Raw genomic sequence first — 230,686 nt, forward strand, 5'->3', positions numbered from 1 at the left:
AGTTAAGATAGCTGAAAATGGGCGTCCATATCATGTTATAAGAGATGAGGTAAAAGAGAAAGTTAAAAATTTGAGATTTAACTCCTGGAAAGATGTTTTTAACACTGAATTTGTAGACAATGGCTGGGCAAGAATTATATATTACGATAATATACCTGTTGGATACCTTCTTATCGAATGGAATGATGAAACGAATAATTATGTAGTGAATGATGGAGTGTTTGGTAATGATTCGCTGGGCAGGGCAGTAAATAATTTGGAAAAATATCTGGCACAGCAGGGCATTGAGAGTGATGTAAAAATTGTCAATATTGAAGAGATGAATTTGTACGCTGTATCAGGTGATGGAAATTGGTGGTGTGCCGGTGTAAAAGGTTACGAAAATTATATATGGGATTTTGGTATAATAAAAGATACATTGAATAAAAAACCAGCTCAAATTTTAAACGCGATAGAAGAAAGAAGTAGATTGATTAGAGAAGCACCTGAAAAGATGATGATTGGAGGAGGGGAAGACCCTTCAAACACATTATACTTTGCTGCTGCCAGAAGAGAAAGAGCGCAGAATACTATGATTGCAATATTTTTACTTCTGCTAACCGCTATTATTGTCATATGCTCAAAGTGGAAATTTTCCTATAAATATTTGTTTGGAAGACATCCCGGGAATAACAGAATATGAAATTATATTTGGAGTACGGCCAAAAACTCAGAGGAGGAGACTTATCAAGAATTTTGTGTATCCAATTCATAGCGTAAATTGAAAAGTTGTAAGATTTCGTAAGTATGGTGTTTAATAAGAGGTGCCCCATTTTTCCATTTACCTCGCTTAAAGTTCTCTCTTTGAAAGCAAATTTTTCAAGAATTTCTGTTGATTAAAAATATCCGCCCAATTTTATTCTTTTTTTTAATTATGCTATTTATGCCATCAAACTGCACAAGTAGCGTAAATATGCTTTCTAATTTCCTCAGGATATTTTATATGAGCAAAGTAATATTCAGCTTTATCTAAAAGTCCTTTTAAAAAGCGAGGATATTTTAGGTGTGTATTCATTGCAAAGTTGGTTAAAAGCAGAAACAGCTTTATCAATATCAGAAGAAGATAATCTTATTTTTTCTAATTCTTTATTGAATTTTGAGCTATCTTCTTTTGTCATATGTTGTTTTACGTTACGTTGTAGGTGGACAAAAGCAAATTCAAGGTCGGTATAAGGATAAGCGATTTTAACTGCATCTATGATACCAGGGAAGTCATCGCTTACAATTATTAAAACTTTTTTTAGTCCCCTTGAGATTAAATCTTCGAAAACTTTCATTCCTGTCAGCTTTGTTTTCTTTGCCAAAGAAGGTGTAAATCCCAAAGATATCTTTTTTACCTTCTAAATCGATGAAAAGAAACAACATAGGAGGTAGCCTGTTTAACTTTTAAGCTCACCCTGATTTCACAATGGTAGCCATCAATTGAAAAAAGCAAATGCATTTTCAGGTAGTTCTCTTTGTTTGAAAAGCTGAAGCTTACTTTTAAGGTCATTTTTAATTTTAATTATTTCCTCTTTTGAGTAAGGTAAGTTAAGACTTTTAAGGGGTTGAATTAGCAAACTTTCAGAGAAAGCCTATTTACAACCAAAGACAAAAGTAGATTGGTGTAAGATAAATCAACCCTCTTATATGGCTCAGGCAAGACAGATGGACGAAAATTACTGGTTCTTGTTCGTGGTACTGAGAGTTCGAGGTTACCTACTGGGGTTGAAAGCATGCGATCATAAAAGCCGCTAATTTTTATCATTCTGGTTTTTATCAAGGTAGATTTTTCGTTCTGATAACCAAATAGCAGTTTAACAAATGTTCTAAAAGCTTTTTAAGAGCTGGGCAATTAGGGTCATCTTGAGAGCAATACGTATTTAATACTTGCTTGGGTTGCCATGTTTTTAGCTGTTTCAAAAATGATATCTTTTTCCATTGTAATCGACCCCCTTTAATTTTTATTATACAGTAGACACAATTTTATTTTAACTCCCTTTGTTTTTTGGCATTTTTGTTAGAAAAGACATTGGAATTTAAATTAAGGGAAAAGGGAAAAGATATGAGTAGTGAGAAAATAAAGGAAGCAATAAATTCGATGAATTTTATGCAAATAGATGTAGAAGGGAAGAAGATTTTACTGAAGGCGAAGATAGAGCAAGAAGCGAAGGAAATATTGCAGGTTATGAAGATAGATATGCCAAAGAATTTGATGATGATAGAGGAAGCAATAGAAAAATATGGGGTAAAGAAATAGTGTAGTGACAAATTTCCCACTCTTTTATTTCCAATTCCAGTACTCTCAAGCTTTTTAAATTTCCAACTGACAAAGTCAAGAAGTATATGCTTGCTGAGTCTGGGTTTAAGTTCAAACAGATGGAATGGGATGAAATGTTCAAAAGTATTGATGATTACTTATTATTTCTGACACAGAAAAGGAGTGATTGAAACAGCGCTCCTTCTTTTTGTTGTAAGTTGTACCAGTATATAATGTTAGAAAAATTGCACTGGAAAATGTATACCCTTCGGTGGTAGATACATGAGAATTCCGAAAAATATTAATGGCGGAGAGAGAGGGATTTGAACCCTCGGTACCCCTTTTGGGGGTACACACGATTTCCAGTCGTGCGCCTTCGACCACTCGGCCATCTCTCCGCCTCTATTATTTTCACTCTATTAATTATAAACCAAACTTTAAGTTTTGGCAATGGTAATCGCCAGATTGCACTTGCCCTGTTTCAACAAATCTCTTTGGTGAGAATTAATAAGAAAAATAATCAAAATTGCGGATATAACATTGCATTTGCTGATATTTTCAAAGAAATTTCCCAAATCGCCTTCTTGACATATTTTAAAAAACAATCTATAATATTGACCCCCTCTATTTACAAAAAAAAAGAATAGTGATATAATAAATAATGTTTTAAAATGTAGTAAAATGGTGAAAAATAGCAATGTAGCTTCAAAATTTAATAATTTTTAAGAGGGGCAGTGATGTTAAGGTGGTCGATAGGGTGCACCTTCAGCAAATCAAAAAGGACATTGAAGCCCTCAAAGGCGAAAAAGTTCTTGTCCGTGCTAACAAAGGACGCAAAAAGATGATTGAAGTAGAAGGTATTTTAGAAAACACCTATTCAAACATATTTGTGGTCAGGTTTCCTGTTGACAGAGAATGCAAACAATTCAGGTGTGTGACCTATACTTACTCAGATCTTATAACTAATACAGTTGAAATAATACTTTGTAAAACAAACACAAAGGTAAATATTATGTAAAAACAGGTTTTTATCAAAGTTGCACAGAAAGATCTCATTCTTTGTAAGATGAAGATAAAATCAATTTTCCCTGTACGTTTTAATTATAACCAAAAAAACTGATTTGTCAACTGCTGAAATTAGAGTCTATTCTTATGCTGTGAGAATAGGCTCTTTTTTATTTTTATATTTTATATAAAAGGCTGCCTCAAAAAAGTGCTTTATATTTACCTTTCTGAGGCAGCTTCTTTTTTTGCTTTAAGACTTTACAGGGGATTTTTGGAGTATGAGATCTATACATCTGTTTACATCACCTGCACCGATTGTTGCGATAATATCTCCTTTCTGGGCTATTTCTAAAACAAACTCGGCTATCTTTTCAAACTGGCTTATATACTCACATTCAACCCCTGCTTCTTTCAATTTTTCATATAGATCTTTTGAGCAAATACCGTATACATTCTTTTCCCTTGCGGCATATACATCTGTTACAATAACCCTGTCAGCCATTGCCAGGCTATTAACAAATTCTGGCAAAAGACTTTTAAGTCTGCTGAAGGTATGCGGCTGGAATATTACAATAACCTGTCCTTCTGTTAATTTTTTCAGAGTGCTGATTGTTGCCTGAATCTCTGTCGGGTGATGTGCATAGTCATCGTAAAGAAGAATACCATCAAGGTTACCCATTTTCTCAAGTCTTCGTGATGCACCACAGAATTCAGAGATAGCTTCTTTTATGATTTCTGGATCAATCCCTAAAAGATAACAAACTGCAAAAGCAGCAAGGCTATTGTAAACATTGTGAAAACCTGGAATGTTAAGTTTAATATGTGAAAGTATTTTTGAATCCGCAGAGAGAATGTCAAATTCATAGTAGCCATTGCAGGAAGTTATATTGTCAGCCCAGAAATCTGTGGCTGTTTTGGTGGAAAAGTATATCACTTTTTGATTTAAATCTTTCAGGCTCAAAACTACATTATCATCGTCAAGATTTGCAACCACAAAACCATCTGGTGGAATTTTTTCTGCAAACCTCCTGAATGACTCTATGATTGAGTTGACATCTTTAAAATAGTCCAGATGGTCGTTGTCGATATTTAAAATTACGCCGATGGTTGGATTGAACATTAAAAAGCTGTCGACATATTCGCATGCCTCAGCAACCATATACTGGTTTGAACCAATACAGAAGTTTCCGCCAAGCTGCTTCACAAATGCTCCAACCAGGATTGTGGGGTTTAAAAGCGCTTTTTTAAGGATGTATCCTATCATTGATGTGGTTGTAGTTTTTCCATGTGTGCCGGCAACTGCAATGACGTTTTTATAATCTTTCATAAGCATTCCCAGAAACTCGGCTCTTTCATAAACTTTAAGCCCCATGCGCCTTGCTTTTACAAGTTCTGGATTGTCTTTTGCCACAGCCGCTGTATATATTACTGTTTCATCACCCTGTATGTGATTTTCATCATGACCTATATGAACATTAATACCATTTTCTCTCAACATCCTTGTGGTTTTGCTCTCTTGCATATCAGAACCTTCGACAATATGCCCCTGATTTTTAAGAATGAGCGCTATTGCACTCATAGATATTCCACCAATGCCGATCAAAAAGAACTTATCCATTCTTCGAAACTTACCTCCAAAAACAAAGATTTTACTGTCTTGAAATTCCCCTGCTATTTTATATTATACTTCTTTTTTGTTGCAATTGTTAAAATATTTTTAAATTTTCGAACGTTCGTATGATTTTTCTTTATATCATTCGATAATTATGATATAATTATTTTCAACATTTGGGCTTTTAATAGTGGAGGGGTGCAATTTACTATGGAAAAAGCGGGGAAAGCCGAAAGGCTTGTATATATTACAAATATATTAACACAAAATCCAATGAAAGTTTTTAGCTTGAGCTTTTTTTGTGAAAAGCTGAATTGTGCAAAATCAACTTTAAGTGAGGATATTGATCTTATTTCAAAGGTGTTTACTACAGCCGGTCAGGGCAGGCTTGAGACTATAAGCGGTGCTGCGGGCGGCGTTTATTACATTCCAGTCATGAAAAAAGAGGATGAAATAGAATTTTTACATTTTTTAAAAAATGAGCTTCAAAACCCCGAGAGGATTGTATCCGGCGGTTTTGTTTATATCAATGACATTGTATTTTCTCCTGAGATAATAAAAAAAGCAGCCAGGATTTTTTTGAGGCTTTTTTTAGAAAAGGAAATAGACTATATTGCAACTGTTGAAGCAAAAGGAATTGCCCTTGCGTCCTATGTTGCACAGTATTTCAATAAGCCTCTGGTTGTTGCACGAAGCGGAAGCAAATTCACAGAAGGCTCCACAGTAAATATTTCTTACATCTCCGGGACAACCGGCAAGATTGAAACAATGACAATGGCTAAAAAGGCTATAAAAAGGGGTTCAAAGGTTTTGTTTATAGATGATTTTATGCGCGGTGGAGGGACTGTCCGTGGTATGAAGGACCTGCTCGGTGAGTTTGACTCTTCACTTGTGGGAGTAGGTGTTTTGATTGCAACAAAGGATAAAAAGGGCATTGATATAGACTACAAAAGTCTTTTGATTCTGGAAAAGCTTGATGCGGAAAATAGGGAAATAGAGTTTTCTATAAATATGGATGCGATTTTATAAAGTTTATATAAAATGCAACAAATTTGAAGAAAAATTTGTCTAAAATATTAAAGGGAAAGATTGAGAAGTGTAGAATTATATTAAGTAAATACAGAAAAATTTAACATGGAGGATGGACTTTATGCAGGTGACAGATGTAAGGATTAGAAAGATTACCAATGAGGGGAGAATGAAGGCGATTGTATCTGTGACATTTGATAATTGTTTTGTTGTGCATGACATTAAGGTTATTGAAGGGCAAAATGGGTTGTTTATTGCAATGCCAAGCAGAAAAACACCTGAGGGAGAATTTAAAGACATTGCGCACCCAATTAATCAGGAAACACGTGATATGGTACAAAAGGCGGTAATCGAAAAATATGAAGCTGTGATTTCAGCTGGAGAATAGATTATCATAAGGTGAATGGAAAGAAAAAGAAAAGGTTTCTACCCGTTTTTGATAAGCATAAATGAAAGGTAGAAACCTTTTTTATTTTACATAGGAAGTGTGATTATATTAATGCCTGGCACAAGATTTGTTATTATCCTTTTTTTCTGCCCGTTTTGAGGGAGGATAAAAGTAAAACCTCTTATGTCAAAAGTGTTTTTGTTATCAACAAGTAATGTTGATTTATCAATTGGAGAAATTATGACATTTTTGAGGGCAAGCTCATAGTCAATAAATTGCTTTACAGTTGGCACCCACAGAAGTTTTTTGGAAGAAAAATAAGCAACAAGCCTCAAACTATAGTCAAATTGAGGAGAAATATATACATTTTTATTTTTTGTTATAAAGAACTTATTTTTTTGCATGGGATGAGCAAAGTAGTCATGGATAATACAAACCCCGTTTTCATAAACAAATTTTTCAAGCTCGGACTTTGTCAGCATTGTAAGTAAATTTCTATATCTGACAGAATTCCACTGGTACAGAGAATCCCCTTCTCCGAAGTTGTAGTTTTTGAAAAAGATTTGAGGATGTTTGTTTGTCTGGCTGGGCTCAAGCATGTTAAGATGGCTGAGTTTCATATCAAGGTATGACCAGCAGTATTTATAGCCGTGCTTTAAAAACAGGTCGAATGTGTAATTTTTACTTGTCTTAATAGCACCTTCACTTTTCAAATCTCCACAGCGGGTGCCATCCGAAATGCTGTGGTCTATCCAGTCATCAAGTTTCAAATATGATGTAGCCTCAAGGGCTTTTTGAATAAGCTCGGGTGTGTTTTCTTTTGCAACAGGTGATGCAGTGTGCAGGACAACTTCCATTCCTTTTTTAGCAATAGATTCTATTAAACTTTTGTATTCAGGGTTGTCAAAGCCAGGTATTCCTTTTGTGGATTTGTAAAAAAATCCCCATGTTACTGGAATATTGTACCCAGCAAATCCTTTTTTCATGTATGAACTGTCTTTTGTATCTGTTGTTCCAAACATAACCGCTTTTATAATGGAAATCATATTTGAATCAGAATGATTTGAGAACACCAAAATACCTTTTCTGCCATCGGGTGCGCGTGACTTTATAGCATAAACAAAGTCGGATGGAAAGATAGAGTAAGCAAAGGACTTTTCAAAGCCTTTTCTAAAAAGCTGTGTTGTTGTCCATATATGTTCTTTATTTTTTCCAATGAGGAAATATTTGATATCTTCAGAATTTGAAAAAAACAGGTATACATCTGCTTTGTTTTTGAGATTGTATGTTTCGATAGAATCATAATTGCTGGCATAGCCAATTGAACAGCTTTCAAGTTTGAGATAAAAATCGGAAAGAGAATCTGTTACATATACAGGGTTTGTAAATTTAGAAAGTGAATAATCACGTTTTAAGATAAAAAGTGGCTTTGATTCAAACACAACCAGCGAATATTCCTTGAAAACCTGGTGGTCTATTTTTGCCTTTAAGGTCTCCTCAATATTTATAACATCCTCTGAAGAGGATAAGAATATTTTCCTGGTCACCTTTTGATAGTCATTTTCAAACTCCTGCTCTATCAGGTTGTTGTACTTTTCAACACGCCTGAGCAGGAATGTATACCTTGATGGTTTGATAAAACTTGCCCTGAAGTTTCTGAACTGTGCAGTTTGAATGCCGGTGTCGGTCTGTGAAATTTCGAAAGTTATATATTTTGCATCAACTGGCAAAGAAAAGGATGTCTTAAATGTTCCCCAGCCGGGCGAAAGCTTTATTTTTTCTGCCAGAGATAGTACTTTTGCTTTGCTTTGATTTAAAATTGATATTTCAAGATTGATATTTTCTTCTTTGCGATTTGAAGTTTTATAGTCCACTTTATAATCAAACTGCAAAGTGGCAGATTGATATTCGTCTTTTAAAGAAATATATGGTGAGGTAATTTTATAAAACACATTGATGGTATGAAAGTCAAGCTTTAAAATCCTGTTTTTTCCCTCTGTCAGGAACATAATATCAGAAGGTTCGCTTTTTTCAAACCTCCACGGTATGGTTTGATTTTCTATAAAGGGTATATCTTTCGTAAAACTTTCTTCTTTTTTAGGTGTGGAGGTATCAAAAAACTCCGGGGGTAGAATCCTGGCAACAAGCTGATTTCCTCTTGATATTTCAACTTCATTTCCTCTTGCTTCAATTTTGAAATGTGTCTTTTCAAGCTGTGTTTGCATACCTGCTGAGTATGCTGGCTTTGAAAAAAGTGCTGCCGCAATTACAACAAGCAAAAATTTTGCAAGCTTTCTCATCTTTTCTGAAGGTAGCTCCTTTCTTTTTTACGAAGTAGTTTCTGGATTATTATATGTGATATGTTGACAAAATTCAATTAAAAATCTTATTTGTTTTGTTTAATCAATTTGAGAATGTCAGATACAAACACAAATTTTATATTTTCACTTTGAGCATCTTTCAATGCTTCTTTAAACGCCTCAATGGTTGTAAGTCCACCTTCCTGACCCAAATGTCCTATTCCCACTGCAAAGCCTTTTTTCTTTGCAAGGTTGAAAAGAAGTTTAAAGCAGCAGTTTTTGGACCTCTTCTTCATCCATTCCTGCATCTTCAAATATTAAAGCTACATAGGCGGGGGTGAGGATGAGGTTTCAATTGTTTGTGGTTTTGGATTGTAGAATATATAAACAAGAGCAAGAACAATAAGACAGAATACAGCAAGCAAAGGGGAAAAAAGCTGGCTCAGCTTTGCTTTTTTGATAACAATAAGAATATGTCTTTTTATTTTCATGATTTTTCAAAAGATGTTGATCTTCTGATAATAAATTATTCATTTGAACACATTAATATACCGGAGCATTTTATTTTAAATTTTCAAAGAACTCTTCGAACTGCCGGGTTGATTCAATGGAATAATTTTTGTTGTATCTCACTTTGTTGTATTCCATAACCAGCTTTTCAATGATACTGCCGTTTGCAAATTCACCTTTTTTGATTATCATGCACATTTCAGAAGGAGTGAGTGTTGGTTTTAAGTTGTAGTTTTTCCTGAAATAGAAGTACTCCATTGCAACTTTAAAAATCATTCTTAGGCGCAGATTCAGATCAGGGATGTTTCTTATGTTTATCTTTCCAATTTTTTTCTTTTGCAGCCTGGTTTTTGGCGTGCGTTTTGCAAATATAAAGGTTTTGACATCGGTGTAATTTTGACCTCTTTCTACCATTTTGATGTTTGAAGTGGCTTTTCCCAGAAGAATAAGAAGATTTCTTATAAAATCACCGATTATATTTTTCAAAAGTCCGAGTGCTTTGTAAATCAAAAATCCAAGAATTCCAATTGTCAGAAGATGCCCGATTATGTCAAGTATTTGAGAAAGCAAGCTCTTTTTTGTACTCTTCATATTCCTGAGAAATTCAGAAAGACCATCCGCCGCATTTGATTCGGGCTTGGTTGGGGCAAGCAGTAGACTCAAAAATTCTATTATCTTCTTTATTATCGCAAAGATAAATCTTATTATCCTGAGAATGAAATCAACAATATATGGAGTGATTCCTTTGAACCTGAAAAGTAGAAGCAAAATTACAATAAACCCTATGCTCAAGAACATGTTTATAAAACTTATGCTTGTTGAAATGCTATTTGTCCTTCTGTATTTGCGGCTCAGTATATTTTCTAAATTTACCCTGTTAGAGAGATACACGCTTGTTATGAGAAAAATTATTGAATAGGTAGTGTATTGTTTTATAATATTATCTGGGACATTCATAAATTTTGAGAGTGCTCCAACAATTATGATTGTCCAGAGACCTGCTAAAATTGCTCCAAAGGAGATGCTGACTTCTTCCTTTTCGTAAATCAGATATGAGTGAATGTAAAGCCCCATGCAGAATATTTGACCTATGAGCATTTCAAAAATACCATAGGGTTTTAGCACAATCAAAGCATAGCCCTGGGGAATTATTATTATAAAGAGGATATTTAAAGCTTTCTCCCAGAGTCCTGTACTTCTTTTTTTGATAAGGTATGGAATTAACAAAAATAGAATGTTCATTACCAGGAATGATATAAATATATCAGATGGTATTCTGACCATAACAAGTGAAGAAAACATCATAAAAACCGGGAAAATAAGGCTTGTTATAGCAAAAAGATAGATATATTTTGTTATAAACTGGTTTGCATTTTCCAATTCAGTTCACTCCATATTTTTTACTGCTATAAATAATAGTATCACTAAAGACAGACCGAATAAACATGTTTTTTGACCTGCCCTCTGACAAAAAAATTCGAAAAAATTTGTTAAAAATTGATAAAGAAAAAGGGTGAAAAGTTGATGTATATATATAATGTAATGAGGAAACTGATAGATTATGTGAGTGCTATGGAAGACATTCCCATAGCAGCCGCGGTAATCAAAGATGGTGAGATAGTTAGTATACAAAAAAATGACAGTAAAAATGCCATATTCCATGCAGAGCTTCTTGCAATACTTGATGCCACATCCAAGCTTTCCACAAAGGACTTGAGAGGTTGCGAGATGGTTGTGACAAAAGAGCCCTGTCCAATGTGCATGGGTGCGATAGTTCTGAGCAAGATTAGCAGGCTTTATTTTGGAGCAAGGGACTTTAAGATGGGTGCTGCTGAGTCCTGCTTTAATCTTTCACATAATCCAAATCTGAATCATAAAGTGGAAGTAATAGGAGGAATATGTGAAGATGAGTGCAAAAGCCTTCTGAAAAGCTTTTTTGAAAAAAGAAGAGAGAAGGAGTAAGTTTCGATAGTGAAATGTGTGAAATTTTAGAGTTTTAAGGGTATATATTTAGTAGAAGAGATTTTCAGAGGATTGTACAAAGGTTTTTAAAAGGTGTGCAAAAGCAAATTGAAAGTTTGTTAGTGAAAAGCAGGAGCACATATTATCAAGAAAAAGAAAGGTTGCGAGGCAGAAATGGAGAATAAGTTCTTACAGCTTGTATTTTCTAGTGATCTTCAACTTATTAAAACAATTGAAAAGGAGATTCTTTCATTTTTGATAGCAGAGGCAGACTTGACTTCGGATGAGCTTCTGGAATTTAAACTTATTATAAACGAGCTTTTGATAAATGCTGTTGTCCATGGCAACAGGGAAGATAGGTCAAAAAGTGTGAGAGTAAAGGTAGGAATTGTTGACAAAAAGCTCAGTTACATTGTTGTTGAGGATGAAGGAGAAGGATTTAATTTAGAAAATATATTCAGAGAATATACACCTTATGTGGAAGACAATAGGGTGGAAAATTTGTATGAATTTGGACGCGGGCTGATGATTGTCTCCTCTCTCTGTGAAAGGGTAAAACAAAATCAGAAGGGCAATAAAATTGTTGCTTTGAGGAAGTTGAAAAAAGAGCATGTTATATGTGAAAATGCAAAATAAAAAAGTAATTGAGAAAAGATTGTTGGGGGACCGGGTTAAACAGGTCCCCTGTTTATTTGAAAATTTTTAAAGGAAGTTATGAAGAATTTTGTGTATTTATTTTGAATTTGATATTGCAATTCCTCAAAAAATTGAGTAGAATAATAGTAAGTTGACACACGAATCCACATAAAAGAATAGGTGATGAAAGATATGCTCTCTGCAACAAGAAGGCAGAAAATAAAAGAAATCTTGATGGAAAAAAAGAGTGTAACTGTCACAGAACTGTGTAATATATTCAACGTATCAGACGAGACTATTCGACGTGATCTTAAAAAGCTTGAACAGGAAGGGATAATCGAGAAGAATTACGGGGGAGCAATTCTAAAAGAAGGATTTGCAGTTGTTCCACCTATTTCTCAGAGGGCAAGAGAGTTTATACAGGAGAAAGAAAAGATAGCAAAAGAAGCGATAAAGAGAATTAAAGAAGGTATGATAATAATCTTAGACACGGGTACAACTACCCAGCAAATAGCAAGAAATTTAAAAACAGCTCAAAATATAACTGTAATTACCAATGGCGTGAACATTATCAATGAACTTGTATCAAACAGCAATATTAATCTTTTCCTGGTTGGCGGCAAAGTTAAAAATTCTAATTTTTCAACAGTTGGGCCGGAGGCGCAAAAGAGTTTTATGCAATTCAGTGCTGATATAGCATTCATTGGGACAAGTGGAATTTCGCTCGAAAAAGGGCTTACTACCTCTGACATATTTGAAGCAGAGGTTAAAAGAGCAATGATTGAAAGCAGTAAAGAGGTAGTAGTTGTTGCAGACAGCAGTAAGTTTTTAAAAAATGCCATGGTCTCGTTCTGCAGTTTGAACAGGGTTACAGAGATTATAACCTCGGGCGTGATTGACAGTGAACTTGCTGAAAAGTTTAGACAAAAAGGTGTGAAACTTACTATTGTATAAACATTTGAGTTTTTCTGAAAGGAGTAAAACAAATTCCATGGATAAAATTCTCACAATTGATATTGGGACAACAGCGTGCAAGGTGATAGTTTTTGATTTGCAGGGTAATATTTTAGCAAAGTCAAACAGAGAATATCCCACGTACACGCCACAGATTGAATGGGCTGAACAGGTGTGGAATGACTTGTGGGGCGAGTGCGTTGCTGATACAGAGTTGTGGACACAGCCAGAAAAATTTCGTATCGCCTGGGTTATGTGGAAGGGAAGGATAAATTTACAAAAGGAGAGGAGTAGAAAATGGAGAAAGAGCAAGTTTTGCAAAGGATTCACGAGAACGGGCTTGTTGTTGTAGTAAGAGCAGAGTCAAAGGACAAAGCACTCAGAATCACAGAGGCGTGTATAAAGGGTGGTGCTTCTGCAATTGAGATAACATTTACTGTTCCGGATGCAGACAGCATTATAAAAACCCTTACCTCAACCTATAGCGAGGATGAAATACTCATCGGTGCAGGGACAGTTCTGGATGCTGAGACAGCAAGGATTGCAATACTTGCCGGTGCCAAGTTTGTTGTGAGTCCCTATCTGAATGCAGATATGGTGAAACTTTGCAACAGATACAGAATAGCATCCATGCCCGGGGCTATGACCATTAAAGAGGTGGTTGAAGCATTGGAGTGCGGAGCAGACGTGGTGAAGATTTTCCCCGGTGAGCTTTTTGGACCCAAAATAATAAAGGCATACAGAGGACCAATACCGCAGGCAAGACTTATGCCAACCGGTGGAGTTGACCTTGATAATGTTGAGGAATGGATTAAAGCAGGGGCTTTTGCAGTTGGTGTTGGTGGAAATATAACAAAGTATGCGGCAAACGACCAGTACGATAAAGTACAGGAAGTTTGCAAACAGTTTGTTGAGAAAATAAACAGGGCAAAGGGGAAGGTATAGGATATGTTTGATGTGGTGGCATTTGGCGAGATAATGTTGAGACTATCTCCACCCGGGTATCAGCGAATTGTCCAGGCATCATCTTTTGATATAAATTTTGGCGGTGCTGAAGCAAATGTGGTTGTTGCCCTCTCCGGGTTGGGTGCAAAAACAGCATATGTTACTCTGCTTCCCCCAAATTCACTTGGCGACGCCACTGTGAATTATCTGAGGAAATTTGGTGTTGACACAGGTGCTATTGTGAGAAAGGGTAAAAGGCTCGGGATATACTTTCTTGAAAAAGGAGTTGGGCAAAGACCATCTTCTGTTGTATATGACAGGGCAGGTTCTGCAATAAATGAAGTTCAGACAGGGGATATAGATTGGGAGAGGATTTTATCCGGTACCAGGATATTCTTCTCAACAGGTATTACAGCGGCACTGTCTGGAAATGTCCTAAATGAGCTAAAGATTGCTTTCAAGCTCGCAAAACAAATGGGTGTGAAGGTTGCATTTGACATAAACTTCCGTTCAAAGCTTTGGAGCTATGACAAGGCGCATGAGGTAATCTCGCAGCTTATGCCATATGTTGATATATTGATTACAAATGAAGAGCATGTGAGAAGAGTGCTGAAGATTGAAGTTGAGCAAGAGTACTTTGAAGGGATTGACCTGAAAGAAGAAGGGCAAAAACTGTTGTTCAAAAGGTTAGAAGATGCATTCCCCGATTTGAAAAGGATAGTTCTGGCAGCAAGAAGGAGTATATCCTCTTCTAAAAACATATTCTTTGCTTATACAAAAGACACAGGTGGCAACATAGTCTTTTCTTCAAAGCGTGAGATAGAGATTATTGACAGGGTAGGAGGAGGAGATGCTTTCACTGCAGGTGTGCTTTATGGAATTCTGAATGACTTTTCTGAAAAGGAAATGCTTGAGCTATCAACGTACATGTGTGCATTGAAGCATACCATTGAAGGTGATGCTGCCTTTGTCACACTTGAAGAGGTAAAACAGGCGCTGTTGCAGGATGGACACGGCTTGATGAAAAGATAGAATTCTTTATTTTCAGGCTGTTTAAGATTCCAATTGATAAATGAAGAAAAACAGGGAGCTGCCGATCATCATTTTCGACAGCTCCCATTTTTTTTAAGACTGTTAATCTTCCGGTGGTTTGTACTTACCTGCAACAAGGTCTTCCAGATCTTTTAATACCTTTTGAACCTGTTCTTTTGCAATTACAAAATCAGACTTTCCATTTCGAACAACCATGTAAAAATCGTCGTTGTATGGTATATATTCCACTGTGTCAACTTTTTTATTGACAAGGTAGAACTTCATTGTGACTTCGGGTGTGCCTGCGGGGTTTTTGTCGTTTTCACCGTCAATTAGAAGACCAATGATTTCCTGATAGAATTTTTTGAAAGTATCTTCATCAATCTTCCTGCCATCCGCTTTAAAATTGTACTGGTATTCGTCGGATTCTTGTTCACTTGTGGCTTTTTTAATAAGCTTTTTGTCAAGTATAAGTGTGTGCTTCTTTTCTTTTGTAAATATATCAATCTTGTCAACATAATCGATATTTACTATATAGGCAAACTTTTCGATAAGATCAAAAGGCTTTACAGTATTCATGAAATCTATCTTGTAAGTTGACATTGTAAATACAACCTTTGAGTCAGCCATTTTACAGTAAACAGTTGAGTCATCTGCATTGTTGCCAACAAAAAGATGCAGAGTATTTTTATTGTCCTTTACAACAAGCTCTATTCTTGGCGACTGCAGTCCGTACTTGGGATTGTAAACATCATCCCCAACTATATCTTCAGGACTGAAATTTGGAACATTTTCAATGAACTCTGAAAACTTGTCACTTGCAACCCCAACCGGCTGGCTGTATGGTTGAACCAGAGTCAACAGCCTCACATAATACTTTGATTCATTGTCTTTTGAATTTGTCTCATCAACCTTTTTGATTTCAATTGTTGGCTGACCTTTCCTCACAAGCTTTACATACATAATATTTTGAGTGTCAATCTCGGGGATCTTAACGCTCAAAAGCTTCTGAGGTTTTATTGTAAAGTTTTCTGCATGATTTACCCACACAACATAAACCTTGGGATCACCTTTTTTCATCAGGTAATAAGCAGAGGATACTGGGGTTTCTGCCCCAAGATAGAATGTAACCTTTTTGCCGTCGCTGAGTGTTGCCTCCACAATGGATTTCGGGTTGTCAAGACCATATTTTTTGAGGTCTTTTGGGTTGCTATCAGCAATCTTTTCAGCTGACATCTGGGCACACGAAAATGCAATGTCATCAATTTTATCCTGGTCAAAATAAAGAGGGTTGTTTATTCCATTTACAATCCACTTGTCTTTGATCTTTTCAAGTACAAGGTGGATGCCATCGTGCTTAATATCTATCTTTGTAATCTTATTTCTATCAAAATTTGTTATGGTGACAGAGGCTGAAGAGGACTTTTTTTCTTCAGCCTCCTGTTTTTTCTTGTTCACATAGCTTACATAAAAGTATGCGCCAATTACAATAGCCAGAATCAAAAGTGCTGACACAATTGAAAAAAGTCTGTTTTTCTTTTTTCTCATAGATGTCTCCTCCTCAGCCATACAGTTAAGCCCAGTACCAGAATAACAATCGGTATTCCGACCACGGTTATTGCTGCCCAGACCATAGCCTGTGTTGCACTAATGTTGAGTCTGAAGGTTGTAAGATCCTTTGGTTGAATTTGCAGGGTATCTTTTTTATCCTGTAACCAGTTGAGAGCATTTACTACAAAGTTCAAATTCCCCGGAACATTTTTTGAAAATTGACTGTTCAGGAAAATGGCACTACCAACTATCACAATCTTTGCATCTCTTGGTCTGAGCTTGGCATTGAGTGCATCTGCCTTGTCAGTAATTGCAACAGCCAAAGTAAATGGGCCACTTTCATCGCCTTTTTCTTTAGAAAGCGAGGTTGAGTTTAAGTCCTTTCTGAGCCACGAATTTGATGTTGTTGTAAGAAGTTTTTCGATTGTGATTGTTCTTTTTTTAAACTTTGTCTCAACAATTGGCTGTGCACTTGGTATGAGCATGTACATGTTGTTGAGATCAATTGGGTTTACAATGTCGTGTGGTTCAAGTTTTGGCAGTATCCATACAGGGCTTCCTGCATTGTAGTTGTTATCTCCTTCCATGACAATTCCATGTTCGAGTCTAACACCTAAGCTCTCAAACAGGCTGTTGAAGTTTTTAAGCTCTTCTTTGAGTAAGTCCATCAAAAACATTGCACGCCCGCCACTGTTTATATAGTCTTTTAATTTTTTAAGCTCAATGTCCGAGATGTCCGTCTTTGGAGAGATTACTATCACAGCTGTTGCATCCTGAGGTACACTCTTTTCAGTAAGAAGATTCAAATCTCTTATCTCATAGTTTGCAGCCTCAATCTCGCTTGAGATACCAAGCCCGACAAGCGTGTCCTCTCCGTGCCCCTTTAGCTGGTACAGAACAGGGCTTTTGTCAGATGTAACATACAAAATTGCAGGTGTCAGTTTTTGCTCTATTGTAAGTCCGGTTACATTTGATTGACCCGTCTGCTCATTGTATGAATAGTCAACCATGTCATATCTGTTTATTACTCTAAACTTGTTACCACTTTCAACAATGAGCGAACCTTCGTCAATCCCTGTACCGCTTGTGTCATACTTTTTAACAAACCCTGGATTTTTATATGGGTCTATGTATTTGATTTTCACATGTGAGGATTTTTCAGCATATTTTTGAATGAATTCAGAAATTACAGGGTTTTCATTGCCAGTCGGGAAAAGGGCGTAGATTGTCACATCCTTTTTCAGATTTTTCAAAAGGTCAACTGTTGGTTTTGAGAGTGAGTAGAGTCTATTGTGTGTAAGGTCAAGCTTTGCTGGAATTTGACCGACAAGCAGGTTTAGAACTATTAAAATAGCCACCACAGAAGCAGTGAGCATAGCGGCGTATCCGCCATACTTAAACTTTCTTGTCTTAAATGAGCTTTTAATACTCTTTAAATCAAACTTCACCATTTCTTCCCCCTTTTTTAGCTCCATCTTCTTTTCTCAAGTACTCTTATTGTGAGGAATATAAACACAAATATAAAAGACAGATAGTAAACTATGGATGATAAATCCAGAAGACCGTTTGTAAATTTCTGGTATCTACTTAAAAGTGAAAACCATTTGAAAAATCTGACTATAGCGTTGTCGTAGAAATCTGGTTTTAAAATGTACACAGCAATAAATGCTCCTGCTCCTATCACTGCTGAGAATACGCTAATGATTATATTTCTTATGGTAAGGTAAATCCAAGCACTAACAAGTCCAACAAGAATAAGAACAAATACAAATCCTGCAACTCTATCTGTTGGAAGAGCACTTTCCAGCCAGTCTATAACCCATGTCAGAAGCAGGGCAGAAAATGTCACAACAGCTGCAATGAACTGATTGTCTGTCAGTGATGATATAAAAAGACCTATCGAGATAAATGAACAACCCAGCAGGAAAAATCCTATATATGCACCGAGGGTTTCTGCCACGGGAATATCACCGTAAAAAGAAAGTATTACAGGGTACAGTATGGTAACAGCAATGGTGATGACAAAAACACCAACAGCAGCCAAATACTTGCCAAGCACAATCTCGGTAAGTTTCAGTGGTGATGTTAAAAGGAGCTGGTCTGTCTTTGTTCTTGCCTCTTCGCTCAAAAGTCTCATTGTAAGCACTGGTACAACAACCAGAAATATAAATGTTATATTGCCAAGCACTGATGTATAGTTCGGGCTTGCCGGAAAAAGGTTTGACACAGCAAAGAAGAATCCTGAAATCAAAAGGAAAAATCCCATGAAAATATATCCTGTTGGTGTTGAAAAGTATATCTTTAATTCTTTTTTCAAGACTGCACTCATACAGCTTCAGCCTCCTTTTCTTCGGTTGTGAGCTGCAGGAATATCTCCTCAAGTGTGAGGTCCACTGCTCTCATCATCAAAATAGGAAGTTTTGCCTCACTCAGCGCATAGAATATATCTGCTCTTATATCCATGTCGTTTTCTGACTCCACAATAACCTCAACAGTATTTGGTTCTTTTGGTCCGATGAACTCTACATATTTTACGCCCGGCACCTTTTCAAGTATCCCATAAACTTTTTGCCTTTGCCCGAGAATTCTTAGCTGAACTTTGCTTCCGTGAACAAGTCTTTTGGACAAATTTTCTGGAGTGTCGCTTGCAACTATCCTTCCCTTGTTGATTATCAGAACTCTTTCGCAAACAGCACTTACCTCTGGCAGAATATGTGAACTCAGGATTATTGTATGTTCACTGCGAAGGTTTTTGATAACTGTCCTTATTTCAATTATCTGTTTCGGGTCAAGACCAATTGTCGGCTCATCCAGAATCAAAACAGGTGGGTTTCCAATCAAAGCCTGGGCAAGTCCAACTCTCTGCTTATAACCTTTGGAAAGATTTTTTATAAGCCTGTTTCTCACATGGGCAATGCCAACCATTTCCATTATCCTGTCCATGCTTCTTTTCTTCTCTTTTCTGTCCACCTTTTTGATATCGCTCACAAAATCAAGGTATTCCTGAACAGTCATATCAAGATAAAGCGGGGGATTTTCTGGCAGATACCCAATTCTTCTTTTAACTTCTTCGGGCTCTTCTAAGATGTCAAATCCATCAACATAGGCTGTTCCTTCTGTGGGTGATAAATAACCGGTTATGATGTTCATTGTGGTGGATTTCCCGGCACCGTTTGGTCCCAGAAAACCAACTATTTCCCCCTTTTGTACTTCAAATGAGATGTCGTGAATTGCATAGTGCTGTCCATATTTTTTTGTTAAGTGTTCAACCTTTATCAAAAAATATCCCTCCTCAGATTGACAAGTATATGAGTGTACAGTTTTAATTATAGTATAAACTATAACATAATGTGTGAACAATTTGTTAAGTCATTTTTTACTTGTATTTTTTTGTTTAAAAAAGCTCTCTGCAAATCCCAGAGAGCCTTTTTTGCTCTAAAGCTTCTTATGTACTTTTAAATTTTTGCACCTTTTAAAAATGCAATGTCCTGCATGTTTTTACCGCATACAGATTCAATTACTGTCAGATCCTTTTCAAGCTTTGCTATTTTTTGAGTATTCTCTTCGGCTTGTTTAAATAAAGCATCATGGTCTTTGCTGTTGTTTGCAATTACAGAGTTAAGTAAACCCTCCATCCTTGCAAGCTGATGGGTAAAATTATCATGTTCAGCTTTGTTTACCTGTGAAAGATGCTCTAATGCTTTTAGGATTTGGGTATTTTCTGAAACTTGAAGCTCTAACCTCTCAACCCTCTTTTCGAGACTATCAACTCTCTTTTCAAGTCTGTCAATCTTTTGGTCTACCGTTTCAACCTTTTTTAAGATAAGCTCTAAGATTTCTCTATCACTCATCTTTATCTCCTCACAAAAGTTAAAATACAACTCTTAGCTATAATTATAACTTACCTGATTGAAAAAATCTATTTACAAAAAATTAAAGAAAAACATACCCCAGGAAAATCAAGTATAAAACTCCGCCAAACAAAAGTGCAACCGGGTTTACAGATTTTTTGATTTTAACCCATAAAAGGTTCAAAAGAGCAGATACAAATGCCAGGATAGCAGAAACCATTGTTATACCTTTTAAATCCCAGGGTGTAAATATTATTCCAAAGACAACCGGGACAGATGACTGAAATACCATTGCACCCGTGATATTTCCAAGCGCAAGTGTGTCTTTTTTCTTTCCTATCCATATAACAGAATTTAGCTTCTCAGGAAGTTCTGTTGCAATAGGTGTTATGATAATTGAAAGTATCAGTGCAGGAACACCAATAATAGTTGCTACTTTCTGGACATAGTCGACAAACAGGTGGGCACCATAAATTATTAGAAGCAGTGAAAGAAGAAGCTGAGCCAGTATCCAGAAAAGATTATTAGGAAGTTTTAAGAACTTTGCAAAATAAAGCTCTTCTAATTCTTCTCCTTCGGTCTCTTCACTTTCGTCTGCAAGAGTCTTTTTGACATATATTATATAGGCTACAAACAAAATGATTGCTATTATTACTCTTATAGCCCTGTGATTGTGTATAAAAGTTGTCAAAACGGCAATACCATAGACAATGAGAAAATAGGTAAGGTCGCGTTCAAATACGCTCAGGTCGACGTTCATCTTCAAAGTTCTTTTCTTCAAAAGAGTATAGATTATTGTGGCAAGTCCGGTTATGAAAAATGCCAGTGTTCCGAGCATAAAAGGGGCACCGGCAATTGCACCAATGCCAACCTGATGAGAACTTTCCCCTCTGGCAAAAAGGATTGCAATGATGGGTATTATTGTTTCAGGCAAAGCAGTTCCAACAGCTGCCAGGATACTTCCCACCGCACCTTGACCCAAGTTCATTCTTTTGCCAAACCATTCAACTGCATTGGTAAAGAAAGTGCAACCAAAAAGTATTATAAATAAAGAAAAAATTAGCTTTATTACATATGTTACTGCCACCTTGGTCATCCCTTTCTGTATGTTGTTGCTTCAAGTCAATACTTTAATAAGAATACTACTTTGACACAAAAAGTGTCAAGTGAAGGCAAATTCTTAATCTTATCAAAAATTTATTCCCTATGAAAATGGCGTGTAAAGTATTTTACTACTTCCACAATAGGAATTATAGAAAGTGACGCTAAAATTATGATTGTCCACTGCTCAAAATTTAAAGATGTCAGCTTGAATAACTCTCTAAGCGGTGGAACTATTAGCACTACAACCTGAAGCAAGAACGAAGCTATAAAAGCAAGGTTTAGGTATATGTTAGAAAACACTCCCATTTTAAATAGCGAGTTGATGTTTGAACGCACATTGTATGCATGAGTTAGCTGTATAAGGCTCAATACCATGAAAGTCATAGTGATGGCAGTTTTGTGGTCATATAACTTGTTTCCAATAAAGAAGACAAATAATGTTATAAAACCTTTTAAAAAGCCCTGATACAGGATTGAAAAGCCAAGGCCACCAGCAAATATATTTTCTGAAGTTTTCTTTGGTTTTCTCTTCATTACGTCACTTTCTGCTTTTTCCATGCCAAGTGCCAAAGCTGGGAAAGTGTCAGTCACAAGGTTTACCCAGAGAATGTGAATTGGATACAATACTACCCAGTTTAAAAGTGTTGCAAAGAACAGTGTTGCAACTTCTCCGATATTTGATGAAAGCAAAAATTGAATGGTTTTTCGTATATTGTCATAAATCTTTCTTCCTTCTTCAACAGCAGCAACAATTGTTGCAAAGTTATCATCTGCTAAGATAACATCAGATACATTCTTTGTTACATCTGTTCCTGTTATTCCCATGCCAATTCCAATATCAGCTGCCTTCAGGGCAGGTGCATCGTTTACTCCATCACCTGTCATAGCAACTATTTTACCATGACTTTTCCATGCCTTAACAATTCTTAATTTGTGCTCTGGAGACACTCTTGCGTAAACTTTTACCTCTTTTACTTTTTCCTTTAGTTGCTGGTCATCTAATTTTTCAATTTCACTGCCTGTCAAAACCTGTGAAAGTTCTTCTTTGCTTGTATCAATTATCTTTAATTCTTTTGCAATTGCTACAGCTGTGTCTTTATGGTCTCCTGTTATCATCACAGGTGTGATACCTGCCTGGTAACATACCTCAACTGCATTGTAGGCTTCTGGGCGTGGTGGGTCTATCATTCCAACAAGTCCTATGAAGATGAGATTGTCTTCAATAGCGTTTTTGTCCTCTAACTCATTTTTATTGATTTCTTTATATGCAAAAGCTAAAACTCTAAGTGCATTGGAGGACATTTCTTTGTTTGACTGCAAGATTTTGTTGTGCATATTTTCGTCAAGAGGTAGTATTTCATCATTTACCATTATGAATTTACATTTATTGATTATTACATCCACAGCTCCCTTGGAAAGCACAAAAAGTCTTTCGTCATTTCTTATCTCATGCACAGTTGTCATCATTTTCCTGACAGAATCAAAAGGTATTTCATAAACTCGCTTTAGCAATTTCTCAATTGCATTTTTGTTAAAGCCTTTTTCAAAAGCAAATTTTACCAGAGCAATTTCAGTAGGGTCGCCAATAAAGTGAGGATGTTTATTAATCAAATCCATTTTCACATCGTTACAAAGTGTCATTATGTGAAGTAAAGTCTTTGTTGTATTATCTTCATGTTCAAAGTTCTCAACCAGATTATTATTGCAATAAATTTTTACAACATTCATCTTATTTTGAGTTAATGTCCCGGTTTTGTCAGAACAGATAACTTCTACCCTTCCTAAGGTTTCAATTGAAGATAATCTTCTTATGATAGCATTTCGTTTTGCCATTTTTTGAACGCCAATTGCAAGGACAATTGTCACAACAGCAGGAAGTCCTTCAGGAATTGCAGCAACAGCTAAAGACACAGCTGTTAAAAACATTTCAAACGTTTCTCTACCATAAAGAAGTCCGGTTACAAAAACAATAAAGGCAATTGCCAGTATTCCAAATGTGAGATATTTTCCAATTTCTTCTAACTTTTCATGCAAAGGAGTTTTGGTATCAATTGTGGACTGGATATTTACAAAGTTTGCAATTTTGCCTATCTCTGTTCTCATTCCTGTTGCAACAACCACACCTTTTCCTCGACCATACGTTACAGTTGTTCCCATGAAAGCCATATTAGTCCTTTCTGCAAGAGGAGTTGACTCATCAAGAACACTATTTGCCTCTTTTTCAACAGGGACAGATTCGCCAGTTAAAGCTGACTCATCAACCTTGAGATTTGTGCTTTCAATAAGTCTTAAATCTGCAGGGACGATATCCCCCGCTTCAATCTCAATTATATCTCCAACTACTATTTCGTCAGTTCTGATTTGCATCAAATGTCCGTCTCTGTAGACTTTTGCATATGGCATATTAAGTTTTTTGAGCGCATCTATTGCTTTTTCAGCTTTCAGCTCTTGCGCGACTCCAAAGACTGCGTTGATGAGTAAAACTGCTACAATGATTACAGCGTCTGCCGCCTCGCCAAGAAGGATTGATATAATTGCAGCAGCAATGAGTACAAATACCATCACGTTTTTGAACTGTTCCAAGAAAAGAAGAAATATTGACTTCTTTTTTCCTTCTTCGATTACATTCTTTCCATACACTTTAAGCCTTTGTTCAGCTTCTTCAGTAGAAAGCCCATTTAAATTGGTTTTAAGATTTTCCAAAATTGTTTCTGTATTCTTTGAGTGAAAATTAAAAATGTTTTGGTTCAAGTTTGAATTCCCCCTCCTCGTGAGTATTTTATTGGAGTCTTTAGTTTTTAGAAGCTCCCCATCAGAAACTATTTTGGTTTTAAAAATATCTTTTTAGAAGACAAATAAAAAAGACTTTTAACATGTGATGTAAATTATCACATGTTAAAAGTCTCGCACACCCTTTTTTTGGGCCCCTATCCCCAGAAAAAGACCTTTATGAAAGTCTTTCCCGAGATTGTTGAGGACAGGGCTTTATGGTGCTACTCCCTTTTAACATAAAGGAAATAGCAATATTTAGTTTCACATTGTATTCTACCCCATGAGAATAAAATTTTCAAGCCATAGTTTCAGAATTTTAGAAAAAAGCTTATTTAATGCAGTTTGCCGTAAATGAGCTAAAAGCAGTTTTGCGTCAGGTTCAACTCTTAGTGCCAGTTGACGGACTGTAAGTGAGGAGATTTACAGGTGCTGCTTTTTCACAGTTCATACTGATGTCCTTTTCGCTTTTTGCCCATAAGAGGACTTTCCAGCCAGAACATTGTTGTGTCTTCTAAAGCCTCCACAATTTCATGAAAGTCGCCCATCTTTGTCCAGAGCATGTCACCTTTTTCGAGTATGTATTCCCTGTCTTCTGAAATTACTTTCAATTTTCCTTCAAGCACAAAGTAGTACTCATCGCAGTCGTGTGTATGTCTCTCTACAATGTTTTTCTGTCCTTTTTTATAATAAGCAATTCCCCACGAGGAAAATCCCGGGTCACCAAACAATGATGGCTGACTGCTCATATTTCGCTTTGGCATTTTCTCACCCCAAAAAATTCATTTTTACTCTCTGATGTGTTATATTAAATTCCAACCGGTAATCATTGCAATAAGTAAACATTCTAAAAATCCTTCGCTTAAAATTTCCACATATAAAATTTTACAAAGTCTGCATCTGATTTGCAAGTTTTTTATTTTCAACTTGCAAAAAGTGAAAAAATTATCTCAAATTATTATTGAAGATTTTAAAAATTGCTGCTATAATTAAACTTAACCCTATTGTATACATGTATTAATATTGTTTTTTGCATGCAAGAATTTAACAGAATTTTGTAAAAACTATGATACAGATAAAAATTACAATTAATATACAGGAGGTATAAAAATTGCTAAGAGAAGGGCAAGTCAGGATTCCGTCGGGTTGTGCTATATCCGGGTTTATTAACAAAAAAGGTGTGAGGATTTCGGGCACAGATATCATAAATTCCATTGCCATTATGAAAGAAAGAGGTAATGGGCTTGGCGGTGGGTTTGCAGCATATGGAATCTATCCTGACAGAAAAGACTGGTACGCTTTTCACCTGTTCTTTGATGACATAAAGGCAAAAGAGGATACAGAGCATTTTCTGAACCAGAACTTTGAGGTTTTGGAAGGTGAAGTGATTCCAACAAGAAAGGTTTCAAGCATTCAAAACGCTCCGATTGTGTGGCGATACTTTGTAAAGCCTCTTGAGAAAAGGTTGAGAGATACCGAAAAGACAGAAGAGGACTTTGTTGTTGACAGTGTCATGTTCATAAACAGTCAAATTGAGGGTGCATATGTATTTTCAAGCGGCAAGAACATGGGAGCATTCAAAGGGGTTGGATATCCTGAAGATATAGGAGAGTTTTTCAGGATTGATGAATACAAGGCATATATCTGGACAGCACATTCAAGATTTCCAACAAACACACCTGGCTGGTGGGGCGGTGCACACCCGTTTACACTGCTTGACTGGTCAATTGTCCACAACGGTGAGATTTCATCATATGGGACAAATTATAGATACTTAGAGATGTTTGGATACAGATGCACACTCAGAACAGACACAGAGGTCATGGCGTACCTTTTTGACCTGCTTTTAAGAAAGCACAAACTTCCTGTGGAGATTGCAGCAAAAGCACTGGCAGCACCGTTCTGGAGTGTGATAGACAGGCAAAGCGAAGAGGAAAGAGAAAAACTGAGAGCAATTAGAGCTGTGTATCAATCATGTCTTGTAAACGGACCATTCTCTATCATTTTGGGATTTTCAAATGGAATATTGGCATTGAATGATAGGATAAAACTAAGACCACTTGTTGCAGCACAAAAAGGCGACTTTGTTTATGTTGCGTCAGAAGAGTCGGCTATCAGGGAGATTTGCAAAGACCTTGATAGGGTCTGGATGCCAAAGGGTGGCGAAGCTGTTTATGTTACTCTTGACGAAGGGGTGATAGTATGATTTCGCTGTATGAAAACGAGTTTGAGGTTGTAAGGGATGAGCTAAAGTGCATTCGTTGTAAAGTGTGTGTAAGACAGTGCGCAAACGAAGTTCACGAATATGATGAAGAGGAAGACAGGGTTGTTGCAGATTCTTCAAAGTGTGTTGCATGCCACAGATGTGTTGTTATGTGCCCGACAAAAGCTCTTACAATCAAAAAGACAGAAAATGCATTCAAAGAGAATGCTAACTGGACACCTTCATATATAAATGAGATATACAAACAGGCAGAGACAGGTGGAATACTTTTGACCGGTATGGGCAATGACAAGCCAATACCAATTTACTGGGATAGGCTCCTGATAAACGCATCCCAGGTTACAAATCCATCAATTGACCCGCTGAGAGAACCTATGGAGCTCAAAACCTTCATTGGTAGAAAGCCTGATAAACTTGAGTTCGATGAAAACGGCAACCTTAAAACAAAGCTTCCACCACAGCTTGAATTGGAAGTACCTATTATGTTTTCTGCGATGTCATTTGGTTCAATATCGCTCAATGCGTGCGAGTCTCTGGCAGCGGCAGCGGTTGATGTGGGAACATACTGGAATACAGGTGAAGGTGGACTTCATCAAAAGCTTTACAAATACAAAGAAAGAGCAATAGTTCAGTGCGCATCGGGAAGATTTGGTGTTGATGTTGATTATCTGAACGCAGGTGCAGCAATTGAGATAAAGATAGGTCAGGGTGCAAAGCCGGGAATTGGCGGACACCTTCCCGGTGAGAAGGTTGGTGAAGAGGTATCAAGAACGAGAATGATTCCAGTTGGCTCTGACGCAATCTCACCGGCACCGCACCATGATATTTATTCAATTGAAGACTTAAGACAGCTTATCTTCGCACTGAAAGAAGCCACAAACTACACAAAACCGGTTGGTGTCAAGATTGCAGCTGTGCACAACGTTGCAGCCATTGCATCTGGGATTGCAAGGGCAGGGGCTGACTTTATCACAATAGACGGTGTAAGGGGCGGAACAGGAGCAGCACCACTTAGAATAAGAGACAATGTTGGTATACCCATTGAGCTGGCACTGGCAGCGGTTGACTCAAGACTTCGAGAAGAAGGGATCAGAAATCAGGTTTCAATAATTGTTGCAGGTTCAATCAGAAACAGCGCGGATGTTGTAAAGGCTATTGCACTTGGTGCTGATGCAGTTTATATTGGAACAGCAGCGCTGATTTCCTTAGGGTGCCATGTTTGCCAGAAGTGCCACACCGGAAAGTGCAACTGGGGTATTGCAACACAGGACCCTGTTCTGGTAAAAAGGCTAAATCCAGAAATTGGGGCTAAAAGAGCTGCAAATCTGCTCCGTGCATGGTCACATGAGATAAAAGAGATGCTGGGATTGATGGGAATAAATGCTCTGGAGAGCTTGAGAGGAAATAGACTTATGCTTCGAGCAGTTGGGCTTACAGAAAAAGAGATGGAGATTCTTGGTGTAAAGCATGCAGGAGAGGGGGTCTAAAAAGGTGGCAAAGAAGATATTTCCAAAAGAAGAGGTGTGTGTGGGCTGCCATTTGTGCGAGGTCTACTGTGTGTATGCCCATTCTAAATACAAAAAGCCAACTGTGAAGGCCCATGAGCTTGTAAAACTTTACAACAAGTACAAAGATTCAAAACCAACTCCAAGGATTTTGGTTGAAGAAAAAAGTGGTGAGTGGACAACATTTGCACTGCAATGCAGACATTGCGACGATGCCCCCTGTACAAAAGCTTGTATCACAGGTGCTATGAAAAAGCTTGAAGACGGAAGAGTCATCTGCGATGAGGAAAAGTGTGTCGGGTGCTGGTCATGTATAATGGCATGTCCGCACGGGGCAGTAAGGCGTGGGGAGAACAAAAAAGCAGCATCTAAATGTGATTTGTGCTTAGAACTTGGGGAGCCTGCGTGCGTCAAGAACTGCCCGAACGAGGCACTTGTAATCAAAGAGGTGTGAAAAAGGGGGAAATGAAGCAAGATGAGATATGTTATAATAGGAAACTCTGTTGCGGCCTGTGGCTGTATTGAGGCGATAAGAAAAGTAGATCTCCAAAACCCTATTGTTGTAATCTCAGATGAAAAGTACAGGGTGTATTCAAGACCGCTTATTTCATACTATCTTGGTGGAAAAGTTGACGAGAACAAGATGTATATAAGGGATGAGGATTATTACGAAAAGAACAAGGTAGAAGCAATCCTTGGCAAAAGAGCTGTCTCAGTTGACTTCAAAAACAAAGAGGTTGTGCTTGATGATGGAAGTAAAGTAAAATACGATAAGCTCCTTATTGCAACAGGTGGGAAGCCTTTCGTGCCACCTACAAAAGGATTTGAACTAAAAAATGTCTTTACATTTATCAAGTTTGACGATGTAAAGGCCATAGATGTGGCTATCAAGAATGGTGCAAAAAAGGCAACAGTTATTGGTGCGGGACTTTCTGGTCTTAAAGCAGCAGAGGCGCTTATCAAAAGGGGCTTAGAGGTTACAGTTGTTGAGCTTGCAAACAGGATTTTGGGCTCTATCTTGGATTTAGAGGCATCAAAGATAGTTCAGGATGAACTGGAAAAACACGGGATTGTTTTTAAGCTTGAAACATCTGTTGATGAGATAATTGGGGATGGCAAGGTTGAAAAAGTAAAGCTGAAAAATGGTGAGGTTTTAGATACCGACATAGTTGTGTTTGCCATAGGTGTTGTTCCAAACATTGACTTTTTGAAAGGGACAGAGCTCAAAATCAACCGTGGAATTGTTGTAGATGATCATATGAGGACAAACATTGAAGATGTATATGCAGCAGGTGACTGCGCAGAGGGGTATGACTGCGTCTATCAGCAGCAAAGAGTAATTCCTATTTGGCCAAATGCGTACAATCAGGGCGAGACTGCAGGTTATAATATGGCAGGAGTTGAAAAGACATTTGACAGAGGCTTTCCAATGAACTCTATAGGATTTTTTGATGTGCATATGATAACAGCAGGAATTGTTATGCCAAACTCAGATGATATAGAGGTTCTTGTAAAGCATGATAAGGAAAAAAATAGCTATAGAAAGATTTACATCAAAAACGGTAGTGTTTTAGGATTTATGTTTATAAACTCAATTGACAGAGCTGGTATGATAACAAACATGATAAAAGAAGATTTGAATGTAGAAAGCATAAAGCACAGACTCCTTGACGATGACTTTGGATACTTAGATTTGCCAAAAGAGCTGAGGCAAGAAAAGATTTTAGGGGGTGCAAAAGCTTAAAATGGCAGATAAGCAAAAGCTTACTATAGATGCGAAGGGAGTACACTACAAAGAACTAAATGAGATGATTGAAAATGCCCTAAATGAGGGGTATAAAGAGATAGATTTGATAAACGTAAACGGGCAGCGCTATATAGGTGATGGGTTGACTTTCCCAGACAGAAAACTTAACATCTATGGCACCCCTGGCAATGATATGGCTGCATTCATGAACGGGCTTACAATAGAGGTTTTTGCAAACGGTCAAGATGGTATTGGAAATACCATGAACGCAGGCAAAATCATAGTCCATGGCTCAGCAGGGGATATTATAGGCTATGGTATGCGCGGTGGCGAGATTTTTATAAAAGGGGATGTTGGCTACAGGGTTGGTATTCATATGAAAGAATACCAAGATAAGATTCCTGTATTAGTTGTTGGTGGTAAGGCAGGAGATTTCTTAGGGGAGTACATGGCAGGAGGAAGAATTATTGTACTTGGTCTTACTTTAAAGGAAGATGAGGAGATAACAGGGCTTTATTGTGGAACTGGTATGCACGGTGGAATTATGTATTTAAGAGGTCAACTTCAACCATATCAGCTGGGAAAAGAAGTGAAAATAGTTGATATGGAAGAAGAGGATTATAAGTTTATAGACAAATACGTAACAGAGTTTGTAAAATACTTTGGCTACAGCAAAGAGTTTATAATGTCAAAGCCGTTTTATAAGCTAATTCCATACAACAAGCGTCCTTACGGCAAGTTGTATGCTTATTAATAAAAAAATTTTTTAGGTGGCCAGTGGTAATTTTGTTTTTGCCATTGGCCGATTTATATTATTTTTCTCAAAATAGGGGGTTTTGCTTTTGGATATTGAAAAGATTTTATTTGAAATGATAAAATACTTTAAAGCGGACGTGCGAAGAATAAACCATGCAATAAAGGTATTATCATTTGCAAGGCTGATTGGCAAAATGGAAGGGTTAGATGAAAGTAAGCAGCAGATTTTAGAAATAGCAGCTGTGTTGCATGACATTGGCATAAAGGTTTGTGAACAGAAATATGGTTCTACTGCTGGGCATTTTCAAGAAATAGAAGGTCCAGAGGTTGCAAAAGGTATTTTAGATGGCTTTGATATAGACCAAAAGACATTAGAAAGGGTTCTTTTTTTAATTGGAAATCATCATTCATACCACAAGATAGATGACATAGACTTTCAGATTTTGATTGAGGCTGATTTTATTGTAAATATCTACGAAGATGGGATATCAAAAGATGCTATAAAGGTAATCAAGGAAAAATACTTTAAGACAAAAACAGGCACAGCGCTTCTTGAAACTATGTTTGAGGTGTAAGGAAAAGCCTTAAAGTAGTAAGTTTGGTAGCACGGTCAACAGCTAAAAAAGTGCGTGTTGGCCTTTTTCCCATTTGCTAAGAGGGTATGTGGTTTGACAAAATAAACTAAAAAGGAACCCCATACCTAATTTAAGTCAAGAATTTTTTTGGAAAATTTTTAAAGACAAAGCATGGTAATTTTAAAAACACCAATTTTATTATTTTTCACTTTTCTTATTGAGATATTTTTGATAGAATCAGATAGACGTGGGCTTAATAAGATCATTTCCAATCCAATTTTAGAGAAGTAGTGGAAGGGGATTTTGTGGTAATGCCCTGCTGAATTGTATTACAACTACAAGGGCTGCTGCAAAATCCTTTTTAACTTTTTCAAGCATATCAACAGCTTTTTTAAATCTAAAAAACTTTGATATTTAATTTGCACTCGAGCAATTATCTGTCAATAAGATGAGATGATAACCGTTTCGCTGAAGTTTTTAGCAATGGCAAAACCTGCGATAGGTCTTTCGGTCATTTGTGTTATGCCATTCTTCTTAGGTTGCTAAATTACCATTTTACAATTAGATTTAGTTAGAAGTACTCCATTCTATCCAGAGGTAAGCAAATAACCTTACTCAAAAATAGCCAATGATATAACGAAGTTGGTTCTTTATACAAGCCATTGACACAAAATTCTTTAGAGCGTAAAATATATAGCATGCAAAATATTCTTATACGAAATATTTTAAAACTAAATGTTGAAAGAGGCGCGAAGATGGATGATATAAGCAAAGGGCTTAAGATAATTGAGCTTGTAAAGGAAATAATGAAGATAACAAAGAAAATAGCGAGGCACCAGTTTGACCAATTTGACATCACAGCACCTCAGGGGATGCTGTTGGGGCAGCTGATTCGCCATGGAAAGATGAAGGTGAGCGATTTGAGCAGAAAACTGGGGCTATCGAACAGCACTGTCTCAGGAATAATTGACAGGCTTGAAAAGCAGGGGATGGTTCAGAGAATAAGGAGTCAAGAAGACAGAAGAGTTGTGTATGTTGATGTCACACCAAAGTTCAAAGATGCTTTTGAGAAAAATTTTAAGGATATGGAGAAGAGGTTTGAAGAAATACTCAACAGGGCAGACGAAAAAGAGATAGATACAATATTAAATGGCCTTGAAACCTTAAAAAAGGTTTTAGATAGGTATGTGCACAAATAAACTTTGTTTACAGCAGCTATTTTAGCTAAAAATCCAAAAACTAAACAAAGAAGGTGAGCTATCTTGACAAAACTGGCAAAGTACTTAAAACCGTATGTCTTCCTGCTCTTTATGGCCATCTTTTTTGTAATTGTTCAGGCAATGAGTGATTTGTCCTTGCCAGACTATATGTCAGATATTGTCAACAAAGGTATCCAGCAAGGTGGTATAGTAAATGCAGTACCTGAAGCTATAAGAAAGACGCAGATGGATAAACTTTTGCTCTTTGTGTCAGATAAAGACAAGGAAAGAATTTTGAATGATTACAAACTAATTGATAGATCAAGTAGTGAGTATGAAAAGTATTTGAAGAAATACCCAATTTTATCCAAAGAAGCTGTATATGTATTGAAAAAAGTTGACAAAAAAGAAATAGATAAGCTAAATATACCCATGGCAAAAGCACTTTTGGCAGTGGCAGGGATTGAAAAGGCAAAAGCAAATGCAAAAAATGGCGTAATTGAATTTAATGGCAAACAAATACCAGCAAACATAGACATTTTCATGCTTTTGAGCCAGCTTCCAAATGATCAGCTTCTTAAAATCAGAGAAGAGTTAAACAAAAAGTTTTCCTCTTTAGGCGATAACATGGTGGTGCAGGCAGCAGCTGCTGTGATTAAAGATGAGTATAAAAAGATTGGAATTGACACAGGAGCTCTTCAGACAAGATATATACTACGCGTAGGGCTTTTGATGCTTCTGATTACTCTTTTGAGTGCGTTTTCTACTGTGATGGTTGCATTTTTTGGCTCAAAGGTTGCAGCTGGTGTTGCAAGAGACTTAAGGAAAGACCTTTTTACAAAAGTAGAGAGCTTTTCAATTGCTGAATTTGACAAGTTTTCAACAGCTTCTTTGATAACAAGAACAACAAACGACATTGCTCAGATACAGATGCTTCTTGTAATTATGATAAGATTGGTATTTTATGCGCCTGTGATGGGGGTTGGAGGAGTATTTAGAGCACTTAGCAAGAGCCATTCGATGTCGTGGATTATAGCTTTGGCAGTTATAATTCTTTTAGGGCTTATAGCTGTGCTTTACAAAGTTGCAATGCCAAAGTTTTTGCTTATGCAAAAGTTGATTGACAGGCTAAATTTGGTTGCTCGCGAGAACTTATCTGGCATTATGGTGGTCAGAGCTTTTAATAGCGAAAAGTTTGAAGAGGAGAGATTTGACAGGGCAAATCAGGACCTTACCAAAGTAGGCCTTTTCGTAAATAGAAGCATGGCAGTTATGTTCCCTACTATGATGCTTGTTTTGAACGGAGTTACTCTTTTGATTGTATGGGTAGGGGCTCACCAGATTCAAAACTCAAGTATGCAAGTTGGAGACATGCTTGCGTTCATGCAGTACGCTATACAGATTATATTTGCTTTTTTGATGCTATCTGCCCTGTTTATTATGATACCAAGAGCTTCTGTATCTGTACAGCGTATTGCTGAGGTGCTATCAACAGAGCCTTCTGTAAAAGACCCTGAAAATCCGAAAAGCTTTGATGAAAGCAAAAAAGGCATGATTGAGTTTAGAAATGTTTCTTTCAAATATCCCGGTGCAGAGGAGTATGTTTTAAAGAACATTAGCTTTACAATTTTACCCGGCCAAACAGTTGGTATCATTGGAAGAACGGGCTCAGGAAAAAGTACACTTGTAAATTTAATTTTGAGATTTTATGATGCAACAGAAGGTCAGGTCTTAGTTGATGGAGTAGATGTAAGAGAAGTTAGGCAAGAAGACTTGAGAAAGAGAATAGGATATGTTCCGCAAAAGAGCTGGCTTTTTAGTGGAACTATAAAATCTAATCTCAAATACGGCAGGGATGACGCAACAGACCAAGAGATTGTAGAGGCAGCAGAGATTGCACAGGCGCTTGAGTTTATCAATGAAAAGCCCAACAAGTTTGATACTGAAATTGCTCAAGGTGGGACAAATGTCTCAGGTGGACAGAAACAAAGACTTTCTATTGCAAGAGCTCTTGTTAAAAAACCTGAGATTTACATCTTTGATGAGAGCTTTTCAGCCCTTGACTTTAGAACAGAACTTGCTTTGAGAAGAAAACTCAGAGAAAAGCTAAAAGACAGTACAGTTATTATGGTTTCGCAAAGGGTTGCAACAATGATGTATGCTGACCAGATAATAGTGTTAGATGATGGTGAGCTTGTTGGCATAGGAAAGCACGAAGAACTTTTAAAAACTTGTCCAACTTACAGAGAAATAGCACTATCACAGCTGCCAGAGGAGGAATTGTTAGCATGAGTGGAGGCAGAGAAACACAACAAAGAAGTGTGCATGGGATAAGACCTCGAAGGGGTATGGGCCATGGACCGCGTGGTTTTGTCCCCGGTGAGAAAGCAAAAGATTTTAAGGGGACTATGAAAAAACTTATAAGGTATTTGTCTACCTATAAGATTTCTCTCATAACTGTGCTGGTTTTGGCAATTTTGAGTACCTCATTTTCGATTGCAGGACCCAAGATTTTGTCAAAGGCAATTACAAAGATCTTTGAAGGTATAATGAACAGAATAACCGGGCAGGGCAGCGGCATAGATTTTGAATATATTGGAAAGATTTTAATTATCCTACTTGTACTGTACGGGCTCAGCAGCATTTTTGGGTATTTACAAGGATGGATAATGTCTGGTGTGTCGATGAAAATCACATATAGATTTAGAAAAGAAATTTCAGAGAAGATAAATAGACTCCCTTTGAAGTATTTCGAAAGCACCAACCAAGGCGAGATTTTATCGAGGATTACAAATGACGTTGATACAATTACACAAACACTTAATCAGAGCATGACACAGATAATTACCTCTGTGACAATGGTCCTTGGTGTGCTTGTGATGATGATCAGTATTAACTGGCTAATGACCTTGGTTGCACTTTTGATCATACCTGCATCTTCAATTATCATTGCCTTTATTATCAAATACTCTCAGAAATATTTTAGACAGCAGCAAGATTATTTAGGACATTTAAATGGGCATATAGAGGAAATGTATGGTGGGCATCATATTGTCAAGGCGTTTAATGGCGAGAAAAAGAGTATTGAAAAGTTTGATAGCCTTAACAATACATTGTACAATGCTGCTTGGAAGTCGCAGTTTTTGACAGGTGTAATGATGCCGCTTATGAACGTCATAGGCAATTTAGGATATGTAGTGGTAACCATTTTGGGCAGCTGGCTTGTTATAAAAAATGCAATTGAGATTGGAGATATTCAGGCATTTATACAGTACATCAGGTCATTTACACAGCCGATTGCCCAGATTGCAAATATCTCAAACATTTTGCAGCAGACTGCTGCGTGTGCTGAGAGAGTGTTTGAGTTTTTAGAAGAAGAGGAAGAAGTGCCAGATACGCCAAAACAGATTGATCTTGAGGATATAAAAGGTGAAATTGAGTTTAGGAACGTCAGGTTTGGCTACAGACCAGACAAGATTGTTATAAACAATTTCTCTGCAAAGATAAAAGCAGGGCAAAAGGTGGCAATTGTTGGACCAACTGGTGCTGGCAAGACTACCATTGTAAAGCTTCTTATGCGGTTTTACGATGTAAATGATGGTGCAATTTTGATTGACGGACATGATATAAGAGAATTTTCGCGAAAAGACCTGCGATCTTTATTTGGTATGGTTTTGCAAGACACATGGCTTTACAATGGAACTATTAAAGAGAATATAAAATACGGAAAGCCAGATAGCACAGACGAAGAAGTGATAAGAGCAGCAAAGCTTGCCCACATTGACCACTTTATAAGGACACTCCCACAAGGGTACGACACAGTGTTAAATGAGGAGACTACGAATATATCTCAAGGTCAAAAACAGCTTTTGACAATTGCACGTGCTATCTTGAAAAATCCAAAAATTCTTATACTTGACGAAGCAACAAGCTCTGTTGACACACTCACAGAAATCCAGATACAAAAGGCCATGGACAATTTAATGAAAGGAAGAACATCCTTTATAATAGCGCACAGGCTCTCTACAATAAGAGATGCTGATTTGATACTTGTCATGGACCATGGCGACATAGTAGAACAAGGTACACACCAGGAGCTTCTCAAAAAAGGCGGATTTTACGCAAAACTTTACTATAGCCAATTTGAAAAAGAAGAGATGGCAAGTTAACAAACAAAAGATGCCTAAACAAAAGTCCTGGGGGCAGATCCCAGGACTTTTTTCTTGATTAGACACTTTTTGCCTTCAACTATTTAGAGCTTTTTTGTATAAATTTGGTGTAACTCCAAATTTGTTTTTAAATTCTTTAATAAAATGAGAAATATTTTCATATCCTATGTCATAACATACATCGGTAACATTTTCAAATTTCAATAACTCTTTTGCTTTATTAAGTTTTAAATCTTTGATGTATTCTTTTGGAGACTTCCCTGTGAACTTTTTAAAATACCTGGTAAATTCATATTCTTTCATATTAAATTCTTTTGCAATATCTGAGATCTTTAATCTGCGCAAATAATTGTTATTTATATAATCCAAGATATGATATATTTCTGAATTTTTATCGTTTATTATCTTCTCAGCACCTCTGTATTTGAAGATATCATATACAAACTCTTGAGTATATAAATCAAGGAGAAACTCTCTGTTGACCTTTCTGCTGAAGAATGTATCAACAATCTTTTTGTATGTCTGTGTCAAATCTGGGCTATACTTCCCTACAAAAAATATGTTATTGACATTGCCAAGTTCATAAGGTTCAAACTCTATTTTTAGCTTGCTCAAAACGTGGTTTATTAAATAGCTGTCTATTTCTATAACCAATGCTTTAGTTTTTTCTTCAATTTCTAATTTAACTCTTGAATAAGGCGGCAATATTACAAAACTGTTACTATCATACTTGAATTTTTCAGACTCATTTATTTCCACATATTTATCTCCTTGTAGAATACTGCAAAATCTCAGATAGTTTTTTGATGAATAACTTGCTCTTATATAATTATCGAAATCATAGTAAAATACTCTAACATGTTCTGACTCCAAAACAGATGTTGGTGTTAAGTCACTTACCATCTCTGTACCCCCGGCAAAAATGAAATATTATTTGCAAAAAAGAATTAGAAGAAGAGAAAAAGTGCATGTTAAAATTATAACAACATTTGCAGCAGATGTGGAGGGGTAAATGTGAAAACATATAGATTTTACATGCCACCTATTAGCTTGATGGGAAGAGGATGTTTGAAAGATGTTGGGCAAGAAATCAAAGCTTTAGGTTATAAAAAAGCACTGATTGTAACAGATAAAGCATTAGTGAAAATTGGTTTGGTTAAAAAAGTTACTGATATGTTAGATGAAGCAAATATAAATTATGTAATATTTGATGAAACAAAACCCAATCCAACAGTAAAGAATGTTGAAGATGGTTTGAAAATGTTAAAAGATAATAATTGCGACTTTTTAATATCAATTGGAGGCGGTTCACCACATGATTGTGCCAAAGGTATAGGACTTGTTGCAACTAACGGAGGTTCAATAAAGGACTATGAAGGGGTAAACAAATCACAAAAACCGATGCTTCCTCTTGTTGCTATCAATACAACTGCAGGAACAGGCAGTGAAGTGACAAGGTTTGCAATTATCACTGATGAGGATAGACATGTAAAGATGGCAATAGTTGACTGGCATGTGACACCGCTAATTGCTGTAAATGACCCAGAGCTTATGATTGAAATGCCAAAGTCGCTGACTGCTGCAACTGGAATGGATGCGTTAACGCATGCAATCGAAGCGTATCTATCCACAGATGCAACACCGGTTACAGATGCTTCAGCCTTGATGGCAATTGAATTGATTTTCAAATATCTGAAGAAAGCTGTTGAAAATGGCAATGATATTGAAGCAAGCGAAAAAATGCCTATGCTGAGTATTTGGCAGGAGTTGCATTTAACAATGCGGGTTTGGGCTATGTTCATGCAATGGCACATCAATTAGGAGGATTTTATGATTTGCCACATGGAGTGTGCAATGCAGTATTATTACCACATGTTTTGGCATACAACTTAAAGGTAGTTCCACATAGATTTATTGACATTGCAAAAGCAATGGGGATTGATGTGCAAGGAGCTTCGGCTGAGAAAGCCGGTGAAATGGTAATTGAGAGCATTAAGGCTTTGTCAAAAGAAATAGGTATACCGTCAGGTTTGAAGGAATTGGGTGTAAAAGATGAAGATATAAGGATTTTAGCTGAAAATGCTTTAAAAGATGCTTGTGGTTTGACAAATCCAAGGCAAGCTACTGTAGAAGAGATAATGGAAATTTATAAATCGGCATTTTAAAAAATTTTACCAAAACTAAGAGGCTCTCTCAAAATAGTAATTTTCAATGGCCAAAATCAAGCATTTGATAGTATTAAATGGCAATATTAAGCTATGCAGTAAAAAACAAGAGGGTTGGCTGACAATTTTGCCCCAACCCTCTATTATTATCTTCGCTAACCTTTCTATGTTATAGGCAATACAAACCAAACTCTACTTTAGCTTCACACCCTTCAAGCCACTGAGCAGGAAACTCCTAAATCCCTTATTATTCTTTATTATCCCAAATACTGTCTCAACTTCTATCTTCCTTCTGCTGTAAATCTCTTTGCCCACTTCGCTCAAAAGTCTTTCTCTTACTTCATTCTTTAACTTCTCCAATCTTGGCCTTATCCTAAATCTCTTCTTCCATCTCTTGCCTCTGTAACATTTATCTCTGTACTCACATCCATTGCATATATCCTCACATTGATATATCTTCTCCCAACTTACAAATCCCCTCTCATTTACATCTACCCTCGGATATAAGTATTTTACCTTCTTACCAGCAGGACAAATATATGCATCTTCAGAGGCAATATACTCCCAATTCCTGCTATTGAACTTGTCCTTCTTAAATTTCCTTGGCTGCTCTAAGTTAAATGTGTTATACTTAAATAGAACTATTGATGCCACGTTTTTTCAAATGAAGGTAGTTTCAATCAAGCCCATAGCCACTGTCTGCTACAATGTTCTTTGGCTTGTGAGCTGTTATCTTTTCCACAAGCTCAAGATGTTCTTTTAAACACATGTAGCCGTGGGGCTTTGGTGGATGCTAAAACCTATGACAAATCGGTTCTGTGTGCCGATTTGTACATTATACCCGGCTTTTAATTCCCGTTTTTCATACGGTCATCCTTCAGCCTCATAAACGTGGCATCATTGTCTGTTTTAGAAAAACTGTTCCTGCCATTTAAAATTGCCTCATTAATTTTCATACTTTTTGAGCCTGAAAACACAATCATTTTTCAATACCTTTACCAGCTTCTTTACTCTTTTTTCTTTTCTCTTGCTTTTAAACTCAGCCTACTCAAGTTTTTGGTTTATTTGCTCAATCTTTTCTTCTAACTGCTTGCTATCATAGTAAATTTCTAACTTTACACCCAAATCTCTCAATGCTTTGTCTTCCTTTTCATTTATTTTTTCAATCTCTTCAATTATGTTTTTCACTTTCTCTCTTAACTTCTTTTCGAAAGTTCTTGTACTTTTAGCCCAAACAAATGAATACTTGTTTGCATTAGCTTCAGGTTTTGTCCTATCAAGATAGTAATAATCGAAGTTTACATACCCTAACTGTACAAGAAGTTTAACCACCTGAGCAAAAATATTTTCAATTGTCTCTCCTAAAATTTCTTTTTTAAATCTGTTGATAGTTCTAAAATCAGGGACTTGATACTTTGAGAGCCACATAAAAGTAATATTTTCTTGTAAAGCCTGAGCTATTTTTCTTGATGAATAAATACCTTGTATGTAAAGCGTATATTAAAACTTTTAATAACATTAGTGGATGGTAACTACTTGTACCACCGCCTTTGTACCTTTCTATTATGGTGGATATATCTATGATTTTATCAATTACTCTGACCAGATGATTTTGAGGTATAAAAGCTTCTGGGTCGATAGGCGTCAAATTATGGGCTGTAATTTTTGAAGACAACTTTATCATGTTTACGAGCCAAGGGTTATCACCTCACATTATTATTTATGGTATATTACATCATAAATATATCGTATTGTAAAAATATCAAAATTAAAAGGAGCTGCCCAATTATCATTTTGGACAGCCCCTTATTTTTTTTAACTCTGGTTCATATAAAGTTAAGTTTGGACTTAAATCCTACGATAGTAGCAACTTTGTCTTATTCTAAACTCAAGAAAATCAAAGCAATTTTAAGCTATTTTAAGAAAAACGTAATTTTAGCTCAAAAATTGGCGAAATATCGTCTAAAAAAAGGAAAAAACGTGATTGACAGTGTGAAAAAGTATAAGATAAAATTTGCATAAAAATTCCAAGAAGAAGTTTACAGAAAATATAGTTTGCGCATAAGACACACTAAATAAGATAATAAAGAAACGATCACACTAAAAAATCAAGTGGGATGAAGAAATGAGAAGTAGATACTATTGTGTAAAGCAGCATGATATAACGGACTGTGCGGCAGCAAGTCTTGCGACAATTTGTTTGCAATATGGGAAAGAGGTATCAATAGCCAAAATAAGGGAAATAGCAGGGACAGACAGGTTTGGGACAACGGCATATGGAGTTGTAAAGGCGGCAAAGGAGCTTGGATTTGAAGCAAAAGCAGTTCGGGCAGAAACTAAAGAAGCAATATTTGAGAAAATACCACTTCAGTGCATAGCGCATGTGCTGGTAGATGGTAAGTTGTTTCATTATGTTGTAATACATGAAATTGGTAAAGAAAAGATAGTGATAGCAGACCCGGCGAAAGGGATTGTGAAGTTAAAGCCTGAGGAGTTTTTTGAGATATGGACAGGCATTTTGATACTTCTTGTACCAAATGAGAGGTTCAAGAAAGGAAAACAAGAAGGAGTTTTGAAAAAGTTTTTTAAGCTATTAAGTCCGCAGAAGGGCTTGATATTGAATATTTTTGCAGTATCTATTGTATATACCTTACTTGGGATAGGGGCAGCGTTTTATTACAAGTTTTTGATGGATGATGTAATACCAAATCTGTTGAAGAATACTCTTCATGTTATAGCAGCAGGTGCAATACTGATTACGATATTTAAGGTGATATTAGGAGCATTCAGGGTAAGGCTTTTGATACATTTGAGCCAAAGATTGGATATTAGATTAATGCTGGGGTATTATGAACATGTAATTAAGCTTCTGATGAGTTTTTTTGGTAGCAGAAAGATAGGAGAGATAATTTCGAGGTTTATGGATGCGTCAAAGATAAGGGATGCGGTATCAGGTGCAACGCTAACACTTATGATAGACAGCGCAATGGCGGTGGCAGGCGCAACTGTTTTGTATTTGCAAAATTCCACGCTGTTTTTCATAGCCTTTGTAATGGTTTTGTTATATGCAGCAGTAGTGCTTGGATTTAACAGGGCATTGAGGGAAGCGAACAGGCAGGAGATGGAAGACAATGCAATTTTGACGTCATATTTGGTAGAGTCACTGAATGGGATAGAGGTAGTAAAGGCATTTAATATAGAAGAGGATGTGAATTTTAAGACAGAGAGCAAGTTTGTAAAGCTTTTAAAGGATGTTTTCAAGGTAGCGAACCTAAACAATTTGCAAAGTAATATAAGCAGTGGAATAGCAGCGGTAGGTGTTATGGTAATACTGTGGGCAGGAGCACACAAAGTAATAAATGGGCAGATGAGCATAGGAGAGTTATTTACATTCAATGCACTGCTTGCATACTTTGTAGACCCGATAAAGAACTTGATAGGATTGCAGCCAATGCTGCAGACGGCGATAGTTGCAGCCGAAAGGCTTAGTGGAGACTTGTCAAGAATTTTGTGTTTCCAATTTATAACGCAAGTAGTAAAGTTGGGTTATATTATTGATGCATTTTTTAATAGTGGGAACTCCATTTTTCCATTTTGTGCATTGTAAGTTCTCTCGCTGCAAGTAAATATTAATTTCTAAGACTTCAACAGACTGAAAGTATCCACCTGAATTTTCTTCTAGCCTTCTCAATCATGCTGTTTACACATAAAGCGGCGTTTGTGGTAAGAATATGCTTCCTTAATTCTTCAGGGTATTTCATATGGGCAAGATAAAACTCTGCTTTTTCTGATATTGCAGCAATAAAATCGAGGATATTTTGAAAGATACTCGTTGCAAAGTTCTTTAAATTTAAATACTTATCAATCGAAATCAGAAGTTTAGAATTTTGATTTTGTCTAAACTCTTATTAAAAGTTGGAGCGTCTTCTTTTGTCATATGTTTTCTGATATTACGTTGTAGGTGGACAAAAGCAAACTTAAGATCAGCAAGAGGGTAAGCAAGTTTGACAGCATCTATAATACCAGGGAAGTCATCACTTATGACAATTAGAATCTCTTTTAGTCCTATTGTAATTAAGTCGTCAAATACTTTCATCCAATCAGCCTTGTTTTCTTTGCCGAAGAAAGAACAGAATACCAAAGATATTTTTTTACTTTTCTTGAGTCAATACCGAGGACAACATAACAAGTAACATATTTGCCCTTAGAATTATCCTTAACTTCACTTCTGAATAACCGTCGATGATTAAGAACAAAAGCACATGTAGAGAATTTTCTTTGTTTAAATAATTGAAGTTCATTTTTAAGGTCTTCTTTAATTTTTAGGATTTCGTTTTTGTAATCAAGAAGATTTAAATTTTTCAAAGTTTGAACAAGAGAATACTCAAGAGTACCCGTTGACGTACTCATGACATAAGAAGGTAAGTAGATGAACTATCAACTCTTTTGTAGCGGTCAGGGAGGATAGAAGGGCAAAAATTCAAAAGTAACGTGTGCGAGGGACAGAAATTTCAAGACTGCCTACAGGTGTTGCAAGTTTTACTTCAATAAAAACCATTGCCTTTGTCATTGTCATTTTTAGCAAGGGCTACTTATTTTTCGATAACAAAAGGCAATCGAGCAGGTTTTACTTTTAGCTGTTTTAAAGCTGGGCGGTTAGGCTCGTCGCAAGAAACAATACATATTTAATACTTGTTCTACAGCTATATTTTTAGCAGTTTCGTAAATTTCGTTTTTATTCATTTTCATGCCCCCTTGTATAATTATTTTCGTAAGACACATCAAAAAAATTCTAATAAAATAACAACCAAAGTTTCGGTTAACATAAGATTTTGAGTCTCATCCTTAAAATAACATCTCAAATACTACCTCTTTGAGAGGAAAGCAGCGCAAAGTCTCTTCCTGCTGCTTGTGGCTTCTAATCTTTAGCCACTTTAACGCTGGCCTCTTGCCAGCCATTCTAACTTTGATATAATTCTTTCTATCTGGGCATGGAATTTACCTGTACGCGCCCCCTGGGAACGGAACTTCTTTCCGTATACCCGTGAAAAAGATTATTATTCCATTCCAGGTAAGTCTAAACTATTTGGCTGGTTGAGGCCAGCTTAGATCCTAATCAAAGCTGGTTCCTCGCATCACGTGCAAGGTTGTATACTTACCTTTGCTCGGAATGGAAAACTCATGCCCTAATTCAATTTCAAAATCACTTGCAGGGAGGTTTAATTGCTATGAATCTAAAACCTATTGCCGGGATTGATGTAGCCAAGTATTTCAGCGAAATGGTGATTATATCTCCTACAAATGAAATAATTGCCCGCTTGACTATCCGTCACAATAATCCCTCTGATTTTGATAGGGCTATTGAAATCCTTAAAAAAGTTGAAGAGGATTTCGCAGCACGCCCTATCATCGTCATGGAAGCCACAGGGCATTACCACAAAATCCTCTCCCGCTTCTTTACTTCTAATGGCTGGGATGTTTCAATTATCAATCCCATCCAATCTAATTCTATCAAAAATGCGGGAGTTAGAAAAGTAAAAAATGATAAAACCGATGCCCTGTGGATTGCATTAACTTTTAGACTTACTGACTCTACTGTAGTACAACCTTCATCTGAAATCCTCGACTGCTTGAAAAACCTATGCCGCCAGTATTACAACCTCAGTGATGAACTAACCTCTTACAAATACAGACTTACTTCTGTCGTCGATCAAATTATGCTCAATTTCAAAGAGGTCTTCCCTGACATTTGTTCTAAAACATCCTTGGCTATACTTGAAAACTACCCAACTCCAACCGATATCTTAGGCGCTGACAGCGAAAAACTTATTTCCATCATTCAGCTAACCTCTAAAAAAAGCTATCAATGGGCCAAAGAAAAATATGAATTACTTGTCGCAAAAGCTAAACAGTTTCAACCTTTTTCTATATCAGACTTAGCAACTGTTACTATGCTTAAAGTCTATATTAACATGGTCCTGAATTTACAGCAGAATATCGACAAAATTTTTGAAGCCATAAATCAACTTGTTCAGCAATCTTCGCAATCTCAGCCTTCACTCATGGAAAATATTAACCTCCTTCAATCTATCCCCGGCATAGGTTTTCTATCCGCTGCAACTATCCTTGCTGAAATAGGTGATTTCGAAAAATTTTCAAAACCCAACAAGCTTGTTGCTTTCTTTGGTGTAGATCCTTCCGTAAATCAATCGGGGCAATTTGTTGGCACAAAAAATAAAATGTCTAAACGTGGTTCTAAAATCTTGCGAAGAATCTTATTTACAATTGCTCTTGCCAATATCAGAACAAAAAGAAATTCTAAACCTTGTAATCCTGTATTATTCGAATACTATCAGAAAAAGTGCCAACAAAAGCCCAAAAAAGTTGCATTAGGTGCTGTTATGAGAAAAATTATTTGTATTATCTTTGCTGTTATGCGCGATAAAAAACCTTTTGAACTTAGAACTCCAGAAGAACATATTCAAAAATACTTTAATAAAACTGCAGTTTGTAGTGCATAAACAATTGTTCTGTTTACGAAACATTAGTTAACAATAACACTACTCAGCCTCCATATGTTATGTCAACTTCTAATGGATGGCTTACCTTTTTGCGCCCTCTTTAAAGAATCTTATACCATAAAATGGTGTCAAAATTTTTTAAAAAAACTCTTGACTTTAATTAGCTGGTCTTTGATGATTGTTTCAATACTAATTATACAGTGGGCACAATTTTATTTTAACCCCCTCAAGAGAAGTAGGAAATTAATTCTTAAAAGATATAAGAAGCTTAAGCCTGAGCAGAGAGAAGAATTAGAAGTAATGTTTTTATATGCACCGGAATTAAGGATAGCTCACAGATTGAAGGAAGAATTTAACGAAGTATTAGGAAGTAAGACATGTGATGAAGTAAAGGAGAAGCTCAAGAAATGGATAGAGATAGTAGAGGCAAGTAATTTAGAAGAATTCCAAAGATGTGTACAGGTATTTAGAAATTGGTTTTCAGAAATAGTGGAATCATTTGATGTGCCGTATACAAATAGTTTGACAGAAGGATTTAACAACAAGATAAAGGTGTTAAAGAGGAAGGCATATGGATTTAGGAATTTTGAAAGGTTTAGGAAGAGGATACTGTATTGTTGTACAGACTAAGAATATGGTAGAGGTAAATATTTAAAAGTTTCCATTTTTAATAAGCGATAGAAGTTGTTGATGAGTTTTTACAATCAAATAGTTATAATTGTTATTGATGTAATTAAATGCATGCTTAATTAAACTGAAAGGTGAGCATTCAGAACACCCACCCCAACTCTTGACAAAGGGCCTAAATTTTAGAAATTATGGTATTAACTGTTTTAGTTTTTGTCGAAATTTATTTATGATTCAAATCATTAAAATTAGCTTTCATAACTAATTTTGATATAGCTTAATAAACTAATTCTCTGAAAACTGAGCTTAAATACTTAGATATTATTATACAATGCTTTAAACAAATAGCTCTAAAATGTTCCATAAATAACAATAAAATACATATGATTCTAATCTTAAAAATATATAACAGTTAATAGTAACAAGTGTTGAACTCAAAAATATAAGCGGTAAATGAACTGCGTCTAATAATAAAGATTTAAAAAAAATGTGGCCTGGACTGAACCCTTTTATTTCAAAAACATCGGAGGTGATAAATGAATGAATAGTAAAATTTTTATTAATCCTATACCTATTACCATGGATGAGGTCTACAATGCTTCTTTATCACATTTGGAAATGGAGTCACCGTCTCATGTGGGTGGAGGAATAATTGCAATAGCAATTGTTGCATGCGGTGGTAAATTGGGTTCGGCCACAATAGTTACTGCAGGTACTACTATAGTAACAGTTGCTGCCTAATTATATTGTAATCTTTATTGAAATCTTTTTACTCTATGTATTTATTTTTATAATTTAGGTTTTATGAAGGTTCAGTCCAGGTCTGAATTTAAAGAAGTGAGGGGAGAAACTATGAGTAAAGAACAAATCATAAAATATAAATATGCCGAAGAGAAAAAAATAATACCACTTCCAAACGACGATATTATTATTTTAGATGTTTCATCGCCCAACTGGTTAAAAACATCAATTACAGGAAAATATTTATTAGAAGAAATGAAAGAACCTAAAACAATAGATGAATTAACTGCTAAAATATCTCAGGTTTACGGCTTACCAATAGACGTAGTTAAGCCTATTATTCGTGAGACTGTAGAAAAATTTTATGAAACAGGTGTTGTTATAAGGATAGATAAAGACAACAAATTTACTTCGAGGGAAAAGCAGAAAATTGAATCATTAGGACTACAACAAATATGGATTAATGTAACATATGCCTGTAATTTAAATTGTTCTCATTGTTTTGCACGTATGAAAGGAGATACAGGCTTTATACCTGCTAATGATTTAATTCGTATATTTAAAGAAGCTCAAAGCTTGGGAGTTCAGGAGATAGTGATATCTGGGGGCGAACCAACACTCCATCCTGAATTAGAAAATATATTAAGAGAAGCAAGAAAAATAGGTGATTGGAAGATTAAGTTGATAACTAATGGATACTTATCTGGTAATCCTGAAAATGAAAGAAAAATAAAATCTCTTTGTAACTACGTTGATGATATCCAGGTTTCTTTTGATGGGATAAAACCTGAAACTCATGATGCTATTAGAGGGAAAGGTTCTTTTGAAAAAGCGTATCGATTTATGTTTTTATTGTCAGAAGTTGAAAGCATTAAAACAGGTATTTCATTTACGCCATTACCAAAAAATATAAATGAGATTCCAAAATTATTTAATTTTGCAATTCAAGTTAAAGCAACTTATATACACTTAAATCGGCCTAAGTATCCCCTTAATACTTTGGCTTTTCCGTCATTAGACTTATTCATGTCACAACAATTTGCTGAAGAAGCTTTTACTGCTTATGATAAACTTGTACAAGAATTCTATAAATCCTTCGAGGATATGAGAAATCTTAATGTTAGACTTCCAATTATCGATACAAGTTTTGATCCAGCTTCTGAATTACTAAGCCCACTTAAAAAAGAAAGGTGTAGTGCTGGTATATTGACAATTGCAATTGATCCAAAGGGAGATGTATTTCCTTGTGCTGCCTTAATGAGAAGAGAAATGTTATATTTTGGCAATGTTTTTGAGGAAGGACTTGAAAAGATTTATAAAAGAGGACGCGATAAAATGATAGAGTTATTTTCAGTTGAAAAAAATGATAAATGCAAAGAATGTTTGTTTCGATATTTCTGTGGTGGTGGATGTAGAGCAACTGCCAAGGATTTGAAGGAATGTGATTATTTATGTGATATATTCCAAAAGCGCTTTATAGATTTTTGGAAAAGGATTTCTCTGCCTGTAATAAGAACTTATGCAAATAAGATTTACGAAACAAGAGAAGGAGGTATAAAAAGATTGACATGTTAGAAAAAAGACAATTAATTATGCAAAATATTACAACAGAACAACCGCTGAACGGCTGTATTAGAATAGTTAACAGTGAATATGAAATTTATCTTGGTACTCTCCAGGGATTGATTTGGAGAAAAATAAGTGAAAATGGACAATTGACAATAGGAGAACTTTATCAACTATTAATTTCAGAAAACATTAATATCAGCTATGATGAATTAGTAGAAGTAGTATCTGTGTTTTTGCGTTATGGTTTGGTTGTAATACGAGATGAATTATGGTAATATGGGGGGAAGAATAATGACGCGGTCACATGTTATATTAATTCAAGCCTGCAAATTCTCATTAATTACTGAAAAGTACAAAGAAAGGTATCCTTATCCACCTTTTGGATTGATTTGCCTTGCTAATATATTGAAGATGAATGGATATGATGTAACTATTATAGACTTATACTTAGAGCCACTAAGCAAAAGAGAATTTGTTAAAAAACTTACACAAAGTAAAAGACCATTATTAATCGGTATATCAAGCTATACTGATTCTATTCTAGATGCTTATAAAATAGCTGAAACTGCCAAAGAAATTTATTATGATGTTCCAATAATTATGGGCGGTCCCCATGTTAGTTTTATGTTTGAAGAAGTTATGAAAGATTGCTATGCTGTAGACTTTTGTTGCTTAGGAGAAGGTGAACCTGTTTTAGTTGAATTATTAGAGTATCTACAGTATGGAGTTCCAAATTTAAAAGATATATATGGACTTGTGTACCGTAACAGTTTAGGACAATGTATTGCTAATCCTAAAAGAGGCTTTATAGATTCTCTTGATATTATGCCTTTTCCATGGTTTTCTGAAAAGGTCCAATCTATAATTAGAGAAGGAGAAGGTTTTGTTTTTGTATCCAGCCGAGGGTGTCCTGGAGAATGTATTTTTTGTGCTTCGAGAGCTCTATCGGGTCCAAAATATCGCTGCCACTCAGCTGAGTGGTTAGCAAGTCTTATCTATTACTATTACAAACTTTTATCCTTTAAAATGTTTGGACCTTTAGATGATACTTTTACAGCTAATCGAATAAGGTTGAAAAAGTTTTTAAGTTATTTAAAAATTTTAGAAATTAACATTCCTTGGTCGTGTAAGAGTAGAGTTGATGTTATTGATGGAGAATTGGTGGAGATATTGTATAAATCAAAATGCATATCTGTTCATATTGGTGTAGAAAGTGGCGATGATGAAGTTCTTAAATCTATTGAAAAAAGGATAACTGTAGAAAAAGTATTAAAAGCAATTACACTATTAGCTTCAAAAGGTATTCGTGCAGAATGTTCTTTTATTATTGGTCATCCAAGTGATACATTAGAATCTATTGAAAGAACCCTTATTTTAGCTGACAAATTTAGATAAATGTGGTGTAGCAATATCTGTGATGGGAATTTGCACTCCTTTTCCTGGTACGAAAATATGGAATAGACTTAAACTGTATGAACTACAATATGGATTGAAAATTCATACATATAATTGGCGTTTATATGATTTAGGAACGCCTATCTTCAGTACTAATAATTTTACATTAGATGATTTAAGGAGGGCATTTTTTTATTTTAACTATTTAAGAAAAACAGGACAAATATTACCATTGTTGACTAAGTACAATCATAGTAACTACATTAAAATGATTGATGATTATTTAAGTATAATCCATAAAATTAGAAGTACAAATGAAGATGAGGTGAATCAGAAAAATGATGTATGAGTTTCTTGTTGGCTTTCGTGTTGTTTTAAGATGTCAAAACAATTTAACATTTGCAGGTATATTAAAAGATATTATTGTAAAGGACGATAAAAAATATGTTTGGATAGTAACCGATGAGATATCACAATTTGGGATTCTTTGCCCTGTAGACTTTATTTATGAAATGATAAAAGTACCTATTTAAATCTTTTTAAAGGAGAAAAGGAAAACATGATAGAATATTTATATTATGTGATTATTATATTATCTCTATGGGCTGTATTACCCCTATTGTTTATGTTGTTGATTTCTATGTTAGCATATTTTTTCAAGAAAAATGATTTTATAATTAGACGTATTATGAAAATTGGATTAGGTCTTGGAAAGGAAAATGATGATGGAATCCAGATGCAAGTGAAGCATTTTGATTGTGGAAAGGCAGTTTTAAGCCAGATTTTAATGGATTTTGAGCTTTTTCATGCTGATTTATCATTGCCAGAACCTAGTTCAATGAAAGATATTGTTGAAGTTGCCTCAAAGCATGGTTGCTTAGCTTACGGTTATAGTGAAGCAACACTCACGCTAATTGAAGAGAGTATTAAAAGGAATGGCAAAGTTATGACACTTTTAAAAATTTATTATCCATTTGAGGGGTGGTGGGTAAAACCTACCAAATTAATGTTAAAAGTGCTATGTGGGAAAGAAGATTTGTATCATTGGGTTATGATAGAGAAAATACACGAGAAATATATTTACATTATTGATCCTTATTTCGGTAAAATAAAATTGTCAAGATATTCTTTTGAAGATTGTTGGACAAAAAAAGTTATTTTTATTTATAATCCACTTACTCGTAGCAAAACTATTGCAAAAAGAGGGGAGGATAACATATGTATCCCATAGAAACTATAGAGCTTACAAAGATTTATCGCAAAACTTCTCAAGGGATTGAAGGAATAGAAAAGATAAGTCTTAAGCTTTCAGAGGGACAGATACTGTCGTTGTTAGGACCTAATGGTGCAGGAAAAACTACTTTCATTAAAATAATTACTTCACAAATATTACCTGACAGTGGTGAAGTATTTATTTATGGAAATCCACTTTGCAAAATAATTAAAGAATCTCAAATTTTAATTCGACAACAAATTGGATATTTGCCAGAAACGCCGTTTTTCTACGCCAAATTAACAGGTTGGGAATTTGCAAGATTTATGGAGAGTATATATAATTGTCCTTTAGAAGAAGGTGGTAGTTTAAGTTTTCATAGTATCGCAGACGCTTTTAATTTGACTTCTCACTTAAATAAATTAATAGCTTCTTATTCGCAAGGCATGTTACGTAAACTTGTTCTTTGTTTTGCAATAACTTTTGGCAAAAAAATTATTATTCTTGATGAACCTTCAAACGGTTTAGATCCTGATAGTTATTTGACATTAAAAGATATCTTGCGCGAATGTAGAGCTCAGAAAAGAGCTATTTTGCTTTCTACACATCATTTATCTTTAGCCCAAGAGATTGCAGATGAAATTGCAATATTTCATCAGGGGCATATAAAATGTAAAGTAAAAAACGATGGTTCAGTAGAAGTATTATACAAAAAAATAATTCACGAGGTGAAAAATATAGAATGAAGCTATATAAAGCTTTTTTTTCTTCTGCTTTTATACGCGCTGTTCGAACAATAGGTATACCATTAAATTGTGAGTGTTCTAAAAAAAGAATCTTACTGAGTATTTTTACTTTGGCTTTAGGGATACTATTTTTTATTTTGAGTTTACATTACGTGCCAGAGTCTTTTAAAATTTATCTTCCTTCTTTATTGATTGAAAAGTGGCTTGCTATTGTAATTTTTACTATTGGAGTTGGTAACTTAATTGGTCTTTTAAAATTTGAGTATGGAGAACGAGAAGAAATCATGTTTATGCTATCGTTACCTATATCACGTCAGTTCATTGTTAATTGGAAAATAACAACTCAGATACTAGAATTTTGTATAATTATGCTAATACTGCTGTTATTTGTTGTTCCATGGGGCAGTGAGGCTATAAAGTGGGAAATTTTTTGTGTCCAATGGTTTGTTCTTTTTCTTCTTACGATAGCTAGTCTAATGTGGGGCATGGTAGTTTCTGCATTAATAGCTAAAAAAATAACCAATGAACTATTGCGAAAAGTAGTAACTTATGGATTAGTGTTATTTTTCTTTGTGATGTCGATAATAGCAGTTTTACACATTGATACAAGTTTTATTTTTAAGCTATACAATAATGCGTGGTATTGGATAGCAACTACTAATCTTCTATTAGTGTTGGTAGCATTATCGATAAAGGCGACATGTACTTACTTTTCTGCATTTTTTGAAATTTTAAATATTTCTAATAGTCGCACAGAAACTAGAAATTATGGTAAAAATAAATGGGGCAGTTTTATGACTGCAACAGCTAAAAAGGATTGTCTTTACTACTTAAGAGAAATAGATCAATTAATTCAAATGTTAATTATATTTGTTATTATAATAATTTCATTATCGAAATTCTCTTGGTTTGAAAAATATAGCATTTTGCTTATATTGTTGTGTCTTCCATACAGTTTTTCCGGGATAATTACATTACATTTGATTGGCAGAGATGGGGTAGCTTTAAACTTAATTAAGATGCTGAGAGGTACATTAAAAAATTATTATTTAATGCGAACTGTACTGTCTTATATTTTCGTCTTAATACCGACGTTGATATCCTATATTTTTCTATCAATTCTTTTCTATAAAGAAGGATTTTATATCCAAAATATATTGTTGATATTATTATTTAGTTTTATTTTTGTTATGTTAGCAATGGGTATCTCAGTTCTATTTCTACAAAAGAAAAATGGAAATATATACCTTCAAAAAAGAGGTGTTTCTGTGTTAGGGGAAATTTTTTATTGGGTTGTAGGAATTGTTTTGCCTATAGCATTAACTCGATGGGCAAACAATGGATATAAGATAAGTAATGTTCCATTGGGGTTTATTGTGATAGCAATAGTTACCATAGTTACAATAATTAGTATTTTTATAGTTGGTTATCTCTACATTGATAAGGTAAATGATTAATTGTAGGACAACTCGCTGTAATTTTATATGAGCGTTCTTGCAATGAACGAAAATAATTGAAAATGAAGTGTAATTCAGATTTGCATGAAGGAGATACCTCCTGATAAAATTCAGAATGTAAGTTGGACAACTTATGACAAAATACAACAAAGGAGGTACCCTCGTCATTGTGATTCTTAGCAAGGTAGTTTGACCTTTTCAATAACGCATAGCAACTGAGCACGGTTTTCTAAAAGTTGTTTCAAAACTAATTAGGATGAGTTAAAGACCAACAGGATGAAGTGAACAGAAAGCTGAAGTGATGGTAAGGCTATTGAGCTTGAAATATAACGGTGTAAATTTGAAATTTGAAAGAAGCATATAAAAAAATTTGTAGCAATGGAAGGAAATAATATAAAATATTGGACGAAATTGTAAAAAAACGTAAAGATGATAAAAAAGCAAATTAAGGAAACATGGGATAATGTACCAATTTTAGCAAGAGGAAAAGTTAATTTGACGTTTGGAATACTAAAAGGTTTAAGCATTGGGAGATTTCTTAAATGCAGTCTTATTTTTGTAAAAAATTTCTCTACAAACACTTGACACTATCAAAAAGCTCCCTCCTCTTGGTAGAAGAGAAAAAATGATGTAGAATATAAGGTTGAAAAAACTAAAAAAGAAAAGGAAAAACAAACCAAAGGAGGGAGCAAAATGACTAAAAATATTGTATCAAAAATAGAAGAACTTTTAAAGACTTTTGAGGACGGATTAGAGAAGATAGTGCGAAGGGAGAAAGATTTAACAGAATATTCAATTGAGCTCAAGAAGCAATTGGACCAGATAGGTAAGGAGATGATAGAGGAGGCATGTAAATTTATAGAGGAATCAGCAAAAGAAAACGAAGAGAGGAAGAAGAGGTATGAGGTTGTAAGGAAAGACAAGAGAAGTTTAAAGACAATATTTGGGGATATTGAATATGAGAGGACGTATTATAAGGAGAGACTTGTCAAGAATTTTGTGTTTCCATTTCATAGCGTATATTGTAGAGCTGTAATATATTGTAACTACATTTTTTAAGAATAGGTACTCCGTTTTTCCACTTGCCCCGACGCAAGTTTTCTCTTTGTAAATATATGTTTATCTCTAAAACTTCTACAGATTGAAAATAACCACCGGAGTTTATTCTTATCTTTTCAATCATACTGTTTACGCTTTCTACAGCATTAGTAGTATAAATGTACTTTCTTAAATCTTCAGGATACCTCATATGTGCAAGATAGAACTCTGCTTTTTCGCAAATACCTTTTATGAATCGAGGATATTTTGAGGAGTATTGCTCACAAAGAAGTTTGAACTTTGAAATAGCTTCGTCAAAATCAGCAGAGGAAGTTCTTAGTTTATCAAGCTCTTTGTTGAAAACGGAAGCATCATCTTTTGCCATATGTTTTCTGACATTGCGTTGAAGGTGAACAAAACATAGTTGATGGTCGGCAAGGGGATAAGCGAGTCTAACAGCATCGATAATGCCTGGAAAATCATCGCTTACAACTATTAAGACTTTTTTAAGACCTCTTGTAATTAAGTCGTCAAAGACTCTCATCCAATCGGCTTTGTTTTCTTTGCCGAAGAAAGTGTAGATACCGAAGATATCTTTTTTGCCTTCTAAATCAATGCCAAGCACGACATAGCAAGTAGCTTGTTTAACTTTTGAGTTATCTTTAATTTCGCAATGGTAACCGTCAATGATAAGAGCAAAAGCACTTTCAGGAAGTTCTCTTTGTTTGAAAAGTTGAAGCTCGTTTTTAAGATCGTTTTTGATTTTTTCGATTTCGTCTTCAGAATAAGGCAGATTCATGCTTTTAAGAGTTTGGACAAGAGAACTTTCTGAGTAACCATTGGCGACTAAAGACATGAGCAGGTCAGTGTATGAGCTGTCAACCCTTTTGTAGCGGTCAGGGAGAATGGAAGGTCGAAAGTTACCAGAGCGTGTGCGAGGAACAGAAATTTCAAGGCTGCCAACAGGTGTTGCAAGTTTTCTGCCGTAAAAACCATTGCCTTTATCGTTTTCGTTTTTAGCAAGGTAAACAGTTCTTTCTGATAACATAAAGCAATCGAGCAAGTTTTCCAAAAGCTGTTTTAAAGCTGGGCGAGTAGGATCATCTTTGGAGCAATACATATTTAATACTTGCTCGATAGCCATATTTTTAGCGGTTTCAAAAATTTCATTTTTCTCCATAATCGTGAGCCCCCCTTTGGTGATTATTTCAACACTAATTATACAGTGGACACAATTTTATTTTAACTCCCAGAGCAACCAAAAGAGAGTTAGAGACAGCTCACTGGTTTACAATTGCTTCTGCCATTGATATGGACTACAGAAAGCTTTTGATTGCACTTTTAGACCAAGGCACAGAGCTATTCTCTTCAATCTTTATAAAGAACCTCAAAGCTGGGAATAACAGAGAAGCTTCTCAGTGTTTAAGAACTCTTATCTTGCTTGAGTACTTAAAAGAGTGTATACACAATGAAGGTATTGAGAATCTGGTAGAGCTCAGATATCCACCATTGGAGGAAGAACTCAAGTTTTGGCAGGACAAAGGATTCACAATTCCAAAGGACATATTTCTAAAATCTAAGTCAGAAAGCGAGGCGGTTTATCAATGATAACAATTGAGAAAACTCAAACAAATGATGTATTTGAAAAAGTCTTTTCACAGCTAACAGTTGACCTTGTAAGCTATAGGTCTAATGAAATTTTAAAAGACCAAGAGTATTTGAAGACAACAGGACAAATTGATATCCTTGAGGCAAAGCTCAAAGAACTGATGAGTGATGAAGCAAAGAAAATTTATGAAGAGATTGAAGAGCTCCAGAGCTATTTATGTGCCATCTATGAACTTCACGGTTATAAGCAAGGGCTCAAAGATGGTGCAAAGCTGACAGTAAAGCTTTTGGCAGAATGAAACAGCAGATTCATGAGCCGATAGGTTTTCAGCCTGTCGGCTCTAAGGTATAAAATTTAGCCGTGTTAAGGAGGATTAAAGGCAATGAAAGTTAATCCTGTTTTGTACCTTAAAGCTGCCAAGAGATTGAGCTCAAACTTTGTGCGTGGCAATCAATTAGGCTTAATACCTGAAGAAGAAATTAAAGAAATCTCACCAAAGATTGCATATTATCTTTTGAAGTATGTAATTACTAAACCAGAACCTGAGTTTATAACAAAAGGAGAGGTTAACGCTGAACTTTCGCTCCATTGGACTATACTACAATTCTTTTCTCAGATGACACCAGGGCAGTTTATGAATATTTTCCCTATCAAGAAATTTTACAAAGGTCACAAATATGGCATTAAAGACTACTACACAACAAAAGCAATGCTCAGCAAAGTTGATATGAACAGTCCTATTGGTGACAAGGTTATTGATTTTTTATGGGATTATGTCAACGACGACATAGAAGAATTTCTTGTAAGATACATGGTCACAATCAGCAATTTAAGAAGATTTGAAGGCAAACCAACTATTGCCGAGGAGATAGCAAAAGAGCTTGGAGTTAAAACTTATAGGTTATATCAAGACAGCCAAGGCAAAAAGTTTTTATTTGACGAACAAACAGGTAAAACAATAAGAGTAAGGGAAAGGCCAAAACATTTGAAAATTATCAAAGGCAGACGGTATGGGGATGTTTAAAATTTTGCTCAAGTTTAACAGACCGTGCGGGCCAGCTTTGCGCATGCAAACTTCCCTTTATTTCGCAAAAGGGGTATCCTTATTTGGGGATACCTTTTTTGTTGCAAACACATAGCAAGACTATGACAAAATTCGACATAAAAGCTTTGCAGATGGTATAATCATTGTAGGAACATAAGTTTGAGGTGATTTCAAAATGCCATACTATGACTGGGAAAGTTTAAAACGTGAGTTTATGCTTGGGGAGTTTAAGACTCTCAAAGAGTTTGCAGAAGCCAAAAATATAAGCTATGGATTTTTGAGAAACAGAGCAAAAGGTTGGACTCAGGAGAAAAGACAACTTAGCAAAACCAAGAATCAGCTTGTGGTTGAAAAAACTCTACAAAAGCAAATAGAAAAAGCAAGCGACTACAATACTTTGCACGTTAAGTTTTGGGACAGACTTCTTGATTTGGTGTGGCAGGCTTTGCATGATGAGAAAACCATCAAAACCAAGGATGGCAAAATAAACATTTATGCACTTGAAAAACTGGCTTTGGTGGTTGAGAGGGTGCAGAAAGGACAGAGGCTTGCTCTTGGACTTGATGATAAAAAGGACACTGGCAACGAGGAACTACTCCAGAGGATGAGAGAGATTGTTCAAGCAATTAATGAGGTAAATGACGTTACTGTTTTGAACTAAGCTGCAAAGGAGTGATTACAACAAATGCAGCAAACAGCTTTACCGCAGCTTACAGAATCCCAGAGACAGCTTCTAATTGTCGACAACTTAAAGCTTGTGTATCATGTTGCAAATAAATTTATGCCATGTCCAAAAGGCTATTACTATGAAGTGGAGGACCTTGTCAGTGAAGGCTATATTGGTCTTGTTGTTGCAGCAAAGAACTATGACCCTACCAAAGGCAGTTTTTCTACTTATGCTTGTAAGGTGATTGAGAGCAAGATAAAAAGAAGCTTGCCAAAATACAAGTTATCTTGTGCCATCTCTTTGGACAGTCCAGTATCAAAAGAACCAGAAGAAGATACATCTACAGTTGCAGATACAATATCAGATGGTTATTCAGTTGAAAAAGAAGTAATTAGAAAAGACACTATTGATAAACTGCAAAGGTATTTTGATACCTTGACTGATGAGGAAAAAGAGAGGGTTTTATATTACATCTCCACAGGAAAGAATCCACCTGCAAGTGATAAGGTGTTCAAAAAAGCAAGAAGAAAGATAATAGCCAAGATGAGACAAGAACAGTTTGAGGCAGACCTTGACGACTTGACAGTGTTTATATCCTGCCCAGCTGTGCACATAGCAAGTGGTAGTAATTTTGGCTATTCACCAGTTGAGGCAACTGTTATTGATAGAGAGGAGAAAAGAAAACAGCTTGAGGTTTTGTCTACAATACCACAGCTCAGCAAGCTTAGGGTTTTAAAACAACAAGGTGAACAGGACAGAATCAAACTTCTTGCTGCCAAGTGGGAAGTAGAAGAGTTTATTGAACGCAACTGGGATAATCTCACAGTCTATAATGTAAGACTTCTTAAAGATTACTTTGTATTTTGTCTTTCACATCTTTCGATGGTACAAAAGTATGGCAGCAAGTACAGAGAACAATTAAAAAGAGTGGTCAAAAAGTTAGCTTTGTAAAAATTTTTCTTGCGAAAAAAGCGAAAAAAGTCTTGAGAATAGGAATATCAAGGTTTTTAGTATACCTACTTTTTTCGCAGCTATTGCGAAAAAAGTCCAGAAAAAACCTAAAAACCTTGTGGCGACTGAATTACAACCTTGCGAAAAAAGTGCGAAAAAAGTCCATATACCCTATAGGGGGTATATAAGCTTCTGTATATCCCCCCACCTTGACAAGTAGGCAAGCCATCTTGAGACCGGCGGGCCCAGCTTCAAAAACCTGCACTCCACACGCACACGAGGGGGGTTAAACAAAAAGGGCTAAAAACAAACAAAGTTTTGTATTTTGGCTTAAAAAGTCTAAAATAATTTTAAAATTGCTTAAAAACAAATAAATCAGCAAATGCAAAATGGCTAAAATATTTAAATATGATAAGCAAAAACTTTTGTAAGATTACAAAAGGAAATGTCCCATTTTGACACATTTTAACCACCCTCTAAAGACCAGCAAAGCGTTGTAAACTCTAACGTGGAAGGTATTTAGGACTTTAAGAGTGTGACATTTGGTGAGGTGTACCCTATTTTGTGGTGCCTTGCAAGGGTGCAGCAAATTACTGCATCACAAACATTGACTGCATTTCCATTTTTACCGTGGCTTATAAGCCATATCTGAGTGGCAGGTCGTACTTTTATCCCTCACGTCTCTTTTGCGTGTTGTAGAAGCTTTTAAAATGCTTTGAGAAGGTTGTCAAACGTGTCAAATGCAAAGTTTAGCGTGACAGGTTGACAAATTAACAGAGCTGATTTTGACCGCAGCGGTTAAAGTGTAACAAGCTTAACAACCAGCAAGAAAAGATTAACAGGTTAACAGTTTTAAATTGTCAAGAAGTGTCAAATTATTTTGTAAACGCTGTCTTGTGTTAAGAAATGTCAAACTAAGCTACAGCTTTGACCTCTCTTTAAAGCTTATCAACCTTGGCACATCTCAAAATGGCAGTTATTCAAGTTTAACAGCCGATGAAATTCGTTGTCTGTTTTCTGCCAAGCAGACGAAATTTGTATATTTGGACATGCTAACAAATGCTAACCTTTGGAGAACACTCTACAAAAGGTATTCTAACTTTGAACATCATAAATACAGGGCGAACTATTCGGAGATTTCGGAGTCCCTAAAAAAAGAACAACATAACAAATTGCAGTTTTTGCAGACCATTAAATGGTGACTTCCTAACTTGGAAAGCCACTTTAAAAGGGTAGGGTATTATAAATCTCTGCAGTTTTTCAGTCAGGACCAGCGCGCTGGGCTTTGCATATGCAACCGCAAGTTTTCAATGTTTTTTGGAGCTTGTCTGTTCTTTGCAGGCTTGAGTTTGAACTCCAGAATCTTGAGAAAAAGCTACTTAGTAAAACTTAAGGTTTGTTAAGGTTTTGAATTTGATAAAACTTGAGAAAGCTTGAGGTTCACAAATTATTGGTCAAGATTTTACTACAGCTACACTACAGCTACCGGAATAAAAAAATGTATTTTTTATTGAGCTGGAATAAATTTTCAAAGTCTTGTAATTAAGACGTATCAAGTTGTTTGAGATTTGTTAAAGTTTGTAAAATGATATCTCCTCAATCTTCTAATCCGTAGGTCAGGGGTTCGAATCCTCTTGGGCGCGCCATTTGTTTTTGAGAGTTTTGATGGTTGGAATAGTATTATAAACATTTTATTTGATGATTATCTTTCAGCTATCTAAGAGACTGCAAAAATTTAGGGTAACTGCTCTGCTATCGTAGGTGCAGTTACCCTTTATATTTTGTTTGCTAAAATACGTGATTTAATTTACAGCATTATAATAAACTTAAACGAAAATGAAATATTTATACCTCTTTAGTTGTGGCAGCCCATGTTTTTTTCATAGCTCATACTGATGGCCTTTTCGCTTTTTGCCCATAAGAGGACCTTCCAGCCAGAACATTGTTGTGTCTTCTAAAGCCTCCACAATTTCATGAAAGTCGCCCATCTTTGTCCAGAGCATGTCACCTTTTTCGAGTATGTATTCCCTGTCTTCTGAAATTACTTTCAATTTTCCTTCAAGCACAAAGTAGTACTCATCGCAGTCGTGTGTGTGTGTCTTTCTACAATGTTCTTCTGTCCTTTTTTATAACAGGCCATTCCCCACGAGGAAAATCCCGGGTCACCAAACAATGATGGCTGACTGCTCATATTTCGCTTTGGCATTTTCTCACCCCAAAAAATTCATTTTTACTCTCTGATGTGTTATATTAAATTCCAACCGGTAATCATTGCAATAAGTAAACATTCTAAAAATCCTTCGCTTAAAATTTCCACATATAAAATTTTACAAAGTCTGCATCTGATTTGCAAGTTTTTTATTTTCAACTTGCAAAAAGTGAAAAAATTATCTCAAATTATTATTGAAGATTTTAAAAATTGCTGCTATAATTAAACTTAACCCTATTGTATACATGTATTAATATTGTTTTTTGCATGCAAGAATTTAACAGAATTTTGTAAAAACTATGATACAGATAAAAATTACAATTAATATACAGGAGGTATAAAAATTGCTAAGAGAAGGGCAAGTCAGGATTCCGTCGGGTTGTGCTATATCCGGGTTTATTAACAAAAAAGGTGTGAGGATTTCGGGCACAGATATCATAAATTCCATTGCCATTATGAAAGAAAGAGGTAATGGGCTTGGCGGTGGGTTTGCAGCATATGGAATCTATCCTGACAGAAAAGACTGGTACGCTTTTCACCTGTTCTTTGATGACATAAAGGCAAAAGAGGATACAGAGCATTTTCTGAACCAGAACTTTGAGGTTTTGGAAGGTGAAGTGATTCCAACAAGAAAGGTTTCAAGCATTCAAAACGCTCCGATTGTGTGGCGATACTTTGTAAAGCCTCTTGAGAAAAGGTTGAGAGATACCGAAAAGACAGAAGAGGACTTTGTTGTTGACAGTGTCATGTTCATAAACAGTCAAATTGAGGGTGCATATGTATTTTCAAGCGGCAAGAACATGGGAGCATTCAAAGGGGTTGGATATCCTGAAGATATAGGAGAGTTTTTCAGGATTGATGAATACAAGGCATATATCTGGACAGCACATTCAAGATTTCCAACAAACACACCTGGCTGGTGGGGCGGTGCACACCCGTTTACACTGCTTGACTGGTCAATTGTCCACAACGGTGAGATTTCATCATATGGGACAAATTATAGATACTTAGAGATGTTTGGATACAGATGCACACTCAGAACAGACACAGAGGTCATGGCATACCTTTTTGATCTGCTTTTAAGAAAGCACAAACTTCCTGTTGAGATTGCAGCAAAAGCACTGGCAGCACCGTTCTGGAGTGTGATAGACAGGCAAAGCGAAGAGGAAAGAGAAAAACTGAGAGCAATTAGAGCTGTGTATCAATCATGCCTTGTAAACGGTCCATTTTCTATCATTTTGGGATTTTCAAATGGAATATTGGCATTGAATGATAGGATAAAGCTAAGACCACTTGTTGCAGCACAAAAAGGCGACTTTGTTTATGTTGCATCAGAGGAGTCGGCTATCAGGGAGATTTGCAAAGACCTTGATAGGGTCTGGATGCCCAAGGGTGGCGAAGCTGTTTATGTTACTCTTGATGAAGGGGTGATAGTATGATTTCGCTATATGAAAACGAATTTGAGGTCGTAAGGGACGAGCTAAAGTGTATTCGCTGTAAAGTATGTGTGAGACAGTGCGCAAACGAAGTTCATGAATATGATGAAGAGGAAGACAGGGTTGTTGCAGATTCTTCAAAGTGTGTTGCATGCCACAGATGTGTTGTTATGTGCCCGACAAAAGCACTTACAATCAAAAAGACAGAAAATGCATTCAAGGAGAATGCTAACTGGACAGCAGCTTATATAAATGAAATCTACAAACAGGCAGAGACAGGTGGAATACTTTTGACCGGTATGGGCAATGACAAGCCAATACCAATTTACTGGGATAGGCTCCTGATAAACGCATCCCAGGTTACAAATCCATCAATTGACCCGCTGAGAGAGCCAATGGAGCTCAAAACCTTTATTGGTAGAAAGCCTGATAAGCTTGAGTTCGATGAAAACGGCAACCTTAAAACAAAGCTTCCACCACAGCTTGAATTAGAGGTACCTATTATGTTTTCTGCGATGTCATTTGGTTCAATATCGCTCAATGCTTGCGAGTCTTTGGCAGCGGCAGCAGTTGAGGTAGGGACATACTGGAATACAGGTGAAGGTGGACTTCATCAAAAGCTTTACAAATACAAAGAAAGAGCAATAGTTCAGTGCGCATCGGGAAGATTTGGTGTTGATGTTGACTATCTGAACGCAGGTGCAGCAATTGAGATAAAGATAGGTCAGGGTGCAAAGCCGGGAATTGGCGGGCACCTTCCTGGTGAGAAGGTTGGTGAAGAGGTATCAAGAACGAGAATGATTCCAGTTGGCTCTGACGCAATCTCACCGGCACCGCACCATGATATTTATTCAATTGAAGACTTAAGACAGCTCATTTTTGCTCTAAAAGAGGCGACAAACTACACAAAACCGGTTGGTGTCAAGATTGCAGCTGTGCACAACGTTGCAGCCATTGCATCTGGGATTGCAAGAGCAGGGGCTGACTTTATCACAATAGACGGTGTAAGGGGCGGAACAGGAGCAGCACCGCTTAGAATAAGAGACAATGTTGGTATACCTATTGAGCTGGCACTGGCAGCGGTTGACTCAAGACTTCGAGAAGAAGGGATCAGGAATCAGGTTTCAATAATTGTTGCAGGTTCAATCAGAAACAGCGCGGATGTTGTAAAGGCTATTGCACTTGGTGCCGATGCAGTCTATATTGGAACAGCAGCGCTGATTTCCTTAGGGTGCCATGTTTGCCAGAAGTGCCACACCGGAAAGTGCAACTGGGGTATTGCAACACAGGACCCTGTTCTGGTAAAAAGGCTAAATCCAGAAATTGGGGCTAAAAGAGCTGCAAACCTGCTCCGTGCATGGTCACATGAGATAAAAGAGATGCTGGGATTGATGGGAATAAATGCTCTGGAGAGCTTGAGAGGAAATAGACTTATGCTTCGAGCAGTTGGGCTTACAGAAAAAGAGATGGAGATTCTTGGTGTAAAGCATGCAGGAGAGACAAACGGTAAAATGTCAAGAGGGTTTTTAAGAAAAATTTTTTAGATTATTAGGCGAAAAAAGGCAATAAAATACCTGGCCGCACAGCATGGTAAAATTTAACTGGCAGCTTGTTCAGAGAAAATTATTAAACTAAAAATTTGAGATTAACTAAGTATTGTAAACATCACCTCTTTCTTGATATATTTGACCTTTGCTGAGCATTGCAAAGATCAGAGGAATTAAGCGTCTTGCGGTGAGGACGAGGGCACGTTTATGCTGGTGTTTGGTAACCTCTGAGAACTTCTTGTTGTAGAAAGCTTTGTAGCGTACTGTGTGCACCCTTACACAGTTAGCAGCTTCAACAAGATAGTATCTCAGGTATTGGTTACCACACTTAGCTAATGAGACATCTTGGGCATTGAAATTGCCTGACTGATATTGAGTCCAAACCAGGCCAGAGTATTTAGCTAAAGCAGCTTCATTTTTGAAGCGCTTGATATCACCGATTTCAGCGATGATGCCGGCTGCGAGAACGTCACCTATGCCAGGAACGGTTGTTAATGTTTGAGAGAAAGCTTTAAGAAGTTTTGAGATTTCTTTGTCAAGTTTTTTGAGTTGTTCTTGCATAAATCTAATGTTTTCAAGTGTCATAGACAAAGCTAAATCATTTGCCTCAGCCAACAGAGGATGTAATCTAAAGGAGCGATTAGCAGCAGTTTTAAGTATTTCAGCAATTTTATTAACATCTGAGAGTCTATTGTTGCCGTTATCGGATACGAATTTAATTAAGTCTTCTAAAGGCATAGAAGCGATATCATCAGGTGTAAAGTTTTCGATGATAGCGCAAGATGCCTTACCGAAGATATCTGAAAATGGGCACTCTTGAGAATAAGTAGAGAATTTAAGGTATATGAGATTGAGAGCTCTGTTTTTTTCGCGAGTTAGATTATGAACAAGGTGGTAGCGCATTCTGGTAAGGCGTTGCAGTGCAGCAAATTTAAAATCTGGCAAAGGTGTTGGATTTAGTTTACTGAACCTGACACATTCAGCAATAACGATAGCGTCAATATTATCTGTCTTAGGCAAGAAAGTGTAGATTTTTTTAAATCCTTTGACGATGCTTGGGTTAAGTACGTAGAAGGTTGGTTTGTAAGGTAGTAGTTCAGAAGAAGAAGCAAGATGAAGGTGAAGATGCCATGTGTAATGTGAAGTTGCTTCCATGCCAAACTTAATACAGGATAGATTATACTGGCTGAGACAATCAATAACTCTTTTGATTAATTCGTTAGCGCCTTCTTGATTGTTAGGCAAGGAAAAAGGTTTTTTAATCAAGTGATTACCGGCATCATCGATGAAGAAGATAGAATTTGACTGACTACTGATATCAATGCCCACGATTAATGTATTAGGCAATTTAAAAGCCTCCTTTCTAAAGTGTGGTGTTAGGAAAAGAGTTAAGCCCTTTATCCCTGGGGATTACATGTAATGCAGCCTCGCCGATATTAGAGCTACGGAGCAGTTTACAGGGTGCACACATCTGATATGCTCAAATCAGATGTGGTAAACTGACCATGCACAGCAAACGAGTAAACATTACTCATGTAATCCTTTGGGGTTCAGTCTCTCACAAGCTGTGGCGTGCAGTTATCAAAGCACGTCCAGCAGGGGGTGACAAAAAATATCCAACAAACTAAAATCAGGCTTAACTTTTTTCTGATTTTAGTTTACCAAAGATAAAGGGCAAATTTAAGCTGTAGCAGTCAATTTTAATATTCAATTTTTAAGAAGTGAGTGTTTTAAGAATGGGAATTTATTTTAATGAATTTCCAGTAATCAATTGGTACTAATAATTTAATGTACCAATTGAGATATGAATTTTTTATTGATTTGATAATCATATTATACGAGGGGGTTTAAAGAGGTGGCAAAGAAGATATTCCCGAAAGAAGAGGTATGTGTGGGCTGCCATTTATGTGAGGTTTACTGCGTTTATGCCCACTCAAAGTACAAAAAACCAACAGCCAAAGCGCATGAGCTTGTAAAACTTTATAACAAACACAAGGATACAAAACCAACTCCGAGGATTTTGGTTGAAGAAAAGAGTGGAGAGTGGACCACGTTTGCACTGCAGTGCAGACATTGCGACGATGCCCCCTGTACAAAAGCTTGTATCACAGGTGCTATGAAAAAGCTTGAAGATGGAAGAGTCATCTGCGATGAAGAAAAGTGCGTGGGGTGCTGGTCATGTATAATGGCATGTCCGCACGGGGCAGTAAGGCGCGGGGAGAACAAAAAGGCTGCATCCAAGTGTGATTTGTGCTTAGAGCTTGGAGAGCCTGCATGTGTCAAAAACTGCCCGAACGATGCGCTTGTAATCAAAGAGGTGTAAAAAAAGGGGGAAATGGGACAGGATGAGATACGTTATAATAGGAAATTCTGTTGCAGCCTGTGGCTGTATTGAGGCAATAAGAAAGGTTGATACTCAAAATCCGATTGTTGTGATTTCGGATGAGAGGTACAGGGTATATTCAAGACCGCTCATTTCGTATTATCTTGCTGGAAAAGTTGATGAAAGCAAGATGTATATAAGAGATGAGGATTATTATGAAAAGCACAAGGTAGAAACACTGCTTGGCAAAAGAGCAATCTCGGTGGACTTTAAGAATAAAGAAGTTATACTTGATGATGAAAGCAAGATAAAGTACGACAGGCTCCTTATCGCAACAGGTGGAAAGCCTTTTGTGCCGCCGACAAAAGGGTTTGAACTCAAAAATGTGTTCACGTTTATAAAGTTTGACGATGTCAAAGCTATTGATGAGGCAATAAAAGGTGGAGCAAAAAAGGCTGTGGTCATTGGTGCAGGTCTTTCGGGACTCAAGGCAGCAGAAGCACTTGTCAAAAGGGGTTTAGAGGTTACTGTTGTTGAACTTGCCAACAGGATTTTGGGCTCTATCCTGGATTTGGAAGCATCGAAGATAGTTCAGGCAGAGCTTGAAAAGCATGGAATTGTTTTTAAGCTTGAGACATCTGTTGATGAGATAATGGGTGCTGACAGGGTGGAAAGGGTAAGGCTAAAAAACGGTGAGGTTCTGGATAGTGACATTGTTGTGTTTGCCATAGGTGTTGTACCAAACATAGACTTTTTGAAAGGGACAGAGCTTAAAATCAACCGTGGAATTGTGGTGGATGATCATATGAGGACAAATATCGAGGATGTGTATGCAGCAGGTGACTGCGCAGAAGGGTATGACTTTGTGTTTGAGCAGCAAAGGGTAATTCCTATCTGGTCAAATGCGTACAATCAGGGCGAGACAGCAGGCTATAACATGGCAGGGGTTGAAAAGACCTTTGACAGAGGCTTTCCAATGAATTCTATAGGGTTTTTTGATGTGCACATGATAACAGCAGGAATTGTCATGCCAAACTCGGATGATATAGAGGTTCTTGTAAAGCATGATAGGGAGAAGAATGCTTATAGAAAGATTTATATCAAAAACGGTCGTGTTTTGGGATTTATGTTTATAAACTCAATTGACAGAGCAGGCATGATAACAAACATGATAAAAGAAGGTTTGAATGTTGAAAGTATAAAGCACAGACTGCTTGACGAAGACTTTGGATATCTGGACCTGCCAAAAGAACTCAGACAGGAGAAGATTTCAGGGGGTGCAAAAGCTTAAAATGGGAGCAAAACAAAAGCTTACAATAGATGCAAAAGGCATACATTACAAAGAGCTAAATGAGATGATTGAAAATGCGCTGAATGAGGGGTATAAAGAGATTGATTTGATAAATGTAAACGGTCAGCGCTATATAGGTGATGGGCTGACATTCCCGGATAGAAAACTCAATATCTATGGCACCCCGGGCAATGATATGGCAGCTTTTATGAACGGGCTTACAATAGAGGTTTTTGCCAATGGTCAGGACGGTATAGGAAATACAATGAATGCAGGGAAAATCATAGTCCACGGCTCGGCGGGTGACATTCTGGGCTATGGTATGCGCGGTGGCGAGATATTTATCAAAGGCGATGTTGGCTACAGAGTGGGCATTCACATGAAGGAGTATATGGATAAAATACCTGTGCTTGTTGTTGGTGGCAAGGCAGGCGACTTTTTGGGTGAGTATATGGCGGGTGGAAGAATTATTGTTCTTGGGCTGACCTTGAAAGAGGATGAGGAGATAACAGGGCTTTACTGTGGCACCGGCATGCACGGTGGAATTATGTATTTGAGAGGAAAGCTCGAGACATATCAGCTTGGGAAAGAGGTTAAGATAGTTGATATGGAAGAGGAGGATTACAAGTTTATTGACAGATATGTAACAGAATTTGTTAAATACTTTGGTTACAGCAAAGAGTTTATAATGTCAAAGCCGTTTTACAAGCTAATTCCGTACAACAAACGCCCCTATGGAAAACTTTATGCTTATTAATTTAAAGGGATTGGAAAGTGGTCAGTGGTAAAGTCTACCATTGACCGCTTTATATTATTTTTTTCAAAAAGAGGGGGGTTTTGCTTCTGGATATTGAAAGGGTTTTGTTTGAAATGATAAAATACTTTAAAACAGATTTTTGATAGCAGTTTGGCAGCATGGTCAACAGCAAAAGTGCGTGTTGACCCTGAAAAAAATAAAATAATGTAGTATGGTAGGAGGGAAGTAGATATGGACTTTTTACTGAGTATTTTGCCAATTTTACTTGTCCTTGTGCTTCTTGTCTTTATGAAAAAGACTGCAGACTTTGCAGGGCTTGTTGGATGGCTTGCAACTGCCATCATTGCAATCTTTTATTTTCACACCTCATTTGATGTTGTTTTAAAATCTTCCATTATGGAATTTCTGGCAGCACTTCCTGTGTCTCTGGTTGTTGTCACTTCAATTTTGCAGCTAAATGTCATGGAATCTGCCGGTGCTATGAAAAGAATTATTGTGTTTATAAAAGGGCTTGCTAAGGATGACAGGGTATTTCAGGCGCTTATTTTAAACGTCGGTTTTGGGACATTTCTGGCAGCAACCGGTGCAATACCAGTGACAGTGCTTCCACCCATTTTGATTGGGCTCGGGTATTCGACGTTTGCTGCAATTGCCCTGTCTGCAGTCGGATTTGATGCGCTCTGTACATATGCGCTGCTTGGCACACCGCTTGTTGTGTTTTCTCAAATTGCAAATGTTGATTTGATAACAGCGGCAAGGTATTTTCTGCCATTTGTTGGAGTGGTGTCATTTACAATCTCGCTTGCAATGCTTTTTATAATCGGCAATAGCAGGTTTGTCAAAAGAGGTTTTATCCCTGCTATAATAGTGGGTCTGACATCGTATGCAGCTGCAGAGCTTGCAATTCTGGTAAAAGCACCGGTTATAACAGGTATTTTTGCAGGGATTTTGATAATGGTTGTGATGATGCTGGTTTTAAAACTTATGGGCAAAAAGGTGTATGACTCAAGTCATTTTACAGATGAAGACAGACAGATTGAAAAGTCAATGGGTATTTTAAAGGCTGTATCCCCCTGGATTTTGCTGGTTTTGTTTATCCTTGTGACAAATTTAATAACTCCAATCAGAGAATTTCTTTACACCGGGTTTTCAATGCCGGTTGAAGTGATGAAAGGTCCTAAGATAAAACCAATTTTCACAAGGGTTTTGTGGCAGTCATACACATGGATTTTGATTTCAACAATAATTTCTATGTTCATATTTAAGATGGATAAAAAGGCACTTAAAAATGCCTGGGACAAGACAAAATCAAGAATACCAAAAACTTTCTGGTCATCGACAGTGTTTTTCTTAATGGCATATGTGATGATGTACTCTGGATATCAAAAAACAGCAGCCGGCTATGATCTTTTGAACAGGGCGCACAACATAGTATATGTCCTGGCAGAGTACTCAGCAAAAGGATTTAAAGGTGCATATGCCTTCATAGCTCCTTACCTTGGCATTCTGGGTGGATTTATAACCGGGACAGAAACCTCAACAGTTGCGATGTTTGCAAAGTATACAATTGAGACATCAAAACTTCTGGGGCTTTCACCACTTTTGATGGTGGCAGCTGTTGCATTTGGTGGCGGGCTTGCCTCCGGGATCTCACCGTCAAAGCTTCAGAATGCTGCAGCTGCAATTGATGCGATTGGTGAAGAGTCAAAGGTGCTGAGAACAACCCTTGTAATTTCACTCATAATGGCATTTATCGCAGGGATTATAAGCTTTTTGCTCAGAGGCTATGTAATCTGAAAAGTTAATTTAAGCATTTGAAGGAGGCTTATCCTCATGGATGTAGCCTCTTTTTTTATGTTTTTTTGACAAATTTCATATGACAAATGTCACTGCACAAAGGATTCTTTTGGATTTATAATACACTTAAAAAGTTTGAATGTTGAGGAGTAGATAAAATGGATGTGGTAAAAGTAGAAAACTTGGTAAAAAGATATAAAGACACACTGGCACTTGACAACCTGAGTCTTACTGTTAAAGAGGGAGAGATTTTTGGCATTCTGGGTCCAAACGGTGCAGGCAAAACCACGCTTATAAACTGTATCTTAGGACTTTTGCCATATGACAGCGGCAAAATAACCATATTTGACCGCGCAATGGATATAAACCGGGCAAACCTTAAAAGCCAGATAGGGCTTGTTCCTCAGGACATTGCACTTTATTCAAATTTGACTGTCCAGGAGAATCTAACATTTTTTGGTTCACTTTATAATCTAAAAGGCAATATTTTAAAAGAGAGGATTGACTGGGCGCTTGAATTTGTAATGCTCTCTGACATGAGAAATGTCAGGGTAAAAAATCTGTCCGGCGGTATGAAAAGAAGGCTCAATATAGCCTGCTCTATTTTGCACAAACCCAGACTTCTCATAATGGATGAGCCAACAGTCGGAATTGATGCGAACTCAAGAAGGCTTATTCTTGACTCGGTAAAAAAATTGAACAAAGAAGGAACAACAATTATATATACATCACATTATATAGAGGAAGTAGAGGAAATATGCAGCTTTATTTCTATTATCAACAGAGGAAGGGTTTTAGTGAGTGGCACAAAGGAAAAATTGCAGGATATGGTTTCAGAGGATAATCTAATTGTAATAAAGGTGGAAGAGCTTTTCTGGAATGTGGTGGATAAACTCAAAAGCATAAGAGGGGTTAAAGAGGTTTTGACAAAGGACAGGCAGATAACTATTACAGCAGGCAAAAGAGAAGCAGACATAAAAGATATAGTAAATGCAGTTTCAGAAGGTTCCAGAATCATTTCAATGGAGTTTAAAAAGCCCACGCTTGAAATGGTGTATTTAACAATTGTTGGAAATAATATTAAGGAAGAGGGAGATGAAAAGTAGAAATGAATGTTTTTATAAAATCAATTTGGATTGGTATACTGGAAAATATCAGAGACCGCAAGACAACAGTACTTTTGTTTATATTTCCGCTTTTAATTATACTTATCCTTGGAAATGCGCTGTCAGGCTTTTTTGAAAAACATGATATAGAAAAGACAAAGATCATTTACCAGAAGCCTGATTTTAAGGTTTATAAATCAGCCGAAGTTGTGAGCTGGTTTGAAAAATTTCTTCAATCAGAAAATTTTAGAAGATATTTTGATGTTGAATTTACAGGCTCGGATGGTGAAACAAAAAGGCTATTTCAAAATAAAAGCATTTGTGCATATATTCAGATAGTCAAAAGTGCTTCTTCTGAGGATGAAATCCTGTTCAAAGTAACCACAAAAGAATGGTCACCCGGGGTTTCTCTTCTAAATTCAATGTTGCAAACATTTATTGACCATTCAAAGCTATATTTTGTAACACCATCAGGAGAAGCTGCACATCTTCAGCCTCAGAAAATTTCAGGATTGCCATTTGAAGTGGAAGCAATTGCTTTGAATAAAGGACAGTATCCCCGCGCAATTGACTACTATGCAATAACCATGCTTGTGATGATTGTAATATATTCAATTTTTTCGGCTGTGTTTGTTATTGAATCTGACAGCAGCCAGAAGACATCTGTAAGACTTATGATAAGTCCTGCAAATTTGAATGCTGTATTTTTGGGAAGGGCAACAGGAGGTTTTATTTTTGTATATTTGCAAAGTTTCCTGATTGTGCTTTTTTCCAGAATCTTTTTCAATGTAAACTGGGGCAGCAATTTGCCACTTGTGCTTTTAATAATCTTTTTATACCAGGTGCTAATTTACACAGCGGGTATCCTGCTGAGAAGCCTTGTTAAGAGGATGGAGATTATAAACGCTCTTGTTTACACATTTGCAACAGCCACAACATTTGTTATTGGTGGGTATGTTAGGTTTTTCACAGACTCAGAGTGGCTGATGAAGCTAAGATCTGTTTTCCCAAACTATATTGCCCAGACTCTTCTTTTCACAGCAGTGTATGATAAAGCAAATACAGTGTATATAAAATACGGGCTTGTTTGGCTATCTGCTGCCGAAGTTTTTCTTTTGCTTGCGTGTATAGTAATTATAGGGAGGAGAAAAAGATGGCTATTTTGAAACTGAATCTGAAAAGGCTTTTGAAAGATCCTGTAAATCTTTTCTTTGTTATTTTAATTCCGGTTTTTACGCTGATTGCAATAAGCTTTTTTTCAATTGGTCAGCAGCAAAAGCTTCAAATTGGCATTGTCATGGAAGAGAATGATTTAGTGGCGGATTTAATTAAGAAGGATCTTTCAAAGTTCAGTAACGTAACAAAGATTGACAGCAGGAAAATCAGATATGAACTTATTTTCAACAGCCTTGACTGTGTGGTTGAAATGCCCAAAAATTTAACAGAAAGTATATATAAAGGCAAAAAGTTTACCCTTAGAATACATTCATTTTCCAAAACAGGATATTACATTCAGATTAAAAATAGAATAGAGACTGCCCTTTCTATTTACTGGCAGCTTGCAAGAGATTCTAAATCAAAAGAGGAGTTTTTAAACAAAGTAAAAAAGTTTTCGAATGTTGGCATAGATTTGAGCATCAATAGTTCAGAAGAAAATGGTATAAAAAATAAAATAGGGTTTATACTTGGCTTTTTTGTGCTTTCACTTCTGTCTATCTGCTTAAACTCAACAGCTGTAATATTGAAAGACAAAGAAGAGGGGGCACTTGTCAGGATATTTACTTCCACTGTAAAACCAAAAAGTTATGTGGTGCAGGTAATTGTTGCAGTTGTCCTGGTTGCTCTTTTCCAGGTAGGGTTGTATTTTGGTATAGCAAAAATGGTATTCAAAAAGGACATTGTGATAAATTTAAAAGACTTTGCCATTGTCGTTTCTGGATGTGTTTTGCTTTTTGTCAGTCTCTCTATGGGGATTATAACCTTTATAAAAGACAAAAGACAGCTTTCGGTTTTGATGCCGGTTGTGGTGACAGTTCTGCCCATGCTGGGTGGATGTTACTGGCCGCTTGATATTATGCCCGCCTTTATGCAAAAGATTTCTCTGCTTGTCCCCACAACATATGTTATGAATGTGTTAAAAGAGATTTTAGTATCAGGAAAAGGGATTTTGGATATAAAACTTGACTTGATAATTATAGCTTTGTTCTCGTCCATTTTTATTTTGAGCAGTATTAAAGGATTTTCAAAAAATGTTCTTGGAAGAATGTAAAATTGGTGTAAAATAGAAGTTGTAAAAAGTCTTTTGAGGATAAATAAGATATGTGGACAAGAATGGCTGCTTTTTTATGGGTTTTGTCAGAGATTTATAAAAAAAATTCAGGTAAACAATTTATTTTATTCTTTTTGACATTTGTTGCACTTGAACTTTTAAAGGATATTTTAAAGAGTCAAAAAAATGCAAAAATTCTTATAATATCTTTTCAGACTTTGCTGCTATTTATTGCTATTAATAAAGTTTCTCCACTTTTTTACCCTTTTTTATCTTTATGTGCAATGGAGCTTCTTATTACCCTTAACATAGCTTATTTTGTTCTTTTTGCTCTGCTCTGTTTTCTTTTTATTCCAGGGGAATATTGTATTGATTTTGCTGTATTTACATTTTTGATTGGAGTTTCTTTTCTATTTGAAGTTAACTTTGCCGAAAAAAGCAGAATGGCAAATATTCAGATCGATACAGAAAGAAGACTTCGGTATCAATTGGAAGAGGTAAAACAAAGGCTTGTCAGTTCTCAAAAGGAAGTTGAAAGGCTGTCTGTTTTAAAAGAAAGAGAGAGAATAGCAAGAGACCTTCATGACAGTCTTGGGCATACTTTATCTGCACTGAATATTCAGCTAAATGCACTTTATAAAATGGTTGAAAAGAGCAGGGATATAAATTTCACAAAGGATGAGCTTTTAAAGAAAATAGATGGGCTTTGCAGAAAGCTTTGTTTTGCAATTGAACTTGTGCGAAAAACTGTGTATGAGTTAAAGCCGGAAAGTAATCTTTTGCTTGATGAAATAGAGAAAACAATATCTTCTTTTGAGTTTTGCAGGGTTGTTTATAATATAAATAAGAAAACTTCAAACATTCCTTCCTATTACTTAGAGAACTTTCTTGCAATTGTAAAGGAAGCACTGACAAATATATGTCGACATTCTGATGCGACAGAAGTTGTAATTAATTTGGATTTGACAGAAAGGTATGCAAGGCTTTATATCAAAGACAATGGCACAAAAAAGGGAGATATAAAAGAAGGAATGGGGCTTTTTTCTATGAGGGCAAGAGCTCTTCAGATGGGTGGGACCATTAATATAGACAGCAGCGATGGTTTTATGATAGTGGTGTTTGTGCCTTTTGCAGCAAAATCAGAACTTTTGGGGAAGTGAAAAGATGACAAAGGTCTTGATTGTGGATGACGATGTTTTGATTTTGGATGGGCTAAAAGTTATTCTGGAGCTTGAGGGGTTTGAAGTTGTGGGGCTTGCCAGAAACGCAAAAGAGGCATATGAGATGTGCCAGAGCCATAAGCCCGATGTTGTTTTGATGGATATAAGAATGCCGGTTGAAGATGGTATAAGCGGCACAAAGAACATAAAAGCAGACTTTCCTGAAACAAAGGTGATAATTCTCACAACATTTAAGGATGATGAATTTATAAAAGGGGCTATTTCGTATGGAGCTGATGGATATATATTGAAAAGCTCCTCTGCAGATCACCTTGTTGAGTCAATCAGAGCGGTTTTGCAGGACAAGTTTGTGCTTGACAGAGAGATTGCAAGTGCCCTGCCACGCTTTTTAAACCAGGATGAGAGTAAAACCTGTCTGGAGAAATTTGATTTAACAGAGAGGGAAAAAGAGATTATAAAGCTTGTTGCAGAGGGATTTTCAAACAGGGATATAGCAAAAGCCCTCTTTTTGACAGAGGGCACGGTTAGAAATTACATATCGATTTTGCTTGAAAAATTGAACCTGGAGAACAGAACCCAGCTTGCGGTGTTTTATTACAAATCCAAAATTTTTGAATAAAACAAAAATCCAAAGAAGTCTTAAGCCTTTGAGTTTAAAAAACTAATTTGTCTGTTTTTCGGCTGTATTTTCTCTTAACCTTTTCATTTCTTCTTTTGCTTTGTTAGCCTCTTTGCGGATGTATTCAATAAATTCCTCTCTGGTCATATCTTTTGTTTCTTCATATATCTTTTCTCTAATCTTATGCAACTCCTTCATAGCACTTGTTTCTTTCATTATTTATCACTCTCCTTCTAATATCATATTCGGTGATACTAACTGAATTTCTTTATACCCTAAATTTTCACTTTATACTAATCCAAAAACAAAACCATTTATAAGCATAACCAGCTGAATATAGTGTCAAAATTTTTGGTTGAATAAAAGAATTGAAATTGATATAATTAACTTAAAATAGTTTAAAAAAGTAACAAGTAAATATGGTTAAATTATTTTTAGCCCAACTTGAAACCGATTTCTAAACTGGTTTCAAAAGATGTTTCATTTTTTCTACCCCCGGCACAAAAAATAATATTACAGCCTGTAATTTTGGAGGTGTTTTTAGGTGTCTATTGAAAAAAGGGTAAACAAGCTTCTCCAGAAGATGACTGTTGAGGAAAAAGTTTATCAGCTTACAAGCGTTCTTATCAAAGATGTTCTGGAAGACAACAGATTTTCGCCGGAGAAAGCAAAACAAACAATCCCTCATGGAATTGGGCAGATAACACGTGTTGCAGGTGCGAGCAATTTTGCGCCTGAGGATGCTGCAAAAACAGCAAATGAAATCCAGAAATTCTTGATTGAAAACACACGCCTTGGAATTCCAGCAATGATTCATGAAGAGTCATGTTCAGGTTTTATGGCGAAAGGTGCAACTGTTTTTCCGCAGAGTATTGGTGTTGCCTGCACATTTGACAATGAAATTGTTGAGGAGCTTGCAAAGGTAATAAGAACACAGATGAAGGCAACAGGTAGCCATCAGGCTCTGGCACCATTGATTGATGTTGCAAGAGATGCACGCTGGGGAAGGGTTGAGGAGACATTTGGTGAAGACCCGTACCTTGTTGCCAATATGGCAGTTTGCTATGTAAGAGGAATTCAGGGCGATGACATCAAAGATGGAATAATCGCAACAGGTAAGCACTTTGTTGGGTATGCCATGTCAGAGGGGGGCATGAACTGGGCACCTGTGCACATACCCGAAAGAGAACTGAGAGAGGTATACCTTTATCCATTTGAGGTTGCTGTGAAGGTTGCTGGCTTGAAATCCATCATGCCGGCTTATCATGAAATTGATGGAATACCCTGCCACGCAAACAGAAAACTTCTTACCGACATTGCGAGGAACGAATGGGGCTTTGATGGAATTTTTGTTTCTGACTACAGCGGTGTGAAAAATCTTTTGGACTACCACAGGTCCGTAAAGACTTATGAAGAAGCGGCTGCACTTTCGCTCTGGGCAGGGCTTGACATTGAACTTCCAAGGATAGAATGCTTTACAGAGGAGTTTATCAAAGCTTTAAAAGAAGGCAGGTTTGACATGGCGCTGGTTGATGCAGCGGTTAAAAGAGTACTGGAGATGAAGTTCAGACTTGGACTTTTCGACAATCCATATATCAAAACAGAAGGTATTGTTGAGCTTTTTGACAACAAGCAGCAAAGAGAGCTTGCAAGAAAGGTTGCACAGGAGTCAATTGTGCTTCTGAAGAATGACAATATACTTCCGCTTTCGAAAAACCTCAGGAAGGTTGCAGTAATAGGACCAAATGCTAACTCGGTGAGAAATCTTCTGGGTGACTATTCATATCCGGCACATATTTCAACCACAGAGATGTTCTTTATGAAAGATGAAGTGGACTTAGGCGATGAAGATGAGTTTGTAAAGAAGGTTATAAATATCAAATCGGTCTTTGAGGCTGTGAAAGAAAAGGTATCCAATTTGACCGAAGTTGTGTATGCAAAAGGTTGTGACGTAAATTCAACTGACAGGTCGGGATTTGATGAGGCTAAAAAAGCAGCCAAAGGCGCAGATGTTGTGATTGTTGTTGTCGGTGACAAAGCAGGACTCAGGCTTGACTGCACATCCGGTGAGTCAAGGGATAGAGCGTCTTTAAGACTTCCGGGTGTTCAGGAGGATTTAGTAAAAGAGATTGTCAGTGTGAATCCGAACACAGTGGTTGTTCTGGTAAATGGAAGACCTGTTGCACTTGATTGGATTTTGGAGAATGTAAAAGCTGTTGTTGAGGCATGGTTCCCGGGCGAAGAAGGGGCAGAGGCTATATGCGATGTCCTGTTTGGGGATTACAATCCGGGTGGCAAACTTGCAATTTCCTTCCCGCGTGATGTTGGTCAGGTTCCTGTTTACTATGGGCACAAACCATCCGGCGGCAAATCATGCTGGCACGGGGATTATGTTGAGATGTCTTCAAAACCGCTTTTACCGTTTGGCTTTGGTCTTTCATACACAACCTTTGAGTACAGGAATCTCTCAATTGAAAAAGAAAAGATTGGTATGGATGAGAGCATAAAAGTATCTGTCGAAATTGAGAACACAGGAAAATATGAAGGAGATGAGATTGTACAACTTTATACAAGAAAAGAGGAATATCTTGTTACAAGACCTGTTAAAGAGCTGAAAGGTTATAAAAGAGTTCATCTAAAACCGGGTGAGAAGAAAAAGGTTGTATTTGAACTCCATCCTGACCTGTTTGCCTTTTATGACTATGATATGAACAGGGTTGTAACACCGGGTATTGTTGAGGTTATGATAGGTGCATCCTCCGAAGATATTAAATTTACAGGTTCTTTTGAAATAACAGGTAGCAGGAAGGATGCAACAAAGATCAAGCACTACTTCAGCAGGGTGCTTTGCGAGTAGATTTTCGGGCAATCAGCAATTACAAAGGGGCTTTATGCCTTAAAATTTCAGGTATAAAGCCCCTTTTTCTTGTTTTGTTCAATAAAAAGAATGCTGATCTTCTGTAACATTTCAAAGTTCCTTTTAATTTCACAAAGATTTTTGAAAATGAGATAGAAATATATAAATCAACTACCATTTTATCAAAAACATAGCAAGAAGATTCCATCTTCTAAAAGATGGAGATGAATTGCTGATAAAATATGATATAATATTCACAAGGTGATGTTAAATGTACAAGACACAAAAAAATCATATAAGATGTGATAAGAAAACATACAAGCTTTTGCGAAAGCTCTGTCACTTTTCTAAAAACCTGTACAACTATGCTCTGTATCACGTAAGACAGCACTATTTTCAAACCCATGAACATCTGCGATATGAAAATGTATATCACATTGTAAAAGACAACGAAAACTACAGACTTTTGCCCTCACAGGTTGCCCAGCAGACTCTTATTTCGGTGGATGAATCTTTTAAATCTTTTTTGAGCTTGTTGAAAGCCAAAAAGGAAGGAAAGATAAAAGAGAAAGTTTTAATGCCAAAGTATCTGCCCAAGGATGGGATGTACCAGATAGTTTTTCCAAAAGACCAGTTCAAGATAGAAGATAAGAAAGTGAGACTGAGTCTTGGCAGAAACTTTTCAAAGGAGTTTGGAATAAGATACTTATATTTTGATTTGCCAAAAAACATTGCAGGAAAAAAGATTAAGGAAGTCAGGATAATACCAAGATACCATGGGAAGTGGTTTGAGATTGAGTATGTGTATGAGGAAAAGGAGCAGGATTATGACCTTGACAAAAACAGGTATTTGGCAATAGACCTGGGGTTAAACAACTTTGCAGCGCTTACGGATACCATTGGGACTGCCTTTTTGATAGAGGGCAGGTTTTTAAAATCAGTCAACCGATGGTATAACAAGGAAAAAGCAAGACTGCAAAGTGTATACTCCAAACAGGGAATCAAATATGGTTCAAAACTTGCTCAAATTTCTCTTAAAAGACAGCATATAGTTGAGAACTTTTTAAATCAGGCTGTAAACGTTGTAGTTAAGCACTGTCTGGAAAATAAAATAGGAATAGTTGTTGTGGGTAATATGAAAGAGATAAAGAAGGAGATAGATCTGGGGAAGGTGAACAATCAGAACTTTGTTGGGATACCGTACAAGAAGTTTAAGAGAAAATTAGAAGCAAAGTGCAGGTTATATGGGATAGAGTATGTGGAGGTAGAGGAAAGCTACACATCACAGCGGTGCAGCAGATGTGGGGTGGTTGACAAGAGTAACAGAAAGCACAGGGGCTTGTATGTGTGCAAGAAATGTGGGAATGTATTGAATGCGGATATAAATGGGGCGATAAACATACTTTTAAAGGTAGCTGGTGAGTCTGCGATAAAGCAGATAATCAGTAGTGGGTGTGTAAACCATCCTGTGAGAATAAGGGTAGCATAAAAAGCTGCCAAACTTCTCACAAAAGCCTTCACCTCTTCAGGTGGATGGTAGTTCACTGTTGAAAGGAGAGTTATTTATGGAAAAAATACTTGTAAACTTAAATACACTTCCTTTTTTTATGGCAATGTCAAAAAAGCTTTCCATTTCAAAATCAAACCTTTTGAAGTTGATTGCCGCTTTCTGTATGCTAATTGACCACATTGGTTATTTGTATTTTCCCAATATTATCCTTTTCAGAATAATCGGGCGCATAGCATTTCCCATATTTGCATATCAGGTGGCAGCCGGATTTAAATTTACATCAAATAAAGTTAAGTATCTGCAAAGACTTTTTATCTTTGCGCTCATCTCACAGCTGCCTTTTTCTCTTATGACACAGGATTTTGTAGAGCTAAATGTAATTGCCACATTTTTCTTTGCCGCACTGAGCCTGTTTTTTATCCAAAAAAGATGGTATATCCTAACCATTATACCGATTGCAATTTCGTATTTTGTTCCAATGGACTATGGAATTTACGGTGTTCTGACCGTTTTGTGTTTTTACCTGTTTTTTGACATTTCCATTTTGCAGCTGCTGTTGTTTTGCATCCTCACATGGTTTGAGGTGCATATGATTGGTTGGTCTGTTCAGTTCTATTCAATATTATCGGTGGTTTTAATAATTGTAATCAGAATGCTGCCAGCAGATTTCAACCTGAAACTTAACAAGTACTTTTTCTACTGGTTCTATCCTGTTCATATGCTGATTCTTGTTTTGATAGGGAAGATATTTTAAAATGTTTTTCAAAGATTTGTAATTTTGAATGTTGACAAAATGTGATAAGATTTTAAGTGGGGATAAATTATTAAATTCAAGGAGAACAGAGGCTGTTATGAATATTGAAGAGGTTAAAAAAACTATAGTAGAATTTCTGAATGAAAAGATCTCTCCATGGCTTGTTATTCTATTTGGTTCTATAATCAAGGAGAATTTTAGACCAGATAGTGATATTGACATTGCATATTTTTCTGACATTGATATTGATAATTACGAAAGATTTTTAATAGCCCAGGAGCTTGCAAATATCTTAAACAGGGATGTTGATCTGATTGATTTGAAAAAAGCATCTGCTGTTTTTAAGACACAGATCATTTCAACAGGTGAGGTTATTTTCTGTTCGGATGAAACCAGGAAAATGTACTTTTTTATGAGAACATACAAAGAATACGCACTTTTGAATGAGGAAAGAGAGGTTGTATTAAAAAGCCTTTTTGAAGGGAGCAATAATTCATATGATAGATGATGTGATAATAAACAAGATACAAATTATTGAAAGGTGTCTCAAAAGAATTAATGATGTGTATGAAAATAATCCTGAAAATTTGCTTGATTTTACAAAGCAAGATTCTATTGTGCTCAACATCCAGAGAGCTTGTGAGGCTACAATAGACATTGCAATGCATATTTGTGCGAAATTCAAACTGGGTGTTCCACAGAATAGCCGTGAAGCATTTGAGTTTTTAATAAAAAATAGTATCATAGATGAAAAGTTAGGAAGTAGAATGAAAGCAATGGTGGGGTTTAGAAATATTATTGTTCATGACTATCAATCAATAGATCTGAGGATATTGCAAAGTATTATTGAAAAAAACCTGACTGATTTTTTGAAGTTCAAAGATGCAGTTTTAAATTTTATAAAAAGATTATGATAAAAAGGGGCTGAAAATTCAAAAAGATGCTAAACATAAAAGGAAAACTCTTTTTGGCACCGATGGCCGGGTTTACATACAAGACATTTAGAAGTCTTTGTAGCAGATTTGGTGCAGATGTTACCATAACAGAGATGGTGAGCGCAAAGGCAATCACCATGGGAAGCCAGAAAACAAAAGATCTTATTTCATTTTCTGATGATGAAAAGATAAAAGGTGTTCAAATTTTTGGAAGCGACCCGAGCACAATGGCTGAGGCAGTGAAGATCATTCAGGATGAGTTTGAATATGACTTTATTGACATAAACATGGGCTGCCCTGTTCCCAAGGTTGTAAAAAGCGGAGAGGGAAGCGCACTTATGAAAAATCCTTCTCTGGCAGCAAAGATAGTACAGGAGGTTGCAAAGGTTAGCAGAAAGCCTGTTTCTGTAAAGATTCGAAAAGGATTTGATGAAGGAGATGCAAATGCACCCGAGTTTGCATATATAATGCAGGAAAGCGGGGCAAGCTTTGTTACAGTTCATGGCAGAACGCGTTCTCAGATGTATTCAGGGAAGGCTGACTGGGAAATAATAGGAAAGGTAAAAGAAAGGCTCAGGATTCCTGTTGTAGCAAATGGCGATATAGTAGATTTTGAGTCGGCAAAAAGGGCATATGAAATGACAGGAGCTGATGGTATCATGATAGGAAGAGCAGCTCTTGGCAACCCCTGGGTGTTTCTTCAGATAAAAGAAGGGTTTGAAAATGGGCAGATTACAACAATGGTATTACCACACCAGAAAATCAAAGTTGCAATTGAATTTTTTAAAGATCTTTGTGCTGAAAAAGGTGAAAAGATGGCGGTGCTTGAAGCAAGAAAGCATCTTGGTTTTTTTGTAAAAGGGATTGAGAATGCAGCAAAAATAAGGGATAGAATTAACAGAATCAGCAGGGCAGAGGATTTGATTGGTTATCTTGAAAATCTCAGCATTGAGCTTGAGCAAAAGGCAAAGATGCTCGATAACAATATTGAAGCAGAAATTTTTTAAAAATCTTTTTAACTGACAAAAATAAGAGGGTGGCTGACTTGAAAAAGGTGAAAATAGCTTTTTTGATAGCCCTGGTATGTATTTTGAATATCTTAACGCCCGCAAAAGTGAAGGCTTATGCAGAATATACAGCAAATTCTGATTATAACAGGATGCTCAAAAACACCGCTTGTGTTGAGCTTCCTCAAAATCCTGTTTCCAAAAAGTCGCTTTTGTTTCTGTCTGCACTTGGATTTTTTAGTTCGACAAATAAAGCGGTCATTAAACCTTCAGATATTCTCACAAAAGAAGAGGCGCTTTCTATAATCTTAAACTCTGCAGGCAGGCAGCAGGATGCTTTTGTGAGAGCAGAAAAGCTGGAGCAGAAAAGACCATCCGGGTCAAAGCTTGTAAAGCCATACAATTACCTTTATCTGGGCTACATACAGCTTGCATATGACCTGAAAATAATCTCTAAAAAAGAGTATCAGGACGCAATGGCACAGGTTCAGCCGGGCTTTAAAGAACACCAGAAAATGACAGAAGACCTTATTAAAAAGAACAATGAAATTGTTTCAAAAGCTGTTTATGAAGGAAGACCATATTCATATGATGACCTTGTGTTTGTAAGGTCGGCTCCTGCAACAAGACAGGAAGTCTGTCGCTGGGTTGTTCTGACATTCAGAATACCCCAGAGCTATGAAAATTTAGCAAGGCTTTATCCTGACTATGATAAAATTGATAGCAAATTTCTTTCTTCAATAAATACTCTACTTAAAAATGGAGCTATTGTTGGAAGGTCTGATGGGTATCTTCACCCTGACGATTACATAACTTATGAGGAGATAGGCTTCATTTTATACAATCTTAAAGACTATATTCTAAAAGCAAACGGTCTTAAAAAAGAGGCTGCTGAGATAAATGGTATTCAAAGATATCCTGATAAAATGGTTATAACCTGCGAAAATGACTCCGGGGATGACATCAGTATACTGCTTTTCCCACCCAAACAGGACTTTGTTGTAATAACCGACCAGAAAGCAGCTTTGGCCTCTTTGTTGCAGCAGGGCGATTATGTTGAGCTTTATGTAAACAATAAAAACCAGGTGGTGCTGGCTGAGGTTTTATCAAAAGCCGGCACAGTTTCAGCAAAAGGAGTAATTACAAAAATTGATTCCAAAAAGAACACCATTCAAATAAAACTTTCGGACGGTAAGATTTATAATCTTCAGGTATCACCAAAAGCCACAATTTATGATACAAGATTACAAAAAATGGTAAAACTTTCAGATTTGTCGGCAGGGAATATGGTTGAGGCTACTTTTAAAAAGGAAAGGCTTGATAGCTTGATTATTCTGTCCTACCAGGACCAGGATATAAACCGGGTGCAAGGGACCATTTCTCTTATATCAAATGACAGGATTATTTTAAACACAAATGGGAAACCCGTGTCATTTTTACTGTCACCCGATACAGTCTACATTGACAGAGGAGACTTTACGCGTGTCCTTTCCAGAAATGACTTTTATCAGGGTATGAAGGTTCTGGTTGGGCAGTATTGTGGCTATGCACAGTATATTAGCACTACCTTTGATGAGAGGGCAGAAGATGTGGCTTACGGTATACTTTATGAGATTGATGCAAACTTAAGTTATGTGGAGATATACAATCAGGACGGTGTGAAAAAAAGTTACAGGTTTTCAAAAAAACTTGGGCTTAAAGTGATAAAGGATGGCAGAGCAGCTTCTTTAAATGATCTTTCACAGGGCGATATAGTGTATCTCTATTTTAACGGTGATTTTATAAGATCCATAACAGCAAGAACCAACAGTCAAACAAAGATTGCTAAAATTGAGAATCTTAAAAAAGATCCATTGACCGGGGTGCCGCAGAAGATATATCTCAATATTGATGGCAGGGTGTATGGTCCTTATGATCTGGGGGATGATGTTGAGGTTGTAAAAGATGGTAGAAAGGCAGGATTGAAGGACCTTTCTCCGGGTCAGTTTGTAAAGGTTACAGGGTCGTTTTTCGGGATGTCTGCCAATATTAAGAAGATTGAAATTTCGACAAATGAGTATGTGAAAAATATCTATCTTGCTAAGGTATCAATTATTGGTGGAGATCTGTATTTATCGGATGTCTCAATCCTGAGAAACAACAAATTTGAAAAGCTGTATGATTACCGAAGGTTTAAAATTCCATCTGATGCGGTGTTTGTGGTGGATGGGAAAAGACAGAGTGGCAATTTTTCTTTGCAAAACTTTTCGGCGGTGGTGATTACAAAAGACAGGTTTTCACAGGAAGTGCCTGGTATGATTTTTGCGCTCTCAAAAGGGGCATATTCTGCAGTATATGGTGAGATTACAGGGAAAAGCGCTGATGCTGTTTTTCTTCAGGGTGAGTGGTACAATCTAAACCAGAACTCCTGCATTGTTTCAAATGGGCTTTTATCAAATGCCTCTTTGAAGAGCGGGGATGAGATAATAGCTGTGACAGATGGTAAAAATCTGATTGTTGCAAAGTACAGGGAAGCAGTCTCAAAGCCAATCATTGTAAGGGGAGAAGTTCTTGAGATCTCAGATCTTGAATATATAAAACTTAAAAACTATGTGTACCTTGACAAACAAAATGGATGGCAGTTTGTGTCAACACCTGTTGTGTTCTCATATGATACACAGACAGTTTTCTGTGATGTCTATGGGCTGAACAGCCCAAAGGATATCCCAGGACTTCTTAACAAAAGCGTGTATATTGTCCATGATGGAAAATACGCAAAGACCATTATAGATGCAAGCTTTGGTGGATATATAGTGGTTGGGACGGTTGGCAAAAATGGGCAGCTTGTAAATCCCCAGTATCATGACATGATTACAAAGACATGGAATAAAATAACCACAAATCCTGTTCTGGACCTGTCAGGTGCGGTTTTGATAGATGCATCCGGTGAGATTGCACAGGTTTTGCCGCAATATGGCGATGAGGTGATACTGCTTGTTTCTCAAAGCGATTTTGATTTGAACAAGGCTACTTTAAAACCCTCGGTTGTGATTGTGAACTATTAAAGTAGATTCTTCAAAAGTGCTTTTTTGAAGGGGGCATAGCGTTTGATTAAAAAGTGTTCGGGTTTGATGGCTTTATTTTTGCTTTTTCTAATTTTTCAAGTCACATACGCCGAAGAGGGGTACCTGGGGTACGAAGGCGGAATATCTTCATATAAAGAGGCTGACCCGAAAAAGACAAAGATAGATTATTATGAGTACTCGTTTATAACAGGTCAGCCGGTTTTGCTTTCGGGTACACTTGATGCAAAGATTAAAACTGCTGCCAATGCAGAGACAATCTCATATACATATGATTTAAAAGACTCAAGCGGCAGGATTGTGGTAAAAAGAACTGTCAGTATCAAAGGGAGCTTGACAAAACTTCCAAATGGTAGTATAACAAAGGAGTATACTTTGAGTGGCTACAAAGAGACACTGACAGTCAACGGCACAGTATACAACCTTCAGAATTACTCATTTTCAAAAGCAACAGCGGTGGACACCAACCCTGCTGTTAATTTTTATCAGGGCGAATGGAATCTTGTAAAGGTTTATGATGGTGGCTTAAAGGTTACAATTGAAGGCGAGAACTATGGCTATGATGGCTTCTGGGGAAGCGGGGAGTTTCAAAAAGTTAAACAGACGGTTGAAACACCTTCGTGGTTCGGGGTGGTAAATCAAAATATTGCGCTTGTGCAGAAAACTCTTGTTGAGTTTAAAGAAAATACCACGCCTTCAAGCATAACCGGAGCGTATGTTTTAAAATCAAAGGTTGAGGGCAATCTTGATATAACCTATGACATGCCTCTATTTACCAGAAACGGTGAAGTGCTGACCAGAAGAAATAATGGCAGGGTTCAAAAGAATGTGGAAAAGTCACCAATTATCAAGATGGCTGTTATTCCAAGTCTTCCCAGGATTAAAGGGTATGAATATGAAGAGGCGATAAATACATGCTTTGCTTTCAATGGGTTTGACAGCAAAGATGACTTTGTTCCAACCGAATATATAACAAGGGCGCAGTTTTCAAAGCTTTTGCTTGATACTTTGAACATCTACAGCAATTATTACAACCCGCGAAGTGTGCAGAAAAAGTCAATCTACAAAGATGTTCCTCTGAACCACAGGTATTATGGCTACATATACGCAGCCACAAAAACAGGGCTTATGAGAGGAAAGTCAGCAGACTATTTCAAACCGGAGGATTATATTACTCGTGCTGAGGCGGCAGTTATAATTGCCAAAGCTTTGGGGTTTGACAAGAAGATAACCTCACCGATTACCCAGACAGATTATCTGGACGATAGCAGCATTCCCATATGGGCAAAGGATGCGGTCCAGATTCTCAAAGATACCAGAATCATGGTGGGGAGTAGCGAGAACAATTTTATGCCAGGTCAGAAGCTTACAAAAGGCACTGCTGCCAATATAGTTTTCAATCTTATAAACTATTTGAGAGATGGTCTTGCCCAGCAGTATCTTAATATGAGTGGTTTTCATGAGTAAAATCTATTAAAATAACAGAGAATCGGTAGTGGAGGTAGAAAATTATGAATAGAAACAAAAAGTTCAAAGTTATTGCCATTGTGATTGTTCTTTCTCTGTTGATTTCGGTGCCTGTTTATTCCCAGTTTTTTATAATCTCAAATGACTATCCAACAGACCAGCAGATGGAATATATCAAAAAGGTTCTGCAGGTTGCAAAAGATTACCACATTGGTAAATACAGCTATGATGACCTGATAGACATGATGTTTGCGGGGCTTTTCAAAAGCCTTGACAAGTACTCTGAGTACATGAAACCTCAGCAGGCAAAAGATTTTACTGAGAGTGTCAATGGTGAGTTTTCGGGGATAGGTGTTCAGATAGAAAAGCAGGATGACTATATCGTAATAACCGGTGTGTTTGACGGCACGCCTGCGAAAGAGGCAGGACTTAAAGTGGGTGATAAAATTATTGCAGCAGATGGCAAAAGCCTTGTTGGTAAGACAACAGACGATGCTGTAAAACTTATAAGAGGTCAGGAAGGCACAACTGTTGTTATAGACATTTTAAGAGATGGCAAAACTTACAGATTTTCTATTGTTCGTCGAAAAATCAAAATTCCTGTTGTTGAATACAAGGTGTTAGAGAACAACATAGGTTATATTAAGCTTACGCAGTTTACACAGGGTTGCTCCGATGAGGTCAAAAAAGTGCTTAGCGAGTTTGACAAAAAAGGAATAAAGAATATTATATTTGACATTCGTAACAATCGGGGTGGACTTTTGGATGAAGTTGTCAAGATGTGCAAGTTCTTTGTACCGGAAGGACCAATTGTTACTATTGAATACAATACATTCAAAGATGAATATAAATCTGATAATAAAAATCCAAAGTACAGGCTTGCGGTGCTCACAAATGAATCAAGTGCCTCTGCATCAGAGATATTTGCACAGGCTATTAAAGACACCAAAGTGGGAGTTGTAATTGGCACAAAGACATATGGAAAAGGAACTGTACAGACAATGATTTATCTTCCCGAGACAGACACCAAAAAAGGATATATGGCAAAGGTGACTGTTGCTAAATACAAATCGCCATCTGGCTACTATGTAGATGGCAAAGGTGTTATACCCGATATTGAGGTGCAGGATGACTCGCTTGCGCAGTTTGGACCTGACAAAATTTTGAGCCTGAGTGCGACGAAAAAATTCAAAAAAGGCGATATGGATTTGGAGGTGCTTGCTGCTCAGCAAAGGCTTTACTACCTTGGATATTTGAAAAACTGGACGGGTAGAATGGATGATGAAACGGTAAATGCTGTAAAGAAATTTCAGAAAGACAATAAGCTCTACCCATACGGTGTTCTTGATATAACCACACAGAAAAAGATCAATGAAAGGTTTGCAGAATTTTTGAAATCAAAATATGTAGACAAGCAGCTTCAAAGGGCTGTTAGGTATTTTAAAGAAGGAAGATAGTTCCAGAGAGAATTTTAAAATAATACAAAAAAGGACTTTTCTGTATAGTATTTATATGGAAAGGTCCTTTTTTTTTGTTTAAATAAATGTTACACCTGCGGGGGCAAGTGGTAAGTATGATGTATAAGGAGGTTTTTTGTAAAAACGATAAAGGAGAAGAGAGTTTGATGATTGTAAAAAAGATTCTTGTTGCCTCAGAAAATGAGTATATCAGAAAAGTGATTATAAATCAGTTTGAAAACTCTTTGAATATGACATATAAATACATATTTTATCAGGCACAGGATGGGCAAGAAGCACTAGATATTATTGGAACAAACGAGGTTCACCTGGTCATCATGGATGTTGATTTACCAAAAATCAATGGTTTTGAAGTTTTGCGCACTGTAAAGCAGAGTTCTTTGAAAGCATTTATACCGTTTATTATTCTGACAGACAATACTCACAGAACCACAAGGCAAAAGGCTTATGAACTTGGAGCTGTTGGTATTATTCAAAAACCTTTTGCAGCAAAAGAGGTTTACCTACTTACAAACTCTCTTTTAAAAACGCAGGATGAATATCTGCATATAAATGAAGTGTTGAATCTTTTGGAATTTTTGAAGAATATTATAACTTATAAAAATTATGAGATTGTTCCCGAACTGCTTGATAAGTTTTTGAGTGGCTATTTTGTCTCGTATCAGTTTTGCGCACTGAAGTTAAAAAGTGAACCCGAGGTATTTTATAACAATGGATTTGACAGGTCAGAAATTGCAGAGATTTTGAACAGGCTCAATGATATTGGCTATCTAAAAAAACAGTATACTGTCATTGAAATTCCTGAAAATGGCACATTAAATCTTTTGATTTTCAAGGTGATTAGCAATGACAAAAGATTTGTTATTTTAAAGGAGTTATTAAATATCTGGAGTGATATAAATTGATAGGAGAGATTAGTTTTGTAATTCTGACGGTTGCAGTACTGGTTGTGATATTACTTTTACTTTCTGCAGGATTGATTTTGTACAAATTTTTTAACAATTTAAAAGAAAAAAAAGAAGCATTGCTTGTGGATAGGTACAAAAATGAAATCCTGAGTATACTTGTCGGTAAATCAGCTGAACCTAAAATTTTTCAGAACTTTGATATTTTAACAGATGTTATATACCAGTATTTTGGGTGGATAGCCGGTGAAGAAAAAGAGAAACTGCACAGAGAATTAGAAAAGATTGGCTATACTGAGGCACTGATAGATGCCGTAAAAATGACAGGCGAAGGCAGCTTAAAAGCTTGAACATACATTTTGCAAGAAGTCTCCATCTTCTGTAAGATGGAGATAAATTGCGATTGATAAATAATTAGTTTCGGTATATAATATAACTGGTGATAACAATGAAGTTTGATACTAATAAGCATTCAGTGTTTCTATTATACTATCATTTGGTTTTGGTAACAAAATATAGAAGAGATGTAATAGATGATAGAATTTCAAACAGATTGAAAGAAATTTTTGAGTATATTCAACCAAATTACAACATAACCCTGATTGAGTGGAATCATGATAAAGACCACATTAATGTTTTATTCAAGGCAACTCCTACAACACCGCTTTCTAAGTTCATAAATGCTTATAAAAGTTCCTCATCAAGGCTTATAAAAAAAGAATTTCCTGAAATTAAACAAAAACTCTGGAAGGAGTATTTTTGGTCAAGAAGTTATTGCCTTATTACAAGTGGTGGTGCTCCAGTTGAAGTAGTAAAAAAGTATATCGAAAGCCAGGGTGAAAAAAGAAAATGCTGAAAGCATACAAGTATCGTATATATCCGAACAAAGACCAAAAAGAATTTTTTGAAAAGACCTTTGGCTGTTGCAGATTTGTATGGAACAGGATGCTGGAAGAAAAGCTTGAAGCATTAAGACATGGCAAAAAGATTCCAAGGATAACTCCAGCAAAGTACAAAAAGCAGCATCCTTTTCTAAAAGAAGTTGATAGTCTTGCTCTTGCAAATGTTCAGCTTCAGCAAGAAAAAGCATTTAAGAATCATTTCAAAAATCCCAAACATTTTAAACTTCCGAAGTTCAAGAGGAAGAAAGACAAACAGTCGTACACCACAAATAATCAGAAACCTAAAAATGGAAGAGAGACAATCAGGGTGGATTTTGAAAAAGGGCTTTTGCACCTGCCGAAGATAAAAAGTGGAATAAAAGCGGAATTTCACAGAAGATTTGAGGGGAGGATAAAATTAGCAACAGTTGTTAAAACCAAAGCAGGCAGGTATTATGTGAGCATACTTGTAGATGTGGATGACCCGAGGAATAAAGTTAAAGAGCCACAGAATTTTGTTTGTGGAATAGATTTGGGTTTGAAGAGTTTTGCAACAGTTGTAAATGATAAGAAATGTTTGAAGATAGAATATCCGAGGTATCTAATCAAAGCTGAAAAGAAGCTTAAAAGGTTACAGAGGCAGCTTGCGAGAAAGGAAAGAGGTTCTAAAAATTGGGAGAAAGCAAGAGGAAAGCTTGCAAAAGAGCATGAGTATGTAAAAAATGCAAGAGAAGATTTTTTGCACAAGTTATCGAAAGCCATCATAGACGAGAGCCAAGTCGTGGTGGTTGAAAGTTTGAATGTAAATGGGTTGTCAAGGACAAAGCTTTCGAAGTATGTTCTGGACAGCAGCTTTGCAAAGTTTATAGATTTTCTGAAGTACAAGGCAGAGTGGTATGGAAGGGAAATAATAGAAGCAGATATGACATTTCCATCGTCAAAAATGTGCAGCAAGTGTGGACATGTTTATAAAGAGTTGGAATTGAAAGATAGGGTATGGAGATGTCCTGAATGTGGAGAAGTTCATGACAGGGACGAGAACGCAGGAAAGAACTTGAGGGACTATGGATATAGACGTATAAGAGGTAAATAGGGTGGGGACCACCCGAATTTACGCCTGTGAAGACCTGGACCTCTACCATCATGGATAAGACAATGGTGGCAAGTCTGGTCGATGAAGCAGGAAGCCTCCACCTCTTCAGGTGGATGGTAGTTCACTAGCCTCGGGTGCTTTTGCTGCTTTCAATAAAAATGAGGTTATAAGAGCAGGTGGCTTTTCTACAAAGACAGTGGGAGAAGATATGGAGATTGTTGTAAAATTGAGGAGAAATTCGTACAAAAATGGCACGCCAGGTGATGTTGAGTTTATCCCCGACCCTATAGTCTGGACTCAATGTCCTGAAACTTTAAAGGATCTTTCAAAGCAGCGAAGAAGATGGCAGAGAGGACTTACACAGGTCATATTTACGCACAAATATCTTTTGTTCAATCCAAGATATGGCATATTAGGACTTTTTGCAATGCCTTACCAGTTTATATTTGAATTTCTGGGACCTTTTGTTGAGATGCTGGGATATATAATAGTGCCTGTTGCCTATATTTTTAAGTTAATCAATCTAAGAGCAGCTCTTTTTTTCCTCACAGTTGAAATCATCTATGGAATAGCAATCTCAATACTTTCGCTTTTGATAGGAGAGTTTTCAGAAAGAAAGTACAGAAATTGGAAAGACTTTGGCATTCTGATGCTGATAGCAATTCTTGAAAACTTTGGATACAGACAGCTAACAGTGATCTACAGGATTTTGGGAACATTTGATGCTTTATTTAATAAGAAAGGCTGGGCAAAGCCGGCAAGGAAAAGGTTGTGATAAACTGATGCATGGAATTTATTATATGTTAATTTTGTGAGACTTGTGGGTATAAATAAATTGAAAATTAATCAAAAAAGGGGGTTCAAAGAACATGCCACAGATAGAATGGCTTGACCAGTACTCGGTGGGAGTTGAGTCAATAGACAGCCAGCACAAAGAGCTATTTGAAAGAGTAAACAGGCTTCTTTCGGCATGTAGCCAGGGTGAAGGCAAGAAAGTGCTTCCTGAGGTTCTGGATTTTCTGGGTGACTATGTTGTTTTTCACTTTTCAACAGAAGAGAAGTACATGAAGGAGTATCTGTATCCTGATTATTTGGCACACAAAAAAGAGCATGATAGCTTTGTTGAGACTTACAAAAAGTTTAGAGAAGAGATAGACAAAGAAGGGGCGGGGATTGCGGCTGTTGTAAAGACAAACAGGCTCGTTGTTGACTGGCTTAAAAATCATATACTCGGGACAGACAGAAAACTTGGAAACTTTCTGAAGGAAAAGATGAAATAGATAAAAAGATTCAAATAGCAGAGGGCACCTTTTAAGAGGGTGCTTTTATTTTTTTAAAAATGATGTAGAATATAAACGTCAAAAAGTTCAGGGGAAAGGGGAAAATAGATTTGGTGAAAGTTGGGGATGAGTTTCAGGTTAAAATAGAGGCGCTCAATCATCAGGCTCAGGGTATAGCTAAGCTTGATGGGTATGTTTTGTTTGTTGACCATGTACTTCTGGATGAAGTTCTGAAGGTGAGGATAGTAGAGGCAAAGAAGGAATATGCAAGGGCGGAGATTGTAGAGATTATTGAAAAAAGCCCTTACAGAAAAGAACCGGAGTGCCCGGTTTATTACCGGTGCGGTGGATGTCATCTGATGCATACAACCTATGAAAATCAGCTTGAGATAAAGAGAATGCTTGTTGAGGATGCATTCAGAAGGATAGGCAAGCTGAGCCCAAAAATAAACCATCCGATTGGTATGGAAAATCCTTTCAGGTACAGAAACAAGGTGCAGTTTCCTGTTGGCAGAGATGAAAAAGGTGTGAAGATAGGTTTTTACAAAAAGATGACACATGAGATTGTTCCAACAGACTTTTGTCTTATTCAGCATGAAGACAGCGACAAAGTTTTAAGTGTGATGAAAGAGGTAATAAAAAAATATGGGATTGAAATTTACGACGAAAGACTTCACAAAGGTGTGATAAGACACATAATGGTAAGAAGATCATTTGCATTTGACCAGATGATGATTGTGCTTGTCTGTACCAGGATGCCGGATAGAATAGAAGAAATAAAAGAGGAACTGATAAAAAGCTTTCCCAATCTCAAATCGCTCTATGTGAATATAAACAGTAAAAAAACAAATGTGATTCTGGGCGAAAAGGATATTCTGGTTTGGGGAAGTCCCGCTATTTCTGATAAAATTGGCAATCTGTTGTTTGAAATATCACCGGAGTCATTTTTTCAGGTAAATACAGTTCAAACAGAAAAGCTTTACAATCAGGTGGTGAGGTATTTAACTGAAGTTGGTGGAAGGGTGGTTTTTGATCTTTACTCGGGCATTGGGACAATCTCTATGTTCGTTGCACCCTACTGTGAAAAGGTTTATGCTATAGAAATTGTTAAGCAGGCTGTTGAGGATGCAATTAAAAGCAGCATTGAGAATAAAATTGCGAATGTTGAGTTCATACATGCTGATGCAGAAAAAAAGATGAAAGAACTCATTGAAAACGATATTATCCCCGACACTGTAATAGTCGACCCGCCACGAAAAGGCTGCGAGAAAGAACTTCTGGAAAGCATAATATCAGCGGGTGTGAAAAATTTCATTTATGTTTCATGCAACCCTTCCACACTCGCAAGAGATGCAAGAATATTAACAGATGGCGGATATGAACTTCTAAAAGTGCAGCCGGTGGACATGTTTCCTCAGACATACCATGTTGAAAATGTGGTACTGTTTAAAAGAGATTGATTGAGGTGAGGAAAAATATGATTGAGAAGTTTTATACAGGATACTATAACTCTCCGTTAGGTTTGATTAAAGTGGTGACAGACGAGGCATATGTTTTGAGAGTTGATTTTGTTTCTCAAAAGGATGACAGGGAAGAAGAAAACCTGCTTGTCTGTGAAGCAATTTCACAGCTTGATGAGTATTTTAAAGGCAAGAGAAAAGAATTTGATTTGAGGCTTTTTTTCAAAGGCACAGAGTTTCAAAAACGGGTGTGGGAAGAGCTGATGAAGGTAGGGTATGGGAAGGTGATTTCATACAGCGAACTTGCAGGGCGCATAGGGAGAAAAGATGCGACAAGGGCTGTTGCAAATGCAGTCGGTAAAAACCCAATTGCTATAATTGTTCCATGTCACAGGGTTATAAAGGCTGATGGTAAGCTTGGTGGATACAGTGCCGGGGCTCATAAAAAAATATGGCTTTTGGAGCACGAAGGTGCAAAGCTTCTCCAAAAGCCATAATTGACTTTTATGAGTTTTCTTTTATAAATTTCTGGTAAAAATAGAAGCTGTCTTTTTTGATTCTTTTCTGGGTGCTGTAATCAATGTAAACAAGTCCAAATCTCTTTGTATACCCCATTGCCCACTCTAAATTGTCCATAAAAGACCAGATAAAATAGCCCCGCAAATCCACACCGTTTTCCATTGCCTTTCTTGCTGATTCAAAGTGCTGTTTTAGATACTCCACTCTCTTCTGGTCATGAACCTTTCCATCTTCTACCTTGTCATTGTAAGCAGCACCGTTTTCTGTTATATAAATTGGAATTTGCGGATAGGTTTCTTTAATCCACATCAGAAGGTCAAAAAGTCCTTGCGGGAACACTTCCCAGCCCGTCTCGGTGTATTCTCCTGCAGGATGTTCCCATCTTACCGGGAATATCCATGAAGAGTTTTCATCGTAAAGCCTGACTGCACGTGTGTAGTAGTTGATGCCAAGAAAATCAGGGAAGATAAAGTTCTCCTTTACTTCCTGCTGCATTATTTCAGCTTTGCGGCTCTCCAAGAAGTCTTTTTGAACAAGGTAATCAAAAAGCTCTTGAGGGTAGCTTCCTTTGAGAACAGGGTCTGTGAAAAGCTGGTTGTCAAGCATACCGCTAAGATTTACCATTTCTCTTTCTATCTGGCTGACCTCATATCCAAGCCGCTCTGTTTGAAGATATATGGGAGTCAAATTCAATGTGATTCCCACATCAGCATCTATATTGCTTTGCTTTACAGCTCTTACAACCTTAAAGTGAGAAAGCATAATGTTGTGCACAACATCCATTGCAACTTTAAAATCTTTTATTCCCGGTGCGTGGACGCCGTAAAAGTGGCCCAGAAAAGAAATACAGTAGGGTTCATTGAATGTTATCCACTTTTTAACTTTATCTTTATAGCGGTTTATAAGAAGCATAGCATATTCAAAGTAATAATTTACAATTTCCCTGTTTGCCCAGCCACCAATGTCCTGTAGCTTTTGAGGAAGGTCCCAGTGATACAGAGTTATAACCGGCTCAATACCATTTTCAATGAGCTTATTTATAAGCCTGTCATAAAAATCAAGACCTTTCTCATTAACAGCACCAAAACCTTCCGGGAAGATTCTTGTCCATGCAATTGAAAATCTGTATGCCTTGAGTCCCAGTTCTTTCATAAGAAGCACATCTTCTTCAAACCTGTGATAATGGTCACAGGCAACATCGCCGGTGTGCCCGTACAGAATATTTCCTTTTTGATGAGTGAACCTATCCCAGATTGATTCACCTTTTCCATCTTCATTCCATGCACCTTCAATCTGGTATGAAGCTGTTGCAGCACCCCACAAAAATCCTTTTGGAAAGCTCATATTTGAAAACCTCCCTTAGCAAAAAACTTTTTGTTGTGAAATCAATTACACTCATATCAAAATATATTGCCATATAAAATTGGAGTGTGCAAATAAAAATTTTAAATGAATATTTCAAAATTTTTATACGTTTTTTACTATAAGGTGTTTTAGAAATAAAACAAAAAAAGACACACCACTTTTAAAAAAGAAGCGGTGTGTCTTTTCTTTTTTTGTATGGCTTTGTTCTTTTGAATAAAAATTATTTCCCCATTACAACTTCAACTACATTTTGGTCGATGAGCAATTCAGCTGGAATTAGACTGCCCTCAATCTCTTTTCCATTTACCAGTATCTTTTTAACACCTTTTGAAATATGATCTGGATTTGAAACCTTAATGGAGAGTCTTTTTCCTCTGAAAACTCTCTCAACTTCAAAACCGTCCCACTGCTGTGGGATACATGGGTCAATAATAAGCCCTTTATAGTGAGGTCTTATTCCAAGGATATACTGTGTTGCTGCCGAAAATGCCCATGTAGCAGTCCCTGTCAGCCATGGATTTCGTGCTCTGCCAAAATAATAGGGATGTTCTTTTCCGGTGATGAACTGGGAGTAAACATACGGCTCTGCTGTGTAGATTTCAGCAATATCATTTTTGCTTGCAGGAAGGAAGGACATATAGTACTCAAAAGCATAGTCACCCCGTCCAAGGATGGCTTCTGCAATTATTACCCACGTATTTGCATGGCAGAAAATAGCTGCATTTTCTTTTAATCCCGGTGGGAATGATGTAACAGCTCCAACCTCGACTATATAATCAACATAGGCCGGCCAGTTTTTGACACAGCCATGCTCTGTTGCGAGGTATTTTTTGACGCTGTCCATTGCCATTTTACCCTTTTCATCAACAAAAGCACCCGAAAATACTGACCATGACTGAGAATTCAGGAAAATCTTGCTCTGCTCACTTTCTTTTGACCCGAGTTTCTTGCCGCTTGCTAAATATCCTCTTACAAACCACTCGCCATCCCACGTGTACTCTTCCATTGCCTTTTTAATCTCATTCTTATAAGCTTTATACTTTTCAGCATCATCATATTTTCCAGTATACTCGGCAAGTTCTATAAACTCGGATAAAGCCTTGTAATAGAGCTGGGTTGACCATGTACTCTCGCCACCGTCCTTGAGATTGATACAGTCATTCCAGTCAGCGGCAAGACCGAGCAAAAGACCATGTTTCCCCCTGTTGTTCCATGAAAACTCCAAAGCCTGTTTTAAGTGATCATAAACAGAGGCGCTTGACCTGTCTGCATATTCAACCACTTCATCCAGGATAGAAAAATCGCCCGTTTCTTTTATATAGTGTGGCACAGCAATCAAAAGCCACAGATGGTCATCCGAATAGATTCTCTCACGTGGTGGTATATTGTGTTCTCCCTGGGACCATGTGAGAGGCTGAAAATGATGCATTGCATATCCTTCGGACAGCTGCGCTTTCAGAAGCTCAATTAGCCTTTTTCTCACCTCTTGCGGGATTGAATGCACAACACCCAGAATGTCCTGTGAAGAATCTCTAAAGCCAAGCCCATCTCTTCCGCCAGCCTCGATAAATGATGCAGACCTTGACCAGTTGAAAGTTGTGTGACACTGATACTGATTCCAGATGTTCAGCATCAGATTCATCTTTTCATTAGGTGTTGAGCATTTGAACTTGCCAAGTCTTTCATTCCAGTAGTTTTGAACTCTTTCAAATTCTTTTTCAATGTTCTCTTTTGAATCAAACAATCTTTTGTATTCTTTTCCTTCCCTGTATGCATCTCCAACACCCAGCACAAAGACCAGATACTCTTCCTGACCGGGCTCAAGTTCTACTTTCACCTGAGTTGCAGCGCAGGGGTTTCCGCCTATTGCAATTGAGCCAAAACACCTGCCATTTTGGATGGCTTCGGGGTTGGCTTCACTGTTATATGGACCTATAAAGACATCTCTGTCTGTGTCAAAACTTTCTATCTTTTTGTTTGTGCATGTGAAAAATGCTTTTGGCTCGTATGGGCTCCAGAGTTTAATTGAGTAGTCCACTATTTCATCTTCTCTGTTGTAACCCATTCTGCAGGTGTAAAGAATATATTGAAAATCCATCATGTCAAGCATAGAATTCCACAGGCAGAACTCGGTATAGGTGAATACTGAAAGTTCTTTTTTCTCACCCGACTCGTTTTTAATTTTAACTTCCCAGATTTCAATTGGCTTGTCCACCGGTACGAATATTTTCAAAGATGATGAGATGTCATTGTATTTACTTTCAAATATTGAATATCCAAGTCCATGCCGACAAACACTTCTGAACTTCTCAAGAGACTTTCCAACAGGCTGCCAGCTTATTGACCAGAAATCCCCTGTAGTTTCATCTTTTAGATAAACATATCTTCCAGGTCTGTCCATTGGAATGCTGTTAAATCTAAAACGGGTCACTCTCCCAAGCTTGGGGGATTTGTAAAAGGAATAGCCCGAAGCATTGTTTGAGATTATAAGGCAGTAGTCGCTTGTGCCCAGATAGTTTACCCATGAAGTGGGTGTTCTGGGATTTGTTATCACATACTCTCTATTTTGAGAATCAAAATATCCATAATTCATAAAAGATTCCCTCCCTGACTTTTTTATCCCATTGTGACCTCAACAATGTGCTCTTTGCCATCCGAAAAGGCTGGTATTAAATTTGAAGGCAGCTCTTTGCCATCAACCACAACTTTTTTGATGCCTTTTGAAACACCATCGGGGTTTTTAACCTGTATATTGTAAAGTGCATTTCTGAACACTCTTTTTACAGTAAATTCTTTCCACTGCGGTGGTATGCATGGGTCTATCAAAAGTCCATCATAGTCCGGGCGAATGCCCAGAATCCACTGTGTCATTGCGACAAAATTCCATGCTGCAGAGCCGGTGAGCCATGAATTTTTAGCCTCGCCCGGTTTGTATGCATCTTTGCCGGCAATCATCTGACAGTAAACATATGGTTCAAGCCTGTGCACATCGCTTATCTCTTCCCTGTATGACGGAGCAATCTTTGACCAGTATTCAAACGCTCTGTCGCCTCTTCCAACAATGCATTCTGCTATCATAATCCACGGGTTGTTGTGACAGAAAACAGCAGCATTTTCCTTATAGCCGGGCGGATAGCTTGTAATCTCACCAAGGTGAATTTTGTACTCTGTGAATGCTGGCTGAACAAGCACAATTCCGTGTTCTGTGTCAAGGTATTTTTTAACAGAATCAAGTGCAGAGATAGCCTTTCCATCTTCAAGCCCGATCTGAGCCATTACACAGAAGCCCTGCGTTTCAATAAATATCTTTCCTTCATCATTTTCCTTGCTTCCAACCTTATTTCCAAAGTAGTCATAGGCCCTCAAAAACCATTCGCCGTCATATCCATAGTTCAGTATTGCCTCTTTCATCTTTTCTATGTGATGCTGCGCATCTTTTGAAATATCATTTTTGCCCAGCCTTTCGCAGATTTTCACAAATTCCTTTCCAACATACACAAACATCCCTGCTATCATGACAGACTCTGCGGTTTTGCCATCCTTGTTGTCGCATGTCTGGAACGACTCATCGGGGTTTGTTGAGAATGCGTTTAAGTTCAAACAGTCATTCCAGTCAGCTCTGCCTATGAGCGGAAGTCCATGCGGACCCAAGTTGTTTACAACATGGTAGAATGCTCTTTTCAGGTGTTCAAACATGGAATCCGCCTTTTGCGGATCATTTTCAAAAGGCACAATCTCATCAAGAATGGACCAGTCACCCGTTTCTTTTATGTAGTGGGCGGTTGAGAGTATGAGCCAGAGCGGATCATCATTGAAATTTCCGCCTATTTCGTTGTTTCCTCTTTTTGTAAGAGGCTGATACTGGTGATATGCACCGCCATCTTCAAGCTGTGTTGCTGCTAAGTCCAGAATTCTCTCTCTTGCCCTTTCCGGAATCTGATGGACAAAGCCCAAAATGTCCTGGTTTGAGTCTCTAAAGCCCATTCCTCTGCCAATACCCGACTCAAAGTACGATGCACTTCTGGAAAGGTTGAATGTCACCATGCACTGATACTGATTCCATATGTTTACCATTCTATCTACCTTGTCTATACCTGTGGATACATTGAATTTGTTCAGAAGTTCATCCCAGAAGACTTTCAAAGCTTCAAATGCCTTTTTGACATCTTCTGGCTTTTTGAATTTTTCTATCATTTCATAAGCCTTTTCTTTGTTTATGACACCTTTTTTAACCCATTTTTTATCCTGCGGGTTTTCTACATAGCCGAGCACAAACACAAGCTCTTTTGCCTCGCCCGGCTGCAAAGAGATTCTTATCATGTGCGAGGCTACAGGCGACCAGCCATGAGCTTCTGAATTAAAACTTTTTCCGTTTTCAACTGCCAGTGGTGCGTCAAAGCCTCTGTAAAGCCCCAGGAAAGTGTCTCTGTCTGTGTCAAAGCCGTCAATTGGAACATTTACAGAATAAAAAGAATAATGATTTCTGCGCTCTCTGTACTCTGTTTTGTGGTAAATGACAGAGCCTTCTATCTCAACCTCACCTGTGCTCAGGTTTCTCTGGAAGTTTGTCATATCATCAAGTGCGTTCCAGAGGCAAAACTCAATCAGTGAAAAGAGTGTCAAATCCTTTGGTTGGGATGATTTGTTGGTTATCTTAAGATAATGTATTTCACAGTTTTCATCGACAGGCACAAAAAATGTTTGATCAACTTCAACGCCATTTCTTCTTCCTGTTATGATTGTATAGCCAAGACCATGACGGCATTCGTAAAACTCAAGATCCTTTCTTGTTGGCATCCATGAAGGTGACCAGAAATCTTCTCCATCTTTTATATAAAAGTACCTTCCACCCATATCAAGCGGAACATTGTTGTATCGGAATCTTGTTATCCTTCTTAGCCTTGCATCTTTATAAAAACAATAACCACCTGCATGGTTTGAGATTAAAGCAAGAAAGTCTTTCATACCAAGGTAGTTAATCCACGGGAAAGGGGTAAGTGGAGTTGTTATAACATACTCTCTTTTCTGGTCATCAAAATAGCCAAATTTCAAAGCTCTCAATCTCCCTTCTTTTTGCATACTGTGGTTTTGCATTTTTGCCTATATAAAAATTATACCTTTTGTCTACAATCAATCTTTTAATTATTTTGCCCTAATTTTGCACTATTTTGCTCTAAAAGCTCTGACAGGTTTGAAAACGGTATAGATTTTGGATATTAATTATCGGCAGAAATTGTGATATACTCAATTATGAATGGGTAATTTAAAGATTTATGCGAAAAGTAGAAAGGGAGAAGAGGTTTGAAAAAGAGAGTGTGGATTTTAAACCACTACGCAATTCCACCCACAATAGGGGGAATCACACGACATTTTGACTATGCAAAGGAGCTTGTAAAAAGAGGATATGATGTGACTATTTTTGCCTCAAGTTTTGACCACAAGCAAAGAGTTGAGATGTTGGAAAAAGGCTCAAAGTTTAAAATAGAAGACTACAGCGGTGTAGGGTTCGTCTGGATAAAGACAACTCCATACAAGAAAAACGACCTCAAAAGGGTTATAAATATACTTTCATTTGCAAAAAATCTTTATTTTATTGCGAAGAATTTTGAAAAACCCGATACAATTATAGCATCCTCTTTTCATCCTCTCACATGGGTTGTGGGGTACTGGCTTTCCAAAAAGAAAAAGGCGGATTTTGTGGCAGAGGTAAGAGACCTGTGGCCACAGAGTGGAATTGACCTTGGTGCTTTCAAAGAAGGAAGCCTGATAGTCAGGCTTTTACGAAGGCTTGAGAAATTCATATACACAAAAGCAAAGTATGTGATAACAGTCCTGCCAAAGGCAGATGAGTATATTCAAAGCTTGGGAATAAGCAAAGAAAAGATTGTACATATTTCGAATGGTTGTGATGTTGAGAGATTTGATTCCTTAAAAGATAGTGTGCCGGAGGAGGTAAAGAAGATTTTGGATGAGCATGAAGGGTATTTCAAAGCTTGCTATTTAGGTGCGCTCGGGAAGGCCAATGCAATGGAAACAATAATTGAGGCTGCTAAATATGTGCAGGAAAAAGTAGATGACAGGATACATTTTCTGATAATAGGGGATGGACCTGAAAAAGAGAAACTTGAAAGAATGGCAAAAGAGCTCAATCTTGCAAATGTATTTTTTTATGATCCAGTATCAAAGCTATCTGTGCCAGGCTTACTTGAGCGAGTTGACATAACACTTGTTTCTATGCACAATCTAAAAGTTTACAGGTTTGGAATTTCACTTAATAAGCTTTTTGACTATTTGTGTGCTGCAAAACCAATTGTTTTTGCAGGCAATGTTGCAAATGACATTGTTAAGGACTCGGGTGCTGGAATTTCCTGTGATGCCTATGACTCAAAGGGCTTTGCTGAAGGGATTATAAAGCTCTATGAGATGAGCGAGGATGAGAGAAAGAGAATGGGGCAAAAGGGAAGAGAGTATGTGGAGAAATATCATGACATTAAAAAACTTGCAGACAGACTGGAACAAATTATAAATGGAGATGGTAATTGATGAGGTCGTATATAAAAAGCTATCACAAGCTCAGCAAGTTATTTGTTGTGGTGATGGACCTTTTGCTGATTCATGCAGGGTATATCCTGGCATATATCATAAAGTTCAATTTTACATTTCCGAAGAAAAACTTTATGCCATACTATACGTTGATTCCGCAAATAACTCTATTTGCTCTTGTGCTTTTGAATATCTACGGGCTTTACACAATCACAATGAAAACAATAAGCGAGATAGCATTTTCAATGGCTCTGGCACTTATGCTGTTGCAATTTTTAACAGTTGTTTCTACCTTCTTTTACAGGCACTTTGCCTTTCCAAGAAGTATATTCATAATTGCATTTTTTATCCAGTTTTTGCTGCTTGTAAGCTGGAGAGGGCTTGTTTTATATGTCTTCAAAAGAGTGCAGGGTGTAAAGCATGTGATGGTAATAGGTTATATGCCAAAGGCACAGGAGTTTGCTCAAAAGCTTCAAAACATATCAAAAGGGTGGATTGATGTAAAATATGTTCTGGAGCCCCAAACTGCTGAAGATCTTGTACAGTATATAAAACTGGTTGATACAATCTATCTTTATTCAAAAATGGATGAGAATTTGAAAAGCGAGATTGTTAAAAAGGCAATAGAGTTCAAAAAGCACATTTTCATTGCGCCCGACTTCAGGGACATTCTGGTATCGCGCGCAAGGGTGATTCAGTTTGACGATGTTGCAACACTTTCAATCGAGCAGCCGGAGCTTACATCCGAGCAAAAGCTAATTAAAAGAGTGTGCGATGTTCTCCTTGCCTCTGTTGCGCTGGTTGTTTCTTTTCCTATTATGATTCTGATTGCAATTGCTATAAAACTTGATTCTGAAGGACCGGTAATCTACAGACAAAAAAGGGTTACAGAAGGCGAAAGGGAATTTTATGTTCTGAAGTTCAGGACAATGGTAAAGGATGCTGAGAAGATGACAGGACCTGTCCTGGCAACCGAGAATGACCCGAGGATAACAAGGGTGGGGCGGTTTTTACGTGCAACAAGGCTTGATGAGCTTCCTCAGCTTATAAATATTCTAAAAGGTGAGATGAGCTTTATTGGACCACGACCCGAGCGCCCGTACTTTGTTGAGCAGTTTAAAAAACAGTATCCTGAGTATTCTCTTCGCCACAATGTAAAGGCAGGGCTAACAGGGCTTGCCCAGGTTTACGGCAAGTATGCAACAAGCCCGGAAGATAAGCTAAGGCTTGATCTGATATATATAAAAAATTACTCTGTGTTTCTGGATATTAAGATTTTGCTTCTGACTTTAAAGACAATCTTTACAAAAGAGGCGGCAGAGGGGGTAAAAAGCCAGAAACAATAAGTAAGTTTAAACTTTAAAAATTATACTCTTTGTTCTGTTCAGAAAAGCCTTGAGAAATCAGAGCTTTTTTGTTTTGTTTCAATAAGCATCTGGCAAAATGTAAAATACCAATAATTACAATGAACATAGATAAATTACATAAAAAGGCTGAGAGTCAAAATGTTATTGAAATACACAGGAATTTGAAACATGTTAAGTGCCCTCGCTGTAATACTTTAATGATTTTAATGTAGTTAAGGATTATATACATTGGGTGAAAGATTCTACTGGGAAGGTAGCCTAAACTGAGCTATTAATAGAATCCTCGCATCTTAAAAGGCGGGGGAGAATGTCAAGGTTAACCTAAAAAATTTTTCTCTATAGGGTAATATAAAGATGAAAAATTAGGGTATAAAGCTATTAAGAGAAAACTATATCAGTAAGTAGTCATAGCCAATTTATGGGATTGTGATGAATAGCTATTTATTCTTTCTTTAACCGGGTGAGAAGGGCAAACTTGACAACACCGGTTTTGAGTAATATACTGAAATGTAGGAAGTTTGAGAAAAAAAGGAGGGGAAAGTGATATGCTTGGGTTTTACAACAAAAGCTTAAAAATGAGAATTGCTGTTTTGTTTGGGCTTATTGTTTTAATTGGCTGCCTTATTTTATTTTTTATAAGCAAGAATCAAGCTGGCAAAGCATTAGAGGCAGAAGCAAAGGAGGCAATGCTGAAAGTTGCAAAACAGCTTGCTGAGACACAAAACAGTAGAATACAAGCCAGATTTTATATTATTGAATTGATAGCTAACAGAAATATAATAAGAGGAATTTGGGGCGACCGGGAGGCAACATTGGAAGAAAAAATAAACGTCATTAAAAGCGAGGCAAAAAGAGGCAAAAGCCTGGGATTTAAACAATTTGGCATCGCAGATAAACAAGGTAATGCTTTTTTATCAGATGGAAGCAAAGCAAATATTTCGGACAGGGAATATTTTAAAAAAGCTCTATTGGGCAAAACGGTGGTTTCAAGCAGCATCATCAACAAAGTAGATAACTCAGTAGTATTTGTCTATGCAACACCAATTCGACATTATAAAACAAATGAAATAATAGGTGTGCTGTTTGGAGTAATTGATGGAACTAAGTTCAGCGATCTTGTAGGAAGCGTAACTTACGCCAAAACCGGTTATGCCTTTGCAGTAGACGCTACAGGAAAAACTATTGCGCATAAAGAAATAGAGCGAGTATTAAAACAAGAAAATATTATAGATTTAGCAAAACAAGACCAATCTTTAGTTCCTTTGGCTAATATTGTTTCTAAAATGACTAAAGGCGAAGAAGGAATTGGCGAATATACCTTTAAAGGTGTAAGAAACATCATTGCTTATTCACCTATAGGTTCTACTGGCTGGTCTATTGCAGTTGTAGCCCCTGCTTCTGAAATATTGGCAAGAGCATCGGGGCTTAGAAAATTCATGCTGATCACATCAATTATAATAATCATTATTGCAGTACTTTTAATACTTTTATTTGCAAGAAGTATTACAGCGCCGCTGATACTTGCTGTAAATCATTTGGGGGTAATTGCAAACGGTGATTTTACAATGCCTGTTCCAGAGATTTACCTTAAGCGTAAAGATGAGATAGGACTGCTGGCAAAGGCGATAGATAAGCTGCAGGCAGATATAAAACCGCTACTTGCAATTTGAAAGATGGAGTAGGGATACTTTCTACCAATTCAGAAAGTTTAACTTCGGTATCAGAAGAGATTGCAGCTTCATCAAGTGAAGTTGCAAAAGCTATACAGCAAGTTGCCCAGGGAGCAAGCGAGCAGGTAAATTCTGTTCAGAAAGTGGTAGAGTTGTTTGATTTGATGGCACAGAATTTGGAAAGAGTATATACAATGTTCAATAGTATAAAGGAAAACAGTCAGAATGCATCCAGGTTGGCCGAAAAAGGTAAGAAAGAGATGGATTTACTTATAACATTTATTAGGAGTGTCAGAGATATATTCAACACTTTGGTTGAAAAGATTAAAAACTTGTCAGGCTCAATTGCTCAGGTTGACGAAATCATAAATGTTATGAATGGAATTGCAGACCAGACAAATCTTTTAGCACTCAACGCAGCGATAGAGGCAGCGAGGGCTGGTAGTGCAGGACGAGGATTTGCAGTTGTGGCAGAGGAAGTGAGAAAACTTGCAAACGAATCAAGAGCATCTTCAGATAAAATTAAAGCAATTTTAACCAGTGTTATAGCTGATACAAATGAAGTTGTTCAGGCATCTAATGAAGTTACTGTGAATATAACAGCTCAATTAGAAAATGTTGAAAAGACTGTTGCTGCATTTGATGCTATAATAGAGGCCATTTCATCCGCTGTACCTCAGATAGAAGAAACATACAAGCAAGTTGAAGGTGTAATGAAGCAAAAGGATACAGCTATAGGGCATTTAGAGAGTGTAAGTACAGTAGCAGAGGAGAATTCAGCAGCTTCAGAAGAGGTATCAGCATCGGTTGAAGAGCTGGCAGCTACAACTGAAGAAATTGCAACATCAGCACAGCAGATAATGGAAGTTGCAAAGAATTTAAAAACACAAGTAGAGAAATTTAAGATTTAAGATGAAGCAATAGTTTCAAACGTTGCGATCATAATTATTTAGGTATTTAAAAGAGCGTACAGATGTGTTTAATATTATTCTTAGCAACCATAGTGAAAACCTCCTGTATGTTTGGTTTAGTTACGTATATCATACATGATTTTCACTATGGTTGCTATATTTTTTACCTGTTGCATTTAACAGGCTTTTTCAAAATTAAATTCAAAGACATGGTCAAGTCCAAATTTTTGTGTAAAATCCCTCTGGTTAGAATATGGATCGTCTTTATCAGCACCGTTCAATTCATTGTACTGCCTACGACCATTGGTGTGAAGGATATGCTACGCCGGGCTTTCGCCTGTTCTTGACACCAATGGTCTTAAGCAGTTATTAAAAACTAACGATGGTGATAAAGGTTATTTTATTGAAATAACCTTATCCTCCACTCTTTCCATAATTCTTTTTTGCCACTCGAAATACTCAGTCAATATTCTTAATACTTCCTCCCTGAAGCCCATTTCTCATCCTGTTCCATTAACAAAGCTCCTATTAAACGAATACCAGACTCTCGGTTTGGAAATATTCTTATAACTCTTTCACGACGACGAATTTCTTCATTTAACCGTTCTGACATATTAGTAGTACGAAGTTTCCTTCGATAAGGCTCAGGAAGTTCTAAAACTGCTATTGCGTCTTCAAACCCTTCTTCTAAAATCTCCATTGCTTTTGGAGCTTTATCTCTATATTCATCTAATACTTGATTTAATAGCATTCTTGCTGCTGAGGGATCTGGTGCTTCAAATATGGCTCTTAGTTTGGCATGTAATTCTCTTTGTAAAGCCTTTGGAGACTTATCAAGGATATTTCTCATAAAATGTGTTTGGCACCTTTGCCACGTAGCTCCCTGGAAGTGCCGACAAATAGCTTGTACAAGGCTACTTATGATGGTCCGAAACTACTAAATCAACTCCAATAAAGCCCTCTTTGCTTCAGCCATGAAAAGAATTCACTTAAAGCTTTCTTCTGATTCACTGTCTCCTATCATAAGACCTAATACTTCTCTATAGCCATCTTCATTTATGCCTACAGCAATTAATACGCTGCGTTGACGAACACGTCCCTCTTCTCTTACTTTTATCACTATTGCATCAACTATAACAAAGGGAAAGCTTTTTTCTTTTAAAGGTCTTGAATTCCACGCTGTAATAATAGGATCGAGATTTTTGCAAAGCTCGGAAATTGTAGATTTTGAAAATTCAGTTCCACAAAGTTCATAAGTGATTTCTTCGATTTTCCGGGTAGATACTCCATTAACCACCATCTCCATTAGTGCTAACAAAAGAGCCTGCTCACTTCTCTGGTAACCAGCAAAAAGATCAGTGCTAAATTTACCATTACGAAGTCGTGGAACTCTCAAAGTAAGAGTCCCTACCCTGGTAACTAAACTTCTTGAATAATAACCATTACGATAATCCTGTCTTTCTTCTGTCCTTTCATAAGGTTCAGCTTTAACTTGTTCAGTAGCTTGAGCTGCTAAAATTTGATTAAGTACAGATTCTAATAATTTAGCTAACTTTTCATCTTTTGTTCCTTTTACAAAAAGGTAATGCAAAATTTCAGAGTCTATGGTAATATTGTATTGAGCCATTTCCTATCCCTCCAGTTAGATTTTTGTTCTGTTTCTATTTCTATTCTAACCAGAGGGTGGGAAATGGCTCAACCCCTTTTTACACAATTATATAGACTTAACTCTAAAAACATCTTCATAAATTAAATAAATCCATTTTATTTTCGTTTTCAATATTATATCTTGAGATTTTCCAAAAGCAGCATTAAGTCCACCAATAACTATACCTGTTAATATAAACACTATAACAATGATTTTAAGTAATAATACTTTTCTATTGGAGTTATTCTTCATTTTTTCCTTCAACCTTCTTCCTTACATTTTTTAATATGCTGGCAAGTACTTCATCTGCTAAATTAAGCATAGATTCATCAACTCCTTCTAATACTAAGTCGCTCCATTCTTTAAGAATATCGGTAAAAATCAGTTTGAATTTTTTTGCTTTATCAGTTAATAAAAAAATATATGATCTGCTATCCGCAGAATTTTTCTGGCGTAAAACATAATCTTTTTTTTCTAGAGACTGCATTATTCTTGTCATCACACTTTTATCGTAGTGAAGTTCATTTACTATTTGTTCTTGAGTTCTACCTTCTTGTCCATATAGAGATAATAATACAAGTCCTTCTGCTGCATTTAATCCATACTTTTTTAAAGAATTTTTTAAAAATAATTTAAAATATTTATCAATTATAAGCATATGTCTACCAATAGAAGTATATTTTATTTTCATAATATCCTCCCAAAAATAGTTACTTTTGCAATTATATTATCATTTATTAGTTGTAAAAGCAACTATATATATATCCCGGAGATTTCCGGATTAACCCTCGAAGTTTGGACAAAATCTCTCTAAATCTACGAATATCTTAAAATATCATTTTAAATTACATTATCATTAATTGGTTTTGCATATATTAATCGGTTGCCCTTTACATTGAGACTCGAAAGGCTATGTTCCATTACCTTGAATGCCACCATATAAGGCCAGTCAAAACCAAGGCCACCATGCCTGGTCTCAATGTAAAGGTTACGCTTTGCCAACCTTACTATAGACTATAGATATATAGCCATGCTTTCAATTTCCTTACCTTTATTTAGTTCATAAAATATTTCTGGTGCTTTATATTTTAAGCTGGAGTGAAGCCTTTTTGTATTGTAGCGCTTCATAAACCTTGCAACTTCAGCATAGGCATGTTCAAAACTACAAAACTCGTGGATTCCTAAGCATTCATCCTCAAAAATTCTGTGAAATGCTTCTATATGGGCATTTTTATTAGGAGTCCTGCAAGGAATTCTTTCATGGTATATATTTATTTCATTGCAGCTTTCCTCAAAAAGGTTACTTGTAAACTGAGGTCCATTATCAGTTCTTATTACTGGTTTTACATCAGCACTATAGAGCTCCCTTTTTAAAAGACAGCGCTTCAAAAGTCTTACAGCATCTGTGCTTTCGCACCTGTAGCAATTTGAATTAAGTGCAATTATGTGTTATAATACTTTTAAAAAAGGTTATATTTTAAATATCAGGGTGAGTAAAAATGGAAGGAGATAAAATTAAAAAATTTGAAGAATTTTTTACAAATTCCTTTAGGGATGGAAAAGTAGTAAGAGAATTGAGGTTATCTTCTGATGAAGTAGAATACATTAAGAAAAGATATCCAAATGTTACAGTATCTAAATTGAGTGGGTTTGAAAATAATAAAGATAAAAATTGGTATACAGTTAAATTAGGCTTATAAATTTTTACTTATGAATAATAGAATAATAGAATTACATTAGAAAGTAGGTTGTGAGATATGGAACATAGGAATAAAGCAGTTGTACTTGGAGCAAATTATTATATTGGACTTAGTGTTATTAGATGCCTTGGGAGTGAAGGTGTTAAAGTAGCAGCAGTTGATTATTCTAAAAAAGGTACATATGGATTTTATTCTAAATATTGTTCAGAGATTTTAGTAGGTCCACACTATAAGGAAAAACCAGAGGAGTTCTTGCAGTTTTTAATAGACTATGCAAAAAAGCAAGAACATCCTCCTGTACTATTCCCTTGTGCAGACCCATATGTAGAGTTTGTTGATAAACATTTAGATGTTTTAAGACAATACTATTTAATCCACAATATTGAGCAGGGTTTATATACTAAATTAATGAACAAAGGGACTTTAAGGGATTTAGCGATAGAACATGGAGTTAGAGTTCCAGAAACAATAAGTGTTGATGAAGAAAACTTTGTTGAAAAAGTTGAAGAACAAATTAAGTATCCCTGTTTAGTAAAGCCTGTGGATTCACATACCTTCGTTTCGATATTTAGAAGAAAGCTTTTTAAGGTTTATAACAGAGAAGAGCTACTCTCCTGTGTTCAAAAAGCGAAAGAGGCAAATACTGAAGTTATAATTCAAAGAATTATAAAGGGTTTTGATGACTGTATGTATACCTTTGATGCTTATTTAAACAAAGATTCAAAGGTAACACACTGGGTTACGTGCCAAAAGATGCGTCAATATCCAATAAACTATGGTGCTTCAGTGTATACAAAACAAAAATATGTGCCAGAGCTTTATGATATAGGAGCAAAGTTTTTAGAAGGAGTAAAGTTTAAGGGATTTGCTGAAATAGAATTTAAAAAGGATGAAGAAACAGGTAATTTCTACTTAATTGAAGTTAATGTTCGAACAACAAACTTAAATAATTTATTATACAAAGTTGGAATTAACATGCCCTACATTGCGTATAGGGATTTAACAGGCAATCCACTTCCAAATGATGCGGTTACCTGGGATACAAATAGGGCATTTTGGTATGCATATGAAGATATTTTGGCAATAAAAGAATATATACGAACAAAACAATTAACGCTATCTCAAGTTATTGCCTCCTTTTTTAGACCAAAGGCCTATGCTATTTGGGATGTTAAAGACCCAAAACCATTCTTTGTATTTTTAAATTCAAAAATATCAAGGGTTTTTGAAAAGATATCTAAAAAAGGTTAAAAATTTTGTTTGTTGAGAGGGGAGCAAGATGGTTAAATTACACGATTTAATAAAATGCCTTGATGAAGTAGAAATAAGAAATGATAAAAATGTTGATATAAAAGGTATAGCATACAATTCAAAAAACGTTTTACCTGGAGATTTGTTTGTATGTATAAAAGGATATAAAACAGATGGTCATAAATATATTTTAGATGCTGTTACAAATGGGGCAGTTGCACTTGTTGTTGAAGAATTCCAAGATGGATGGACTATACCACAAATTAAAGTAAAGAATAGCAGAGAGGCTCTATCAAGATTAAGTGATAAGTTCTATGGTAGTCCTTCCCAAAAAATTAAGGTGATAGGTGTAACAGCAACTAACGGTAAGACAAGCACAACTTTTATGACCAATGCAGTTTTAGAAAATAACGGTTTTAAAACAGGTCTTATAGGAACAGTTGCTGTTAAATATGGAAACACTTTAATACCTGCAAGTTTAACAACTCCAGAATCATTAGACCTACATAGATATTTTGATAAAATGTATAAAGAAGGGGTTACCCATGTAACTATGGAGGTGTCCTCTTCAGCACTTGATTTAAAACGAGTAAATGATGTTGATTTTGATATTGTTGTTTTCAATAATATAAGTAGAGAACATATAGATCTTCACGGTTCCTTTGAAGAGTACTTTAGAGTAAAATCAAGCCTTATAACTAATGCAAAGGAAAATAAATTTGCAATATTAAATTTAGATTGCCCTTATGTTGCTTCTCTTGTGGATAAAACAAAGGCAAAGGTTATAACTTACGGGGTTGAAAATCCAAATGGGCATATTTATTGTAAAAACTTAGACCTTTCAACAGGAAGAGCAAAGTTTACAGTTGAAATAAGAAAAGAGTTTAGAGGAGAAGATATTCTATACACACCAACCTCCTTTGATATAGAACTTAAAACTCCAGGATACCATTCTGTTTACAATGCCATGGTTGCAATAACTGTAGGATTAATATGTGGTGTTCCAGTTGATGTAATAAAGGATGCCTTATTAAAGTTTGGTGGTGTAGAGAGACGTTTTGAAATAATATATGAAGAAGATTTTAAAATAATAGATGATCATTTTGCAAACCCAGGAAATATTGATGTAACTTTAGAGACACTACAAAAGATGAAGTATAATAATTTAAAATTAGTTTATGCTATAAGAGGTAATAGAGGGCCTATAGTTAATAGAGAAAATGCAGAAACAATTGTAAAATGGGCATCTAAGTTAGGTTTAAAGGAAATAATAGCAACGTTAAGTAGATCTCATACAACAGAGAAGGATAAGGTTCAAGAGGAAGAGGTAAGAGTATTTAAGGAAGTTATGACTAAAGCAGGCATAAATGTTATTTTATACGATGAACTATATGATGCAGTAAAACACGCAATAAAAGAAGTAGGGAAAGATGATGTTATACTTCTTGCAGGTTGTCAAGGTATGGACTATGGAGCAAAGGTTGCACTTGAAATTATAAGAGAATTAAATCCTAATATAGACACAGCAAAGTTATTTAAACCATTACAAAACAGAGTTGCAGGTGTATAAACAAAAAATATGCAGTATCAAGAAAGAAGGGAAAAAAGGATGAATGACAAGATTATAGGAATAATTGGAGGTATGGGACCAGAAGCGACCGCAGATTTATTTATGAAAATAATACAAAAAACAAAGGTGGAAAAGGATCAAGATCATTTTAGAATTATAATAGATAACAACCCTAAAATACCAGATAGAACAAAGGCAATATTATATGGTGGGGAAAGTCCAGTAGAAGAGCTTATAAAAACTGCAAAAAACCTTGAAAAAGCAGGTGTTGATGTTGCTTGCATTCCATGCATGACATCCCATTATTTCATACAAGAAATACAAAAGAGCGTATCATACCCAATAATAAATGCCTTTGAGGTAGTAAGAAAACATATAATTAAGCATTATCCAAATGTTAAAAAAATTGGGGTTTTAGCAACTACAGGTACTGTAAAAATGGGTATGTATGAAAAATATCTTGAGTTTGCAAAGGTTATATATCCTTCATCAACAATTCAAGAGGAGAAGGTGATGGAGGCGATATATGGAGAGAAGGGAATAAAAAGAGGTGTTAAAAATGAAATACCATTAAATTTATTGAGGGATGCAGCAAAACATCTGATTTCTCAAGGAGCAGAGCTTATAATACTTGGATGTACTGAAATAGGGTTAGTATTAAAACAAGAACACGTTGAGGTTCCTGTGATTGATCCGATGGATGTTTTGGCAGATGAACTCATAAAGTACCACCCAGGTGAAGGTGAATAGAACCATTTTTATCCATATATAGGGGACATCTTAAAAATTATATAATCTATAAATTGTTTAGTTATTGGCAAATGTGTATTAAAGTTTTTTTCGAATTGCCTAAAAAATGCAATTTTAAATTAAGTACTTCAATTTTTGATAGCTTATTTCATAAACTATCAAAAAACGACAACACATTGTAGCAACAATCCCCATCTTAATTGTGATAAAATACAATTGAGATGGGGTGATTTTTGTGGACAAATATATACTAATGAAGGAAGTAGAAAAATTAGGCTCTTTGTCAAGTAGTGGGGTGGGTATTCTGAATGCCCACCTTTTTAGTTTTTTCAAGCATACATTAAATGTTATACATACCTATTATAGGTAAGCTACTGCAAAAAACCAATACCACACCCGCCCACTCATATAGTGGGTTTTTAAATATTCAAACTTTTCAACTTATCTACCACAACTGTACAAAATCCTCTTCCTGAATCTCTCAAAATTCCTGTATCCAAATCCATTCCTTTTTAGTACCTTTATTTTGTTGTTAAAACCCTCTGTCATACTATTAGTATACGGAACATCAAATGCATTTACTATCTCAGAAAACCAGCTCCTAAAAACCTTTACACATCTCATAAATTCAGAAAGTCCACTTTGCTCTGCTTTCTCTATCCACTTTTTTAGTTTAAGTTTCGCTTCTTCAGAATTACTGCTCTTTAACACTCTCTTAAATTCTTCTTTGAGTTGATGGGCTTTCCTCAAATCTTGGCTGCAGAAAAACATTACTTCTAATTCTTCTCTTTGCTCAGGTTCAAGTTCTTCATAACTCTTCAATAATAACTTCCTGCTCCTTTTAAAATACTTCCTCAAATTACTTCCTAATTCCTTTTGTACCCTTTTCCTCACATTTTCTAAAGCCCAATAAACGTATCGGGTAAAATGAAATTTGTCTATCACTATTTTAGCATTTTTAAAATACGTTTTTGCTACCTCTACAAATGGTCTCCACATATCACAGATAAAATATTTTACTTTATCTCTACCTTTCAGCCTCTTAAAATACTCAATTAAAATATTTTGCTTTCTATCTCTCAAAATCTCGATTATTTGCCCTTTTACAGGATCTACAATTATACATTGATATTTTGCTCCACCTGCATTACCTTTAAACTCGTCTACACATATTGCTTCAGAAGAAAACTCATCTAGAGTTTGACCTGGGTTTACTTTATCAAACAATCTCATAACTGTTGTCACTGAAACATTTGTGTGTTTTGCTATTTCTTTCATACTTGTTAAACTTCCAAGTTGACTTATAATATATGCTGCAAGTCTATTTGTCATCCTTTGAGATTTGCCTAAAAAACTTATGTGTTCAAAAAACTTCTTCCCACATGCTTTGCAGACATATCTTCTCTTTCTTATAATCAAATATGTTTTCTTGCCCATTATAGGTACGTCTTTTACCTTCTGTGTGTGATAATCATGTACCTTACTTGTAATATTACCACATTTAGGACATTTGTGGGGCTTTTGTTCCTGACTTATGTGAAGTTCTATTTCACTTTCATTCTCATTCATTTGGTGAAGAATAATATCTTTAGATTTTAAAAGTTCAGTGATATAATTAGATTTGATTTTTCCCTTTTCCCCCACCCCAATATTTATTATAGAGCCACCAAACAAAAAAGCCCTGATTTCTCAAGGCTTTTATTCATTGTATCATTGTGTTGTTCAAATTTGGTGGAGGCGGGGGGATTTGAACCCCCGTCCGAAGGCATCGAACCCCAAACTTCTCCGGGTGCAGTCAGTGTACTTAAACTCTCGGGAAGAAAACGCCCACTGACAGGCTTTTTCTTCCCCAGCCTGAGATTGGTCCCAAAAGTAAGGCTCAGGCCACCTTACTTTCGGTGCCCCACGTGGGTTGGCGCCCGACTCGGAGGTCGTGGGCACCTCCGGCGGACGTTAGCTGCGCTTTAGGCAGCTAAAGCGAGTTCAGCTTTGTCTGCAGTTATTTTTCTTCCCGGTTTTTTATAGTGGCACCGAGAAAACCACTACCCGCTATTTGGAATCCGACTGCCCCCGTCGAATTCCAAAACACGCCCCCTACTTTTGTTATTTTTATCTTAGATATTCTTTCATCTTCTTTTTTATCTCAAGTTCGGCGTCTCTTTTTGCGATTGCCTCACGCTTGTCGTAAAGTTTTTTACCTTTTGCAACTGCAAGCTCTACTTTTATTTTACCTCTTTTGATGTAAATCTTCAATGGGATTAAAGTGTAACCCTTTTGCTGAACATAACCTGCAAGCCTGTTTATCTCATGCCTGTGCAAAAGAAGTCTTCTATCTCTCATAGGATCAACATTGAAGATGTTGCCTTTTTCATAGGGGCTTATGTGCATGTTGTAAAGAAAAACTTCTCCGTCTTCAACCCTTGCAAAGCTATCTTTTAAATTTACATGACCAAGGCGCACAGACTTTACTTCAGTGCCTTTTAGTTCAATTCCTGCTTCGATTGTCTCTTCAATAAAGTAATCATGATATGCTTTGCGGTTTGTTGCAATGACTTTTATATCATCTTGTTTGCTTTGATTTTTCTGGGACATAGCACCTTCAGCTCCTGCAAATTATTTCTGTATGGCAACATTTTATTATAATACGATTTTGTTCAAAAATCAATACTTTGTTTTGCCATCTCCTCGAACAGGTGTAAAGATATTTAACAAAGCGAAAGAGTGTGCAAGAACTTTCATCCCAAAATTTCCATTATCTCCTCTTTTGTAAGCTTTGTTGCAAATGCCTGGTTTGCTTCAATTAAACTGTCAAATAAATCTTTCTTTTTTTGCTGCAGCTGAAGTATTTTTTCCTCTATTGAATTTTTTGCTATAATCTTGAACGACTGGACAACATTTTTCTGACCCAGCCTGTGTGCTCTTGCTGTTGCCTGACTTTCAACGGCAGGATTCCACCATGCATCAAAATGAATAACAACGTCCGCGCCGGTTATGTTAAGTCCAAATCCACCAGCCTTTAGTGAAAGAAGGAAGACTTTTCTCTCACCGCTATTAAACCTGTTTACCATCTCAACTCTGTCTTCGGCTTTTGTTGCACCATCTAAATAGAAGTATTCGATTTTTTCTTTATCAAGCACCTTCTGGATAATAGATAGCATTGATGTCCACTGTGAATATATAATTACCCTGTGCCCGCTTTCTATACTGTCTTGCAAAAGCTCTTTCAGTGCTTCCAGCTTGCCCGAGCCACCTTTGTAATCTTCAAAGACAAGCTTCGGATGGCAGCAAATCTGTCTCAGTCTTGTTAGCAACGAGAGTATTTTTATTTGACTCTTTTCAAATCCCACAGAGTCTATTTCTTTTTCAATTTCCTCCTTAGCTGAAGCTAAAAACTGTTTGTATATTTTTTCCTGTTCAGGGTTCATTGCAACCTGTACTGTTGTTTCTATTAGCTCCGGAAGTTCATTTAACACATCCTGCTTTACTCTTCTTAAAACAAACGGTTTTATGAGCTTTTTCAGTTTTTCCAGAGCAATATTATTTCCATTGTAAATTGGTGTCATAAAACGGTCAATAAATTTATCTGCACTTCCAAAATATCCAGGAAGTATAAAGTCAAAGATTGACCACAGCTCCATAAGATTATTTTCTATTGGTGTACCTGTCAGTGCAAATTTGGAATCTGCAGAGATTTCTTTTACCGCCAGCTTTATCTGGGATGAAGGATTTTTAATGTACTGTGCTTCATCTAGGATACATACACTAAAATAAATATCCCTGTAAAGTTCCACATCTTTTCTGAAAAGAGCATATGATGTAATTACAATATCATACTCTGGTATCTTTTCTATGGCTTTTTTGCGCTTTGCAGGTGTTGAGTCAATGATTAAAGCTTTCAAGCCTGGAGCAAATTTATCAATCTCCTGTTTCCAGTTATAAATGAGCGATGTTGGCACAATAATAAGCACCGGTTTATTTATTTTTTGCCTGTTGGCAAGAATAAATCCAAGAACCTGAACTGTTTTGCCAAGCCCCATATCGTCAGCCAGAATCCCACCAAGACCATTTTCATATAAAGATGATAACCATTTTATTCCAATTTTTTGATATTCTCTTAACACATCCTGAAGCTCAAGCGGAATCTGGATATCTATTTCTTTTATATTTTCTATCTTTTCAATAATACTTTTAACGCTTTCTATTCCTTTTGTTTGAATTCCACTTTCATCCAGAAGTTTTGTTATTGCCACTGCTTCGGGCAAAGATAGTCTGGCTTTTTCTTTTATAACCTGTCCTATGTCGGATGCAGACTCTATAAACGAGGATAGCTTTCTTATCTTTGGATTTTCAAAAATCAAAATAGAACCATCTTTGAGTTTGTAATATTTTTTCTTTTTCTTGATTGCATCAAGGATATTTTTCAATTCTGTGCTGTCAAGCTCATCGCTTTCAAACCAGAAGTCAACAGAGTATCCGGAGTGTTTGAAACAGGGAATGATTTTTATATCTTTTTTTATCTTCAATTTCTTAAAATCTTCAGAATAGTAGACATCAGCTATTTTTTGAACCTGCAATATTCCTTCAGATAAAAATTCCATGAACATATCCGGATCAACACATTCATATTCAAATTCTTCATCAGATTCTATTTCATAAAACCCGTGAGCAAATAAAATGCTCTGAAGCTGAAATAAACCGAGATAATCAAACAGTGGAACCTTTTTTGTCTTTGAAGCAGTATCAAGCATTTCATCCATTCCACCGATTTTTGCAACAAACCTTTCGTTTTCAATCTCCAAGTATAGTTTGGGTTTGATAACATGGTCTTCCAGTATAAATTTTTTGAGTGCCGGGTCTATTTCCAATTCAAAATGTTGTTTCAAATATAAGTAGTATTTATTAATAAAGTCAAGAAAGTTTTCAAGTGTAAAAGGTATAAATTTTATGTGTATTTTTGTGAAATTTTTATCGATTGTTCTGTTTGTCTCTTCTACCTTTTTTATAATTGTAGAAATTATTCTCTGTTCTGGTGTCAGTTTATAAAGAATACCGTTTGAGATAAAAAAGCTCCCATCGCTGTATACTAATTTTCGGTTTTTAATATCTATTAAATCAGTGTAGAGCCTTATCTGATTGTCTTCAAATTTGAAAGCAATTTTGGGTTTTACCTGTGCAGAAAGATTTATTTTTACTTTGTCAGAAAGGTAATAGTTTGCCAAAAATGAGTCAATTGCAATAAAAATCTCTTCATTGTCAAAGATTTCAATTATTTCATTTGCAATTTTTGCAGGAATGAATAAAGTGCTTTTTTCCTCACCCGGGTTGGTAATTTCAATGTATTTTGCAAGAAGTTCTAAAAGCTTCTTATCTTTTTCACTGAAAAAGTGATAAGAGGGATTGAATACAAAATATTTGCCAAACTCCACAGGCAGTTTTTGTTCATATGCTCTCAAAAATTCCGGTATATCCGAAATTACATAGTCTCTGTTTATATTTGAAGCTTTTATCTTGAGTTTAAGTGATACTATGTCTTTCTCGGAAGAACCAAAGTATTTTTCAAGAAATACATTTGGAGTTTCTTTTTTAAAGTTATTGAGTGTATATTGAATAATATTTTCTTCCATATTGCCTGATATATATTCATAAAGATGGGAAAACATAGATGTTTGGCTGTAAGAATTCTTGCTGATTATTTCTTTTAAAATCTGATTCATTTTTTCCTGAATATTTTCAAAACTATCCAAAACATATTTTCCATCTGCAAAAGCCTTCAGAACAGCAATTGTGTGGCGGCAGAAGTCTTCAGCCTGAACAAAGTCTTCGATGTCAAGTCCTTCTTCATCAAAAATAACATCTTCAAAGCTGCAAGTGCACATTGCAAGTATATCTATATTCTTAATTTCAACGTTACCAAAAAAATCCTGAGGCATGTATGGAGGCAATTCAAAGCTTATAGAAATTAAAAAATGGTTTTTGCCCTCTGATACATATGCAAAAATTAAACTTTTTTCTTTATCATAATGAATGTCTTCTTGTTTGATTTTTCGCGCAAGATCAATTCCCTTTTCAAAAGCTTTTCTGTTTTTTGCTAAGTACGCAAGCTCTGACTCTGTGAGAAACTGGACTATTGTTTGATAATCAAGCTGAGCTGACATCAATTTTCACATCCTTTTTTTGGGTGGTTCGAAAATATAAAAACTTTCTCTCAATTAATTTTATCAAAAAATAAGGTGTATTCAATAACCCGGATTAATAGATATAGATAAAAATAAATTTCCAGTTGGTTTAAAAAAGTTGCATTTGATATTACAAATTCATATCAATTATTTGCACAGAGCACAGATGATAGTAAAGCCCTTTTTTAGAAAACAGCTCTTCATGTGTACCTGTTTCCACAATCTCTCCATCTTTCAAAACGATAATCTTATCTGCCTTTTTTACAGTGGACAGTCTGTGTGCAATGATTAAAATTGTCCTTGTTCCTGCAAGGTTGTTTATTGCTTTTTGAATCTCATTTTCAGTCTCTGTGTCAACAGATGAGGTTGCCTCATCTAAGATGAGTATTGGTGCATTTTTTAAAACAGCTCTTGCAATTGCAAGGCGCTGCTTTTGACCTCCGGAAAGCTTTACTCCTCTTTCACCGATTACTGTGTAGTAGCCCTGTGGAAGGTTTTGAATAAAGTCGTGCGCACATGCAATTTTTGCAGCCTGGATTATCTCATCCATGGTAGCATTTTCTTTACCGTATGCTATGTTTTGAGCAACAATGCCATTGAACAAAAACACATCCTGCATTACCATGCTGATATTTTCATGCAGGGATTTTAAAGTGACATCCCTTATATCAATATCATCAATTTTAATAGCACCCGAGTCTGGGTCATAAAAGCGGTTTAAAAGATACATGATGGTAGTTTTTCCAACACCGGTAGGTCCAACAAACGCAACCATCTGCCCGGGTTTTATCTCAAATGAGATATTTTTTAAAACCTGAACCTCCGGGTTGTAGGAAAAGGAGACGTTTTCGAATGTAATTTTGCCTTTAACATTCTTTAGCTCCATAGCACCTGGCTTTTCTTTTATCTGTGGCTCTGTTTGCAAAATCTCAAAAACTCTCTCGGCACCCGCTAAAGCCTGCTGAACGTTTTCAATAACCTGGGAAAGCTGGGTCACTGGCTGATAGAACATGCTAAGATACAGAATAAATCCAACAATGTCTTGCACGGGGACTTTTCCGCCAAGAGCCATAAGTCCACCAACTGAAACTACTATCACTGTCCCAACAGAGCTTAGAAAGCTCACAGTTGGATGAAACACTGCCGAGAGCTTGAGCGCACTCAAAAGTGCGTTGATGTGTCTGTAAACCTTTTCTTTTATTTTTGCAAGTTCCTTTTCCTGCTTGTTAAAAATCTGTATTTCACGAATACCGGAGAGATTGTCCTGCAGGTCAGCATTCAAGTCTGCCAGTGCTCTTTGGGCTTCTCTGAAGTTTGGCAAAATCTTCTTTGCAAAAACTGTGCCGCTCAAAACCAAAAATGGTATGGGAATTAAAGATAGCGCAGCAAGCACAGGGTTTATTATAAAAAGGATGCACGCAACACCGAGGATTATAAGAGAATTTGTAAACAGGTCTGGCACCGCATGGGCAATCAGAACTTCAAAGTTTGCGGTATCGTTTACAACCCTTGACATGAGCTGCCCTGTCTGTTTGTCCACAAAATATCCAAAAGAAAGCCTTTGTAGCTTGTCATAAACTAAGGTTCTCATATAAGCAACCAGATTCCATGCCGCATAGTGTGAAAGATAGCTATTTAAAAACTGAAACACAATCCTTAAAATATAAGATAAAATCAGTATTAAAGAAATGTTAATTATCATCCTTTTTGCATCTGGGTACTTGCTAATATTTGTGATTATTCCTGTCAGGTCTCTCACAAGCCATGGTCCAAGAAGGTTTAGTGCTGTGATTGCAAGCATGCTGATACCAGAGATAACAAGATACTTCCAGTACGGTCTTGCTATTTTAACAAGTTTTATCAAATACCCCATTCAATCATCTCCCTAAAAAAACTTACTCAATAATTTCAAAAAGCCCGAATCCCTGAGAATTTTTTGAACCAAGTCCGCAGTAGTATGCAACTTCCATTATTTTTGGGTCTGCCTCAATTGCGTAAAAACCAAGCCAGCCTTTTACAGGCGTCTTTTTAAAAAGCATGGGTTTAAAGTGAATTTTTTCTTCAATCTTCAGTGGCTTTAAATCAAATATGAAGTTTTTTTCATCAAAGTCTTTTATTAAAAGTTTGCATTTTTTCATCAGGTTTTGAGAGATGAGGTTATAAAACTCATCCTCAAAAGGAGTAAAAAAGTGTTTGTATTCTGAACCTTCCTTTCTGATTGTTTTATATGCACACATGGGAGATAGCATTTTTATTTTGTGAAAACCTGAGAATTTTGGCTTTTTAAGTATGGTGGCAGATGTCACCTGCAGTATATTATCTTTTAGAAGAATTTTGTTTTTCTTCAAAAGTCCAGTTGAAAACTTTGTGATAAAATCCTCAACAGGTGAGGAGACTGTAAGTGAAACCTTTTTGTCAAAGACTATCTTTTTGTTTGCATCATCACCAGCAATTTTAAATGGTCCTTCTAAGCGAGAAAATGAAAAGAGCTTGAAGTTTTTCAAATCAACTTCATAACCCTTATCATGTAAAAATGTAGCATAGATTTTATCGTCAATAGTATTGTATATCATGGACTGAACAAAGTAGTTGTAATGGATGGGAAGTTCTACTGGGTTTTGTGATTCAAACTCTACTTTTATTCTCATGGCAAATCCCTCTTTCGAATTCTTTGGTATATAAAAATATTTTAACACCAAAAACGCCTTATGGACATGCTTCTTTTCAAACTTAGGTATATCAGAATTTTAAAATATCTTTAAGTTTTTTAAGAAAATATGGATAACAGAATTTCTCAGTAATATTATAATCTTAAACTACAAAAAATAAACGAAAGGGTGAAATGAAAAATGCCAATATTTTTCAACCCGCAGACAGGCATGTTTTTCATAGAAGCAAAGAACACAAGCTATGTAATAAAACTTTTCAAGGGAAAGTTTTTGTCACATGTTTACTGGGGCAAAAAAACAAAAGAGTTTGAGTGGACAGATTTTGATGTGACAGGAGGAAGAGCATTTGGTGCAACGCCCGACCCAAATGACAAGACATATTCATTTGATACAATGCTTTTAGAATACCCTGCGTATGGCAACTCAGATTTCAGACATCCTGCATATCAAATTCAGCAGGAAGATGGCTCTCGTATTACAAACCTTGTTTACAGAACTCACAGAATCTATGATGGAAAGCCAAAACTTAAAGGTCTTCCGGCAACATATGTTGAGTCACCTGATGAGGCTCAAACACTGGAGATTGAACTTTATGATGACTTGATTGATTTGAGAGTTACACTGATATATACAGCTTTCAGGGATTTTGATGCATTAACAAGAAGCGTAAGGTTTGAAAACTGCGGCAGGCAAAATCTCAAAATCCTTCGGGCAATGAGCGCCTGTGTTGACTTTCCGCAAAGCGACTTTGACCTTCTTCATCTCTGGGGTTCATGGGCAAGGGAAAGGTATATTGAGAGAACTTCTCTTATCCACGGAATGCAGGTGATTGATAGCACAAGAGGGGAAAGCTCGCATCAGCACAATCCATTTATAGCGCTTTTGTCAAAGGATGCAACAGAAAAACATGGCGATGTGTATAGCTTTTCGCTTGTCTACAGCGGAAACTTTGCAGCAATTGTTGAAAGGGACCAGTATGATCTGCTAAGGGTTACAATGGGTATAAATCCTTTTGAATTTGCGTGGTTATTAAAGCCGGGCGAGGTTTTCCAAACACCCGAGGTTGTAATGGTTTACTCTGATGAGGGCTTGGGAGGAATGTCGCGCACATACCACAGGCTTTACAGAAAAAGGCTTTGCAGGGGTGCATATAGGGATAAGAGAAGACCCATTCTGATAAACAGCTGGGAGGCTACATATTTCAACTTCAACGAAGAAAAACTTCTTACTCTGGCAAAGGAAGCAAAAAAACTTGGGATTGAGCTATTTGTGCTTGATGATGGCTGGTTTGGCAAAAGAGATGATGATACAAGCTCTTTGGGCGACTGGTTTGTTGACAGAAGAAAGCTTCCAAACGGCCTGGATGGACTTGGCAAAAAACTGAATGAGATGGGGCTCAAATTCGGGCTCTGGTTTGAACCTGAGATGGTCTCACCTGATAGCGAACTTTACAGAAAACATCCGGACTGGTGCATACAGGTGCGAGGAAGAACTTTAACACAGTGCAGAAACCAGTATGTTCTTGACATCACAAGAGAAGATGTCAGGGCAGAAGTTTTGAGGATGATGAAGGAGATTTTAAAAACAGCTCCAATTGAGTATATAAAATGGGACATGAACAGACCCCTAACAGAGGTAGGGTCATTGAATTTGCCGCCTGAGCAGCAACAGGAGGTTTTCCACAGGTATGTGCTTGGGCTTTATAAGATGATGGAAGAGCTTACCTCTGAGTTTCCACACATTCTATTTGAAGGCTGTTCTGGCGGTGGTGGCAGGTTTGACCCCGGGATTTTGTACTACATGCCACAGATCTGGACAAGTGATGATACAGATGCAATTGAGAGGCTTAAAATCCAGTTTGGAACAAGCATAGTGTATCCAGCATCCACAATGGGTGCGCATGTGTCAATTGTTCCCAATCATCAGGTTGGAAGGATAACACCAATGAAGACAAGAGGAATTGTAGCGCTTTCAGGCTGTTTTGGATATGAGCTTGATTTGACAAGGCTTTCACAGGAGGACAAAGAAGAGATTAAAAAACAAATTGAGCTTTACAAAAGAATCTGGCATATAGTATTTAAAGGTGATTTGTACAGGCTGATTTCTCCATTTGAAGAAAATGCAGCTGCCTGGATGTTTGTAACAGAGGACAAGAAAGAAGCAGCTGTGTTTTATGTGAATATACTGGGTGAGCCAAATCCGCCAATAAAAAGACTCAAGCTTGACGGGCTTGATCCTGATATGAAATATATGATTGAAGGCGATGAAAAAATCAGGTTTGGAGATGAGCTTATGAACATTGGAATAATGATTCCACCTGCCTGGGGCGATTTTAATTCGCATATGTGGATTTTAAAAGCGGTTGATTGGAACTAAAATTGGTAGTATAATTGTAAAAAAGCAGGAAAGTGTGATTTTTATGATAAGGAAGCTTTCAAATGATGACTTTGAGACTCTTATGAACTTTGTCCGAAAGGAAAAGGAGTGGAATATTTTTATAATAGGTGATGTAATCAGCTATGGGTTTGATTCACCGGTTGTTGAGGTCTGGGGAGAATTTGATGTTGTATCCGGGAATTTAAAGGCAGTTCTTCTTCGCTATAGAAGAGATTTGATTTTTTATTCAGACTGCGATGATTGGGATGTCGATGCGTTTTGCAACATAGTACTCACAACAAAATGCAAAGTTTTATCAGGCAAAAAAGTGGCTATTTACCCGTTTTTAAAAGCATTGAATGTCATGCAGAAAAGAGAGCAGCTTTTTATGCGTTTTGATGGCAGTGTGGATAAGGAAAAATTAAAACTTTCACAGGAGGAACTTGAAAAGGTTAAGATTATAAATAAAGACAACCTGGAAGAAAACCTTGAAAAGCTTGAACTGATTGTATATTTGTATCAGTCTATCGAAGAGTTTTTGAATCCTTCAACATTCGAGCAGCTCAAGCAGGATGTTTCTTTGGGAAGAAGCAGGATATACTATATAGAAGAAGATGGTTTAGTTGTTTCATCTGCGCGAACAGCTGCAGAACTACCGGATATGGCAATGGTTTTAAGCGTTTGCACAATGCATGAGTACAGGTCAAGAGGATATGCTACTATTTGCATGAAAAAACTTTGCAGTGATCTGACAGAAGAGAACAAATCGCTTTGCCTGTTTTGTGACAACCCCAAGGCTGCCAATATATACAGAAAAATTGGTTTTCAGCAGATTGGAACATGGGTAACCCTGGGATTATAGAATATTTGTTTATAAAAAACTTGACCACCTGTAATTTTGCAGGTGGTTTTTATTTTTTAAATTTTTTGGTTGAAATTATATAAACTTAGTGATAAAATGTAACAGAGTAAAAAAGACTTCAAAATTCTAAATAAAAAAAGCGCAGTGATATTCTTATGAAAAATTATTTTTTGTCGGAACAGTAGGTGAGCAAACTATGAAAAAGTTTGTTATCTTTTCAGTAGTTTTTTTGAGTTTAATCTTAGCTCCCATCTTATTTACAATTTTTTCGTTTAGTCTTTTATCAAGAATATAGCAAGAAGACTCCATCTTCTGTAAGATGGAGATAAATTGCGATTGATAAATAATTAGTTTCGGTGTATAATAGAGCTGGTGATAACAATGAAGTTTGATACTAATAAACATTCAGTATTTCTACTATACTACCATTTGGTTTTGGTAACAAAATATAGAAGAGATGTAATAGATGATAGAATTTCAAAAAGATTGAAAGAAATTTTTGAGTATATTCAACCAAATTACAACATAACCCTGATTGAGTGGAATCATGATAAAGACCACATTCATGTTTTATTCAAGGCAACTCCTACAACACCGCTTTCTAAGTTCATAAATGCTTATAAAAGTGCCTCATCAAGACTTATAAAAAAAGAATTTCCTGAAATTAAACAAAAACTCTGGAAGGAGTATTTTTGGTCAAGAAGTTATTGTCTTATTACAAGTAGTGGTGCTCCAGTTGAAGTAATTAAAAGGTATATTGAAAGCCAGGGTGAAAAAAGAAAATGCTGAAAGCATACAAGTATCGTATATATCCGAACAAGGAGCAAAAAGAATTTTTTGAAAAGACCTTTGGCTGTTGCAGATTTGTATGGAACATGATGCTGGAAGAAAAGCTTGAAGCATTAAGACAGGAAAGGAATATTCCAAGGATAACTCCAGCAAAGTACAAAAAGCAGCATCCTTTTCTAAGAGAAGTTGATAGTCTTGCTCTTGCAAATGTTCAGCTTCAGCAAGAGAAAGCATTTAAGAATCATTTCAAAAATTCCAAACATTTTAGACTTCCGAAGTTCAAGAGGAAGAAAGATAAACAGTCATATACGACAAATAATCAGAAGACTAAAAATGGAAGTGAGACAATCAGGGTGGATTTTGAAAAAGGGCTTTTGTACCTGCCGAAGATAAAAAGTGGAATAAAAGCGGAATTTCACAGAAGATTTGAGGGGAGGATAAAATCAGCAACAGTTGTTAAAACCAAAGCAGGCAGGTATTATGTGAGCATACTTGTAGATGTGGATGACCCGAGGAATAAAGTTAAAGAGCCACAGAATTTTATTTGTGGGATAGACCTGGGTTTGAAAAGTTTTGCAACAGTTGTAAATGATAAGAAGTGTTTTAAGATTGAATATCCAAGGTATCTAATCAAAGCTGAAAAGAAGCTTAAAAGATTACAGAGGCAGCTTGCAAGGAAGGAAAAAGGTTCTAAAAATTGGGAGAAAGCAAGAGAAAGGCTTGCAAAAGAGCATGAGTATGTAAAAAATGCAAGAGAAGATTTTTTACACAAGTTATCGAAAGCCATCATAGATGAGAGCCAAGTCGTGGTGGTTGAGAGTTTGAATGTAAATGGGTTGTCAAGGACAAAGCTTTCGAAGCATGTTCTGGACAGCAGCTTTGCAAAGTTTATAGATTTTCTGAAGTACAAGGCAGAGTGGTATGGAAGGGAAATAATAGAAGCAGATATGACATTTCCATCGTCAAAAATGTGCAGCAAGTGTGGACATGTTTATAAAGAGTTGGAATTGAAAGATAGGGTATGGAGATGTCCTGAATGTGGAGAAGTTCATGACAGGGACGAGAACGCAGGAAAGAACTTAAGAGACTATGGATATAGATGTATAAAGAGGTAAATAGGGTGGGGACCACCCGAATTTACGCCTGTGAAGATCTGGACCTCTACCACCATGGATAAGACCATGGTGGCAAGTCTGGTCGATGAAGCAGGAAGCCTCCACCTCTTCAGGTAGATGGTAGTTCACAGATAGAAATGCTTTCTTTAGCGACAGAAGATGCTGTAAGAAGAGCAAAACAGATTGCAAAGAGCACAGGAAGTAGCGTTGAAAGACTAAAATCTGCTTCTATGGGTGTTTTTCAGATAACTCCGCTTTATTCAACTGAGGTTAGTGACTATGGAATAAATGATACAACATCAATAGATAAAGAAATAACTGCTGTTGTGAACTGTGAGTTTATAATAAAATAAATGACAAAAAAGCCCCTTTCAATTTTCTGGGAAGGTTGGAAGGGGTTTTAATACTCAAACTCAATCCCGAACGGTTTTAATGCTCTTGGCAAAATTCCGTGGACATACGCAATCATGATGCCATAGTTTGTAATAGGCACACCCTGTTTTTTGGCAATTTCTATTCTGTAGAGCATTTCTCTTCGTGTTATCATGCAACCACCACAGTGGACAATCAGTGCATACTTTGCCAGATCCTTCGGGTAGTTGTAGCCGGACACCCATTCAAACTCTATATCAAAGCCGGCTATCTGACGCAGCCATCTTGGAATTTTCACAGTCCCGATGTCATCAGACTGCCTGTGGTGTGTACAAGCCTCTGCAATCAAAACTTTGTCACCTGGCTTTAACTTTTTGATCTTTTTCACACCCTCAACAAACTCAATCAAATCCCCTTTGTATCTTGCAAACAGGATTGAAAAAGATGTAAGGGGAATGTCAGGTGGTGTGTCCGCATCAACCTTTAAAAAAGCCTGCGAATCTGTAATTACAATTGCAGGTTTTTTTCCAAGATTCTCGATGGTTTCTTTAAGCTCATATTCCTTTGTCACAATTGCAATTGCGTCAGAATCCAGAATATCTCTTATTGTCTGCTGCTGTGGCAAAATCAATCTTCCCTTTGGGGCTGCCTTGTCAATGGGCACAACCAAAACAGCAAAGTCCCCCGGGTTTATCAAATCTCCCACTATTCGCAAATCCTCTCCAACATCCGGTACAAGCTTTGAAAGTGCATTTTTTAGCTCATCAATTCCTTTTAAGGTAGCACATGACACAGCCAAAAACGGCATTTGCAGGGTTGATTGCAAAAATGCAAGTTTTTCCTTATAGTTTGGGTCTTTGTCAATCTTATTCAGAACACCAATCTTTGGTACTTTTTTCTCATCAAAAAGTTTTGCAAGCTGCTTTTCATAGGTCAAATCATCAATGTCGGATACCACAAGTATTGCAATGTCTGTCTTGTTCAAAACCTCAAGAGTCTTTTCAACCCGGAGCCTGCCAAGCATGCCTTCATCGTCAATTCCTGCTGTGTCAATCAAAACAACAGGCCCGAGTGGCAAAATCTCCATTGATTTGTAAACAGGGTCGGTTGTGGTTCCCGGCATGTCAGATACAATTGCAATTGGCTGGTTTGTTATGGCATTGATTAAGCTTGACTTACCTGCGTTTCTCTTGCCAAATATAGCTATGTGAAGCCTTTCACTGCGCGGTGTTGTGTTCATCTTAAAAGTCAGTCCTTTCCGTAAGATTTCATTCTTTAAACTTTATAAACTCAAAAGGATTCAAAAGCTCTTGTGCTTCTTTTTCATCCATAATATTTAGCTCTTTAACAACATCTATTATTTGCTTGCTCTCCAAAGTAGCCTTTTTTGCAATTTCTGCTGCCTTGTCATATCCAATCTTGTCAATTAAAGAAGCTGCAATAGCAGGAGTCTTTTTTGCGTACTCTAAACACTTCTCTTTATTTGCTGTTATTCCATCTATACACTGCTGCCTAAAGATTTTAATACCGTTTTTGAGAATTTTGAGACTCTCAAGAAGATTGTTTGCAATCAAAGGCAAAAAGGCATTCAGTTCAAGCTGACCAGCCTGTGCTGCTAAGGTTATTGCAAAGTCGTTTGCCATCACCTGAAAAGCTATTGTGTTTATAAGCTCTGGTATAACAGGATTCACCTTTCCTGGCATTATACTTGAGCCTGCTTGAACAGCTGGCAGATTTATTTCGTTTAGTCCTGTATTTGGTCCAGAAGAAAGAAGACGCAAATCGTTTGCAATCTTTGAAAGATTTACCGCTAAGGCTTTCAAAAGGCCAGAGCATTCAACGAAAACATCTGCATTTTGTGTTGCATCCATGAGATAATCTGATCGTGCAAGGCCGATTTTGGTAAGGTTTCTTAGTATTTCTATCACTTTGAAAATGTATTTCAAAGGTGCGTTGACTCCTGTGCCAACAGCAGTTGCACCAAGATTGACAACTCTCAGGCGCTCTTCAACCTTGTATAGTCTCCATCTGTCGCGCGATATTGCCTGGGCATATGCACCAAACTCCTGACCAAGTGTTACAGGCAGGGCATCTTGCAGCTGTGTTCTTCCTGCCTTTATTACATCCTCAAATTCATGTTCTTTTCTCTGGAGGCTTTTTTGAAGTTCTGCACATTCTTCAGAAAGTTCTCTTACATTCCAAATTGTGGCAATTCGCAGGGCTGTAGGGTATACATCGTTTGTTGACTGTGACATATTAACATGGTTGATTGGATGAATTATATCATACTCACCTGGTTTTCTTCCAATGTGAATTAAGGCTATATTTGCAATAACCTCATTTACATTCATATTTGTAGATGTTCCAGCACCGCCCTGGAATCTATCTACAATGAACTGGTCATCATATTTTCCTGCTAAAATCTCATCACATGCAAAAACAATTGCATCTTTGATTTTTTCATCCAAAAGACCAACTTCATGATTTGCAATTGCACATGCTTTTTTGACCATAACAAGTGCTTTTATCAAGTCTTTGTCAATGCTCTTTCCAGAGACATTGAAATTAGCAAAAGCGCGCTTTGTATGAATGCCATAAAGCTCAGAATCAGAAAGCTCTATGCTACCCAAAAAATCTTTTTCTATTCTTGACATTGCTGTATATCTCTCCTGATTAAGTGTATTTTAAAATTGTCCTATATTAATCAACATCAAATATTATATCATATCGGTGAGAATTCAGGTGAAAAAGACACAATTTTAAAAGTACTTTCTTTAATTGCGGAATTTTAAAGCTTTGTGAGAGGTTTTTATGTCCAGTAAAGCTAAATTTAAATCAGTTCACAACAGTCATTTCAGGTGATTTTTCCCTTTGGAATTATGTTTGTTTTGTTAGTGTGTAATTAGAGTGCAAAAAATATAGTAATTGGTTTAGTTTAAAAACAGAAAATAGTCCAGGGTAAATTTTTATCTTTGACAAGACAAAATAATGCAAAACTAAGTGCAGAATATTGCAAAAAAAAACAATATTGTGAATTGAAATTTAAAACAAAAGCTATATATTACAATTAAAGCCTCTTGCCTGAAAGTAGAGTTAAAAAAGGGGAGAGAATTTGATGTTGGGGATATTGATTTGAGAAGGATAATGGTTTGAATTAATTTATTAGTGTTTAGATTTCCTTCTAAGAGAGTATATACTTTATATAACTATATTTTACATTACCTATAAAAAAATAAGGTCTTTCAAAATTTTATAAAATTTAGTAATATTAGTTTTGGGTGGGGTTGTTCATACTTTATTTTGGAGGTATTCTTATGAAAGTGATATGGAATTTGACGAGACTGTGCAACTGGAATTGTGTGATTTGTTGTGTCGATGCTGTTCATGTAAGTAACAAACAAATACCAGAGATTTAAAAAAGATTGATTTTAAATGGGAAGGAATTAACATTCGAAGAAAAAGTGAAAATAGTTAACGATTTATATAATAGTGGTATAAACTCAATTGATTTTTCAGGTGGAAATCTGCTTTTAATAAATGATAATATTAAATTACTTCAATATGCTGCTTCTAAATTTTCAAAAGATTGTTTATCTATAAGTATACCAGGGAATAATTTAAATTCTTAATTAATCTGCAATTTAAAGGATTATGTATCTAAAGTTGAATTTACGTTAGATAATGTAGAAGGTGACAAGGATGGTTCAAGACCAAATGGATTTGTTGAGTTGGCAAAGAATGCAATAAAATTGTGTGTAAAAGAAAATATCACTGTATGTGTTAGTACAGTGCTTAAAAAAAGTAATGTTTCACCTAAGAACTTGAGTAAAATTTATTACTTTTTAATTGAAAATGGTGTAGAAGAATGGGAAATATTGCGCTTTTACCAGGTAGGAAGAGCAGCGAATATTTATGCTCTAAATCCTGATGATAATGAACTTAAAGAGGCAATTAAGTACATAGATGAACTCAAAAAGGAAAATATTATACAAATTTCATATCAGCATTCTTTAAAAAACAAAATTTACGGAAATGTTAAGTGTAATGCTTTAAGTCATTCAATAGGTATATTTGCTGATGGAACAGTTAGTGCATGTGCTTGGGCACTTGGATATAATGGTAGGCCAATTGATGAAAATTTTGTATTGGGAAAGATGCCAGAAAAAAGCTTGAAAGATATTATTGAGAGTGATAAAGCATTAAAATGGAATAGTAATAAGCTAAAAAATTCTGCTTCAATATGTCAGCTTGATAAAATTATGCTGAATAATCTGTATTTCACTAAATAGGAAAAGGTGTACGAGGATAAAATGCAAGCTATAAGATGTAAAACAATTCTTACTAAAAGTAAGTTACCAAGTGTTGATTACTGCTATAATGTTTATATTGGATGTACCCATGCATGCCAATACTGTTACGCAGAATTTATGAAAAAATTTACAGGACATATTAATGATGAATGGGGTCAATTTGTTGACTACAAAGAAAATGCTTTAGAGATACTTGAGAAAGAAATTAAAAAGGTTAAAAAGAACGAAAAAGTATTATTGGGAAGTGTTACCGATTCCTACCAACCGATAGAAAAGAAACTTCTTTTGACAAGGAAAAGTCTCGAAATATTTTTAAAGAATAAAACACATATTTCTATTTTAACCAAATCAGCTTTAGTTTTAAGAGATATTGACATACTATCATGTTACGACAAGTGTGAAGTAGGTATAAGCTGTGGTTTTTTAGATAAGAATGTTTATCAAATTTTGGAACCACGTGCTAGCAATCCTTATGAAAGAATAATGGTCCTCAGAGAATTGAAACGTGCAGGAATAAGAACATATTTATTCATAAGTCCAATAATTCCTTTTATCAGTGATATAGAATCTATTTTTTCTTTAGCAGGGGACAGTATTGATTTTGCAATGGCTGAAGTATTAAATACAAAGTGTAACAATATTAATAAATTAAGAAGTATATTAGAAAAATTAGTTGGATACGAAAAATCTTTGAAAATACTGAAACTTTGTAAAGATAAAGAATATTTATCGACGATTCAAGATAAATTTGAAGCCTTATGTAGAACTTATAAAGTCGAAAATAAAGGATTTTTTGCTCATAAGAATTAAGCAATATGAAAACATTATAGTATATAAGAGGCAAAAAGATGGTAAAAGATTGTTTATTCTTTCTGGTAAAGTTTAGTTCATATATGCCAATGGTATTATTACCGTTATTTATATATAAAGAATTTAATAACGTGTTTTTAATTGGTATTTCGTTAGCGTTGTGGAGGATGTTGTCATATTACAAATGTAACGTTATTCATAAAACATTACAGAAGTATATTGTTAGAGCAAGTTTGATATTAATTTTAATAGTAGACTTGTTATATCCTGTAAATCTAAAATATAATGTATTACTTTTAATCTTTATTTCTTCTTTATTGTCTTCGTATCTGAGAGTAGAGCCTGCCTGTTTAAGAGAGAATGCGTTAACTAATTTTATATTCATAGTGAGTGGAATGATAGCTGCTGGTTTAATAATGTATAATTTACGCTTCCTAAGTTTTTACTTCAACATTCTTAATATTGCATTATTGTTAGTTGGTAGAATTTCTCCATTTGAAAAAATAAAAAGATGTTCATTTAAAGTATTTAAGTATGATTTAATAACTGTATTTCTTCATAATTTCATTTACTATTTTTTTATTTTTTCTATTCCACTTATTATGTTTGAGTTAACTGGAAGTTATTATATAACTGGAGTAGCTGTTTCATTTAATTGGATGTTATTTATACCCAAATATTACATAATTAATTTTTTAAAAAAATACATGGATATAAGATATATAATAGCAGTTGGTTTTCTGATTTCATCTTCTTTGTTTGTTATAATAGCAGCATATATAAAAAGTCAAATAATTATTCTATGTAGTTTGCTATTTCATGGGATAAGTGGAGGGATTTCGGAAGGTTTTTGGGACATAGAATATATTAGAAAAGAAACGACTTGCTATTGGGATACATGGAAGGTCGGTGGAATTTTAGGAGGAATTACAGGAAGTTTTATAGTTTATTATTTGGGTTTTGAAAAATTATTTTTTATTAGTGCCTTATTAGCTTTTATTTGTGCAACTATAAATTTTTATTTGGCTATTGAATCACAATTTAGCCGTTTGCAAAATGGTTGGTGATTGAAGGTAACAGATGCCAATACTAACATGAAATACTATCAAGATACAAAAAGAAAAGCAAAATGACAACCAAATATTATCAATGCAAACAAAAATAATCAGCAACAAACATATGACAAAAATTAACAATATCAAAAAAGACAATAGTATCCTAAGCCTTCTAGCTTCTTGGCTTTAGAAGGTTAAGTAAAAAACAAAGTCACAAATTTTTGGTAGATTAATGATTTAAGAAAAATTGTAGTTTTAAGCGATAAGTTTTTTGAGTTTGTTAAGCTTTTTGATAGTTAATTTAGAACAATAGAGTTTGATATTGTGAGCAAGGATAAACAAAAGTGAGTAAGTAATTGCAGAGAGTAAAAAATCAGAGAAGATAGAAATATGGTCATAAGTACAGATGACATCGGAGCCCATATAGGATTTTAGGTGATAAATAGTCTGCTCTACAGCGACACGTTTATTGTAGAGGTCTAAAAACTCTTGAGAATTTCTGTTGATACCTGGGGAAGAGCGAAAATCGTCAGGGTAAGTGTAGAACATTCTGCCAGATTTAGAGTTAGTACAAGGTTGAGGGCAAGAGCAAATGCGTTTGCCGTCTTTATAACAAGACATGGGGCAGACCCATTTAAGACGCACAGAACGATTTTTACCCTGACATTTGCCTTCAGGTTTAAAAGGTTGATTGAACTTTTTGCAGATAGGGACACCATCTTCAGATATAACGATATTAGGGTCTGAAGTAGGTGTAGTATTTTTAGAGGCTCTTGGATTTAGAGGGATAATGATTTTGGAGAAGTTGAAAGTGTTTTTTAAAGTTGAGTAGATGTTATGTGCATCCAAGGCACTGTCAGCGATGAAAGTGGAGAAATTTTTGGGAATGTAAGAGAATAGAGTTTCGAGCGAAGGAAATAAAGCTTTAGAGTCAGAGATAGCCTTTGCTTCTTGAGGGTCAGAAGAAGGAGAGTCAGAGTTAAACAGAGGTACTAAAGCCAAAGGAATACCGAGAGCATTGGTAATGACAGCGAATTTTAAAGCCCAGCAGAAATGGCCATTTACGAACATAAGACGGATATTAGAATTAGCATTAGCAGTTTTAGGCAAGGAAGAATAAACAAGAGAGTAGATTTTATCAGAGGACAGCTCAGGGTTAGCTTTTGAGGTATTTTTCAAGAGAGATTGAATGAATTTAGGGTTATTTTCACGGACCTTTGGGACAATACCGGTTGTATCGAAGATTAAGATTGAAGCAAGTTCAGGGGATTGCCTAAGAGAAATATTGTGTGCATGGATAGAGATATTTTGAAAAAGTTTATGGATTTCGTTGTTGAAGATTTTTCTGAAGCGAGAGAAGGTTGAAATAGAGGGAACATTACCATTTAAGTTACAGAATGAACGAAGTTCATAGGAGTTAAGAAGCACAGCGCGGAGCTGAGTAAGAGTATTGAGTTTGAGTAATTTTTGGACAAAAAAGCAAAGGAGCATAGATTCTAAGGAGAAGCATCTATGCTTACCAAAGTATTTGTAGTAGGCATTGTAGAAAGAAGAAGGTATGTAGTCTGATAAGTTGATGAATTTATTGAACAAGCCCAAGAGGCTTTCAGGCTTGTAGAGAGCCGAAGCCTTTAGGTGGGAGAATAGATCGAGGAAAGAAAGTTGTTTAGGTTTGTTGTTGAACATTTTGGACCCCCTCCTCATAGTAGAAAATTTGTTTTATATAATCATATTTTACTACAACTATGAGGAGGGTGACCAGACTTTTTCGAATCTTTATAAAGCTTGATAACGCTCATATTGAGCGTTTCTGCAAAAGGCTAATTGAATCACAATTGGAAAGGAGGGATGCAAAATAATTATTATTATGGAAAATGTTGTAAAAACATATAGGGTTCAACAAAGGGGAAAAAGCATCATTGGGGTTGTAAAGAGTTTTTTTACAAAAAATTACAAAGAAATAAATGCGGTTAACAATTTGAGCCTTACTATTAATAAGGGAGAACTTGTAGGATATATTGGAGTAAATGGTGCGGGGAAATCTACAACCATAAAGATGTTGGTGGGAATTTTAGCACCAACAAAAGGCAAAATAAGTGTTTTAGGGAAGGACCCACATAAACATAGAAGAGAAATTGCCAAAAGGATAGGAGTTGTTTTTGGACAACGTTCTCAATTGATTTGGGATCTTCCACCAATTGATACTTTCGATCTTTTTTCAAAGATTTATGAGATACCTAAGGAGGAATACCGAAGCAGATTGAAGTACTTAGTAGAACATATGGGAATAGAAGATATCGTTCATGTACCTGTTAGGAAATTGAGCCTTGGGCAAAGAATGTGTTGTGAAATTGTGGCCTCGCTATTACATAACCCTGAAATACTTTTCCTTGATGAACCGACGATTGGACTTGATATATTTAACAAAGAAAAGGTAAGAAATTTTATTAAAAAATTAAACGAAGAACTCGGGACTACAGTGATTTTAACATCACATGATTTATCTGATATTGAAAATTTATGCAGGAGAATTATAATTATCGACAAAGGTTCAATTATTTTTGATGGGACACTTGAAGATTTAAAAACGAAATATGGAACTAAAAGTACTATTAAAATTGAACTAATTGAAAAAAGTAAACCTGTAAACTTTGACTGTAATGATATTAAAGTTGAGATAGATTATAACAATAATTTTCTTTATATCAGATACAGCAAGAGAATGTATAGGACCACCGATTTGATAAATCTCGTTATACAAAATTTAGATGGTATCAAAGATATATCAATTATTGATAACAACCTTGAAGATATTGTCAAAGAAATTTATTTAAATAAGCATCGGAGGGATTAAATTGAATTTAAAGTATAAATTTGAAAAATGTTTTTATATTTCATATTATGCATTCAAGCAATCATCCACATATTGGATGAATAATTTTTTAAGTATGTTAAGTTCTATTATATTTATTGCAATTGTATATTACATGTGGACAGCTGTATATTCATCTACTGATAATTTCAATTTTATTGCACTGAATAAAACCACAACATATGTATGTGTGATAACCATTATAAATCAAATAATAAGTAGAAATACTGAAATGGAAATTGGAGCAAAAGTAATTAGTGGAAATATATCGATAGATTTAATTAGACCAATAAATTTTTTTGGTTATTTATTTTTTAACAGAGTTGGTGTTGTTTTTTTTAATTTTGTTTTTTCAATCATTCCATTAATCTTTACTGCAAAGGTTATTTTCAAAATTGACATTATAAAAGATATTTTCACATTAGTAATAACTATAACAAGTGTTTTATTATCATTTATACTTGTGTATATGTTTGAATTTTTAGTTGGATTAGTAAGTTTTTGGACAACCCAGGTATTTGGGGTATCCATTTTAAAATCCTCGTTGATAAATTTACTTGCTGGTTTAACTGTGCCACTTACATTTTATCCTGAGTCGATTCAGAAAATATTAATTAATCTTCCATTTCAAGCAATGTATAATATACCTGCTTCTATATACTCTGGTCTGACTTATAGAGTAAATGTATTCCAACATTTGCTAATAGTATTAGGTATAAATAGTGTTGCAAAATATTTACTAGAACAGATAATATGGATTTTTATCTTTTCTCTTATAACATTTTTATGTTGGAGGATAGTAAATAAAAAAATAGTAATTCAGGGAGGTTAACTCAGAAATGCCTAAATTGTTGTTATTGTATGGAAGTTACTTTAAAGTTAATATAAAAAAACTTGTCGAATATAAAGGTGATTTTATTTTCAACTTAATTTCAGTACTTGTATGGGTTAGTATAGGACTTATTAATATAGGAATAATTTTTGATAAACTCCAATCGTTAAAAGGTTGGAGTTTGCCTGAAATTAGTTTGCTTTACGGCATGTGGTCTTTAACATTTGCAATGTACAACGCTTTTGGAAATGGGATTTTGGATATTGAAAACCATATAGTTACAGGAAGTATGGATGTATTATTAACAAAACCTATAAGTCCTCTTTTTCAAATAGTATGTTCAAGAATCAACACAATGGGTGTAGGATTTCTTGTGTTCGGAGTTGTTGTTATGATAATTTCAGCGTATAATATAAATTACACTTGGAATGTTTTAAAAATTTTGTATTTAATAGTAACCTCAATAACTGGAGGACTACTTATATTTGCTACATATTTGATTTTGGGAAGTTTGGCTTTTTGGTTGTTACATTCAACATCAGCTATACGCATAGGATATGACATTCACAAATTTGCACAATATCCTCTTAGTATTTATGGAGATGGAATTAAAATCATATTAGTAACCATATTTCCGTATGCGTTTACAAATTATTATCCTATAGCATTTTTACTGGGTAAAGTACCAGTATTTTACGGTATTTTGTCTCCCATATTTTGTATTATAATTTTTATTTTGTCTTTAAGAATATGGCGTTTGGGACTGAAAAGATATGAAGGAACTGGTTCGTAATTAAGACAAACAGCAAATTAGTTCAAAAATTTCTAAAAGACTTCTTTATATAATCAAATTCATCAGTAACAATTAAATCAAAAATTCGATAGGCACCAATATAGTTTAAGATTACATAAAGATAAATATTTAAATTGAAATATGTGGAGGTGAAATATATTGATAGATTATAATGATTTTTATAACTTGGTTTGCAATATTGTTAGAGAAAACCACTTTAACAATATAGTCAGCATTTACTCTTATGGAAGTATATCACAAGGAAACTTTGAAAAAAAAATATAGTGATGCTGACTTATGGTTCATAATAGAATGTAAATCTATACAAGAAAGAATAAGTTTAGTAAAAGAAATGTCAGCTATAATTGATTGTGAAATAAAAAAATATTTGGATAAAGTTCATAATGTAAAAAAAGAGAGAAAGTATCACTACCATGGTAGTTTATTTTTTACAGAAATTGAATTTGAAAAATATTATAACTCTTATCCTACAAGAGTCATATACCCAATAAAAAAGAAAATTTGGAAATTAATTTACGGAAAAGACTTACTTGAAAAGGTTGAAATTCCTGATCGCAAAACATGCGTCAAACATTTACAATACGATTTTGAAGTTTTTGTTCATGAATTTAATAAATTGTCTTTTTCTAGTAATACAAGAAACATGATAAAATATTTTTTAAGAGCTATACAAACGGTTATTTGGATTTTAAAGGATATATATTTGCCTAGTATAGATGAAGTTCTTGAAAAAGCTGATGTAATTCTCAGTGATGATAAACTATTACCTTATGTAATAAAAAAAATCAAATACGTAAAAAGCATTAGTTATAAGTTATCAGGAGTCGAATATCTAGAGTTGTTTTTGAATTGCAGCACACTTCTCGAAATATATGGAAAAAAAATAAATTGTTATGTTTGCAAGAGTGGTTATTCTCTGTTAGACATAAATAAATTTATAGAAACAACCATATGGGGCTGTTTAGCGTGGGATATGGCTTGTCTGATTAGCGGATGGTGTAACATGATAAATAAAAAATCTAAAATGACATTGTTAGAATTTCTTGAAGGAGATGGTTATAAAAGTAGGATGCAGTATTTTAACTATATAATAACAAGAAAACTAAGAGCAGAAGAAGTAAATTTATCAGTATGGGAAATGCCAGCAATGAGGAGTAGGATATTAAATCCTATTCAGATAAATAAAGACATATGCAAAGATATACTTGATATACCAGCGTATATGTTTTTAATTGAGGAACATATGAACAACATTATAAACAAAAAGTTCTCAAAAATGAATATTAGTCAGTTAATTGAATATGCAGAGAAAAAATATATACCAGCTGTTTATGAAGTATTTGAAAGGCTTCTTAGAACCGACTAATACAAAATCAAATTATGTAATGAAGTACTAATAAGTTTCAAGAAATAAACTTTTAAGCTTATTTTGTATTTTTTGTTTACAATGAGTCCTTAGAATATTTTATCAATATTAAAACGTTCTATTCTATTTAACAAAACTTTAACTATCGATAAAGTAAGGAAATTCTAAAGTTAAACAAACTACTTGTTATGTTGTCTTCGGTATCAACTCAAGAAAGGTAAAAAAGATATCTTCCTTGGTATATACACTTTCTTATGCTACCCAAAAAGTCTTTGTCAATTCTTGGCATAGCTTTATTCTCTCCTGATTAAATATGAATTATCTTTTTCATCAACATAAAATATTATATCATACCAAAAATAGTCCCTGATAAAAAAGATACATTTTTAAATACATTATTTTTATAAAAATTATGTTATGTGCATTTTTTTGATGTTTTATGTAAATAAATTTTTGCAAATTAGGATTCAAAAAATTAAAAAAAACAATTTTACACATTAAAAATCAGAAACCATAAATATCAAATTATACGCAGAAGTTTAATTGATAAGAAATGATAGAGTAAAAATGGAATCAAAACTTTTTAAAACAAGAAAGAACCAAAAAATAGCAATTTCAACAGTGGTACTGCTGAGTGTGTTTTTTCTAAGTATTTTTAGTGTACGTGCAGAAAACACAATTACGTATGTTAGTCTTCCGGTTAAATTGGTACAGCAAGCATATTCAAACTGGTGCTGGGCAGCAGGAAGTGAGTCTATACTTTGCTATTGTAAAAACTATTTAGGTTTTGGGAAAGAGGCAACACAATGGGATATAGTTAGATATATCTATGGAAGTTATGTAAATAAAGGTGCTTTACTTTCTGATATACAAAGAGCGCTCAGCTATTATGGTGTTGGTTCTTCGCGCATGATACCAATCAGTGGCTGGATAATTTCATATGGGCAAATTGCAGAGCAAATTGTAAATTATAAAAGTCCAATTAGGATCAGTAATTACAGCAACAGTAAGTCAAAATCATTTTGTTGTTTTAAATGGTATATGGCAATATTTTGACTCAAATGGATATCTACAAAATTATATAATGATTATGGATCCAGCTATAGGTGGGGTAATTAGTATTCCTGATTCTGAGTTGAGGGATAATGACAATTACCAGGATTACTTAGATGCGATAAGAGTATTTAAACCATATTGATATAACAGGGGGGTGAAATAGAATGAAAAAGAATAATGTATATATTGGTTTTGCAATGACCTTTTTATTGCTTTTCATTACGACATTTTCCTCTGCCAGAGCAGACTTTTCAGTCAAACACAATGATGAAACAAATGTACTTAGAAGGCAGGTTTCGGCAGAAGAGTGGCTCAAGTTATTTGTTAGTTGTTTTGTGAAAAATGGAGAAAAAGATTCACCTACACTGCAATCGTTAAATGAAGTAACAAATATCAATGGACCGTATGACATTGAAAAATTTAAGTTGAGCAAAGAGTATGAATATTGCAGGGTATTTCATATTCCAACTGAAGTTAAGATAGCTGAAAATGGGCGTCCATATCATGTTATAAGAGATGAGGTAAAAGAGAAAGTTAAAAATTTGAGATTTAACTCCTGGAAAGATGTTTTTAACACTGAATTTGTAGACAATGGCTGGGCAAGAATTATATATTACGATAATATACCTGTTGGATACCTTCTTATCGAATGGAATGATGAAACGAATAATTATGTAGTGAATGATGGAGTGTTTGGTAATGATTCGCTGGGCAGGGCAGTAAATAATTTGGAAAAATATCTGGCACAGCGGGGCATGAAGAGTGATGTAAAAATTGTCAATATTGAAGAAATGACATTGAACGCAGTATCAGGTGATGGAAATTGGTGGTGTGCCGGTGCAAAAGGTTACGAAAATCATATATGGGATTTTGGCATAATAAAAGATGCATTAAATAAAAAACCAGTTCAAATTTTAAACGCTATAGAAGAAAGAAGTAGATTGATGAGGGAAGCTCCTGAAAAGATGATGATTGGAGGTGGAGAAGATCCTTCAAACACATTGTACTTTGCTGCTGCCAGAAGGGAAAGAACTCAGAATACTATGATTGCAATATTTTTACTTCTGTTAACCGCTATTATTGTCATATGCTCAAAGTGGAAATTTTCCTATAAATATTTGTTTGGAAGACATCCCGGGAATAACAGAATATGAAATTATATTTGGAGTACGGTCAAAAACTCAGGGGAGCAGTCTTAAAAGTAGAATTTGTGACTGCTCCCCTGTTTAATTTAATATATTTTTTTCAAAACAAATCCAGCTCTTCCCATTCCTTTTTCATAAGGCTGTGATACCTGTCTTTGAAGAACTTTTCGTGCTCTTCCTCCCACTTTGCAAGGTGCAAAAGTAAACCTTTGACATTACTGTCATCAACCTTTTCAGAAGCTGCCCTGTAAAATGCTGCAAAGTCGCTTTCAATAAGGTATGCAAGCCGCAATATTGTGAGGTCTGAAAAATCAGTTTCCAGGATTTTTGAATTATCAACCAGTATGTGCGGGTCTACCATTTTGTTCTGATCATCCACAACCCATGAGATTGAAGCTGGCACTTCTTGCCCGCCCAGACTTTTTAGAATGCTCTCAAGATACTTATAATGTTCCTGCTCAATTTTTACAAACTCTTCAAAAAGCTTTTTCAGGTTTTCATCTTGCAGATTGTTTGCATAGAATGAATAAAAGTCCTGTGCGTTCTTCTCCATCTTCATTCCAAATTTCAAGATATTTTCAACTTTTGTGCTCATCCTCAGGTCTCTCCTTTTTAAAAATTTTTGACTTCAAAAATATTTATACCCATTAAAACAGTTTTGAAAAACAAAAATTTAAAATGCCCAAAATAAACACAAAGGGCTATCCACTGAGCTTTTGGATAGCCTATGAGCAACTTGCTCTCTTTCTTTTTCTATTTTTATAAAAGTTTAAAATACAGGCTAATTTAGGGCCAAAATGTTATATCATTTTTCATGTTTTTGTGGAATAATGATTCTGCTTTGTTTGCATCCCATTTTTCAAGAAATTTATCAAAGTATTTATCAATATTTCGTACAAATTCAAAAGGGTTATTTGGCGTGACAATTCCTGATATTACATTTTTTAAAAAATTATGGTATTTCGATAGTTCATTGTAGATGTCTTCGGTTGTTAAGGTTTTAAATTTATTAGCATCAACCCGAACAACAATAGGTTTACCTTCTGAAATATTAAAATATATATCATTTAAAAAAGCATTCAGAGAGTTGACTGTAAACCAGATAGAGGGAACCTTGGATTTATATTTTTTATATTCAGGATCCATATTACGTAATATAATTAATGTGGATGCACAATTGTCGACACTGTCCTTTAAAGACCAAAAATTATTAGAAAAAATTAATTTATTATTTTTTTTAATATCTTCCATATACATTGATATATAAACATAAATTTGGTTTATGGCAAGATTATATTTAGCAGCTTTTCTTGCGTTATCAAATCTTCTTTTTATATTAAAGTAGTTCCAGCAAAAAGCTGATAGAATCAAAGATAAGATAATCAATAAGCAAATAAGTTTGTAATTGAGTTTTTTATTCATTAAATTTTCCCTCCCGAAAATAATTAAATCTGTAACAAAGGGACAGTTGCAATAATTTTTGAAACAGCTAAATGCGAACGTTTTAATAAACTTTTAGTGCAAGCTGAATATTACTTTGCTTATAGAAGATATACTGAAGTAATTAGAAAGCATATTTACGCTGTGAATAAGGTAATTTTTCTACGCCATTTTCATTTAATCCCACATTCTTCGTTATCTCTTTCAATATACTTAATTTGCTCCCAATAATTTATATCACTGAATACATACAAGTGATTTTTCGTTGGTATATAAAAAAAATAAAGAGAGAGTACAGGTTCTATGCCATCTTTTGTGTATCTTTCATATCTAAGAAATTTATATCCTTCTTTTATTTCAAGAAGCATATTTTTGGCTAATTTTTCATTCAAAATTGAACTATCATATTCTTCTCCATTGTCACTGAAAAACAACGGTTTTAATTCTTCAGGGAGATTTTTCTTTCCCAAGGAAAACTCTTCCACAGCTCCTAAAGCTGCTTCAATTTCGTATCGTGTTTTTATATTTAAATCATTTAGCATTTTATTATCTTTTACATAAAGCCAATTTAAAGTCAGCTTTTCCAATTCAGGTTTGGCTTTTTTGTCAAAAATCAACAAATCAAGAAAGCAAATTTCACATTTTACTATTTTCTCTTCTTTTACTGGTTCCGGGAATTCTTTATCAAATATCTTATACAATCTAATCCACTCAGCACGGCTTTTAACACGCTTTATTGGTTCGTGAGGAACAACATAAATAAAAAACAATGTTGAACCAACAATAAAAAACAAAACCACTATGGTCAATAAAACAGTTATTAAATATCCTCTCAAAATTTTTTTACCTGCCACCATGTGGTATTACTCCCTTCTTAAGTTTATAAAAGAACGTTGATTTTAACTGTTTCTATTTTGATGAGAATTTTATATGAATTAACAACTCCAAAATTCTGCAAATCTTCGCCAAATTCATTTAACCATTCCCCAAAGCTCATTTTTCCATTTATTAAATCCAGTATTTGTTCTATTGAACTTTGTTTTTTAGTATTGTTATCAAAGTTATAAGTATCATAAAGCCATATGCTTATGCTATCTTCACTCTCTTTTTTAAAATAAAGGTTGGCATTGTTTATTGCTAAATAGAGGTCCAAATCATGATTTTTATTGAATGTTACAGAAAATTTCTCTTCATTTTTTCGCTTTTAATTAGTCCTATTACCTCTCCAACTTTCATTGCAGGGAGTAAATTTTCAGCTTCAAAAATGATCTTTTCTCTTGCCTTTTTATAATCTATGTATGTTATTTTTTATTTTTTCAGACAATTCACTTTTTTAATTTTCAATTCTTATATCAGAAGGCTTATCCTGCAGAGCATGTTCAAAAAAATTTATTGCATATTTCAGATTGTTGCCTGTTACATGCCTCAGAGCTTCTAACCCTTCCTTCAGTTTTGTTCTTATAGTATTGATTTCTGTTTTCTTTAGATGTTCTGAAATTTTCTTTCCAATACCATTTGTAAAATTTTCTAATTTTCTAAAAACAGATTCAAGAGTTGAAGTTCCGGTTATTTTTTTAGCTGTGCTGTTGTTAGCATGATTACTTAAAGCTTTTATTGAATCTTCTTGATGTTGAGATATATGGATTTTGTTTTGAGGTATTTTGTAAACTATTTTACCATAGAAATCATTATCAGAAGAGCCTTTTTCATAAACATATGCGGGTGAAATTTTGGGGTTGTTCTGTGCTTTGTTCTGGTTTGAAGATTGAGAATAGCTTCCTGATATTTCTTTAGCATAAGTTTTTTGGTTCGAAAGGTTTTTCGGGTAGGATTCGTTTTTAAAGGTAGAATTGAGATTTTTAGAAGTTAATACAGAACTTTTCATTTCCTCATAACCCCCTATTTACATTTGTTTTTTGTTTGTTATGGAATTATAATACAGAAGTATATTTAAAAATACAGATGCAAACAATAGTGATTTTAAATAAGATTTTGGACAAGTACAGGTAAAAATTTTGTGAATAATTGATAAGAAAACTATGGTAAAATACTGAAATTAGAGATAAGGTTTAGAAGATTTTTGCGAGGCTATACTGGGATGAAAAAATGCTTTGAGCAATCAGATGAAAATTAAAGAAAAAAGGAGGCTGCAAAGTTGATTATAGACTTTCACACACACTGTTTTCCGGATAGCTTGGCACCAAGGGCGATGGAAAAACTTTCACGAAATTCTGGTATGTCATACTATCATGATGGGACATTGTCAGGTTTGAAAGAGTCTGCTAAAAAAGCTGGAATTGACATGTGCGTGGTTCTGCCAATTGCCACAAAACCTCAGCAGACAGAGAGTATAAACAGATGGGCGCTTTCTGTAATGGAAGAGAACAATGATATAATCTGTTTTGGTACAATTCATCCTGAGTTTGATGATTGGCAGCAAGAAATTGAATGGCTAAAATCACAGGGGTTTAAAGGTATAAAGTTTCACCCGGATTATCAGAACTTTTTTGTGGATGATAAAAAGATGTATCCAATCTATGATGCAATCTTCCAGAATGATATGATTATACTTTTTCACAGCGGAGTTGACCCGGCGTATGACCCGCCCTATCATTGCACACCTGAAAGGCTTAAGAAGGTTTTGAAAGACTTTCCACACGCAAAAATAGTTGCGGCTCACATGGGAGGGTATAGATTTTTTGATGAGACTCTTGAGTATTTGATAGGGGAAAATGTGTATCTTGACACATCCTTTTTCTTTGGAGAAGTTGAAGTACAAAGACCAGAAGAGATTTTCAGAAAGCATGGTATAGAGAAGATTTTGTTTGCAACAGACTCGCCATGGAAAAACCAGAGCAAAGAGGTTGAGCATGTGAAAAAATTGAAACTAACATCTAATGAGATTGAAATGATTTTTGGGAAGAATGCCCGGGTGCTTTTGAAATTGGAAGTTAAACATATATGAATAAAGCCAGAGCTTTTTCAAAAAACAGCAAAGGTGGTGTTCTTTTAGGTTTATGAAGATAAAAGTTTTCATCAACAACTGGACATTCAAATCAGGGTATTTAGCAGAACACGGGCTTTCACTTTATATAGAAAAAGATGGTAAAAAGATTTTGTTTGACTGCGGACAAACCGATGCAATGCTGAAGAACCTTGAAAAGGCAAAAATTGATTTGAACTTTGATGCTGTCGTTTTGAGCCATTCTCACTATGACCATACAGGAGGACTTAAAAGTTTTATAGACAGGCTATCCTGCCCTGTGTTTGTCCATGAAGGCTTTTTTGAACAGAAGTATGCTTTGAGGGATGGCAAGTTTAATTTTATAGGGCATAATTTTGAAGAAGGCGCTTTGAGATTTAAAATAGTAAAAGATGAGGTTTATGAGCTGTTTGAAGATATATATCTTTTGAATGTCAAAAGCCATGCTGAAGGCTCTGAAGAATTCTACATCGGCAAAGATGGCAGGTTTGAAAAGGACCTGTTTTTGGAAGAGCAGTCTCTTGTTATTAAAGAAAAAGGAAAGCTGATTTTGATTTCTGGCTGCAGTCACAATGGAATAGAAAATATTATAAAAAGAGCCGAAGAAATATTTGAAAGTAGCATTTTTGCCACAATTGGCGGATTTCATTCAAAGGATTTTCCTGAAGAAAAAATGGATGAGCTGTGCAAGTTTTTTGAAAAGCACAGAGTGTACAAAATCATTCCGCTTCACTGCTCGGGTATAAGAACCCTTACTTTTATGGGCAAAAGTCTGCCAAATAAGCTAAAAATAGCAGGCTGTGGAGATGAGATTGAGCTCTGAAAAAGTAAGTGCTTTGGCTACTTAAAAGACAAAAAAATAAATACTTTTTTGAGGGTGGGATTTATGCAGAAAGATTTCTGGGAAGGGAAAGCTGTAATAATCACCGGTGGGGGGTCTGGCATAGGAAGGTGCATGACAGAGATTTTGCTCAAAAAAGGTGCAAGGGTTACTGCTGTGTCAAGAGGGCAAAAGTCTCTTGATAGTTTGAAAGAAGAACTTTCGGAATATTCAGAGAGCCTGTTTACAGTAGTTGCAGATGTTAGCCGAAAAGATGAGTGCAAAAATGCAATGGAGATTATAAAATCTGAGTTTGAAAGAGTGGATGTTCTGATAAACAACGCAGGTGTGGGCTTGAGATGTGAGGTTGAAAGGATTCTGGATGAGGATTTAAAAAAGGTATTTGATGTAAACTTCTTCGGTGCATTTTACATGATGCAGGAGACAATAAAAATTTTCAAAGATCAGGGGAAGGGCTTGATTGTGAACATATGCTCGCTTGGTGTCAAAAGACCTGTTTTTTACACAGGAGGGTACACAGCTTCAAAAGCTGCCCTGGCAGTTTTATCGGATGTTGCAGGGCTTGAGCTAAAAAAGTATGGAATTTCGGTTCTTTGTGCCTATCCCGGCTCAGTTTCGACAGAATTTAGAAAAAATGCTCTGGGCGAGCCTTATCCGGAAGATGAAGTGAGGCTTTCAAGACTTTCACCGAAGGTAGCTGCTGAGAGGATAATAGAAGGAATAGAAAAAGGTAAAAAAGAGATATACACATCCAGAAAAGATTATATCTTTGCTTTGTTTACACGGCTTTTTCCCCGGCTTTCTGACCTGGTGGTTGAAAAGGCGTTTGAAAAGAGAAGATAGGGTGAAAATTCTGCAATTTTCTTGACACGAATAAAAATACGTGCTAAAATAATTCAAAATTTCTGATGAGTATATGTTTAAAAAAATTTCAGTATTAAAATGTCCGACAGAAATACAGGGGTAGAATGGTCGGACTTTTCATATATAAAGGGTGGGTTTTGGATGAAGCAAAAGATGACGGTAGCACGGGCAATGGTAGAGGTATTGAAAAGTGAAGGTGTTGAGATTATCTTTGGCATTCCAGGTGCGGCAATTTATCCGTTTTACGATGCACTCTATAGCTCTGATATAAAACATGTCCTTGTGCGCACAGAGCAGGCAGCAGCACACGAGGCAAGCGGGTATGCGCGCACAACCGGAAAGGTTGGTGTGTGCGTTGCAACCTCTGGTCCGGGTGCAACAAATCTTATAACCGGCATTGCCACTGCATATATGGATTCTGTTCCCATTGTTGCTATTACAGGTCAGGTTAATTCAAGTTTAATCGGAAGAGATGTGTTCCAGGAAGTTGATATAACAGGTGCAACAGCTCCTTTTACAAAGCACAATTATCTTGTAAAAGACCCGAAAAAAATTGTCAGAATTTTAAAAGAGGCTTTTTATATTGCCTCAACAGGACGGCGCGGACCTGTTCTGATAGATGTCCCCATAGATGTCCAGATGCAGGAGATTGAGTTTGAAATTCCAAAAGAAATTGACATTCCTGGTTACAAGCCGAAAGAAAGAGGGCATCCTCTTCAGATAAAAAGAGCTGTTGAAGCCATTGAAAATTCACAAAGACCGGTTATATGCAGTGGTGGGGGTGTGATTGCCTCAAAGGCATCTGAGGAGTTAAAAACTCTTGTCGAAAGGCAGAAAATTCCTGTTATTTCAACTTTGATGGGAATTGGAAGCATCCCCACAGATCATCCTTTTTATCTTGGTATGATAGGCTCACATGGTCAAAAAGAAGCAAACATAGCACTAAGACAGGCAGATCTTTTGATTGTGGTTGCTGCAAGACTTGCTGACAGGGCACTTGGCGATACTAAAATTACTGAGAATATGAAGATAATTCATATAGACATTGACCCTGCCGAGATTGGTAAAAATGTGGACACAAATATTCCAATTGTTGGTGATGCCAAAAGGGTGCTTGCCGAGATCAATAAAAGAATTTCAGAGAGAAAAGATTTCTGGGCACAGGAAATTAAGGCACAGAAGAGAGAGATTAAAGAAGATGGGAATCTGCATCCGTATGATGTTTTAAAGGAGATTTCGAGAGTTTACAATGGCGATTATATAATCACAACAGATGTCGGGCAGCATCAGATCTGGGCAGCTCACAATGTGTATATAAAAGAGCCGGGGACTTTTATAACATCCGGCGGACTTGGCACCATGGGATATGGCGTACCTGCTGCAATTGGGGCTAAGTTTGGAAGACCGGATAAAGAGGTAATCAGCATAACAGGTGATGGAAGTTTTCAGATGCTTTTGCAGGAGCTTGCAACAATAAAAAGGGAGCAGGTGCCGGTTAAAATTGTGCTTTTCAACAACACAAGGCTTGGGATGGTTTATGAGCTTCAGAAGAAAAGATGCACCGGAAGGTTTATTGCAACGTGTCTGGATGGTAATCCGGATTTTATGATACTGGCAAAAGCCTACGGCATTGAAGGTATAAGGCTTGAGAGCAAGGAAAAGTTGAAAGAGGCTATTGAGATTATGAAAAACCACAGCGGTCCGTTTTTGCTTGAGGTTGTGACAAGCCCTGATGAGCCAACCATACCCTGAAGTTTAACTGATATTTTCAAAACTTTTGATGATAGGGGGATGTCAAGGTGAAGTACACACTTTCTGTTCTGGTTGAAAACCACCCGGGTGTTTTGTCAAGGGTTGCCGGGCTTTTTTCAAGGAGGGGTTTTAACATCGACAGCCTTGCAGTTGGTGTTACAGAGGACCCTGCAATATCACGCATGACAATTGTTGTGAACGGTGATGACTACATTGTTGAGCAGGTGACAAAGCAGCTAAACAAGCTGATTGATGTGATAAAGGTCAAAAAGCTTGACCCGAAAGAGGCTGTTGAAAGGGAGCTTGCACTCATCAAGGTAAATGCCAGCTCTCAAACGCGATCAGACATTATCCAGATTACAGAAATATTCAGAGCAAATATTGTTGATGTTTCAAAAGAGACACTTACAATTGAAATCTCCGGCGATGAGGACAAGATTGATGCGCTGATAGAGCTTTTAAAACAGTATGGAATTCGTGAGGTAGTCCGCACAGGACTTATTGCAATAGAGCGCGGAAATAAAGTGATATCAAAAAATAAATCTGAGGAGGATGAGTAAAAGATGGCAAGAATATTTTATGACAGTGATTGCAATTTGGATTTGCTCAAAGATAAGACAGTTGCTGTAATTGGCTTTGGCAGCCAGGGTCATGCACATGCGCTAAATCTTAAAGATTCTGGTATAAATGTTGTTGTTGGGCTTTATCATGGCAGCAAATCGTGGGCAAGGGCAGAAAGCCACGGACTTAAAGTTATGACAGCCGATGAGGCAACAAAGGTTGCAGATGTCATCATGATTCTTGTAAACGACGAAAAACAGCCAAGACTATTTAAAGAGAGTATAGAGCCAAACCTGAAAGAAGGAAAAGCTATTGCATTTGCGCACGGGTTCAACATCCATTTCGGGCAGATTGTCCCGCCACCGTATGTTGATGTTATAATGATAGCACCAAAAGGTCCGGGGCATACAGTAAGAAGCCAGTATGAAGAGGGTAAAGGCGTTCCGGCTCTGGTTGCTGTGCATCAGGATTACACAGGAAAGGCTCTGGATATTGCACTGGCTTACGCAAAGGGCATTGGTGCATCAAGGGCTGGGATAATCCAAACAACTTTCAAAGAAGAGACAGAGACAGACCTGTTTGGTGAGCAGGCTGTTCTGTGTGGAGGGCTTACAGAGCTTATCAAAGCAGGGTTTGACACTCTGGTTGAGGCAGGGTATCAGCCTGAGATTGCATATTTTGAATGTTTGCATGAGATGAAGCTGATAGTTGATTTGATCTGGCAGGGCGGACTTTCGCTCATGCGCTATTCAATCTCAGACACAGCAGAGTACGGCGATTACATGACAGGCAAGAGAATTATAACAGAAGAGACAAGAAAAGAGATGAAGAAAGTACTGGAAGAGATTCAAAACGGAACATTTGCAAAGAAGTGGATTTTAGAGAACATGGCAGGAAGGCCGGAGTTTAACGCAATCAGAAGAAGAGAGCAGAATTTACTTATTGAACAGATTGGGAAAGAGCTCAGAAAAATGATGCCTTGGATAAAGCCAATCAAAGAATAAAGAGTGAGGGGTTTTGATGAGCAGGAGAATTATAAGGATATTTGATACAACGCTCAGAGATGGTGAGCAAACACCGGGTGTTTCGCTCAATGTGAACGAAAAGCTTGAGATAGCAAAGCAGCTTGAAAGACTCAAGGTTGATGTTATAGAGGCAGGGTTTGCTATAGCCTCTCCGGGTGATTTTGAGGCTATAAAGACAATTTCTGAGAATATTAAGGATGCAGTTGTTGTGTCTCTGGCAAGGGCGGTTGAAAAGGACATCGACAGGGCGTATGAGGCGCTCAAAAACGCTCAAGCACCCAGAATTCACACATTCATTGCAACAAGCGATATTCACATGAAATATAAGCTCAAAATGACAGAGGATGAGGTTTTAGAGAGAGCAGTTGCAATGGTAAAGTATGCAAAAAAGTATGTGTCCGATGTTGAGTTTTCATGCGAGGATGCAACACGTTCAAGGATAGAGTTTTTGATAAAGGTGTTTGACGCTGTTATAAAAGCTGGTGCAACGGTCATAAACATTCCCGACACGGTGGGCTACACAACACCCGAGGAGATGAAGAGGATTATAAGAGCACTGAAGGAAAACATTCCTGACATTGACAGGGTTCAGATTTCTGTGCACTGCCACAACGACCTTGGACTTGCTGTTGCAAACTCACTTGCAGCGGTGGAGGAAGGCGTTCATCAGGTTGAGTGCACAATAAATGGGCTTGGAGAGAGGGCAGGAAATGCTGCACTTGAGGAAATTGTAATGGCGCTAAAGACCAGAAAAGATTTTTACGATGTTGATGTTTTAATTGACACAACGCAGATTTACAGAACAAGCAAGCTTGTGTCGTCTTTGACAGGTGTGTTTGTTCAGCCAAACAAGGCGATTGTCGGTGCAAATGCGTTTGCGCATGAGTCTGGAATTCACCAGCATGGCGTTCTGTCAGAGCGTTCTACTTATGAGATTATTGACCCTGTATCAATAGGGCTTCCCAAAAACAGGATGGTGCTTGGCAAGCACTCCGGGCGACATGCATTTGAAGAAAGACTCAAAGAGCTTGGATATACAGACCTTACGCGAGAAGAGATTGATGCTGCGTTTGAAAAATTCAAAGTGCTTGCTGATAAAAAGAAAATTGTGCTTGACAGGGACATAGAAGCACTGCTTGAGCAAAAATCTCTCAACATACCGGAGACATACGAGCTTGTTAAATTCCAGATCATAAGCGGAAATGATTTGATTTCAACAGCATCTGTCAGGGTAAAATCGGGTGAAGAAGAGTATGAAGAGGCAGCAACCGGTGATGGTCCTGTTGATGCAATCTTCAAGGCAATTGACAGAATCACCGGGCTTCAGGTTGAGCTTGATGATTACAGTATAAAGGCTGTCACCCAGGGCAGGGATGCTCTTGGTGAGGTAACAGTCAGGATCAAAAAAGACGGCAAGGCTTTTCTGGGGAGAGGCTTGTCCACAGATATTTTAGAGGCAAGTGCAAAGGCGTATATAAATGCTATAAACAAGATGCTGTATAAGATTTCGGAGGAGTGAAAATTGACTCTTTACAATTTTTCAAATTGGGGTTAAAATAATTACCAAATAAAAATCAATGGGTCAAAGGGGTGCAGGAAAGTGATAATACGAATATGCGGCATAATTACAGGTTTTATATCAATAATTAGAAAGGGAATAATTAAACTTATTTATAAAATTTCATATGCCGCATTGCACCCATTTTGGCCTGTGTATGTTAAGGTGGGGTTTTTCAAAAGACCCCTGGGGCATCTTTAAACTATAGGAGATTGAAGCTTAAATTGAATTTTACAAGCCCAGCCAGATCTGCACAGGCTGGGCTTTTTTGATTTTAAAAAAGGAGGGGTTTTCATTGGCAGATAACAGGGAGATTATCATCTATGACTCAACGCTCAGAGATGGTGCCCAGGCCGGCGGAATTTCATTTACCTTAGAGGACAAGCTGAAAATTGTGGACAGGCTTGACAAATTCGGGGTCAAATTCATTGAAGCAGGGAATCCGGGCTCCAATGTCAAAGACCAGGAGTTTTTTGCAAGAGTAAAGAAGATGAATCTTAAAAATGCAAAGCTTATTGCATTTGGGTCAACAAGGCGTGTTGGTATTGATGTAAAAGATGATCCCAATATAAAATCGCTCATCGCGGCAGATACCGAAGCGGTTGCAATTTTTGGGAAGTCCTGGGATTTTCATGTTAAAGAGGTTTTGAAAACTACAGAAGAGGAAAATCTGCAGATGATTTATGACACCATAAAATATCTAAAGTCTCTGGGCAAATACGTGGTGTTTGACGCTGAACATTTCTTTGATGGGTACAAAAACAATAGAAGTTATGCTCTTGAGACTTTGAAGGTTGCAAAAGAGGCAGGAGCAGATTCTCTGGACCTTTGCGATACAAACGGCGGAACATTTCCCATGGACATCTACAACATCACAAAAGAGGTTGTTCAGATGTTTCCGGACACCTTAATAGGAATTCACTGTCACAATGACACAGGCATGGCTGTTGCAAATTCCATCATGGCAGTGCTTGCCGGTGCACGTCAGGTTCAGGGGACAATCAATGGCTATGGTGAGCGATGTGGAAATGCGGATTTGATCACGCTTATTCCAAATCTTCAGCTAAAGCTTGGGTTTAAATGTGTGCCCGATGAGAGTATCAAGCACCTTACATCTCTTTCAAGGTATGTTGCAGAGATTGCCAATATGATACCAAACGAAAGAGCACCATATGTTGGGGCGTATGCATTTACTCACAAGGCCGGTATGCATATTGATGCTGTCAAGAAAAACCCGGCGTCGTTTGAGCATATCAACCCCGAGATTGTTGGAAATACAAGAAGAATAGTGCTGTCTGAGGTTGCGGGAAGATCTACAGTTCTTGATAAAATCCGCGAGATTGACCCGACAGTTACAAAAGACTCACCTGTGACAAAAGATATTATAGATGAGCTAAAGCGTTTGGAGAATGAAGGGTATCAGTTTGAGTCTGCAGAGGCTTCGTTTGAGATGCTAATCAGAAAAAAACTCGGGCTTTACCAGCCGTTCTTTACACTGAAAGAATTCAAGGTGCTGATAAACGAGCCGGCAGTGGACTACAGCTCATCCGCAATTGTCAAGATTGCGGTGGATGGTGTCACAGCAATTACAGCAGCTGAAGGCGATGGACCTGTTCATGCCTTGGATAGCGCTTTGAGGAAGGCTTTAGAAAAGTTCTACCCGGAGCTAAAAGAGGTTCACCTTGTTGACTACAAGGTAAGAGTTTTAAATGCCGAGACAGCAACCGCTGCAAAGGTTCGTGTATTGATTGAGTCAACAGACGGCAAGGATACATGGACAACCGTAGGTGTTTCAACAGACATTGTCAATGCAAGCTGGATTGCCCTTGTTGACTCTTTGGAGTATAAACTTTGCAAGGAGAAGGCTTTGAAATAAGAGAAAATTAAGAATAGTTTGCTTATATTAGAATCAGAATAATTTCCAATAAAAATTACAGAGATGGCATTTATTCAAAAAATCTATTTTAAAAACTCTAAAATCGTGGTATTATTATAAAAGTAAGTTTAATTTCAAAAAAGGAGGCAAAGACAAAATGGCATATTACATCACAGATGATTGTATTTCCTGCGGCGCATGCGAAAGCGAATGCCCGGTTCAGTGCATTTCACCTGGCGAGGGCAAGTATGTAATCAATGAAGAAGAGTGCATTTCATGTGGTGCATGCGCAAATGTATGCCCAGTTGATGCTCCAAAGCCAAGAGATTAATCTTTTTTATCACAGAAAAGACCGGGTAATTCTTTTTCTTGCCCGGTCTTTAACTTATTTTACATAAATACAAAATGAGAGGTTGAGGAGGATTTGAAGAGGCTCTACATTCCGGTATCAAATGATGAGGAGATAAAGAGTTTAAAAGCAGGGCAAGAGGTTCTTGTCAGCGGCAGGCTCTTTGTTGCACGGGATGCCGCGCATAAAAGGCTTTTTGAGATGATACAAAGGGGGCAGGATATTTCTATTAACTTTAAAAATGGTGCTATTTACTATATGGGACCGTGCCCTGAAAAGCCCGGCGAGGTGATAGGACCCTGCGGTCCTACAACAGCCGGAAGAATGGATATATATACCCCTTTGATGCTTGAACTTGGTGTAAAAGTTTTGATAGGGAAGGGCAAAAGAAGTCAACAGGTAAAAGAAGCTATAAAGAAGCACAGCAGTGTTTACCTTGCCACGTTTGGCGGTGCTGCAGTTTTGATTCAAAGCTGTGTGAAGTCACAGAGGGTTGTCATGTTTGAAGAACTCGGGGCTGAGGCAATAAGAGAGATTGAGGTTGAAGATCTGCCTTGCATTGTTGCAGTAGATTCACAGGGAGAAGATATATATGAGATTGGACCGGGAAAGTATGCAGGAAATTTTAAATAACTTGAAGATTTTAAATAGCCTCAAAAATTACAACTATCAGCGACTTCATATGCCGGGGCACAAAGGAATAGAAGAAATTTTCCCGGATAGCATCAAAAATGCGTATCCGTATTTTGATGTCACAGAGACAATTTACACAGATGACCTTCTGAATCCGTCGGGGTTTATAAAAGAATTTCTGGAAGATATAAATGACTTTTTTGGCTCAGGATATTCATTTTTGTCTCTTCAGGGCTCAACACACCTTCTTCAATCCTGTATAGCTGCGTTATCAAAGCCTTTTGGCAGCATACTTATAAACAGGGATGCGCACAGGAGCATTTACAGCATTGCAAAGATTTTAAAGCTTGACATAGATTACATCTTCCCACAGTATGACTCAAGACTCGGGATTTACACATATATAAATGCCGAGGAGTTTGAAAAGAGTTTAAGAGAAACAAAGTCAGAGATTGTTATAATCACCTCTCCATCATACTATGGGGTAAATCAGGATATAAAGACTTTTGCCAAACTTTCCAAAAGATATAATAAGAAACTAATAGTGGACCAGGCTCACGGGGGATATTACAAATTTGCGGGCAAACAGACAGCTTTAGATGAGGGGGCGGACATATGTATTGTAAGTCTTCACAAGACACTGCCCTGTCCGAACCAGTCGGCTCTGCTTTTGTCGAATTTAAATGACAATAGAAGGCTGAGTGAGATTCTTGTAAGCCTTCACACATCAAGTCCGTCGTTTGTGCTTTTGATGTGGAGTGAGTATGGGATAGAGTTTTCAAAAAGGTTTGGCAAAAGGCTGTATCACGATGTTTTAAGGATGTTAGATGAGATCTCTCTGCCGGTTTTGATATATACAAACCACCGGTTGAGAAATGTAGATAAGTTGAAGCTTCTTTTAAATTTTAGGGACTTGGGCTTTGGGCTTGAAGATATAAAAGCGCTTCTTTCCAAGTACTCCATTGTACCCGAGTCAATTGATGCGGGGAGGATTCTATTTTATTTTTCCTTTATGGATAGCCTTTCTAACTTTGAAAATTTGAAAAGCTTTTTTTATGATATAATAAGTAAAAAAGATAAATTGAAAGAAGAAACATTTTCTCTGCCACCAAGGCCGAAAAAGGTTTTGAAGATTTATGAAGTGGATGAATACAAAAAGACAAAGCTGAAGCTAAAAGATGCAGCCGGGCGAGTATGTGCAAAGGCAATAGTTCCTTACACGCCTGGCTGTCCTGTGGTGGTTGAGGGTGAGGTCATAGATAAAGATGCTATAGAGTACTTAGCAGCTATCTTTGGGAATCACTTTATAGAAGAGAATGAGGTTGATGTAATTGATGAGAGGTAAGTTTATTGTATTTGAAGGCAATGACGGCTCTGGCAAGACCACTCAGCTTTTGAAGGTGGAAAAGTATTTAAAACAAAAGGGCTACAGGGTTATTACAACCAGAGAACCCGGTGGGACAGAGATAGGATACAGAATAAGAAAGCTTCTTTTGGACCCTGTGTGCAAAATGGATGGGCTTACTGAAGCTTTGCTTCTTGCAGCCGACAGGAATGAGCATGTAAAAAATGTTCTGATTCCTGCTCTTGAAGAAGGATATGTTGTAATTTGTGACAGATATATTTTGAGCAGTGTGGTGTATCAGGGCATTGCACGGGGAGTTGGCATTGAGAATATCTTAAGGCTCAATTCTATCTTTGAAGAAAAGCTAAAACCTGATTTGTATATTGTCCTGACCGCAAGACCTGAGATTGCAATAAAGAGGCTTAAAATGGCCGGCAAAACTGACAGAATTGATATTGAAGATATAGACTTTCATACAAAAGTTTACAATGGTTTCAAAGAGGTTGTTCAGAGGTTTGAAAGGTGTGTGAACATTGAGGCAGAAGGCACAGTTGATGAGGTGTTTGAAGGGGTGTGCAGTGTGGTAGATGAGCTTTTAAAAGCAGAACAATAAAAATGGTATTATGGAAGGAGAGCAGGAAAGAGTATGAAGCTGATTGTTGCTATAATTCAGAACGAGGATGTGGGAAGACTTTTGGACAGTCTTCAGAAGGAAGGTATAATGGCGACAAAACTTTCAACTTCGGGTGGTTTTTTGCGCTCCGGGAATACAACTCTTTTGATTGGTGTTGAGGATGACAGGGTGGGAGAGGTGATTGATTTAATATCTCAAAAATGCAAAACGAGAAAGCAGCTTGTATCCTCGCCTGTTACAAATAATCCTTCGGTGGGTGCATACATCCCGTATCCGATAGAGATTACAATTGGCGGTGCAACCGTTTTTGTCATCAATATTGAGAGATTTGAGAAGGTTTAGTAAATATAGAAAATATATTTAAAGAAGTGAGAAGAGAAGATGAGGATAGAAGATGTAAAAAGAAATAGTATTACCAATGTAACATTTTTTCAGGACCCGAAAAAGGTTGAAAAAAAGCAGGAGAATTTTTCGGTGTATATCAAGCAGCTTGAGAGGCAGCAGATAGTCGAGAGGATAAAAGAGCTCATAGAAAAGATAGACTCTTTAGGCAAATCTCTTGCCCAGAAGATGGATTTGCTTACTTTGAAAGAGTATAAGAAGTATATTCGAGAGCTTTTGTCGTATACCGTTTTCTCTTCACATGAATATTTTAAAGAAAGTCTTTTTGGCAAAAAAGGCAGGCATAAGGTGTTTGGGATTGTAAAGAAAATAGATGAAAAAATGGACCTGCTGACTCAGGAGATTATTAAAAAAGAAGCTGATAATATAAAAGTTCTGTCATACGTAGATGAAATAAAGGGGCTTTTGATAGACTTATTCACATAGAAGGTGAAGGTAGAAGATGAACTTAGATACGTTCATTGGTCAAAAAGAGATTGTATTTACACTAAAAAAGGCACTGAAAAATCCTTTTCATGCTTATATATTTGAAGGAGAAAAAGGGCTCGGGAAAAAGCTTTTGGCAAGGATATTCTCAAAACACATTCTATGTGAAAACAAATCTTCATGTGGAGTTTGTAAATCCTGTCATCTTTTTGATGCATCTTCACATCCGGACTTTAAAATTATAAAAAGGCAGGAAGATAAAAAAGAGATTTCGGTTGAGAGCGTTCGAGAGATTATAAAAGACCTGTCAAGAGGTCCGATTTTTTCTGACAGGAAAGTATTTGTAATCGAAGAGGGCGAGGAGCTTTCAACAAGTGCTCAAAATGCTCTTTTAAAAACACTGGAAGAACCTCCACCTTATGCAATTTTTATAATCACATGCAACAATATTGAAAGACTTTTGCCAACCGTAATCTCACGATCTGTTGTGCTTTCGTTTAAGAGATATTCTGCCTCTGAAATAGCAAGAATTTTGAGTCAGAATAATCTTGAGCCAAAAGACTACATAATAAAACTTTGCAAAGGTAATCCTAAAATTACTCTTGATTTTTACAACAAAGAAGTTCAAAATAAAAGAGATTATATTTTTGATAAAATTCTTCAATATGATGGCGCAGGCTTTGGTTTGATAAAAGAGTTTGAGAGTGAATTTGAAAAGTTTAAGAATGATTTTGAATTCTTATTTGAAAACATTATATACTTTCTGAGAGATGCTCTTTTGTACAAAAAGACAAAGAGTATTGAACTTATCACCAATACAGACAAATTAGAAAAGATTATACAATTTTCTAACAAACACACAATTACCCATATATACAGGCTTTTGCAGGATTTTATGGTTCTGGATAGATATCCTGATGCGAATGTTGTTTCAGAAAATGTTCTTGATATGATTTTTTTAAAACTATCAGGGGGCTAAAAGTAAATGGCAGAAGTTGTTGGTGTGAGATTTAAAAAAGCAGGCAAAATATACTGGTTTGATCCAAACGGCATAGATTTAAAAGCAGGTGATGATGTTATTGTTGAGACTGTCCGTGGGATTGAAATGGGTAAGGTCATGATAGAGAAAAGAGAAGTGCCTGATGAGGAAATAGTACAGCCTCTGAAAAAGGTTGTGCGAAAGGCAACCGAAGAAGACTATCAAAAAGCTCAGGAGAACATCGAAAGAGCTGCAAAGGCACTTGAGATTTGCAAGCAGAAGGTTCAGAAGCATGGTCTTCCTATGAAACTGCTTCATGCAGAGTACACATTTGATAACAACAAGCTGCTTTTTTATTTCACAGCAGAAGGCAGGGTTGATTTCAGAGAACTTGTAAAGGACCTTGCAGCCGTTTTCAGAACAAGAATTGAGCTAAGACAGATAGGTGTGAGAGACGACACCAAGTTCAGAGGTGGTCTGGGTCCGTGCGGAAGAGAGGTTTGCTGTTCGGTGCACCTGTGTGAATTTCAGCCAATTTCAATCAGGATGGCAAAACAGCAGGGGCTTGTTTTAAATCCGGCTAAGATTTCCGGGCTCTGTGGAAGGCTTATGTGCTGTCTTACGTATGAGCAGGAATTCTATGAAGAGGCAATGTCAAGGCTTCCTGGGCTTGGGGCAATTGTCAGGACTGCCGATGGCGAGGGCGAGGTTGTAGAAGTAAATGTCTTAAGAGAAAGGATTAAGGTCAGGTTTGAGGATGAACAGCAGAATGTTGAGATAAAAGAGTACTGTGTGGGCGAGTTTGAGATTATAAAAGACTCCAGAAAAATTCAACAAACGCAAATTGCACTTGACGATGATGAACTCAAAGAGCTTCTGGATTTGGAGGAGTAAACCTGTTAAAAAAGGTGGGCTGCTTGTAAAAAAAGCAGCCCGCTTTTTAAATTTTAATTTCAAGGAGGTTTTTGTTGTGGAAGCTGCGCTTCTTGCACTTGTGATAATTTTACTTATTGTCAATATATTAACTGTTATAATTTTGAGAAAGCAACCTTTTCAAACAGAGCTTGAAAGAAGGTTTGAAAATATAGAAAAGATGCTGAATAAGCTGCAAAGTCTTACCTTGGATCAGATTTCCCAGAACAGAGTTGATGTGCAAAACACCATAAGCTCATTTGGGAATCTTTTGATGAGCAGGTTTTCAGACTTTTCAGCATTTCAAAAATCCCAGTTTGATTCCTTCTCAGCTCAAATTTTAAACCTGACAGCCACAAGCTATGAGAAGCTTGAAGCGATAAGAAAAGAAGTGGACTTTAAACTTTCGCAAATCCAGGAACAAAACGAGAGGAAACTTGAACAGATTCGCCAGACAGTGGACAACCAGCTTCAGACAACTCTGGAAACAAAGCTTGGTGAGTCGTTCAGGCTTGTGTCAGAGCGGCTTGAGCTTGTGCACAGAGGACTTGGCGAGATGCAGACACTGGCAAATGGAGTTGGTGACCTTAAAAAGATTTTGAGCAATGTGAAGGTGCGCGGTGTGCTGGGCGAACTTCAGCTTGGGAACATCATAGACCAGATTCTGGATGCTTCTCAGTATGAAAGAAATGTGAGAATAAAACCTCATACCCAGGAACAGGTGGAGTTTGCCATAAAGATTCCTTCTAAAAATGCAAATGAAGATGAATTTATATACCTTCCTGTAGATTCCAAGTTTCCTATTGAAAGCTATGAACGTTTGCTTGAGGCACAGGAAAAAAATGATACTGAAGCAATCTCAAGGTTTTCCAAAGAGCTTGAAAACTCAATAAAGCAAAATGCAAAGACAATCAAGGAAAAATACATAGACCCGCCAAAAACAACCGATTTTGCAATCATGTTTTTGCCAGCAGAAGGACTTTATGCAGAAGTTCTGCGAATTCCCGGGCTTTTTGAATATGTTCAGAGGGAATACAAAGTGATAATTGCAGGTCCCACAACCATCTCAGCCATTTTGAATAGTTTGGCGCTTGGGTTTAAAACCCTTGCAATTGAAAAGAGAACAAGTGAGGTGTGGGAGCTTCTTTCTGCTGTAAAGACCGAGTTTTCAAGGTTTGGAGATATTCTGGAAAAGGTCAGAAAGAAACTCATTGAAGCGCAGGACACCATAGACACTGCTGCAAAGAAGACAAGGACCATCGAAAGAAAGCTCAAAAGTGTTCAGAGCCTTTCTTCTGATGAAGCTGTCAAAAATATTTTATATAATGATCAGATTGAGGAAGAAGTGTAAGAAAATAATTTCATTTATGAAGACTCAAAATTGGTATCTTGCAAAATTTAGGTTCATATCTTAAAATATACTCCTGTGTGCAGCAAATTTTTGCAATAAAGTATTGTCAAAAATGCAAAAGTAGAATATAATATATCTCATAATATGAATTGTATACATATATACAATGTGGAGGGTAAGCAGCATGGCGAGAGTAGAATTTAACCCTAAGACAAATCTGATTGAGCAGGCAGCGTATAAATATTCACTCCAGGATGTTCCTGAACCAAACCTTTACAGAGAAATATTCCCGTATACAGAAATTCCAAAAATAGCATTCAACCACAGGCATGTTCCTATGTTTGTGCCTGATGAGATATGGATAACAGATACAACATTCAGAGATGGTCAGCAGGCAAGGTCTCCGTATACAGTTGAACAGATTGTAAGGCTTTATGATTATTTGCACGAGCTTGACAATGACTCCGGTGTTATAAGACAGACAGAGTTTTTCCTGTATTCAAAAAAAGATAGAGAAGCGGTTATAAAGTGCATGGAAAGAGGTTACCGCTATCCAGAGGTTACATCATGGATAAGGGCACGAAAAGAGGATTTTCAGCTTGTAAAAGAAATGGGCATTAAAGAGACTGGAATTCTGGTATCATGCTCGGACTACCACATTTTCAAAAAGCTCAACATGACAAGAAAACAGGCAATGGAGATGTATCTTTCAATTGTCGAGGCAGCACTTGAAAATGGCATAATTCCACGCTGTCACTTTGAAGACATCACAAGAGCAGACTTTTATGGGTTTGTTGTGCCATTTGCAAATGAGCTTATGAAGCTTGCGCGCCAGGCAAACATGCCAGTAAAAATAAGAGCCTGTGACACTCTTGGGCTTGGTGTGTCTTACCCGGGAGTTGCACTGCCAAGAAGTGTGCAGGGTATAATCTATGGACTCAGGCACTATGCAGAAGTGCCATCCGAGTGGCTTGAGTGGCACGGTCACAACGACTTTTACAAGGCTGTTGTCAACTCGGGCACTGCATGGCTTTATGGTGCATCTGCTGTTAACTGTTCACTTTTGGGAATCGGTGAGCGAACAGGTAACACGCCTTTGGAGGCAATGGTTATTGAATACGCTCAGCTTCGCGGGACAACAAAGAACATGAGGCTTGAGGTAATTACCGAGATTGCAGATTATTTTGAAAAAGAGCTTGACTATGAGATTCCGCCAAGAACACCGTTTGTCGGGCGTGCATTTAACGCAACAAGGGCGGGAATTCATGCAGATGGTATTCTGAAGGATGAGGAGATTTACAACATATTTGACACGAAGAAAATTCTAAACAGACCAATTGTCATTGCGGTTGATGCACACTCAGGGCTTGCCGGTATTGCTGCGTGGATTAACACCTACTTCAGGCTTGAGGGTGACCAGAAGATTGACAAGCGCGACCCAAGGGTTGCTAAAATCAAAGAGTGGGTTGATAAAGAGTATGAAAACGGCAGAACAACTGTTATTGGTGATGATGAGCTTGAGATGGTTGTTAGGGAAGTCATGCCAGAGCTTTTCAGGATGCATGAAAGCAGGGTAAAATAGTTTTTATTAGGCTAAAAAGAGCCAGTCCTAAAAAGTTGGGCTGGCTTTTTACTTGTGTACTTTTCTTGTCGGTTTCCACTTTTCTACAAGCTTCATCTTTCTTCTCATATTTCTATATTTCCAGTACTCTTTTTCATCAAGGAATATACTTCCCCAGAGATAAATTGTAGGTAAAGGGAGTTCTTGGACTGAATAGAAGTCTTTTAAAAATACTTCTTTTATTTCGTTGAAACTGTAAATGTCAAAAAGCTTTTCGATGTGTTCCCAATAACCTTTTGCCAATACTGTCTTTATTATTAATTCTTTGTGTTTTTCTGTATCCAACATTTCAAAGTTATAATTTTTGAATAGAATTTTAAAATCCTCTGGAAGTTTCACAGAAAAATCCCTCTTTTCTTTATATACTTTTCAATTTTTTGCTTACTTCTTTTTGAAAAAAATCCAGATCATATAACTTTCTATGGCAAAGCTGTAATGCCAGTGCAGTACCACCTGCAAGGTAGAATTTTTTTGCCAAATTGCTTTTAGCGATATTTCTACATATTTCATATCCTTCTGGGTCCAATACTTCCATATCCATCAAAACTGGCTCCTTTTTTGTTTTTTCTTCTGTAATCATTATAACATAACCGTAAAAATTTATTAGCTTAGATTTAACATTGATTTTGAATCGATAAGAGTTTACGCTTGTGTTATGTTTTGCAAATGATTATCATGCAATGATTGGCTAATTAGGTATTATAAAATTATATTTGAGTGATAAATTATACAAATACATCTAATTTTTTGTATACCATATCTAAAACAACTACAAGTTACTTTAAAAAATTTATAGAAATTAAAATGCAATTTTGGTATTGACAAATTGCAAAATGAAGAATATAATGAGAGTTAACAAAGAGAATAAAGAAAGAAAGGCAAAGGCGCCTTTCAAAAGGTTGCCTTTGCCTTTTTTATTTACCAATGCAACTTACTCAATACTTCTTTTACCCCATATGGGATAATACTCCACCCACAACCCCATTTGTAATGTTTTTTCCTTATATTTTTTCTTTAAAGCAGCTTTTTTATTATACCACATAAGTTTATTTCTAAAAAGAGGGGCGCAAGGAGGTGTCAAACAAATGCTTTTAAAAGACATGTCAAGTTTTAATTAAATGAGGAGGGTTAAAAATGAATAGAGGTTTTAAAGTGCTACTTGGTATTGTACTTTTAATCCTGGCTGTGATATTAGGATTTAGCACAGCAAAAGCTGACCAGATTACACCTGAAAAGGTTGCAACAGCTATTGATAATGTATGGGTGCTTGTCACAGCGTTTTTGGTCTTTTTCATGCAAGCAGGGTTTGCAATGGTTGAAGCAGGTTTTACAAGAGCTAAGAACGCAAGCAACATTGTTATGAAAAACTTAATGGACTTTGCAATTGGTTCTGTAATTTTCTGGCTGTTTGGGTTTGCATTCATGTTTGGCAACGACGCTGGTGGTTTCATAGGAACGTCAGGATTTTTCCTGAGCGATTCATTCAAACATTTAGGGCTTTCAATTCCGCTTACATCATTTTTGATGTTCCAGACAGTTTTTGCAGCAACAGCTGCAACAATTGTATCTGGTGCTATGGCTGAGCGAACAAAGTTTATTGCATACTGTATCTACAGCGCAGTTATTTCATTCATAATATATCCTGTTGTTGGTCACTGGGCATGGGGCGGCGGCTGGCTGAGCAAGCTTGGTTTTATTGACTTTGCAGGCTCCACTGTTGTTCACTCAGTTGGTGGCTGGTGTGCTCTAATTGGCGCCGCAATGCTTGGACCAAGGATTGGTAAGTACACAAAAGATGGCAAGGTCAATGCTATCCCAGGCCATAGTATAACCTTAGCAGCACTTGGTACATTTATCTTGTGGTTTGGCTGGTTTGGATTCAACCCAGGTTCTACCCTTTCAGGTATGAACGATAAAATCGGCGATATTGCAGTCAATACAAACTTGGCAGCTGCAATGGGTGCAGGCTTGGCGATGATATATACATGGATAAAGTACAAAAAGCCTGATGTCAGTATGACACTAAACGGTGCTTTGGCAGGGCTTGTTGCAATCACAGCAGGATGTGCATCAGTCAACACATGGGGTGCAGCAATTATTGGTGGGCTTGCAGGAGTGCTTGTAGTTATCGCTGTTGAGTTTATTGACAAAAAGCTAAAAATTGACGACCCGGTTGGTGCAATCTCAGTTCATGGCGTTTGTGGTGCGTTTGGAACACTGATGGTTGGGCTTTTTGCAACAGATGGTGGACTTTTCTATGGCGGTGGAATAAAGCAATTTTTAGTTCAGCTTGCAGGTGTAGCTTCAACATTTGTATGGACCACAATAACAGCCTTTATCCTCTTTGCAATTATCAAGCTCACAGTTGGCTTGAGAGTCTCTGAAGAGGAAGAGATAGAAGGTCTGGATGTTGCAGAACATGGTGCATCAGCGTATGGCGACTTTGTAATGAAGTCTCAAGCAGTGAAGTAAAAATGCGCATATAAACCAAATTTTAATTGAAAAGGGTGAAGGTTATGAAAAAGATTGAGTGTATAATCAGGCCCGAGAAGCTTGAAGAGGTAAAAGATGCTTTAAACCAGCTTGGCATCAAAGGTATGACAGTCTCACAGGTTATGGGCTGTGGTCTTCAAAAGGGAAAGACTGAGTATTACAGAGGTGTTGAGATTAACATAAACCTCTTACCAAAAATAAAGATTGAGCTTATTGTAAAAGACTCAGAGGTTGATAGAATTGTAGACACAATCATAAAAGTTGCACGCTCTGGCAAGATAGGTGATGGAAAGATATTCATCTACAATGTCGAAGATGCAGTGAGAATCAGAACCGGCGAAAATGGAGAAAGTGCAATATGAAATTTGAAGGCTTGCCTCTATCTTTGCTCAATAGTTTCCCGCTTACAATTTGGCAACAGCAGGCATCCAAAACACCCCAAAATTGAGAGGATAAATCCGCCTTGCCTCTTGCGCCCCTCTCTTTTGAAAAAGTGAATAATGTGTTTTGTGCCTGCCATTGCCAGATGTTTATTTGCTTTGGCAAAGCCTAAAATGTTTGGTTGTCTGCTGTTGCCCTTTTTATAGATTTTACCTTATATTTCGATTAAAGATAAAATACAGGGGGAGAGCAAAAAGTACTTCCTTCACCCTCCACACAAGCTGGTGAATTTGTACAAATAAATCTCCCCCTGGTACGCAAAGTTATATCCCCTTTGCCCCCTCAATTTAAAGTTTACCATACCAAAATTGACAATTCAATAAAAAACTATCTTGGTGAAAAGGAGGTCAAAAAAAGAATGAGACAGATTGCAATCTATGGAAAAGGTGGTATTGGAAAGTCTACAACAACTCAAAACACAGTTGCAGCTTTAGCAACGCTTGGCAAAAAGGTGATGATTGTCGGATGTGACCCAAAAGCTGACTCAACGCGCCTAATTTTGGGAGTCAAATCACAGGTGACTGTGATGGACACAGTTAGAGAGGTAGGAGAGAGCAATGTCAAGCTTGACAAGGTAATGTTCACAGGCTTTGGCGGAGTTAGGTGTGTTGAGTCTGGTGGGCCAGAGCCTGGTGTTGGATGTGCTGGACGTGGTGTTATCACAGCAATCAACCTTTTAGAGGAGCTTGGAGCTTTTACTGACGATCTTGACTTTGTGTTCTATGATGTTCTTGGTGATGTTGTGTGTGGTGGGTTTGCAATGCCAATCAGAGAAGGGAAGGCGAACGAGATTTACATTGTAGCCTCTGGCGAGATGATGGCTCTTTATGCCGCAAACAACATCTGCCGAGGAATCCTCAAGTTTGCGGAGGCAAGTGGCGTTCGACTTGGCGGAATTATATGCAACTCAAGAAGGGTGGAAAACGAAAAAGAACTTTTAGAGGCATTTTGTAAAAAGCTTGGCACACAGCTTATAAAGTTTATCCCTCGCGACAACATTGTCCAGAAAGCAGAGATTAACAGAAAAACTGTGATTGAGTACGACCCTGAGAGCAATCAGGCAAAAGAGTACTTAGATCTTGCAAAGAGGATCATAGAAAACGACATGTTTGTAATTCCAAAACCCATGCCTATGGATGAGCTTGAAAAGCTGATTGAAGAGTATGGGCTGGCAGACTAACCGATATTAAAGAAAAGCAGACAAGTTTAAGGAGGTATTTTGAGTTATGAAGATGATAAGGGCAATAATAAGACCGGAGATGCAAGAAAAAGTTGTTCGTGCACTTGACTCAAATGGCTTTGTTTCTATGACAAAGATTGATGTGTTTGGCCGAGGCAAACAAAAGGGAATCAGAACAGGAAGTATCCTCTATGATGAGCTTCCCAAGACAATGCTGATGATGGTTGTTGAAGATGAGGATTGCCAAAAAGTTGTGGATATCATCCTACAAAATGCATACACAGGAAACTTCGGAGATGGTAAGATTTTCATAAGCCCTGTTGAAGAGGCGTATACAATCAGAACAGGTGAGAAGAAGCTTTAAATTCATTTACAAAACATAAGGTGGTGAATTTTTCAAAATGAAAGAGATAATTGCAATTATCAGAATGAACAAGGTTGGCGTGACAAAGGATGTGCTTGCGGCAGCAGGATACCCTGCTGCCACATTCCAAAAAGTGTTGGGGCGTGGCAAACAGCGTGGGCTTGTTGGCGAGGTAAAAGCTATTGAGGTTGACAAGGCAACCGAGATGGTGCTTTCATCAACTGCCATGGAATTTGTTCCAAAACGCATGATTACAATCATTGTTGATGACAAGGATGTAGAAAGAGTTGTCAACATCATTATGGCGGTAAACCGCACAGGTCAGGTAGGAGATGGAAAGATATTTGTCCTACCTGTTGAAGATACCATCAGAATCAGGACAAGGGAAAAAGGCTTTGAGGCTTTGGTATGAAAAATTGTCAAAAAAAAGGGGGCTGAATAAAAATGCCATTTGTGACTCTTGATTGTGATAAGTGCATTGAAGAAAGGGGAAAACACACATATATCACTGATAAGAAAAATCCTGTGATACCTGTATGCAACGTCAGGACAGTGCCAGGTGATATGACAGAGCGCGGGTGTGCATTTGCAGGGGCAAGAGGTGTTGTTGGAGGACCTGTTAAAGATGTAATTCAGATAGTCCATGGTCCAGTTGGCTGTGCTTACTATACATGGTCATCTCGAAGACATCTTTCTGACAGTGAGTTTCACAGAAAATACTGCTTTTCAACAGATATGCAGGAAAAGGACATTGTCTTTGGAGGGGAAAAGAAGCTTTACAACGCCATAATCGAAGCAAACCAGGAATTTCCTGAGGCAAAAGCAGTGTTCATCTACGCAACATGCCCTACTGCCCTGATTGGCGATGACTTGGAAGCAGTTGCTAAAAAAGCTTCAAAAGCAATTGGAAAGCCGGTTATTGCCTTCAACTCACCAGGATTTTGTGGTGTTAGCCAATCCAAAGGACATCACATAGCAAACCACACAATATTTGAAAAGATTATTGGGACAAAAGAACTTGAAGACCCAACACCTTATGATGTGAACATTATTGGTGAGTACAATATAGATGGAGATTACTGGGTGCTTGAGAAGCTATTTACTAAAATAGGACTTAGAATTATCACAGCATTTACCGGCAATGCTTCATATGACAATCTTTGCAAGATGCACCATGCAAAACTCAACATTGTACATTGTCAAAGGTCAGCAACATATATAGCAAGGCTGATGAAGGAAAAGTATGGAACACCGTTTATTCGTGTCACACTTTTCGGGATAACAGAGACAATCAACTCACTTCGTGAAATTGGCGAATTTTTCGGGATACAAAAGAGGGTTGAAGAGGTCATTGAAGAAGAGCTCGAGTCAATCATGCCAAGGCTTGAGTTTTTCAGAGAAAAGCTACGAGGAAAACGCGCAATGATCTATGTTGGAGCACCACGAGTCTGGCACTGGATACCGCTTATGCGCGATTTGGGAATTGAAGTTGTGGCTTGTGCTACCACATTTGGGCATGAGGATGACTATGAAAAGATAAACGCAAGGGCAGACGATGGTGTGCTTGTCATAGACAATCCCAACGAGCTTGAGCTTGAAGAGGTAATCCAAAAATACAAACCTGATATATTCCTCACTGGTCTTAAAGAGAAATACCTTGCGCACAAGCTGGGTGTGCCGTCCCTCAATTCACATTCGTACGAGAATGGGCCATATGTAGCTTTTGAAGGACTTGTAAACTTTGCAAGAGACCTTTACAAATCATTATACGCACCTGTTTGGAATTTTGTAGGAGAGAGGTGGAGTGCAAAATGGCAACCAAACTGGCTAACCCTTTAATCTCAAAGGCAAACAGGCATGTGACAATTAACCCGCCAAAGATGTGCCAGCCAATTGGTGCAATGTACGCAACCCTTGGTATAGACAAAGCAGTTCCGCTTGTCCAGGGTTCACAAGGCTGCTGCACTTATGTGCGATACCAGTTCAACAGACATTTTAAAGAGCCGGTTAACATTGCAGTGACATCATTCCATGAGGATGCGGCGGTCTTTGGCGGGCGCTGCAACCTCATAGAAGGTATCAGAAACCTTGTTTTGAGATACTCACCAACAGTAATTGGTGTAATTACCACATGTTCGAGCGAGACAATAGGCGATGACATTGAAGCGTTTATCAAAGAGGCGTACAAAAAGCTTTCTGAGGAGCTAAATAGCGAGGCGGCAAAGGGTGTATATATTGTGCCCATTCACACACCAAGCTATGCAGGAACACATGTAAAAGGGTATGACACAGCAACCATCTCATATGTAAGGTACTTTGCAAAGAAAAAAGAGGAAAATGGCAAAGCATATATAATCCCTGGCATGATAAACCCCGGCGACATTGAGGAGATAAAACACATATTGAACCTGATGAAGATTGAGTATTCAGTTCTATTTGATATCTCAAAGACTCTAAACTCGCCTCTTATGCCGCCCAAGCCTCTCTACCCTGAAGGTGGTACACCTTATTCAGAGCTTGAAGACAGTGCAAACGGCAAGGTAGTAATCTCCCTTTGTCCACATGCCGGAGGCTCCGCTGCCAAGTATTTAGAAAGCGAATTTGGTGTAAAGAGCATCTTAGGCCCGTTCCCTGTTGGTGTTGCTAATACTGACAGGTTCATTGAAAATCTCTCACAAGTATATGGGGTTGAAATACCCTATGAACTAAAAGTTGAAAGAGGACTTTTATTAGATGCCATGGCAGATACATGCCAGTACACAATGATGAAGAAGGCAGCTGTGTTTGGCGACCCTGACATTGTGATTGGTGTCACAAGATTTTTGTGTGAGCTTGGAATGGATGTCAAGGTGGTTGAGACTGCAACCCCAAGCCCAACATTCACAGATGAGATAAAAACTATATTTGATGAGTACAACATAGAAGGTGAGATTCTTGTTGACAGCGACCTTTACGAGTTTGAGTACTTGGCGAAAGAGGCAGGGGTTGATGTTGTGCTTGGAAATTCAAAAGGTGTTGAAGTTACCAAATCAATAAAATGTCCACTTGTCAGAATAGGTTTTCCTGTATACGACAGAGTAGGGTATTTTAGGTACGGAATTACAGGGTACAGAGGCAGTATATGGCTTTTGGATTTGATTGTCAATACCATCTTAGATTATTCGTATCCGCATGATAAGCTACATCAGTAAAGTTTTTGATTTTTGTATATGAAAGCGGTGAGATTTATGAATGTTCAAAATCTTTTGCAGCAAAGAGCACAGCATATAACCAAAGATGGAATTCCTGAGTGTCAAAGACCTACAATCCCAGGGATTATGTCCCAGCGCGCATGTACCTATTACGGTGCGCGCTGGGTACTTGCCCCAATTAAAAATTCTCTTCATCTTGTTCATGCACCGGCTGACTGTGCATTTTACGGTCAGAATGTCAGGAGGAAAAACTACATGATCCTCTCAACAGACCTTATAGAAAAGGACATCATATTTGGTGCATCAAGGAAATTAGAAGAGAGCATAGTTGAGGCAGACAAAATCTTTGATAGCTACGACCTTATATTTGTTTACGCAACATGCACAGCTTCGCAAATTGGCGAGGACATTGAATGGTCAATTAAAAGGGTGAAAGACAGGGTTAACAAAATTCTAATCCCAGTTGTTGTTCCTGGGTTTTCGGGGTATTCACAAGCAGATGGGCATCACATCGCACAAAGATCAATTGCAAACTATATACTCAAAAATTTCAAAAAGACAGGTGAAATTGAAAATTCTGTTAATATCATTGGCGAGTACAATGTAGCAGGAGAGAGCCAAGTTATAAAAAGGCTTTTAGAAAAAATGGGGATAAATGTAATTTGCACCTACACAGGCGATTGTAGTCTTTCTCTGATGGAAAAAAGCGTAAATGCAAAGCTAAATCTTTTGCTTTGTAAAAGCTCTGGACTTTTGCTTGCACAGTTTATGAAAGAGAGATTTTCAATACCGTATATGGAGGTCTCTTTCTATGGTATTGAAAACACCATAGCCTCAATTAAAAAGATAGCAAAATTTTTCGGAAAAGAAAAGGCTACTGAAATTATTGCAGAAGAAGAGTTTTCAAAGATAAAACACAAGATACAGTTTTTCAAAAGCAAATTGCAAAGCAAAAAAGCACTTGTGCTTTTAGGAGGGTCGCGCATAGGTTTTATGACAAATGCTTTCAAAGAAGCAGGGCTTTCTATCTTGGTGTGCGGAAGCCAGTTTGGATGTTCAAACGACTACCAAACTGCACGCTGCGTGCTTCCTGACAGCATCTTGGTGGACGATTTTAACTGTGCAGAGGTTGAAGAGATAATATTAAGGTTTTCGCCCGACCTTTTCATTGGTGGAACAAGAGAGTGGTACCTTTCACATAAGTTTGGCGTGCCGTTTTTGGTTCTGCCTCAAGAGACAAAGCCGTATGCCTGTTTTGAAGGTTTTTTGCATTTGCTTGTTGACATATACAAAGAAGTCTTTGCACCTGTTTGGAGGCTGATTTGAGATGGAAAATAGAAACTATGGTCATCCATGCTTTGGAAAAGATGCAGCAAGCAAGATTGGGAGAATACATCTTCCTGTTGCAAAAGCGTGTAATATAAAATGTAACTATTGTGATAGAAACATCTCATGCATGAACGAAAACCACCCCGGTGCCTGCCTTGAGGTTTTGACACCCGAGCAGGCGTTAGAAAGATACAAAATGTATGCATCATTTGACAGCAGGCTAAAGATTGTTGGAATCTCAGGGCCTGGCGACCCACTTTTTAACCACCAGACTTTTAAAACCTTTGAGCTCATAAAAAGCTATGATAAAGACGCTATATTTTGTATCAGCACAAACGGGCTTTTGCTCGAAGACAGAATTGAAGATCTTTTGAAAAGCAATGTGAGGTTTGTAACCGTGACTGTCAACGCAGTAAACTTTGAGGTGGCAAAAGAGATTTATGAGTTTGCCCTGTACGATGGGGTTTTGTACTTTGGCGAGGATGCAGCAAAACTTTTGGTTGAAAAACAGCAAAAGGGCATAGAAAAGGCGTGCAAAGCAGGACTTGTTGTAAAGGTAAACACTGTCTTGATTCCTGACATCAACCAGGACCATATAGAAGAGATTGCAAAGACAGTAAAAGCACTTGGTGCTAAGATTATGAACATCATGCCATTGCGGCCGTATGCCAAGTTTTCGCATCTAAAAAGGCCGTCTTGCGATACCGTAAATAGAATCAGAAAAAGGTGTGAGAGTATCATCAGCCAGATTAGCCATTGTAACCAGTGTAGGTCTGATGCGATTGGTATGCTTATGATATGAAAAAATTTTGGTGGTGGGATAAAAGATGAAAAGAAAAAGGGTTGCAATTGCCACCAGTGATGGAAAGCTTGTGAACAGACACTTTGGTAATAGTGATAACTTTTTGATTGTTGATTTGTTTGACGATGGCAGCTGCGATCTAATCTGTGTTAGAGAGTTTGAAGACGATACGAATGAAACTTGTAGCAATGAACAGAGGATGGAAAAGAGAGTTGAGATGCTAAAAGACTGTGATGTGATAATAGCAAACAAAATTGGACTTTGTGCCCTGGAAAAGCTTTCTGACAAGATTGTTTTAGAAAGGCATGGGCTTGTGAAAGATGCTATCAAAGAGGTTTTGGATCTTTTTATGACTTAAAAAAGTGGGGATTTATTTAAGAAAGAAAAAGGAGAGAAAAGAATGACAAATAGGTCAAAGTGGGTAAAATCAGTTTTAATTTCAATTTTTGTAGTAGCTGTACTTGTGGCAGTTTTATTTTGTACCTATTCTCAATTTGCCTTCTCAAAGACTACCAAAGCACAAAACTCCAAAAATAATAAGCTTGTTCTTTTTGTTCCAAATACTTTAGAAACGGTTGTAGAAAAAATAGCTGACCAGTTTGAAAAAGAGAAAAATTGCAAGATTGAAATGAATGTTGCAGGCACTCATGTACTTGTGACGCAGCTCAAAAGCGGTGCTTCTTGTGATATATTCTTTTCTGCAGACAAAAGATACATTGATGAAATAAAAGAAAAGAGGTATATAAATAGTTACTTGACATTTGCTAAAACTACTCTTGCTATTGTCAGCTCATCAAAAAAGGTGAAAAGCTTTGAGGATATATCTAAAAAAGGTATAAAACTTTGCATAGCAGATCCTGTTTCACCAATTGGTATGTGGACGCAGAAATTTCTAAGCAAAGTAAAAAACGAAAGTCCTACTCTGTACAAAAAGATTTCACAAAATGTCATCTCACAAGAGTTTCAGATTACGGATGTTATACAAAAAGTCAAGGCTATGCAGGCTGACGCAGGTGTTGTTTATCTCACAGATGCCAAAAATTCAAAACTGGGTATTGTTCCTATTCCTGATAAGTACAATGTTCAGGTTTATCATTATGTTGGAGTGCTCAAAACATCTGAGAAAAATAAGCTTGCAAAGGAGTTTATAGAGTTTTTAAGTTCAAAGAAAGTCAAAGCTATTTTAAAGTCAGCAGGGTATGAATAGCAAAGAGGAGCAGGTAAGTTTTTCTAAAGAAAGCGTGTGAGCTTATTATGAAAAAGGTATTTATTCTTTCGATTCCGTTTTTAATTTTTTTGTTTTTGCCTTTTTTAAATTTACTTTTTGTTGTACCATACTCAAAACTTTTTAATATGATAACAAAAAAGGAGACCGTCACAGCATTTGGACTTTCTTTTTTTACCGCGAGTATCTGCTGTATTTTGGCATTTTTAATAGGCACACCTTTTGCATACCTTCTTGCCAGCATCAAAAGAAGAATCCACCTTCTTGAGCTGATAATAGACCTTCCAAACGTCCTGCCACCAATCTTGATGGGAGTACTTTTGCTTCTTTTGTACGGCAAAGTTGGGTTTATAGGGAGAATACTTGACAGAGCTTCTCTTCAGATACCTTTTACCACCTTTGCAGTCATACTTGCTCAGCTTTTTGTCAGTATTGGATACTATTTGAAGGTTGCATACTCTTCGTTTTTGGCCATAGACAAACAGCTAAAAGAAGAAGGCTTTATCTTAGGGCTTGACGAGCTTGGAATTATGTGGCATGTGTACTTGCCAGTTGCCAGAAAAGGGCTTGTGATTGGCATACTTGGTACATTTTCAAGGGCGCTTGGTGAGTTTGGTGCAACAGTTGTCTTTGCAGGGAATGTCTTTGGAAAAACTCAAACAATCTCACTTTACTTGTATAAATTATATGTGCAAAATCAGGAGGAAACTTATTCTGTGAGTTTTGTGATGATAATAATTTCATATTTAATTCTTTACCTAACTAAGAAACTTTTGAACAATGTGGACTATTGAAAATCTTGACTATAAAACTATTCAAGGTGTGAGAAAAATGGTAGGTGCAGTAAAAAAGATTTTTCAAGATTTTGAAAAAGGCGCTCCAAACTACTTTAAAGAAATATTTCCTTATGAGAGTATTCCAAAGGTGATTTTTGATGGAGTTTCAGTTCCCGTAAATATTCCGTCAAAACTATATGTAACAGATAGCACATTTAGAGAGGGTCAACAGGCTATTTCATATATAGGAAAGGAAAATGTAGCAAAGATTTTCGAATATCTTCACTACATTGACAATGGTACTGGAACTATAAAGTACTCAGAATTTTTCCTTTATACAAACTATCACAAACAGTGTGTTCAAGAGTGTTTGAAAAAAAGCTTCGAATTTCCAAAGGTAGTTGGATGGGTAAGAAGTAAAAAAGAGGAACTAAAACTTGCAAAAGAGTTTGGGCTTGATGAAATTGGGATTTTAATGTCGTGCTCAGACTATCACATCTACAAAAAGTTTCAAAAAACACGGTCAGAAATTGCAGCCCAGTACATCAATATGATACAAGAAGCCTTTTCACTTGGCATCACTCCACGGGTTCATCTTGAAGACATCACAAGATCAGATATTGAAAATTTTGTCATTCCACTCATTTTGGCAATTGAAGAGATAGCAAAAAAGTGTGACAAAAAGGTGTACTTTAAACTGTGTGACACTTTGGGCTTTGGTGTGCCATATGAATATGCAAGCTTACCACGAAGCGTTCCTAAACTGATTCATACAATTTCAAAAAGCACCAATATACCACCAGAGAGGCTTGAGTGGCATGGTCACAACGATTTTTACAAAGCTCAGAGCAATGCAGTCTGTGCGTGGTTATACGGTGCTTCAATGGTAAACTGCACTATCAGAGGAGTGGGTGAGAGAACTGGCATTGCAGCTTTGGAGATTGCAATCTTGGACCTTGTCCAGATAAAAGATGAAAATCCACCAAACCTAAATTTTGGGGTTTTAAATGAACTTTTGGAGTTTACTTCGAGGTTTGAGGTTATGAAGTAAGCTTCATTTTTCTTGTCTAAAATGGAATATTGCCATCAAATAGTGGCAATAATAAAATTTATGTGATATAATGAAAATGCAAAGTGTTTTTAGAGTTGCCCGAAAGAAGGCGATTGAGATTGAAAAGCTAAAAGAAGAGATTATCAAAAGTTATCTACTCGAAATTAAAAAACTAATAGTAGCAGGAAAATGGGGTTTTGTTAAAAGAGAGAAAAACATAAAATTCTTAAAAGAATGGGGTTTGCTAATAGACGATGTCAAGGACATACTGTTAGACCTTCAGCCAGGAGATTACGTCCAAGGACCAGAACAAGACCATCTTGATAATAAAGAAGGTGACATTTGGATTTTCAAAAACAGCAGATACTTGGATGTTTGTATATACATAAAACTAAGGTACAATCCACCAGAAGAAGTGGTGTGCATTTCTTTTCATGAGGATGAACCTCAAGAAGGGGGTGAAAAAGAATGATGAATAGGGCATATTGTCCACAGTGCAAAAAGCATGTTGAAATTAAAGTTGTAAAAAATCTAATTAAAGAATATAAAGGTGTACAAGTCAATGTTGAAGAATATGTTCCACATTGCAGTGAGTGCAATACTGAGTTGTTTGTGCCAGACATCGAAAACGAAAATCTAAAAAGGCTCTATCAACGTTATAGAGAGTTGGCAGGTTTGATTACCCCTGAAGAAATCCAGAAGGTAAGAGAAAAATATGGACTTTCTCAAAGGGAGCTGGGGCAGATACTTGGTTGGGGCAAGATGACAATAAACAGGTATGAAAGAGGAGCTTTGCCTTCTAAATCACACAGTGATGTTCTGAAGCTGATTTTAACATCTGAAGAGTTTTTCAAAGAAAAGGTGGAAGAAGCGTTTAAATCAAGGAGAATAACTGAAAGAACATATCAAAAAACAAGGGAGAAAATCAAAGACTCTGTTGCTGAATTGAAGAAAAGAATCATCTCTGCAGCACTTGAACACCCAGAAGATATCTACAATGGCTTCAGAAGGTTTGACTTTGAAAAGCTGGAGAACTTGATAAGTTACATTGCTGAAAAAGTTGAAAATCTATATTTGAGCAGTCTTAATAAGTTTTTGTGGTATATTGATTTTATGCACTTTAAACGTTGTTTACGTTCAATAACTGGCTTAAGATACATCAAATATGCTTATGGGCCAGTGATTGAAAATTTTGCATACAAAGAAATAGCAGCATACCCAAGTGATAAATACACTGTTGAAGAATATGAGACTCCTGATGGGGCAATCCAAACAAAGATTAAGAGCAAAGGCAACTACGACCTATCAGTATTTACCCCAGAAGAATTGCAGACAATTAATATGGTCATTGATACATTGAAAGACAAAACATGCAGTGCTATTTCAGAGCTGTCTCACCAGGAAGTTGGATGGAAGCAAACCCCGTTGCGTGAACTAATCTCATATGAGTACGCAAAGTCAGTGAATTTAGACAGCCAGGTAGTGCAGAAATAGCATAATCCCTGTCTAAAATATATATTGACAGAGCTTGTCTTGTTAAATTAAAATATTTTCAAACGCGCAGTTTGAATATGCGCAAAAGGGCAAAGGTGGCCTTTTGGAGGGGTTTTCCTTTGCCCTTCTTTAGTAGTGTGTGAATAAATTTTTAGGATGGGAGGATGGTTTTCTATGAAAAAGCTTATTTTCAAAAATGCCCTGGCTATTCTGGTTATTTTTTGCTTTGTCCTGAGCCTTTTTTCTCTTGCTTTTGCTTCGGGCTCAAAGACCATAAGGCTTGGGGTTGACATTGAACTTTCTGGTGTTGTTGCGCAGTACGGACAGAGGACTTTGGAAGGGCTAAAGATGGCAGTTGAAGAGATCAATCAAAAAGGTGGAGTTCTGGGAAAGAAAATAGAGCTTGTTATATTTGATAACAAATCTGACAAAACAGAGGCACTGAATATTGCAACAAGGCTTGCAACAAAAGAAAATGTGCTGGCAATATTGGGCTCTGTGACATCGGGCGCAACAAAATCAGCTTCGGTTGCTGCAACAAGATACAAAATTCCTATTATATCTCCAACTGCTACAGATGATCTGGTAACGGTTGATGAGAGGACGGGCAGGACAAAACCGTATGTGTTCAGAATCTGCTTCAATGACTCATTCCAAGGAAGTGTAATGGCTAACTTTGCACTGAAAACGTTAAAGATAAAAACAGCAGCAATTATCTATGATGCATCATCAGATTACAGCAAGGGACTATACAAGAATTTCAAAGAGACATTTACAAAAAATGGCGGCAAAGTAGTTGCACAGGAAGCTTTTACATCAGGTGAAAAGGATTTTAATGGAATCCTGACAAAGATTCGTGATAAAAATCCACAGGCTTTGTTTGTTCCGGTCTATTATGATGATGCAGGGCTTATAATAAAACAGGCAAGGGAGCTTGGAATGTGGATGCCAATTCTGGGGGCAGACGGGTTTGACGACCCAAAGGTTGTGGAGAAAGCAGGGAGCAAATATGCAACAAATATCTTTTTCTCAACACATTATTCTTCCCAGGACACAGATAAGAAAGTTCAGGATTTTAGAAAAAGATATCAGCAAAAGTATAAGATTGAACCAAATGCACTTTCAGCACTGGGTTATGATTTGGGTTACTTTATAGCAGATGCAATAAAAAGAGCAAACTCTACAACCGACAGAGAAAAACTTCGCAAAGCTCTTGAAAGCACCAGGAATTTTGTGGGAATTACTGGAATTATCTCAATAGATGCAAAGCATAATGCAAAAAAGTCTGCGGTAATAATCGAGATTAAAAATGGTGTTCAGAGATTCAAACAGAAGCTAAATCCTTAAAGATTATGTCCCCTTTCTGGCATAGAGCCGGGAAGGGGATTTTTGGATTCACGCTCTTGTATACAGGTATACTTTAATGATATAATATAGAGGGTATCGAAAACAAAATAAAGCTGGCAGGAGGTTTTGAAGTAGATGGGTTTGAGCGTTGCGCAAAAGATTATAAAGCAGCACCTTGTCAAAGGTGATTTGATACCGGGCAAAGAAATAGCAATCAGGATTGACCAAACCCTGACTCAGGATTCAACAGGTACAATGGCTTATCTTCAGTTTGAAGCAATGGGGATTGACAGAGTAAAGACAAAACTTTCTGTTGCCTATATTGATCACAACACACTTCAAACAGGACCGGAAAATGCGGATGACCATTTATACATACAGACAGTTGCAAAAAAACACGGCATTTACTTCTCAAAACCCGGAAATGGAATCTGCCATCAGGTTCATTTAGAAAGGTTTGCAGTGCCGGGTCAAACACTTCTTGGCTCAGACAGCCACACACCAACAGCAGGTGGAATAGGAATGCTTGCAATTGGTGCAGGCGGCTTGGATGTTGCGGTTGCAATGGGTGGTGGCGAGTATTATTTGACTATGCCAAAGATTGTAAAAGTGAACCTGAAAGGAAGACTTCAGCCCTGGGTTTCTGCAAAAGATGTTATCCTGGAACTTTTGAGAAGACTCACTGTAAAAGGTGGCGTTGGTAAGATTTTCGAATACACAGGTGAAGGTGTAAAGACGCTATCTGTTCCGGAGAGGGCAACAATTACAAATATGGGTGCAGAGCTTGGTGCAACAACTTCGATATTTCCATCTGACCAGGTGACATATGAATTTTTGAAAGCACAGGGCAGAGAAGCTGACTTTGTTGAGATTTTACCTGACCCTGATGCTGTATATGATGAGGAGATTGAAATAGACCTGTCAAGCCTGGTGCCGCTTGCGGCATGCCCGCACAGCCCCGACAATGTTGTGCCTGTGGCCGAGCTCAAAAACATCAGGGTTGACCAGGTAGCAATTGGAAGCTGCACAAATTCATCCTTCAAAGACCTTATGAAGGTTGCAAAGATTTTAGAAGGAAAGACAGTGGCTGAGCATGTATCACTTGTTATATCGCCGGGTTCAAAACAGGTTTTGAACATGCTTGCACAAAATGGGGCTCTTGCATCTTTAGTTTCAGCCGGCGCAAGAATTTTAGAATGTGCATGTGGTCCATGTATAGGTATGGGTCAGGCACCAAGAACAAACGGTATTTCACTCAGGACATTCAACAGAAACTTTGAAGGTCGAAGCGGGACACCTTCTGCAAAGGTTTATCTTGTATCCCCTGAGACTGCTGCAGCATCAGCAATAACAGGCTATATAACAGACCCAAGAACCTTAGGCGATGAGCCACAGGTTGAGATGCCAAAGAGCTTTTTGATAAATGATAACCTGATAGTGCCACCTGCTGAAAAACCGGATGAGGTTGAGGTAATAAGAGGACCAAATATAAAGCCATTCCCGCAGGGAAAACCACTGCCGGAGGTAGTGGTTGGGAAGGTGCTGGTAAAGCTTGGCGACAATATCACAACCGACCATATAATGCCGTCGAATGCAAAGCTTTTGCCTTACAGGTCAAACATACCGTATCTATCTGATTATTGCCTGACACCATGTGACCCGGATTTTCCCAAAAAAGCACGCGAGAATGGTGGCGGCTTTATTGTGGGTGGTATAAACTACGGTCAGGGTTCGTCAAGAGAGCATGCAGCGCTTGTTCCGCTTTATCTTGGAGTAAAAGGGGTTCTGGCAAAGAGCTTTGCGCGAATTCATATGGCAAATTTAATTAACAATGGAATTATACCAATGGTGTTTGAAAATCCAGACGATTATGATACAATTGAAGAGATGGATGAGCTGAAGATTGAAAATGCAAGGGAACAGATTGAGAAGAATGATGTTTTAATAATAGAAAATGTAACAAAAGGCTTAAAATACAGGATGGTTTTAAATCTCACAGAAAGACAGAGAAAGATGATTTTGCACGGCGGGCTTTTGAACCTGACAAAGGCACAGGGAAAAAACTAAAAACATAGCACAGAGGGGAGAAGAAATCCCCTCTGTATTCTGTTAAAAATAATTTTATTGAGGGGGATTTCAAATGAGCTATACAATCACTCTTATACCCGGTGATGGGATAGGTCCAGAGGTTACAGAAGCTGCAAGAAGGGTTCTGGATGCATCGGGTGTGAAGATTGAGTGGGAAGTTGTTGAAGCAGGCGAAAAGGTTATGGAGCAGTATGGCACTCCGCTTCCAGACCATGTTCTTGAGAGTGTAAAAAAGAACAGAGTTGCGTTAAAAGGACCAATCACAACACCTGTTGGGACTGGTTTTAGAAGTGTAAATGTTGCACTAAGACAGGCACTCAATTTATATGCTAACGTAAGACCGGTGAAATCCTACGAAGGTGTTCCTTCAAGGTATACAAATGTGGATTTGATAATTGTCAGAGAGAACACAGAAGACCTTTATGCAGGCATTGAGTACATGGCAGGCGATGATGCAGCAGTTGGTGTTAAAATTATAACAAGAAAAGCAAGCGAGCGCATTGTAAGGTATGCATTTGAGCTTGCAAGAAGAGAAAAGAGAAGAAAGGTTACAGCTGTACACAAGGCAAATATTCAAAAACTAACAGATGGATTATTTTTGGAGTGTGCAAGAAAGGTGGCTCAGGACTATCCTGACATAGAATTTGAAGATATGATTGTTGATGCAATGAGCATGAAGCTTGTTCAAAGCCCTGAGAATTATGATGTTCTGGTTATGCCAAACATGTATGGTGATATTCTTTCAGACTTGGCGGCAGGTCTTGTGGGGGGTCTTGGAATAGCACCGGGTGCTAACATTGGTGAGGATGGTGCTGTGTTTGAGCCAATCCACGGTTCAGCACCAAAAAGAGCAGGGCAAAACATGGCAAACCCAACCGCAACAATTCTCTCAGGTGTTATGATGCTGAGGTATCTTGGTGAGCTTGAGGCGGCGGACAGGGTAGAAAAGGCGGTTGCAAAGGTTATAAAAGAAGGCAAAGAGGTTACATATGACCTCGGTGGTTCAACTGGTACAAAAGAGTTTGCTGATGCTGTTATTCGTGCAATGGAAAGCCTGTAAAGACTAAAATGGTTTATGAAGGTGATTTTGAATGGTTTACAATCATTCGGATGAAAAGGAAAGAAATTATTCTCCGCTCTATGAAAAGATATTTGAAGTCATCAAAGAAAGGATTTTGATGGGTATTTTAAAGCCGGGTGATCCCCTTGTTGAGGTAAAGCTGGCAGAGGAGCTTGGTGTTTCACGAACACCTATAAGAGAGGCTTTGAGACAGCTTGAGCTGGAAGGGCTTGTGTATTCTATCCCTCACAAGGGTGCATTTGTTGCAGGTGTTACTGCTCAGGATATAGAAGATATATACACAATAAGGATGCTATTGGATGGGCTGGCTGCACGCTGGGCAGCCCAGAAAATTACAAAGGACGAAGAGGATGAGCTGACGGAAATAATAACCCTTATGGAGCTTTATACAAGAAGAAAGGATATTCCAAAAGTTATGAAGACAGACTCGATGTTTCATCAGCTAATTTACAAAGCATCAAAGAGCAAACCCTTGGAGCATGTTTTATCAACATTTCACAGCTATATTATTAAAGCAAGGGCAACATCGTTTGAAACACCCGGCAGGCTTGAAGAGGCAATGCAGGAGCACAGGCTTATATATGAAGCAATTGTGAACAGGGATCCTGATAAAGCTGAAGAATATATGAAACTTCACGTAAAAAACGCTGCAAAGAACCTGATTGAACAAAAAAAACAGCAAGAGAGGTATTTGGCAGGGAAATAAGCTCAATTTCCCTGCTTTTTGTTTATCGTGATATGGTTATTTATGTAAAAAACCTTTTTTAAGCAGATATAAACAGAGCAAAAAATGATAGAATTTTTGTAATTCTTCCAGAGCTGCTGAACAGGGATGTAACATATGAAATACGTGAGAGTCTGGCAAGGTGGAAGAAGAATTTTGTTTAAGTGCTTGAAATGAACCTTGAAGTTTAGTATCATATCCACTATGGGAGTTTTGAGAAAAAACTTGATTTAGGAGATGATATTGCTGTGTATCTACCTGAGGTTTTTAAATATAGAGGCAGAGAAGTATACAAGATAAGAAATAACCTGATTCATTATGGTCGGCCAAATGATAAATTTATTGCAGTGCTTGTGGTTTTGGGCGCAGAAGAGTATAAAGGCCACAAGATATCATCACCGCTTTCTGTTGAGCTTCAAATAAACAATCCGAAGCTTACTGTAAAAGAGAGAGTTGTAAAAAAAGGTGAGGCAGAGAACCTGTACAAGGCGCTTGAGCTTGCACATGTCTGGCTGACCCAGGCAAATGGTCAGTAAATTTTTTACGGTTGATTTTGATATTGTTTGGGAGTATAATTTTACTGTGTAAATGCTTTTCTAAAGAAACCAAAATAGAGATTTGGCTGTGCTATGACGGGGAGGTAGCGGTGCCCTGTAACCCGCAATCCGCTACAGCGGGGTCGAATAGCCAGCATGAGGTATAACCCTGTTGGCATTGAGGGTGAGCCGGGGCGAGGATGGTTGTGTCCTGCGCAACGCGAGGGCTGTGAACCCCGCCAGGTCCGGAAGGAAGCAACGGTAAGCAGCTTTTTCGCGTGTGCCGCAGGGGTGCATGACAGGAGCCTGCCGGGCTTACTATTTCACCAGGAGGGTTATATCGAAGCTGGTCGCACAGCCATTTATTATTTTCTGCTTTTCAGGAAGATTAGTCTGAAAAATAATAATTTTATTAATACATACATTTTTATTGAATATAATACAGAAAAGTGTAACAAAAGTTTACATAGGGAGGATAAGTTACAAATGATAATTTTAGAAGGCCAGCAGCTTTTGACCTCCCAGATTACAACAGTTCTTAAACCTTATATTGGCGAAGCTCATCTTCTTTCAAGTATTTTGATGCTGACACATCTGATGGAACTTAAAGAATTTTCCTTTGAATGACAGAAAAGAATACAAAGAGAGAAAAAGATAAAACTTTTTTCCAGAGCTAAGTACTTGATATTTCTTGTTTGACAACCCCTTTTAAAATTTTATCAAAAAAAGTATAATAAAATCACTACTTTTTATTCTCCGGGTTTTTAATTGAGGATGTTAGAAATGAAGAAAGGTATAATTTGGGTTTTATCGCTTTTAATTTTTTCATATCCAAACCTGGCTTTTGCACAGAGCTTTGCAAATGATTCTGGGATTTTTGAGTTTTATATTTACAAATCTGTTGAGATTGTTGGGTTTGTTGCCCTGTGTGGAATATTTATTTTATCAATAATACTGCAAAAAGAACTTGGTGAAGTGCTGCTGCACAACTTCAGTAAAATATTTGCTGCTCTTACAATTTTGAAATTTGTTTATGTTTTAAACGTAGAAGAGCAAATGATATATGATTTGCACTATATCCAATCAATGGTATTTTTAGGATTTTACTTAAAGATTTTGATTGTTTACTCCATTCTTTTTTCTGCAATACTGGAAAGCAGAGTAAAAGAATTTTTTTCAAAATATTCAATACTTTCAAATGTTGCTGCAGCCGCAGCAGGAATTGCAGGATTTGTGCTGACAAGAGCGTATGGCAAAAAGCTTTTTTTGCTATCTCAATCGACACCAACTTATTTATACTTGGTGTTTGAATTTCTGATTGTCTTTGGACTTGGGATTTGCAGTTTTCTGTTTATTAAAAAGTACAGACAAAAAAGTGCATGGCAGCTGAAAGCTTTTGTTCTGAGCTTTTTAGCCGGAGAGATGTTCATTGTCCTTCTTAAAAGAAAAGGAGTTTTAATAGCTGATACAATTCAGAATCTTGCTCTGCTTTATTTGTTCATAGCAGTTTTTTTGAATGTAATTCTAAAAAGGTACAACTTTTTACAAAAGCTATCAATGTTTAGCAATGAGGTTTTGAAAGAGAAACTTGATGTACAGAAAAGTTTTGATTTGCTTGTTGATTTTGTTTATGATATATACTCGGGTCAATTTGAAAGAATATGCTTTTACTATCACAGAGAAGATGATTACTTTGAATTAATCTCTACTAAAGGAGAGAATTTTGAAAGGAACTTTGATAATTTTAAAGACCAGATTGAATTAAAAATAGATGAAGAATATTTTAAAAGCAAGCCAGATATTCAGGTTTTGGATATTCAGGGATTGAAAAAGGTGATTCAATTTAGCAATGAATTTTATATAAATAAACTTGACAATAACAAAAAAGCAGTGCTTGTACCTGTTTTTTCGCAAAAGAAGATTGCCGGTTTTTTGATATGTTATACAAGGAAAGAAAACTTCAACTTAAATTCAGAGCTTGCGGATGGACTTTTGATTTTCAGAAACTTTTCTCAGGCGCTTTTGCATCAGATACAGAGGATTGAAAAGATTAAAAATCTTTCTTTGGAGGATGAACTTACTGGGCTTTACAACAGGCGGTATTTTATTAAAGAGCTGATTCTGGAGTCAATTTCGTGTGACAGGTATAAGGGTAAATTTTGTTTAGCCTTTTTTGACATGGATAATTTGAAGTTTCTCAATGATTTTTACGGTCATGCTATTGGTGACAGGGCTATAAGACTTATTGCCAGGATTATACGGGATAATATAAGAAAGATCGATATCCCTGCAAGGCTTGGCGGGGATGAATTTGCTGTGATATTCAAAAACTGCACTCAGGAAGCCATAGAGGATAGAATTAAAAGTATAAAAAAGCTGATTGAAGAAGAATCAGAAAAACAGCTGCCAAAGCCAATAAGGGTTAGCTGTGGTATTGCAGTGTATCCTGATGATACAAACAGTCTTGATGAGCTTTTGAAGATTGCGGATATGCGAATGTATGAGGAAAAATTGAAGAACAGGGGAGAGATCAAATGATGCAGGAAGCAAAAGGAACTGCCAGGGTATTTTTTGCTGATACAAATGAGTACCGGGATGTCCCGGCTGGTACTGCGCTTATTGATTATGCCAGAGAATTTCAGAAGAATTTCAGAACACCCATTGTTGCTGCAAAGGTTGACAATGAGATAAAGGAGCTGAAATATGTTATTTCAAGAGACTGCAAAGTACAGTTTATTGATATGACACAGGAAGACGGAATGAGAATTTACAGAAGAAGTCTCATTTTTGTGCTGATTGTGGCAACAAGAACCCTTTTTAAAGAGGCTGTAAATGTCCAGCATTCACTTTCAAAAGGTTTGTACTGTGAGGTGGAAAACAGGAAATTGAGTGATGAGGATATACTTTTGATAAAGCAAAAAATGCACCAGATAATTGAAGCTGACATTCCTTTCAGAAGAGAAAAGGTTACAAAAGAGGAAGCAGTAAGACTTTTTGAAAGCATAGGGTATTTGGACAAGGCAAGGACAATAAAATTTTCTGAGAACAGCCATGTTTACATTTACTACTGTGGTGATTTTGTTGATTACTTTTACGGACACATGGTTCCATCAACAGGATATTTGAAAATCTTTGATTTGATTCGGTACCAGGATGGTATGGTTTTGCTTTATCCTGACAAATCCAATCCTTATGAGCTTCAGAAGTTTGTGGAGAATAAAAAATTGTTTGCTGTATATCACGAATACAAAAACTGGGGCAGAATACTTAAAGTTACAGATGTTGGTGAACTAAATGAGGTAATTTCAAGCGGGCAGATTAGAGAATTCATAAGGGTTTCAGAAGCTCTTCATGAAAAGAAGATTGCATACATTGCCGATGAAATTTCAAAAAATCCTGATATAAAAGTTGTTCTTATTTCCGGTCCATCATCTTCGGGCAAGACAACCTTTGCACACAGGCTTGCAATACAGCTCAAGGTAAATGGCAAAAATCCGGTTTACATTGGACTTGATGATTATTTTTATGAAGACAAGGTTCCGCTTGACGAAAATGGCAAGCCTGACTATGAATCAATTGAAGCAATTGATATAGAACTTTTCAATGCGCAGCTGAAAGACCTGATTTCTGGCAAAGAGGTTGTTCTGCCAAAATTTGATTTTATAAACCGCAGGCGAACTTTTCAGAGAAAAGTAAGACTTGAGGAAAATGATATAATTATAATTGAAGGAATTCACGGGTTAAACAGCAGGCTTACGCCTATGATTGATGACAAAAACAAATTCAGGATATATGTAAGTGCACTTACACACCTCAACCTTGACAAACACAACCGAATCCAGACAACTGACTACAGAATACTTCGAAGAATTGTAAGGGATGCGCGAACAAGAGGTGCTACAGCAAAAAGGACAATTTCTATGTGGCCATCTGTGCGAAACGGAGAGGAGAAAAATATATTTCCATACCAGGAGATGGCCGATGCCATGTTTAACTCTGCACTCATTTACGAGCTTGCAGTTTTGAAAAAGTATGCTGTGCCGCTTTTAAAAACAATTACAAAAGACGAAGAAGAGTATTCCGAAGCGCAAAGGCTTTTGCATTTTCTGAGCTTTATACTCTCTGTGGAAGATGAGAGAGAGATTCCACCACAGTCAATAATAAGAGAGTTTATTGGCGGTTCATGTTTTTATGACTTTTGATAAAAAAATGGTCCGGGGAAAATTAACCTGTTTCCCCGGACCGTTTTTGTTTAGTATTTTAAAAAGTTAGGTTCTGTGGAAGGATATTTGTATTGGTGTTGGTATTCTGGTTTAAGTTTTGCTTGTTTCCAAATCCTCTGAACATCTTTCCAAATCCATGCATTCTGCCAGGTCCCATTTTACCAGAACCTTTAAAGCCTCTTTTGCCAAATCCTTTTGACAGATCCCAGTTTGTAATTTTGTTTTTAATGGCTTCTTTCATCAAAGTAGCCTGGTCTTTTGTTATTTTGCCATCTGTCACAAGTTTGTCTATTTGCGAGTTTTCAAGTGCAATTAACCTGTTTTTGAAATCCTGCTCTGATATATTCTTTGCCTTTAGAATATCCTGCAAAGTCTTTCCACTTTGAAGTTCGCTCAAAAGCTGGTCCTTTGTCATACCAAGCACATTTGCAATGTCATTCATCATGTCAAGCCCGAAAAATCCCTTTCCAAAGCCTCTGCCAGAAGCTTTAAATCCGAAAAATGGAGTTTTTCCATCCCAGCTGTCAAGTTTTTGTTTGAGATTTTGCTTTAGAATATTTGCAGTATCACCTGTAATCCTGCCATCTTTAACAGCCTGGTCAATCTTGCTGTAGAGTGCATCCAGAAGCTTTGATTTGAACTGATCCAGCGTCAGGCCTTTGTCTTTTAGAATGTCTAAAAATGTCTTTCCGCTCTGGATTTGTTTTTGAATGTCCTCTTTCTTCATTCCCAGGATGCTTTCAATGACGCTGCCAATATTTAAGTCAACACCAAAGCCTTTGCCCTGCCCGCCAAAACAGAGCTTTGTCAGGGAAGCTTTTAAAGTGGCTGGTTTTACTGCTTTGCTTCCACCTGCAAATGCAAGGCTCATACTCAAGATCAGAGCTATAATTAACACAGCTCCGACGATGACTTTAAATTTTTTCACGCCCATCACCTCTTTGCATTTTGTTTAGATTTGGCTTCTTTCAATTAATATTATCCCACACAAATTGGTGTTTTCTGTTGCAAAATTGTAAAAATATTTTTAAGGTAAAATTTTACAATCAAATGGATTTTACACTTCGATTTAAAAGGGTATATTAAATTTGAATATTAAAATTTTCTAAAAGGAGTGGCTCAAAAAATGAGATATATTGTAATTGGGGCTGTTGCAGGCGGGATGACAGCTGCAATGAAGATAAGGCGAAACGATGATAAAGCCGAGATTGTTGTATACGACAGGGACACAGACATATCATATTCTGGCTGTTCACTGGCTTATTATATTTCAGGTGTTATAAAGGACAGAAAAAGCATTGTTCCAAGGGATGCTGAGTATTTTAAAAAGTTCAATGTGGATGTGAAAACAAACCATGAAGTATTGAAAGTGGACACCAAAACAAAGTCGGTTGTAGTAAAAGACCTGTTAACAGGTGTCAGCTTTGAAGACAGGTTTGACAGGCTCATAATCGCAACAGGGGCAAGAGCTGTTTTACCACCTGTTAAAGGTGTGAATTTAGATGGGGTGTTTGTTCTCAGAAATGTAAAGGATGCTGATAGAATAAAAGAGTATATTGAAGTAAAAAAACCTGAAAAAGCCCTGATTGTAGGTGGTGGGTATATAGGACTTGAGATGGCAGAGGCATTTTCTGCCTTGGGTCTTAAGGTTTTGATTGTTGAAAAACAGGATAATATACTGCCAAATCTTGACAGTGATATGGCAAGGCTTGTTGAGGAATATCTTTTGCAAAAAGGAATAGAAATCAAAAAAGGCACATCTGTAGTTGAGATAAGAGAAAGCGCAGGCTTCAACAAAGAAGCAGTTTTAAGTGACGGCACAAAGGTTTTGTGTGACATTGTTTTGATTTCTGTTGGTGTTAAGCCAAATACAGAGTTTTTGAAAGACTCTGGCATCCAGCTTTTACAAAATGGTGCCATAAAGGTTGATGAGTATATGCGAACAAACATAGAAGGTATCTTTGCAGCAGGCGACTGTGCCGCTGTGTATTTCAAGCTAAATGGCAGAACCATGTATGTACCCCTTGGCTCAACAGCCAATAAGATGGGCAGAATTGCAGGAGAAAACGCAACAGGTGGGAGTCTTAAGTTCAACGGGATTCTGGCTACATCTATTTTCAGGGTGTTTGATCTGACAGTTGCGCAAACGGGATATACAGAAAAGATGGCAGAGCAGGATGGTATTGAATATGAGGTCGGGCATATAACAAAGCCACATATAACCCAGGCTTTTCCCGGTGCTGAGAAGATGACCATAAAGGCACTTTGTGAACTGAGCTCGCGCAAAATCATAGGTGCGCAGATTGTCGGGACAAAAGGTGTTGACAAGAGAATTGATGTTCTTGCAACTGCCATATATTCGGGGCTTACGGCAGATGACCTATTTCAGCTTGATTTGGCATATGCACCACCATTTTCATCTGCAAAGGATCCAATTCACTATGTTGGCATGGTTATGTCAAACTTCCTTGATAGGAAAAAGTTTAACTGCACACAGGAAAAGCTTCTTCAGAAGATGAAAAACGGTGAAGATTTTATTGTGCTTGATGTGAGAACACCTGAGCAGTATCAGAAGAAACATATAAAGGGCGCAATCAACATTCCGCTTGAAATGATATATCAAAATATGAACCAGCTTCCAAAAGATAAGCCAATAATTGTATACTGTAACAGCGGTGTTAGTTCAAACATAGCACAGAATATTTTGCAGCAAAACGGGTTTAGAAAGGTATACAATCTTTCTGGTGGAATATCAAATGTAACCCTTCCAGAACTTCTTGAAGTGGATGAAGAGTAGGGTGTGAGGCAAATAGACCTTACACCTTTTTCTTTTTTGCCAATAATTTAAAAAAGATTGCCCATACAAGTGCTACCAGAGCAGCCACAGCACAAATTGCAGCCCAGAAGAGTCTCATATCTTTTTTGTACAAAAAGCTAAAGAAGTTAAATCCGTACCAGTAGAAATATACATAAAAGGTAGCCCAGATTGTATCACCGATAAACGATGAGATTGCATATTCGTAAAAGTTCATCTTGCTAATTCCTGCCAGGAAAATAATAGGTGTGCGCGGTATGCCAATTATTCTTGCAACCGGGACAGCAAATATTCCATACTTTACAAAAAAATTGTTGACAGAGCTCAGAGTTTCTTTCTTTATTTTCAGCAATTTTTCAAAGAAATTTACAATTGAATTTCTGCCGGTTCTCAAAAGCAGATTGATAATAAGATTTCCACACAGGTTTCCAAGAGAAATTAGCATAATAAGTGCAAAGGGACTGTATTTTTTGAGATTTAAAAGTGCAACCGCACCAAGATAAGCTATCTGGGTTGGGAAAGGTATTCCAAGCCCTTCAATCAACAGAATCAGAAATATTCCTGCAGCAGTGTATTCATAAACAAGATATTTCAAAAAACCAATCATTATTTACATCATCTCTCTTTTAAAAGAGTCTTTTCATATATCTATTTTAGTCCTGTTTTGATAGAATAAACAGAGAAAATTAAAAGTTCAAAGTGTGAATGGAGAAGTTATTGAGTAAAACTTAATAAAATTTATGTATAATATGTGGGCAAAAGGTACAAAATTCTAATAAGAAAGATGTGAAAGTCAAGAAAATTTCTTGACTTTTCATGTTATTTGACAAAAAAATTTTTTTAAATTAAAATAACAGAGAAGTTTTGAAGAAAAAAATTCCATTTTATGGGAGGTTGATTATGAATATTCTCAGGTGCCTTGTGGCAAAGCCAGGGGACATAAAGAAGCTTATCCTTGCCTTTGTCATTGTATTTGTCCTGTCCATCCTGCTTGGCGCAATGACAGCACAGGCACTGATAAAAGAGGTAAGTGTGACAATCGACGGGAAGACCTTTTATTATAAAACAATCAAGTCAACAGTAAGGGAAGTTTTAGAAGAAAATGGAATTAATGTGACCGGGGATGATTATGTTAGCCCTGCTCTGGACTCAAAAATTGACGAGGATACTAAAATTGTTATAAAAAGAGCTTTTGAAGTAAAGATTCTGGCGGATGGCAGTGAAAAGGTGATATATATCCCGGCTGGTACAGTTGAAGATGCTATCAAAAAAGCGGGCATAACGCTTGGAAAAGCAGACAAAGTAAATTTACCACTGTCCCAGATTCTGGACAAACCCACTGTGATAAAAATTACACGCGTAAGTGAGAAGGTAATAGTTGAAAAACAAAGCATACCATTTTCTACAATAACAAAGACAAATTACAGTATGGATTATGGTAAACAAAAGGTTGTTCAGCAGGGTCAGAATGGAGTGCTTGAGAAAACATACAGGGTTGTTGTGGAAGATGGGAAAGAGATTGAAAGAAAGCTGATAGCTCAGAAGATAGTAAAAAGTCCAAAGCCAAGAATTGTTGAAGTTGGAGCAGTAAAGTGGTTCAAGACCTCAAGAGGTGAAATTGTAAGATACAAAAAGGTCTACACTATGATTGCAACAGCATATACTCTTTCACCAAGCGACACAGGGAAAAAGCCTGGTCATCCTGACTATGGCAGAACCGCAACAGGGCACAGGGTTAGACGTGGTGTTGTTGCGGTTGACCCGCGTGTGATTCCACTTGGCACAAGGCTTTATGTTGAGGGGTATGGATTTGCAACCGCTCTTGACACAGGTTCGGCAATAAAAGGCAACAGGATTGACGTATTTGTTGAAAAGGATGCGTACAAATTTGGTGTGCGACGTGTAAAAGTTTATGTGCTTGCAAACTGAAAACTACTTTATAAAATATTCTATGCCTCCTTGACAAAAAAGGGGGCTTTTTATTGTTCTTTATGCTACAGAGCAATTTTCAAAAAAGCTGGTCTTATGGACAGGATTTTTTTCAATTGCAATTTTCAAAAGTTCAATTAAAATTATGTGATGAAAAATCCAGAAGAGAATTTTTTATTGAAAGACAAAAGGGGGCGCAAGATACTTTTATGTTTAAGCTTCAGAGAGTGACAGACAAGCCTGTGCTAAGACCTAAAAAAGAGAATGAATGGGAAAGAGCAGCGGTTTTCAACGCAGCTGCTATATATCACAGAGGGCTATTTCATCTGATGTACAGAGCCACCAATATTCCGCCTCACCGGGATTATGGAGAGTATGTCTCAACAATTGGATATGCAGTTTCAACAGACGGTATTAACTTTTACAGATTTGACAGGCCTGTTATGGTGGCTGAAAATGACCAGGAGAGAAGGGGAATAGAGGATCCGAGGATTGTTGAGATTGACGGGACATTTTACATGACTTATACCGGCTTTGGTGGAAGATATGATGGCGATTTCAGGATAATGATTGCAAAGTCCAGCAACTTAATAAAATGGGAAAGAATAGGAGTTGCGCTTGATGAACCCAACAAGGACGCAGCTCTTTTCCCCGAGAAAATAAATGGCAGGTTTGTGATGTTCCACAGGAGATATCCCAACATGTGGCTTGCATTTTCAGATGATCTGATTCACTGGACGGACCATGTGCAGATACTTACAGTGAGAGAAAATTCATGGGAGAGCAACCGAATAGGCGTTGCAGGACCGCCAATCAGGGTCAGGTTTGGATGGCTTGTCATATACCATGCAGCTGACAATAAAAATGTGTACAGGCTGGGTGCTGTGCTGCTTGACCCCAAAGACCCCACAAAAGTATTATCAAGGTTTTCTGAGCCAATATTGGAACCGGAGCTTTCATGGGAAGTTAATGGATACATACCAAATGTGGTTTTTAGCTGCGGTCATGCAGAGGTTGGCGATGAGGTCTGGGTATATTATGGTGGAGCGGATACTGTGATTGGAGTTGCAAAGTTCAACAAAGAAAGGATAAAATTCGATTGAAAAATTGGGGTAAAAAGTGTTAAACTCAAAGATAGAAAATATCCCTGGTTGAAAAAGAAGGGTGAAAAAGTGAAGGCAGCAGTATTTTACGGTCAAAGGGATTTAAGGGTAGAGGAAATGGAATTGCCGGTGCTAAGGGAAGGCGAAATTCTGGTAAGAGTCAGGGCATGTGGAATATGTGGAACAGATGTGCATATATTCAATGGTGCGGAAGGTTCTGCAAAAGTCACGCCCCCTGTTATTCTGGGGCATGAGTTTTGCGGGGAAGTGGTTGAGACAAAGAGTTTGCTCTTTAGAGTAGGCAACAAGGTGAGCATTGACCCGAATATTTACTGTGGAGTGTGCAAATTCTGTAGAAGTGGAAAGGTTCAACTCTGTGAAAACTTATTGGCACTGGGTGTGAATCTAAACGGTGGCTTTGCAGAATATGCTGTGGTTCCTGAAAAGCAGGCGATATTGTTTGAGGATATAAGCTTTGAGGAGGCAGCACTGGCAGAGCCCCTTGCGTGCTGCCTCCATGGAATTGAAAAACTTGAGTTGAAAGCCACCGATAAGGTACTGATAATTGGTCTTGGTCCGATTGGGCTTACCATGCTTGAAATTTTGAAATTGCATGGTGTTGATAAAATCTACGGGTATGAGATAGAAGAATTCAGAAAAGAGGTAGCCAGAGCTCAGGGTATAAAAGATATAATTGATGCCAATGATGATTCTAAATTTGACATTGTGATTGAATGTGCGGGGACAAAAGAGAGCATTGAAATGGCGTTTGAAAAGCTTGAAAAAGGTGGTCAGCTGCTTGTATTTTCTGTTCCGTCTCCGAGAACAGAGGTTTTTATAAAGCCTTTTGAGATGTTCAGAAAAGAGGCAAGGGTTTACTGGTCGTTTGTAAATCCGTTTACGCAAAGGCTTGCAGTTGAACTTCTTGAAAGCAAAAAGATTAATTTAAAGCATCTGATAACTCATAGGATTTCACTGGGAGAGCTTTTTCAGGCTCTGAGTGGAAAATATGAAAGACAGCTGAAAGTGATTGTTCAGCCTTGACGGGAAAAAATATTTAGGTTATAATAAAAGATGTAAGTTTTAAGTTACACGGAGAAGTACTCAAGTGGTGAAGAGGCGCCCCTGCTAAGGGCGTAGGTCGGGTAAAACCGGCGCGAGGGTTCGAGTCCCTCCTTCTCCGCCATTTTAAAGGCAAATAAGTGAAGAGTTTAAAGATAAAAATATAACCTCTTCAACAAGCAAAAGAAGAGGTTATATTTTTTTGGGCAGAATTACCCTGAATGTTGTGTATCCTTCTTTTTCATGTTTATCGTAGTTTTTGTACTCTGAAAAGACCTCAATCTGCCCGCTGTATTTTTCAACCGTGGACTTTACAATGAAAAGACCTAATCCGGTTGAATTTTTTGTTGAATATCCAAACTCAAATATCTTTTCTTTTTTGCAGTCCTCAATGTATGAACCCGAGTTTGTAATGACAATTTCAATTTGACTGCCTGTGTCATTTATTTCAAAGAGCACATATTTTGAAAGTGAGCACGCAGCATAATAAAAAGCGTTGTCAATCAGGTTACCGCAGATATTTATGAGGTCCATCGAGTCAAACCTTAGATTGCTAAAATCTACGCTGGAATGAAACTCAAAATTTATATCGTATTTTTGAGCCAGAGAACTTTTTGCAAATATCAAAGCTGAGAGCTCTGCACACCCGAGCCCGTAAAACTTTGAAGTACTTTTCAAATTTTCGCTGATTTGTTCGATATAATGTGCAGCGTCATCGTATTTTCCAACACAGATTAGTCCCCAGATTATCTGTAGATGGTTGTTGAATTCATGCCGCTGAGCTCTCAGGATATTTATAAAATTGTCAAGCGATTTTATATTGTCTTTATAAATCAGGGTTGCCTTGAGTATGCTGATTGCCGAAAAGAGAATCTTAACAGTAAATAGATTCAAAATTGCAAGCAGAGTAAATGAATACACAACAAGTATTCTCTGCCACAAAGGAATTTTAATGTGTTTTATAAGTTCTGTGTTGATAAAATAGATTGAGTATATGAGCAGGAATATAATCAGAAGTAGTAGAAAAAGCACCGCAAGCCAGAACTTTGTCTGTTCATTTTTCTTCATAACCGGCTTCATTCCTTTTTTCAGATGTAGTTAAAAGGAGTTTACAGATATCACAGAGAAAATATTTCTTATTTCTGACAACCAGCAGCATGATACTCATGATTGTTATTTCTATTATCAGCGTAATGATGTCGCAGATTAGGACAGATGGTGTAATTGACAGATTATAAGCTATGGTGCTGATTATTGAATATCCACCAAACTTCAGCGCAAGACATAGTGATTGCGAAATCAACCCCAGAATGATACCATATAAGGGTAGAAGTTTTAGATATAAGATATATAAAAGTATGAGGCAAATGGTCATAAGGATTAAACCAAGCATCAGATTAATACCATTGTTGAACACAATAGTATCCCACAGTGCCTGTATAAAACTTACCACCAGTATCTTTTTGGAGCTATAGGATATACCAAAAAGACTCAAAATCAAGCTTACAAGGAAAAACACTTTCAGAAAATAGAGTGGATAAAGCACTATGTATGCCATCATTTTTTGAATCCTCTGCTTTACAAAGTATTCTATATGAATATTATATATTTTATTTGAACTTTATTCAAAATTTTTGTATCGATATGGGGGTAAAAGCATGAAGTTTTACAAGATAGATATTTCTCACAAAAGAATTTTTGAAGAGTATTTTAAAGCTTTTCAACCGGAGATTGCTGACCTGACGTTTACAAACCTCTTTATGTGGGACCCTTTTTACGATATTAACTTTTCAGAGGAAGATGAATTTTTATTAATCATGGCAAAGCCATACAATCAGCCACCGTTTTTACATGGCCCTGTTGGAAATAATATTGATAAACTTCCAAATGTGATTGAAAAAGCAAAGAGGTACTTTGAAGATAATGGTTATAAGTTCATGATAAAAAGAGCATCCAGAAAGACCATCGATATGCTGACTCAATGCGGTATGAAATTTGAAAGCGTGTTTGAAAGAGACCTATCTGACTATGTCTACAGGGTTGACGATCTGGTTCAGCTGAGAGGCAAAAAGTACCATGCAAAAAAGAACCATATAAACAAGTTCCTGCGACTCTATGGCGAAAGTTATGAGTGGAAAAGGATTGATGATGAAATTGTCAGGCTTTGCTGGGATTTTGAGTGTGAATGGTATGAAAAGAGAAACGGGAAGGATGATATTGGGCTTACATTCGAGAAGCTGGCTATTAAAAAAGCCATAAGGTTTTTTGATAAGCTTTCATATCAGGGCATGGTAATTTTTATTGATGGGAAAATAAAAGCATTTACTTTTGGTGAGCCTCTGAATCAGAATACAGTGGTTATTCACATTGAAAAGGCTGACCCGGACATAGAAGGGCTTTATACTTTTATTAACAATAAATTTCTGGCGGAGTTCTGGCAGGACTTTGAATTTGTCAACAGAGAAGAGGACCTGGGTAGGGAAGGTATAAGAAAAGCAAAGATGTCTTATCATCCATGCAGGTTTGCCGAGAAATATACAGTGCTTTTTGATTAACACCAACAAAAGGCTTTAACAGAATGTTAGAAATTTAAAAAAGAGGCTGTCCAAAAACAAAATTTTAAAATTTCACTCAGCAATAAAAAAATTAAATAAGTTGTAAACTATACATCATAAAAAGGGGACTATCCAATTAACTTTTGGACAGCCCCTTTTTAGTTTTCACACACTCAGCTGTTTGTTTTTGTAGTATATTATTCTCAGGCCCTCTAAGGTCAATATGGGATTTACAATCTGGATTGTTTTTGATTCCTGGGCAATGAGCCTTGCAAGCCCTCCGGTTGCTATAACTTTTGCGTCCATTTCGTTCATCTCTTCCCTGATTTTGTTTACCATAAAGTCAACAAGTCCCACGTATCCATAGATAATACCTGACTGCATTGCATGGACTGTATTTTTTCCGATTACTGCTGGTGGCTTTTGAAGTTCTATTCTGTGAAGTCGGCTTGCATGAGAAAAAAGTGCCTCTGCCGAGATTTTAATACCCGGCGCTATTGCCCCGCCTAAGTATTCTGACTTTGCAGAAAGAGCACAAAATGTTGTTGCAGTGCCAAAATCAATTATGACTGCGGGTCCACCGTAGAGTTCATTTACCGCAACTGCATTTACAATCCTGTCTGAGCCAACTTCTTTTGGATTTTCGGTTTTGATATTAAGTCCGGTCTTGATTCCCGGTCCAACAACAATTGGTGTGCACCCAAAATACTTTTGCACAGCCCTTTCAAATGAATACATTATTGGTGGCACAACCGATGAGATTATCACATCCATAATCTCATTGGCTAAAATTCCATTGTAGCCGAGCATCTGTGTCATCAGGATTCCAAACTCATCTGCAGCCTTTTCCTTGTCTGTCTTCATCCTGTAGCTTGCAAGCAGGTCTTTTCCTCTGTAAACTCCAAAAACAATGTTTGTATTGCCAATATCAACAACCAGAAGCTTGTCTTTCATTTCAAATTTCACCTTGATTTCAAATTTTTATTCTACCACAACAGCAGTGCCGGTTACAGATACCATAAGCATGCTGCCCTTGGCACCCAGGACTTCATAGTCTATGTCAATTCCCACAACTGCATTTGCTCCAAGCAAAGCAGCCCTGTTTTGAAGTTCCTGCAAAGCTTCCTCTCTTGCCCTGATTAGCTCGTTTTCATAGGTACCGGACCGTCCACCAAATAAGTCTGTAATGGATGCAATAAAGTCCTTTACAAGGTTTATACCAACAATGACCTCGCTGCTCACAATTCCTTTGTAGTCCACAATTTTCTTGCCTTCAATTGAAGGGGTTGTTGTAATTATCATTGTTTAAAATACCTCCTTAAAATTCAAACTCAATATCCGAAAGTCTCTTTTTGAGCTCTTCCATTACTCTGATTTCGTCCTCCGGCGTTTTTGCCTCAAATGTGACAGAAAATCTTACAAAATGCCCTGCATCATCCCACGGCACAGTTGATATACACTTTTCTGTTATTAGGTATTCGGAAAACTCCTCAGCACTTTCAAATCTTCTTCCGCCTTTTATTCCTTTTGGGATCTCAACATACAGGTAGAATGACCCTTTTGGCTTTTGTGCATCAAATCCGAGTTCTCTTAACGTCTTTACTAAAAGGTCATGGCGGCGTGAATATTTTTCATTTATTTTCTCGGTGATCTCAGGATGCTCTAAAGCGTATATTCCTGCTTTCTGGATTGCCTTGAACTGACCAGAGTCGTTGTTGTCCTTGACAGCGGCGAATGCCTTTACCACAAGTTCGTTTCCGGCAACAAAAGCAAGCCTCCAGCCGGTCATGTTGTATGCTTTGGAAAGTGAGTGGATCTCAACACCCACCTCTTTTGCACCGTCAACAGATAGGAAAGACAAAGGTTTGTAGCCGTCAAACACAAGGGCTGCATATGCGGCGTCATGTACCACTATGATATTGTTCTTTGCAGCAAATTCAACAACCTCTTCAAAAAATTCCTTTGTTGCAACAGCACCGCAGGGGTTGTTTGGATAATTCAAATACATTAGCTTTGCTCTTTTTCTGATATCCTCCGGGATTGAAGACAGGTCAGGCAAAAAGCCATTTTCTTTTAAAAGCGGAACATTGTAAACCTCTCCACCCAGCCACTTTGTAATTGTGCCAAGCACAGGATAGCCCGGTACTGTCATGATAGTCACATCACCGGGGTTTATAAATGCATATGGCAAAAGCGCCAGAGCAGACTTTGAACCGATTGCATGGTTTACTTCTGTATCCGGATTTATGCCTTTTACTCCATACACTCTTTCTAAATACTTTGCAGCTGCCACTTTGAACTCATAGATTCCATTGTCGGCATATCCTCTGTTTTCGTCCTTTCCGGCTTCATATGCCAGTGTGCCAATTATACCCATGTCAGCCTTCTCATCGGGCTCACCAACACCCATATCAATTAGCTCCATATCCGGATGAAGCTCTTTTGCCTTGGCTTTTGCTCTTTTAATTTTCTCAAATTTATACAGCACTGTTTCTTTGCCAAATTTGCTTCCACCAATTCTCTCAGCAAACATATTTTGTACAAAACTTTCCATTTTTTAAAACCCGCCTCCTTTATGAAATATGCAATTTTAAAAAACATTATCATTGTTTTAAAAATCCTGCTTATTTCTATGTTAATGATTATGCAAATGAAAATCAAGCAAAAGTTTATAAAAATTAATTACATAAAAGTTTATTTATAGAAATAAAAAGCTGCAAGAGAAATCTTTCCCTTGCAGCCGGAGATTCTACAGGAACAATATCTGCTCAAAGTTATCTTTCAACCTTAGGCATAGGTGAAAGAATTGATGGATTGTTTGACCTTGCTCTTATTAGTATTGCCTCTAAAAGACCTCTGTTCTTGTGTGGTTTTTCTGTGCATGCGATTATATCCTCATGTGGCAGGTTGTTGATTCTGTCATTCATTGCCCTTATTGCATCAATTGAGTTTATAACAGCTCTTTCAACCGGCATTCTCTCAGGATTTATATCAATTCCAAAGTATCCTCTGTAGCCATACATCTTCATAACATAAAGTGCTGCCTCTGCCTGCTCAGGTGAGATAACACCAACGTTTAAGTCCTGGTCGTAATTTCCGAGTGGCTGGCTGTTCCAGTGTGTATGGTAAAGCTTACCATACTCAAGTGCAAGAGAAAATGCATAAGCTAAGTCTTCAAATCCCATCAGAACATGACCAACCTCAGGATTGAGACCTACCAGAGAGTCATTCTCCAAAATCTTCTTGTTTTCCGGGTTTTGCAGCAATTTTTCAACCTTTTGTGCAAGAAGTATGCCTTCGCCGGTAAGACCATAAATGATTCTTCCTCTTGGCTCGTATGGTTTTGGCTCTATTGCAACCTTTACGCCCGGCACAGCATCCATTGCCTCTGCAATGCCTTCAGCGAATCTGTCTCTCATCCTGATAAAGTCAATTCCGAACTGGTTTTCATAGCCATCTCCGCCGGGCCAGATAATACAGAATTCACAATCAAGCTCTTTGTTGAGCATCAAAGATGTTTTTAATCTCTCTATAGCCTTTTTTCTTACCTCTTCAATAGGTGATGCAAGTGAAGAAAATTCGAAATCGCTTTCGTAAAACAGATTTGGAATCACCGACAGAATTTTTATGCCCGTGTCCTTTGAGAACTTTTTGTAGAGGTCCAGGTTGTCTTCGTTGATTTCGTTCGGATAGTGAGCCTCCACAGCACAAACACCGTAGTCTTTCAGTTTTGCTATAATTTCAAGTCTTTCTTCAATTGTCTTTTTCTCACCAAGTGGTGCATGGAATCTGCTTGGATGATCAGAAAAGTACCAGATTCCTACAGAAAATTTCAGGTCAAGTTCAAATGTTTTTAAATGTTGAATCAACTCTTCAATACTTCTTCTCTTCATTTGATAACCTGTGTTTTCAAGCATAGTCCAAAACCTCCCTTTTTCTATGTGAATTTTTAATTACCACCTTTTTTAGTTTGGCTTTTTGATAAAGCCAATATTCTCAAGCCACTTTTCACACAGCTCTGTCCACTTTTCAACAAAGGGTATGCCCCTGGCAAGGCCAAGTCCATGTTTTCCATGTGGAAATATGTGAAGTTCAAAAGGCACATTGTGCTTGCTCAGAGCCATGGCAAATAAAAGAGAATTTTCAACCCGGACAGAGCCATCGTCAGCTGTGTGCCACAAAAAGGTTGGCGGTGTGGAGCCTGTTACCATGTTGTGGGTAGAGAGTGTCCAGATTAAAGCCGGATCAGGGGATTGCCCTAAAAGAGCTTTTCTGGAACCCTCATGTGCAAACTCTGCCATGCTGATTACCGGGTAGCACAGGACCATGCAATCCGGTCGACATGACACTCTTTCAACAGGGTCGGGATTCTTTCTGTCACCTTCATCAAAGAGTGTTCCGACAATTGAAGCCAAGTGCCCGCCGGCTGAAAATCCCAGAACACCAATCCTTTTTGGGTCAATATTGAAACTTTTTGCGCTGTATCTTACAAGTCTTACAGCTCTTTTTGCATCAAAAGAAGCAGCAGGGTATCTGTAGGGTGAAACTCTGTAGTGCAGAACAAATGCTGAGATTCCAATGCTGTTCAGCCACTTTGCAACCGGGATAGCTTCATGTTCTGCTCTGTGTGTGTATCCACCGCCTGGAAAAACAATTATACATGGGTTTTGGGTGCCATTTTCAATCAAATATGGCTCTAAGTATGGAACAAAAGCATGTTGATCATCATAAAGTGGGATGTTATCCTGCCACAAAGGAATCATGAACCCGTTTTCACCCTTTTATCAACTAAAATATTACAAAATAATCATACCATTAAAATTTATTTTTGCAAAGTATTTTTTTATAATTGAAAAAACAAGATCTGTCTGTTATAATATAAGCATATTCTTATAAAATTATCAAGAGGTGAGCGTTCAATGAAAAGTATAATTAAAAACTTTTATCCCTCGTGGTTTGTTGTTTGTATGGGTACAGGCATAATGGCAAATCTCTTCATGGCTATTGGTTTTAAAAGACTTTCGTATATTGCGGCTCTTCTCAATTTTGTATTTTTTATAATTATATTTGCCATCTGGCTTGTAAGATGGTTTGTGGCATTTGATGGTGTTGTGAAGGATATTAAAAATCCGCTAATATCAAATTACTTTGCGACAATGCCAATTTCTCTTTTGATTCTGGGGGCAAATGTGATCATAAATCAGGAATACTTTGGAAGGCAGTTTTCACAAAGTTTTGCTGTATTTTCATATATTGCAGGGCTACTTCTTATGACTGTATTTTCGGTTATGACTTTTATTGTTCACCTGTCTCATACAGAAATTCCAAACTATGCTCTAAATTTTGCCTATTTTATGCCACCTGTCGGGAATTTGATAGTTACAATCCTCGGCAATGAGCTTGTAAATAGAAATGCGATTTCAGAAAGCTATCAGAGTTTGGTTGTCTTTATTAACTCGGCTATGTTTGGGCTGGGATTTATGCTGTTTTTAGCATATTTGCCTGTAATCAAGGGAAGATTTCTTCTGTATGAGCCAATTGAAAGATCCCATTTTCCAACAATGTTTATCTTGCTTGCACCTGTGGGTGCCTCAATTGTAGCCCTGCAGGGTTTGGAAAATAGCTTCAAAAATTTAAAAATACTATCAGATGGTTTTGTTTTTGACATTATTTCATATTTCCTCTGGGGCTTTGGTGCATGGATTTTAATTTCTCTGATAATTTTACTGATTATTTACATTAATAAAAAGCTTCCATTCAGTCTTGCTTACTGGGCGTTTGTATTCCCTGTTGGTATATATGTTCTGGCAAGCATAAAAATAAATATGTCTTTGCATTTTAATTTTTTGAATGTGTTTTCTAAGATTTCTGTATGGATACTATTTGCTGTTTGGATCATTAATTTCATTCTAACAATTATCAATGTAGCCAATAAAAAGCTTCTGACAAGGTAAGAACATCTGGTGTTTTTAGTGAGAGTGCTTAATTATCAGGGATTAAAGTCAATAAAATTTGTCAAATTTAAGGGGGAAATTAGTCAAGTTTTTGGTGTTTATCTTCCCCCATTTTTATTTTATATTTTTTACAAACCGTTTTCAAATTTCAAATCAAGGAGGGAAGGATACTTAGATGAAAAGGAAGTTTGTAGCTTTGATTGTTCTGTTTGTGTTTTTAATCAGCATTATAGCCCCATCGTTAAGTCCATTTTCATATCAAAGTGCCAGGGCAGACCAGCAAAATCCTGCAGCCAGTTATGTAAAGTTCGATTTTGAAAATGGTACAACTCAGGGCTGGGGTCCAAGGGGGAATAGCACAACTGTTGAGACAGTTTACAGGATGGCTTATGAGGGCGATTATTCTTTAAAAGTTTCTGGTAGAACTGCTGCATGGGATGGAGCAATTGTTGATGTTACATCAAGTGTTTCGGTAAATACTATGTACACTGTGTCATTGTTTGTTTATCACAATGATGTAAAACCGCAGAGATTTTCAGTTTATGCATATGTGAAAGATAGCAGCGGAGAAAGGTATATAAAGGTAGCTGATAAGGTGGTTATGCCACAGTACTGGAAACAGATATTTGGCAAGTTTACAATCACAACATCAAATCCCATCCAGAGTGTAAAACTTCTCGTATGCGTTCCTTCAAACAGATCACTTGAATTTTACGCAGACAATATAATATTGACATCTGCTCAACCGGCATCGTCCGGGCTGGTTAAGTCTTGCAATTTTGAAAGCGGTAGCACTGATGGCTGGCAGGCAAGGGGAACGGGTTCTGATGCTCAAATTTCTGTAGTTGATACAGTTGCACATTCAGGTAGTAGGAGTTTGTATGTATTGGGAAGGGCTGATACATGGCAGGGCGCACAGATAGACATGACAAACCTGCTTGAGAAGGGGAAGGATTATCAATTCAGCATATGGGTATATCAGAACAGTGGAAGTGACCAAAAGATAACCCTTACAATGCAGAGGAAGAATGCGGATGATAGTACAAATTATGATACCATAAAATGGCAGCAAACAGTTCCATCTGGGGTTTGGACAGAAGTTTCTGGTTCATATACAGTACCACAGACAGCAACCCAGCTCATATTCTATGTGGAATCGCCAAATGCAACACTTGACTTTTACCTTGACGACTTTACTGTAATAGACAAAAACCCACCTGTTGTAAATCCGGGTTTGGTTAAGTCTTGCAATTTTGAAAGTGGTAGCACTGAAGGCTGGCAGGCAAGGGGAACGGGTTCTGATGCTCAAATTTCTGTAGTTGATACAGTTGCACATTCAGGTAGTAGGAGTTTGTATGTATTGGGAAGGGCTGATACATGGCAGGGCGCACAGATAGACATGACAAACCTGCTTGAGAAGGGGAAGGATTATCAATTCAGCATATGGGTATATCAGAACAGTGGAAGTGACCAAAAGATAACCCTTACAATGCAGAGGAAGAATGCGGATGATAGTACAAATTATGATACCATAAAATGGCAGCAAACAGTTCCATCTGGGGTTTGGACAGAAGTTTCTGGTTCATATACAGTACCACAGACAGCAACCCAGCTCATATTCTATGTGGAATCGCCAAATGCAACACTTGACTTTTACCTTGACGACTTTACTGTAATAGACAAAAACCCGGTTACAATACCTGCTGCGGCAAAAGAGCCAGAGTGGGAGATTCCATCACTTTGCCAGCAATACAGCCAGTACTTTTCAATTGGTGTTGCAATACCATATAGAGTGCTCCAAAACCCGGTAGAAAGAGCAATGGTTTTAAAGCATTTCAACAGTATTACTGCTGAAAATGAGATGAAGCCCGATGCTATACAAAGAACAGAAGGGCAGTTCAATTTCGATGTTGCAGACCAGTATGTTGACTTTGCACAGAGCAATAATATTGGAATAAGAGGACATACACTGGTTTGGCATCAACAAACTCCAGATTGGTTTTTCCAGCACTCTGACGGTTCGCCACTTGATCCAAACAACCCTGATGATAAGCAGCTTTTAAGAGATAGGTTAAAGACACACATTCAGACACTTGTCGGAAGATATGCAGGGAAAGTTTATGCATGGGATGTTGTAAATGAAGCAATTGATGAAAATCAACCGGATGGATATAGGAGAAGTGAATGGTACAGAATTTTAGGACCAACTCCGGAAACAGGCGGAATACCAGAGTATATAATCCTGGCATTCCAGTATGCACGGAAAGCTGACCCGGACGCAAAACTTTTCTACAACGATTACAGCACTGAAAATCCAAAGAAGAGGCAGTTTATTTACAACATGGTCAAAGCTTTGCATGATAGAGGTCTCATTGATGGTGTTGGTCTGCAGGGACATATTAATGTGGATTCGCCTACAGTCAAAGAAATAGAAGATACAATCAATTTGTTCAGCACAATACCGGGTCTTCAAATTCAAATAACAGAGCTTGATATCAGTGTATATACAAGTAGCAGTCAGCGATATGACACATTACCACAGGATATTATGATTAAACAGGCTTTAAAATTCAAAGAGCTGTTTGAAATGTTAAAGCGCCACAGCGACAGAATCACAAATGTTACACTTTGGGGTCTCAAAGATGATTATTCATGGCTGTCAAAAGATAGAAATAACTGGCCACTGCTATTTGATAGTAACTACCAGGCAAAATACAATTACTGGGCTATTGTAGAACCTTCGGTGCTGCCTGTTGCTATAAATAAAGGATATGCGAACAATGCACAGCCAAGAATTGATGGGATTATGGATAAAGAATACAAAGGAACCATTCCGCTTTCGATTTTGAACGATGCAGGACAGGATATTGCTCAGGTAAGGGCACTGTGGAGTGGCAATGAGCTTTGTCTTTATGTCACTGTAAATGATTCAAGTGTGGATGCTAACAATGATAGGGTTGTAATTTTCATTGATCAGGACAATGGAAAGTTGCCAGAGTTAAAAGATGATGACTTCTGGGTTTCAATTTCGAGAAATGGCACAAAGAATGAATCCAGAACTGGCCATGTAAAAGATTATGTAGTGTTGCAGCAATTAAATGGATATACAATGGAGGTTAAGCTGCTTTTAAACAACAGTTTAGCAGTTAACACAAATATTGGTTTTGATATTGCTGTAATTGATAATGGGCAACAGTACAGCTGGAATGATAGAACAAACTCACAATATTTTGAAACAGATAATTATGGAATTTTAACAATGGCAGACAGCGTAAAATTTGCTTCAGCACCGAAGGGAACGCCAAAGATCGACGCAGAATTGGATGATGCATGGAAAAATGCACAGGAGATAGTAACTGACACAAAAGTAACAGTAACAGGCACAGTATATGACTCAGCATATGCAAAAGCAAGGATGATGTGGGATGAGAATTGCATCTATGTATATGCAGTTGTCTATGATCCACTTTTGAACAAGGCAAACACAAATCCCTGGGAACAGGATTCTATTGAGATATTTATTGATGAAAACAACCATAAGACGCCTTACTATGAAGACGATGATGTTCAGTACAGAGTAAACTATGAAAATACTCAGACATTTGGAACAAATGGTGATGCTAAGAACTTTATCACAGCAACAAAAATAATTCCAAATGGGTATATTGTTGAAGCCCAGGTTTATATGAGGACAACTAAACTCTCCGAAGGAATGGTTATAGGTTTTGATATTCAGGTCAATGATGCTGACCATACAGGCAGAAGAGTAGGGGTATTGACCTGGAATGATAAAGTCGGCAACAATTGGAGAGACACAACCAAATTCGGTTGCTTGGAGCTTGTTGCTGCGCCTGTACAGCAACCAACCACACAGCAGCCATCAACACCGCCTTCAACATCAACGACAGTAACAACTGTTATAATACCAGCAACACCGGTTCCGTCGCAGCAGCAAACCGCTCAGCAGCAACAAACACAACAACAGCAACAAACTCAGCAGACGCAGACAGCACCGCAGCAACAGCAAAAAACAGAGGTGTCAGCTACTCAAAACCAGGCAATTGTAAAACTTGAAGCTGACAAGCCAGCAACTGTAGCCCTGGGGCAGGACATAAAAGTTGTTATTTCACCAAATGCTGTAACGAACAAAAATGCTACTGTTAAAGTTGAAAAAGTTGAGAAGGTAAGTGCTGATATAGGCTTTGGTGTGACAATTGCACCTGCTGTAAAGATTGATGTTGAGAATGGTGAACTTGTAAAAGCTGTACCAGTTGAAATAAAAGTTGATCCGATTTCCTTCAAAGATGATAAAATTCCATTTGCGTTTGTTATAGATGATACAAATAAAACCTCTATTGTACCTGTAAAGAAAGAGGCAAACAAAATGATAGTAAATACTCCAAAAGAAGGTACAATTATTATAGTTGCTGCAAGATTGGAAGATGTTTATAAAGATGTAACAAAAACTCACTGGGCATATGACACATTTAAGCAGGCAGTAACATCCGGTTTAGTTGTGGGCTACAACGATATGACATTAAGACCTGCAAAGAATGTGACACTTGCTGAAGCAGCTGTGATTGTTCAGAGAGCATTTGAAGTTCAACCAAAGGATGCTGGTAAACCTGCCAATGTCCCTGATTGGGCAGCTTCAGCTGTTAAAGCACTGCTTGATAATGAGATTATTGCAGAGGTTGATGATGCTAATAAACCGCTGACACGAATCCAGGCTGTTGCAATAATTATGAAGGTATTAGAAAATTCAGGAATAAATGTTGAACCTGCGGATATTGAATTCAGCGATTTGTATGAACAGTCATCAATTGACGTTGAATATCTTGCTAAAGCATACAAACTTGGAATTGTCAAAGGATATCCAGATGGAACATTCAGACCACAGAACACAATTACAAGAGCAGAGCTGCTGACACTGCTCTTTAGAGCTTTGAACAGCATAAAAAAGTAGCCTGAAGAAGAGGAGCTGACCAAAAAAGGTCGGCTCCTTTTTCGAGAGTTTAAACAATTTTGTGTAAAGTATAAAGACCTCCTTCTTGGTGAGAATCAAAATATAAACAAAAATATCCTAGGCATTTGCAAAACAGATGAAAATGTGAGCAATAAAATGGAAAATGAAGTAATAAAGAACAAGGCAAATGTTAGGTAAGAGTATTTACAGATGCCATTAGAATTTCTGTCTATGCCAGGGAAGTTGCGCAGGTCAGAGTCCGGGTAGGTATAAAACATCCTACCAGACTTAGAAGAAGTACAGGGATGAGGGCAGTTGCAAAAGCGTTTACCATCTTTAATTTGAGAGCAAGGGCAACGCCACTTGATACGTAGCAAGCGTTTTTACTATTACAAAAGCCTTCACTGATAAAAGGGTTGCTCTTCTTATTACAAAAAGGTCACACCTTCTGGAGAAATCAAAGAATATTTGGGTCGGAAGTAGGCGAGGTTGAATTTGGTTTTGAGCATCTATAGTTTATAGGGATAATAGCAAAAGAAGAACTTAAAGTTATTGATTAAAGTAGAGTAGATTGCATATGAGTAAAAAAGCGCTATCAGCGATGAAGGTTGAGAAAGAGTGTTGAAAGTTTTTATTCAAATTAATCAGAGAAGGAGTCAGAGCTTTTGAATCGGAGATAGCTTTAGCGTAAGGCTCAAGTCAGATGCATTATTTTGAGGGAAAGTAAAAGCAGGTGAGATTACAAGAGGGATGCCAAAGCCACTGGTGAGAATAGAGAATTTGTAAGCATAGCAGAAATGACCGTTAGCAAACATACGAGTGATATATGGGGAAGCAGAAGCAGTTTGAGGAAGGTTAGAATATGTGAGGAAATAGATAAGATGAGATTGCAGCTCTATGTTTTGAGACTTAGTTTTTTTAAGTTGTGATTGAATGAATTTAGAATTATTTTCTTTGACCCTAGGTTCTAAAGCAGTAGTATAGTTTGCGATATTGTAGAAGAGTTTTTCAATCTCATGGCAGAAGATTTTTCTGAATCTTGAGAAGGTAAAGATGGAAGGTATTTTATTGAAGTTGCAAAAGATTCTGAGCTGATAAGAGTTGAGAAGGATAGCGCGCAGCCAAGTTAATGTAGTGAGTTTGAGGATTTTTTGTACGAAGAAAGCACAGAGCATAGATTGCAAAGAGAAATCTCTTTGTCTTCCGAAGTATTTGTAGTAAGTTTTGAAGAAGGATGCAGGTATGAACTGGTTTAAATCGATGAAATTGCTGAAAAAGCCGAGCAAAGTGTGAGGGCTGCTAAGAAGCAACGTTTTTAACGTGCTCGTAGAGTTCGAGAAAAGATAGTTGTTTGTTTTGGTTTTTGAACATTTTATCTTCCTCCTCATAGAAAGTATGTTTTATATAGATAAATTTTACACTATCTATGAGGAGGAAGGAAGACTTTTTTAAGAGTTTTAAAGAGCTTGATAACGCTCATCTTGAGCGTTTATGCAAAAGGTCAAGTTTTAAGTTTGACAGGGATTCTTTACTGGTCTTTTCTGGAAGGTTTCTGATCACTCCTTTTATAACATGGAGCTTATCTCATTTTATTCCTGTGCCTAAACTTATGAGAGATGTTTTTATAATAATGTCTGCTATGCCTGTTATGATTAACTCGGCAATAATTTCAAGAGTATATAACAATGATTATGAGTTTGCTACTGCCATGATTACATATTCTACTGTGCTGTCGGTTGTGATAATGCCATTTTTGATGGTTTTGATTAAGATTATTTAGTATTTTTTGGAAGTAATAATGAATATAAAAGGATGGTTGTACAACCAAGGAAATACTTCTTACTTATCACTTGCCTTAACATTAGCACAATGTTGCAAAGGAAAAGATGTATACATATCTAATGGTCAGCAAATGTAGATTGTTATTTTTTATGTATGGTTATATAATAGATAAAGTAAAATAAAATCTACTGAAAAAGGAGGAGATTGATGGGAAGACTTTTTGGAACAGACGGTGTTCGGGGTATTGCAAATAAAGAGCTTACATGTGAGCTTGCGTTTGATTTGGGAAGAGCTGGTGCATATGTGCTCACCGAACCCGGGAAAAAACCTAAAATCCTGATTGGCAAAGATACGAGAATCTCATGCGATATGCTTGAGGCTGCACTGTGTGCCGGGCTGACTTCTGTCGGAGCAGATGTGTATCTTGCAGGAGTTGTTACAACACCTGCTATAGCTCACCTGGTAAAATCGCACCGGTTTGATGCGGGAATTATGATTTCTGCATCGCACAATCCTTATGAGTTCAACGGTATTAAGTTTTTTAATTCACAGGGCTTCAAGCTTTCTGACCGGATTGAAGAGAGGATTGAGGACATTATTTTGAACAAAAAGTGGGATGAAGTGCCACACGCTCAGTTTGATGCAATAGGCAGAGTAAATAAAGCTGAGCTTGAAAATGACTACAAGGGGTATCTAAAATCAACATTAAATGGTGCAAGCTTCAAGGGGCTTAAAATTGTCATGGACTGTGCAAATGGTGCAGCTTATAAGATAGCTCCGACGGTTTTTGAAGAACTTGGTGCAGAGGTTTTGGTGATAAACAACCAGCCAGATGGGACAAACATCAACAAAGAGTGTGGATCCACACATCTTGAGATGCTGAAGCAGGAGGTTGTGAAAAACAGGGCTGATTTTGGTATTGCGTATGATGGTGATGCGGACAGAACACTTTTTGTGGATGAAAATGGCGAGGTTGTTGATGGTGATAAGATTATGCTTCTTCTGGCAAAAGCTTTGAAGGATGAGGGAAAGCTAAAAAATAACACCCTTGTTGTGACAGTTATGAGCAACATGGGGCTTTTTGTTGCTGCAAAAGAGCTTGGGATAAATCTTGAGGTCACAAAAGTCGGAGACAGATATGTTCTTGAAAAGATGCTGGAAGGCGGATATTCAATTGGTGGTGAGCAGTCAGGGCACATAATACTTCTGGATTATGCAACAACAGGGGATGGGATTCTGACAAGTCTTCACCTGACAAAGCTAATAGTTAACACTAACAAAAAGCTTTCTGAGCTTGCAAAGATAATGAAAGTTTACCCCCAGGTGCTGGTAAATGCAAGAGTTGAAAACAGCAAAAAGGAGCTATACAAAGAAGATAGTGTTATAATGGATGCAATTTCAGCCTTAGAGCACAAGTTCAATGGAAAAGGCAGGGTTTTAATAAGACCATCTGGTACAGAACCTTTGATAAGGGTTATGATTGAGGGCGAGGACTATGAGGAGATTAAAAAGGATGCCGAGGCTCTTGCAAAATTGATTGAATCAAGGCTTTCATGATAATCTTCTGAGTTTTAGGATGTAACCTTATGGTCATCTTCACCTGACACTTTTTTTTTATTTAAGCGCCAGGACCTCTGGAAGTTATAGCGCTGCTTTATTTTGCGCATTTTTCCAGAGGTTGACGAGGACCGGGGAGGATCGAGGTTGTCGGCGGGTGCCCCGGCGGGGTTTTGCCTTTTTCCTCGTAACTTTCTGCTACAAACCCCGGAAGGTAACTTCCAGGACAAAAGCAGAAAGAAAAAGGCTAAAGGCTTTTTTATTTGTTACGGGTGTGTGGCAGCTTGGAAATTAAATATAAGGCTCAGGAGGAGGCAAAAAAACAATGTGCGGAATTGTTGGTTATGTTGGCACAAAAAGCTGCGTTCCTGTTTTACTCTCCGGGCTTAAAAGGCTTGAGTACAGAGGATATGACTCTGCCGGTGTGGCAGTTATTGATATAGATAAACAGAAGATTGATATAGTTAAGACAAAAGGAAGACTTGCTACTCTGGAAGAAAAGCTAAAAGAGAACCCCATTGATGGTTTTGCCGGGATTGGTCACACAAGGTGGGCAACGCATGGTGAGCCGTCCGATGAGAATTCGCACCCGCATATGAGCCAGAACGGCAGAATTGCAATTGTCCACAACGGGATTATAGAAAATTATTTAAAGTTAAAGGAGTTTTTGATTAAAAAAGGCTTTGAATTTGCTTCCGAGACAGATACAGAGGTTGTTGCACATCTTATTGAATACTATTATGATGGTGACATTGTGGATGCGTTTATAAAAACGCTTGAGAAGATTCAGGGGTCATACGCTTTAGGAGTGCTTTGCCTTGACAATCCCGATATGATTCTGGCAGCAAGAAAAGACAGTCCTTTGATTGTAGGATTGGGTCAGGGTGAGAATTTCATTGCCTCGGACATTCCGGCAATTTTGGAGTACACAAGGGATACCTATATCCTGGAAGAGAATGAGATAGCAATTATCACAAAAGACAGGGTGGAGGTTATAAATCCCGAAAAGGAGCAGATTAAAAAAGATGTATTCCACGTTACATGGGATGTTTCATCAGCTGAAAAAGGCGGCTATGAGCACTTTATGATAAAGGAGATAATGGAGCAGCCAAAGGCGGTAAGGGACACGCTGACAGGCAGGCTTCCAGATAGCAGCTTTGAGGTAAACCTGGATGGCATAAAGATAACAAAAGAGGATTTGCAAAAACTTCACAAAATATTTATAGTTGCATGTGGCACAGCATACCATGCAGGGATTGTGGGCAAATATGTGATTGAGAGGCTCACAAGAATACCTGTTGAGGTTGACATTGCAAGCGAGTTTCGCTACAGAGACCCCATTGTTGATGAGAATACTCTTACAATTGTTATTTCTCAGTCGGGTGAGACAATTGACACTCTTGTTGCAATGAGAGAGGCAAAGGCAAAAGGTTCAAGGACGCTTGGAATTGTCAACGTTGTTGGCTCATCCATAGCAAGAGAGGTGGATGATTGCCTCTATACATGGGCAGGGCCCGAGATTGCCGTTGCATCTACCAAGGCTTACACAACGCAGCTTATTTGCCTTTATCTTATTGCTCTTGACTTTGCAACAAAGCTTGGAACAATATCAAATGATGAGTTTGCAAAGATAAGAGATGAGATAAAAAGACTTCCTGAAAAAATAGAGTATGTCCTTACACACAAAGAGAATATTCAAAAGTATGCATCAGAGCATTTTAACGCAAAGGACATCTTCTATTTGGGTCGTGGCTTGGACTTTGCAGTTGCAATGGAAGGGTCACTCAAATTAAAAGAGATTTCATACATTCACTCAGAAGCATATGCAGCAGGTGAGCTAAAGCATGGAACAATTGCACTGATTGAAGATAGGACATTTGTAATTGCGCTTGCAACACAGGAAAAGCTTTTTGAAAAGATGGTGAGCAACATAAAAGAGGTAAAATCCCGTGGTGCGGTTGTGCTCTCTGTTGCACAGGAGGGGAATACTGCCATAGAAGATGTGTCAGACCATGTTTTATATATTCCGAAGACACTTGACATCCTGGCACCCGTTTTGACGGTTGTGCCACTTCAGCTTTTTGCATACTACACAGCAGTGCAAAGAGGCTGCGATGTTGACAAACCAAGGAATTTGGCAAAGAGTGTGACTGTGGAGTAAGAGCAAGATAAAATAAAAGGGATAAGTGATAAAGCCTTGCTTATATAAAGGCTTTGCGCCACTTATCCCTTTTTGGTTTTATTAGCTTTTTTTGGAAGTAGCAAGGGCAAAATTCACTTAACCTGTGCAGTTAATGTTATCCTGGATTTTTTGTTGACATCATTTGAGGTTATTGTTATATAGGCTGACTTTGTTCCCCTGGTTTTTGGCTTTAATATTACATTGAATGAAATCTTTTCTTTTGGCTTTAGAATTTTGTTTATTACTTTATTTGCCTCAAATGAAAATTCATCAGTATCAGTACCACCGATGGTTGCAGCTGAAATTTTCAGGTTTGCAGAACCTAAGTTAGATATTGTAATAGTCTTTTTATAGGTATTGCCAATGGATACTGTGCCGAAGTTAACATTTTTTTCGCTTATGCTGATTATGCCTGAAGGATTTAATGCATTGCATATTAATTGTATCTGCAGGTGACTTTTTAAAGGGTCATTGGATGTTATGTTGAGTGTGGCTTTTTTCAGTCCTGCAGTTTTTGGATTGGCTATTATAACCAGTTGTTCTTTCTGCTTTGATTTTATAGATGTTAAAGTATTTTTCAGTTTGAAATCTGAGCTATTTGCCCCTGTAATTGAAATACTGTCTATTTTCAACATTCCAAGTCCATTGTTTGAAATATTAAGAACCAAACTTTGTGAGGAATTTGCTTTAACATTGCCAAAATTCAAAGTCTGCTTTTCAACCTGTATTTCCGGTCTTAATGAAATGGCAGTATTTATAGAAAAATCTGTTTTGACAGCAAAGTATTTTGTTATATCCATGCTTTTTGTGGTATTATATTTATAATTAAAATCACTTGGCCCGACACCTTCAACCGTTTTGATTTCAACCTGTTTAATTTCAATATCGTTTATTGGTTTGCCAACAAAAAACTCTCTGTTGTTGTTATCAACAAAATTTGCATCACCTGTTGAATTAACTACAGCAAGAGAATTATATCCAGTATAGCATAACATGTCTGAAGAAGGATTGAGAACTTTGAAAATTTCCCAGCTGCCATAGTTTTTTGCCCATTTTATATCCCCTTTTTCGGACACCTTTATAACTGTCATTCCAACAGTAGAATATCCGTTTTTTAAAGTAACAAAAGCACCATTATCCAAGGATGGGCAAATGTTGGTTGTAATACCTGATTCGGATTTTAAAAGCTTGCCCCAGATAACATTTCCATTGTCATCTATTTTGAATATAAAAGGCATCCGACTTTCTGTATCTCCGGCACATATAAAACCATCGTCTACCTGAATATATTTAATTTCGGTGATATTGAGGTTCTTTTTGGCTTCGGGATAGTAAAGGTAATACGCTTTTGACCAGAGTAGACTCCTGTTTGCATCGTATCTTTTCAAAGTATCGAACCAGCCATTGTCTCTGTAATACATATTAGCTTGATAAATATAACTATTATCGTCCAATTTCTTAAAATATTTTCTGGTATACCAGCCTACTCCATCAACATTAAATTCACTTATAACATTGCCCTTGCTGTCAATATCAAGAGAAAAACCGGCTGTTACATTTTCGCTTGATACTCGCACAATGCCTGAGATTGATATTGAATTGTCTTCATTTTCAACGACGTTACATGGCCACGTCTGTTCATTGTTAGTTTCTCTGCCAAATGCCTTAAACCACCTTATATTTCCATTTGGTAGGATGTTAAGAGCTATTAGTTCTTCAGCGCCATCTTTGTTGTTAAAATTTGATTTTGAGTAACCGACCGCCAGATAGCTTTCATCGCTAAGCTCTATTACATTGGTAAATCGGTTGTGGACTGTAGCTAAGTCTTTTTTGAGCTCAAACATCTTTGCCCAAATGATTTTGCCATTTTTATCTACTTTTAAGATTGCAGGATGACACGATCCAGTGTAAGGTGAAACGGTAACAGCCCCTACCAGTACAAAATTGCCATCTGAAGTGTACATTGAGTTGTCTATGCCAAATCCTCCAAACCATTCTTTTACGGGTGTATTGAATTTTTCAGCAAAGGGGAAAAATTTGCTGTCAGCAAAAACAGAGGTAAAGCTGAGAAGTAATAAAGCAATGAGGAGTAGGAGAAAGATTCGTTTCATAATTTTTCATCCTTTCAAAATTGATTTATGTTTTTACTATAAGTCTAATGACAGATAAATTCAATAGTTTGAATATATTTGTCCATGACATTTAAATGACAAAAAGAGGGGATATATAATTATGAGCAATTTGGGGAATAAGCTTGAGCTTTTGATGAAGGTTTTAAATATCAGAACTTCCGATTTAGCAAGGTTTTTATACATTGATCCTTCTTTGATCAGTAAATGGAAGAATAATAAAAGAATCTTGCATCCGGATTCAGAACATGCTAAGCTACTGGTTGATTATTTGGTTAATAAAATTGATGATAGTAATATTCAAAAATTAAAATTTATTATTTCTGATATAGATGATAAATCACTATCAACTGGCGAAATAATATTTGAGTGGTTGTTCAATAGCAAAGAAAATGTAGTAGGTGAATTTTCAGGAATATACAATCCAGTATTAAAAGCATGTTCTGTATATTACGGGAACGAAGGCAGAAAAGAAGCTGTTATTAGATTTTTGGGAGAAGGGAGAAAAAGCAAACCTACTGAAATGCTACTTTTAAGCCAGGAAGATATGACATGGCTTTTGTCTGACAGCAAATTTTTAGAATGCTGGGAAGAATTGATGAGAGAAAATTTATATAACCAGCACAGGATTAAGATTGTTCATACAGTGGACAGAGATTTAAATAGTTTATCTACTATATATAGAAAGTGGATTAAATTATATTTTTGTGGAGATATTGTATCTTATTATTTACCTCACTATACTGATAATATTATTAAAATTTCTATATTTGTTCTGAAAGATTGTTCAGCTATATTATCAATGTCAGTACAAGACAGCAAGGATAGTATAACGTTTTATTTTGATGACAGAGAAACAGTGATTAATTTGCAAAAGATATTCAATAGTTATCTTAAAAGTTGCAGGAAATTGGTATACAAAATAAAAAACATAGATGAAAGAGATATATATGATACTATTTTAGAGAAAGCTTCTCCCGGGCTAAATTATTACTATATTGGGACAATACCATATTACCTGGATATCATCGAAACTAACAGAGATATAAAAGATAGAACTGCGCAGCATAAGATTATATTGTTTTTTGATAAACTAACTGATACGAAAGTTAAAAATGATATTTATGACAACAGAGCGATGTTTGAAGAAAAAGTAAAATCAAAAGATAATATCGCAGTAAAATTACTTATAGAGAAAATAATAAAAAAATTAAAAGAAGATAAAAATTTTCAGGTGGCACTGATTAAAAGTCAAGCACTGGATTTTGATGGTGAAATTTTTATTTCAGGTGATAATCTGGCACTGGTGTTTGGGACAGATGAAAAAACAAAACAGCCTGCCTATCTGGTATCTGAAAAACCCACAATTATAAATTCAATCATTCTCTCGATTGATAGAATATGGGAACAAATACCAAGAATAAATAGAGATAAAAAATGGGTAATAGAAAAATTAGAACTTTTATATAAAACTATATAAATTCCAGAAACCATCTGTTCTCATCACAAAAAAGATAAAGGACTTTTGAGCGGACAAGTATTTTATATCTTATGCCCTGTCCGCCAGATTTTAATGAGGCAGCATTTCTTTTTTCTATGATCTTATCAATTTCATACGTTTTCCCATCCAGCCAGATAAATGAGATGGGAGTAATTTCTCCTTCCTTTGAAAAGTGTGCATAAACATCTACAAATATTTAATCAAATTTTTCCACCAAAATTATTGCTTTTTCAACTTGAAAAGTCAATAATAATATCAGAAAATAAAGATGAAGTATAAAGATTTGGGTGGTGAAAAAATATGACTGAAAATCCTTTTACAAATTCTTTGAAATCACCGGAAATAAAAGATGTTACTATCGTAGTAATATTTGATTGTTAACAAAATTGGAAACAAGACTTCTGCCAATGCAAAAAAATAGGAGGCTGCGGGTTTTTTTCAGAACCGCAGCCCCTTTTGCTTGACTTTTGGAATAAAGTCACTACTTTATTTTAGCTGCTGAATCTTTGAAACAAAATCTTCTAAAAGCTTCAATATCCCTGCTAAATTTAGCTGACTGCTTTGTGATTTTATCATAGCCTGACTTATCTGCGGAAACTTCACATCATTTCCTGTTAGAATGTTGCTTATCTCAACTCTTGAAGAAACACCATTGCTGTTTGCAGGTATGTTTTTGATTATTATCTTCACAATTTTGTTTGTTTTTTGATCAAGGTAAAAACTTACTCTGTAATCGTCCAGCTTTAATGAGTTTACTGAGGAAGAAATTGCATTTTCAATCAGTTTTGTAATTTGATCTGCGTTAATTGAAGCAGGATCTACGTTTAAAGATTTTAAAGCCTGCTTTTCTTCATCTGTCAATGTCTTCAGATACAAGTCTATCATCGGCGAAAGCTGAGAAAGTATGGTTTTTGTATTGGAAATCAAGAGATTCTTTACAGCTGGCTCCAGAATTTTTCCAGGAAGATTTGCTGTAAGTACATAGCAGTCAACATTTTTGCCAAAAGCCAGAGTTTTTGCTTTGTAAGCGCCTTTTATAATAGAAGATGCCTGAGAGCTGAGGTAGCTCAAAACCGCCTGATTGAACTTGTTCTGATTTTGAGAAAGTGGCATGTCTAACATATTTATCGAAAGCCATAAACTTGATGGAATAATATTTTCTACATATTTGTTGTCTTTTGTATCCAGAGTATAAACCTTTTGCCCATTTACATAAGTTGTTGAGGATAAATTTCCTTTCCTGGCATAAACAAAAAATCTCTTGTTTTTCCTGTCTGCAGATATTTTGTAGCTATTTGTTTTATTCACTGCAATGTTTACACCAAATCCTAAGGATTTTTGGCCCCTTGATGTTGTAATGATGTCACAGGAAATAGGTGTGTCAACATTTAAAAGCCTGGAAAGTTCGGACTTAAATGATGTTTTCAGTGAATTTGAAGAAGTTTGTAAAGCAATGGCAAATGAGCTCAAGTTGAAAAGCAAAAAGAAAGCTGCTGCAACAACGCAAAAAATCTTTTTAAACCCTTTCATTTTCTCACCTCCAGAACCTTTAATTCAAACTCTGATTTGCAACTCTACTATAAATAATTATAACATCTTTTTTAAAAAAATGACCATTAGTTTTCTCTTTTGTTTTTTTAGCTTTTTTCAATCTTATTTTTAATAGTCTGCACACTTATGTTTGTGATATCTGAAGCTTGTAAATGGCATGAAGCTGGGCATAGCTGTTGAAAGATTCCTGGGGAATGAAGAGTTTGTAATAAAACCTCTTCCTAAGTCCATAGAAGGCAATAAACTGCTGCTTGGTACAACTATAGACTATGAAGGGAATGTTGTAATTGTTTTGAATCCGGAGTACTTTAAAATGTAAGAGTATTTAAGGAGGGGGCTATCCAAAAAGATAATTGGATAGTCCCCTTTCTTACAATATATAGTTTTTTGACTTATTTAATTTTTCTATATGTCGTGGAATAAAATTTTAAAATTTTGTTTTTAGACAGCCTCGTTCATATTATATACCAAATACCTCTTTTACAACCTCTTTTAACTCCTCATCACTGATTGATGTATTTCTGCCATTTTCATATTGTTTGTCTACCCACTCTTTTACTTTTAAGACTCCTGGGTCTTTTTTGTCAACCTGAATGTCAATGCCGCTGTCTTTAAAATACCTGTTTATCCAGACCACAATTCCAGCAATGCCTGAGTAAGCATCAATTATGACCTTGGGGGGTCTTCCCAGAATTTTCCCCGTATCAAATATATTGTAGATTTCCTCATCCTTCATAAGCCCATCTGCATGAATCCCGGCTCTTGTTGCATTGAAGTTTTCACCAACAAAAGGTGTCATTGGTGGAATTTCATAACCTATTTCTTTTTTGAAATACTCGGCAATCTCAGATATCACGGCAACATTCATGCCATCTGCCGAACCACGAATCTGAATATATTCCATCACCATCGCTTCCAGAGGAGTGTTGCCGGTTCGCTCACCTATTCCCAGAAGGGATGTGTTTACCATTGAAGCACCGTAAAGCCATGCCATTGTGGAGTTTATCACAGCCTTGTAAAAGTCGTTATGACCGTGCCACTCAAGCCACTCGGATGGCACTTCACCATAGTTCACAATCCCGTAGATTATCTGGGGCACACTTCTTGGAAGAGCCACCCCTGGAATTGGAGAGCCAAGCCCCAGTGTGTCACATGCTCTGATTTTAACAGGCATTTTTGCCTCTTTGGAAAGCTTCATAAGCTCATTTATAAATGGCAGAACAAATCCATAAAAGTCGGCTCTTGTGATGTCTTCAAAGTGGCAGCGCGGTATAATTCCTGCCTCAAGTGCTGATGATACAATCTCCAGGTATTGCTTCATTGCCTGGCTTCTTGTCATTTTGAGCTTTTTGAAAATGTGGTAGTCCGAGCATGAAACCAGAATCCCTGTCTCCTTGATGCCAAGGCTTTTTACAATCTCAAAATCTTCTTTTTTAGCTCTGATCCAGGCAGTAACCTTTGGAAAGTCATAACCTTTTTCCAGGCACTTCAAAACTGCCTCTTTGTCCTGTTTTGAGTACACAAAAAACTCTGTGTGGAGAATAACGCCGCTTCCATTGTCAAGCTGGTGCAGGTAGTCATAAATCCTGCAGATTTGATCAATGGTGTAGGGCGATCGTGATTGCTGACCGTCTCTGAAGGTTGTGTCGGTAATATAAAGCCTTTCTGGCACGTTCATGGGCACAATTCTGTGGTTGAAAACAAGCCTCGGCACTTCATTGTACGGATAGATGTTTCTGAAAAGATTTGGCTCCTGAACATCTCTGAACTGGTACTCAATCTCAAGAATGTGGGTCTTTGAATTAAATTTGACATTCATAAAAACAAACCTGGTCATCTAAACTGTGCAAAACTGCACAAGCTTAGACGGCTGGGGTATTTGTAGTCCGCCATTTCAAGACTTTCCCAGCCCCAGCAGGCGGTTTTTGGGAAAGTCATAGCCCCTACCCCAAGAAGCAGGAACTTGCGCCGATTTCCGGTCCCCCCACTTGCCCTGAAACCAATATCCGCTTCAGGACAGACATATCTCGCAATACCCTGTCAGGGGAGAGTGGCGTTACCACCGCTACCCTGAGAACTCGCCAGAGATTGTAGCTCTCGCTACAGCTAATCGCACTTGTTCCACCCAGAGGTGCAAATAGCCTCCCTGGCTCACTCCCAGGGCTTTGTATCTTACTCATTACATACTCTATCTCTTTGATCTGCCTTTTTTTCAAGTTGGCATTTTTAACTTCTTTTCTTACATACTCCTTCAGCTCTTCTAAACTACTGGTGTCAAGTCTGCTAAGAAGCTCCATGTAGTTAGCAGGTATCCTCTCTTTTTTCCCAAGTCCTCTTCTTGCTATCACATATGCGCTTGCAATATCTTTGCTTATCATAAACTGCGGTGCAAACTTTAGCATCCCTATCACCGATGTGTACGCAGGATTTACTTCTATAACCTCTATCCCTTCTCGTTTTGCTAAAATCCTGATTTTGTAAAGAAGCGACCTGTAGCTGAAAAAGTGCCTTATCCGTCTTGATTTTCTGCCCGAAAAGTCACCTCTTGTTCCTTTGTCTTTTATATTCAGCCTTTCTATCACAATAGCTTTTCTTTTCTCTTTTGCAATCTTCACAATCTCATGTGCATACTGCCATCTGTAATACTCTCTTCTGTCAGAGGTTCCACTTTCAAGCTCTGGCATTGGAATCTTGCCATAGCTTATAAACTGTCCGCTCCTGTCCACCTCTACCCATGCCATGTGATTTGGATATGCATTTGTATCTATACCTATAGCACCGTTTTCTCTGGTGATTTCTATCGCCGGAAAGAGTTCTTCTACTGAAAAGTAAGCATACACATTCCCATTCTTGAGTTTTAGCTCTACCGAATAAGGCACTCCAAGGGCAGCAATCTCCTGTAAAATTTGTCTTCTATCTTTGTCTTTCTTATAACCGGCTGATAATCTTGCAAATACATATTTTCTATCTCCTATATTTATCCTCAAAAATGTGCCACTTTTATTTACCACAATCCTTGTGTTCAAGTTTCCTTTCTTGCTTCTATCTCCTCTTGAATATAAATTCCCTTTCCTTTTTTCCTGCCACTCAATCTTGAGCTTTTTATAAGGCTTTCCATTTATATGCCGCTTTTTGAGCTTTTCAAAAAGCGGCCTGCCGCCAAAGATAGCTTTCCTCGGGTCTTCCCCTCTTTGCTTGCAGGACTCTAAAACAGCCTTTGCTTTCATTATTGCATCATCTACATACCTTGAGTTCAAATCAAAAATCCCTTGCAGTTCTCTTTTGAGGCTATTTCTATCAAAGCCTTCTAATAGCCTTTTGTATGCAAATCTCATGCAAGATGACCATCTTCTCATAAGCTCCAATGTCTTTTGCCTGTCTTCATAACTTTCAAAAATCAGCTTAGCCTGAACTGTTATCAAGTTTTTACACCTCTTATTAAAGCTCTTCTGCTGGTAGCATATATATTACCAACCTTTTGTACACAGAATAACTTTTAATGCTACCCAGTCAAAATTATACCTTTTTGCATTGTTATTCTCAACTGTTGTGAACCTCCCTTTCAAAGCTTCGGGGGTTAGCTGACGGGTTCGGGCAGAAAGGGATCTTTGCCCTACAAGGCAAAACTTGCCTTGATTCACCCCAGAAAGTCTGGGTCCCCCCTATCCTGTGGATTTTGCCACAGGAATTCAGCTCATTTAAATTTAATTTTTTATTATGCTTTTTATCATACCAGAAAAGAAGCAGTTTTGCAAGAAAGTATGTTCAAACCTTCACAAGCTCATATTCCAAACTTCCAAGCCCAATTTCCTGTGCATGTTTTAATGCTACCTGCCAGTCTGTGTCAGGGTGGATACTTTTGAACCTGTCTATTTTGCCATCAACCTCAATGTGTTTTGCCTTTTCAAGCACACAGCCGGCCGGGGTGAATGTGGAGCTGTTTACAAGGTCAACACATGCTTTATCCAGTGCAACAGGGTCGAACGATGCAGCAATACCAATGTCGGGCGCAATGGGAATATCATTGTGGGACCAGCAGTCACAGTCAGGAGATATGTTCATTATAAAGTTTATGTGAAAATTGGGTTTGTCTTTTAAAACTGCATATGCATACTCGGCAATCTTCTCACTTGCAATTGATGCTGCCTCATCCCATCTTACAGTTGCTGCTTCAAACTGGCAAACAGCAACGCACTGACCGCACCCGACACACTTTTCATAATCGATAACTGCTTTCTTTTTCTCATTGAGAGCAATTGCAAGCTGTGCACAGCTTTTGACACACATTCCACAGCCAACACACTTTGAAGTTTTTATAACCGGTTTTGAAGATGAATGCATAAAAAGCTTACCACCGCGCGAGCCAGACCCCATACCAATATTTTTGATAGCACCGCCAAAACCTGTCATCTCATGCCCTTTGAAGTGGTTCATGGAAATCACAATGTCAGCATCGGCTATTGCAGAGCCTATCTTTGCTTTCTGTGTATGCTTTAAGTTCACTTCAATTTCTCTGTATTCTGTTCCTTTAAGTCCGTCTGCAATTATAACATGGCAGCCCAGAGTTAACGGATTGAACCCATTTTCATAGGCAGCCTGAAGATGGTCAACTGCATTGCTTCTTCTTCCGGTGTAAAGTGTATTTGCATCTGTTACAAACGGTTTTCCACCGAGGTCTTTTATAAGCTTTACGATCCTTGCCACATAATTTGGTCTGATATAAGCAAGATTTCCCGGCTCACCAAAATGAACCTTGATAGCAACAAACTTGTTTTTAAAATCGATTGTTTCAATCCCTGCTTTCTTCACAAGATTTTCAAGCTTATCAAGCATATTATACCCGGGTTTGGTTTTGAAGTCTGTAAAATAAACCTTTGATCCAGCCATGTTTTCTTTCCATCCCCCTTCAAAAACTCTCTGTGAGAAAAATTATAATCCTCTTTTCAGATTTGTAAATAGCTTATTTTTGATTTTGGCGCTGCAAAATTTTAAAGCATTTAATATCAAGCTACTTAACTTATAGTACAATAGCCCGAGTAGGATTTACAAGAGTGAACTTTTTTGATATAAAGTATCATAGAGGATACTTACTTATGGAAGAAAATTTGAGATGGTTTTGATTGTTGACAGCTTTGACTCATTTACCTACAATCTGTACAACTATTTTTTGAGATTGGGTGTAAGGACAGTTGTAAAGAACAGAGATGAGATTGACATAGGTTTTATATATAGCCTGAACCCTTCACATATAGTTTTGTCACCCGGACCGGGAAGACCGGACGATGACAGAATTTTGTTTGAAATAATACACCATTTTAAAGAAACCAAAAGTATTCTGGGTGTGTGTCTGGGGCATCAGGCAATTGGAATGTACTTTGGAGCAAAGCTTGCAAAGGCAAAAAGACCCATGCATGGAATTGTAGATACAATAAATCACGACAAACAGGGACTTTTCAGAAACCTGAAAAGTCCCTTGAATGTCACAAGATATCATTCGCTTATTCTGGAAAAAGATAGCATAAAAAATACAGATCTTGTAATTACTGCTTATACAAAAGATGGTGAGGTTATGGGAATAAGGCACAGAATTTACAGAATTGAAGGTGTCCAGTTTCATCCGGAGTCAATTGCAACAGAACAGGGGCTTTTGATGTTGGAAAATTTTTTAAGAGGGTGAAGGTTTGTTGAATGTATTGAAGGTTTATGATGATTTTGAGCTGTTTTGGGCGTTTTTAAATTTAAAAGAAGATTTTACAGTTCTATTTGAGAGCAATCTTTATAATAAAGACTACGGACGGTATTCATTTTTATTTTTAAGACCAAAAGAGGTTTTTATTTGCAAAGATGGCGATGATAGTTTTGAATATCTAAAAAGGCTGTCTGAAGAGATTTCAAAGAGAAGTAACCATTCAGAATTTATATTTAACGGTGGTTTTGCAGGATATTTTTCGTACAATTTTGGTGTTGACCTCAGCAAAGTGGAGAGAAAAAAAGACTTTTCAGGTGTATATAAAGCTTTTTTTGGATATTATGAAGATTTTATTGTCTTTGACCATTTAAAAAAAGAAGTTTATATCAAAATTTCTTCCAAAAGTGATTTAAGAGACATAACAGAAGTTATACTTGCACAAAAAGCAAATCTAAAAAGCATAGCTTTTAAAGAGCCTGCTGTTTTATCAGTTACTTCTAATTTTGAAAAAGAGGAATATAAAAATTGCATAAAGAGGATAAAGGATTACATATACGAAGGTGATGTTTATCAGGTAAACCTGTCTCAGCGATTTACTTTCAAAGGTAAATTTGATCCTGATTATTTATACTCCTGTTTGAGAACAAGAAATTTTGGTGCATATCACGCATACATAAATCTTCCAAAAGCAAGCATAATTTCTACATCACCCGAGCTTTTTCTGCGAAAAAGAGGCTCCGAGATTATAACAAAGCCAATTAAAGGGACGGTAAAGCGCGGGGCAAATGCGGCTGAAGACAGGATTTTGAAAGAAAAACTTTTTTATGATACAAAATGTCGCTCAGAGCTTTTGATGATTGTTGACCTTGAGAGAAATGACTTTGCTAAAATTTGCAAACCCCATACGGTTGATGTGCCAGAACTTTTTGAGGTGGAAAGCTACTCAAGTGTGTTTCACTTAGTTTCAACAGTAAAAGGTGAAATAAATCCTGATGTCAAGCTTTATGATATAATAAAAGCCACCTTTCCAGGAGGATCTATCACAGGCGCGCCCAAATTAAATGCAATAAAGATAATTGAGGAGCTTGAAAAGGACCCAAGAGGAGTGTACACAGGCTCTATAGGGTATATATCAAACAATTTCAATATGGAATTTAACATTGCAATAAGAACTCTTGTGCTGGAATGCGACAGTGTCTATTTTAATGTCGGTGGTGGAATTGTTTGGGACTCCGATGAAGAAGAGGAGTACAGGGAGACATTATACAAGGGAAGACCTTTTTTTGAGATACTGGGCTGCAAAGAATTTATAGAAGATATTTAAAAAATGGGGGCGAGTTTTCAAGTTGTTTCTGGCAGATGGTTTTGATGATTTCAGATTTGGGCTTTTGCCATTTGAGACCATATATTATCAGGAAGGTAGACCTCACTTTTTATATGAACATTTTATGAGATTGAAAAGGGCTTTTTGGATTTTGAAACAGCCCTGCAAAATCGGGTTTGATGAGTTTGAAAGGATGGTTTTGGATTATATATTTTCAGCTTCAAAAAACTATGGTTCAATCAGAGTAACATATTTTAAAAATACTTTAATAATTGAAGAAAAAGAGATAAGGTATTCAAAACAACTTTTTACAGGAGGACTGAGTTTGAAGATTGCACGGTCAAGAAAAGATTCAAAAAACATTTTGAATTACATCAAAACATTTAACATGGGTTTAAATTTTATAGAAGAAGCCCGTGCAAAGGAAAAGGGGTATGATAGCTGCCTGTTTTTAAACCAGAATGGTTTTGTCTGCGAGGCTGCGTTTGCCAATGTGTTTTTCAGAAAAGGTACCACTTTGTATACACCTCACCTGTCATGCGGGCTTTTGTCCGGCATTGTTAGAAAAAAGGTGTGTTTGATTGCACAGAACCTGAACTATCAGGTAAAAAAAGAGTTTTTGAGTCTGGATGCAATATCAAAGATGGATGAGTGTTTTATCACCAGCAGCATTGCGGGAGTTTTTCCTGTAAAAAAGATTGATAGGTTTGAGTTTTCAAGCAGAGAGTTTGTTGATACCATTTCAGAATATGAATATTTTAAAAGACCATGGCATGCAAAATAAAAAAAGCTACCCATTTTTTGGTCTGTAACCTATGTGGGTAGCTTTTAAGTTATAATACAAAAACATTTATTTTTAATTTTGCGAGCCTGATGAGTTTTCAATCTTTGCCTTGTTTAAAGCATCCTCAACTGCCATGATTATTCCGTAAGATGTTCTTGTTGCTCCGGAGACCACATCAACATCAGTTGATTGACTTTCAATAATCTCCTGAGGGATAATTTCAAATGGCAGCCGGGCAAAGCCTGGTGTTTCATTATTAGAGACTATTTCAATTTTTGTTATCCTGTCATCTTTTATTGTGACCTCAACAACAAGGCCGGGTCTGTAGCCAAATCCCTCGCCTGTGTAAGTTCCGTCTTTGTAAATCCTGGATTTAGCATTAGAAGATTGTGTGATGGTGTTCGAATTTTCTGAACTCTGTGTATTTGTTTCAGCTGCTGCAGAAGGATTTTCTTGCTGTAAATCTGCCTCTGATGTTTTATCTGTGCTATTTGAAGGTTGTGAAGAATAGCTGTAGTTTTGCACAGTTTTCTTACTTTCTTCAATGTCTGTTGCCTGGCTTTTTTGTGTAGCCTTATCAGAAGATTGTGACCGGGTAGAATCGATTTTTTGTTTGACTTCTAAGTTATCAGAGCTAACTGAAGATTTTTGATTTTGCTGAACTTTTGATGAAGCAGAATCTTTTTGTGTGTTATTTTCTTCTTGAACTTGAGCCTCAATTGTTTGTTGACTGCTGTCTTTATTGGTTTCTGCCTGATACTTTTGCTCAACATTTGCTTGATTATTTTCCGAAGAATTTATATTTTCAGTGGTTTTCTCAGTCTGATAATTTTCTGTCACAACAGAGGATGTTATGGTGCTGGTCTTAGGTGTGTCAACTTTTTTTGCAGCTGGCAAAAAGCTCAGAGCAGAAAATACTGCAAAAAGTCCTGCAACTGTTAAGCTGCTTGTGTATCTTGGGTTGACAGGCTGATTTGCAAGATTTAGCTGCATATTGTAACGCGGGCAGATTTCAACACATTTTATACAGGATATACACTCACCTTTGTATTTCTCTGCATTTTCCGTGTCTATTCCCATTGGACATGCTTCTTCACATATTCTACATTGACCACAATTTTTATCTTTCTTCTTGACAGATGCTATTTTTGCTTTTGAAAATAAAGCAAATATTGCACCGAGTGGGCAGAAATACCTGCAATATGGTCTTGAAACAAAAATAGATAAAACAAATATGCCTGCCAGAAAAGCAAAGCTTGCAACATAAAAAGAAACATTAAAATTCAGGGAGATAATATTATCAAAAGCATCCCACGGATCAACATATTGCTTTTTGTCAAAAGTCCAGATATATCCAACAAGGTAAATCAGTACAATATACTTTAAACCTTTCAGTATCCTATCAAGCTTTTTTGGCATTTCAAATCTGATTTTAAAAAGTTTTCTGGAAAAGAGATTTATCCACTCAGTAACCGCTCCAAATGAGCATATAAAACCACAGAAAAATCTGCCAAGGAAGATTGTCAAAACTATTGTTACAATCAAAAGAATAAAGTTTGAACTAAAGTTAAAGTTTTCTCTTCCTATGAAAGCTAAATATAAACTTTTTATCTGAGATAGCAAAATGGCAAACGACATTGGAAAAAGCAGAAAAGAAAGAAACTGGGTTAAATACCTTAAAATCTGCACGGGTAAAATTTTTCTTTTCACAGTACTATCACCTCATTTGTTGAAATTACTCTATAAGAATCATCAGTACAAATAAATTTTTCTTTTAAATTGGGTGTCAGGTAAATTTCCCTGGTTGTTGTAATGACAATTGCATCAAGCCTGGTTTTCTGAATATAATTTATAGCCTTTTTAAAGCCCATTGCAAAAAGTGCAGTGGACATTGCATCGGCAAATGTTGAATTGCTGCTGATTACCGTGACACTCGAAATGAAGTCTTCAACCGGATAGCCTGTTTTTGGGCTTATTATGTGTGAAAGCTTCTTTCCCTGGATATTATAATATCTTTCGTAACTTGCCGATGTTACAACAGAAGTATCAGATACTTCAATGATTCCAATGATTTCGCCTCTGTTTTTGCTGGGGTGCTGTATTCCAACCTTCCATAAAGATTCACCCTTTTTGCCAATTGCAAGGATATGTCCACCAAGGTCAACAATAGCAGAGTTTATACCATGGTGATAAAAAATTTCCTTTATTTTGTCTGCTATAAAACCCTTTGCAATACCACCCAGATCAATCTTTGTGGCATTTTTTAACCTAACTCTGTAATTTGACAAAAGCCTTATATTCTCACTGCCAACCGAAAAGAGAATTTTTTCAATTTGATATTTATCAGGCATTTGATTTTTGTGTCTGCAATTGTTCCACAAATCCACAAGATTTTTGACAGCAATGTCAAAGTATCCGTCTGTCATTTTGCTGTGCTCAACAGCCATTTCAATAAGCTGGTAAATATCTGGACTCAGTTTAATAGGAAAATATAAGCCAAATTTATTTAATTTTGCAATTTCGCTTTTTGGATTGAACACTGACATTTTGGACTCTGCCCAGAATAAATACTTCAGTGCTTTTTCCAGAGCACTTTCAAAGCCTTGTTCGTAAAATTTAAACTTTATGTCAGTGCCAAGTGCCCAGAAAGATTTTACAATGGGCTTGTTTGCTGCAAAAGATACTGCCAAGGACACCTGTTTATTTTTCACTCCTTTTTTGAAAAGTAATTTGAAAAGTTATGTGAGATTAATTATAAAACAAAAAAAGAGAGGATGTGTGAACTGGCTGTTAAAAATCTGTGAATAGATGTTAAGAAAATATGGAAAAATTAATTTTCAAGAATTTTGCGAATGGTGTCCAGAAGAAGTGGCTTGACCTTTTCGATGGGTGCGGGCTCCTCTTTGACAATGCTTGAATATGTTATGGAACTCACAAGCTCAATTATCATGAAAATCACAATTTCAAGCTCTTCAGGAGAATAACCTGTTTTTATGTTGCTTAAAAAGGTTTCTTTTGCTGCTTTTATCTCAGAAAATTCCTCATTTTCAGTAATTTTTTTGAAGAAAACCCATGAAAAATCTTTTTTTAAAAATCTAAACAGATATTTATTTTTGCTCAGGTAATCAATGATGTATTCCATAAAACAAATAAGTTTATCTGTTGGGGATGAAAACTGTCGGTCTTTTATTTCATTCAGAGCTTTTTTAACAATCTCAGCGCTTTTCCTGATGATTAATTTTTCAAGAATGTCCTCTTTATCTTTGAAATAAAGATAGAATGTTCCCTTGGCAACCCCGGCTTTTTTGACAATTTCATCAATGGCTGTGTTTGTGATTCCCTTTTCAATAAATAGGTTGTATGCTGCATCAAGAAGTCTATTTTGTTTTAACAATTTTTTTTCCTCTCTTCTTTTACCCTGTTTTTTCAGAAGCATTTAATATCCCTTTCTTTTAAGATTTTTAAATTCTTTGCCTAACTAACATTATACCTTAATTTATTTTATATGTAAAATGTCAACTTTTTAAATTTTTCTGTTGTACATCATTCAAGAATAGAAAAATGAGAGACTATTAAAATTTTATGGAGCTTTTACAATTGACCTACTATACCTACCTATGGTATATAATATTTTCGGAATTGGCAAACTACAAAAGATAAAAAGACAGGGGGTATTGACAGCATGGAGGTTTTGCAAAAAGACTTACAAAAAAGTTTTCGCAGGCAAGAAGAAAAAGTGCCTTTTTTCAAAAAGGTGATTGCTTTGGTGCTGCCGGCAGTGATTGTGGCTGGTTTGTTTTATCCTGTGGTTGGACTTTTTGCATTTGTATGCATGACAGGGGCAGTGATTTTGAGTTTCTATAAAGGAAGATACTGGTGTTATAAATTCTGCCCGAGGGGTGCTTTTTTGGATGAGTTTATTTCAAAGTTCAGCTTTCAAAGGTCGGTTCCTCAAGTTTTAAAGTCCGGTTTTTCAAAAGTATTCTGGCTCTTCTTTTTCATATTCATGATGGGTTTGAATGTTCTGAGAAGTGGAGGGCAGTTAAATAGGTTTGGCAAAGGCATAGTTTTGCTTTTGTGGATTACAACACTTTTGGCGATAACCGGCGGGATTTTGTTCAAGCCAAGAACATGGTGTATTGTATGCCCGATGGGGACAATAAGCGGGCTTGTTGGCAAAAACAAAAAACCTTTGAAGATAGATGTAAACAGGTGTGTTGAGTGCAGGCTTTGCAGCAGAAACTGCCCGATGGAAATAGAGGTTTGTTCTTTTAAAGAAGAAAGGGTTGAGAGCGTAAACTGTATAAGATGTGAAACCTGTGTCAATGTGTGTCCCAAGGATGCAATTGCAAATTCATAGAGCAGCACGTTTACAGGCTGCTTTTTATTTTTTATCTTTGTATTACTGTTATTGCTATATATAGAAATATATTTCTCCATGTTCTGCATTGACTTGAAAACGGGGTTGGATTATAATATATTGTGTCGGGATGATAATGCGAACACAATATATAGTGGTACGGGAGTTTTATAGAAGCTAAAATTTTTTTAAACACTCGGGTATGAAAGGAGATTGGAGGCAATGATAACAAAGGTAATGAAAAGAGATGGGACAATTGTTGACTTTGACCGCAAAAAGATAGAAAATGCAATCTTCAAAGCAGCAAAGGCTGTTGGCGGTTCGGACTTTTCAATTGCTGAAAAGCTCACAGATCAGGTGATTGAAATATTGGAGCAAAAGTTTGGCTATTCAATTCCACATGTTGAGGATATTCAGGACATAGTAGAAAAGGTTTTGATAGAAAATGGTCATGCAAAGACTGCCAAAGCCTATATACTGTATAGAAAGCAGCACCAGGATATAAGAGAGTTTAAAAACCTGTTTCTGGACATTGAAAATACAGTTGACCAGTATATCGGTAAG

Annotated in this window: 202 protein-coding genes, 2 tRNA genes, 2 other RNA genes, 11 pseudogenes and 1 riboswitch (2 of these 218 only partly in view); of the genes and pseudogenes, 152 read left to right on the forward strand and 65 right to left on the reverse strand. The window is 36.9% G+C overall.

Annotated features, from left to right (window positions below; genetic code table 11):
• Positions 1–682, forward strand: partial view of a hypothetical protein gene (locus OTK00_RS01335; RefSeq protein ID WP_045168405.1) — the 3' portion only. The gene continues 308 nt to the left of window position 1, outside the view; the window shows 682 of its 990 coding nt (coding positions 309–990); its start codon lies beyond the left edge, outside the window; its stop codon occupies positions 680–682.
• 44 nt (positions 683–726) lie between these two features.
• Here the strand turns inward: OTK00_RS01335 and OTK00_RS01340 are convergent.
• Positions 727–1,960 (reverse strand): annotated as a pseudogene (locus OTK00_RS01340) (IS256 family transposase).
• A 123-nt stretch (positions 1,961–2,083) separates the two neighbouring features.
• Here OTK00_RS01340 and OTK00_RS01345 point away from each other — a divergent pair.
• The gene (locus tag OTK00_RS01345; protein WP_045168404.1) at positions 2,084–2,278 is read left to right on the forward strand and encodes a hypothetical protein; all 195 of its coding nucleotides are present in this window, start codon (positions 2,084–2,086) and stop codon (positions 2,276–2,278) included.
• 305 nt (positions 2,279–2,583) lie between these two features.
• Here OTK00_RS01345 and OTK00_RS01350 read toward each other — a convergent pair.
• A tRNA-Ser gene (locus OTK00_RS01350) sits at positions 2,584–2,676 on the reverse strand.
• A gap of 347 nt (positions 2,677–3,023) precedes the next feature.
• Between OTK00_RS01350 and OTK00_RS01355 the strand changes: the two genes are divergently transcribed.
• The gene (locus OTK00_RS01355) at positions 3,024–3,296 is read left to right on the forward strand and encodes a Veg family protein (protein ID WP_045168402.1); all 273 of its coding nucleotides are present in this window, start codon (positions 3,024–3,026) and stop codon (positions 3,294–3,296) included.
• A gap of 237 nt (positions 3,297–3,533) precedes the next feature.
• On the opposite strand, the gene murC is transcribed toward OTK00_RS01355, so the two are convergent.
• A complete protein-coding gene (murC, locus tag OTK00_RS01360) occupies positions 3,534–4,901 on the reverse strand; it encodes a UDP-N-acetylmuramate--L-alanine ligase (RefSeq protein ID WP_045168401.1) in 1,368 nt (455 codons plus the stop codon).
• A 204-nt stretch (positions 4,902–5,105) separates the two neighbouring features.
• Here murC and purR point away from each other — a divergent pair, with 204 nt between their 5' ends.
• Both purR and spoVG read left to right on the forward strand, forming a co-directional pair.
• Positions 5,106–5,924, forward strand: coding sequence for a pur operon repressor (gene purR / locus OTK00_RS01365; RefSeq protein ID WP_045168400.1), 819 nt, complete (start codon positions 5,106–5,108; stop codon positions 5,922–5,924).
• A 121-nt stretch (positions 5,925–6,045) separates the two neighbouring features.
• Positions 6,046–6,312: a septation regulator SpoVG gene (gene spoVG / locus OTK00_RS01370; RefSeq protein WP_045168399.1), complete on the forward strand. Its 267-nt coding sequence runs from the start codon at positions 6,046–6,048 to the stop codon at positions 6,310–6,312.
• An 86-nt stretch (positions 6,313–6,398) separates the two neighbouring features.
• Here spoVG and OTK00_RS01375 read toward each other — a convergent pair whose 3' ends face one another.
• The 4 genes from OTK00_RS01375 to OTK00_RS01390 all read right to left on the reverse strand — a co-directional run bounded on the left by OTK00_RS01375 (position 6,399) and on the right by OTK00_RS01390 (position 10,502).
• A complete protein-coding gene (locus OTK00_RS01375) occupies positions 6,399–8,612 on the reverse strand; it encodes a hypothetical protein (protein WP_045168398.1) in 2,214 nt (737 codons plus the stop codon).
• A gap of 86 nt (positions 8,613–8,698) precedes the next feature.
• Complete coding sequence (locus OTK00_RS01380; RefSeq protein WP_045168397.1) at positions 8,699–8,908, reverse strand: divergent polysaccharide deacetylase family protein; 210 nt, start codon at positions 8,906–8,908, stop codon at positions 8,699–8,701.
• Positions 8,909–8,935: 27 nt separating this feature from the next.
• The gene (locus tag OTK00_RS01385; RefSeq protein ID WP_268760811.1) at positions 8,936–9,103 is read right to left on the reverse strand and encodes a hypothetical protein; all 168 of its coding nucleotides are present in this window, start codon (positions 9,101–9,103) and stop codon (positions 8,936–8,938) included.
• Positions 9,104–9,173: 70 nt separating this feature from the next.
• A complete protein-coding gene (locus OTK00_RS01390; RefSeq protein WP_045168396.1) occupies positions 9,174–10,502 on the reverse strand; it encodes a hypothetical protein in 1,329 nt (442 codons plus the stop codon).
• A gap of 144 nt (positions 10,503–10,646) precedes the next feature.
• Between OTK00_RS01390 and OTK00_RS01395 the strand changes: the two genes are divergently transcribed.
• The 6 genes from OTK00_RS01395 to OTK00_RS01420 all read left to right on the forward strand — a co-directional run bounded on the left by OTK00_RS01395 (position 10,647) and on the right by OTK00_RS01420 (position 14,651).
• The gene (locus tag OTK00_RS01395; protein WP_045168395.1) at positions 10,647–11,084 is read left to right on the forward strand and encodes a nucleoside deaminase; all 438 of its coding nucleotides are present in this window, start codon (positions 10,647–10,649) and stop codon (positions 11,082–11,084) included.
• A gap of 174 nt (positions 11,085–11,258) precedes the next feature.
• Positions 11,259–11,720: an ATP-binding protein gene (locus tag OTK00_RS01400; RefSeq protein ID WP_045168394.1), complete on the forward strand. Its 462-nt coding sequence runs from the start codon at positions 11,259–11,261 to the stop codon at positions 11,718–11,720.
• Positions 11,721–11,912: 192 nt separating this feature from the next.
• Positions 11,913–12,674, forward strand: a complete 762-nt coding sequence (locus OTK00_RS01405; RefSeq protein ID WP_045168393.1) for a DeoR/GlpR family DNA-binding transcription regulator — start codon at positions 11,913–11,915, stop codon at positions 12,672–12,674.
• Between the two features lie 37 nt (positions 12,675–12,711).
• Positions 12,712–13,026: an FGGY family carbohydrate kinase gene (locus OTK00_RS12135; RefSeq protein ID WP_241765410.1), complete on the forward strand. Its 315-nt coding sequence runs from the start codon at positions 12,712–12,714 to the stop codon at positions 13,024–13,026.
• Positions 12,972–13,619, forward strand: a complete 648-nt coding sequence (locus tag OTK00_RS01415; RefSeq protein WP_045168391.1) for a bifunctional 2-keto-4-hydroxyglutarate aldolase/2-keto-3-deoxy-6-phosphogluconate aldolase — start codon at positions 12,972–12,974, stop codon at positions 13,617–13,619. The genes OTK00_RS12135 and OTK00_RS01415 overlap by 55 nt, the downstream gene beginning before the upstream one ends.
• 3 nt (positions 13,620–13,622) lie before the next feature.
• On the forward strand, positions 13,623–14,651 hold the full coding sequence (locus OTK00_RS01420) for a sugar kinase (protein WP_045168390.1): 1,029 nt from the start codon (positions 13,623–13,625) through the stop codon (positions 14,649–14,651).
• 102 nt (positions 14,652–14,753) lie between these two features.
• Here the strand turns inward: OTK00_RS01420 and OTK00_RS01425 are convergent, their stop codons facing one another.
• The 8 genes from OTK00_RS01425 to OTK00_RS01460 all read right to left on the reverse strand — a co-directional run bounded on the left by OTK00_RS01425 (position 14,754) and on the right by OTK00_RS01460 (position 24,690).
• Entirely contained in the window at positions 14,754–16,199 is a 1,446-nt protein-coding gene (locus tag OTK00_RS01425; RefSeq protein WP_045168389.1) for a DUF4340 domain-containing protein, read from the reverse strand.
• On the reverse strand, positions 16,196–17,653 hold the full coding sequence (locus OTK00_RS01430) for a GldG family protein (protein ID WP_045170017.1): 1,458 nt from the start codon (positions 17,651–17,653) through the stop codon (positions 16,196–16,198). The genes OTK00_RS01425 and OTK00_RS01430 overlap by 4 nt, the downstream gene beginning before the upstream one ends.
• Before the next feature lie 14 nt (positions 17,654–17,667).
• Positions 17,668–18,531, reverse strand: coding sequence for an ABC transporter permease (locus tag OTK00_RS01435; RefSeq protein ID WP_045168388.1), 864 nt, complete (start codon positions 18,529–18,531; stop codon positions 17,668–17,670).
• Positions 18,528–19,481, reverse strand: a complete 954-nt coding sequence (locus tag OTK00_RS01440) for an ABC transporter ATP-binding protein (protein WP_045168387.1) — start codon at positions 19,479–19,481, stop codon at positions 18,528–18,530. Before OTK00_RS01440 ends, OTK00_RS01435 begins: the two co-directional genes overlap by 4 nt.
• A gap of 176 nt (positions 19,482–19,657) precedes the next feature.
• Positions 19,658–20,053, reverse strand: coding sequence for a nucleopolyhedrovirus P10 family protein (locus OTK00_RS01445; protein WP_045168386.1), 396 nt, complete (start codon positions 20,051–20,053; stop codon positions 19,658–19,660).
• Between the two features lie 82 nt (positions 20,054–20,135).
• Positions 20,136–21,149: a sodium:calcium antiporter gene (locus OTK00_RS01450; RefSeq protein WP_045168385.1), complete on the reverse strand. Its 1,014-nt coding sequence runs from the start codon at positions 21,147–21,149 to the stop codon at positions 20,136–20,138.
• 101 nt (positions 21,150–21,250) lie between these two features.
• Complete coding sequence (locus OTK00_RS01455; protein WP_045168384.1) at positions 21,251–23,908, reverse strand: calcium-translocating P-type ATPase, SERCA-type; 2,658 nt, start codon at positions 23,906–23,908, stop codon at positions 21,251–21,253.
• A 458-nt stretch (positions 23,909–24,366) separates the two neighbouring features.
• Positions 24,367–24,690: a cupin domain-containing protein gene (locus tag OTK00_RS01460; protein ID WP_045168383.1), complete on the reverse strand. Its 324-nt coding sequence runs from the start codon at positions 24,688–24,690 to the stop codon at positions 24,367–24,369.
• Positions 24,691–25,037: 347 nt separating this feature from the next.
• Here OTK00_RS01460 and OTK00_RS01465 point away from each other — a divergent pair, with 347 nt between their 5' ends.
• The 9 genes from OTK00_RS01465 (at position 25,038) to OTK00_RS01505 (ending at position 36,101) form a co-directional block, all read left to right on the forward strand.
• Positions 25,038–26,132 (forward strand): class II glutamine amidotransferase, encoded by a 1,095-nt coding sequence (locus OTK00_RS01465; protein WP_045168382.1) that lies wholly within the window; start codon positions 25,038–25,040, stop codon positions 26,130–26,132.
• Positions 26,129–27,637, forward strand: a complete 1,509-nt coding sequence (locus OTK00_RS01470) for a glutamate synthase-related protein (protein WP_045168381.1) — start codon at positions 26,129–26,131, stop codon at positions 27,635–27,637. Before OTK00_RS01465 ends, OTK00_RS01470 begins: the two co-directional genes overlap by 4 nt.
• 4 nt (positions 27,638–27,641) lie before the next feature.
• Positions 27,642–28,109, forward strand: a complete 468-nt coding sequence (locus OTK00_RS01475; protein ID WP_082054572.1) for a 4Fe-4S dicluster domain-containing protein — start codon at positions 27,642–27,644, stop codon at positions 28,107–28,109.
• Positions 28,110–28,130: 21 nt separating this feature from the next.
• Positions 28,131–29,399 (forward strand): NAD(P)/FAD-dependent oxidoreductase, encoded by a 1,269-nt coding sequence (locus tag OTK00_RS01480; RefSeq protein ID WP_045168379.1) that lies wholly within the window; start codon positions 28,131–28,133, stop codon positions 29,397–29,399.
• Between the two features lies 1 nt (position 29,400).
• Entirely contained in the window at positions 29,401–30,156 is a 756-nt protein-coding gene (locus OTK00_RS01485) for a GltB/FmdC/FwdC-like GXGXG domain-containing protein (protein WP_011916129.1), read from the forward strand.
• A 115-nt stretch (positions 30,157–30,271) separates the two neighbouring features.
• Positions 30,272–30,733, forward strand: a complete 462-nt coding sequence (locus tag OTK00_RS01490) for an HD domain-containing protein (RefSeq protein WP_045170016.1) — start codon at positions 30,272–30,274, stop codon at positions 30,731–30,733.
• Between the two features lie 755 nt (positions 30,734–31,488).
• Positions 31,489–31,932: a MarR family winged helix-turn-helix transcriptional regulator gene (locus tag OTK00_RS01495; protein WP_011915996.1), complete on the forward strand. Its 444-nt coding sequence runs from the start codon at positions 31,489–31,491 to the stop codon at positions 31,930–31,932.
• A gap of 63 nt (positions 31,933–31,995) precedes the next feature.
• Positions 31,996–34,224: an ABC transporter ATP-binding protein gene (locus tag OTK00_RS01500; protein WP_045168378.1), complete on the forward strand. Its 2,229-nt coding sequence runs from the start codon at positions 31,996–31,998 to the stop codon at positions 34,222–34,224.
• On the forward strand, positions 34,221–36,101 hold the full coding sequence (locus OTK00_RS01505) for an ABC transporter ATP-binding protein (RefSeq protein ID WP_045168377.1): 1,881 nt from the start codon (positions 34,221–34,223) through the stop codon (positions 36,099–36,101). Before OTK00_RS01500 ends, OTK00_RS01505 begins: the two co-directional genes overlap by 4 nt.
• 75 nt (positions 36,102–36,176) lie before the next feature.
• Here the strand turns inward: OTK00_RS01505 and OTK00_RS01510 are convergent, their stop codons facing one another.
• On the reverse strand, positions 36,177–37,004 hold the full coding sequence (locus tag OTK00_RS01510) for a helix-turn-helix domain-containing protein (RefSeq protein WP_011916134.1): 828 nt from the start codon (positions 37,002–37,004) through the stop codon (positions 36,177–36,179).
• Positions 37,005–37,136: 132 nt separating this feature from the next.
• Between OTK00_RS01510 and OTK00_RS01515 the strand changes: the two are divergent.
• Positions 37,137–38,266: pseudogene (locus OTK00_RS01515) on the forward strand (iron-containing alcohol dehydrogenase).
• 15 nt (positions 38,267–38,281) lie between these two features.
• On the opposite strand, the pseudogene OTK00_RS01520 reads toward OTK00_RS01515, so the two are convergent.
• Positions 38,282–39,963 (reverse strand): annotated as a pseudogene (locus OTK00_RS01520) (IS1182 family transposase).
• 428 nt (positions 39,964–40,391) lie between these two features.
• On the opposite strand from OTK00_RS01520, the pseudogene OTK00_RS01525 reads away from it, so the two are divergent.
• Positions 40,392–41,756, forward strand: a pseudogene (locus OTK00_RS01525) (peptidase domain-containing ABC transporter); the annotation flags it as partial.
• Positions 41,757–41,765: 9 nt separating this feature from the next.
• Here OTK00_RS01525 and OTK00_RS01530 read toward each other — a convergent pair.
• Positions 41,766–43,009: pseudogene (locus OTK00_RS01530) on the reverse strand (transposase).
• A 485-nt stretch (positions 43,010–43,494) separates the two neighbouring features.
• Between OTK00_RS01530 and OTK00_RS01535 the strand changes: the two are divergent.
• The 12 genes and pseudogenes from OTK00_RS01535 to OTK00_RS01590 form a co-directional block, all read left to right on the forward strand.
• On the forward strand, positions 43,495–44,787 hold the full coding sequence (locus OTK00_RS01535) for an IS110 family RNA-guided transposase (RefSeq protein WP_045168742.1): 1,293 nt from the start codon (positions 43,495–43,497) through the stop codon (positions 44,785–44,787).
• A 228-nt stretch (positions 44,788–45,015) separates the two neighbouring features.
• Positions 45,016–45,417, forward strand: a pseudogene (locus tag OTK00_RS01540) (ISL3 family transposase); the annotation flags it as partial.
• 537 nt (positions 45,418–45,954) lie between these two features.
• Positions 45,955–46,155, forward strand: a complete 201-nt coding sequence (locus tag OTK00_RS01545; RefSeq protein WP_011916137.1) for a hypothetical protein — start codon at positions 45,955–45,957, stop codon at positions 46,153–46,155.
• Positions 46,156–46,266: 111 nt separating this feature from the next.
• Entirely contained in the window at positions 46,267–47,730 is a 1,464-nt protein-coding gene (locus tag OTK00_RS01550) for a radical SAM/SPASM domain-containing protein (protein WP_011916138.1), read from the forward strand.
• Positions 47,724–47,999: a hypothetical protein gene (locus OTK00_RS01555; RefSeq protein WP_041722465.1), complete on the forward strand. Its 276-nt coding sequence runs from the start codon at positions 47,724–47,726 to the stop codon at positions 47,997–47,999. Before OTK00_RS01550 ends, OTK00_RS01555 begins: the two co-directional genes overlap by 7 nt.
• A 16-nt stretch (positions 48,000–48,015) precedes the next feature.
• Entirely contained in the window at positions 48,016–49,119 is a 1,104-nt protein-coding gene (locus OTK00_RS01560; RefSeq protein ID WP_045170508.1) for a B12-binding domain-containing radical SAM protein, read from the forward strand.
• 338 nt (positions 49,120–49,457) lie between these two features.
• Positions 49,458–49,652 carry a hypothetical protein gene (locus tag OTK00_RS01565; RefSeq protein WP_041722466.1) on the forward strand — a complete coding sequence of 65 codons (195 nt, stop codon included), beginning with the start codon at positions 49,458–49,460 and terminating at the stop codon, positions 49,650–49,652.
• Between the two features lie 155 nt (positions 49,653–49,807).
• Positions 49,808–50,350, forward strand: coding sequence for a cysteine peptidase family C39 domain-containing protein (locus OTK00_RS01570; protein WP_268760812.1), 543 nt, complete (start codon positions 49,808–49,810; stop codon positions 50,348–50,350).
• On the forward strand, positions 50,338–51,078 hold the full coding sequence (locus tag OTK00_RS01575) for an ABC transporter ATP-binding protein (RefSeq protein WP_011916141.1): 741 nt from the start codon (positions 50,338–50,340) through the stop codon (positions 51,076–51,078). Before OTK00_RS01570 ends, OTK00_RS01575 begins: the two co-directional genes overlap by 13 nt.
• Positions 51,075–52,535, forward strand: a complete 1,461-nt coding sequence (locus OTK00_RS01580; protein ID WP_011916142.1) for a hypothetical protein — start codon at positions 51,075–51,077, stop codon at positions 52,533–52,535. The genes OTK00_RS01575 and OTK00_RS01580 overlap by 4 nt, the downstream gene beginning before the upstream one ends.
• 280 nt (positions 52,536–52,815) lie before the next feature.
• Positions 52,816–53,097 (forward strand): annotated as a pseudogene (locus OTK00_RS01585) (ISLre2 family transposase); the annotation flags it as partial.
• A gap of 131 nt (positions 53,098–53,228) precedes the next feature.
• Positions 53,229–53,540: pseudogene (locus OTK00_RS01590) on the forward strand (UPF0236 family transposase-like protein); the annotation flags it as partial.
• Here the strand turns inward: OTK00_RS01590 and OTK00_RS01595 are convergent.
• Positions 53,524–54,753: an IS256-like element ISCsa2 family transposase gene (locus OTK00_RS01595; protein WP_011915673.1), complete on the reverse strand. Its 1,230-nt coding sequence runs from the start codon at positions 54,751–54,753 to the stop codon at positions 53,524–53,526. The pseudogene OTK00_RS01590 and the gene OTK00_RS01595 overlap by 17 nt on opposite strands.
• A gap of 131 nt (positions 54,754–54,884) precedes the next feature.
• Between OTK00_RS01595 and OTK00_RS01600 the strand changes: the two genes are divergently transcribed.
• From OTK00_RS01600 to OTK00_RS01625, 6 genes are all read left to right on the forward strand, one after another.
• The gene (locus tag OTK00_RS01600) at positions 54,885–55,181 is read left to right on the forward strand and encodes a hypothetical protein (protein WP_011916144.1); all 297 of its coding nucleotides are present in this window, start codon (positions 54,885–54,887) and stop codon (positions 55,179–55,181) included.
• Positions 55,178–55,480: a DUF6809 family protein gene (locus OTK00_RS01605; RefSeq protein WP_011916145.1), complete on the forward strand. Its 303-nt coding sequence runs from the start codon at positions 55,178–55,180 to the stop codon at positions 55,478–55,480. The genes OTK00_RS01600 and OTK00_RS01605 overlap by 4 nt, the downstream gene beginning before the upstream one ends.
• An 84-nt stretch (positions 55,481–55,564) precedes the next feature.
• The gene (locus OTK00_RS01610) at positions 55,565–56,206 is read left to right on the forward strand and encodes a hypothetical protein (protein ID WP_011916146.1); all 642 of its coding nucleotides are present in this window, start codon (positions 55,565–55,567) and stop codon (positions 56,204–56,206) included.
• A 196-nt stretch (positions 56,207–56,402) separates the two neighbouring features.
• Complete coding sequence (locus tag OTK00_RS01615) at positions 56,403–56,888, forward strand: hypothetical protein (RefSeq protein WP_011916147.1); 486 nt, start codon at positions 56,403–56,405, stop codon at positions 56,886–56,888.
• A 24-nt stretch (positions 56,889–56,912) separates the two neighbouring features.
• Positions 56,913–57,845 (forward strand): sigma-70 family RNA polymerase sigma factor, encoded by a 933-nt coding sequence (locus tag OTK00_RS01620; RefSeq protein ID WP_011916148.1) that lies wholly within the window; start codon positions 56,913–56,915, stop codon positions 57,843–57,845.
• 896 nt (positions 57,846–58,741) lie between these two features.
• On the forward strand, positions 58,742–59,047 hold the full coding sequence (locus tag OTK00_RS01625; RefSeq protein WP_268760813.1) for a hypothetical protein: 306 nt from the start codon (positions 58,742–58,744) through the stop codon (positions 59,045–59,047).
• Between the two features lie 678 nt (positions 59,048–59,725).
• Here the strand turns inward: OTK00_RS01625 and OTK00_RS01630 are convergent.
• Both OTK00_RS01630 and OTK00_RS01635 read right to left on the reverse strand, forming a co-directional pair.
• Positions 59,726–59,911, reverse strand: a complete 186-nt coding sequence (locus tag OTK00_RS01630; RefSeq protein ID WP_241765567.1) for a hypothetical protein — start codon at positions 59,909–59,911, stop codon at positions 59,726–59,728.
• A complete protein-coding gene (locus tag OTK00_RS01635) occupies positions 59,893–60,051 on the reverse strand; it encodes a hypothetical protein (RefSeq protein WP_241765566.1) in 159 nt (52 codons plus the stop codon). The genes OTK00_RS01630 and OTK00_RS01635 overlap by 19 nt, the downstream gene beginning before the upstream one ends.
• 347 nt (positions 60,052–60,398) lie before the next feature.
• On the opposite strand from OTK00_RS01635, the gene OTK00_RS01640 reads away from it, so the two are divergent.
• The gene (locus tag OTK00_RS01640) at positions 60,399–61,493 is read left to right on the forward strand and encodes a class II glutamine amidotransferase (protein ID WP_045168382.1); all 1,095 of its coding nucleotides are present in this window, start codon (positions 60,399–60,401) and stop codon (positions 61,491–61,493) included.
• Positions 61,490–63,034 carry a glutamate synthase-related protein gene (locus OTK00_RS01645; RefSeq protein WP_045170504.1) on the forward strand — a complete coding sequence of 515 codons (1,545 nt, stop codon included), beginning with the start codon at positions 61,490–61,492 and terminating at the stop codon, positions 63,032–63,034. The genes OTK00_RS01640 and OTK00_RS01645 overlap by 4 nt, the downstream gene beginning before the upstream one ends.
• Positions 63,035–63,139: 105 nt before the next feature.
• Here OTK00_RS01645 and OTK00_RS01650 read toward each other — a convergent pair whose 3' ends face one another.
• The gene (locus OTK00_RS01650) at positions 63,140–64,384 is read right to left on the reverse strand and encodes an IS110 family RNA-guided transposase (RefSeq protein WP_045168741.1); all 1,245 of its coding nucleotides are present in this window, start codon (positions 64,382–64,384) and stop codon (positions 63,140–63,142) included.
• A 508-nt stretch (positions 64,385–64,892) separates the two neighbouring features.
• Between OTK00_RS01650 and OTK00_RS01655 the strand changes: the two genes are divergently transcribed.
• From OTK00_RS01655 to OTK00_RS01695, 9 genes are all read left to right on the forward strand, one after another.
• The gene (locus OTK00_RS01655; RefSeq protein ID WP_045170503.1) at positions 64,893–65,360 is read left to right on the forward strand and encodes a 4Fe-4S dicluster domain-containing protein; all 468 of its coding nucleotides are present in this window, start codon (positions 64,893–64,895) and stop codon (positions 65,358–65,360) included.
• A gap of 22 nt (positions 65,361–65,382) precedes the next feature.
• Positions 65,383–66,651, forward strand: a complete 1,269-nt coding sequence (locus OTK00_RS01660) for an NAD(P)/FAD-dependent oxidoreductase (protein WP_045170502.1) — start codon at positions 65,383–65,385, stop codon at positions 66,649–66,651.
• A 1-nt stretch (position 66,652) separates the two neighbouring features.
• Positions 66,653–67,408: a GltB/FmdC/FwdC-like GXGXG domain-containing protein gene (locus OTK00_RS01665; protein ID WP_045170501.1), complete on the forward strand. Its 756-nt coding sequence runs from the start codon at positions 66,653–66,655 to the stop codon at positions 67,406–67,408.
• A 231-nt stretch (positions 67,409–67,639) separates the two neighbouring features.
• On the forward strand, positions 67,640–69,205 hold the full coding sequence (locus OTK00_RS01670; RefSeq protein WP_045170500.1) for an L-lactate permease: 1,566 nt from the start codon (positions 67,640–67,642) through the stop codon (positions 69,203–69,205).
• A gap of 158 nt (positions 69,206–69,363) precedes the next feature.
• A complete protein-coding gene (locus OTK00_RS01675; protein ID WP_045170499.1) occupies positions 69,364–70,311 on the forward strand; it encodes an ABC transporter ATP-binding protein in 948 nt (315 codons plus the stop codon).
• A 2-nt stretch (positions 70,312–70,313) separates the two neighbouring features.
• On the forward strand, positions 70,314–71,477 hold the full coding sequence (locus tag OTK00_RS01680) for an ABC transporter permease (RefSeq protein WP_045170498.1): 1,164 nt from the start codon (positions 70,314–70,316) through the stop codon (positions 71,475–71,477).
• On the forward strand, positions 71,465–72,580 hold the full coding sequence (locus tag OTK00_RS01685; RefSeq protein WP_045170497.1) for an ABC transporter permease: 1,116 nt from the start codon (positions 71,465–71,467) through the stop codon (positions 72,578–72,580). Before OTK00_RS01680 ends, OTK00_RS01685 begins: the two co-directional genes overlap by 13 nt.
• A 392-nt stretch (positions 72,581–72,972) precedes the next feature.
• Positions 72,973–73,740, forward strand: coding sequence for a sensor histidine kinase (locus OTK00_RS01690; protein ID WP_268760814.1), 768 nt, complete (start codon positions 72,973–72,975; stop codon positions 73,738–73,740).
• A gap of 4 nt (positions 73,741–73,744) precedes the next feature.
• Positions 73,745–74,380: a response regulator transcription factor gene (locus tag OTK00_RS01695; protein ID WP_045170496.1), complete on the forward strand. Its 636-nt coding sequence runs from the start codon at positions 73,745–73,747 to the stop codon at positions 74,378–74,380.
• 42 nt (positions 74,381–74,422) lie between these two features.
• On the opposite strand, the gene OTK00_RS01700 is transcribed toward OTK00_RS01695, so the two are convergent.
• Positions 74,423–74,578, reverse strand: a complete 156-nt coding sequence (locus OTK00_RS01700; protein WP_268760815.1) for a hypothetical protein — start codon at positions 74,576–74,578, stop codon at positions 74,423–74,425.
• A gap of 346 nt (positions 74,579–74,924) precedes the next feature.
• Between OTK00_RS01700 and OTK00_RS01705 the strand changes: the two genes are divergently transcribed.
• From OTK00_RS01705 to OTK00_RS01785, 17 genes are all read left to right on the forward strand, one after another.
• Positions 74,925–77,237, forward strand: coding sequence for a glycoside hydrolase family 3 N-terminal domain-containing protein (locus tag OTK00_RS01705; RefSeq protein ID WP_045170495.1), 2,313 nt, complete (start codon positions 74,925–74,927; stop codon positions 77,235–77,237).
• A gap of 271 nt (positions 77,238–77,508) precedes the next feature.
• Complete coding sequence (locus OTK00_RS01710) at positions 77,509–78,726, forward strand: RNA-guided endonuclease InsQ/TnpB family protein (RefSeq protein ID WP_045170494.1); 1,218 nt, start codon at positions 77,509–77,511, stop codon at positions 78,724–78,726.
• 76 nt (positions 78,727–78,802) lie between these two features.
• Positions 78,803–79,501 carry a TraX family protein gene (locus tag OTK00_RS01715; protein WP_045170493.1) on the forward strand — a complete coding sequence of 233 codons (699 nt, stop codon included), beginning with the start codon at positions 78,803–78,805 and terminating at the stop codon, positions 79,499–79,501.
• Positions 79,502–79,598: 97 nt separating this feature from the next.
• The gene (mntA, locus tag OTK00_RS01720) at positions 79,599–80,009 is read left to right on the forward strand and encodes a type VII toxin-antitoxin system MntA family adenylyltransferase antitoxin (RefSeq protein ID WP_045170492.1); all 411 of its coding nucleotides are present in this window, start codon (positions 79,599–79,601) and stop codon (positions 80,007–80,009) included.
• On the forward strand, positions 79,999–80,415 hold the full coding sequence (gene hepT, locus OTK00_RS01725; protein ID WP_045170491.1) for a type VII toxin-antitoxin system HepT family RNase toxin: 417 nt from the start codon (positions 79,999–80,001) through the stop codon (positions 80,413–80,415). Before mntA ends, hepT begins: the two co-directional genes overlap by 11 nt.
• Positions 80,416–80,441: 26 nt before the next feature.
• Positions 80,442–81,443: a tRNA dihydrouridine synthase DusB gene (gene dusB, locus OTK00_RS01730; RefSeq protein ID WP_045170490.1), complete on the forward strand. Its 1,002-nt coding sequence runs from the start codon at positions 80,442–80,444 to the stop codon at positions 81,441–81,443.
• A gap of 47 nt (positions 81,444–81,490) precedes the next feature.
• Complete coding sequence (locus OTK00_RS01735; RefSeq protein ID WP_268760847.1) at positions 81,491–84,487, forward strand: S-layer homology domain-containing protein; 2,997 nt, start codon at positions 81,491–81,493, stop codon at positions 84,485–84,487.
• Positions 84,488–84,553: 66 nt separating this feature from the next.
• Positions 84,554–85,972, forward strand: a complete 1,419-nt coding sequence (locus OTK00_RS01740; RefSeq protein ID WP_108721001.1) for an S-layer homology domain-containing protein — start codon at positions 84,554–84,556, stop codon at positions 85,970–85,972.
• A 44-nt stretch (positions 85,973–86,016) separates the two neighbouring features.
• A complete protein-coding gene (locus tag OTK00_RS01745; RefSeq protein WP_045170487.1) occupies positions 86,017–87,429 on the forward strand; it encodes a S41 family peptidase in 1,413 nt (470 codons plus the stop codon).
• Between the two features lie 116 nt (positions 87,430–87,545).
• Positions 87,546–88,355, forward strand: a complete 810-nt coding sequence (locus OTK00_RS01750; RefSeq protein ID WP_268760816.1) for a response regulator — start codon at positions 87,546–87,548, stop codon at positions 88,353–88,355.
• Positions 88,352–88,705 (forward strand): hypothetical protein, encoded by a 354-nt coding sequence (locus OTK00_RS01755; protein WP_045170486.1) that lies wholly within the window; start codon positions 88,352–88,354, stop codon positions 88,703–88,705. The genes OTK00_RS01750 and OTK00_RS01755 overlap by 4 nt, the downstream gene beginning before the upstream one ends.
• 98 nt (positions 88,706–88,803) lie before the next feature.
• The gene (gene tnpA, locus OTK00_RS01760) at positions 88,804–89,211 is read left to right on the forward strand and encodes an IS200/IS605 family transposase (protein WP_045170485.1); all 408 of its coding nucleotides are present in this window, start codon (positions 88,804–88,806) and stop codon (positions 89,209–89,211) included.
• The gene (locus OTK00_RS01765; RefSeq protein WP_045170484.1) at positions 89,205–90,329 is read left to right on the forward strand and encodes an RNA-guided endonuclease TnpB family protein; all 1,125 of its coding nucleotides are present in this window, start codon (positions 89,205–89,207) and stop codon (positions 90,327–90,329) included. The genes tnpA (OTK00_RS01760) and OTK00_RS01765 overlap by 7 nt, the downstream gene beginning before the upstream one ends.
• 109 nt (positions 90,330–90,438) lie before the next feature.
• Positions 90,439–91,104: a glycosyltransferase gene (locus OTK00_RS01770; protein ID WP_082054670.1), complete on the forward strand. Its 666-nt coding sequence runs from the start codon at positions 90,439–90,441 to the stop codon at positions 91,102–91,104.
• 94 nt (positions 91,105–91,198) lie between these two features.
• A complete protein-coding gene (locus tag OTK00_RS01775; RefSeq protein WP_045170483.1) occupies positions 91,199–91,609 on the forward strand; it encodes a bacteriohemerythrin in 411 nt (136 codons plus the stop codon).
• A gap of 110 nt (positions 91,610–91,719) precedes the next feature.
• Positions 91,720–93,069 (forward strand): 23S rRNA (uracil(1939)-C(5))-methyltransferase RlmD, encoded by a 1,350-nt coding sequence (gene rlmD, locus OTK00_RS01780; RefSeq protein WP_045170482.1) that lies wholly within the window; start codon positions 91,720–91,722, stop codon positions 93,067–93,069.
• Positions 93,070–93,086: 17 nt separating this feature from the next.
• Positions 93,087–93,566, forward strand: coding sequence for a methylated-DNA--[protein]-cysteine S-methyltransferase (locus tag OTK00_RS01785; protein ID WP_045170549.1), 480 nt, complete (start codon positions 93,087–93,089; stop codon positions 93,564–93,566).
• Between the two features lie 7 nt (positions 93,567–93,573).
• Here OTK00_RS01785 and OTK00_RS01790 read toward each other — a convergent pair whose 3' ends face one another.
• From OTK00_RS01790 to OTK00_RS01800, 3 genes are all read right to left on the reverse strand, one after another.
• Entirely contained in the window at positions 93,574–94,932 is a 1,359-nt protein-coding gene (locus tag OTK00_RS01790) for a GH1 family beta-glucosidase (protein ID WP_045170481.1), read from the reverse strand.
• A gap of 241 nt (positions 94,933–95,173) precedes the next feature.
• Positions 95,174–97,546 carry a GH36-type glycosyl hydrolase domain-containing protein gene (locus OTK00_RS01795; protein WP_045170480.1) on the reverse strand — a complete coding sequence of 791 codons (2,373 nt, stop codon included), beginning with the start codon at positions 97,544–97,546 and terminating at the stop codon, positions 95,174–95,176.
• A 23-nt stretch (positions 97,547–97,569) separates the two neighbouring features.
• Positions 97,570–100,005, reverse strand: coding sequence for a GH36-type glycosyl hydrolase domain-containing protein (locus OTK00_RS01800; RefSeq protein WP_045170479.1), 2,436 nt, complete (start codon positions 100,003–100,005; stop codon positions 97,570–97,572).
• Positions 100,006–100,254: 249 nt separating this feature from the next.
• Here OTK00_RS01800 and OTK00_RS01805 point away from each other — a divergent pair, with 249 nt between their 5' ends.
• From OTK00_RS01805 to OTK00_RS01825, 5 genes are all read left to right on the forward strand, one after another.
• On the forward strand, positions 100,255–101,496 hold the full coding sequence (locus tag OTK00_RS01805; RefSeq protein WP_045170478.1) for a glycosyltransferase family 4 protein: 1,242 nt from the start codon (positions 100,255–100,257) through the stop codon (positions 101,494–101,496).
• A complete protein-coding gene (locus tag OTK00_RS01810) occupies positions 101,496–102,842 on the forward strand; it encodes a sugar transferase (RefSeq protein WP_045170477.1) in 1,347 nt (448 codons plus the stop codon). The genes OTK00_RS01805 and OTK00_RS01810 overlap by 1 nt, the downstream gene beginning before the upstream one ends.
• Positions 102,843–102,910: 68 nt before the next feature.
• A complete protein-coding gene (locus tag OTK00_RS12220) occupies positions 102,911–103,075 on the forward strand; it encodes a Sir2 family NAD-dependent protein deacetylase (protein WP_082054669.1) in 165 nt (54 codons plus the stop codon).
• Positions 103,076–103,408: 333 nt separating this feature from the next.
• Entirely contained in the window at positions 103,409–104,533 is a 1,125-nt protein-coding gene (locus OTK00_RS01820; RefSeq protein ID WP_198525750.1) for a HAMP domain-containing protein, read from the forward strand.
• Positions 104,530–105,444 (forward strand): methyl-accepting chemotaxis protein, encoded by a 915-nt coding sequence (locus tag OTK00_RS01825; RefSeq protein ID WP_198525749.1) that lies wholly within the window; start codon positions 104,530–104,532, stop codon positions 105,442–105,444. The genes OTK00_RS01820 and OTK00_RS01825 overlap by 4 nt, the downstream gene beginning before the upstream one ends.
• Positions 105,445–105,916: 472 nt before the next feature.
• On the opposite strand, the pseudogene OTK00_RS01830 reads toward OTK00_RS01825, so the two are convergent.
• The 5 genes and pseudogenes from OTK00_RS01830 to OTK00_RS01850 all read right to left on the reverse strand — a co-directional run bounded on the left by OTK00_RS01830 (position 105,917) and on the right by OTK00_RS01850 (position 108,481).
• Positions 105,917–107,071: pseudogene (locus tag OTK00_RS01830) on the reverse strand (IS256 family transposase).
• Positions 107,072–107,158: 87 nt separating this feature from the next.
• Positions 107,159–107,356, reverse strand: a complete 198-nt coding sequence (locus OTK00_RS01835; protein WP_268760818.1) for a hypothetical protein — start codon at positions 107,354–107,356, stop codon at positions 107,159–107,161.
• Positions 107,334–107,783: a MarR family winged helix-turn-helix transcriptional regulator gene (locus tag OTK00_RS01840; protein ID WP_045170475.1), complete on the reverse strand. Its 450-nt coding sequence runs from the start codon at positions 107,781–107,783 to the stop codon at positions 107,334–107,336. The genes OTK00_RS01835 and OTK00_RS01840 overlap by 23 nt, the downstream gene beginning before the upstream one ends.
• Before the next feature lie 149 nt (positions 107,784–107,932).
• Positions 107,933–108,094: a hypothetical protein gene (locus tag OTK00_RS01845; protein ID WP_157841043.1), complete on the reverse strand. Its 162-nt coding sequence runs from the start codon at positions 108,092–108,094 to the stop codon at positions 107,933–107,935.
• A gap of 12 nt (positions 108,095–108,106) precedes the next feature.
• On the reverse strand, positions 108,107–108,481 hold the full coding sequence (locus tag OTK00_RS01850) for an integrase core domain-containing protein (protein WP_052670958.1): 375 nt from the start codon (positions 108,479–108,481) through the stop codon (positions 108,107–108,109).
• Positions 108,482–108,591: 110 nt separating this feature from the next.
• Between OTK00_RS01850 and OTK00_RS01855 the strand changes: the two genes are divergently transcribed.
• The 4 genes from OTK00_RS01855 to cuyB are packed head-to-tail and all read left to right on the forward strand — an operon-like array spanning position 108,592 to position 112,363.
• Positions 108,592–108,792, forward strand: coding sequence for a hypothetical protein (locus tag OTK00_RS01855; RefSeq protein WP_045170474.1), 201 nt, complete (start codon positions 108,592–108,594; stop codon positions 108,790–108,792).
• Between the two features lie 57 nt (positions 108,793–108,849).
• Positions 108,850–110,043 (forward strand): carboxylate--amine ligase, encoded by a 1,194-nt coding sequence (locus tag OTK00_RS01860; protein ID WP_045170473.1) that lies wholly within the window; start codon positions 108,850–108,852, stop codon positions 110,041–110,043.
• Between the two features lie 28 nt (positions 110,044–110,071).
• Positions 110,072–111,613 (forward strand): Mur ligase family protein, encoded by a 1,542-nt coding sequence (locus OTK00_RS01865; protein WP_045170472.1) that lies wholly within the window; start codon positions 110,072–110,074, stop codon positions 111,611–111,613.
• A 39-nt stretch (positions 111,614–111,652) separates the two neighbouring features.
• The gene (gene cuyB / locus OTK00_RS01870) at positions 111,653–112,363 is read left to right on the forward strand and encodes a cysteate racemase (RefSeq protein ID WP_082054674.1); all 711 of its coding nucleotides are present in this window, start codon (positions 111,653–111,655) and stop codon (positions 112,361–112,363) included.
• 441 nt (positions 112,364–112,804) lie between these two features.
• On the opposite strand, the gene OTK00_RS01875 is transcribed toward cuyB, so the two are convergent.
• The 6 genes from OTK00_RS01875 to cas6 form a co-directional block, all read right to left on the reverse strand.
• Entirely contained in the window at positions 112,805–113,932 is a 1,128-nt protein-coding gene (locus tag OTK00_RS01875; protein WP_045170548.1) for an ISL3 family transposase, read from the reverse strand.
• 160 nt (positions 113,933–114,092) lie between these two features.
• Positions 114,093–114,458: a transfer-messenger RNA gene (ssrA, locus tag OTK00_RS01880) on the reverse strand.
• Positions 114,459–114,472: 14 nt separating this feature from the next.
• Positions 114,473–114,955 (reverse strand): SsrA-binding protein SmpB, encoded by a 483-nt coding sequence (smpB, locus tag OTK00_RS01885; protein ID WP_045170470.1) that lies wholly within the window; start codon positions 114,953–114,955, stop codon positions 114,473–114,475.
• A 143-nt stretch (positions 114,956–115,098) separates the two neighbouring features.
• Positions 115,099–118,518 carry a DEAD/DEAH box helicase gene (locus OTK00_RS01890; RefSeq protein WP_045170469.1) on the reverse strand — a complete coding sequence of 1,140 codons (3,420 nt, stop codon included), beginning with the start codon at positions 118,516–118,518 and terminating at the stop codon, positions 115,099–115,101.
• 151 nt (positions 118,519–118,669) lie between these two features.
• Positions 118,670–120,412: an ABC transporter ATP-binding protein gene (locus tag OTK00_RS01895; protein ID WP_045170468.1), complete on the reverse strand. Its 1,743-nt coding sequence runs from the start codon at positions 120,410–120,412 to the stop codon at positions 118,670–118,672.
• Between the two features lie 22 nt (positions 120,413–120,434).
• Positions 120,435–121,187, reverse strand: a complete 753-nt coding sequence (cas6, locus tag OTK00_RS01900) for a CRISPR-associated endoribonuclease Cas6 (protein WP_045170467.1) — start codon at positions 121,185–121,187, stop codon at positions 120,435–120,437.
• 201 nt (positions 121,188–121,388) lie between these two features.
• Here cas6 and OTK00_RS01905 point away from each other — a divergent pair, with 201 nt between their 5' ends.
• The 5 genes and pseudogenes from OTK00_RS01905 to OTK00_RS01925 form a co-directional block, all read left to right on the forward strand.
• Positions 121,389–123,584, forward strand: a complete 2,196-nt coding sequence (locus OTK00_RS01905) for an alpha-galactosidase (RefSeq protein WP_045170466.1) — start codon at positions 121,389–121,391, stop codon at positions 123,582–123,584.
• Between the two features lie 43 nt (positions 123,585–123,627).
• Positions 123,628–124,446: a GNAT family N-acetyltransferase gene (locus OTK00_RS01910; protein ID WP_045170546.1), complete on the forward strand. Its 819-nt coding sequence runs from the start codon at positions 123,628–123,630 to the stop codon at positions 124,444–124,446.
• 381 nt (positions 124,447–124,827) lie between these two features.
• Complete coding sequence (gene tnpA / locus OTK00_RS01915; protein ID WP_045170465.1) at positions 124,828–125,235, forward strand: IS200/IS605 family transposase; 408 nt, start codon at positions 124,828–124,830, stop codon at positions 125,233–125,235.
• Positions 125,229–126,350, forward strand: coding sequence for an RNA-guided endonuclease TnpB family protein (locus tag OTK00_RS01920; protein WP_045170464.1), 1,122 nt, complete (start codon positions 125,229–125,231; stop codon positions 126,348–126,350). Before tnpA (OTK00_RS01915) ends, OTK00_RS01920 begins: the two co-directional genes overlap by 7 nt.
• A 128-nt stretch (positions 126,351–126,478) precedes the next feature.
• Positions 126,479–126,703 (forward strand): annotated as a pseudogene (locus OTK00_RS01925) (SIMPL domain-containing protein); the annotation flags it as partial.
• A gap of 47 nt (positions 126,704–126,750) precedes the next feature.
• Here OTK00_RS01925 and hydF read toward each other — a convergent pair.
• Both hydF and OTK00_RS01935 read right to left on the reverse strand, forming a co-directional pair.
• Positions 126,751–127,962: a [FeFe] hydrogenase H-cluster maturation GTPase HydF gene (hydF, locus tag OTK00_RS01930; RefSeq protein WP_045170462.1), complete on the reverse strand. Its 1,212-nt coding sequence runs from the start codon at positions 127,960–127,962 to the stop codon at positions 126,751–126,753.
• 28 nt (positions 127,963–127,990) lie between these two features.
• Positions 127,991–129,376 (reverse strand): aspartate ammonia-lyase, encoded by a 1,386-nt coding sequence (locus OTK00_RS01935; protein WP_045170461.1) that lies wholly within the window; start codon positions 129,374–129,376, stop codon positions 127,991–127,993.
• 768 nt (positions 129,377–130,144) lie between these two features.
• Between OTK00_RS01935 and OTK00_RS01940 the strand changes: the two genes are divergently transcribed.
• From OTK00_RS01940 to OTK00_RS01955, 4 genes are all read left to right on the forward strand, one after another.
• Positions 130,145–130,351 (forward strand): hypothetical protein, encoded by a 207-nt coding sequence (locus OTK00_RS01940; protein WP_241765563.1) that lies wholly within the window; start codon positions 130,145–130,147, stop codon positions 130,349–130,351.
• Positions 130,352–130,450: 99 nt separating this feature from the next.
• Positions 130,451–131,011, forward strand: coding sequence for an SPASM domain-containing protein (locus tag OTK00_RS01945; protein WP_241765562.1), 561 nt, complete (start codon positions 130,451–130,453; stop codon positions 131,009–131,011).
• Between the two features lie 21 nt (positions 131,012–131,032).
• Positions 131,033–131,842, forward strand: a complete 810-nt coding sequence (locus OTK00_RS01950; RefSeq protein ID WP_045170460.1) for an SPL family radical SAM protein — start codon at positions 131,033–131,035, stop codon at positions 131,840–131,842.
• Positions 131,843–131,925: 83 nt separating this feature from the next.
• A complete protein-coding gene (locus tag OTK00_RS01955) occupies positions 131,926–132,909 on the forward strand; it encodes a hypothetical protein (protein ID WP_268760819.1) in 984 nt (327 codons plus the stop codon).
• 243 nt (positions 132,910–133,152) lie between these two features.
• Here OTK00_RS01955 and OTK00_RS01960 read toward each other — a convergent pair whose 3' ends face one another.
• Positions 133,153–134,583 carry an ISNCY family transposase gene (locus OTK00_RS01960; RefSeq protein WP_045169044.1) on the reverse strand — a complete coding sequence of 477 codons (1,431 nt, stop codon included), beginning with the start codon at positions 134,581–134,583 and terminating at the stop codon, positions 133,153–133,155.
• A 181-nt stretch (positions 134,584–134,764) separates the two neighbouring features.
• Here OTK00_RS01960 and OTK00_RS01965 point away from each other — a divergent pair, with 181 nt between their 5' ends.
• The 6 genes from OTK00_RS01965 (at position 134,765) to OTK00_RS01990 (ending at position 140,991) form a co-directional block, all read left to right on the forward strand.
• On the forward strand, positions 134,765–135,751 hold the full coding sequence (locus OTK00_RS01965; protein ID WP_045170458.1) for an ABC transporter ATP-binding protein: 987 nt from the start codon (positions 134,765–134,767) through the stop codon (positions 135,749–135,751).
• A gap of 1 nt (position 135,752) precedes the next feature.
• Complete coding sequence (locus OTK00_RS01970) at positions 135,753–136,601, forward strand: ABC transporter permease (protein WP_045170457.1); 849 nt, start codon at positions 135,753–135,755, stop codon at positions 136,599–136,601.
• 7 nt (positions 136,602–136,608) lie between these two features.
• Positions 136,609–137,394, forward strand: coding sequence for an ABC transporter permease (locus OTK00_RS01975; RefSeq protein ID WP_045170456.1), 786 nt, complete (start codon positions 136,609–136,611; stop codon positions 137,392–137,394).
• A gap of 244 nt (positions 137,395–137,638) precedes the next feature.
• Entirely contained in the window at positions 137,639–138,781 is a 1,143-nt protein-coding gene (locus tag OTK00_RS01980; RefSeq protein ID WP_241765561.1) for a hypothetical protein, read from the forward strand.
• A gap of 567 nt (positions 138,782–139,348) precedes the next feature.
• A complete protein-coding gene (locus tag OTK00_RS01985; protein ID WP_268760820.1) occupies positions 139,349–139,837 on the forward strand; it encodes a papain-like cysteine protease family protein in 489 nt (162 codons plus the stop codon).
• A gap of 164 nt (positions 139,838–140,001) precedes the next feature.
• Positions 140,002–140,991: a hypothetical protein gene (locus OTK00_RS01990; RefSeq protein ID WP_045170455.1), complete on the forward strand. Its 990-nt coding sequence runs from the start codon at positions 140,002–140,004 to the stop codon at positions 140,989–140,991.
• A 91-nt stretch (positions 140,992–141,082) separates the two neighbouring features.
• Here the strand turns inward: OTK00_RS01990 and OTK00_RS01995 are convergent, their stop codons facing one another.
• The 5 genes from OTK00_RS01995 to OTK00_RS02015 all read right to left on the reverse strand — a co-directional run bounded on the left by OTK00_RS01995 (position 141,083) and on the right by OTK00_RS02015 (position 144,307).
• Positions 141,083–141,577, reverse strand: coding sequence for a ferritin family protein (locus OTK00_RS01995; protein WP_045170454.1), 495 nt, complete (start codon positions 141,575–141,577; stop codon positions 141,083–141,085).
• A gap of 191 nt (positions 141,578–141,768) precedes the next feature.
• Positions 141,769–142,404: a hypothetical protein gene (locus OTK00_RS02000; RefSeq protein WP_045170453.1), complete on the reverse strand. Its 636-nt coding sequence runs from the start codon at positions 142,402–142,404 to the stop codon at positions 141,769–141,771.
• A 191-nt stretch (positions 142,405–142,595) separates the two neighbouring features.
• Positions 142,596–143,279, reverse strand: a complete 684-nt coding sequence (locus OTK00_RS02005; protein WP_045170452.1) for a hypothetical protein — start codon at positions 143,277–143,279, stop codon at positions 142,596–142,598.
• A gap of 23 nt (positions 143,280–143,302) precedes the next feature.
• Positions 143,303–143,575: a hypothetical protein gene (locus OTK00_RS02010; protein WP_045170451.1), complete on the reverse strand. Its 273-nt coding sequence runs from the start codon at positions 143,573–143,575 to the stop codon at positions 143,303–143,305.
• 180 nt (positions 143,576–143,755) lie between these two features.
• Complete coding sequence (locus tag OTK00_RS02015) at positions 143,756–144,307, reverse strand: hypothetical protein (protein ID WP_198525748.1); 552 nt, start codon at positions 144,305–144,307, stop codon at positions 143,756–143,758.
• 270 nt (positions 144,308–144,577) lie between these two features.
• Here OTK00_RS02015 and OTK00_RS02020 point away from each other — a divergent pair, with 270 nt between their 5' ends.
• The 18 genes from OTK00_RS02020 to OTK00_RS02105 all read left to right on the forward strand — a co-directional run bounded on the left by OTK00_RS02020 (position 144,578) and on the right by OTK00_RS02105 (position 162,495).
• A complete protein-coding gene (locus OTK00_RS02020) occupies positions 144,578–145,387 on the forward strand; it encodes an amidohydrolase family protein (protein ID WP_045170450.1) in 810 nt (269 codons plus the stop codon).
• A 52-nt stretch (positions 145,388–145,439) separates the two neighbouring features.
• Positions 145,440–146,228, forward strand: a complete 789-nt coding sequence (locus tag OTK00_RS02025) for an MBL fold metallo-hydrolase (RefSeq protein ID WP_045170449.1) — start codon at positions 145,440–145,442, stop codon at positions 146,226–146,228.
• A 63-nt stretch (positions 146,229–146,291) separates the two neighbouring features.
• Complete coding sequence (locus tag OTK00_RS02030; protein WP_045170448.1) at positions 146,292–147,089, forward strand: SDR family NAD(P)-dependent oxidoreductase; 798 nt, start codon at positions 146,292–146,294, stop codon at positions 147,087–147,089.
• Between the two features lie 162 nt (positions 147,090–147,251).
• On the forward strand, positions 147,252–148,862 hold the full coding sequence (gene ilvB / locus OTK00_RS02035; protein ID WP_045170447.1) for a biosynthetic-type acetolactate synthase large subunit: 1,611 nt from the start codon (positions 147,252–147,254) through the stop codon (positions 148,860–148,862).
• A gap of 47 nt (positions 148,863–148,909) precedes the next feature.
• Positions 148,910–149,422: an acetolactate synthase small subunit gene (gene ilvN / locus OTK00_RS02040; RefSeq protein WP_045170446.1), complete on the forward strand. Its 513-nt coding sequence runs from the start codon at positions 148,910–148,912 to the stop codon at positions 149,420–149,422.
• Between the two features lie 3 nt (positions 149,423–149,425).
• Complete coding sequence (gene ilvC, locus OTK00_RS02045; RefSeq protein WP_045170445.1) at positions 149,426–150,427, forward strand: ketol-acid reductoisomerase; 1,002 nt, start codon at positions 149,426–149,428, stop codon at positions 150,425–150,427.
• Positions 150,428–150,443: 16 nt separating this feature from the next.
• Positions 150,444–151,967 carry a 2-isopropylmalate synthase gene (locus tag OTK00_RS02050; protein ID WP_045170444.1) on the forward strand — a complete coding sequence of 508 codons (1,524 nt, stop codon included), beginning with the start codon at positions 150,444–150,446 and terminating at the stop codon, positions 151,965–151,967.
• 334 nt (positions 151,968–152,301) lie between these two features.
• Complete coding sequence (gene cimA, locus OTK00_RS02055; RefSeq protein ID WP_045170443.1) at positions 152,302–153,882, forward strand: citramalate synthase; 1,581 nt, start codon at positions 152,302–152,304, stop codon at positions 153,880–153,882.
• Between the two features lie 157 nt (positions 153,883–154,039).
• Positions 154,040–154,213, forward strand: a complete 174-nt coding sequence (locus tag OTK00_RS02060) for a DUF362 domain-containing protein (RefSeq protein ID WP_045170442.1) — start codon at positions 154,040–154,042, stop codon at positions 154,211–154,213.
• A gap of 93 nt (positions 154,214–154,306) precedes the next feature.
• Positions 154,307–154,864 carry a FumA C-terminus/TtdB family hydratase beta subunit gene (locus OTK00_RS02065; RefSeq protein WP_045170441.1) on the forward strand — a complete coding sequence of 186 codons (558 nt, stop codon included), beginning with the start codon at positions 154,307–154,309 and terminating at the stop codon, positions 154,862–154,864.
• Positions 154,824–156,209, forward strand: coding sequence for an aminotransferase class I/II-fold pyridoxal phosphate-dependent enzyme (locus OTK00_RS02070; RefSeq protein WP_456298813.1), 1,386 nt, complete (start codon positions 154,824–154,826; stop codon positions 156,207–156,209). Before OTK00_RS02065 ends, OTK00_RS02070 begins: the two co-directional genes overlap by 41 nt.
• Positions 156,196–156,822 carry a dTMP kinase gene (gene tmk, locus OTK00_RS02075; RefSeq protein WP_052670955.1) on the forward strand — a complete coding sequence of 209 codons (627 nt, stop codon included), beginning with the start codon at positions 156,196–156,198 and terminating at the stop codon, positions 156,820–156,822. Before OTK00_RS02070 ends, tmk begins: the two co-directional genes overlap by 14 nt.
• A 33-nt stretch (positions 156,823–156,855) precedes the next feature.
• Positions 156,856–157,185, forward strand: coding sequence for a cyclic-di-AMP receptor (locus OTK00_RS02080; protein ID WP_045170438.1), 330 nt, complete (start codon positions 156,856–156,858; stop codon positions 157,183–157,185).
• A 39-nt stretch (positions 157,186–157,224) separates the two neighbouring features.
• The gene (locus tag OTK00_RS02085) at positions 157,225–157,671 is read left to right on the forward strand and encodes a YaaR family protein (protein ID WP_045170437.1); all 447 of its coding nucleotides are present in this window, start codon (positions 157,225–157,227) and stop codon (positions 157,669–157,671) included.
• Between the two features lie 16 nt (positions 157,672–157,687).
• Entirely contained in the window at positions 157,688–158,650 is a 963-nt protein-coding gene (locus tag OTK00_RS02090; protein ID WP_045170435.1) for a DNA polymerase III subunit, read from the forward strand.
• A 6-nt stretch (positions 158,651–158,656) separates the two neighbouring features.
• Positions 158,657–159,544, forward strand: a complete 888-nt coding sequence (locus OTK00_RS02095) for a PSP1 domain-containing protein (protein ID WP_045170434.1) — start codon at positions 158,657–158,659, stop codon at positions 159,542–159,544.
• Between the two features lie 76 nt (positions 159,545–159,620).
• Positions 159,621–160,913 (forward strand): DNA recombination protein RmuC, encoded by a 1,293-nt coding sequence (locus tag OTK00_RS02100; RefSeq protein WP_045170543.1) that lies wholly within the window; start codon positions 159,621–159,623, stop codon positions 160,911–160,913.
• Positions 160,914–161,097: 184 nt separating this feature from the next.
• Complete coding sequence (locus tag OTK00_RS02105; RefSeq protein ID WP_045170433.1) at positions 161,098–162,495, forward strand: 2-isopropylmalate synthase; 1,398 nt, start codon at positions 161,098–161,100, stop codon at positions 162,493–162,495.
• A 48-nt stretch (positions 162,496–162,543) separates the two neighbouring features.
• Here the strand turns inward: OTK00_RS02105 and OTK00_RS02110 are convergent, their stop codons facing one another.
• Both OTK00_RS02110 and OTK00_RS02115 read right to left on the reverse strand, forming a co-directional pair.
• Entirely contained in the window at positions 162,544–162,873 is a 330-nt protein-coding gene (locus OTK00_RS02110) for a DUF6922 domain-containing protein (protein ID WP_045170432.1), read from the reverse strand.
• Positions 162,874–162,892: 19 nt separating this feature from the next.
• Positions 162,893–163,114: a nucleotidyl transferase AbiEii/AbiGii toxin family protein gene (locus OTK00_RS02115; RefSeq protein ID WP_045170431.1), complete on the reverse strand. Its 222-nt coding sequence runs from the start codon at positions 163,112–163,114 to the stop codon at positions 162,893–162,895.
• Between the two features lie 554 nt (positions 163,115–163,668).
• Here OTK00_RS02115 and OTK00_RS02120 point away from each other — a divergent pair.
• The 24 genes from OTK00_RS02120 to OTK00_RS02235 all read left to right on the forward strand — a co-directional run bounded on the left by OTK00_RS02120 (position 163,669) and on the right by OTK00_RS02235 (position 186,858).
• Complete coding sequence (locus tag OTK00_RS02120) at positions 163,669–165,006, forward strand: ammonium transporter (protein WP_045170430.1); 1,338 nt, start codon at positions 163,669–163,671, stop codon at positions 165,004–165,006.
• 44 nt (positions 165,007–165,050) lie between these two features.
• Positions 165,051–165,389, forward strand: a complete 339-nt coding sequence (locus tag OTK00_RS02125; RefSeq protein ID WP_045170429.1) for a P-II family nitrogen regulator — start codon at positions 165,051–165,053, stop codon at positions 165,387–165,389.
• A gap of 437 nt (positions 165,390–165,826) precedes the next feature.
• Entirely contained in the window at positions 165,827–166,648 is an 822-nt protein-coding gene (nifH, locus tag OTK00_RS02130; RefSeq protein ID WP_045170428.1) for a nitrogenase iron protein, read from the forward strand.
• A gap of 46 nt (positions 166,649–166,694) precedes the next feature.
• Complete coding sequence (locus OTK00_RS02135; RefSeq protein ID WP_011917963.1) at positions 166,695–167,012, forward strand: P-II family nitrogen regulator; 318 nt, start codon at positions 166,695–166,697, stop codon at positions 167,010–167,012.
• Positions 167,013–167,049: 37 nt separating this feature from the next.
• Positions 167,050–167,424 (forward strand): P-II family nitrogen regulator, encoded by a 375-nt coding sequence (locus tag OTK00_RS02140; RefSeq protein ID WP_045170427.1) that lies wholly within the window; start codon positions 167,050–167,052, stop codon positions 167,422–167,424.
• Between the two features lie 32 nt (positions 167,425–167,456).
• Entirely contained in the window at positions 167,457–168,851 is a 1,395-nt protein-coding gene (locus OTK00_RS02145; protein ID WP_045170426.1) for a nitrogenase component I subunit alpha, read from the forward strand.
• Complete coding sequence (locus OTK00_RS02150) at positions 168,824–170,203, forward strand: nitrogenase component 1 (RefSeq protein WP_045170425.1); 1,380 nt, start codon at positions 168,824–168,826, stop codon at positions 170,201–170,203. The genes OTK00_RS02145 and OTK00_RS02150 overlap by 28 nt, the downstream gene beginning before the upstream one ends.
• A gap of 36 nt (positions 170,204–170,239) precedes the next feature.
• The gene (locus tag OTK00_RS02155; RefSeq protein WP_045170424.1) at positions 170,240–171,529 is read left to right on the forward strand and encodes a nitrogenase component 1; all 1,290 of its coding nucleotides are present in this window, start codon (positions 170,240–170,242) and stop codon (positions 171,527–171,529) included.
• Position 171,530: 1 nt separating this feature from the next.
• Positions 171,531–172,334, forward strand: coding sequence for a radical SAM protein (locus OTK00_RS02160; protein ID WP_045170423.1), 804 nt, complete (start codon positions 171,531–171,533; stop codon positions 172,332–172,334).
• A gap of 25 nt (positions 172,335–172,359) precedes the next feature.
• Positions 172,360–172,692 (forward strand): NifB/NifX family molybdenum-iron cluster-binding protein, encoded by a 333-nt coding sequence (locus tag OTK00_RS02165; protein ID WP_045170421.1) that lies wholly within the window; start codon positions 172,360–172,362, stop codon positions 172,690–172,692.
• 42 nt (positions 172,693–172,734) lie between these two features.
• Positions 172,735–173,541, forward strand: a complete 807-nt coding sequence (modA, locus tag OTK00_RS02170; RefSeq protein ID WP_045170420.1) for a molybdate ABC transporter substrate-binding protein — start codon at positions 172,735–172,737, stop codon at positions 173,539–173,541.
• A gap of 47 nt (positions 173,542–173,588) precedes the next feature.
• A complete protein-coding gene (locus OTK00_RS02175) occupies positions 173,589–174,353 on the forward strand; it encodes a molybdate ABC transporter permease subunit (protein ID WP_045170419.1) in 765 nt (254 codons plus the stop codon).
• Between the two features lie 37 nt (positions 174,354–174,390).
• On the forward strand, positions 174,391–175,386 hold the full coding sequence (locus OTK00_RS02180) for a beta/alpha barrel domain-containing protein (protein WP_045170542.1): 996 nt from the start codon (positions 174,391–174,393) through the stop codon (positions 175,384–175,386).
• Positions 175,387–175,462: 76 nt separating this feature from the next.
• Positions 175,463–175,858 carry a type II toxin-antitoxin system MqsR family toxin gene (locus OTK00_RS02185; RefSeq protein ID WP_082054667.1) on the forward strand — a complete coding sequence of 132 codons (396 nt, stop codon included), beginning with the start codon at positions 175,463–175,465 and terminating at the stop codon, positions 175,856–175,858.
• Positions 175,855–176,880, forward strand: a complete 1,026-nt coding sequence (locus tag OTK00_RS02190) for a type II TA system antitoxin MqsA family protein (RefSeq protein WP_268760821.1) — start codon at positions 175,855–175,857, stop codon at positions 176,878–176,880. The genes OTK00_RS02185 and OTK00_RS02190 overlap by 4 nt, the downstream gene beginning before the upstream one ends.
• A gap of 174 nt (positions 176,881–177,054) precedes the next feature.
• Entirely contained in the window at positions 177,055–178,227 is a 1,173-nt protein-coding gene (locus OTK00_RS02195; RefSeq protein WP_045170418.1) for an ABC transporter substrate-binding protein, read from the forward strand.
• A 135-nt stretch (positions 178,228–178,362) separates the two neighbouring features.
• Positions 178,363–180,294, forward strand: coding sequence for an aconitate hydratase (locus tag OTK00_RS02200; protein WP_045170417.1), 1,932 nt, complete (start codon positions 178,363–178,365; stop codon positions 180,292–180,294).
• A gap of 73 nt (positions 180,295–180,367) precedes the next feature.
• Positions 180,368–181,375, forward strand: a complete 1,008-nt coding sequence (locus OTK00_RS02205; RefSeq protein WP_045170416.1) for an isocitrate/isopropylmalate dehydrogenase family protein — start codon at positions 180,368–180,370, stop codon at positions 181,373–181,375.
• A gap of 31 nt (positions 181,376–181,406) precedes the next feature.
• Positions 181,407–182,102, forward strand: coding sequence for a GntR family transcriptional regulator (locus OTK00_RS02210; protein WP_045170415.1), 696 nt, complete (start codon positions 181,407–181,409; stop codon positions 182,100–182,102).
• Positions 182,103–182,368: 266 nt separating this feature from the next.
• A complete protein-coding gene (locus OTK00_RS02215) occupies positions 182,369–182,656 on the forward strand; it encodes a hypothetical protein (RefSeq protein WP_045170414.1) in 288 nt (95 codons plus the stop codon).
• Between the two features lie 86 nt (positions 182,657–182,742).
• An RNA gene (gene ffs, locus OTK00_RS02220) (signal recognition particle sRNA large type) lies at positions 182,743–183,014 on the forward strand.
• Between the two features lie 128 nt (positions 183,015–183,142).
• Positions 183,143–183,283, forward strand: coding sequence for a hypothetical protein (locus OTK00_RS02225; protein ID WP_157841042.1), 141 nt, complete (start codon positions 183,143–183,145; stop codon positions 183,281–183,283).
• 156 nt (positions 183,284–183,439) lie between these two features.
• Complete coding sequence (locus tag OTK00_RS02230; protein ID WP_082054666.1) at positions 183,440–185,194, forward strand: GGDEF domain-containing protein; 1,755 nt, start codon at positions 183,440–183,442, stop codon at positions 185,192–185,194.
• Positions 185,191–186,858 (forward strand): nucleoside kinase, encoded by a 1,668-nt coding sequence (locus OTK00_RS02235; protein ID WP_241765558.1) that lies wholly within the window; start codon positions 185,191–185,193, stop codon positions 186,856–186,858. Before OTK00_RS02230 ends, OTK00_RS02235 begins: the two co-directional genes overlap by 4 nt.
• Before the next feature lie 58 nt (positions 186,859–186,916).
• Here the strand turns inward: OTK00_RS02235 and OTK00_RS02240 are convergent, their stop codons facing one another.
• Complete coding sequence (locus OTK00_RS02240; RefSeq protein WP_045170413.1) at positions 186,917–187,807, reverse strand: hypothetical protein; 891 nt, start codon at positions 187,805–187,807, stop codon at positions 186,917–186,919.
• A gap of 198 nt (positions 187,808–188,005) precedes the next feature.
• Between OTK00_RS02240 and OTK00_RS02245 the strand changes: the two genes are divergently transcribed.
• Positions 188,006–189,676 (forward strand): FAD-dependent oxidoreductase, encoded by a 1,671-nt coding sequence (locus OTK00_RS02245; protein ID WP_045170412.1) that lies wholly within the window; start codon positions 188,006–188,008, stop codon positions 189,674–189,676.
• Between the two features lie 19 nt (positions 189,677–189,695).
• Here the strand turns inward: OTK00_RS02245 and OTK00_RS02250 are convergent, their stop codons facing one another.
• Complete coding sequence (locus OTK00_RS02250; RefSeq protein ID WP_045170411.1) at positions 189,696–190,301, reverse strand: DedA family protein; 606 nt, start codon at positions 190,299–190,301, stop codon at positions 189,696–189,698.
• 293 nt (positions 190,302–190,594) lie between these two features.
• Here OTK00_RS02250 and OTK00_RS02255 point away from each other — a divergent pair, with 293 nt between their 5' ends.
• The 4 genes from OTK00_RS02255 to OTK00_RS02270 all read left to right on the forward strand — a co-directional run bounded on the left by OTK00_RS02255 (position 190,595) and on the right by OTK00_RS02270 (position 193,912).
• Complete coding sequence (locus OTK00_RS02255; protein ID WP_045170410.1) at positions 190,595–191,623, forward strand: ubiquitin-like domain-containing protein; 1,029 nt, start codon at positions 190,595–190,597, stop codon at positions 191,621–191,623.
• 209 nt (positions 191,624–191,832) lie between these two features.
• Positions 191,833–192,726: a glycoside hydrolase family 130 protein gene (locus tag OTK00_RS02260; RefSeq protein ID WP_045170536.1), complete on the forward strand. Its 894-nt coding sequence runs from the start codon at positions 191,833–191,835 to the stop codon at positions 192,724–192,726.
• 69 nt (positions 192,727–192,795) lie between these two features.
• On the forward strand, positions 192,796–193,770 hold the full coding sequence (locus OTK00_RS02265; protein ID WP_045170409.1) for a zinc-dependent alcohol dehydrogenase family protein: 975 nt from the start codon (positions 192,796–192,798) through the stop codon (positions 193,768–193,770).
• A gap of 50 nt (positions 193,771–193,820) precedes the next feature.
• A tRNA-Ser gene (locus tag OTK00_RS02270) sits at positions 193,821–193,912 on the forward strand.
• 68 nt (positions 193,913–193,980) lie between these two features.
• On the opposite strand, the gene OTK00_RS02275 is transcribed toward OTK00_RS02270, so the two are convergent.
• A complete protein-coding gene (locus tag OTK00_RS02275) occupies positions 193,981–194,856 on the reverse strand; it encodes a sensor histidine kinase (protein WP_045170408.1) in 876 nt (291 codons plus the stop codon).
• Complete coding sequence (locus tag OTK00_RS02280) at positions 194,843–195,349, reverse strand: hypothetical protein (protein WP_045170407.1); 507 nt, start codon at positions 195,347–195,349, stop codon at positions 194,843–194,845. Before OTK00_RS02280 ends, OTK00_RS02275 begins: the two co-directional genes overlap by 14 nt.
• A gap of 97 nt (positions 195,350–195,446) precedes the next feature.
• On the opposite strand from OTK00_RS02280, the gene OTK00_RS02285 reads away from it, so the two are divergent.
• Entirely contained in the window at positions 195,447–196,343 is an 897-nt protein-coding gene (locus OTK00_RS02285) for a DUF2156 domain-containing protein (protein ID WP_045170406.1), read from the forward strand.
• 165 nt (positions 196,344–196,508) lie between these two features.
• Here the strand turns inward: OTK00_RS02285 and OTK00_RS02290 are convergent, their stop codons facing one another.
• From OTK00_RS02290 to OTK00_RS02310, 5 genes are all read right to left on the reverse strand, one after another.
• Positions 196,509–197,297, reverse strand: a complete 789-nt coding sequence (locus OTK00_RS02290) for a type III pantothenate kinase (protein ID WP_045170405.1) — start codon at positions 197,295–197,297, stop codon at positions 196,509–196,511.
• A 27-nt stretch (positions 197,298–197,324) separates the two neighbouring features.
• Entirely contained in the window at positions 197,325–197,645 is a 321-nt protein-coding gene (locus OTK00_RS02295) for a heavy metal-binding domain-containing protein (protein WP_045170404.1), read from the reverse strand.
• A gap of 16 nt (positions 197,646–197,661) precedes the next feature.
• A complete protein-coding gene (locus OTK00_RS02300; RefSeq protein WP_045170403.1) occupies positions 197,662–198,897 on the reverse strand; it encodes an LL-diaminopimelate aminotransferase in 1,236 nt (411 codons plus the stop codon).
• A gap of 220 nt (positions 198,898–199,117) precedes the next feature.
• Positions 199,118–200,260 (reverse strand): TIM barrel protein, encoded by a 1,143-nt coding sequence (locus tag OTK00_RS02305; protein ID WP_045170402.1) that lies wholly within the window; start codon positions 200,258–200,260, stop codon positions 199,118–199,120.
• A 48-nt stretch (positions 200,261–200,308) separates the two neighbouring features.
• Positions 200,309–201,106 carry an alpha/beta hydrolase gene (locus OTK00_RS02310; protein WP_045170401.1) on the reverse strand — a complete coding sequence of 266 codons (798 nt, stop codon included), beginning with the start codon at positions 201,104–201,106 and terminating at the stop codon, positions 200,309–200,311.
• Between the two features lie 156 nt (positions 201,107–201,262).
• Between OTK00_RS02310 and OTK00_RS02315 the strand changes: the two genes are divergently transcribed.
• Positions 201,263–202,297, forward strand: coding sequence for an SLAC1 family transporter (locus OTK00_RS02315; RefSeq protein ID WP_045170400.1), 1,035 nt, complete (start codon positions 201,263–201,265; stop codon positions 202,295–202,297).
• A 175-nt stretch (positions 202,298–202,472) separates the two neighbouring features.
• Entirely contained in the window at positions 202,473–207,263 is a 4,791-nt protein-coding gene (locus OTK00_RS02320; protein ID WP_052670951.1) for a carbohydrate binding domain-containing protein, read from the forward strand.
• Between the two features lie 656 nt (positions 207,264–207,919).
• Here the strand turns inward: OTK00_RS02320 and OTK00_RS12225 are convergent.
• On the reverse strand, positions 207,920–208,651 hold the full coding sequence (locus tag OTK00_RS12225; RefSeq protein WP_408612616.1) for a transposase: 732 nt from the start codon (positions 208,649–208,651) through the stop codon (positions 207,920–207,922).
• Positions 208,652–208,767: 116 nt separating this feature from the next.
• On the opposite strand from OTK00_RS12225, the pseudogene OTK00_RS02330 reads away from it, so the two are divergent.
• The 3 genes and pseudogenes from OTK00_RS02330 to glmS all read left to right on the forward strand — a co-directional run.
• A pseudogene (locus OTK00_RS02330) lies at positions 208,768–209,043 on the forward strand (AEC family transporter); the annotation flags it as partial.
• 209 nt (positions 209,044–209,252) lie between these two features.
• Positions 209,253–210,602, forward strand: a complete 1,350-nt coding sequence (gene glmM, locus OTK00_RS02335; RefSeq protein WP_045170398.1) for a phosphoglucosamine mutase — start codon at positions 209,253–209,255, stop codon at positions 210,600–210,602.
• Between the two features lie 325 nt (positions 210,603–210,927).
• A complete protein-coding gene (gene glmS / locus OTK00_RS02340; RefSeq protein ID WP_045170397.1) occupies positions 210,928–212,763 on the forward strand; it encodes a glutamine--fructose-6-phosphate transaminase (isomerizing) in 1,836 nt (611 codons plus the stop codon).
• 113 nt (positions 212,764–212,876) lie between these two features.
• On the opposite strand, the gene OTK00_RS02345 is transcribed toward glmS, so the two are convergent.
• The gene (locus OTK00_RS02345) at positions 212,877–214,748 is read right to left on the reverse strand and encodes a choice-of-anchor D domain-containing protein (RefSeq protein WP_268760823.1); all 1,872 of its coding nucleotides are present in this window, start codon (positions 214,746–214,748) and stop codon (positions 212,877–212,879) included.
• 268 nt (positions 214,749–215,016) lie between these two features.
• Here OTK00_RS02345 and OTK00_RS02350 point away from each other — a divergent pair, with 268 nt between their 5' ends.
• Positions 215,017–216,393: a helix-turn-helix domain-containing protein gene (locus tag OTK00_RS02350; protein ID WP_045170395.1), complete on the forward strand. Its 1,377-nt coding sequence runs from the start codon at positions 215,017–215,019 to the stop codon at positions 216,391–216,393.
• Between the two features lie 507 nt (positions 216,394–216,900).
• Here the strand turns inward: OTK00_RS02350 and OTK00_RS02355 are convergent.
• Positions 216,901–217,944 (reverse strand): hypothetical protein, encoded by a 1,044-nt coding sequence (locus OTK00_RS02355; RefSeq protein WP_045170394.1) that lies wholly within the window; start codon positions 217,942–217,944, stop codon positions 216,901–216,903.
• A gap of 178 nt (positions 217,945–218,122) precedes the next feature.
• Between OTK00_RS02355 and OTK00_RS02360 the strand changes: the two genes are divergently transcribed.
• Positions 218,123–218,284, forward strand: coding sequence for a hypothetical protein (locus OTK00_RS02360; protein WP_157841041.1), 162 nt, complete (start codon positions 218,123–218,125; stop codon positions 218,282–218,284).
• Between the two features lie 141 nt (positions 218,285–218,425).
• Here the strand turns inward: OTK00_RS02360 and OTK00_RS02365 are convergent, their stop codons facing one another.
• The 3 genes from OTK00_RS02365 to OTK00_RS02375 all read right to left on the reverse strand — a co-directional run bounded on the left by OTK00_RS02365 (position 218,426) and on the right by OTK00_RS02375 (position 222,852).
• Positions 218,426–219,784, reverse strand: a complete 1,359-nt coding sequence (locus OTK00_RS02365; protein WP_045170534.1) for a beta/alpha barrel domain-containing protein — start codon at positions 219,782–219,784, stop codon at positions 218,426–218,428.
• A 124-nt stretch (positions 219,785–219,908) separates the two neighbouring features.
• Positions 219,909–221,387, reverse strand: a complete 1,479-nt coding sequence (locus tag OTK00_RS02370; protein WP_045170393.1) for an IS200/IS605 family accessory protein TnpB-related protein — start codon at positions 221,385–221,387, stop codon at positions 219,909–219,911.
• A gap of 128 nt (positions 221,388–221,515) precedes the next feature.
• Positions 221,516–221,670, reverse strand: a riboswitch (cyclic di-AMP (ydaO/yuaA leader).
• 60 nt (positions 221,671–221,730) lie between these two features.
• Positions 221,731–222,852 carry a DUF362 domain-containing protein gene (locus OTK00_RS02375; RefSeq protein WP_045170392.1) on the reverse strand — a complete coding sequence of 374 codons (1,122 nt, stop codon included), beginning with the start codon at positions 222,850–222,852 and terminating at the stop codon, positions 221,731–221,733.
• Positions 222,853–223,075: 223 nt separating this feature from the next.
• Between OTK00_RS02375 and OTK00_RS02380 the strand changes: the two genes are divergently transcribed.
• Genes OTK00_RS02380 through OTK00_RS02390 form a run of 3 tightly spaced genes read left to right on the forward strand, consistent with a single transcriptional unit; the run spans position 223,076 to position 225,762 of the window.
• A complete protein-coding gene (locus tag OTK00_RS02380) occupies positions 223,076–223,642 on the forward strand; it encodes an anthranilate synthase component II (protein ID WP_045170391.1) in 567 nt (188 codons plus the stop codon).
• A 16-nt stretch (positions 223,643–223,658) separates the two neighbouring features.
• Positions 223,659–224,978 carry an aminodeoxychorismate synthase component I gene (pabB, locus tag OTK00_RS02385; protein WP_408612654.1) on the forward strand — a complete coding sequence of 440 codons (1,320 nt, stop codon included), beginning with the start codon at positions 223,659–223,661 and terminating at the stop codon, positions 224,976–224,978.
• A 22-nt stretch (positions 224,979–225,000) separates the two neighbouring features.
• Positions 225,001–225,762: an aminotransferase class IV gene (locus OTK00_RS02390; protein WP_045170389.1), complete on the forward strand. Its 762-nt coding sequence runs from the start codon at positions 225,001–225,003 to the stop codon at positions 225,760–225,762.
• A gap of 72 nt (positions 225,763–225,834) precedes the next feature.
• Here OTK00_RS02390 and OTK00_RS02395 read toward each other — a convergent pair whose 3' ends face one another.
• The 3 genes from OTK00_RS02395 to OTK00_RS02405 form a co-directional block, all read right to left on the reverse strand.
• Positions 225,835–227,472: a 4Fe-4S binding protein gene (locus OTK00_RS02395; RefSeq protein ID WP_052670948.1), complete on the reverse strand. Its 1,638-nt coding sequence runs from the start codon at positions 227,470–227,472 to the stop codon at positions 225,835–225,837.
• Positions 227,469–228,458 (reverse strand): FAD:protein FMN transferase, encoded by a 990-nt coding sequence (locus OTK00_RS02400; protein WP_241765555.1) that lies wholly within the window; start codon positions 228,456–228,458, stop codon positions 227,469–227,471. The genes OTK00_RS02395 and OTK00_RS02400 overlap by 4 nt, the downstream gene beginning before the upstream one ends.
• 134 nt (positions 228,459–228,592) lie before the next feature.
• Entirely contained in the window at positions 228,593–229,156 is a 564-nt protein-coding gene (locus OTK00_RS02405; protein WP_241765554.1) for a TetR/AcrR family transcriptional regulator, read from the reverse strand.
• Positions 229,157–229,444: 288 nt separating this feature from the next.
• On the opposite strand from OTK00_RS02405, the gene OTK00_RS02410 reads away from it, so the two are divergent.
• Both OTK00_RS02410 and OTK00_RS02415 read left to right on the forward strand, forming a co-directional pair.
• Positions 229,445–230,122, forward strand: coding sequence for a 4Fe-4S binding protein (locus tag OTK00_RS02410; RefSeq protein WP_045170386.1), 678 nt, complete (start codon positions 229,445–229,447; stop codon positions 230,120–230,122).
• A gap of 222 nt (positions 230,123–230,344) precedes the next feature.
• Positions 230,345–230,686: the start of a ribonucleoside triphosphate reductase gene (locus tag OTK00_RS02415; protein WP_045170385.1), read on the forward strand. Its footprint extends 1,746 nt past the window's final position; the window shows 342 of its 2,088 coding nt (coding positions 1–342); the start codon lies at positions 230,345–230,347; its stop codon lies beyond the right edge, outside the window.

The organism is Caldicellulosiruptor morganii (genome assembly GCF_026810225.1).
GTDB lineage: Bacteria > Bacillota > Thermoanaerobacteria > Caldicellulosiruptorales > Caldicellulosiruptoraceae > Caldicellulosiruptor > Caldicellulosiruptor morganii.

Excerpts from the sequence above, each read along its gene's own strand:
- OTK00_RS01345 (WP_045168404.1), top strand. The coding sequence starts at position 2,084 with ATGAGTAGTGAGAAAATAAAGGAAGCAATAAATTCGATGAATTTTATG.
- murC (WP_045168401.1), bottom strand. The coding sequence starts at position 4,901 with ATGGATAAGTTCTTTTTGATCGGCATTGGTGGAATATCTATGAGTGCA.
- purR (WP_045168400.1), top strand. The coding sequence starts at position 5,106 with ATGGAAAAAGCGGGGAAAGCCGAAAGGCTTGTATATATTACAAATATA.
- spoVG (WP_045168399.1), top strand. The coding sequence starts at position 6,046 with ATGCAGGTGACAGATGTAAGGATTAGAAAGATTACCAATGAGGGGAGA.
- OTK00_RS01375 (WP_045168398.1), bottom strand. The coding sequence starts at position 8,612 with ATGAGAAAGCTTGCAAAATTTTTGCTTGTTGTAATTGCGGCAGCACTT.
- OTK00_RS01380 (WP_045168397.1), bottom strand. The coding sequence starts at position 8,908 with ATGAAGAAGAGGTCCAAAAACTGCTGCTTTAAACTTCTTTTCAACCTT.
- OTK00_RS01385 (WP_268760811.1), bottom strand. The coding sequence starts at position 9,103 with ATGAAAATAAAAAGACATATTCTTATTGTTATCAAAAAAGCAAAGCTG.
- OTK00_RS01395 (WP_045168395.1), top strand. The coding sequence starts at position 10,647 with ATGTATATATATAATGTAATGAGGAAACTGATAGATTATGTGAGTGCT.
- OTK00_RS01400 (WP_045168394.1), top strand. The coding sequence starts at position 11,259 with ATGGAGAATAAGTTCTTACAGCTTGTATTTTCTAGTGATCTTCAACTT.
- OTK00_RS01405 (WP_045168393.1), top strand. The coding sequence starts at position 11,913 with ATGCTCTCTGCAACAAGAAGGCAGAAAATAAAAGAAATCTTGATGGAA.
- OTK00_RS12135 (WP_241765410.1), top strand. The coding sequence starts at position 12,712 with ATGGATAAAATTCTCACAATTGATATTGGGACAACAGCGTGCAAGGTG.
- OTK00_RS01415 (WP_045168391.1), top strand. The coding sequence starts at position 12,972 with ATGGAGAAAGAGCAAGTTTTGCAAAGGATTCACGAGAACGGGCTTGTT.
- OTK00_RS01420 (WP_045168390.1), top strand. The coding sequence starts at position 13,623 with ATGTTTGATGTGGTGGCATTTGGCGAGATAATGTTGAGACTATCTCCA.
- OTK00_RS01425 (WP_045168389.1), bottom strand. The coding sequence starts at position 16,199 with ATGAGAAAAAAGAAAAACAGACTTTTTTCAATTGTGTCAGCACTTTTG.
- OTK00_RS01430 (WP_045170017.1), bottom strand. The coding sequence starts at position 17,653 with ATGGTGAAGTTTGATTTAAAGAGTATTAAAAGCTCATTTAAGACAAGA.
- OTK00_RS01435 (WP_045168388.1), bottom strand. The coding sequence starts at position 18,531 with ATGAGTGCAGTCTTGAAAAAAGAATTAAAGATATACTTTTCAACACCA.
- OTK00_RS01445 (WP_045168386.1), bottom strand. The coding sequence starts at position 20,053 with ATGAGTGATAGAGAAATCTTAGAGCTTATCTTAAAAAAGGTTGAAACG.
- OTK00_RS01450 (WP_045168385.1), bottom strand. The coding sequence starts at position 21,149 with ATGACCAAGGTGGCAGTAACATATGTAATAAAGCTAATTTTTTCTTTA.
- OTK00_RS01460 (WP_045168383.1), bottom strand. The coding sequence starts at position 24,690 with ATGCCAAAGCGAAATATGAGCAGTCAGCCATCATTGTTTGGTGACCCG.
- OTK00_RS01470 (WP_045168381.1), top strand. The coding sequence starts at position 26,129 with ATGATTTCGCTGTATGAAAACGAGTTTGAGGTTGTAAGGGATGAGCTA.
- OTK00_RS01480 (WP_045168379.1), top strand. The coding sequence starts at position 28,131 with ATGAGATATGTTATAATAGGAAACTCTGTTGCGGCCTGTGGCTGTATT.
- OTK00_RS01485 (WP_011916129.1), top strand. The coding sequence starts at position 29,401 with ATGGCAGATAAGCAAAAGCTTACTATAGATGCGAAGGGAGTACACTAC.
- OTK00_RS01490 (WP_045170016.1), top strand. The coding sequence starts at position 30,272 with ATGATAAAATACTTTAAAGCGGACGTGCGAAGAATAAACCATGCAATA.
- OTK00_RS01495 (WP_011915996.1), top strand. The coding sequence starts at position 31,489 with ATGGATGATATAAGCAAAGGGCTTAAGATAATTGAGCTTGTAAAGGAA.
- OTK00_RS01505 (WP_045168377.1), top strand. The coding sequence starts at position 34,221 with ATGAGTGGAGGCAGAGAAACACAACAAAGAAGTGTGCATGGGATAAGA.
- OTK00_RS01510 (WP_011916134.1), bottom strand. The coding sequence starts at position 37,004 with ATGGTAAGTGACTTAACACCAACATCTGTTTTGGAGTCAGAACATGTT.
- OTK00_RS01535 (WP_045168742.1), top strand. The coding sequence starts at position 43,495 with ATGAATCTAAAACCTATTGCCGGGATTGATGTAGCCAAGTATTTCAGC.
- OTK00_RS01545 (WP_011916137.1), top strand. The coding sequence starts at position 45,955 with ATGAATAGTAAAATTTTTATTAATCCTATACCTATTACCATGGATGAG.
- OTK00_RS01550 (WP_011916138.1), top strand. The coding sequence starts at position 46,267 with ATGAGTAAAGAACAAATCATAAAATATAAATATGCCGAAGAGAAAAAA.
- OTK00_RS01555 (WP_041722465.1), top strand. The coding sequence starts at position 47,724 with ATGTTAGAAAAAAGACAATTAATTATGCAAAATATTACAACAGAACAA.
- OTK00_RS01560 (WP_045170508.1), top strand. The coding sequence starts at position 48,016 with ATGACGCGGTCACATGTTATATTAATTCAAGCCTGCAAATTCTCATTA.
- OTK00_RS01565 (WP_041722466.1), top strand. The coding sequence starts at position 49,458 with ATGATGTATGAGTTTCTTGTTGGCTTTCGTGTTGTTTTAAGATGTCAA.
- OTK00_RS01570 (WP_268760812.1), top strand. The coding sequence starts at position 49,808 with ATGAAAATTGGATTAGGTCTTGGAAAGGAAAATGATGATGGAATCCAG.
- OTK00_RS01575 (WP_011916141.1), top strand. The coding sequence starts at position 50,338 with ATGTATCCCATAGAAACTATAGAGCTTACAAAGATTTATCGCAAAACT.
- OTK00_RS01580 (WP_011916142.1), top strand. The coding sequence starts at position 51,075 with ATGAAGCTATATAAAGCTTTTTTTTCTTCTGCTTTTATACGCGCTGTT.
- OTK00_RS01595 (WP_011915673.1), bottom strand. The coding sequence starts at position 54,753 with ATGGAGAAAAATGAAATTTTTGAAACCGCTAAAAATATGGCTATCGAG.
- OTK00_RS01600 (WP_011916144.1), top strand. The coding sequence starts at position 54,885 with ATGGACTACAGAAAGCTTTTGATTGCACTTTTAGACCAAGGCACAGAG.
- OTK00_RS01605 (WP_011916145.1), top strand. The coding sequence starts at position 55,178 with ATGATAACAATTGAGAAAACTCAAACAAATGATGTATTTGAAAAAGTC.
- OTK00_RS01610 (WP_011916146.1), top strand. The coding sequence starts at position 55,565 with ATGAAAGTTAATCCTGTTTTGTACCTTAAAGCTGCCAAGAGATTGAGC.
- OTK00_RS01615 (WP_011916147.1), top strand. The coding sequence starts at position 56,403 with ATGCCATACTATGACTGGGAAAGTTTAAAACGTGAGTTTATGCTTGGG.
- OTK00_RS01620 (WP_011916148.1), top strand. The coding sequence starts at position 56,913 with ATGCAGCAAACAGCTTTACCGCAGCTTACAGAATCCCAGAGACAGCTT.
- OTK00_RS01635 (WP_241765566.1), bottom strand. The coding sequence starts at position 60,051 with ATGCCAAAGCGAAATATGAGCAGTCAGCCATCATTGTTTGGTGACCCG.
- OTK00_RS01645 (WP_045170504.1), top strand. The coding sequence starts at position 61,490 with ATGATTTCGCTATATGAAAACGAATTTGAGGTCGTAAGGGACGAGCTA.
- OTK00_RS01660 (WP_045170502.1), top strand. The coding sequence starts at position 65,383 with ATGAGATACGTTATAATAGGAAATTCTGTTGCAGCCTGTGGCTGTATT.
- OTK00_RS01665 (WP_045170501.1), top strand. The coding sequence starts at position 66,653 with ATGGGAGCAAAACAAAAGCTTACAATAGATGCAAAAGGCATACATTAC.
- OTK00_RS01670 (WP_045170500.1), top strand. The coding sequence starts at position 67,640 with ATGGACTTTTTACTGAGTATTTTGCCAATTTTACTTGTCCTTGTGCTT.
- OTK00_RS01675 (WP_045170499.1), top strand. The coding sequence starts at position 69,364 with ATGGATGTGGTAAAAGTAGAAAACTTGGTAAAAAGATATAAAGACACA.
- OTK00_RS01680 (WP_045170498.1), top strand. The coding sequence starts at position 70,314 with ATGAATGTTTTTATAAAATCAATTTGGATTGGTATACTGGAAAATATC.
- OTK00_RS01685 (WP_045170497.1), top strand. The coding sequence starts at position 71,465 with ATGGCTATTTTGAAACTGAATCTGAAAAGGCTTTTGAAAGATCCTGTA.
- OTK00_RS01695 (WP_045170496.1), top strand. The coding sequence starts at position 73,745 with ATGACAAAGGTCTTGATTGTGGATGACGATGTTTTGATTTTGGATGGG.
- OTK00_RS01700 (WP_268760815.1), bottom strand. The coding sequence starts at position 74,578 with ATGAAGGAGTTGCATAAGATTAGAGAAAAGATATATGAAGAAACAAAA.
- OTK00_RS01710 (WP_045170494.1), top strand. The coding sequence starts at position 77,509 with ATGTACAAGACACAAAAAAATCATATAAGATGTGATAAGAAAACATAC.
- OTK00_RS01715 (WP_045170493.1), top strand. The coding sequence starts at position 78,803 with ATGGAAAAAATACTTGTAAACTTAAATACACTTCCTTTTTTTATGGCA.
- mntA (WP_045170492.1), top strand. The coding sequence starts at position 79,599 with ATGAATATTGAAGAGGTTAAAAAAACTATAGTAGAATTTCTGAATGAA.
- hepT (WP_045170491.1), top strand. The coding sequence starts at position 79,999 with ATGATAGATGATGTGATAATAAACAAGATACAAATTATTGAAAGGTGT.
- dusB (WP_045170490.1), top strand. The coding sequence starts at position 80,442 with ATGCTAAACATAAAAGGAAAACTCTTTTTGGCACCGATGGCCGGGTTT.
- OTK00_RS01740 (WP_108721001.1), top strand. The coding sequence starts at position 84,554 with ATGGCTTTATTTTTGCTTTTTCTAATTTTTCAAGTCACATACGCCGAA.
- OTK00_RS01745 (WP_045170487.1), top strand. The coding sequence starts at position 86,017 with ATGAATAGAAACAAAAAGTTCAAAGTTATTGCCATTGTGATTGTTCTT.
- OTK00_RS01750 (WP_268760816.1), top strand. The coding sequence starts at position 87,546 with ATGATGTATAAGGAGGTTTTTTGTAAAAACGATAAAGGAGAAGAGAGT.
- tnpA (WP_045170485.1), top strand. The coding sequence starts at position 88,804 with ATGAAGTTTGATACTAATAAGCATTCAGTGTTTCTATTATACTATCAT.
- OTK00_RS01765 (WP_045170484.1), top strand. The coding sequence starts at position 89,205 with ATGCTGAAAGCATACAAGTATCGTATATATCCGAACAAAGACCAAAAA.
- OTK00_RS01775 (WP_045170483.1), top strand. The coding sequence starts at position 91,199 with ATGCCACAGATAGAATGGCTTGACCAGTACTCGGTGGGAGTTGAGTCA.
- OTK00_RS01785 (WP_045170549.1), top strand. The coding sequence starts at position 93,087 with ATGATTGAGAAGTTTTATACAGGATACTATAACTCTCCGTTAGGTTTG.
- OTK00_RS01790 (WP_045170481.1), bottom strand. The coding sequence starts at position 94,932 with ATGAGCTTTCCAAAAGGATTTTTGTGGGGTGCTGCAACAGCTTCATAC.
- OTK00_RS01795 (WP_045170480.1), bottom strand. The coding sequence starts at position 97,546 with ATGAATTATGGATATTTTGATTCTCAAAATAGAGAGTATGTGATAACA.
- OTK00_RS01810 (WP_045170477.1), top strand. The coding sequence starts at position 101,496 with ATGAGGTCGTATATAAAAAGCTATCACAAGCTCAGCAAGTTATTTGTT.
- OTK00_RS01820 (WP_198525750.1), top strand. The coding sequence starts at position 103,409 with ATGCTTGGGTTTTACAACAAAAGCTTAAAAATGAGAATTGCTGTTTTG.
- OTK00_RS01840 (WP_045170475.1), bottom strand. The coding sequence starts at position 107,783 with ATGAAAATAAAATATACTTCTATTGGTAGACATATGCTTATAATTGAT.
- OTK00_RS01855 (WP_045170474.1), top strand. The coding sequence starts at position 108,592 with ATGGAAGGAGATAAAATTAAAAAATTTGAAGAATTTTTTACAAATTCC.
- OTK00_RS01860 (WP_045170473.1), top strand. The coding sequence starts at position 108,850 with ATGGAACATAGGAATAAAGCAGTTGTACTTGGAGCAAATTATTATATT.
- OTK00_RS01865 (WP_045170472.1), top strand. The coding sequence starts at position 110,072 with ATGGTTAAATTACACGATTTAATAAAATGCCTTGATGAAGTAGAAATA.
- cuyB (WP_082054674.1), top strand. The coding sequence starts at position 111,653 with ATGAATGACAAGATTATAGGAATAATTGGAGGTATGGGACCAGAAGCG.
- OTK00_RS01875 (WP_045170548.1), bottom strand. The coding sequence starts at position 113,932 with ATGAATGAGAATGAAAGTGAAATAGAACTTCACATAAGTCAGGAACAA.
- smpB (WP_045170470.1), bottom strand. The coding sequence starts at position 114,955 with ATGTCCCAGAAAAATCAAAGCAAACAAGATGATATAAAAGTCATTGCA.
- OTK00_RS01890 (WP_045170469.1), bottom strand. The coding sequence starts at position 118,518 with ATGTCAGCTCAGCTTGATTATCAAACAATAGTCCAGTTTCTCACAGAG.
- OTK00_RS01895 (WP_045170468.1), bottom strand. The coding sequence starts at position 120,412 with ATGGGGTATTTGATAAAACTTGTTAAAATAGCAAGACCGTACTGGAAG.
- cas6 (WP_045170467.1), bottom strand. The coding sequence starts at position 121,187 with ATGAGAATAAAAGTAGAGTTTGAATCACAAAACCCAGTAGAACTTCCC.
- OTK00_RS01905 (WP_045170466.1), top strand. The coding sequence starts at position 121,389 with ATGCCAATATTTTTCAACCCGCAGACAGGCATGTTTTTCATAGAAGCA.
- OTK00_RS01910 (WP_045170546.1), top strand. The coding sequence starts at position 123,628 with ATGATAAGGAAGCTTTCAAATGATGACTTTGAGACTCTTATGAACTTT.
- tnpA (WP_045170465.1), top strand. The coding sequence starts at position 124,828 with ATGAAGTTTGATACTAATAAACATTCAGTATTTCTACTATACTACCAT.
- OTK00_RS01920 (WP_045170464.1), top strand. The coding sequence starts at position 125,229 with ATGCTGAAAGCATACAAGTATCGTATATATCCGAACAAGGAGCAAAAA.
- hydF (WP_045170462.1), bottom strand. The coding sequence starts at position 127,962 with ATGAACACAACACCGCGCAGTGAAAGGCTTCACATAGCTATATTTGGC.
- OTK00_RS01935 (WP_045170461.1), bottom strand. The coding sequence starts at position 129,376 with ATGTCAAGAATAGAAAAAGATTTTTTGGGTAGCATAGAGCTTTCTGAT.
- OTK00_RS01950 (WP_045170460.1), top strand. The coding sequence starts at position 131,033 with ATGCAAGCTATAAGATGTAAAACAATTCTTACTAAAAGTAAGTTACCA.
- OTK00_RS01955 (WP_268760819.1), top strand. The coding sequence starts at position 131,926 with ATGCCAATGGTATTATTACCGTTATTTATATATAAAGAATTTAATAAC.
- OTK00_RS01960 (WP_045169044.1), bottom strand. The coding sequence starts at position 134,583 with ATGTTCAACAACAAACCTAAACAACTTTCTTTCCTCGATCTATTCTCC.
- OTK00_RS01965 (WP_045170458.1), top strand. The coding sequence starts at position 134,765 with ATGGAAAATGTTGTAAAAACATATAGGGTTCAACAAAGGGGAAAAAGC.
- OTK00_RS01975 (WP_045170456.1), top strand. The coding sequence starts at position 136,609 with ATGCCTAAATTGTTGTTATTGTATGGAAGTTACTTTAAAGTTAATATA.
- OTK00_RS01980 (WP_241765561.1), top strand. The coding sequence starts at position 137,639 with ATGGAAGTATATCACAAGGAAACTTTGAAAAAAAAATATAGTGATGCT.
- OTK00_RS01985 (WP_268760820.1), top strand. The coding sequence starts at position 139,349 with ATGGAATCAAAACTTTTTAAAACAAGAAAGAACCAAAAAATAGCAATT.
- OTK00_RS01990 (WP_045170455.1), top strand. The coding sequence starts at position 140,002 with ATGAAAAAGAATAATGTATATATTGGTTTTGCAATGACCTTTTTATTG.
- OTK00_RS01995 (WP_045170454.1), bottom strand. The coding sequence starts at position 141,577 with ATGAGCACAAAAGTTGAAAATATCTTGAAATTTGGAATGAAGATGGAG.
- OTK00_RS02000 (WP_045170453.1), bottom strand. The coding sequence starts at position 142,404 with ATGAATAAAAAACTCAATTACAAACTTATTTGCTTATTGATTATCTTA.
- OTK00_RS02005 (WP_045170452.1), bottom strand. The coding sequence starts at position 143,279 with ATGGTGGCAGGTAAAAAAATTTTGAGAGGATATTTAATAACTGTTTTA.
- OTK00_RS02015 (WP_198525748.1), bottom strand. The coding sequence starts at position 144,307 with ATGAAAAGTTCTGTATTAACTTCTAAAAATCTCAATTCTACCTTTAAA.
- OTK00_RS02025 (WP_045170449.1), top strand. The coding sequence starts at position 145,440 with ATGAAGATAAAAGTTTTCATCAACAACTGGACATTCAAATCAGGGTAT.
- OTK00_RS02030 (WP_045170448.1), top strand. The coding sequence starts at position 146,292 with ATGCAGAAAGATTTCTGGGAAGGGAAAGCTGTAATAATCACCGGTGGG.
- ilvB (WP_045170447.1), top strand. The coding sequence starts at position 147,252 with ATGAAGCAAAAGATGACGGTAGCACGGGCAATGGTAGAGGTATTGAAA.
- ilvC (WP_045170445.1), top strand. The coding sequence starts at position 149,426 with ATGGCAAGAATATTTTATGACAGTGATTGCAATTTGGATTTGCTCAAA.
- OTK00_RS02050 (WP_045170444.1), top strand. The coding sequence starts at position 150,444 with ATGAGCAGGAGAATTATAAGGATATTTGATACAACGCTCAGAGATGGT.
- OTK00_RS02060 (WP_045170442.1), top strand. The coding sequence starts at position 154,040 with ATGGCATATTACATCACAGATGATTGTATTTCCTGCGGCGCATGCGAA.
- OTK00_RS02070 (WP_456298813.1), top strand. The coding sequence starts at position 154,824 with ATGAGATTGGACCGGGAAAGTATGCAGGAAATTTTAAATAACTTGAAG.
- OTK00_RS02080 (WP_045170438.1), top strand. The coding sequence starts at position 156,856 with ATGAAGCTGATTGTTGCTATAATTCAGAACGAGGATGTGGGAAGACTT.
- OTK00_RS02085 (WP_045170437.1), top strand. The coding sequence starts at position 157,225 with ATGAGGATAGAAGATGTAAAAAGAAATAGTATTACCAATGTAACATTT.
- OTK00_RS02090 (WP_045170435.1), top strand. The coding sequence starts at position 157,688 with ATGAACTTAGATACGTTCATTGGTCAAAAAGAGATTGTATTTACACTA.
- OTK00_RS02095 (WP_045170434.1), top strand. The coding sequence starts at position 158,657 with ATGGCAGAAGTTGTTGGTGTGAGATTTAAAAAAGCAGGCAAAATATAC.
- OTK00_RS02105 (WP_045170433.1), top strand. The coding sequence starts at position 161,098 with ATGGCGAGAGTAGAATTTAACCCTAAGACAAATCTGATTGAGCAGGCA.
- OTK00_RS02115 (WP_045170431.1), bottom strand. The coding sequence starts at position 163,114 with ATGATTACAGAAGAAAAAACAAAAAAGGAGCCAGTTTTGATGGATATG.
- OTK00_RS02120 (WP_045170430.1), top strand. The coding sequence starts at position 163,669 with ATGAATAGAGGTTTTAAAGTGCTACTTGGTATTGTACTTTTAATCCTG.
- OTK00_RS02125 (WP_045170429.1), top strand. The coding sequence starts at position 165,051 with ATGAAAAAGATTGAGTGTATAATCAGGCCCGAGAAGCTTGAAGAGGTA.
- nifH (WP_045170428.1), top strand. The coding sequence starts at position 165,827 with ATGAGACAGATTGCAATCTATGGAAAAGGTGGTATTGGAAAGTCTACA.
- OTK00_RS02135 (WP_011917963.1), top strand. The coding sequence starts at position 166,695 with ATGAAGATGATAAGGGCAATAATAAGACCGGAGATGCAAGAAAAAGTT.
- OTK00_RS02140 (WP_045170427.1), top strand. The coding sequence starts at position 167,050 with ATGAAAGAGATAATTGCAATTATCAGAATGAACAAGGTTGGCGTGACA.
- OTK00_RS02145 (WP_045170426.1), top strand. The coding sequence starts at position 167,457 with ATGCCATTTGTGACTCTTGATTGTGATAAGTGCATTGAAGAAAGGGGA.
- OTK00_RS02150 (WP_045170425.1), top strand. The coding sequence starts at position 168,824 with ATGGCAACCAAACTGGCTAACCCTTTAATCTCAAAGGCAAACAGGCAT.
- OTK00_RS02155 (WP_045170424.1), top strand. The coding sequence starts at position 170,240 with ATGAATGTTCAAAATCTTTTGCAGCAAAGAGCACAGCATATAACCAAA.
- OTK00_RS02160 (WP_045170423.1), top strand. The coding sequence starts at position 171,531 with ATGGAAAATAGAAACTATGGTCATCCATGCTTTGGAAAAGATGCAGCA.
- OTK00_RS02165 (WP_045170421.1), top strand. The coding sequence starts at position 172,360 with ATGAAAAGAAAAAGGGTTGCAATTGCCACCAGTGATGGAAAGCTTGTG.
- modA (WP_045170420.1), top strand. The coding sequence starts at position 172,735 with ATGACAAATAGGTCAAAGTGGGTAAAATCAGTTTTAATTTCAATTTTT.
- OTK00_RS02175 (WP_045170419.1), top strand. The coding sequence starts at position 173,589 with ATGAAAAAGGTATTTATTCTTTCGATTCCGTTTTTAATTTTTTTGTTT.
- OTK00_RS02180 (WP_045170542.1), top strand. The coding sequence starts at position 174,391 with ATGGTAGGTGCAGTAAAAAAGATTTTTCAAGATTTTGAAAAAGGCGCT.
- OTK00_RS02185 (WP_082054667.1), top strand. The coding sequence starts at position 175,463 with ATGCAAAGTGTTTTTAGAGTTGCCCGAAAGAAGGCGATTGAGATTGAA.
- OTK00_RS02190 (WP_268760821.1), top strand. The coding sequence starts at position 175,855 with ATGATGAATAGGGCATATTGTCCACAGTGCAAAAAGCATGTTGAAATT.
- OTK00_RS02195 (WP_045170418.1), top strand. The coding sequence starts at position 177,055 with ATGAAAAAGCTTATTTTCAAAAATGCCCTGGCTATTCTGGTTATTTTT.
- OTK00_RS02200 (WP_045170417.1), top strand. The coding sequence starts at position 178,363 with ATGGGTTTGAGCGTTGCGCAAAAGATTATAAAGCAGCACCTTGTCAAA.
- OTK00_RS02205 (WP_045170416.1), top strand. The coding sequence starts at position 180,368 with ATGAGCTATACAATCACTCTTATACCCGGTGATGGGATAGGTCCAGAG.
- OTK00_RS02210 (WP_045170415.1), top strand. The coding sequence starts at position 181,407 with ATGGTTTACAATCATTCGGATGAAAAGGAAAGAAATTATTCTCCGCTC.
- OTK00_RS02225 (WP_157841042.1), top strand. The coding sequence starts at position 183,143 with ATGATAATTTTAGAAGGCCAGCAGCTTTTGACCTCCCAGATTACAACA.
- OTK00_RS02230 (WP_082054666.1), top strand. The coding sequence starts at position 183,440 with ATGAAGAAAGGTATAATTTGGGTTTTATCGCTTTTAATTTTTTCATAT.
- OTK00_RS02235 (WP_241765558.1), top strand. The coding sequence starts at position 185,191 with ATGATGCAGGAAGCAAAAGGAACTGCCAGGGTATTTTTTGCTGATACA.
- OTK00_RS02245 (WP_045170412.1), top strand. The coding sequence starts at position 188,006 with ATGAGATATATTGTAATTGGGGCTGTTGCAGGCGGGATGACAGCTGCA.
- OTK00_RS02250 (WP_045170411.1), bottom strand. The coding sequence starts at position 190,301 with ATGATTGGTTTTTTGAAATATCTTGTTTATGAATACACTGCTGCAGGA.
- OTK00_RS02255 (WP_045170410.1), top strand. The coding sequence starts at position 190,595 with ATGAATATTCTCAGGTGCCTTGTGGCAAAGCCAGGGGACATAAAGAAG.
- OTK00_RS02260 (WP_045170536.1), top strand. The coding sequence starts at position 191,833 with ATGTTTAAGCTTCAGAGAGTGACAGACAAGCCTGTGCTAAGACCTAAA.
- OTK00_RS02275 (WP_045170408.1), bottom strand. The coding sequence starts at position 194,856 with ATGAAGAAAAATGAACAGACAAAGTTCTGGCTTGCGGTGCTTTTTCTA.
- OTK00_RS02280 (WP_045170407.1), bottom strand. The coding sequence starts at position 195,349 with ATGATGGCATACATAGTGCTTTATCCACTCTATTTTCTGAAAGTGTTT.
- OTK00_RS02285 (WP_045170406.1), top strand. The coding sequence starts at position 195,447 with ATGAAGTTTTACAAGATAGATATTTCTCACAAAAGAATTTTTGAAGAG.
- OTK00_RS02290 (WP_045170405.1), bottom strand. The coding sequence starts at position 197,297 with ATGAAAGACAAGCTTCTGGTTGTTGATATTGGCAATACAAACATTGTT.
- OTK00_RS02295 (WP_045170404.1), bottom strand. The coding sequence starts at position 197,645 with ATGATAATTACAACAACCCCTTCAATTGAAGGCAAGAAAATTGTGGAC.
- OTK00_RS02300 (WP_045170403.1), bottom strand. The coding sequence starts at position 198,897 with ATGGAAAGTTTTGTACAAAATATGTTTGCTGAGAGAATTGGTGGAAGC.
- OTK00_RS02305 (WP_045170402.1), bottom strand. The coding sequence starts at position 200,260 with ATGCTTGAAAACACAGGTTATCAAATGAAGAGAAGAAGTATTGAAGAG.
- OTK00_RS02310 (WP_045170401.1), bottom strand. The coding sequence starts at position 201,106 with ATGATTCCTTTGTGGCAGGATAACATCCCACTTTATGATGATCAACAT.
- OTK00_RS02315 (WP_045170400.1), top strand. The coding sequence starts at position 201,263 with ATGAAAAGTATAATTAAAAACTTTTATCCCTCGTGGTTTGTTGTTTGT.
- OTK00_RS02320 (WP_052670951.1), top strand. The coding sequence starts at position 202,473 with ATGAAAAGGAAGTTTGTAGCTTTGATTGTTCTGTTTGTGTTTTTAATC.
- OTK00_RS12225 (WP_408612616.1), bottom strand. The coding sequence starts at position 208,651 with ATGAGGAGGAAGATAAAATGTTCAAAAACCAAAACAAACAACTATCTT.
- glmM (WP_045170398.1), top strand. The coding sequence starts at position 209,253 with ATGGGAAGACTTTTTGGAACAGACGGTGTTCGGGGTATTGCAAATAAA.
- glmS (WP_045170397.1), top strand. The coding sequence starts at position 210,928 with ATGTGCGGAATTGTTGGTTATGTTGGCACAAAAAGCTGCGTTCCTGTT.
- OTK00_RS02345 (WP_268760823.1), bottom strand. The coding sequence starts at position 214,748 with ATGTACACTTCAGATGGCAATTTTGTACTGGTAGGGGCTGTTACCGTT.
- OTK00_RS02350 (WP_045170395.1), top strand. The coding sequence starts at position 215,017 with ATGAGCAATTTGGGGAATAAGCTTGAGCTTTTGATGAAGGTTTTAAAT.
- OTK00_RS02355 (WP_045170394.1), bottom strand. The coding sequence starts at position 217,944 with ATGAAAGGGTTTAAAAAGATTTTTTGCGTTGTTGCAGCAGCTTTCTTT.
- OTK00_RS02360 (WP_157841041.1), top strand. The coding sequence starts at position 218,123 with ATGAAGCTGGGCATAGCTGTTGAAAGATTCCTGGGGAATGAAGAGTTT.
- OTK00_RS02365 (WP_045170534.1), bottom strand. The coding sequence starts at position 219,784 with ATGAATGTCAAATTTAATTCAAAGACCCACATTCTTGAGATTGAGTAC.
- OTK00_RS02375 (WP_045170392.1), bottom strand. The coding sequence starts at position 222,852 with ATGGCTGGATCAAAGGTTTATTTTACAGACTTCAAAACCAAACCCGGG.
- OTK00_RS02380 (WP_045170391.1), top strand. The coding sequence starts at position 223,076 with ATGGTTTTGATTGTTGACAGCTTTGACTCATTTACCTACAATCTGTAC.
- OTK00_RS02410 (WP_045170386.1), top strand. The coding sequence starts at position 229,445 with ATGGAGGTTTTGCAAAAAGACTTACAAAAAAGTTTTCGCAGGCAAGAA.